Raw genomic sequence first — 224,405 nt, 5'->3', positions numbered from 1 at the left:
AGATGACTTCGGTCGCGACCGCGATGATCCCGTTCCTCGAGCACGACGACGCCAACCGCGCGCTGATGGGCGCGAACATGCAGCGTCAGGCGGTGCCGCTGGTCAAGGCCGAGGCGCCGCTGGTCGGCACCGGCATGGAGTACCGGGCCGCGGTGGACGCCGGCGACGTGGTGGTCGCCGAGTTCGGCGGTGTCGTCGAGGACCTCTGCGCCGACTACATCACCGTGCACCAGGACGACGGCCACCGTCGTACCTACCTGCTGCACAAGTTCCGCCGTTCCAACGCCGGCTCCTGCGTCAACCAGAAGCCGGTCGTGTTCGAGGGGGACCGGGTCGAGGCCGGCCAGGTGATCGCCGACGGTCCGTGTACCGACGACGGCGAGATGGCGCTCGGGCGCAACCTGCTCGTGGCGTTCATGACCTGGGAGGGCCACAACTACGAGGACGCGATCATCCTGTCGCAGCGCCTCGTGCAGCAGGACGTGTTGACCTCGATTCACATCGAGGAACACGAGGTTGACGCCCGGGACACCAAGCTTGGGCCGGAAGAGATCACCCGTGACATCCCGAACGTCAGCGAGGAGATGCTCGCCGACCTCGATGAGCGGGGCATCATCCGGATCGGCGCCGAGGTTGTCCCTGGCGATGTCCTGGTCGGTAAGGTCACGCCCAAGGGCGAGACCGAGTTGACCCCCGAGGAGCGACTGCTCCGCGCGATCTTCGGCGAGAAGGCGCGCGAGGTCCGGGACACCTCGCTGAAGGTGCCGCACGGCGAGACCGGCACGGTCATCGGGGTGCGTACCTTCTCCCGCGAGGACGGCGACGAGCTGCCGCCGGGCGTCAATGAGCTGGTCCGGGTCTATGTCGCCCAGAAGCGGAAGATTCAGGACGGCGACAAGCTCGCCGGCCGGCACGGCAACAAGGGTGTCATCTCCAAGATCCTGCCGGTGGAGGACATGCCGTTCCTCGAGGACGGGACCCCGGTCGACATCGTGCTGAACCCGCTCGGTGTGCCATCCCGGATGAACATCGGCCAGGTGCTGGAGACGCACCTCGGCTGGGTGGCCAAGACCGGGTGGAAGGTCGAGGGGGACGACGCCGAGTGGAAGCGGCAGCTCCAGGCGATCAGTGCCGACGAGTCCGAGCCGGACAGCAACGTGGCCACCCCGGTCTTCGACGGTGCCCGCGAAGAGGAGATCTCCGGTCTGCTCGCGTCCACCCGGGCCAACCGGGATGGCAAGCAGCTGATCGGTTCGTCCGGTAAGGCCCAACTCTTCGACGGTCGCTCCGGTGAGCCGCTGCCGGACCCGATCGCGGTCGGCTACATCTACATCCTGAAGCTCAACCACCTGGTCGACGACAAGATCCACGCGCGGTCGACCGGTCCGTACTCGATGATCACGCAGCAGCCGCTGGGTGGTAAGGCGCAGTTCGGTGGCCAGCGCTTCGGTGAGATGGAGTGCTGGGCGATGCAGGCGTACGGCGCCGCGTACGCGCTGCAGGAGCTGCTGACGATCAAGTCCGACGACGTCCTCGGCCGGGTGAAGGTCTACGAGGCGATCGTCAAGGGCGAGAACATCCCGGAGCCGGGCATTCCGGAGTCGTTCAAGGTGCTGCTCAAGGAGCTTCAGTCGCTCTGCCTCAATGTCGAGGTGCTCTCCAGCGACGGTGTGGCCCTGGAGATGCGGGAGACCGACGACGAGGTGTTCCGGGCCGCGGAGGAGCTGGGCATCGACCTGTCGCGGCGTGAGCCGAGCTCGGTCGAAGAGGTGTGAGTGGCGAGGGTTGCGGGCCGGCCGGCCCGCAACCCCGCCGAGAGCTAGCTAGAGATCAGACACGACACGAGGGATATAACGTGCTCGACGTCAACTTCTTCGACGAGCTGCGCATCGGCCTCGCCACCGCCGACGACATCCGGCAGTGGTCCCACGGCGAGGTCAAGAAGCCGGAGACGATCAACTACCGCACTCTCAAGCCGGAGAAGGACGGGCTTTTCTGCGAGAAGATCTTCGGTCCTCAGCGGGACTGGGAGTGCTACTGCGGTAAGTACAAGCGGGTCCGTTTCAAGGGCATCATCTGTGAGCGCTGCGGCGTTGAGGTGACTCGGTCCAAGGTCCGCCGGGAGCGGATGGGGCACATCGAGCTCGCTGCCTCGGTGACCCACATCTGGTACTTCAAGGGCGTACCGAGCCGGCTGGGCTACCTGCTGGATCTTGCCCCCAAGGACCTCGAGAAGATCATTTACTTCGCCTCGTACGTGGTGACGAGTGTGGACGCCGATGCGCGTCACCGGGATCTGGCCACGATCGAGAACGAGATTCTCGCCGAGAAGCGGCAGTCTGAGAACAGCCGGGATTCGGAGATCGAGAAGCGGGCGGGCAAGCTCGAGGCCGACCTCGCCGAGCTGGAGGCCGAGGGCGCCAAGGCGGACGTCCGGCGCAAGGTCAAGGAGGGCGGAGAGCGCGAGATGCGCCAGATCCGCGACCGGGCCCAGCGCGAGATCGACCGCCTGGACGAGGTGCTGGAAACCTTCCGCAAGCTGGAGCCGAAGCAGCTGGTCACCGACGAGCTGCTCTACCGGGAGCTGCGCGACCGGTTCGGCGAGTACTTCACCGGCGGGATGGGGGCCGAGGCGATCAAGGCCCTGGTCCAGAACATGGACCTCGGCACCGAGGCGGAGAGCCTGCGGGAGACCATCCGTACCGGTAAGGGGCAGCGGAAGATCCGGGCGCTCAAGCGACTCAAGGTGGTCGCCGCGTTCCTGAACACCAGCAACTCGCCGCTCGGCATGGTGCTGGACTGCGTCCCGGTCATCCCGCCGGACCTGCGCCCGATGGTGCAGCTCGACGGTGGCCGCTTCGCGACCTCCGACCTGAACGACCTCTACCGCCGGGTGATCAACCGGAACAACCGGCTCAAGCGGCTGATCGATCTCGGTGCTCCCGAGATCATCGTTAACAACGAGAAGCGGATGCTTCAGGAGGCCGTTGACGCGTTGTTCGACAACGGCCGTCGTGGTCGACCGGTCACCGGTCCGGGTAACCGTCCGCTCAAGTCGTTGTCCGACATGCTCAAGGGCAAGCAGGGCCGGTTCCGGCAGAACCTGCTCGGCAAGCGGGTCGACTACTCGGGCCGGTCGGTTATCGTCGTCGGCCCGAAGCTCAAGCTGCACCAGTGCGGCCTGCCCAAGCAGATGGCGTTGGAGCTGTTCAAGCCGTTCGTGATGAAGCGGCTGGTGGACCTCAACCACGCACAGAACATCAAGTCCGCCAAGCGGATGGTCGAGCGGCAGCGGCCGGTCGTCTGGGATGTGCTCGAGGAGGTCATCGGCGAGCACCCGGTGCTGCTCAACCGGGCGCCGACCCTGCACCGACTGGGTATCCAGGCGTTCGAGCCGCAGCTGGTCGAGGGCAAGGCGATCCAGATCCACCCGCTGGTCTGCACCGCCTTCAACGCTGACTTCGACGGTGACCAGATGGCGGTCCACGTGCCGCTGTCCGCCGAGGCGCAGGCCGAGGCGCGGATCCTGATGCTCTCGTCCAACAACATCCTCAAGCCGGCGGACGGCAAGCCGGTGACCATGCCCACCCAGGACATGATCATCGGTCTCTACCACCTAACCCACCTCACCCCGGGTGAGCGGGGCGAGGGCCGGGCGTTCAGCTCGGATGCCGAGGCCCGGATGGCCTTCGACAACGGTGAACTGCACCTGCAGGCGCCGGTGAAGATCCGGCTGCGGGGTCTCGTCGGGGTCGAGAGTGGCCCGGCTGGCGAGCCGTGGACCGCGCCGGAGGGCTGGGTCGAGGGCGATCCGATCACGGTGGAGACGACGCTCGGTCGGGTTCTGTTCAACGAGACCCTGCCGCCGGGCTACCGGTTCGTGAACTACGAGATCCGCAAGGGGCAGCTCTCCGCGATCGTCAATGACCTCGCCGAGCGTTTCCCGAAGGTCGCCCTCGCGGCCACCCTGGATGGTCTCAAGGAGGCCGGCTTCCACTGGGCCACCTGGTCCGGCGTGACCATCGGGATGGAGGATGTCCTCGCGCCGCCGCGGAAGCGGGAGATCCTTGGTCGGTACGAGAAGGAAGCCGACCGGATCGACAAGCAGTACCAGCGTGGTCTGATGACCGCCGAGGAACGTCGCGGTGAGCTCATCGAGATCTGGACCAAGGCGACCAACGAGGTCGCCAAGGAGATGGACACCGCGCTACCGCAGGAGAACCCGCTCTGGAAGATGATCAACTCGGGGGCCCGCGGTAACCTGCTTCAGCTCCGGCAGATCGCCGCGATCCGTGGCCTGGTGGCAAACCCGAAGGGCGAGATCATTCCGCGACCGATCAAGGCCTCCTACCGGGAGGGCCTGTCGGTACTGGAGTACTTCATCTCCACGCACGGTGCCCGTAAGGGTCTGGCGGACACTGCCCTGCGTACCGCCGACTCGGGCTACCTGACCCGTCGTCTGGTGGACGTCTCGCAGGATGTGATCATCCGCGAGGAGGACTGCGGCACCGACCGGGCCATTCCGATGCAGGTGGGCCAGCTTGCCGGCGAGGCCGGTTCGTTGGTCGTGCACGAGCACGCGGAGACCAGCGTGCACGCCCGTACGTTGGCTGACGACATCAAGGGGCCGGACGGCACCGTCGTCGCCGAGCGGGGCGCGGACATCAACTCCATTCTGGTGGACAAGATCGTCGCCGCCGGGGTGGAGTCCGTACGAGTCCGCAGCGTGCTCACTTGTGAGTCGAAGCTGGGTGTCTGCGGGGCCTGCTACGGCCGTTCGCTCCCGACCGGCAAGACCGTGGATGTCGGCGAGGCGGTTGGTATCATCGCCGCCCAGTCGATCGGTGAGCCGGGTACGCAGCTGACGATGCGTACCTTCCACACCGGCGGTGTCGCTGGGGAGGACATCACCCAGGGTCTGCCCCGGGTCCAGGAGATCTTCGAGGCTCGTATCCCGAAGGGCAAGGCCCCGATCGCGGACACCCCTGGTCGGGTCCGGATCGAGGACGGCGAGCGGTCCCGGAAGATCATCGTGGTGCCGGACGACGGCAGCGACGAGATCGCCTACGACAAGATCTCGAAGCGGGTGCGACTGCTGGCCAACGACGGCGACCACGTCGAGGTTGGCGAGAAGCTCACGGTGGGTACGATCGACCCGCACGAGCTGCTCCGCATCCTCGGTCCGCGTGCGGTCCAGGTCCACCTGACCCAGGAGGTCCAGGAGGTCTACCGCTCGCAGGGTGTGCTCATTCACGACAAGCACATCGAGATCATCATCCGGCAGATGCTCAAGCGGGTGACGGTGATCGACTCCGGCTCGACCGAGTTCCTGCCGGGCGTGCTCGTGGACCGGGCGCTGTTCGAGTCGGAGAACCGCCGGCTCGTCTCCGAGGGCGGCGAGCCTGCCGCTGGCCGTCCGGTGCTGATGGGTATCACGAAGGCCTCCCTGGCCACCGACTCCTGGCTCTCGGCGGCCTCCTTCCAGGAGACCACCCGGGTGCTGACGGACGCGGCGATCCACGCTCGCAGTGACTCGCTGATCGGTCTCAAGGAGAATGTGATCATCGGTAAGCTCATCCCGGCTGGTACTGGCATCAGCAAGTACCGCAACGTCCGGGTCGAGCCGACCGAGGAGGCGAAGGCCAAGGTCTACTCGATGACCGGCTACCCGGAGACCGATTACGGCTTCGGGCCGGCCAGTGGCCAGGCGGTCCCGCTGGACGACTTCGACTTCGGGTCGTACCGCTAGACCACCCCATGATTGACGCGGCCCCCGGCATTGCTGGGGGCCGCGTCGTGTTCGGTGTGTCGGCGTTGGGCGCCCGGCGGTGGCTGGTCGAGCGTGCGGCCGAGGTCGGTGAGCTGAGTCAGGCCCCCGGCCAGCCAGTGATCTGGTTCTGCTTTCGTGATCCGCCGGGCGACCGGCTCGAGGTCTGTTCCTTTCCGGGTCCGGGCATGATGGGGGCATGAGCACCCCTGCCGAGCCCAACCCGCTCGCCCTGCTGCCGGGGCTGCCCCGGCACCCGCAGGACCCAGATCCGGTGCGGTCGACCAAGGCGCGGGCGGTCTTCGCGCTCGGGCTGTTCGGGGCACTTACCGGCCTGTTCGTCGGGGGAGTGGTGCCGGCCACCGTGGCACTCGTGTTGGCGCGGCAGGCGCGTCGTGAGGCGTACCTGTCTGGGGGGTTTCTGACCGGAGCGGCGTGGCTGCGGCGCGGGGAGCGACTGGCCTGGACCGGCTTGGTGCTGACCATGGTCGTGGTTACCGTCCTGCTGGTGATCGGTGTCATCCGGCTGGCGGAGGCCCCCCATGGCCATGATTTTGCCCCGAACGTGGACTGACCGTGGCGAGCGTTGACCAAGTCGGGCATCGCCCGCTGGTCGCGCAGCGGTAGCCTGACCGATGTTCGGCGCTTGGGCGTCGACTGCCGACTTGGAGGACCCGTGACCGATCCGGCACGCCCGCAGGGCAACGACCCGACGGCGCCCGGTGGGCCGCAGGGGCCAGCGGAGGGCGCGCCCGCTCCGCCCCGGGTGGGAGCGCCGACGCCGGACCCGTGGATCCGGCCGCCAGCGCCGTCCGGCCCGGCGGGCACGCCACCGACCTCAACCCCCGGCTGGGGCCCCCTGCCGGTGGTGTCTCCGCCTCCACCGCGGGAGGCGTTGGGTCGGCCGAGTCAGATTCATCCGGTGCCGGGTACGCCGTTCGGGGTGGTGCACCTCGACGTACCGGCGGTTACCTCCGGTCTCGCGGTGGGGTCCCTGGTCGTGGGGATTGTTTCGATTCTGGTTTCGTTGCCGGTGGCCGGTATCGGCATGATTGGGGCCGGTGGGGACGGTGCGTGGGCTGCCGGAGCCTTCGCCATGCTGGGCGTCCTTACCGGTGCGGGCGCTGTTGGTATCGGTTTGTTCGGGCTGCGGCAGATCCGGCGGCCGTCGCCGCCGCCGGCGGTCCGGTTCTCCGGGCGGGGGCTGGCCTGGGCCGGGGTGAGCTGCGGTGGTGCCGGGCTGCTCCTCAACCTGGGCGGGCTCGGGTTGGCATTGCTCGTGGGGTGGTCCTGATCGTCGGGTTTGCGGTTGATTGTGTGGGCGTTGGGAAGCAAGGGCCGGGGGATCGTCGCCAGGTGCAGCCGGTACACTCGACTCGGTAGGTGCCCGGCATGGGCGCGCAGGCCGAACGGTCTCGACCGGTGGGCGAACCCGCTGGCCACCCAGTTTTGACCTGCGCGGTTGTGGTAGGTACCCTTTCCCCTTGTGCCCAGGCGTGCCTGGGCAGCTCGTGTGTGCGCTGTGATCTCGCTACGTGGGTGTTCTCGCGGTGCACGACGACAGCCAGAGATCCGGCCACCTCGCGCCGGTGACCAAACCCGGTTTTCGCCCGTGAGTGACGACCGGGAAACCGCGAATCGGCGACACGCCCGACCGCGGGTGCTGGGACCCCGGCAGGTGGCCCTGGTTGGAATGTAGGAGAGCCGTCCATCCGGCCGGCTAGAAGCAGACGGCGCGGTTGCCTGCTGGCGACCGAAGGGAGCGGAGAAACCCGGTGCCCACCATTCAGCAGCTGGTCCGAAAGGGCCGTCAGGCCAAGACGACCAAGACGAAAACCCCCGCCCTGAAGGGGTCCCCGCAGCGACGGGGTGTGTGCACCCGGGTGTACACCACCACCCCGAAGAAGCCGAACTCGGCGCTGCGTAAGGTCGCTCGGGTCAAGCTCAGCAGCCAGATCGAGGTGACCGCCTACATTCCGGGCGTCGGTCACAACCTCCAGGAGCACTCGATCGTGCTGGTCCGCGGTGGCCGGGTGAAGGACCTCCCCGGTGTGCGGTACAAGATCGTACGTGGCTCGCTGGACACCCAGGGTGTCCGCAACCGCAAGCAGGCGCGCAGCCGCTACGGCGCGAAGAAGGAGAAGAGCTGACATGCCGCGTAAGGGACCCGCTCCGCGGCGGCCGCTGGTCGCTGACCCGGTGTACAACTCGCCGCTGGTCACCCAGCTGGTAAACAAGATCCTGCTGCGCGGCAAGCGTCAGCTCGCCGAGACCCTCGTCTACGCGGCGCTGGAGGGCTGCCGGGAGAAGTCCGGCACCGACCCGGTGGTCACCCTCAAGCGGGCGATGGACAACGTCAAGCCGACGCTCGAGGTGCGCAGCCGTCGGGTTGGTGGCGCCACCTACCAGGTGCCGGTCGAGGTTCGTCCGGCCCGCGCTACCACCCTGGGCCTACGCTGGCTGGTCACCTACGCCCGTGCCCGGCGCGAGAAGACCATGGTTGAGCGGCTGATGAACGAGCTGCTGGACGCGAGCAACGGCCTCGGTGCCGCCGTCAAGCGGCGCGAGGACACCCACAAGATGGCCGAGTCCAACAAGGCCTTCGCGCACTACCGCTGGTAACACCCGGGTTCCGGCGCCGTCTCGGCGCCGGAACCACACCAGTTGTGTCGAGACGACGATAAGTAGGGATTGAAGTGGCCGCCGCAGACGCGCTCGCCAACGTACGCAACATCGGCATCATGGCGCACATCGATGCCGGTAAGACCACTACCACCGAGCGAATCCTGTTCTACACCGGTATCACCTACAAGATCGGTGAGGTTCATGAGGGCGCCGCCGTCATGGACTGGATGGCGCAGGAGCAGGAGCGCGGTATCACGATCACTTCCGCCGCCACGAAGTGCGAGTGGAAGGGCCACACGATTCAGATCATCGATACGCCCGGCCACGTCGACTTCACGGTCGAGGTCGAGCGGTCGCTGCGGGTTCTGGATGGCGCGGTCGCGGTCTACGACGGCGTCGCCGGCGTGGAGCCGCAGACGGAGAACGTCTGGCGTCAGGCCGACAAGTACAACGTCCCGCGGATGTGCTTCGTCAACAAGCTCGACCGGACCGGTGCGGACTTCTTCCGCTGCGTCCAGATGATGGTGGACCGGCTCAAGGCCACCCCGTTGGTGCTTCAGGTCCCGATCGGGCTCGAGTCTGAGCACATCGGCGTCGTTGACCTGATCGAAATGCGTGCCCTTACCTGGCGTGGGGAAACCCAGAAGGGCGAGGACTACGCGGTCGAGGAGATCCCGGCCGAGCTGGCCGACGTCGCCGCCGAGTGGCGCGAGAAGCTGATGGAGACGCTGGCCGACGTCGACGACGCGGTGATGGAGAAGTACCTGGAGGGCGAGGAGTTCTCCGTCGAGGAGATCAAGGCCGCCATCCGTCGGGCGACCATCGCCGGTAAGGCCAACCCGGTCCTCTGCGGCTCCGCCTTCAAGAACAAGGGCGTCCAGCCGATGCTCGACGCCGTGGTCGACTTCCTGCCGTCGCCGCTGGACGTCCCGGCGATCGAGGGCACCGCGACCGACGGTGAGACCCCGCTGCTGCGGAAGCCGTCCACCTCGGAGCCCTTCTCCGGTCTCGCATTCAAGATCCAGACCGACAAGCACCTTGGGAAGCTCACCTACGTCCGGGTTTACTCCGGTGTGGTCGAGACCGGTTCGCAGGTGGTCAACTCCACCAAGGACCGCAAGGAGCGGATCGGCAAGATCTACCAGATGCACGCCAACAAGCGGGAGGAGCGCGGCTCCGCCAAGGCTGGCGACATCATCGCGGTTCAGGGTCTGAAGCAGACCACCACCGGTGACACCCTCTGTGACCCGGCGAACCCGGTCATCCTCGAGTCGATGACCTTCCCGGAGCCGGTCATCGAGGTGGCCATCGAGCCGAAGACCAAGGCCGACCAGGAGAAGCTCAGCACCGCCATCCAGCGGCTGGCCGAGGAGGACCCGACCTTCCGCGTCAAGCTGGACGACGAGACCGGGCAGACGGTCATCTCCGGCATGGGTGAGCTGCACCTGGACATCCTGGTGGACCGGATGCGCCGCGAGTTCAACGTCGAGGCGAACATCGGTAAGCCGCAGGTGGCGTACCGCGAGACCATCCGCCGCAAGGTGGAGAAGGTCGAGTACACCCACAAGAAGCAGACCGGTGGGTCCGGCCAGTACGCTCGGGTGATCATCAGCCTGGAGCCGCTGCCCCTGGACAACGACGCTCCGACCTACGAGTTCGCCAACGCCGTCACCGGTGGCCGCATCCCCCGGGAGTTCATCCCCTCGGTGGACGCGGGTGCGCAGGATGCCATGCAGTACGGCATTCTGGCCGGCTTCCCGCTGGTCGGCGTGAAGCTGACGCTGGTGGATGGTCAGTACCACGAGGTCGACTCGTCCGAGATGGCGTTCAAGATCGCCGGTTCGATGGTGTTGAAGGACGCGGCCCGCAAGGCTGATCCGGCACTGCTCGAGCCGATGATGGCCGTTGAGGTCACCACTCCAGAGGAGAACATGGGTGACGTCGTCGGCGACATTAACTCCCGTCGAGGCATAATCCAGGCGATGGAGGATCGCGGCGGTGCCCGCGTCGTCCGTGCCCTGGTGCCGTTGTCGGAGATGTTCGGCTACGTCGGCGACCTGCGGTCGAAGACCCAGGGCCGGGCTAGCTACAGCATGCAGTTCGACTCCTACGCCGAGGTCCCGTCCTCGGTGGCGAAGGAGATCATCGCGAAGGCGACCGGCGAGTGACACTCGCCTGAGCCGGTTGATGAGCCGGGGCGGGTCGCGGGAGGGTCTCCCGCCCGCGACCACCTCGGTCGGAGGGCATGAATCTGGGCCTGTAGGCTTCATCGCCGCAGAGCCCGCAAATGGCTTCCCGGCCGTCAGGCCGGAAAGGCTGTCGACAGAGTCCTAAGCGCCGACCGGCGCGCCGGGGCGAACGAACCAAGAAAGTCCACAGGAGGACACCAGTGGCGAAGGCGAAGTTCGAGCGGACTAAGCCGCACGTCAACATCGGCACCATTGGTCACATCGACCACGGTAAGACGACGCTGACGGCGGCCATCACCAAGGTCCTGCACGACCAGTACCCGGACCTGAACCCGTACATGCCGTTCGACGAGATCGACAAGGCGCCGGAGGAGAAGGCCCGCGGTATCACGATCTCGATCGCGCACGTCGAGTACCAGACCGAGGCGCGGCACTACGCGCACGTCGACTGCCCCGGGCACGCCGACTACATCAAGAACATGATCACCGGTGCGGCCCAGATGGACGGCGCGATCCTCGTGGTCGCGGCGACCGACGGCCCGATGCCGCAGACCCGCGAGCACGTGCTGCTGGCCCGCCAGGTCGGCGTGCCGTACATCGTCGTGGCGCTCAACAAGAGCGACATGGTTGACGACGAGGAGCTCCTTGAGCTCGTCGAGCTCGAGGTCCGTGAGCTGCTCTCCTCGCAGGAGTACCCGGGTGACGACCTGCCGGTCGTGCGGGTCTCCGCGCTGAAGGCCCTTGAGGGTGACCCGGAGTGGGCCGGCAAGCTCATGGAGCTGATGACCGCGGTCGACACCTCGATCCCGCAGCCGGAGCGCGAGACCGAGAAGCCGTTCCTGATGCCGATCGAGGACGTCTTCACGATCACCGGCCGGGGCACGGTCGTCACCGGTCGTGCCGAGCGTGGCGTGCTGAAGCCGAACGAGGAGGTGGAGCTCGTCGGTATCCGTGAGAAGTCGACGAAGACCACCTGCACCGGCATCGAGATGTTCCGCAAGCTGCTGGACGAGGCGCGCGCGGGTGAGAACGTCGGTCTGCTGCTGCGTGGTGTGAAGCGCGAGGACGTCGAGCGCGGCATGGTTGTCATCAAGCCGGGCACCGCCACCCCGCACACCGAGTTCGAGGCGACGGTCTACATCCTCTCCAAGGAGGAGGGCGGCCGCCACACGCCGTTCTTCCAGAACTACCGTCCGCAGTTCTACTTCCGGACCACGGACGTTACCGGCGTGGTTACCCTCCCCGAGGGTACCGAGATGGTCATGCCGGGCGACAACACCACGATGACCGTGAAGCTGATCCAGCCCGTCGCGATGGAGGAGAACCTCAAGTTCGCGATCCGCGAGGGTGGCCGCACGGTTGGCGCGGGTCGCGTCACCAAGATCATCAAGTGAGCTAGGTAACCCCGATTAGGTGTGCCGCCGCTCGTGCGGCATACTAGTCAGGTTGCGTAACGATGGTTCGCCCGTTCGCGTTCGGCAGCGCCGAACCTCCGGGCGGGGGAACCAGTCGGGCGCAGGGTGGTCAGCGACTCTGTCGCTGACCACCCTCGCGCGGCGTCTAGATCGCCATAGTGCGATCGACGTGATGACCCACCGCGGCAGGATCGCTCCGGAATCCCGGGGCGGATTCTGAACCGAGGGCGCGACACGCCCGACCGCGGGGGTCGGCGAAGCGGGCCCGGTGCCACTCGGCGCAGGCGTCCGCAACACAGCGGCATCGAGAGAAGGAACAGAAGCCACTATGGCGGGACAGAAGATCCGCATCCGGCTCAAGGCCTATGACCACGAGGTCGTCGACTCCTCGGCTCGGAAGATCGTCGAGACGGTGACGCGCACCGGGGCGCAGGTCGCAGGGCCGGTGCCGCTGCCCACGGAGATCAACCGTTTCTGCGTTATCCGCTCGCCGCACAAGTACAAGGACTCGCGCGAGCACTTCGAGATGCGCACGCACAAGCGGCTGATCGACATCATCGACCCGACCCCGAAGACGGTCGACTCGCTCATGCGCCTCGACCTGCCGGCTGGCGTCGACATCGAGATCAAGCTGTAGGGATCGGACAAATGGACAGGCAAGTCAAGGGGATCCTGGGCGCGAAGCTCGGCATGACCCAGGTCTGGGACAACAACCGTGTTGTCCCGGTGACTGTGGTGCAGGCCGGCCCGTGTGTCGTCAGCCAGGTCCGTAGCCAGGAAAAGGACGGCTACGCGGCCGTCCAGTTGGCGTATGGCGCTATCGACCCGCGCAAGGTCAAGAAGCCGATCAGCGGCCACTTCGCAAAGGCCGAGGTCGCGCCGCGCCGGCGCATCGTCGAGCTGCGCACCACCGACGCCGCCGAGTACTCGCTCGGCCAGGAGGTCACGGTCGAGGAGTTCCCGGCGGGTATCTCGGTTGACGTGACCGGAAAGACCAAGGGCAAGGGCTACGCCGGCCCGATGAAGCGGCACGGCTTCCACGGCCTGCGCGCCAGTCACGGTGTCGAGCGCAAGCACCGCTCGCCGGGCTCGATCGGCGGCTGCGCCACTCCGGGGCGCGTCTTCAAGGGCACCCGGATGGCCGGCCGGATGGGTGGTGTGCGGTACACCGTCCAGAACCTCACCGTCCAGGCGGTTGACACCGAGAACAATCTCCTGCTCGTCCGGGGTGCCATTCCTGGCCCCAAGGGCGCGCTGGTCCTGGTTCGCACTGCGGCCAAGGCGAAGAAGGGTGGGGCAGCCAAGTGACCACCGTTGATGTCCACACCGTCGAAGGTACCAAGGCCGGCTCCGTCGAGCTGCCCGCTGACATCTTCGACGCGCAGGCCAACATCCCGCTGATGCACCAGGTCGTGGTTGCTCAGCTCGCGGCGGCTCGACAGGGCACGCACAAGACCAAGACGCGGGGCGAGGTCGCCGGCGGCGGCAAGAAGCCCTACAAGCAGAAGGGCACCGGCCGCGCCCGCCAGGGCTCGATCCGCGCTCCGCAGTTCGCCGGGGGCGGCGTGGTCCACGGCCCCGTGCCGCGTGACTACAGCCAGCGCACCCCGAAGAAGATGAAGGCCGCCGCGCTGCGGGGGGCCCTCTCGGACCGGGCCCGCGCCGAGAAGGTGCACGTCGTCGAGGCGTTCGTCGCCGGCGAGAAGCCGTCAACGAAGGCGGCTCTGGCCACCCTGGCGAAGCTGACCGACGCACGCCGGGTGCTGGTGGTGCTGAGCAGCACCGATGAGGTGAACTGGGTGTCGCTGCGCAACGAGCCGCGGGTGCACCTGATCGAGTCCGGCCAGCTCAACACGTACGACGTGCTGCTGGCCGACGACGTGGTCTTCACCAAGGAGGCCCTGGAGGAGTTCCTGGGCGTTCCCGCTGAGACCACCGAGGAGGGTGGCAAGTGAGCACGATCGCCGACCCGCGCGACATCATCATTGCGCCGGTCGTCTCTGAGAAGAGCTACAGCGAGCTGAACCGCAACTGGTACACGTTCCTGGTGCACCCGGACGCGAACAAGACCGCGATCAAGATCGCCATCGAGCAGATCTTCAACGTCCGCGTCCTGACGGTCAACACGCTCAACCGCGTGGGCAAGCGTAAGCGGACCCGGACCGGGTTCGGCAAGCGCAAGGACACCAAGCGGGCGATGGTGAAGCTGGCTGACGGTGACCGCATCGAGGCCTTCGGCGGCCCGGTCAGCTGAGGGGTGTAGACAATGGCTATCCGTAAGTACAAGCCGACGACGCCGGGCCGACGCGGCTCGAGTGTTGCCGACTTCGCCGAGATCACCCGGTCCACGCCGGAGAAGTCGCTGCTGGCCCCGCTGCCCAAGAAGGGCGGGCGGAACGCCCATGGCCGGATCACCGCCCGGCACCAGGGTGGCGGCCACAAGCGCCAGTACCGAATCATCGACTTCAAGCGAGTCGACAAGGACGGCGTGCCGGCGAAGGTCGCGCACATCGAGTACGACCCGAACCGCACCGCGCGGATCGCGCTGCTGCACTTCCGGGACGGCGAGAAGCGGTACATCCTCGCGCCGAAGGACCTGAAGCAGGGCGACATCGTCGAGTCGGGTCCGGGCGCCGACATCAAGCCGGGCAACAACCTGCCGCTGCGGAACATCCCGGTCGGTCTGACCATCCACAACGTGGAACTGCGTCCGGGTGGCGGCGCCAAGCTGGCCCGCTCCGCGGGGACCGGAATCCAGCTGCTCGGCCGGGAGGGCGCCTACGCGACCCTGCGGATGCCCTCCGGTGAAATCCGCCGCGTTGACGTGCGCTGCCGGGCCAGCATTGGTGAGATCGGCAACGCCGACCAGTCAAACATCAACTGGGGCAAGGCCGGCCGGATGCGGTGGAAGGGCAAGCGCCCGACCGTCCGTGGTGTGGCCATGAACCCGGTCGACCACCCGCACGGTGGTGGTGAGGGTAAGACCTCTGGTGGCCGTCACCCGGTCAACCCGCAGGGTAAGCCCGAGGGCCGTACCCGCCGTAAGGGCCAGCCGAGTGACCGGCTGATCGTCCGCCGTCGCTACGCCACGCGTAAGCGCGGCTGAGGGAGATAAGAGATGCCTCGCAGCCTGAAGAAGGGCCCGTTCATCGACGACCACCTGCTCAAGAAGGTGGAGACGCAGAACGACAAGGGCACCAAGAACGTCATCAAGACCTGGTCGCGGCGCTCGACGATCACCCCGGAGATGCTGGGTCACACGATCGCTGTGCACGACGGACGCAAGCACGTCCCGGTATTCGTGACCGAGGCGATGGTCGGGCACAAGCTCGGCGAGTTCGCGCTGACCCGCACGTTCAAGGGTCACGAGAAGGACGACCGGAAGAGCCGTCGGCGCTGACGCCGCGGGCATACGGATAGAGGAACAAGGGGTTACAGCGATGCCAGGAAAGGGCGACGCTCCGGTGCTTCCGGGCGCGCGGGCGGTTGCGCGGTACGTGCGCATCTCGCCGATGAAGGCGCGCCGGGTGGTCAACCTCGTCCGCGGCCTGCCCGCGAAGGAGGCGCTCACGGTGCTGCAGTTCGCGCCACAGGCCGCGAGCGAGCAGGTGTACAAGGTACTCGCGAGCGCGATCGCCAACGCGGAGAACAACGAGCGGCTGGACCCCGACGCGCTGCTCGTCCGCGAGGCGTACGTGGACGAGGGCCCGACGATGAAGCGGTTCCAGCCGCGCGCCCAGGGCCGGGCGTACCGGATCCGGAAGCGCACCTGTCACATCACGGTGGTGGTTGAGGCGGTCGCGCCGGCTGCGCCGAAGGCGGCGGCGAAGAAGGCGGCCCCGGCGAAGGAGACCACGCCAGCTGCGACCGAGAGCAAGACGGAGGGTGCCGAGTAATGGGTCAGAAGGTTCACCCGCACGGGTTCCGGCTCGGCATCTCGACCGACTGGAAGTCGCGCTGGTTCGCGGACAAGCTCTACAAGGACTACGTCGGCGAGGATGTCAAGATCCGGCGGATGATGTCCAAGGGCCTGGAGCGGGCGGGAATCTCCAAGGTTGACATCGAGCGCACCCGGGACCGGGTCCGCGTCGACATCCACACCGCCCGGCCGGGCATCGTGATCGGCCGTAAGGGTGCTGAGGCCGACCGGATCCGCGGCAAGCTCGAGAAGCTGACCGGCAAGCAGGTCCAGCTCAACATCATCGAGGTGAAGAGCCCCGAGTCGGACGCGCAGCTCGTCGCGCAGGGCGTGGCCGAGCAGCTGTCCAGCCGGGTCAGCTTCCGTCGGGCGATGCGCAAGGCCATGCAGTCCGCGATGAAGAACCCGGTCTGCAAGGGCATCCGGGTGCAGGTCTCGGGGCGGCTCGGTGGCGCCGAGATGAGCCGGACCGAGTTCTACCGCGAGGGCCGGGTCCCGCTGCACACGCTGCGGGCCAACATCGAGTACGGCTTCTTTGAGGCCCGGACCACCTTCGGCCGGATCGGCGTGAAGGTTTGGATCTACAAGGGCGACGCGGTACCGGGCCGGGAGACCCCGGCCGAGGCTCCGTCGCGTCCGCGCCGGGAGCGCGGCGACCGCTCGGAGCGGCCGCGTCGGGGTAGGTCCGGTTCGTCCGGCACCACCGCCGGTGGCACCGAGACCGGCCGAGCCGCCGCAACCACCATCGCGCAGGCGGCCGAGACGCCGAGCGGCGAGTCGGTGGACGCTGGCGCGATCGCGTCGGCCGCTACCCAGCCGGCAGAAACGCAGCAGGAGGGCTGACAGATGCTGATGCCGCGCAAGCCCCCGAAGGGCTTCCGCAAGCCGCACCACCCGGACCGCAGTGGCGCGTCCAAGGGCGGTAACCGGGTGGTGTTCGGCGAGTTCGGGATCCAGGCTCTCGAGCCGGCCTACGTGACCAACCGCCAGATCGAGTCGGCGCGTATCGCGATGACCCGGCACATCAAGCGTGGTGGCAAGGTCTGGATCACGATCTTCCCGGACCAGGCGCTCACCAAGAAGCCGGCGGAGACCCGGATGGGTTCCGGTAAGGGCTCTCCCGAGTGGTGGGTCGCGAACGTGAAGCCGGGGCGGGTTCTCTTCGAGATGTCCTTCCCCAACGAGCAGATCGCGCGTGAGGCGATGCGTCGCGCGATTCACAAGCTCCCGATGAAGTGCCGGATTGTTACACGCGAAGTGGGTGAATCCTGATGGCAGCGGGCGTTAAGGCCGCCGAGCTGCGTGAGCTCTCCGAGGAGGAGTTGGTCACGAAGCTGCGCGAGGCTAAGGCGGAGCTGTTCAACCTCCGCGTGCAGGCCGCAACCGGGCAGCTGGACAACAACCGGCGGCTGCAGGTCATTCGTCGGGAGATCGCCCGGATCTACACGATCATGCGTGAACGCGAGCTGGGGCTCTCGGCCGCGCCGACTGAGGTGACTGCAGGATGAGCGAGAACACCACCGCGACCACGCGGGCCCGCCGGAAGGTTCGTGAGGGCCTCGTGGTCAGCGACAAGATGGCCAAGACGGTTGTCGTCGAGGTCGAGGACCGCGTCAAGCACGGGCTGTACGGCAAGATCATGCGCCGCACCAGCAAGCTGAAGGTCCACGACGAGCAGAACTCGGCCGGCATCGGCGACCGGGTCCTGATCATGGAGACCCGGCCGTTGTCTGCCACCAAGCGGTGGCGGCTCGTGGAGATCCTCGAGAAGGCCAAGTAGCGAAGGCTCGAGCTCGGCCGGTTCCGGTCGGGCGCAGGTTCCGCCAGGCTCCGGCCGCCGTGGTGCGGCCGGAGAACCGGCAGACATAGGAGATAGACGTGATTCAGCAGGAGTCGCGACTGCGCGTCGCCGACAACACGGGTGCCCGGGAGATCCTGTGCATCCGGGTGCTCGGTGGCTCCGGTCGGCGCTACGCGAGCATCGGCGACGTCATCGTGGCCACCGTCAAGGACGCGATCCCGGGCGCCGGTGTCAAGAAGGGCGATGTCGTGAAGGCGGTAGTCGTTCGTACCGCCAAGGAGAAGCGGCGGCCGGACGGCTCGTACATCCGCTTCGACGAGAACGCCGCCGTCATCATCAAGGACGGTGGGGATCCGCGTGGCACCCGTATCTTCGGCCCGGTTGGCCGGGAGCTGCGGGACAAGCGGTTCATGAAGATTATTTCTCTCGCGCCGGAGGTGTTGTGACCGTGAAGGTCAAGAAGGGCGACACGGTCGTCGTCATCGCCGGCAAGGACAAGGGCGCCAAGGGCAAGGTCATCGCGGCCTACCCGCGGCAGGACAAGGTCCTGGTCGAGGGCGTGAACCGGGTCAAGAAGCACACCCGCATCAGCACCACCCAGCGTGGCGCGAAGACCGGTGGCATCGTCACCCAGGAGGCTCCGATCCACGTCTCGAACGTGATGGTCGTGGACTCCGACGGCAAGCCGACCCGAGTCGGCTACCGGATCGACGACAATGGCCAGAAGGTCCGCATCGCGCGTAGCACCGGTAAGGACCTGTGATGACCACGGCTACCGAAACCAAGACCATGCCGCGACTCAAGGAGCGGTACCGCAACGAGATCGTGGGCCAGCTGCGGGAGCAGTTCAAGTACGGCAACCCGATGCAGGTGCCGGGCCTGGTCAAGATCGTCGTCAACATGGGCGTCGGCGAGGCCGCTCGGGACGCCAAGTTGATCGACGGTGCGGTCCGCGATCTGGCCACCATCACTGGCCAGAAGCCGCAGGTCAGGCGGGCCACCAAGTCCATCGCGCAGTTCAAGCTGCGGGAGGGGATGCCGATCGGCGCGAAGGTCACGCTGCGCGGCGACCGGATGTGGGAGTTCCTGGACCGGCTGCTCTCCATCGCGCTGCCGCGTATCCGTGACTTCCGCGGTCTCGACGGGCGCAAGCTCGACGGGAACGGTAACTACACGTTCGGTCTGACCGAGCAGTCGGTGTTCCACGAGATCGACCAGGACAAGATCGATCGCCAGCGGGGCATGGACATCACGGTGGTCACCACCGCCACGACCGACGATGAGGGCCGGGCGCTGCTCAAGTTCCTGGGCTTCCCGTTCAAGGAGAACTGAGATGGCCAAGAAGGCGCTGATCCTCAAGGCGGCCGCGAAGCCGAAGTTCTCGGTTCGCGCGTACACCCGCTGCCAGCGGTGCGGGCGTCCGAAGGCGGTCTACCGCAAGTTCGGTCTCTGCCGGGTCTGCATCCGGGAGATGGCCCACCGCGGTGAGCTGCCCGGCGTGTCCAAGGCTTCCTGGTAATTGCCCGGCGCGCTCCGCGCGTCAGCTGCACTGTCTCTTCGCCGTAGGCCCGGGAGCACCGGGAACCCCGGCGAGAAAGGTTGACGAGTTTAATGACGATGACCGACCCGATCGCAGACATGCTCACGCGTCTGCGTAACGCCAACCAGGCGTACCACGACCGGGTGACGATGCCCTACTCGAAGATCAAGGCGAATATCGCCGAGGTCCTCAAGTCCGAGGGGTACATCAGCACCTGGTTGGTCGAGGAGCCCGAGGAGAGCGCCGTCGGCAAGCGACTGGTCGTCGAGCTGAAGTACGGCCAGAACCGCGAGCGGAGCCTGGCCGGCATCAAGCGCGTGTCCAAGCCCGGCCTCCGGGTGTACGCCAAGTCGGGTGAGCTCCCGCGGGTGCTCGGCGGGCTTGGCGTGGCGATCATTTCGACGTCCCAGGGGCTGCTCACCGATCGGCAGGCCCGCAAGCGGAGCGTTGGCGGGGAAGTCCTCGCCTTCGTCTGGTAACGGGAGACAGGTAGAAATGTCGCGTATTGGACGTAAGTCGATCCCGGTACCAGCCGGCGTTGACGTCACGATCGCCGGCCAGACCGTCACGGTCAAGGGCCCCAAGGGCGAACTCTCGCACACCATCGCCGAGCCGATCACGATCGAGCAGGCGGAGGACGGGCAGCTGAACGTGGCTCGCCCGAACGACGAGCGCAAGGCCAAGGAGCTGCACGGACTGAGCCGTACCCTGGTCGCCAACATGATCGTCGGTGTGACCGAGGGGTACCGGAAGAGTCTGGAGATCGCGGGCACCGGTTACCGGGTGACCGCGAAGGGCAAGGACCTCGAGTTTGCGCTCGGGTTCTCGCACCCGGTCACCGTGGTGCCGCCGGAGGGCATCACCTTCTCGGTGGAGAAGCCGACGCTGTTCCACGTGGCCGGCATCAACAAGCAGCTGGTCGGTGAGGTCGCCGCGAACATCCGGAAGATCCGTCCGCCGGAGCCCTACAAGGGCAAGGGCGTGAAGTACCAGGGTGAAGTGATCCGCCGTAAGGCCGGAAAGGCAGGTAAGAAGTGAGCGCCACGCTGCTCAAGCGTCGCCGCGGTGTCGCCGCCAAGCGCGCCGTCGGGCGGGCGCGCCGGCACTTCCGGGTCCGCCGGCAGGTCAGTGGGACGCCCGCGCGTCCCCGCCTGGTGGTCACCCGTTCGCTGCGGCACATCGTCGCCCAGATCGTGGACGACACCAAGGGTCACACCCTGGTGTCGGCCTCGACCCTGGATGCCTCGCTGCGGGGCACCGAGGGCGACAAGAGTGTTCTGGCCGGCAAGGTCGGCGTCCTGCTCGCCGAGCGGGCGAAGGCCGCTGGTATCGCCAAGGTCGTCTTCGACCGCGGTGGCAACCGGTACGCGGGGCGGGTCGCCGCGCTAGCCGACGCCGCCCGCGAAGCCGGGCTCGAGTTCTGACAAACCCCGTCACGAGAGAGAAGGAAGGCTGCTGATGCCAGGTCAACAGCGCCGTGGCGGCGGGTCCGGTGGCAACGAGGGTGGTCGCCGCGACAACCGCCGTGAGGGCGGCCGCGGAAACGCGCCCGTCGAGAAGACCCCGCACCTTGAGCGGGTCGTCGCAATCAACCGCGTCGCAAAGGTCGTGAAGGGTGGTCGTCGCTTCAGCTTCACCGCCCTGGTGATCGTGGGCGACGGCGACGGCACCGTCGGTGTGGGATACGGAAAGGCCAAGGAGGTGCCCGCGGCGATCGCCAAGGGTGTCGAGGAGGCCAAGAAGCACTTCTTCAAGGTGCCGCGGATCGGTCAGTCCATCCCGCACCCGGTGCAGGGCGAGGACGCCGCTGGTGTCGTGCTGCTGAAGCCGGCTTCGGCCGGTACCGGTGTCATCGCCGGTGGCCCGGTCCGTGCCGTGCTGGAGTGCGCCGGCATTCACGATGTGCTCTCGAAGAGCCTCGGGTCGTCCAACCCGATCAACATCGTGCACGCCACGTTGGCGGCGCTGAAGGGGCTTGAGTCCCCCGAAGCCGTCGCGTCCCGGCGGGGCCTGCCGGTCGAGGATGTCGCGCCGGCGGCCATGCTGGCGTCGCGGGCGGAGGTGGCGTCCTGATGGCTCGCCTGAAGGTCACCCAGGTCCGGTCCGAGATTGGGACCAAGCAGAACCAGCGGAACTCGCTGCGTTCGCTCGGGCTCAAGCGGATCAACGACGTGGTGGTCAAGGAAGACCGTCCGGAGATTCGCGGCATGATCTTCACGGTCAACCACCTCGTGAAGGTCGAGGAGGTCGAGTAATGACGATCAAGGTCCACCACCTGCGTCCGGCGCCGGGTGCCAAGGTCGCCAAGACCCGGGTGGGTCGTGGTGAAGGCTCCAAGGGCAAGACCGCCGGTCGCGGTACCAAGGGGTCCAAGGCCCGGAAGAACATCTCGGCAGCGTTCGAGGGTGGGCAGATGCCTATCCACATGCGGTTGCCGAAGATGAAGGGCTTCAAGAACAAGTTCAAGGTGACCTTCCAGGTCGTCAACCTGGAGCGGCTCGCCGAGCTGTTCCCGAACGGTGGTCAGGTTGGCCCGGCCGAGCTGGTTGATGCCGGCGCGGTCCGCAAGGGGCAGCCGATCAAGGTCCTCGGGACCGGTGACCTCGGTGGCGTGACCCTCCAGGTCTCGGCGCAGGCGTTCAGCGCGTCGGCCAAGGAGAAGATCACTGCTGCCGGTGGTTCGATCACCGAGCTGTAAGAGTTCTGCGGCGTGGGCCTGGTTGGGAAACCGACCAGGCCCACGCCGCGACTTATTTGCCGACGTTATGCGGCGTGGGCTTGGTCCGTGGGAAACGTGAAGCGTCCTGAACCGGCGGCGGTGTGGTCGGCTGGTGAATGACCGAAGGGTCGCACCGCGTTTGGTAATGCCGACCACGACCGCTTTCGGTTCTGTTTCCCGAAAGAGTGAGACCGTAGTCTTGTGGCCCGCGTTCGCTACGGCTGCGGTAGCTTCGGGAAATGTGGCCGCGTTGATCGCGTTAGAATTGTTTCGAATTGACCGAGGGGTCCGGGGAGCTCTGTTTACAGGTGCTGCCGCGTTATGGTCCGGCACACTCGGAGCCCCGATGTGTTAATGGTCAGCGATACCACTTTCATGTTCGCGTGGCATACCTGATGTGGACTCCGCCGGCCGTGGTGGAGGTGTGGCTGAGGTCCGGGGCACCCGGGGCGAGCACCAGGGTGACGGCCGTAGCGAGACCAGGCCTGAGGTCGAGGCTTGAGACCCAAACCGGGATCAGGGCATCGGTGCCGGAGCCAGGTCGGGGTGCACGAGAGTCGCCCCAGAGTCGTTCGCTATAGTTGCCAACAATTCTGCACGCTAGCGTACGGGTGGTGCCGGGGTCAATAGAAGATTATAGGCTCGATAAATCGGTGCGTCGCTCTCTGCTGCCCGGATGGGCGCGTAAGCTGCTCCGAGCCCGATCTGGGCCGTCGAGGTTCGCTCCCTCCGCTGTCAGCTTCGTATGCCGCGACCTGACGGAACAAGACATGTAGGCACCCAGTGGTGTGGTGTTGGGCAAGCCTGTTAAGGTGTGACTTCGGCGTCGTCTAGGTCGCCAGTCTGATGGTGCCCGTGTTGGCGAAAGGCCACGCGGCCTTCGCGCAGGAGGAAGAACTTGCTGTCTGCCTTTCTCAGTGCGTTCCGTACGCCTGACCTGCGCAAGAAGCTGCTGTTCACGATCGGCATCATTGCGATCTACCGCCTCGGTGCCGCGCTGCCCAGCCCCGGTGTGTCGTACACCAACGTGCAGAAGTGCATCGACGCGACCCAGGGCAGCACCGGCGTACTGAACCTGCTCAACCTCTTCTCCGGCGGGGCGCTGCTGCAGCTCTCGGTCTTCGCGCTGGGGATCATGCCCTACATCACCGCGTCGATCATCCTGCAGCTGTTGACGGTGGTGATCCCCCGGTTGGAGCAGCTCCGTAAGGAGGGCCAGGCCGGCCAGGCGAAGATCACGCAGTACACCCGCTACCTGACTCTTGGGCTCGGTGTCCTGCAGGCGTCGGCCTTCGTGGCGCTGGCCCGCTCCGGGCAGCTCTTCCAGAACCAGTGCGACCAGTTCCCGATCATCCCGGAAGGGACCGGAATCCCGGACTGGCTGACCCTGACCATCCTGGTCATGACGATGACCGCGGGCACCGGTGTGGTGATGTGGCTCGGCGAGCTGATCACTGGCCGCGGTGTCGGTAACGGCATGTCCGTGCTGATCTTCACCTCGATCGCGGCGCGGCTCCCCGCCGAGGGCTGGACGATCAAGGAGAGCCAGGGCTGGGCCAAGTTCCTGCTCGTCATCGCCCTGGTGCTGGTCATCATCACCGCGGTTACCTTCATCGAGCAGTCGCAGCGCCGGATCCCGGTGCAGTACGCCAAGCGCATGATCGGTCGGCGGATGTACGGCGGCACGTCCACCTACATCCCGTTGAAGGTGAACCAGGCTGGTGTCATCCCGGTCATCTTCGGTTCGTCGCTGCTCTACCTGCCGCAGTTGGCCCTGCAGTTCTTCGACCAGAACAACCAGGGCCGGACCCAGGTGTGGATCCAGAACAACCTGGTCGACCCGACCAGCCCGATCTACATCGGGGTCTACTTCCTGCTGATCATCTTCTTCACGTACTTCTACGTCTCGATCACCTTCAACCCGACCGAGGTCGCGGACAACATGAAGAAGTACGGCGGTTTCGTTCCGGGCATCCGTCCGGGCAAGCCGACCGCCGACTACCTGGACTTCATCCTCAGTCGGATCACCCTGCCGGGCGCGCTCTACTTGGCCGTCGTCTCGATCCTGCCGAACTTCTTCTTCATCTGGCTCGACCGTCAGCAGTACCTGAACTTCCCGTTCGGTGGTACCGCAGTTCTGATCATGGTTGGTGTCGGCCTCGAGACCACCAAGCAGATCGAGAGCCAACTGATGCAGCGGAACTACGAAGGGTTCCTGCGCTAGATGAGACTCGTTCTGGTTGGCCCGCCGGGCGCGGGTAAGGGCACGCAGGCAGAGTTCGTCGCCGCGCACCTCGCGGTGCCGAAGATCTCGACCGGGGATATCTTCCGGTCCAACGTCTCGCAGGGCACGCCTCTCGGGATTGAGGCCAAGCGATTCATGGACGCTGGCGAGCTGGTGCCGGATGAGGTGACCATCAGCATGGTCCGGGACCGGCTCGCCGAACCGGACGCCGGTGCCGGGTTCCTCCTCGACGGGTTCCCGCGGACCACCCCCCAGGCGGCCGCGCTGGACAAGCTCCTCGTTGACCTGGGCGCCGCGCTGGACCTGGTGCTCGAGCTGGTGGTTGACGACGACGAAGTCATTCGTCGGCTCTCCGGCCGGCGTACCTGCCGGGGCTGCGGCAAGATCTGGCACGTCGAGTTCGACGCTCCCAGTCAGGAGGGGCGCTGCGACCGGTGTGGCGCCGAGCTGTTCCAGCGGGACGACGACAAGCCGGAGACCATCGCCACCCGGTTGCGGGAGTACACGGACAAGACCGCGCCGCTGGTGGATTACTACGGTGCCCAGAGCAAGCTCGTGGGCATCGACGCCACCGGCCCGGTCGAGGATGTCACCGTTCGGGCAATCGATGCTCTGCGGTCCTACGGCGGCTGAGTACCAGCACCGCGGATAGAGCCCCGGTAGCGGGGTACGTGCGGCGTGCCCGCTTTTCGGTGAGAGAGGTTTACCCCGATGCGTCGTCCCCAGCTGGATATCCAGCTGAAGACCCCGGACCAGATCGAGAAGATGCGCGCCGCCGGGCTGGTGGTGGCGGAGGCGTTGCGCCGGATGCGGGAGGCGGTGGCTCCCGGCGTCAGCACCGCGGAGCTGGACGCGATCGCCGAGTCGACGATCCGGGCGGCGGGGGCCGTCCCGTCCTTCCAGGGCTACCACGGCTTCCCCGCCTCGATCTGCGCATCGGTTAACGAGCAGGTCGTGCACGGGATTCCGGCCCCCACCCAGGTGCTGCGGGACGGAGACATCATCTCGCTCGACTGCGGTGCGGTGCTGGACGGTTGGCACGGGGACGCAGCCATCACCGTCGCGGTCGGCGACGTGGATCCGGCGTTGCTGAGGATGGCCGCGGTCGCCGAGGACGCGATGTGGGCCGGTATCGCCGCGGCGGCCCGCGGCGCTGCCAGCGGCAGGGGACGGCTCACCGACATCTCTCACGCTGTCGAGACGGCGGTCCGTAAGGGCGGACGGTACGGCATCGTTGACGGGTATGGCGGTCATGGAATCGGCACCGAGATGCACCAGGATCCGCATGTGCTCAACTACGGCCGTCCGGGTAAGGGTCCCCGGTTGGTGTCGGGGATGGCGCTGGCCATCGAGCCGATGATCACCCTGGGCTCGCCGCGGACGGCGGAGCTGTCCGATGGCTGGACGGTGGTGACGCGGGATGGCTCCCGGGCAGTGCACGTGGAGCACAGCATGGCGCTGTTGCCGGACGGGGTGTGGGTGCTCACCGCGGTTGATGGCGGGCGGGAGCGCCTTGGTGACCTGGTGACCGCCCGACAACCAGCGGCCACCGCTTGAGCTGAAATCGGACCCGGGCTCGGGTGTCGCCTGGTTTGCAAAGCGATGGCATTCTGAATAGATGCGGGATCGTGCCGGAATGCGGGCGGCCGACGACGATCGGCAGGCGGTCGCCGACCAGTTGCGGTTGGCTGTTGACGAGGGCCGGCTCGACCTGCACGAGTACGACGAGCGCCTGCACCGGGCGTACACCGCGAAGACCTATGGCGATCTCGATGTCCTGCTGGCCGACCTGCCAACCGGATCGGCGCCCGTTGTGGCGAATGGTGCCGGTCCGGACCTGCGGGGTGAGCTGGTGGCAACCGGGGCGGTCGATTCGACCGTGGTTCCGGCTTCCGGGGGGAGGTCGGTCACCCGGAGGTGGGTGGTCGAGGTGTGGGGGCCGTGGCTGAGGGCGGTACCGATCGTGGTCGGCATCTGGGCGGTGACGTCGCTGTTGGCCCAGGATCTCTTCTTCTTCTGGCCTGGCTGGGTGGCTGGCCCCTGGGGTGTGGTGTTGGCGGTGCGGACGGTGCAGGGGCTCGCCACAGGGGAGCCGGCGCGTCAGGCGGCCAAGCGCGAGCGCCGGCGGCAGCGCAAGCGGGAGAAGCAACTCCGTAGAGAGGCGAGGCGGCCCGCTGAATCGGATGGCTGGGAGCTTCCGGGCACTTCTGGTTGACCATCCCTCAATGTCCGGGTGGGCCCGGAAGTTGGCTGCTCGATAGTCCGGTTCGGCGGGGTCACCTGCCCGGTCGGGTGGTCGGTTTGGCGACGGCGTATGGGCCGGCGTACACTTTCTGATCGGCGCACAGCGTCCACTCCGGCATGCCCGCCCGCGCTTCGGCGGGTGCTGGAGCCGCGGCTGGCGCGGGTCACCTGATTTCGATCAGTCATCCCGTGAAAGACGTTGTGGGCCGTCCGGAGCAACCGACGTCAGGACAGCGGAGGACATGCCGAAAAAAGACGGAGCCATCGAGATCGAGGGCCGGGTCATCGAGCCCCTGCCGAACGCCATGTTCCGGGTGGAGCTCGCGAACGGGCACAAGGTGCTGGCTCACATCAGCGGCAAGATGCGGCAGCACTACATCCGCATCCTGCCGGAGGACCGGGTCGTCGTCGAACTTTCGCCGTACGACCTGACCCGAGGGCGCATCGTCTACCGCTACAAGTAAGCCTGACGGCGGCCGGGTGAATCCCGTGTCCGTCTTCGTCGCCCGGAGCCGCGCCTGCCGCGTCGCCGGGCCAGATCGGAAGTAAGGCAACCGTGAAGGTCAAGCCGAGCGTCAAGCGGATCTGCAACAAGTGCCGGGTGATCCGCCGGCACGGCCGGGTCATGGTCATTTGCGCCGACCCGCGCCACAAGCAGCGTCAGGGCTGACTGTTCAGCCGGTCGTGACACCGCGACCGGTTGACACCGGCCCGGACGCAGATCCGTCACAACACAGCACATGCTCGTTCCAGCCGCAGGAGTGCGCAGCGCGTACCTCGTCGTGGTTAACCCCCGGTCGGAGGCCGGGGCCCGCTCGGGCAGCGACCGAACCGGTCGCCGGCGTCGATATCGGCGTCGGAGAACGGGGATGGTCGGTAGCGGGATGGGACGGGACCACACCTCCGCCAGAAACCACGAGGAGTACGCCCGCACATGGCACGGCTAGTCGGCGTGGATCTCCCCCGCGAGAAGCGGTTGGAGATCGCGCTCACCTACATCTTCGGCGTGGGTCGCACCCGCGCCCTGGAGACGCTCGCCGCCACCGGCATCTCGCCGGACAAGCGCGCCCGGGACCTCACGGACGAGGAGCTCGTGCAGCTCCGCGACCACATCGAGGGCAACTACAAAGTCGAGGGTGACCTGCGCCGCGAGGTCGCCGCGGACATCCGTCGCAAGGTCGAGATCGGCTGCTACGCCGGTATCCGGCACCGCCGGGGCCTACCGGTTCGTGGTCAGCGGACGCGGACCAACGCCCGCAGCCGCAAGGGCCCGAAGCGGACCGTCGCCGGTAAGAAGAAGCCCGGCAGGAAGTAATAGGAGCGCAGAAGACTTATGCCACCGAAGGCTCGTGCCGGAGCCGCCGTCAAGAAGGTCCGGCGCAAGGAACGCAAGAATGTCGCCCACGGCCAGGCGCACATCAAGAGCACCTTCAACAACACCATCGTGTCCGTCACGGACCCGACCGGTGCGGTCATCTCCTGGGCCTCCGCCGGCCAGGTTGGCTTCAAGGGCTCCCGCAAGTCGACTCCGTTCGCCGCGCAGCTGGCCGCCGAGGCCGCCGCGCGTCGTGCGATGGAGCACGGCATGCGCAAGGTCGACGTGTTCGTCAAGGGCCCCGGCTCCGGCCGGGAGACCGCCATCCGTTCGCTGCAGGCCGTCGGCCTGGAGGTCGGTCAAATTTCCGACGTGACTCCGCAGCCGCACAACGGGTGCCGTCCGCCGAAGCGTCGCCGGGTCTGAGAGGTTAGGAAGAGATGGCTCGTTACACCGGTGCTGACTGCCGCCGTTGCCGGCGGGAGAAGATGAAGCTGTTCCTCAAGGGCAGCAAGTGCGATGGCCCGAAGTGCCCGTTCGAGTCCCGGCCGTTCCCGCCCGGACAGCACGGTCGTGGCCGCACGAAGGAGACGGAGTTCCTGCTCCAGCACCGCGAGAAGCAGAAGGCCCGCCGGGTGTACGGCGTGCTGGAGAAGCAGTTCCGCGGTTACTACGACGAGGCCGTGGCGAAGCAGGCCAAGACCGGTGAGGTCCTCCTGCAGATCCTCGAGTCGCGGCTGGACAACGTGGTCTACCGGGCCGGCTACGCCAAGTCCCGGGACATGGCCCGGCAGCTGGTCAAGCACGGTCACTTCACGGTGAACGGCAAGAAGGTCGACATCCCGTCGTACCGCGTCAAGGAGCACGACATCATCGAGGTCCGGGGCAAGAGCAAGGAGCTCACCCCGTTCCTGGTGGCGCAGGCCGAGGCCGGCTCCAAGAGCGTGCCGGCGTGGCTGGAGGCCATCCCGAGCCAGATGAAGGTGCTCGTGCACTCGCTCCCGAGCCGCCAGGTGATCGACACCCAGGTCCAGGAGCAGCTGATCGTCGAGCTCTACTCCAAGTAGGTGCTCGGGTGGTGGTCCGCCCCTTTCCGGGCGGACCACCACAACGGTGTGTGTCGTGGGCGTCATATGGCGGGCGCCCCGGAAGAAAAGAGAAGAGATGCTCATCTCCCAGCGGCCCTCGCTCTCCGAGGAGTCGATCAACGAGACCCGGTCCCGGTTCACCATTGAGCCGCTGGAGCCCGGCTTCGGCTACACCCTGGGTAACTCGCTGCGTCGGACGCTGCTGTCGTCCATCCCCGGCGCGGCGGTGACCTCGATCAAGATCGATGGTGTGCTGCACGAGTTCACCACGATCCCCGGGGTCAAGGAGGATGTGGTCGAGCTCGTCATGAACATCAAGGAGCTCTGCGTCAGCTCCGAGCATGACGAGCCGGTCAGCATGTACCTGCGTAAGCAGGGCCCGGGTGACGTGACCGCGGGTGACATCCAGCCCCCGGCTGGCGTCTCGGTGCACAACCCGGACCTGAAGCTCGCCACCCTCAACGGCAAGGGCCGGCTCGACATGGAGCTGACCGTCGAGCGGGGCCGTGGCTACGTCACCGCGGCGCAGAACAAGCAGGCGGGCGCCGAGATCGGTCGGATCCCGGTTGACTCGATCTACTCGCCGGTGCTTCGGGTCACCTACCGGGTCGAGGCGACCCGGGTCGAGCAGCGGACCGACTTCGATCGGCTGATCATCGACGTCGAGTCGAAGCCGTCGATGGGGCCCCGCACGGCCCTGGCCTCGGCCGGTTCCACGCTGGTCGAGCTCTTCGGTCTGGCCCGGGAGCTGGACGAGACCGCAGAGGGCATCGACATCGGGCCGTCCCCGCAGGACGCCCAGCTGGCAGCGGATCTGGCGCTGCCGATCGAGGAGCTGGACCTCACCGTCCGCTCCTACAACTGCCTCAAGCGCGAGGGCATCAACACCGTTGGTGAGCTCATTGGGCGTACCGAGGCTGACCTCCTCGACATCCGTAACTTCGGCCAGAAGTCGATCGACGAGGTCAAGATGAAGCTCGCCGGGATGGGCTTGGGGCTGAAGGACTCGGCCCCGAACTTCGACCCGGCGAACGTCGTGGACGCCTTCGGTGAGGCCGACTACGACACCGAGGACTACCGCGAGACTGAGCAGCTGTAAGCGCGGCTGAGGATTGACGAGGAGCACCGAGAATGCCCACGCCCACCAAGGGTGCCCGCCTCGGCGGTAGCCCGGCGCACGAGCGGTTGATGCTGGCCAACCTGGCCATGTCGCTGTTCCAGCACGGCAAGATTCAGACCACCGAGACCAAGGCCCGGCGGCTGCGCCCGCTCGCGGAGCAGCTGATCACCAAGGCGAAGCGCGGTGACCTGGCCGCCCGGCGTCGGGTGCTCGGGGTCGTCAAGGACAAGGACGTGGTCTACACCCTGTTCGAACAGATCGCGCCCCGGTACGCCAACCGCAACGGTGGCTACACCCGGATCGTGAAGACCGGTCCGCGTAAGGGTGACGCCGCCCCGATGGCGATCATCGAGCTGGTCGAGGAGCTGGCGGTCGCGCAGCCGAAGGCGAACAAGAAGACCGCCGCCCGCAAGGCCGCGCAGCAGGACAAGGTCGAGGCGCTCGCCCCGGCTGCGGAGGCCCCGGCGCCGAGCAGCGGCGACCAGGACGCCGAGGCGCCCGTCTCGGTTTCGGGTGACACCGCTGCGGCCCGTGCAGACAGCGACCTCGCTGTCGAGGAGAACAACGAGCAGAACAAGGCCTGATCGGCCAGGCTCTCGTCGGGCCCGACACCCATCCGGGTGTCGGGCCCGACGCGCGGAAGGGGACACGAGTGCAGGAGCGCACCCGGGTACGGCTGGATGTCTCGTACGACGGCACCGACTTCTCCGGCTGGGCGGTCCAGCCGCAGCGGCGTACGGTCGCCGGTGCCCTCGTGGCCGCGCTTGACCTGGTGCTCGGTGCCGACGCGGCGACCGGGCTGACCGTCGCCGGCCGGACCGACGCCGGCGTCCACGCCACCGGGCAGGTCTGTCACGTCGACCTGCGGACCGAGCTGTGGCACCAGCACCAGACCACCCTGCTGCGGCGGCTGGCCCGGCTGCTCCCCGCCGACGTCCGGGTACGGGCGATGACGGACGCGCCGGCCGACTTCGACGCCCGCTTCTCGGCGACCTTCCGGCGGTACGAGTACCGGGTCACGGACGCGCCCTGGGGGGCCGAGCCGCTGCGGCGCCACGACATCCTTGCCTGGCCGAGCCGGCTCGACCTAGCCGCGCTGAACACGACCGCCGACGGGCTGGTGGGGGAGCACGACTTTGCCGCGTACTGCCGGCGTAAGGAGAACGCGACGACGCTGCGGGAGGTGACCCGGCTGGACTGGCGGCGTGCCGCGGACGGGATTCTCGTGGCGACCGTGCAGGCCGACGCCTTCTGTCAGGCGATGGTACGCAGTCTGGTCGGTGCGATGCTGGCCGTCGGGGATGGCCGCCGCCCCGCTGACTGGCCGGCCGGGCTGCTCGCCCGTCGGGAGCGCGCCAGCGAGGTGAACGTCGCCCCGGCACACGGCTTGACCCTGGTCGAGGTGGGTTACCCGGATGACCCGGCCGAGTATGGTCGGCGGGCCATCCGGACCCGCCGGTTGCGGGTGCCGCCGCCGGCCTGAGGCGGGGCGTCGGCGGGGCCGGTGCGAGAATCATCGGTGTGACCGGTGACCATTACTTCACTGCTGAACCGGCGACTGCCGCCCAACCCCGGGAGGTGGTCTTCTCCGCGGCCGGCCGCGACTACACCCTGGCCTCCGCCGGCGGCGTCTTCTCCGCCGGGCGGCTCGACCCGGGTACGGCGGTGCTGCTGCGTAAGGCCGAGCTACCGGCACCGGAGAGCACCGGTCACCTGCTCGACCTCGGCTGCGGCTTCGGACCGATCACCTGCGTGCTCGCCACCTCGGTGCCGTCGGCCACCGTCTGGGCGGTCGATGTCAACGAGCGGGCTCGGGAGCTGACCACGGCCAACGCCGCGCGGGTCGGGGCGGCGTCCCGGGTCCGGGTTTCCCCGCCGGACGCGGTGCCAGCGGCGGCGACATTCGATCAGATCTGGTCGAATCCGCCGATCCGGATCGGCAAGAACGAGCTGCACCAGCTCCTGCTGCGCTGGCTGCCCCGGCTGGCACCGGACGGGGTGGCCTGGCTGGTGGTCGCCCGGCACCTCGGCGGTGACTCGCTACACCGTTGGCTGTCCGAGCGGGGCTGGCAGGTGGCGCGACCGGCGAGCCAGAAGGGCTACCGGGTGCTGCGGGTGACCCGGTAGAGCGGGGTTGGTCCGGTAAAACGGGTTGGCCGGGCCGGGGCGGCCCGGCAGGATGCCAACGTGGGTTACGTGGACGTGGCAGCCGTTGGGCACTGGCTGCCCGATGGGCGGCAGCTCTTCGGCGATGTGTCTTTCCGGGTCGGTGATGGCGCCAAAATCGCTCTGGTCGGGCCGAACGGCGCGGGCAAGACGACGCTGCTGCGCATGGTCGCCGGTGACCTGCCGGTGCAGCGCGGCGCGGTCGCCCGGGCCGGCGGGCTGGGCGTGATGCGTCAGTTCATCGGCATGATCGGCGACGAGTCAACCCTCGCCGACCTGGCCCTCTCCCTCGCCCCGCCCCGGCTGCGCGAGGCGGGTGGGCGGGTCGCCGGTACGGAGTCGGCGATGCGGGCGGCTGAGGTGCGCGGCAAGTACAGCACCGCCGCCGGCAAGGCCCAGCTCGCGTACGCGGAGGCGCTCGCCGCCTGGGGGGAGGCCGGCGGGTACGACGCCGAGGTGCTCTTCGACACGGTGACCACGATCGTGCTCGACCTGCCGTGGGACACGGCGCGGCACCGTCCGGTCCGGACGCTCTCCGGCGGCCAGCAGAAGCGGTTCGCCCTGGAGCTGCTCCTGCGCGGTCCTGAGGAGGTGCTCCTGCTCGACGAGCCCGACAACTTCCTAGACGTGCCCGGGAAGCGCTGGTTGGAGGGGCGACTGCGGGAATCCGGCAAGTCGGTGCTGTACGTCTCACACGATCGCGAGCTACTGGCTCGTACCGCGGACCGGGTGGTGGCCGTCGAGGGCGGTGGCGCGTGGGTGCACTCGGGTGGCTTCGCCAGCTGGCACGAGGCCCGTCTCGCCCGGCACGACCGTCTCGACGAGCAGCGTCGGCGGTGGGACGAGGAACACCAGAAGCTGCGGGAACTGGTGCTGATGTACAAGCAGAAGGCCGCGTACAACTCGAGTATGGCCTCCCGCTACCAGGCGGCCCAGACCCGGTTGCGGAAGTTCGAGGAGGCCGGGCCGCCGCCCGTACCCCCGAAGGAGCAGGACATCCGGATGCGGCTGGCCGGCGGCCGCACCGGTAAGCGTGCCCTGATCTGCGAGCAGTTGGAGCTCGACGGTCTGACCTACCCCTTTGACCTGGAGCTCTGGTACGGCGACCGGCTCGCCGTGCTCGGTGCCAACGGGACCGGTAAGTCCCACTTTCTCCGCCTGATCGCCCGGGGCGGAACCGCCCCCGATCCGGCGAACCAGCCGGTCGACGGTGGTGCGGGGCTCGCACCCGTCGGGCATGACGGGGTGGCCCGCCTCGGTGCCCGGGTCCGGCCCGGCCACTTCTCCCAGACCCACGACCGGCCGGAGTTACTGGAGCAGACGCTGGTCGACATCCTCTGGCGGGGTGACGAGCACCGCGCCGGCCTGGATCGGCACGCGGCGATGGCCGCGTTGTCCCGGTACGAGCTGGCCGGGCAGGGGGACCAGCGGTTCGGCACTCTCTCCGGTGGCCAGCAGGCCCGGTTCCTGGTGCTGCTGCTGGAGTTGTCTGGGGCGACCCTGCTGCTGCTTGACGAGCCGACGGACAACCTGGACCTGGCCTCGGCCGAGGCGCTCGAAGCGGGGCTGGCCGCGTTCGCGGGGACGGTAGTGGCGGTGACCCACGATCGATGGTTTACCCGGTCCTTTGATCGATTCCTGCTGTTCCAAGGGGACGGCGAGGTGGTGGAGGCCGCCGAGCCGGTCTGGGAGGTGGCCTGAGCGCGGGCGACATAGGGTGGATTTCGTGACTGAGATGACGTACCGCCGGTTGGGTGACTCCGGGCTCGTGGTGTCCGCGGTCGGCGTCGGCTGCAACAACTTTGGCCGTCGGGTCGACCTGGACGGGACCCGGGCGGTGGTGGCGGCCGCCCTCGATTCCGGGATCAACTTCTTCGACACCGCTGACATCTATGGGGCTCCGCCGGGCGGCTCCGAGGAACTCCTCGGCCAGGTGCTCAAGGGACGCCGCGACGATGTGGTGATCGCCACCAAGTTCGGCATGGACATGGACGGCCACAACGGACCGGACCACGGCGCCCGCGGTGCCCGGCGCTACGTGATGCGGGCGGTGGAGGCTTCGCTGCGTCGGCTGCAGACCGACCACATTGATCTGTACCAGCTGCATGAACCGGACCCCGGCACCCCGATCGACGAGACGCTCGCCGCGCTGGACGACCTGGTCACCGCCGGCAAGGTGCGGTACCTGGGTAACTCCAATTTGGATGGCTGGCAGATCGCCGACGCGGACTGGACCGCCAGCTCGCGCGGATTGACGCGGTTCATCTCCGCCCAGAACCACTACTCGCTGCTTGAGCGGGGCGTCGAGGCCGAGGTTGTCCCGGCATGTGAGCGGTTCGGGCTGGGCCTGCTGCCCTTCTTCCCCCTCGCCAACGGCCTGCTCACCGGCAAGTACAAGCGCGGTGAGGCCCCGCCGTCGGGCAGTCGGCTCGCCGGTGGCGGCCGGTACGCGGCCCGGCTGGCCGCCGCCGACTGGGACACCATCGAGGCGCTCCAGGCATACGCGGCCGAGCGGGGGCTCAGCCTGCTCCAGGTCGCCATCGGTGGGCTCGCCGCCCAGCCCGCGGTGACGTCGGTGATCGCCGGTGCCACCACCCCCGACCAGATACGGGCCAATGCCGCGGCGGGTGCCTGGGTGCCCGACGCCGACGATCTGGCCGCCCTGCGGGCGGTACTCGACAGCTAGCAGATGGAGAATCTCGGCCTCCCATCGTCCCGGCGGTGGGAGGCCGATTCGTGTCCGGGTCCGCTCCGGTAGCGGCCGGTCCGCACCCCCGTGCCGCAGATGCCGCCTTGGCAGCCGTACGGCGTCTGTCGTACGGTGGTCAGTAGTAACCCACGGGAGCCCGGTAAACCGGGCTGAGAGGGGGGCTGAGAGCCCCCGACCGTTGAACCTGATCCGGATAGTGCCGGCGCAGGGAGGAGAGTTGCCGTGTCGTCCCTTGGGCGTCTACATCTGATTACCGACACTCGACCTGGGCAAAACCCGCTCAATGTGGTGCGGGCCGCCCTGGCGGTGGCCCGTACCGAACTGGTCGTCCAGGTCCGCGTGACCGACGACGCAACCGACCGACAGGCGTACGACCTGGCCCGCCAGGTGGCCGCGCTCTGCGCCCCGTACGGTGCGACCTGCCTGGTGAACGATCGGCTACACGTGGCCCTGGCGGTTGGTGCTGCCGGTGGGCACGTGGGTGCCGAGGACCTGCCGGTCGGGGCGGCCCGGGCGGTGCTCGGCTCCGCCGCGGTCCTCGGCGCCACCGCCCGGTACGCGGACACTGCCGTCGAGGCGGTCGCCGCCGGGGCCAGTTATCTCGGGGTCGGGCCGGTCCACTCCACCACCTCAAAGGACGGACTGCCGCCCCCGATCGGCGTGGCAGGGGTACGAGCGGTCACCGCCGCGGTCAGCGTGCCGGTGATCGCCATCGGGGCGGTGACCGCGGCGGACGTGCCCGCCCTGCGGACCGCGGGCGCGTACGGAGTCGCGGTGATCGGCGCGCTCTCGCACGCCGCCGACCCTGCCCGGACCACCACCGAACTAATGGCGGCACTGACATGGTGAGCAAACTTCCCGACACCCCCCGTGGCAGCCGAAACTCGCTGTCCACCCCCGACGTTGCCGTGGTCGGGGCCGGGCCGATCGGCTTGGCCATCGCCTGGCGGTGCGCGGCCCGCGGGCTGCGGGTCGTCGTACACGACCCGGATCCCGGCTCGGGCGCGGTGCACGCCGCGGCGGGGATGCTCGCGCCCGTCGCCGAGGCGTACTTCGGGGAGCACGAGCTGACCGGCCTGCTCACCGAGTCGGCGGCGCGCTGGCCGGCGTTCGCCGCCGAACTGGCCGCCGCCTCCGGCGCCGATGTCGGTTACCGCAGCGAGGGCACCCTGATGGTCGGGCTCACCACCGACGATCTCGCCGTGGCCCGCCGGCTCTGGGCGTACCAGCAGGGGCTGGGGCTGCCGGTCACCCCACTGCGCCCCTCCGAGCTTCGAGACCGGGAGCCGGCGCTGTCACCCCGGATGCGGGGCGGCGCCTACGCCGGCACCGATCACCAGGTGGACCCGCGGCGGCTGGTGTCAGCGTTGCGCACCGCCACCGAGCGGGCCGGGGGAGTGCTGGTGCCGACGCCGGTCCAGCGGTTGACCGAGGTGACCGCCGGGACCACGGTGGTCGCGGCCGGCTGCGGCTCCGCCGCCCTGACTGGGCTGCCCGTTCGCCCGGTCAAGGGCCAGGTGCTTCGGCTCCGTGCTCCCGGTGCGCCGGGCTTCCAGCACGTGATCCGGGGCTTCGCCGACGGGGAGCAGGTCTATCTCGTCCCGCGGCCGGACGGGGAGGTGGTGGTCGGGGCGACCTCGGAGGAGCGCACCGACACCATGGTGACCAGCGGTGCGGTGCTGCGGCTACTCCGGGCGGCCACCGACCTGGTACCCGAGGTGGCTGAGTACGAGCTGGTCGAGGCGGTCGCCGGGCTCCGTCCGGGCAGCCCCGACAACGCGCCGATCCTTGGCCCGCTGCCGGACCGGCCGGCGGTGCTCGCCGCGACCGGGCACCACCGGCACGGGGTGGTGCTCACCCCGGTGACCGCCGACCTGATCGCCGACCTGATCACCACCGGTACGCCGGATCCGCTCCTCGCCGCCTTCACCCCGGAGCGTCTCGGTCCGGGGCTGTCCCGTCCACCCGCCACCGCCACCGCCGACCCGGCGTGCGGATCCGCCGTGCCCCGGCCGACCACACTGGAGGAGTCGTGGAACTGATGGTGAACGGCCTTGGGCGCAGCCTGCCCACCGGCTCCACGCTGGCGGACCTGGTCCGGGCGGTGACCGAACAGGAGCGTGGTCTGGCGGTCGCCGTCAACGGCGAGGTCGTGCCGCGGGGTGGCTGGCCGGCGACCCTGCTGTGCGAGGGTGACCGGGTCGAGGTGCTCAGCGCCGCGCAGGGCGGGTGAGTGAGGTGACCTTCGAACTGGGTGGGGTACCGATCTCGTCGCGCCTGGTCCTCGGCACCGGCGGGGCCGCCAACCTCACCGTCCTGGAAGGGGCGATCCGAGCCTCCGGCACCGGCCTGGTCACCGTGGCGCTGCGCCGGGTGGACACCACCGGGGGCCCTTCGGGTGGCCTACTCGACCTGGTCGACCGGTGCGGGGTTCGGCTGCTGCCGAACACCGCCGGCTGCTACACGGCGGGGGAGGCGGTGAAGGTGGCCCAGCTGGCCCGGGAGGCGTTCGAGACCGACTGGGTGAAGCTTGAGGTGATCGGCGACGAGCGCACCCTGCTGCCCGACGGTGTGGAGCTGCTGCGGGCCGCCGAGGAGTTGGTCGCCGACGGTTTCACCGTGCTGCCGTACACCTCGGACGACCCGATTCTGGCGCGTCGGCTCGCCGATGTCGGCTGCGCGGCGGTGATGCCGGCGGGTTCTCCGATCGGGTCGGGGCTCGGGGTGTCGAACCCGCACCACATCCGGCTCATCCGGCAGAGCGTGGCGGTGCCGGTGATCCTGGATGCGGGGATCGGCACCGCCTCCGATGCGGCGCTCGCGATGGAACTGGGCTGCGACGCGGTGCTGCTGGCCAGCGCGGTGACCCGGGCCGCCGATCCGGTGGCGATGGCGACGGCGATGCGGTACGCGGTCGAATCCGGCCGGCTCGCGTACCAGGCGGGCCGGATACCGCGCCGCTTCCACGCCCTCGCCTCGACTCCGGACGATGGGCGGCCGGAGCTGTGACCGGGCCGACCGGCCTGGTGGTGCTCACCGATCGCCGGGCGGCGCGGCGACCGCTCGTCGAGGTTGTCGCCGCGGCCGTGGCCGGCGGTACGCGCTGGGTGGTGCTGCGGGAGCGGGACCTTCCCCGGGCCGAGCGCGTCGCCCTCGCCGATGACCTGCGTCAGGTCCTCGCCCCGGTCGGCGGTACGTTGGTCGTTGCCGGCCCGGACCCGCTCGGCGGCGACGCGGTGCACCTGCCGGCGGCTGGTCCGTACCCGCCGCCGCGACTCGGGCTGGTCGGCCGTTCCTGCCACGACGAGGCGGAACTGGGCCGGCTCACGGTTGAGGACTACACCACTCTCTCCCCCGTCTATCCGACGCCGAGCAAGCCCGGCTACGGCCCACCGCTGCTTCCGTCCGGGCTGGCGAGCTTGATCAAGGCCAGTCCGGTCCCGGTGGTGGCGCTGGGCGGGATCGAGACGTCCGGGCAGGTGCGCGACTGTGTGCGGGCGGGAGCCGCCGGGGTGGCGGTCCTGGGTGCGATCATGCGGGCCGAGGACCCGGGCGCGGTGGCCGCCGCCCTTCAGGGCGCCTTCGACGCCGGCTCCAGGGTAGGTGTGCGATGACGCCCCGTACCGTCCTCACCATCGCTGGTTCGGACTCCGGCGGGGGTGCTGGCATCCAGGCCGACCTGAAGGTTTTCGCGGCGCTGGGGGCGTACGGCACCAGCGTCATCACCTCCGTCACCGCGCAGAACACCCGCGGTGTGGACGCCGTGCTGCCGTTGCCCCCGCAGACCGTCACCGACCAGCTGGAGAGCGTGCTCACCGATTTCACGGTGCGGGCGGTGAAGACCGGCACGCTCGGCAGCCCGGCGATCGCCGACGCGGTCGCTGTCGCGGCGGGGGAGGGCCGACTGCCGCACCTCGTCGTCGACCCGGTGCTGGTGGCGACCAGTGGGCGTCGGCTGGGCACGGTCGCGGCGGTGGAGCGGTTGCTGCCGTTCGCCCGGGTGGCGACGCCGAATCGGGCGGAGGCCGCGGCCCTCACCGGCGGCCGGGTCGAGACGGTCGAGGAGATGGTCGTCGCCGCGAAGGCACTGGCCGCCGGTGGACCGGAGTATGTCGTGGTCACCGGTGGCGACGCCGACGGTGATGAAGCGGCGGTGGACGTGCTTCACGGCGAGGAGGGCACTACCCGGTTGCGCGCGGCCCGGGTATCGACCCGGCACAACCACGGCACCGGGTGCTCGTTCTCGGCGGCCGTCGCCGCCCGGCTGGCGTTCGGTGATTCGGTGCCGACCGCCGTCGCGGCGGCCAAGGAATACGTGACCCGGGCACTGATCGGCGCTCGGGGCTGGGAGTTGGGCGCGGGACGCGGACCACTCGATCACTTCAGCTGGTCCGTCTGACCTATAGGGAGGCTGTCATGCAGAAACGTCGCAAGGTCTACGTCGAGGGGTCGCGGCCGGACATCCAGGTGCCCTTCGCCGAGGTCGACCTCGCCGGAGACAATCCGCCGGCGAGGCTCTACGACACCTCGGGACCGGGTTCCGACCCGGAGGTGGGGCTACCGCCGATGCGCGGCAAGTGGATCGCCTCGCGGGGGGACGTCGCCCCGGTACGTGGCGCCGGTACCCCGTTGGCGGGGGTGGACGGCCAGCGCCCGACCCAGCTGGCGTACGCCCGGGCCGGGGTGGTGACGCCGGAGATGGAGTTCGTGGCGATCCGTGAGGGGATGGCGCCGGAGCTGGTGCGGGAGGAGATCGCAACCGGGCGAGCCGTGCTGCCGCTGAACGTCAACCACCCGGAGTGCGAGCCGGCGATCATCGGCAAAGCCTTCCTGGTGAAGATCAATGCGAATATCGGCACCTCGGCGGTAACCTCCTCGATCGCCGAGGAGGTGGAGAAGCTGACCTGGGCGACCCGGTGGGGCGCGGACGCGGTGATGGACCTGTCGACCGGCAAGCGGATCCACGAAACCCGGGAGGCGGTAGTCCGGAACTCTCCGGTGCCGATCGGTACCGTGCCGGTCTACCAGGCCCTGGAAAAGGTGGGTGGCGACCCGGCGAAGTTGAGCTGGGAGGTGTTCCGGGACACGGTCATCGAGCAGGCCGAGCAGGGCGTCGACTACATGACCGTGCACGTCGGCGTGCTGCTGGCATACGTGCCGCTCGCGGTGGAGCGGGTGACCGGGATCGTCTCCCGGGGTGGTTCGATCATGGCGGCGTGGTGCCTCGCCCACCACGAGGAGAACTTCATCTACACGAACTTCCGGGAACTTTGCGAGATCATGGCTCGCTACGACGTGACCTTCTCGTTCGGCGACGGGCTGCGCCCCGGCTCCATCGCGGACGCCAACGACGAGGCGCAGTTCGCCGAGCTACGTACCCTCGGTGAGCTGACGAAGATCGCCTGGGAGTACGACGTCCAGGTGATGATCGAGGGCCCCGGACACGTGCCGATGCACAAGATCAAGGAAAATGTGGAACTGCAGCAGGAGTGGTGTCACGAGGCGCCGTTCTACACGCTTGGCCCACTGGCCACGGACATCGCGCCCGCGTACGACCACATCACCTCCGCTATCGGCGCGGCGATGAGCTCCTGGTTCGGTACCGCGATGCTCTGCTATGTCACCCCGAAGGAGCACCTCGGGTTGCCGGACCGGGACGATGTGAAGGCCGGCGTGATCGCTTACAAGATCGCCGCGCACGCGGCCGATCTGGCCAAGGGGCACCCGGGGGCCCAGGAGTGGGACGACGCGCTCTCCAAGGCGCGGTTCGAGTTCCGCTGGGAGGACCAGTTCAACCTGGCGTTGGACCCGGAGACCGCGCGGGCCTACCACGACGCCACCCTGCCGGCTGAGCCAGCGAAGACGGCCCACTTCTGCTCGATGTGCGGCCCGAAGTTCTGCTCCATGAAGATCACTCAGGAGCTGAAGGAGTACGCCGCACGCGGCATGAAGGAGAAGTCGGAGGAATTCGTCGAGTCCGGCGGTCGGGTCTACCTTCCGCTTGCCTGATCTCTGACCACCGTGGCACCCCGACCAGCAGGCGGGGTGCCACGGCGGTTACCGGGGAATCCACCTTGACCGGGCAGGTCGAGACCGGGGCGGCCCGGTCAGTCGGCGTGATGCCGGCCGACAGAGCGCAATGAGCGGCGAGCGCCTTCCCGGTCGGGTTCGTTGTTAGGCACCGGCTCGCCCAGACCGGTGACCCAGTCCACGAACTCCTCGTCCTGTGCTGGTAGCCGGGCTTCCGCTGGGGGCTTCCCCGCCTCGTCGACCCGGGTGCGACCGCGTCGGAAGAGGCTTCGGCGGCGCGGCGCAGGAGGCGTCGTGCCGACCACCAACGGGTCGGCCGCGGTTCCCGGGTCGGCTGTGGTTCCCGGGTCGGCTGTGGTTCCCGGGTCGGCTGTGGTTCCCGGGTCGGCTGTGGTTCCCGGGTCGGCCTCGCCCTCGTCCGCCACCGGAGGCGGCGGGGCCGCCGGTACGGGGTCGCCGGTGGTCGGCGCGGCCGAGTCGACCTCGGCCGGAGCCAGCGGTATCGGGGGGACTGCCGTCGGCTCGGGGGTGAGCAGTGGTTCGGTGTCGGGTGTCGGCTCGGGGGTGAGCAGTGGTTCGGTGTCGGGTGTCGGCTCGGGGGCGAGCAGTGGTTCGGTGTCGGGTGTCGGTTCGGGCCTGGACGCCGGTCGGCGCTTGCTCCGTGGCCAGCGCAGGATCGTGGCGGCTCGTTCGACCGGGCGTTCGATCAGTGGCCAGCGCAGCGTCGCGGCGGCGGCTGAGCCGAGCCCGCCGGCGACCACCGCGAGCAGGGCGGCCTGGTACGGCGTGGCCTGGTACTGGTCCGAATCCGCTCCGGGGCCCGCGGTCAGGTACGCGCCGGCTAACAGCACCGGCCCGGGAAGACCGGTCAGCGCGCCGACGGATGTGGCCTGCCCGCGCCGCCGGGCGAGGCCGCCGGTGCCGGCCCCGGCCAGCAGCGCCGCCACCGGAAGGCCCAGCAGGCAGAGGCGGTTCGCCGCGGCGGGATCGAGCCAGGAGGGTTCCCACACCCCGAGGCGTACTGCCCGAAGTGGGCCGGTGTCGTTCAGCGACGGGGCAACCGAGGCCAGGGCGAGGAACCAGCCCACGCCGAAGACGAACGCCAGGTTCCAAAGCAGTGGGGGTCGGATGAGGACGGCCAACGCCGCGCCCCCGCCGAGTACCGCGCCGACGAGTGCACCAGCGGCGACGGACCAGACCGGTTCCACCGTACCCACGTCGGCGGCTCGGGCGGACTGCATTCCCAGCGGCGCGACGACCGTGGCGCCGAGCGCGGCGGCGCCCGCCACAGCGGCCTGCCGACCAGCGCTGATCAGTGGGGCCCCCCGGCACGCCAGCCGTTCGGCACAGACGGCACCGATGACTGCGGCGTTCGCCGCCAACCAGGCGACCCAGGCGAGCTGCGCCGGCCACTGGTTGACGCCCGTACCGGTGAAGGCGCCGGAGAAGCGTACGATGCCGAAGCCGAATGCGACGCCGAGCTGTCCGGCTCCGGCCAGCAGGCTCACCCCGAGCGCCGTGAGCAGTATTTTGCCCAAGGTCCGAAACGCCATGTCGGGCACGTTACGGTCCCGGTGCGGGCGCGCGCCACTGGCACGCCGGACGGGTGCGGTCGCCGGGATACCTGTGCTCGACCAGCGGGGCCAGTAGTTGGATCGCCCCCGAGGCGAGTAGGTGCACCGCCCCCGGATCCGACGGCCGACGTTGTTGGTCTGCTGGTCGGTTTCGATGTGACTGGCGTCGGTTCTCGGCCTACGGCCGGAAAGCGCGCGGTGCACTCATGGGAGAGGGCTGCCCCGTACGGTCGCCGCAGCCACAACGGCCGCTGCCCGGACGGCGGTTTGGGCGTACAGCAGCGACTCGGATTCCACCGAGGGGGGTGACGCCTCAATCGGGGAGGTAACGCATCTCACTTCTATTGGAACTTGGCGGGGATTCCTGCGTCTGGTCAACCCGAGGTCCGGATCGAACGTCCGAGGCGGGCCCCGGCTGCAGCTCCGCCTGCCCGCCCGCGGGCGGCAGACAATCGTGCTCTCTACACCAGACTGGTCGGACGACCGCTCCAGCGGACTAGCGCGGTGTGCGCGCGGCCCGGCAGACCTTGCCAATGCCGAACCTTGTGGTCAAGCGGGCCGGGCGAGGTGTTTCGGGATAAAGATCCCACATGCTGGGGTGACGCAAAGTTGGCGCCTGATTACCAAGCCGTATCCATTTCCCTAATGCTTGTCTACATCGCCTGTTCAGGGCGTTGTTGAATTGGTGGCATTCGTGGCCGGCGGCATCGACCAGCCGGCCTCGGGCCCTTTCTGGCTCCAGCTCAGCTTCCCAAAACCGGTCTCGTCTGATGAAATCGCGGCCGTGCCGCGCGTGGTTTCACTTCTGCTGGACCAGACCTGGGTCGGCGGTTCAGGCGTGGATGGAACGACGGAGGCGATGTCGTGAGCACCAGACCGACGACCCTGCCCGCAAGCGGCGACATTGACCAGCCGAAGCGGCGTTGGCTGCCGCGGCCCCGTAAAGCGCGAATCCGCTCGAAGTTGGCGTTGATCCTGGTCGTGCCGGTCGCCGCGGTTATCGCGCTGGGCGCTGTTCGTCTGATCACAGTGGGCGAGGGTGCGTACGACGCCACGCGGGCCAAGGCGCTCACCGAACTTTCCATCGACATCTCCGCCCTCGCCCAGGACGTGCATATCGAACGAATGGCTGCTGCGGCCTATATCGCTTCGGTGGAAGAGACGGAAGCGGCCGCTGCCGCCTACAACCTGCGGGTGGGTGATACCGACGAGCGGGCACAGGCATACCGGGAGGAACGCGAGCTCTTCGAAGAGCTGCCCGCCGCCGTCAGTGACCAGGTGGCGGCCATCGACGGACACCTCGATGAGCTGGACGCGATTCGCCAGCAGGTGCTGGAGCGTAAGTCGACGGAGGTCGCCGAGTCGACGTTGCGCTACAGCGCCATCCTGGCCGACCTGGTGGCCTTCAGCGACGGCCTCGCTCAGCTACCCGGCGACGAGCAGCTGACAGAGAACCGGCGGGCGGTTGCCGCCTTCGTCCGGGCCAAGGCGGCAGTCGCCGAGGAGGAGTCCGTCGCCTACGCCGCGTTGAGCGCCGGCCGGGTCGACGAGGAAGAGTACGCCTCCTTCGTGGCGACGTTGACCAGTCGGAAGCAGGCACTGCTCGCCTTCTCCCTCGCGGCGGACCCGCCGCAGCACACGCTCGCGGAGAACGCCATCACGGGCGACGCGGTCGCCCTGTCCGATCAGGTCGCCGCGGACATCACCCGCTCGGTCGGGCAGCAGCCCCGGGTCGGCGCCGAGGAGGCCAGCGCCGCCATCAGCGCTGTCCATGACCTCATGCGGTCTGCCGAGGTTGGGCTCCAGGAGCAGTTGCTCGACGAGACGGAGCAGTACCGTGCGGAGGTCGTCCGGCAGGCCTTCATCGAGACGCTGCTGGTGTTGGTGACCCTGATAATCGCGATCACTCTCGCCGTGGTGCAGGCCCGTTCGCTGGACCGCTCGCTGCGCCGGCTCCGGGAGGGTGCCCTGGCCGTGGCGAACCATGATCTACCGGAAGCGGTACGTCGCCTGCAGAGCATTGAGGCGGTTGATGAGGGCGGGATCAACGAAATTGTCCGGGAGATTCGTGAACCGATCCGGTTGAGCAACCAGGACGAGGTTGGTCAGGTCGCTGTCGCCTTCAACCTGGTGCACCGGGAGGCCGTCCGGGTGGCGGCGGAGCAGGCCGCGCTGCGGACCAGTGTCTCGACGATGTTCCTCAACCTGGCCCGCCGGAGTCAGACGCTGGTCGACCGCATGATCGGAGAACTGGACGCGATCGAGCGTGGTGAGGAGGACCCGAAGCGGCTGGCCCGACTCTTCGAACTTGATCACCTGGCCACCCGAATGCGCCGCAACGACGAGAACCTGCTGGTCCTCGCGGGAGCAGACTCGACCGTACCGCGGCGGGAGGATGCTCTCCTGGTGGACGTGCTGCGGGCCGCCCAGTCCGAGGTCGAGTTCTACAACCGGATCGAGTTCGGCACCGTTGACACGGACGTGTCGGTGGCCGCAAACGTGGTCAATGACGCGGTCCGGCTCGTCGCCGAACTACTCGACAACGCCACCCGGTTCTCGCCGCCGAACACCACAGTGGTCGCTGACGGGCGACGGATCCGCGACTACGTGCTCATCCAGGTCGAAGACCGGGGTCTCGGCCTCTCCGACGAGCAACTCGACTCGCTCAACCGGCGATTGGCCGAGCCGCCGAGCGTCGATGTCGCGGCGTTCCGGCTGATGGGCCTCGCCGTGGTGAACCGGCTCGCTGAGCGGCACGGCATTCAGGTCGAACTACGGCGCAACGTTGAGGGTGGCATCGTTGCCCAGGTAACCCTGCCGACGGCCGCGGTTGTGCTGCCCGTTGATCACGGGGTCGCCCAGCTCACCGGAGCGCGTCAGCCACTCGCGGTGGAGCAGGGCCGGTCCACCTCGGTCGGCGTTGGTGACCCGATGGCGGGTGCCACGCGGGCCGCCACCCTGCCGGAGCAGCGGCAGCCCGAGCCAGCCCTACCGAAGACGCTGGTGTCGGCTGATGCCGGTGTGGTGGCGGAGCCGGCTGGTGCGAGCACAACGCGGGAGCCGGCTGATGCCGGTGTGGTGCCGGAGCCGGCTGGTGCGAGCACAACGCGGGAGCCGGCTGATGCCGGTGTGGTGCCGGTGTCCCCTGGTGCGAGCACAACGCCGATGTCAGTCGCCGGGGCGACCGAGACTTGGCCCAGCCTCAGCGCTGTGGGCCAGCCCGGTGAAGCAGGCAGCGCGGCGTACCCACTGCCCCAACGGAGCCCGGAGCCGTCGACTGCGGCCTTCCCCACCGTGGCCGCCACCCCACCGCCGTCAGTTGACCCGCCATCAGCCAAGGCGCTCGCCACCGACAGCGCACTGACCGGTGGGCTCGGCGCGGACCTGGCCGCCACCGCTCCGATCGCCATGGCGCCCTCGTCCGCGCCACCGGTGGAGGTGCCAGCGGAGGCGCCGATCTTCCGGGAGATGGAGGCGGTCTGGTTCCGGACACACGGCAACGATGCGACCGCTATCTTCACCCGGCCGGACTTCGACGGAATGGCGCCGGGCCCGTCCGGGACGGCAAGTTCCACGGCCCCGCCGCAGCTACCCACCCGGGTGCCCAGAACGACGACGCCTCCGCCGGCCACCACCCCGGCGCCGTCGTACTCCGTCGCTCCCACTTCCTCATCCGCCGGACTGCCGCCGTCGACCGTGCCGCCACCGGCCGCGCCGCCGTCGACCGTGCCGCCACCGGCCGCGCCGTCGCCGACCGTGCCGCCGACGAGTGCGCCGCCGGCTGCGCCGCTGGGTGCGCCGCCGGCCAGTGCGCCGTCGCCGACCGTGCCGCCGACCGTGCCGTCGCCGACCGTGCCGCCGGCCAGTGCGCCTCCGCCGGCTGCGCCGCCGGCCAGTGCGCCGCCGACGAGTGCGCCGCCGGCTGCGCCGTCGGCCGTGCCGCCGACGAGTGCGCCGCCGGCCCCGCCGAGCGCCTCCGGAGCTCCGGTCGGCGAGGGCAATGCGTGGCGCACCGCCGCGGATGAGGGTTGGAGCCGGGCCAGTCAGGCTGCCGAGCCGACCAACGGTGGTACCACCCGTTCCGGCCTGCCGAAGCGAGTGCCAAAGGCGCAACTCGTACCCGGCGGGATCGAGTCCCGGACCCGGAAACGGACCCGCCGGGCGCCGGACGAAGTCCGCGGCCTGCTGTCGGCATATCACCGTGGCGTGCAGCGCGGCCGTGCGGCCGGCTCGGACCCCAACAGCACTTCGAGCAAGGAGACGAGCTGATGAACAGGCCAGCAACCATGCAGGACATGGGTTGGCTGCTCAGTAACTTCGCTGACAGCGTGTCGGGCATCGCCCACGTGGTTGCGGTGTCCGCCGACGGGCTGCTGCTCGCCTCGTCCCGGGACCTGCCCGCGGACCGTGCAGATCAGCTTGCGGCGATCACCTCCGGTGTGGTGAGTCTGACCGACGGTGCGTCCCGCATGTTCAGCGCTGGCGGGGTGCTGCAGACGGTCATCGAGATGGACAGCGGCTACCTCTTCCTGATGTCCATCAGTGACGGCTCGTCGATGGCGGTGCTCGCTGCCCGCAGCTGTGACGTAGGCCAGGTTGGCTACGAGATGGCACTCCTGGTGGAACGGGTCGGTGCCGCGCTGGTGCCGCTGCCTCGGGACGCGGTTTCTTCGTGATCATCGAGCTCCGGGCAGCGCCATCTGAGGAGAGCAGATCCGGCGCCGAAGGGGCGCAGGTCGGGCGAGAGGGGAGGTGACAGCGGATGGAAGGTCGGCGGACCGAACCGCGTGGGGCGCTGGTGCGTCCGTATGCGGTCACTCGGGGCCGAACGGAGCCGCGGCGGGACATCACCCTGGAAGCGGTGCTGTCCGCGAGCGCTACGGCGGTTACCGAGTCACGTTTCGCGGGGCACGACAAGCACCGTATCGCGACGATTTGTGAGGGCCGGGCGCAGTCGTTGGCGGAGATCGCCGCATACACCCGGATGCCCCTCGGTGTTACCCGGGTGCTGGTGGCCGACATGGTGGCCGAGGGCTTGCTGACGCTACACACTGCCGCTCCCACGATGGGGTTTGTGGAGCGGATGAACCTGCTTGGAAGGGTGCTAAGTGGACTTCGCGAACTATGACCCCGCCGGGGCGGGTCGGGAGATCACCTCCGCGAAGATCGTCGTTGCGGGCGGTTTCGGCGTGGGAAAGACGACGCTGGTCGGCGCGATCTCGGAGATCACACCACTGACCACCGAGGCGGTCATGACCGCCGCCGGTGTCGGCATCGACGATCCATCCAAAGTGCCGGGCAAGGAGACAACGACAGTTGCCATGGACTTTGGCCGGATCACCATGGCGCAGGATCTGATCCTGTACCTGTTCGGTACGCCCGGCCAGACTCGGTTCTGGTTCATGTGGGACGAGATCATCCGTGGTGCGGTTGGCGCGGCCGTCCTGGTGGACACCCGCCGGATCACCGATGCCTTCGCCCCGCTGGACTACTTCGAGAACCGTAAACTGCCGTACGTGGTCGCGCTCAACCGGTTCGACGGCGCCCCCGACTACGAGTTGGAGGAGGTGCGGGAGGCGCTCGCCATCCCGGCGGACGTGCCGCTCGTGCTGACCGATGCGCGCAGCCGGGACTCGGTCAAGAAGGTGCTGGTGACCGTCGTCGAGCACGCCATGAGCCGCCTGCAGGCGGAGCACGATCGCGGTCACCCGACTCCGGTCGGGTGAGCCGGCGCCGGTGGAGCGGTACCCCGGCATCGGTCTGCGAGCCCGGCCCGCCACCTAGCTGCGGGCCGGGGCTGCGGCGGCGGTCGCGTCAGTCGACCCGGAGGCGGTAGCCGCGCTTCACCACCGTCTGCACCACGCCGGGGGCCCGCAACGCGGCGCGTAGCCGAGCCACCGCCATCTCCACCGCGTGTTCGTCCGCCCCGCGCGGCAGCGTCTGGAGCAGCGCCGCTCGGGACAGGACCCGCCCCGGGGACGCTGCCAGTCGCCGCAGCACCGCCATCGGGCCCGGCGCCAGCGGTCGCAGCTCACCATCGACCACGGTGGCGTGCCCACGCAGGGTGAGTAGGTGACCGGCGGCTTTCAGGGTGACCGCGCGCCGCGGTAGCTCCGCCACGATCGTTCGGACCAGAGCGCCCAGCCGGGCCCGCTCGGGGGCGCTGACCGGCACCCCCCGCCGCCGTAGCGGCTCCGCGGTCACCGGCCCCACGCAGCTCGCCAGCACCGGACCCCGGAACGCGTCGAGCACCCGGTCGGCCCGGCCCCCGGCGGCGTGCAGCAACGCCTCGGCGGCCGGTGCCGAGGTGAACGTCACCGCGTCCACCATCCGGTCGGCGACCAGGTCGATCAGTCGATGCAGTGGGGTCGGGTCGGTCGGCGGGGCCCAGCGGTAGACCGGCACCGCGACCACGGTCGCGCCGGCGGCTACCAGCGCCCTCGTACACTCGGGCTGCGCTCCGCCGTGCAGCTGCATGGCGATTACCTGGCCGGCAACCCCCCGGTCACGCAGGTGTTGCACCACCTCGGCGCAGCTTTCCGAGCCGGGCGACCATTGGTCGTGCAGGCCCGCGGCCCGGATCGCGCCGCGGGCCTTCGGGCCGCGGGCCACCACGTACGCTCCGCGCAGCGCCGCGCGTAGCGGCTCGGCCAGCCCCCAGCCCTCGGCCGCCTCCAGCCAGCCCCGCATCCCGATCCCGGTGTCGGCCACCAGGACATCCGGTGGTCGATCGAGGCATGCTCGCGTCGCCGCGCGCAGCTCGGTGTCGTCGGCGAGTGGCACGATCCGTAGGGCCGGCGCGAAGACCACCCGGGCCCCGTGCCGCTGGAGTAGCGCGGCCAGTTCCTCCCGACGCCGGTCGGCGGTCACCCCGACGGTGAAGCCGGCCAGTTCGTCGCGCATCTACTCCTCCTTTCGTAGCCGTACCTCGACCAGCCCGTCCTGACACCGCACCTCGTGCCGCCGGACCGCGACGCCCGGTCGGTCCAGGCAGTCCCCGGTACGCAGGTCGTATGCCTGTTTGTGCAGTGGGGAGGCGACTGTCGGGACACCGTCCCGGCTGCCCACGATGCCGCGCGAGAGCACGTACGCCTCGGTGACCGGGTCCTGGTTGTCGATGGCGAATAGGTCGTTGGCGGTACGGAACAGCGCAATCTGGACGCCGTCGACGAGCGCTGCCACCCCCCGACCCGGGTCCAGGCGGGTCAGTGGACAGACCACTGTCCACTCCTGCGGCTGCGCGGTCATCGCTGTACCTCCGGCATTCCCAGCCCGACGGGCTGTCGGTTCTCGGTCCCCCCGACCCCCGCCGGTACCCGTTGTCCACGTTCGGCGGTGAATCGGATTGAGGGGTCGGGCACCTCGGGAGCGTTGACGAACGAGGTGAACCGGCCCAGCAGGGCCGGATCATCGAGGACGTCGCGCCACTCGTCGGAGTACGCCCCCACATGTCGGGCCATCGCCGCGTCCAGATCGGCGCAGAGCCCGAGCGAGTCGTCCACGATGACGGCCTTGAGGTGCTCCAGGCCGCCGTCCATCGCCTCGATCCAGGCGGCGGTACGTTGCAGCCGGTCCGCGGTGCGGATGTAGTACATCAGGAACCGGTCAACCAGCCGTACCAGCGCCTCGGTGGTCAGGTCGGTGGCGAAGAGGTCGGCGTGCCGGGGCTGGAATCCGCCGTTGCCGCCGACGTAGAGGTTCCAGCCGGCGTCGGTGGCGATGATGCCGAAGTCCTTGCTGCGGGCCTCGGCGCACTCCCGGGCACAGCCGGAGACCGCCGATTTCATCTTGTGGGGGGCGCGGAGCCCGCGGTAGCGCAGCTCCAGCGCGATGGCCAACCCGACCGAGTCCTGCACCCCGTATCGGCACCAGGTGGACCCGACGCATGACTTCACCGTCCGCAGTGCCTTGCCGTACGCGTGGCCGGACTCGAAGCCCGCGTCGACCAGCCGGCGCCAGATCTGCGGCAACTGCTCCACCCGTGCACCGAACAGGTCGATGCGCTGCCCGCCGGTGATCTTCGTGTAGAGCGCGAAGTCCCGGGCCACCTCGCCGAGCACAATCAACTTCTCCGGGGTGATCTCGCCACCGGGGATTCGGGGCACGACCGAGTAACTGCCGTCCCGCTGCAGGTTGGCCAGGAAGTGGTCATTGGTGTCCTGTAGCGACGCCCGCTCGCCGTCGAGGAGGTGCCCGGTGCCGAGGGAAGCCAGGATCGACGCCACCACCGGTTTGCAGATGTCACAGCCATCGCCGCGGCCGTACTCGGCGATCAGGCTGGAGAAGGTGCGGATCTCCCGGACCCGGATGAGGTCGAAGAGTTCCTGGCGGCTCACGTCGAAGTGTTCGCAGAGCCCGCGGGACTGCCCAACTCCGGCGGCGTCGAGTAGCTGCTGGAGCATCGGTACGCAGGAGCCGCAGCTGGTGCCGGCCCGGGTGCACGCCTTCAACGCCGGCACGTCGGTCGCACCGTCGGCGATCGCCGCGTCCAGATCGGCGCGGGTCACCGCGTTGCAGGAGCAAACCTGCGCGGAGCTGGGGAGCGCCGCCGCCCCGGAGCCCGCTCCGGCCGGGGCGAGTAGCGCGAGTGGCGCGGCGGGCAACGCCTGCCCGACGCTGGCCCGCAACGTCGGGTACGCGTCGGCGTCGCCGACCAGTACGCCGCCGAGTAGCGTCTGCGCATCGTCGGAGAGGACCAGCTTCGCGTACACCCGGGTGGCCGGATCGGAGAAGGTCACGTCGAGACAGCCCGGGGTGGTGCCGTGGGCGTCGCCGAAGGAGGCGACGTCCACGCCGAGCAGCTTCAGCTTGGTGGCGGTGTCCGGTTCGGAGACGGTGGCCGCCCCACCGACCAGCCGGTCGGCCACCGTTTCCGCCATCGCGTAGCCGGGCCCGACTAGGCCGTGGCAGGTGTCGTCCACGGCGGCGCACTCGCCGACCGCCCAGATCCGCTCGTCGGCGCTGCGGCAGGTGTGGTCAACCAGCACCCCGCCTTGGCTGCCAAGGGGCAGGCCGGCGGCGCGGGCCAGCTCGTCCCGGGGACGGATGCCGGTGGCGACAACGACCAGGTCGGCGTCCATCCGACTGCCGTCGGCCAGTTCCAGCTGGGCCACCGTGCCGTCCGAACCGGGGTGCAGCGCGGTGGTGGCGACCCCGAGGTGGCAGGCGACGCCCAGCTCCTCGACGTAGCGGCGCAGCAGCGCCCCGCCGGCGGTGTCCACCTGCAGTGGCATCAGCCGCGGTGCGACCTCCACGACGCTGGTGGCGAGCCCGAGTAGCCGCAGCGCGTTCGCCGCCTCCAGGCCGAGCAGCCCACCGCCGATCACCGCGCCCCGTCGGCGGCCCCGGGCATGCGCGCGGATCGCGGCCAGGTCGTCCAGGGTGCGGTAGGTGAAGACGCCCGGCAGGTCGGCGCCGTCGATCGGCGGGACGAAGGGGTCCGAGCCGGTGGCCAACACCAGCGCGTCGTACGGGTACTCAGCGTCGGTCGTCGTCACGACGCGTCGGGCCCGGTCGATCGCGGTGACCGATGTGTTGAGCCGCAGCCGTACCTGCGGATCCGGGGTGTGCAGGTTCAGTTCATCTGCGTCCACCCCGTCGAAGAGGGCGGAGAGACGCACCCGGTCGTAAGCGGGCCGGGACTCCTCGCCGAGCACGGTCACCCGCCACCGGCCCTCGCTGTCGCGGGCGCGCAACGCGTCCACGAACCGCTGCCCGACCATACCGTTGCCGACGACGACCAGCCGGCTATTTTTCATCGTTCCACCTCCGTGGATTCCACAGTGGAGAGCCAATCGGTGATGCCGGTGACCGCGTCCCGGCAGGAGCCGCAGCCCGTACCGGCGCGGGTGGCCGCCATCACCTCGTCAACCGTCCGCGCCCCGTTGCGCCAACTCTCCACCAGCGTTCCCTTGTTGACGTTGTTGCAGTGGCAGACCGTCGCCGCGGCCGGCATCAGCGCCGGTGTCGTGGCCGGTTCCGCCGGTCCCGGGCCGGGTGCCCGGCCGAGCAGCAGCGACCGCCGGTCGCTGGGCACCGGATGCCCCCGGTCGAAGAGCTGGATGACCGTACCGACGGAGGGGTTGTCGCCCACCAGGATCGCGGCGGTCAGCCGTTCGTGGTTGATTCGTAGCCGGGCGTACGTGCCACCGGCCGGGTCGGTGAAGGTCAGCTCCTCACCGGGGCCGTCGCCGGGGTCACCCATCGCCGCCAGGTCGATGCCGGCGGTCTTGAGCCGGGTCACCACCGGTCTCGGCTGGTATCGGGCCGACGGGTCCGTGCCGCTGAGTACCTGCGCCAGCACCCGTGCCTGGGCCCAGGCCGGGGCTACCAGACCGGTCAGGGTGTCGCCGTGTTGGGCGCAGTCGCCGATGGCCGAGATGCGCCGGTCGCTGGTGCGCAGCTGGTCGTCGACGAGGACCCCCTGCCGTACGGCCAGGTTGGCGGCGGTGGCGAGCGCGGTGTCCGGGCGTACGCCGCAGGCGAGCACCAGCAGGTCGGCGTCGAGCGACCGGCCGTCGGCCAGTTCGAGGCGGACGCCGCGGGAGTCGGCGAGCACGGCGGTGGCCGGTACGGCCAGCTGGGTGGTTACCCCGAGGTCGGCGAGCGTGTCGGCGAGCACGGCCGCCGCGGCCGGGTCGAGTTGCCGTTCCATCAGGTACGGCACCGGGTGCACCACCGTCACGTCGAGCCCGCGGCCGGCGAGCCCGCGGGCCGCCTCCAGGCCGAGCAGTCCGCCGCCGAGCACCAGCACGCGGCGGGCCCGGTCCGCAACCGCGAGGATGCGGCGGCAGTCATCGAGGGTGCGAAACGACACCACCCGCTCTGGTAGTTCCCCGCCGGTCAGCCCGGCCAGTGGGGGGACGACGGCGCGGCTACCGGTGGCTAGGACCAGGTGGTCGTAGTGGATCCGGTCGCCCCGGTCGGTGCGGACGGCACGGTTCTCGCGGTCGATGGCGGTGACGCAGACCCCGGTGTGCAGGTCGACTCCGTGTCCGGCGGCCTCGGCCAACTGCACGTCCGGCTCCCCGATCGCTCCAGCCAGCAGGGTGGAGAGCATGATCCGATTGTACGCCCTGTGTGGTTCTGTCCCGAAACCGGTTACCTTCTGGTCTCCGCCGCGGGCGGAGAGCTCACTCGCGAGGCGGGTACCGGCCATCCCGTTGCCGATGATCACGATTCGGTTGGTCACGTCGCCGCCACCTTCTCCACCCGGACCGCACAGATCTTGAATTCCGGCATCCCGGAGATCGGGTCGACGGCGTCGTTGGTGATCGTGTTGGCGCGGGCGGTGCCACCCCAGTGGAACGGGGCGAAGACGGTGTCCGGTCGAATCGCCGGGCTGAGCCGGGCCGGCGCGACCAGCTCGCCCCGGCGGGAGCGCACCCGGACCGGCTCGCCATCGGCCACCCCCAGCCGGTCGGCCACGTCCGGGTGCAGTTCGACGAAGGCCGTTGGCGCGGCCCGGTGCAGCGCGGGTACCCGGCGGGTCTGCGTTCCCGACTGGTATTGGGCGAGTACCCGGCCGGTGGTGAAGTGCAGCGGGTAGGTGGCGCACACCTGCTCCGCGGCGGGTCGGTGCTGCACGGCGTGGAATCGGGCGCGCCCGTCGGGGGTGGGGAACCGGTCGGCGAAGAGCCGCGGGGCGTCCGGCCCGTCGAGCTCCGGGCAGGGCCAGAACACGCCCTCCTGCGCGTCGATCCGCTCCCAGCTGATCCCGGCGTAGTCGGCGAGCCCGCCGGCCGAGGCCGCGCGGAGCTCCTCGAACACCACCTGTGGCTCGGGCGAGAGAGCGGGCTCCCGGTCCCGGTCGGTCGGGCGTCCGGGGCCCTGCTCCAGCGCCGTGGCGAGGGCGGCGAGGAGCTCCAGGTCGGTACGGACGCCGGGCGGTGGGGTGCGGAGCGCCCGCCGACGCAGGACCCGCCCCTCAAGGTTGGTCATGGTGCCGTCCTCCTCGGCCCACTGCGCGGTCGGCAGCACCACGTCGGCGAGGGCCGCCGTCTCGGAGCGCAGGAAGTCGACGACCACCAGCAGGTCGAGGTCGTGCAGGCGGCGCTCGATCCGGGCCGCCCGGGGCGCGGAGACCACCGGGTTGGAGCCGAACACCAGCAGGGCCTTCGGCCCGTCCGGGGTGCCGAGCGAGTCCAGTAGCCGGTAGGCGGGCACCCCGGGCCCCGGTAGCTCCTCCGCTGGTACGCCCCAGACCGCGGCGACGTGCTCTCGGTCGGCGGGGTTGTCGATGCGGCGGTAGCCGGGAAGTTGGTCGGCCTTCTGGCCGTGTTCCCGGCCGCCCTGGCCGTTGCCCTGTCCGGTCAGGCAGCCGTAACCGGAGCCGGGGCGGCCGGGCAGGCCGAGGGCGAGCGCCAGGTTCACGTACCCGGTGACGGTGTCGACCCCCTTGGCGTGTTGCTCGGCGCCGCGGGCGGTGAGGATGATCGCCCGGCGGGCGCCGCCCAGTGCTCGTGCGGTCGTCTCCAGATCGGCGACCGACACCCCGGACAGTGCCTCGGCGCGGGCCGGCCACCACTCCGCCACCGTCCGACGAACCTCGTCGAAGCCGGTGGTGCGGCTGGCGACGTAGCTGTGGTCCACGAACCCCTCGGTGAGCGCGATGTGTAGCAGCGCGTTGGCCACCGCCAGATCGGTGCCGGGTAGTGGCTGTAGGTGCAGGTCGGCCTGGCGGGCGGTGGCGGTGACGCGCGGATCCACCACGATCAGCCGCCCGCCCTGGCGGCGTTGCGCGGTCAGCCAGCGCACCAGTGGGGGCATCGTCTCGGCCGGGTTCGCGCCGACCAGCAGCAGGGTGTCGGCGGTGCCCAGGTCGGCCAGGGGGAAGGGGAGGCCACGGTCGACACCGAAGGCGCGCATCCCGGCGGCAGCCGCCGACGACATGCAGAACCGCCCGTTGTAGTCGATGTGTCGGGTTCGGAGCACCACCCGGGCGAACTTGCCCAGCGCGTACGCCTTCTCGTTGGTGAGGCCCCCGCCGCCGAAGACGGCGACCGCGTCCGGCCCGTGGTTGGCCTGGACGGTCCGGATGCCGGTAACGATCCGGTCCAGGGCCGCCTCCCAGCTCGCCGGGCGCAGCTCGCCGCTGGCCGGGTCGCGAAGCAGCGCGGTGGTGAGGCGATCCGGGTGGTCCAGCAGCTCGGCGGCGGTCCAGCCCTTCTGGCAGAGCCCGCCCTGGTTGGTGGGGAACCAGCGGGGAAGTACGGCCACCTCGTCGGCCGTCTCGCGCAGGGTCATCCCGCACTGGAGCGCGCAGTACGGGCAGTGTGTCGCCGCCTCGAGGTGGGGTTGTCCGGATGCGGTAGCGGGGCGCGTACCGTCTGTCATGCCGGTGAAGCGTGCCGGTAGGGGGTTTCCGGCCCGGTTCCCACATGTTTCGGTCCGGTCAAGTCGGACGCACCACCTCGGTGGGCTGATTGATGGTCGTACCCCTGGGTAGGCTGCCGGCATGACTGCCAAGGTGACCCTGTCGCTCGCCGACGAGACGATCGAGCAGGCCCGGTGGTTCGCCCGCCGCGAGGGGCTCTCCCTGTCCGCCTGGATGGACCAGGCCGCTCGGGAGAAGGCGCTGCGGGCGGTCTTCTCCGCCCACGCCGACGCGGTCAGCCGTGCCGGTCTCGACTGGGAAACCCCCGCGCTCGCTGACGCCCACGAGGTGGGGCTGGTCACCGACCTGCTCCGCGGTGGCCGTCCGCGTGCTGCATAGGGGCGAGGTCTGGCGGATCTCGGGGGCCCGGGAGCGGCTGGGGCTGGTCGTGAGCTCCGACGTCTACAACTCCACCGCGGTGCCGATCGTGATCGTGGCGGAGGTGGTGGAGACGGCGCTGCTGCGGGACTCCCCCCTCGCGGTGTCGATGGGCGAGCGGGTGGTGATGCCGGACCGGCTCTCCTCGCCGATGAAGCAGTGGTTCTCCGAGTGCGTGGACGTAGCCGACCACGAGGTCATGCATCGGGTTGGCCGGGCGCTGCGCATCCTGCAACAGCTCTGAGTCACCCGCCGGTAGCCCTGCTGACCGGGAGCGCTCCTCACCGGCCGGTGTCCGGCTCGGTGCGCGCACCGTTGCCTCCTCGAATCCGGCGACGAACGCTGCGGTAACGCCGGCTTCCTAGGTTCCAGCCGGGCCCGCTCGACACCGACCAACCGGTGCGGCCGGCGGGCTAGGACGGCCCCCGGCCGGAAGGAGCGCCTGATGACGACGAGCGTGCCCGCGACGACCACCGCGGAGGAGGTCGACTTGCACCGCGGCCGGGGCCGCTGGATCGGCCACTGGGATCCGGAGGACGAGCACTTCTGGCGGACCGCCGGCCGGGCTGTCGCCCGGCGCAACCTCATCTATTCGATCTTCGCCGAGCACATCGGGTTCTCCGTCTGGCTGCTCTGGAGCATCGTGGTGGTTCGGTTGGACGACGTCGGCTGGACGCTCACCACCAGTCAGGCGCTCTGGCTGACCGCCGTGCCCAGCGGCGTCGGCGCGTTGTTGCGACTGCCGTACACCTTCGCGGTGCCGGTCTTCGGTGGGCGGAACTGGACCGTGATCTCCGCCCTGCTGCTGATCATTCCGGCCGCCGGGCTGGCCTGGGCGGTGGAGCACCCGGAGATTGGCTTCGTGCCGCTGCTGCTGATCGCGGCCACGGCCGGGTTCGGCGGCGGGAACTTCGCCTCCAGCATGGCGAACATCTCGTTCTTCTACCCGGAGCGGGAGAAGGGGTGGGCGCTTGGGCTGAATGCGGCGGGCGGCAACATCGGGGTCGCCGTCGTGCAGTTCCTGGTGCCGCAGGTGATCGTGCTCGGCGGTGGCCTAGCGCTGGCCCGGGCCGGCCTGATGTACCTCCCGCTCGCGGTGATCGCGGCGGTCTGTGCCTACCTGTTCATGGACAACCTGGTCGAGGCCAAGGCGGACGTAGGGCCGGTCTGGTCTTCACTGCGGGACCGGAACACCTGGATCATGTCGCTGCTGTACGTCGGCACATTCGGCTCCTTCATCGGCTACTCGGCGGCCTTCCCGACGCTGCTCAACGGGGTCTTCGGCCGGCCCGACATCGCGTTGTCCTGGGCGTTCCTCGGTGCGGCGGTGGGCTCACTCTGCCGGCCCTTCGGTGGTCGTCTCGCCGACGCCGTCGGTGGCGCCCGGATCACCGTGGCCAGCTTCGTGCTGATGACCGGCGGTGCGTACCTGGCGCTGTGGTCGGTACAGGAGCGGTGGCTGGAGCTCTTCTTCCTGGCCTTCATGCTGTTGTTCGTGGCCACCGGGGTTGGCAACGGATCGACGTACCGGATGATCTCTCGGATTTTCCAGGTGCGGGGGGAGGAGCTCGGCGGTTCTCCGGAGATCATGCGTGCCATGCGCCGGCAGGCGGCCGGGGCGCTCGGGATCATCTCCGCGGTCGGCGCCTTCGGCGGTTTCCTGGTCCCGATCTGCTACGCATGGGCAAAGTCGGCGTACGGCAGCATCCAGCCCGCGCTGTGGTTCTATGTCGGCTTCTTCTTGCTGTTGACCGTGCTGACGTGGGCGGTGTACCTGCGCCCGGGGGCCCGGCTGGCCTCGGCTCGGGTGTGATTTCGATCATCGGCGACCGGCGCCGTGAGTGCGAAGCCCGGCGGCCCCGGCCCGGCCCGCCGGGCCGACCGGACCCCGTTTTGCCGGCTGGCCCGGCGTTGGGTATCGTTACCTGCTGTTGTGCGACATCTAGGGGCGTGCCGTCTGAGGTGCGCTTGGTCGTTCGTGCGCGCTGGCTCGGCCGAAAGTCATGGTCACCCGGTGCGCAGGCCCCAGACCGACGACGAGACAAGGTAAACCTGTGCGTACGTACAGCCCGAAGCCGGGTGAGATCGAGCGTCAGTGGCACGTTATCGACGCCTCTGATGTCGTGCTGGGCCGCTTGGCCACCCATGCCGCCACGCTGCTGCGCGGCAAGCACAAGCCGACTTTCGCGCCGCACGTCGACACGGGCGACTTTGTCGTCATCGTGAACGCCGGCAAGGTCGCGCTGACCGGTAACAAGCGGCAGCAGAAAATCGCCTACCGGCACTCCGGTTACCCCGGTGGTCTCAAGCAGGTCGGCTACGACGAGCTGCTGACCAAGCGCCCCGAGCGGGCCGTTGAGCTGGCCGTGAAGGGCATGCTCCCGCACAACAAGCTGGGCCGGAAGCTGATCAAGAAGCTGAAGGTCTACGCCGGTGCCGAGCACCCGCACGGCGCGCAGCAGCCAGTGCCGTTCGAGATCAAGCAGATCGCGCAGTGAGCGCGGGCGAAGGAAGCAGCATGACCGACATCATCGCCACCGAGGTCGCCCCCGAGGCCGCCGAGGCGCTGGCGCCCGTCGTCCGCGCGCCCCTTGGTGACCGGCCGATCCAGACCGTGGGTCGCCGCAAGGAGGCCATCGTCCGGGTCCGGATCGTCCCGGGCACCGGCAAGATCACCTGCAACGGCCGCGACCTTGAGGCGTACTTCCCGAGCAAGGTGCACCAGCAGCTGATCAAGGACCCGCTGGTCACCACCGAGAAGGCGGAGCAGTTCGACGTCATCGCGAACCTGCGGGGCGGCGGCACCACCGGTCAGGCCGGTGCGCTTCGGCTGGCCATCGCCCGCGCGCTGATCGCCAGCGAGCCGGACGACCGTCCGGCGCTCAAGAAGGCCGGCTTCCTGACCCGGGACGCGCGGGTCAAGGAGAGCAAGAAGTACGGCCTCAAGAAGGCCCGTAAGGCTCCTCAGTACTCGAAGCGCTGACGATCAGCTGCTCGTTGTACTTCTGACGGACGGCCGGGCCGCCTCCTGCGAACGGAGGTGGCCCGGCCGTTTCCGTTTTTCACCATCGGCAGTCGCATCGGAGGTTTGACGGGAATGGGTCGGTTGTTCGGCACGGACGGGGTACGGGGACGGGCGAACGCGGATCTCACGCCCGAGTTGGGGCTCGCGGTAGCGGTTGCCGCCGCGCACACCCTCGCCGAGGCGGATCGGAGCCACCCCCCGCTGGCCGTTGTCGGCCGGGACACCCGGGCCAGCGGCGAGATGCTGGAAGCCGCGGTGGTGGCCGGGCTGACCAGTGCCGGCGCGAACGTCGTACGGGTCGGCGTCCTGCCGACCCCGGCAGTGGCGTTCCTCACCGCGGAGGCCAAGGCCGATATCGGGGTGATGCTCTCCGCCTCGCACAATCCCATGCCGGACAACGGCATCAAGCTCTTCGCCGCCGGTGGGCACAAGCTACCGGACGAGATCGAGATGAAGATCGAGACGGCGGTCGAGACGAACGCGACGACCGCCTGGGAGCGCCCGGTCGGTGCGGAGGTCGGCCGGGTCCACGACCTGCTCGACGGCGCCGACCACTACGTGCAGCACCTGGTCGGCACCGTGCCACACCGGCTGGACGGGATAAAGGTCGTGGTGGACTGTGCCAACGGCGCCGCCGCCGAGGTGGCACCGGCGGCGTACCGGGAGGCCGGCGCCGAGGTGGTCGCGATCCACGCGGAGCCCGACGGCCTCAACATCAACGACGAGTGCGGCTCCAACCACGTGGCGGCGCTCCGGCAGGCCGTCGTCGAGCACGGCGCGCACCTGGGCATCGCCCATGACGGCGACGCCGACCGTTGCGTGGCGGTCAGCGCCGACGGTGACGAGGTGGACGGCGACCAGGTGATGGCGATCCTCGCACTGGCGATGCGGGAGGCCGGCACGCTCACCGACGACACCCTGGTCGCGACCGTGATGAGTAACCTCGGCCTGCGGATTGCCATGTCGCGGGAGGGGATTCGGCTGGTCGAGACGAAGGTCGGTGACCGGTACGTGTTGGCGGAGCTGCGCGCCTCCGGCCTGGCGCTCGGTGGCGAGCAGAGCGGGCATATCGTGATGCCCGCCCACGCGACCACCGGCGACGGCGTGCTGACCGGCCTGCACCTGATGTCCCGGATGGCGGGGACCGGTAAGTCCCTGGCCGAGCTGGCAGCCGTGGTTACTCCGCTGCCTCAGGTTCTGATCAACGTGCCGGTCGGTGACCGTACGGTGGGTGCGGCGGCTCCGACCGTGCGGGCCGAGGTCGCGCGGGCCGAGGCCGAGTTGGGCGAAGCCGGCCGGGTCCTGTTGCGTCCCTCGGGCACCGAGCCACTGGTCCGGGTGATGGTGGAGGCCGGCACCGAGACGACGGCGCAGGCGGTGGCCGAGCGGATCGCCGAGCAGGTCCGCACCGCCAGCCCGGTCAGCTGACGTGGTGCATCCCCGTCGGCGATGGTTGCCGGCGGGGCACGCTCACCAGGCCAGCCGCCGCAGCCGGGTGACGGCCTCGGCCAGGACCTCCGGGCGTTTGCAGAAGGCGAACCGGACCAGCTGCCGACCGGTCTCCGGGTCGTCGTAGAAGACCTGGGTCGGGACCGCGGCCACGCCGCAGCGTTCCGGCAGCGCGCGACAGAACTCCACTCCGTCTCGGGCGCCGAGCGGTGTCACGTCGGCGGTGACGAAGTAGGTGCCCTCGGGTGGTCCGACCCCGAATCCGGCGTCGGCGAGGCCGGTGACGAGTTGGTCCCGGCGGGCCTGCATCCCCGCCCGGAACTCGGTGAAGTAGCTGTCGGCCAGGCCCAACGCCACCGCGACCGCGGGTTGCAACGGCGCGGCGTTGACGAAGGTGAGGAACTGCTTGACCCGCAGGACCGCCGACACCAGTGACGCCGGCCCACTCGCCCAGCCGACTTTCCAGCCGGTACAGGAGAAGGTCTTGCCGGCCGAGGAGATCCGCAGCGTTCGCGTCCACATGCCGGGCAACGTGGCGATGGGCATATGGCGGGCGGCGGCATCGGTGAAGGCGAGGTGTTCGTAGACCTCGTCGGTGACCGCGTACGCGTCGTATTCGTGGCACAGCTCGGCCACCAGGGCCAGCTCGGTGGGGGTGAAGACCTTGCCGGTGGGGTTGTGCGGGGAGTTGAGCAGCACCAGCCGGGTACGGGGCCCGAACGCGGCGCGCAGCTCGGCCGGGTCGACCGCGTACCGCCCGCCTGCTTCGGGGCGTAACGTCACGGGGCGTCGGCGAGCGCCGGCGAGCGCGATCGAGGCGGCGTACGAGTCGTAGTAGGGCTCGAAGCAGACCACCTCGTCGCCGGGTTCGCAGAGGCCCAGGATCGCCGCCGCGATCGCCTCGGTGGCGCCCGCGGTCACCACGATCTCGCCGTCGGGGTCGTACTCCAGGCCCCAGAATCGTTGCTGGTGTGCGGCGACGGCGGTGCGGAGTGCGGGGATGCCGGGCCCGGGCGGGTACTGGTTCTGTCCGCCGCGCAGCGCCTCCGCGGCGGCCGCCAACATCTCCGGCGGGCCGTCAGTGTCCGGAAAGCCCTGCCCGAGATTGACCGCCCCGGTACGGCCGGCGAGGGCGGACATCTCGGCGAAGATCGTCGTCCCGAAGGGGCGCATTCGGGCTACCAGGGAATCGACGTGGGTGGTCGTCACGTCTGTCAGCCTACGGACTGTCCGTGCCGGTTCAACCCGCCGCGGTCGCCGATCGTCCTTCGTGACGCTCGGTAGCGGCTCGCACCATTCAGTCAAGGGGGATGCGTGTTTACCCTTCTTTCGAGCACACCGGATGAGTGAAACTGGGTTAGGCTGCCACCCATGTGTGGAATCGTGGGTTACGCCGGTGCGCGTCCGGCGCTCGGCATTGTGCTCGATGGGCTGCGACGGCTGGAGTACCGCGGCTACGACTCGGCCGGCGTCGCCATCATCTGCGCGGACGAGCTGCTGGCGGAGAAGAAGGCCGGCAAGCTGGCCAACCTGGAGAAGGTTCTCGCTGAGCGGTCCGCGCGGGATCCGGAGGCCTGCGCCGCGTCCCCGATCGGGATTGGGGACGGGGTCACCGGGATCGGCCACACCCGGTGGGCCACCCACGGCGGCCCCACCGACCGCAACGCCCACCCGCACCTCTCGCCGGACGGACGGGTTGCGGTGATCCACAACGGCATCATCGAGAACTTCGCGAAGCTGCGCGCCGAGCTGGAGGCCGACGGGGTCCAGTTCGGCAGCGACACCGACACCGAGTGCACCGCCCACCTGCTCGCCGGGGCCCTCGCCGACCTGCGGTCCGCCGGGCATCCGGAGGGGCCGCAGCTGCTCGCCGCCGGCATGCGGGTCGTCTGTCAGCGCCTGGAGGGCGCCTTCACCCTGCTCGCCGTGGACGCCGGCGTTCCGGGCGCGGTGGTCGGCGCGCGGCGTAACTCACCCCTGGTCGTCGGCCGGGGCGACGGCGAGAACTACCTGGCGAGCGACGTCGCGGCGTTCATCGAGCACACCCGCGAAGCGATCGAGCTGGGTCAGGATCAGATCGTCCTGATCACCGCCGACAGCATCGAGATCACCGACTTCGCCGGCCAGCCCGCCACCGGCAGGGACTTCCACATCGACTGGGACTCCTCCGCCGCGGAGAAGGGCGGTTACGACTGGTTCATGCTCAAGGAGATCGCGGAGCAGCCGCAGGCCGTCGCCGACACGCTGCTGGGCCGGCTCACCGAGACCGGCGAGATCATGCTCGACGAGGTTCGCCTCAGCGACCAGGACCTGCGCGACGTGGACAAGATCTTCATCGTCGCCTGCGGCACCTCGTACCACGCCGGAATGGTCGCCAAGTACGCGATCGAGCACTGGACCAGGATCCCCTGCGAGGTGGAGCTGGCCAGCGAGTTCCGTTACCGCGACCCGGTGCTCGACCGATCCACTCTCATCGTGGTGATCTCGCAGTCCGGCGAGACGATGGACACCCTGATGGCGCTGCGGCACGCCAAGGAGCAGAAGGCGCGCGTCCTGGCAATCTGCAACACCAACGGCTCCACCATTCCCCGCGAGTCCGACGCGGTCCTCTACACCCACGGTGGGCCGGAGATCGCAGTCGCCTCGACCAAGGCGTTCCTGACCCAGCTCGTCGCCTGCTACCTGATCGGCCTGCACCTGGCCCAGGTGCGCGGGATCAAGTTCGCCGACGAGGTCGCCGCGGTGGTGACCCAGCTCCAGGACATTCCGGGCAAGCTGCGCGAGCTGCTGGGGCGGATCGAGCCGGTACGCGAGCTGGCCCGGGAGCTGAAGTCCGAGTCGACGGTGCTCTTCATCGGTCGGCACGTCGGCTACCCGGTAGCCCTGGAGGGCGCACTGAAGCTCAAGGAACTGGCGTACATGCACGCCGAGGGCTTCGCCGCGGGCGAGTTGAAGCACGGCCCGATCTCGCTCATCGACGAGGGCACCCCGGTGATCTGCGTCGTACCGTCGCCGATCGGCCGCGGCATGCTGCACGACAAGATCGTCTCCAATATCCAGGAGGTGCGGGCCCGGGGCGCCCGGACGATTGTGATCGCCGAGGAGGGGGACGAGTCTGTCGTCCGGTACGCCGACCACCTGATCTACGTACCGCGTACGCCGACCCTGCTCGCACCGTTGGTGACCACCGTGTCGTTGCAGGTATTCGCCGCGGAGATCGCCGCTGCCCGGGGCCACGACGTCGACCAGCCCCGCAACCTGGCGAAGTCCGTCACCGTCGAGTGAGTACCGAGGGGCGCCGGGAACGCGATGGGCCCGCCGGCCGACGGGCCCACGCACTCCGGCCCGGTGGGGCATCCAGAGTGGCGGCAACGGCAGCATGCGCGGGACACCGCGCCGGTAGGGTGGGCGCATGATCGTCGGGGTCGGCATCGACGTGGTTCTGGTGGAGCGGTTCGCGCGTGCGCTGACCCGGACGCCGCTGCTCGCCGACCGGCTCTTCACCGAAGCCGAGCGGTACACCAGTTCTGGTAACGCCCGTTCGCCCGAGTCGCTCGCCGCCCGCTTCGCGGCGAAGGAGGCGGTGGCCAAGGCGCTCGGTGCACCGAGCGGGCTGAGCTGGCACGACTGCGAGATCGTGCCGGATCCGGACGGCCGGCCGTGGTTGACCGTCTCCGGCACGGTCGCGGCGGCGGCCCTCGAGCGGGGGGCCAACCGGTGGCACCTGTCGCTGTCGCACGACGGGGGCATCGCGTCGGCCATGGTGGTCGCGGAACGCTGAGCGGTGGCGTGCCCGGCGTCGGGTCGGGCACGGGGACGGAGTGGGATGAGACCGGTGTGGCGGGTGGCGGACGTACGCGCCGCCGAGGCGGGGCTGCGGGCGACGCTCCCGCCCGGGACCCTGATGCAGCGGGCCGCCGCGGGGCTCGCCCGCCGCTGTGCGCTGCTCCTCGCCGACCGGGGTGGTGTCTACGGCGCCCCGGTGCTGCTGCTGGTCGGCTCGGGCGACAACGGCGGCGACACGCTCTTCGCCGGCGCCCGGCTGGCCCGGCGCGGGGCGGCGGTGTCGGCGCTGTTACTGACTCCGGACCGGGCGCACGCCGAGGCGTTGGCGGCGCTGCGAGCCGCTGGTGGCCGGCTGGTTGACCGCCCACCGGCCCGGGTGGACCTGGTGCTCGACGGCATCGTCGGGATCGGTGGCAGCGGTGGGCTCCGGGCGCCCGCGGCGCAGCTCGCGGCGGGCCTCGCGCAGTGTCGTGGGCGGGCCGGTGGCCGGGCGACAGTGGTCGCGGTGGACGTGCCGAGTGGGGTGTCGGTCGACACCGGGCAGGTGCCGCTGACCGCGGCCGGTCAGCCGGCGGCGATCCACGCCGACGTCACGGTGACCTTCGGCGCCTTGAAGCCCGCGCTGGTGGTGGGCGCGGCGGCGCCGCTGGCCGGCCAGGTGGAGTTGGTCGACATCGGGCTGGAGCCCTGGCTGCGTGGCACCGCGGCGCTGCAGGTCACCGAGGGGGCGGATGTGACCGACTGGTGGCCCAGACCCGGACCGGCGGCAGAGAAGTACAGCCGGGGCGTGGTCGGTCTCGCCACCGGCTCGGCCGGGTACCCCGGCGCCGCGGTGCTCTCGGTGGCCGGTGCGTTGGCCGGCCCGACCGGCCTGGTCCGCTACGCCGGCAGCGCCCGGACGGAGGTGTTGCGCCAACACCCGTCGGTGATCGCTACCGACCGGGTCGCCGAGGCCGGTCGGGTGCAGGCGTGGGTGTGCGGTTCCGGGCTGGGTACCGGTGACGAGGCGGCGGGTGAGCTGCGGGCGGTGCTCGCGGCACCGGTGCCGGCGGTGCTCGACGCGGACGCGTTGACCCTGCTCGCTACGGGTTCCCTCGCCGACCAACTCCGGCGGCGGGACGCCCCGGTCGTGGTCACCCCGCATGATCGGGAGTTCGCCCGGATCGCCGGCGAGGCTCCCGGCGACGACCGGGTCGCTGCCGCGTTGCACCTGGCTGCCCGGATGAACGCCGTGGTGTTACTCAAGGGCGACCGGACGGTGATCGGCACGCCCGACGGCCGGGCCTATGTCAACCAGACCGGGACCGCGGCCCTCGCCACCGGCGGTACCGGCGACGTGCTGGCCGGGCTGCTCGGCTCGTTGCTGGCCGCGGGTCTCGCGCCGGAGCGGGCCGCCGCCGCGGCGGCGTACCTGCACGGGCTCGCCGGCCGGGAGGCGGCGCAGGGCGGCCCGGTGGCCTCGCCCGATGTCGCCGTCGCCCTGCGCCCGGTGCTGGCCGGGCTCGGGTGGATCGGTGGATCGACCTGGGCCGGGCCCAATTCCTGATCAACTCAGTAGGCTGGGGGCATGTGGCAGGCCGAGGTACGCGTCGACCTTGACGCGATCCGTGAGAACGTGAGTTGGTTGCGCTCCGGTAGCGCCGCCGAGTTGATGGCGGTGGTCAAGGGGGACGGGTACGGCCACGGCATGGTCCCGGCCGCCCACGCCGCGCTGGATGGTGGTGCCGACTGGCTCGGTGTCTGCACCCTCGACGAGGCGCTCACCCTACGCCGGGCCGGGATCACCGTGCCGATCCTGGCCTGGCTACTCGCGCCGGGCCTGCCGTTGCACCAAGGGGTGCAGGCCGGTATTGATCTCGGCGCGGCCAGCGTGCCGCAGCTCGACGAGATGGTCGAGGCGGGCCGGGTGGCCGGGCGTCCCGCCCGACTGCACCTCAAGATTGACACTGGGCTGTCCCGTGGCGGCGCGACCGTCTCGCAGTGGCCGGAGCTGCTCGATGCCGCGGCGAAGGCGCAGGCTGACGGCGCGGTCGAGGTGGTGGGGGTGTGGAGCCACTTCGTGTACGCCGAAGCGCCCGGACACCCGACCACCGACCGGCAGCTCGCCGTCTTCCACGAGGGGTTGAGCATGGTGGAGCGGGCGGGGCTGCGCCCGCGCTACCGTCACCTGGCCAACTCGGCGGCCACGCTGACTCGGCCGGACGCCCACTTCGACCTGGTCCGTCCCGGGCTGGCCGTCTACGGGCTCTCGCCGGTCGCCGGAGAGCGATTCGGCCTGCGACCGGCGATGACCGCGCGGGCCCGCGTGATGCTCACCAAGCGGGTCTCGGCGGGGACCGGGGTCTCCTACGGCCACACGTACACCACCGAACGGGCGAGCAACCTCGCCGTGATTCCACTCGGGTACGCCGACGGTGTCCCCCGGGCCGCGTCCAATTGCGGCCCAGTGCAGCTCGGTGGCGTTCGGCGGACCATCTCCGGCCGGGTCTGCATGGACCAGTTCGTGCTCGACTGCGGCGACGATCCGGTCGCGCCGGGAGACGTGGCCACTCTCTTCGGCACCGGACAGAACGGGGAGCCCACCGCCGACGACTGGGCCGAGGCGGTCGGCACGATCAACTACGAGATCGTCACCCGCTTCGGCAGCACCCGGGTGCCCCGCTGCTACGACGGCGAGCGCCCATGACGGCGTCCCGGTTCCGGGTTCCGTTGCCCCGGGCCAGCCACCCCCGGGCCGCGATCGGCGCGTTGGCCGCCGTCGGTGTCGCGGCCGCCGGTCTCGTCGCCGGCGTCGCGACCGAACGCGCCCTGGTCCGTCGGCTGAAGGCCGACCCCACCGACCGGTACGCCGGCGAGGACTTCGGCGAGCGGCGGTTCGACGAGGCGCTGCGGGTGGAGATGCCGGATGGCACCGACATCCACGTGGAGGTGGTCGAGCCGACCCGACCGGTCGCCGGGAACCCCACCATCGTGCTGGTACACGGGTTCTGCCTGGACCAGGGGACCTTCCACTTCCAGCGCAAGCTGCTCGCCGCCCGGGGCGAGCACCGGATCGTGGCGTACGACCAGCCGGGGCACGGGCGCTCCGGCCAGCTTGAATCCGGCGAGTACGACCTGACCGCACTCGGTCGGACGCTGCGCGCGGTGCTCGACCGGACCGCGCCGGAGGGCCCGCTGGTACTGGTCGGCCACTCGATGGGTGGCATGACCATCATGGCGTTCGCGGAACTCTTCCCGGAGCTGTTCGGGAACCGGGTGGTGGGCACCGTGCTGCTGGCCACCTCCGGCGGGCTGCTCGCCGAGACCAAGCTGGTCGCCCCGGCACTGCTGGGGCGGGTCGGTCCGCCGGTGCTGCACCTGATGAGCAACGCCGCCCGCTACGGGAGCCCGGTGATCGACCGAGCGCGTCGGTCCACCTCCAACGTGGCCTGGCTGCTCACCCGCCGGTATGGCTTCGGCACCGGTCACCCCAGCCCGGCTCTGGTCTCCTACGTCGAGGAGATGAACTCCCGGACCTCCGCCGACACCGTCACCCGCTACCTCCGAACGCTCGCCACCCACTCCCGGTTTCCGGCTTTGGCGGCGCTCGGCAGCGCGCCGGTGCTGGTGCTGGTGGGGGAGAAAGACATGATCACGCCGGTGGCGCACTCGGAGGAGATCGTCCGCCGGCTGCCGCACGCCGAGTTCGTCAAGATTCCCGACAGTGGGCATGTGGTGATGTTGGAGCACGCCGACGAGGTGAACGCGGCGTTGACCCGGTTCCTGGAGGAGCTGTGAACCCCGGACGGCCGATCCGATTCACCCTGCCGACCGTCGCCGACACGCACGCCTTCGGCCGCCGGCTGGCCGGCCTCCTCCGGGCGGGGGACCTGCTGCTGCTGACGGGTCCCCTCGGTGCCGGTAAGACGGCCCTCGCCCAGGGCATCGGTGCTGGTCTGGGGGTGGCCGGGGCGGTCACCTCCCCCACCTTCGTGATCGCGCGGGTACACCAACCCGATCCGGTTCGGGGCGGCTCGGTGCCCCTCGTGCACGCCGACGCGTACCGCCTGGGTGCTGCGAGCGACCCCCGTGCCGAGCTTGACGACCTGGACCTGGACGCGTCGGTGGACGAGGCGGTGACCGTGGTCGAGTGGGGCGAGGGGCTCGCCGAGCAGCTCGTCGCGGAGCACCTGTGGGTTCGGATCGACCGCCGGGACGACGACACCCGGTTGGTCGACCTGGAACCGGTCGGTGGCGACTGGAGTGCCCGATTGACCGGCACCCCCGGATTCATCGACAGCTGACCCAGACGACCGGTCCCGTACGGGAGGTGGGCCGTCCTGGTCGGGGTTGACCTGGCGATCCGGAGGCCGCGGCCGGTGGCGCGGGGAGGCGGCCGGTGCTGTCGGAGCGGGCGACTAGAGTGCGCGGGACGCCCCGACCGGAAAGGCCGCCGATGCCCGACGACGCACCCACCCTGGATCTGCTGGCCCTGCTGCCGTCGGGGTGGCGGTCCGCGCTCGCCCCGCAGCTCGACCCGGCCCGCACCGCGGAGCTTGCCGGTTTCGTCGCGCAGGAGTACGCCACCCAGACCGTCTTTCCGCCCGTGGCGGACCTCTTCTCGGCCTACCGGCTCTGCCCGCCGGCGGAGACCCGGGTGGTGATCCTCGGCCAGGATCCCTATCACCGGGCCGGTCAGGCGCACGGGCTGAGCTTCAGCGTCCGCCCGGGGGTGGCGACGCCGCCCTCCCTGCGCAACGTCTTCAAGGAGCTGGGCGCCGATCTGGGTGTGCCGCGGCCGGCCGGTGGAAATCTGGGCGGCTGGGCCGCGCAGGGTGTGCTGCTGCTCAACTCGGTGCTGACGGTCCGCGAGGCCAGCCCCGGCTCCCACGCCAACCGTGGCTGGGAGGAGTTCACCAACGCGACGATTCGGGCGTTGAACGCGGTGGAGCACCGGGTGGTCTTCCTGCTCTGGGGCGGTTATGCCCGGAAGAAGGCGGCGTTGGTGACAAACCCGAGCCACGTGGTGCTGGAGGCGGGACACCCCAGCCCGATGAACCCGCGGGGGTTCCTGGGCAGCCGTCCGTTCAGCGCGGCCAACAAGGCGCTCGCCGACGCCGGTCTGCCGACGATCGACTGGGAACGCGCCGCCGCCTGATCGCTCGGCCGGGGTGGGGCCGGGCCCGGTAGCCGGGCGGCTAGGCTGGTTCACCGTGCTCGTACTGGTGGTGGACAGCTCGACTCCCGCGGTGATCGCCGCGCTGGTGCAGGTCACGGCGGCCGGCGTCGAGGTGCGGGCGCAGCGCTGCGCCGTCGATGCCCGAGCCCACGGTGAGCTGCTCGCCCCACAGGTTGACGCGGTCCTAGCCGAAGTCGGTGTGCGTCCCTCCGCTCTCGGCGCGATCGTCGCCGGCCTCGGGCCGGGCCCGTTCACCGGGCTGCGGGTGGGGCTGGTCACCGCCGCCACGATGGGGCAGGCGCTCGGCGTGCCGACCTACGGGGTCTGTTCGCTGGACGCCGTCGGCTTCCCGGCGGCCGCCGGTGAGCCGGTCTTGGCGGCGATCGATGCGCGCCGCCGGGAAATCTACTGGGCGGTGTACGACGGGGCCGGCCAACGGATCGTCGGCCCCGAGGTCTCCGCTCCGTCGGTCGCCGCCGCCCGCGCCCGTGACCTGGCGGTTGTCGCCGCGGTCGGCGACGGCGCGCACCGGTACGCGGCGACGTTGGAGTTGCCGGTCGGCGACGAGCCCCGCTACCCGATGCCGGTGGCCCTGGCGCAGCTCGCGGCGGAGCGGATCGCCGCCGGTGCCCCCGGTGAGCCGCTCACCCCGCTCTACCTGCGCCGCCCGGACGCGGTCGTGGCGGCGGGCCGCAAGTCGGTCCTGCCGTGAGTGGGGGAGCGGACCGGGGCGGCGAACCAGCTGGCGGGGGGAGTGGCCTCCAGCTGGAGCGGTTCCGCTGGTGGCACATCGCCGAGGTGTTGCCGATCGAGGCGGACCTCTTCGGTGTCGAGCAGTGGTCGGCCGCGATGTTCTGGAACGAACTCGCCAACGGGCACCACTACCTGGTGGCGACCGAGGGGGGAGCAGTGCTCGGCTACGCGGGGCTCACCGCTGTCGCTGGCGAGGAGGCGTGGGTGCAGAACATCGCCGTCTGCCGGTCCGCGCAGCGGCGGGGGGTCGGGCGGCTGCTGTTGCGCGCGTTGTTGGCCGAGGCGGCACGACTGCGGGTGCAGGGCACGCTGCTGGAGGTGGCCGCGGACAACGCCCCGGCGCAGAAGCTTTACGCGGCGCACGGCTTCGAGGCGATCGGGGTGCGGCGCGGGTACTACCAGCCGAGCAACACCGACGCGTTGGTCATGCGCCGGGACGAGGAGTTGACCGATGGCTGACGAACCCCTGGTCCTGGGGATCGAGACGTCCTGCGACGAGACCGGGGTCGGTGTTGTCCGGGGCCACACCCTGCTCGCCGACGCGTTGGCCAGCAGCGTCGAGGAGCACGCCCGGTTCGGCGGCGTGGTGCCGGAGGTGGCCAGCCGGGCACACCTGGAGGCGATCGTCCCGACGATGAACCGGGCGCTGACGGAGGCGGGGGTGACGCTCGCCGACGTCGACGCCATCGCGGTAACCTCCGGCCCCGGTTTGGCCGGGGCGCTGCTGGTCGGGGTCGCCGCGGCCAAGGGGTACGCGGTCGCCGCCGACAAGCCGGTGTACGGCGTGAACCACCTGGCCGCGCACGTCGCCGTGGACACCCTGGAACACGGGCCGCTGCCCGAGCCGGCGATCGCCCTGCTGGTCTCGGGCGGGCACTCGTCGCTGCTGCTCGTTGACGACCTGGCCCAGGGGGTCACCCCGCTCGGCGCCACGATCGACGACGCGGCCGGCGAGGCGTTCGACAAGGTCGCCCGCCTCCTCGGGCTGCCCTTCCCCGGCGGCCCGTACATCGATCGCGAGGCCCACGCCGGTGACCCGGCGGCCATCGCGTTCCCCCGCGGGCTGACCGCGGCCAAGGACCTGGCAGCGCACCGCTACGACTTCTCCTTCTCCGGGTTGAAGACCGCGGTGGCGCGTTGGGTGGAGCGTCGGCAGCGGGCCGGCGAACCCATCCCGGTCGCCGATGTCGCCGCCTCCTTCCAGGAGGCGGTTTGCGACGTGCTGATCGGGAAGGCACTGGATGCCTGCCGGTCCAGCGGGGTGCAGACCCTGGTGATCGGGGGCGGAGTGGCGGCCAACTCGCGGCTGCGGGCGATGGCCGAGCAGCGCGCGGCGAAGTACGACATTCGGGTGCGAACGCCCCGCCCGAAGTTGTGTACGGACAACGGCGCGATGGTCGCCGCGCTCGGCTCACACCTGGTCGCCGCCGGTGTCGCGCCGAGCCGCCTGGACCTGCCCGCCGATTCGGCGATGCCACTGACGACAGTCAGTGTTACCGGGGAGGAGTAGACATGATCGTGCGGATGTGGGAGGTACGGGCCGAGCCGTACGGGATGGCCGACCTGATCACCTGGGTGTGCGAGACCGCCCTGCCGGAGTTCGAACACGACCCGTTGCACGTGTCGAGCGAGGTCTTCTCCTCCACCGATCACCGGGTCGTGGTGATCTCGAAGTGGCGGGGCAACCCCCGTCCGCTGCCCGAGGCGCCGGTGACCCTGGTCGCGCGTCCCCCGTACTCCTGGGACTTCACGCCGGTCGATCGCTGATCCCCACGCCGATCAGTCCACCCGGGGACCGGGTTCAGCTGACGTCGAGCGGGTCGGCGAGGAGCCGTTCGAAGGCGAGCTCGGCCGCGCCGATCAGGGCGGCGTCGTCGCCGAGTTCGGGGGTTCGCAGCCGGACGTGTTCCACACAGGCGGGCAGGGCGCTGGCGTTGAGTCGGCTGCGCACCTGGGCGGCGGCGGCCAGGTAGAGGTCCCGCATGGCACCGCCGAAGATGACCAACTCCGGGTTGAAAATGTTGACGAGGTTGGCCACGCCGAAGCCGAGCCAGTCGCCGGCGTTGCGGACCGCGGTCTGGGCTCGGGCGTCGCCCCGGTCGGCGGCCTCGAAGACGGCCAGCACCGCGTCCCGGCCCTGGATGTCGGAGCGGCCGGCGGCCTGCAGCAGCCCGTGCTCGCCGATCTCCGTCTCCCAGCAGCCGCGTGACCCACACTCGCAGCGGGTGCCGTCCCGCCGGACCACCATGTGTCCGACCTCGCCGCCGTAGCCGCCGTGTCCGGTCAGCCGACGCCCACCGGCGATGATGCCGGCGCCGACGCCGACATCGCCGTACAGATAGATCAGGTTGTCGCAGCCGGTGGCGGCGCCGCGGGTGTGTTCGGCGAAGGCCGCCATGTCGGCGACGTTGCCGACGACGACTGGAACGTCCGGCCCCAGCTCGGCACCGATTGCCGTACCGATCGGCTCGTCCACCCAGCCCAGCGTGGGGCCGAGCCGGACCAGTCCGTCGTCCCGACGGACCAGGCCGCAGACGGCGACGCCCGCGCCGACACAGATCGCGTCGGCGGGCACGGACTGTTGCATCTCCCGCGCCGCCCGGGCTAGCAACGGCGCGGCCTCGGCGGCGGTGATGCCGCGCGGACGCGCCAGTTCCCGCCGGTCGAGCACCCCGCCGCCGAGCCCGATCCGCGCGGCCCGCAGCCGGTCCACCTCGATGCTGTACGCGTACGCGTGCACCCGGGCCGACTCGGGCCGGACGACCAGCGACGGTCGTCCGGCCCGGCCGGTTTCCTTCGGCGCCCCCTCGCTCACCAGGCCGGCCGCGGCGAGGTCGGTGGTGAGTGCGCCGATGGTGCTGCGGTTCAGCCCCAGCGTGGTGGTCAGCTCGGCCCGGGACGTCGCCCCGTGCATGTGGACGTACCGCAGCAGCGCTCCGAGGTTCTGCCGACGGATCTCGTCCTGGCTCGGTCCTGCGCGCATCGCGGCGTACTGCTCCTCAGTGCGGTGGCGGGCGGCGTCGGGGCCCGGTCAGCGGCCGCCGCTGGCGGCGGCCCGGCGCCGGGACAGCGCGTCCACACTGGCGGCGAGGAGTAGGACCACCCCGGTTACCACGTACTTGACCCCCGAGCTGTAGCCCATCAGACCCATCCCATTGTCGATCACGGCCACGACCGCACCGCCGAGCACCGCGTCGAGGACCCGACCCTTGCCACCGAAGAGGCTGGTGCCACCGATTACCGCTGCGCCGACGGCGTAGAGCAGTACGTTACTGCCACCGGTGTTCGGGTCGACCGAGTTGGCCCGGCTGGCGGCGACAATGCCGCCGATCGCGGCCATCGCGGAGCAGATCACGAAGACGGAGATGCGGATCCGGTCGACGTTGATGCCGGCTCGGCGGGCTGCTTCCTTGTTGCCGCCGACCGCATAGATGTGCCGGCCGTAGCTGGTGCGCCGCAGTACGAAGGTCCCGGCGATCAGCAGTACCGCGATCAGCGGCACCACGATCGGTACGCCCTTGAGTGAATTGATCAGGACGTTGAAGCTGCGTTCCTGGTTGAGGAGGTAGACCGTCGTGCCGAGTACGGCGGCCAGCCCGACGACCCGGGCGAGGACCACGGTGCGCGGGTCGGTGACCAGGCCCCGGGCCGCACGGTTGCGGTACCGCATCGTCTGGACAGCGGCGTAGCCGGCGACGGCGAGCCCGGCCAGGGCCCAGCCGAGAGCCGGTGGCAGGTTGCGGTTCGCGATCGCCACCAGCACCGGGTCGCGGACCGAGATGTTCCTGCCCTCCTCCATCAGCAGCAGCACGATGCCCTGGAAGGCGAGGAAGCCGGCGAGGGTGACCACGAAGGACGGAATGCCGATCTTCGCGACCAGCATGCCGAGCACGCTGCCGATCAACACTCCGGTGAGCACAGCGGCGAGCACCGCGACGTACCACGGGTAGCCGAGGACGGTGACCACGTTGGCCAGCACCGCGGCACAGACTCCGCTGGCGAAGCCGGCGGAGAGATCGATCTCGCCGAGCAGCAGGACGAAGACCAGCCCCATGGCGATCAGCGTGACCGCTGCCCCCTGGGTGAACAGGTTGGCGAAGTTGGCGGTGGTGAGGAAGGACGGCCGCATGATCGCGAAGACGGTGCAGAGCACGATCAGGCCGAGGACGGCGGGTAGGGCACCGATCTCCCCGCCGCGCACCCGGCTGAGGTAGCCGCGCACGTGGCTGGTGAGGGTGGGCACGGCGGCGGGGGTGGCCACGGATTCCTGGTCGGGGAGGGCGGTGCTGGTCATCGGGCGGCTCCCGGGGCGGCGGCGGGCTCCCCGCCGGTGTCGTTCGATCCGTTGCCCGCGTTGAGCCCGAGCGCACCGGAGCGGCCGGCGGTGATCAGCTCAACGATCTGGGCGTGGGTGATGTCGGTGGTCTTCACCTGGGCGACCATCTGGCCCAGGTAGAGCGCGGCGATCCGGTCGGAGACGGCGAAGACATCGTTCATGTTGTGGGAGATGAGTACGACCGCGAGGCCGTTGTCGGCCAGCCGGCGAACCAACTCGAGCACCTGTGCGGTCTGCGCGACCCCGAGCGCGGCGGTCGGCTCGTCCAGGATGACGACCTTGCTGTTCCAGAGCACCGCCTTGGCGATCGCCACGGTCTGCCGTTGGCCTCCGGAGAGGCTGGAAACCTGCTGGCGAAGCGACTTGACGGTGCGGACGGAGAGCCCGGCGAGGGTGTCCGCCGCCATCTGCTCCATGGTCGGCTCGTCGAGCACGAGGCCGTGCCGCTTCTCCCGGCCGAGGAACATGTTCTGCACGATGTCGAGGTTGTCGCAGAGCGCGAGGTCCTGGTAGACGACCTCGATGCCGAGTGCGGCGGCGTCGCGGGGGTTGTGGATGCTCACCGGGTGGCCGTTGAAGAGGAACTCACCGGCGTCGGTCGGGTAGATGCCGCTGATGCACTTGACCAGGGTGGACTTACCGGCGCCGTTGTCGCCGACCAGCGCGGTCACCTGTCCGGGATAGGCGGAGAGAGCGACATCACGCAGGACCTGGACGGGACCGAAGCTTTTGTCGATCCCGCGCAGCTCCAGCAGGGGGGTCGCGGACACGGGGGACTCCTTAACGCACGTGAGGGGAGATCGTCGTACCACCGGATGCGGCGACACGTCGCCCGGCACGGGGTGGCCCGTGCCGGGCGACGGCCACGGCGGAGGTCAGCTGATGCCGGCGCTCGCGCAGAGTTCGGCGTACGCGTCGGTGCAGACCTCGTCCTTGGTTACGAAGCCGTCGGCGATGACGTCCTTGACGTTCTCCTTGTAGATCGCCTGGGGGGTGAGCAGTACGGCGGGTACGTCCCGGCCGCTCTCCGGGTCCGTGACGGTCTGGCCGGTCTCCTTCCGCTCTCCCTTGGCCAGCGAGATGGCCAGTTCGGCGGCGGCCTGGGCCTCCTGCTTGATCGCCTTGTAGACGGTCATGCACTGGTCACCGGCGAGGATGTTCTGTAGGCCCTGCGGGGTGGCGTCCTGACCCGTGACCGGGACCTTGCCGTTGAGCTTGTTCTTTTTCAGCACCGAGATGGCGGCGTTGCCGATCCCATCGTTCGCCGCGAGCACTCCGTCGATCTTGCCGCCGGATTCGGTGAGCTGCTGCTCGAAGATGGTGGCGGCCTGCGCGTTGTCCCAGTCCGGTACGGAGTCGTCCGCGACCTGCTGGTACTCGCCGGCGTCGAACTTGGGCTTGAGGACCGAGTCGTAGCCGTTCTTGAACAGGGTGGCGTTGTTGTCGGTCGGCGCGCCGTTCAGGTACACGATCGACGGGTTCTGCACGCCGCCGTCGGTGAGGCACTTGATCAGGCCTTCGCCCTGGAGCTTGCCGACGGCCTCGTTGTCGAAGCTGACGTAGTACTCCGCCGAGCCACCGAGGGTCAGGCGGTCGTAGTCGATGGTGGCGACTCCCTGCGACTTGGCCTTGTCGAGGACGGCCTTGCCGGTGCCGGAGTCCAGGTTGACGATCATCAGGGCGGTGACCCCCTGGGTGATCATTTGGTCGGCGATGGTCTGGAACTGGGTCTTGTCGCCCTGCGCGTTCTGGATGTCGGCCTCGACGCCGGCCTCCTTGAAGGCCTCCTCCAGAAACTTGCGGTCCGCGCCCTCCCAGCGGGCGGAGGACTTGCTGTCCGGGAGGATCACGCCGACCTTGGGGGTCTTGCCGGCCGACTCCTCGTTGTCGCCACAGGCCGCCATGCTGCCGGTGGCCAGGAGGCCGACGGTGGCAGCGGCGAGGAAACCCTTGCGCATCTGCAGGGTCCTTTCCAGGTGGGGGATTGGGGGATGGTTTGTTGTGCCCGGCAACGTATTCCGCGATCCCTGGACGACACAAGAGTGGCGAGGTCATGAGTTTGTTGCCGGCAGTAACAATTCGGCAACGTCGTGGTCTCTGGGCTGTGACGGGGCCCGGTCTGCCGTGTCCTTGCCCGGTGTGGTCACCGGGGTGGGGTCACTTCGGGTGTTCGCGCCCCAGAATCGCCTCGACGCCGGCGGTGTAGACCTCGGCCGGTACCGCCTCGGGGTCCAGTAGGCGTTGGAGGCCGACACCGATGTCGAGCGCCAGGAGCAGGGTGGCCAGCTGGTCGACGGGGAGGGGGAGGTCGGCGCCGGTCAGGGTGGCGGCGTCCTGGGCGTTGGCTTCGCGGGCGGTCCGGAGCCACTGGGCCAGGAGTGCTCGGGTGGGTTCGTTACGCATGCCGTGGAGCCAGAACTCGATGAGCGCCAGTGCGAAGCGGCGCGTCTCAGCGCGATCCGCGTTGGACTCAAAGCTGTCGCCGAGGCGGGCCGCCCAGGTGGCCAGGGACTGGATCGGGAGCGGTTCTTCGTGGCTGCCGACCTTGCGCTCCAGGATCGCCGCGATGAGGTCGTTCTTGCTGCTGAAGTTCGCGTAGATGGCGCCCTTGGTGAGGCCGACGGAGGCGGCGATCTCATCCAGTGAGGTCTGGTGAATGCCGCGGTCGCCGAATCGGGCCTCCGCGGCGTCCAGTAGGCGGGCCCGAGTGAGTTCCTGTCGCTGCGCCCGGGTGAGTCGTTCCGCCATGGGTACCGAACCTACCCCATTGACATACGCTCCGGTACTTGCATACCGTTCGGTATCCAGATACTAGTCGGTATTCGGAGTTCTCATGCTGTACATCGACAACCTGACCAAGGTCTATCGCCGTGGAGTGCGCGCCAACGACAGCATCAGCCTGGCGGTGGCCGGCGGCGAACTCCTCGGCCTGCTCGGACACAACGGCGCCGGCAAGACCACCCTGCTGAACCAGGTCGTCGGCCTGGCTCGACCGACCGGCGGCACGATCACCCTGCTCGGCCGCGACCCGGTCGCCGAACCCGCCTGGGCGCGCTCGGTCTGCTCGTTCCAGCCGCAGGCCCACGCCCCACTCACCGGTGTCACCGTCCGCCAGGCGATCGAGAGCATCGGCCGAATCCGCGGTGGTCACCGCCGGGCGGTGCGACGCCGGACAACCGAACTGCTCGCCGCCCTGGACATTGAGCAGTGGGCGGACCAGCCCGGCGAACGCCTCTCCGGCGGGGTGCGGCGGCTCACCGCGTTCTGCATGGCGGTCGTCCAGCCGGGCCGGCTGGTCATGTTGGACGAACCCACCAACGACGTGGACCCGGCCCGCCGGCGCCTGCTCTGGGCGCAGGTTCGGGAACTGGCCGCGGCGGGGCACGGGGTCGTCCTGGTCACCCACAACATCGCCGAGGCCGAACGGGTGATCGACACGGTGGTGATCCTCGACCGCGGCCGGGTCACCGCCACCGGCCCGCCGGCCGCGCTGGCCCCGGACCGACAGCTGCGCCTGGAGGTGAGCGGGACCGCCGCACCGACGGTGCCGGCCTGGGCGCTGCGCACCAGACGGGCGGGCGACCGGCTCACCATCACCCTCGCCGCGGAGCACGCGCAGCTCGCGGTGGCCTGGGCGGCGTCGGTGACCAGCCACTTCTCGCTCAACCCCGTCGGCCTCGAAGAGTTCTACCTCACCCTGACCGCGAACCCGGAGGCAAATGTCGATGCGACACTGGTTCCGTAGCTACCTGCTCCTGCTGCGCTGGTCGGCGATCCGGCTGCGCTACCTGCTCTCGCTGGTGCTGGTCGTCCAGATCTTCCTCTCGGTGGGGATCGTCCTCGGGTTCGCCTTCCTGCTGCCGCAGATCGACCCGGCCACCGCGCGCTACCTCGCCACCGGGGCGCCGACCCTGGGTCTGATCACGATCGGCATGGTGATGGCACCGCAACTGGTCGCCACCGCGAAGACCGAGGGCACCTTCACCTACCACCAGACACTGCCCGTACCGCGGACCGCGGTGGTGCTCTCGGAGGTCACCACCTGGTTGGTCGTCGGGGCGCCGGGACTGCTCCTCGGGCTACTGGTCGCGGTACTGCGTTTCGATCTCACCCTGCGGGTGAGCTGGCTGGCCGTACCCGCCGCGGTCCTGGTCGCGCTCGCCGCGACCACCGTCGGCCTCGCGATCGCCTACGCGGCCGCGCCACCGGTGACGAACATGGTCACCCAGCTCATCGTCTTCATCGCGTTGATGTTCTCGCCGATCAACTTCCCCGCCGACCGGCTCCCGGAGTGGCTGCAGACGATCCACCAGGTGCTGCCGTTCCAGCACATGGCGCAGGTGGTCCGCGACTCCCTCACCGCCGGCCCGGCGGGCGTCCCGGCCGCGCCGTACGCGGTCCTAGCCGCGTGGTGCGCCCTCGGCTTCGCCGCCACCCTGCACATCATGACCCGACGTGACTGAGCCAGGCCGGTCGCCGGTCCACTCGCGGACAGTCCTGGGCGGGTTGGCCGCGGGTCTAGGTGGCGGCGACCCGTGCCGTTCGGGCGTTGGTGAGGGCGACCAAGTCCTGCGGGGCCAGTTCCAGCTGGAGCCCCCGGCGGCCAGCCGAGACGTAAATGGTCTCGTGGTGCAGGGCGCTTTCGTCGAGCACGGTCGGCAGGTTGCGCCGCTGTCCTAGTGGACTGATGCCGCCGCGCACGTACCCGGTGGCACGCTCGGCCGTCGCCCGGTCGGCCAGCACAGCCCGTTTGGCGCCCACCGCGGCGGACAGGGCTTTGAGGCCGAGTTCCCCGGTCACCGGGACGACCGCGATGGTGAGCGCGCCATCGACCGCGGCCACCAGTGACTTGAACACGCGGTCCGCCGGCAGGCCGAGCGTCGCCGCGACAAGCGCTCCGTAGTTCGGGGTGTCCGCCGGGACGTCGTACGGATGGGTGCGGTAGCTGACTTTCCGCTTGTCCAGCAGCGTGGTCGCCGGCGTGACCTGTCGTCGTGCCACCCCATCACGCTAGCTGGTGGCCGGACGGCAGATCAGCACCGTGGGGGCGCCGTCCACCCGGGTCAGCACGAGGCTGGCCGGCTGGTCGCCGGTCAACCGCAGGTCGCGGCGGAGCTGCTCCGGCTCGAGGGCCGAACCCCGCTTGCGGATCTCCACCCGGCCGACCCGCCGCTCGCGCAGCAGGGCCCGAAGCCGCTTCAGCGAGAACGGCAGTACGTCGGTGATCTCCAGGCAGCGGGCGAAGGGGGTCGGGGTGGGAGTGTCGGCGTACAGGTAGGCGATTGTCGGGTCGGCGAGCGTGGCGTCGAGGGCGCCGGCCAGCTCGGCGACGAGGTGCGCGCGGACCACCGCCGGGTCCGGGTCGTAGACGTAGCGGCGGACCGGCCCGACCGGGGCCTCGGCGACGCGGGAGCTGGTCAGCTCGTGCGCCTTCGTGGCGGGTCCGACCTGGCCGGCGGGGTCGGTCGGCGGCTCTTCCCGCAGCACGGTCGCCCGGCGGGTCACCGTCGCGAACTCGCCGCACCACAGGGCGGCCTCGACCAGGTCGCCGTTGACGCTGACCCACTCCGCCTCCGCGCCGGGTGGGATCAGTGCGTGGTCCAGGCCGGGTGCCACCTTGACGACCGTCCGCGGCACCCGTTCGGCCAGCGAGAGCACGAAGTCCCACGGCGGGGAGTAGGCGTTCGGGTCGAAGATCCGTCGACCGGAGGCCCGGCGGGCAGGGTCACAGAAGACCCCGTCCACCTGGTTTAGATCGAAGGCGGTCGCGTCCCCCTGGGTGACGGTAAAGCGTTCGGCGAGGCCGGTCGCCTCGGCGTTCGCGGCGGCGGTCGCGGCGGTGAGCGGGTCGGCCTCCACCCCGTACACCCGGATCCCGGCCCGGGCGGCGGCGAGCGCGTCGGCGCCGATTCCGCAGCCGAGGTCGGCCAGGGCGCGGACGCCGCTGGCGCGCACCCGTTCGGCGCGGCGCCGTGCCACCACTTGACGGGTGGCCTGCTCCAGGCCGGCCCGGGTGAAGAACATGTCGGCGGCCACCGGACCGAACTTGCCCACTGCACGACGGCGCAGCTCGGCCTGGGTCAGCGCCGCCGCGGCCAGGTCGGCCGGGAAGCCGGCGGAGCGGAGCGCCGTCGCCGCGGCCAGCGGGTCACCGCCGGCCACCTCGGTCGCCGCTTTCAGCGCTGCCGACCCCGCGGGGGTACGCAGCCGCGCCAGCTGTCCCAGGTCCACCCCGCCATTCTTCCGGCTGGTCGGCGGCGCCCGGAGCCGGGGTGTTGCCGGGCGTGCGCCGGCCCACTCACTCGTCCACGCGACGCGTTGGGCGGTTCGTTGGCACTCTCCTTGACGGAGTGCTAGCCGAGGAATAACCTGCGATTAGCACTCTCGAGGTGAGGGTGCCAACCTCCGGGCCCTGGTGCCCGGCAGGTTAACGCCAGGCGGACCGGCACCCGCGACGACGGCCCCGCCCGGTGGCATGTGGCAGATTGAGCTGGCCGGTTTATCGGTCGGTAACGAAACCAAGTACCCCAGGAGGGTATGCCCGTGACTACCGCGACCAAGGTTGCGATCAAGCCGCTCGAGGACCGCATCGTGGTCCAGGCGAATGAGGCTGAGACCACCACGGCGTCGGGCATCGTGATTCCCGACACCGCCAAGGAGAAGCCGCAGGAGGGCACCGTCCTCGCTGTCGGCCCGGGCCGGATCGACGACAAGGGCAACCGTGTGCCGATCGACGTCAAGGTCGGCGACACCGTCCTCTACTCGAAGTACGGCGGCACCGAGGTCAAGTACGCCGGCGAGGAGTACCTGGTGCTCTCCGCCCGCGACGTCCTCGCGGTCATCGAGAAGTAGGTAACCGAGAGCAGTGTCGTCGCCCCGGTCCGGCTCGCCGGGCCGGGGCGACGACGCTTCGAAGGGACATTCATGGCGAAGATCCTGAGCTTCTCGGACGACGCTCGGCACCAGCTGGAGCACGGTGTCAACGCCCTCGCGGATGCGGTCAAGGTCACCCTCGGCCCCCGCGGGCGCAACGTCGTCCTGGACAAGAAGTTTGGTGCACCCACGATCACCAACGACGGCGTGACCATCGCCAAGGAGATCGAGCTCACCGACCCGCACGAGAACCTCGGCGCACAGCTGGTCAAGGAGGTGGCGACCAAGACCAACGACGTCGCCGGCGACGGGACCACCACCGCCACCGTGCTGGCCCAGGCGTTGGTCCGGGAGGGCCTGCGCAACGTGGCGGCTGGCGCCAACCCGACCGGCCTCAAGCGGGGCATCGACGCGGCGGCCACCAAGGTCTCCGAGGCGCTGCTCGGCAAGGCCGTCGAGGTGTCGGACAAGGCGGCGATCGCGCACGTCGCGACCGTCTCCGCGCAGGACGCCACGATCGGTGAGCTCATCGCCGAGGCGATGGAGCGGGTCGGCCGCGACGGTGTCATCACCGTCGAGGAGGGCTCCACCCTCGCCACCGAGCTGGACGTGACCGAGGGTCTCCAGTTCGACAAGGGCTTCATCTCGCCCAACTTCGTCACTGACACGGAGGGGCAGGAGTCGGTCCTGGAGGACCCGTACATCCTCATCACCACGCAGAAGATCTCGGCGATCGAGGAGCTGCTGCCGCTGCTGGAGAAGGTCCTCCAGGAGAGCAAGCCGCTGCTGATCATCGCTGAGGACGTCGAGGGTCAGGCGCTGTCCACGCTGGTGGTCAACGCGCTCCGTAAGACCATGAAGGTCTGCGCGGTGAAGGCTCCCGGCTTCGGTGACCGCCGCAAGGCGATGCTGCAGGACATGGCGATCCTGACCGGTGCCGAGCTGGTCGCCCCGGAGCTGGGCTACAAGCTTGACCAGGTCGGGCTGGAGGTGCTCGGCACCGCCCGCCGGGTGGTGGTCGACAAGGAGAACACCACCGTCGTCGACGGCGGCGGCAAGGCCGCCGACGCCGCCGACCGGGTCGCCCAGATCCGCAAGGAGATCGAGGCTTCGGACTCCGAGTGGGACCGGGAGAAGCTCGCCGAGCGGCTGGCCAAGCTCTCCGGCGGCGTCGCCGTTATCCGGGCGGGCGCGGCGACCGAGGTCGAGATGAAGGAGCGCAAGCACCGCATCGAGGACGCCATCGCCGCCACCAAGGCCGCGGTCGAGGAGGGCACGGTGCCCGGCGGTGGTGCCGCCCTGGCCCAGGTCCTGCCGGCGCTCGACGATGACCTCGGCCTCGTCGGGGACGAGAAGGTCGGCGTCTCGATCGTGCGCAAGGCGCTGGTCGAGCCGCTGCGCTGGATCGCCCAGAACGCTGGCCACGACGGCTACGTCGTGGTGCAGAAGGTCGTCGACAAGGACTGGGGCCACGGCCTCGACGCAGCGACGGGCGAGTACGTCGACCTGGCCAAGGCCGGCATCCTCGACCCGGTGAAGGTGACCCGCAACGCGGTCGCCAACGCCGCGTCGATCGCGGGCCTGCTGCTCACCACCGAGAGCCTCGTGGTGGAGAAGCCGCAGGAGTCGGAGCCGGCTGCGGCTGGCCACGGCCACGGTCACCAGCACGGCCCGGGTTTCTGACCCACGCCGGACGCTCGGTCGGGGCGTGTCGTCCACAGTGGCGACACGCCCCGACGCGTCTTCCGGACTGCTTACGGAACGCTGACGTGGCTACCGGTGTGGACCGAGATCGGAAACACTGGTCCGCGTGACCAGTACGACCCGTCGCCACGCCGCTTCGGCCGGGGTGATCGCCGCTGCGGTGGCGATCGGCTCGGCGGAGCTTGTCGCGGTGTTGACCGGCCCCCGTTCCGCTCCGCTGGTAGCCGTCGGCGGGCTGGTGGTCGACACCGTGCCGGAGCCACTCAAACAGTTCGGCATCGCGCTCTTCGGCAGCTACGACAAGGTCGCTCTGTTGGTGGGTACGGCCCTGCTGTTGGCCGGCTTCGCCGCGCTGCTCGGCGTACTGTCCCGGCGGCACCTGGCGTACGGGCTGGCCGGTGTCACGGCGTTCACCGCGCTGGGGGCGTGCGCCGCCCTGACCCGCGCCGATGCGGATCTCGCCGATGCCCTGCCGGCGCTGGCCGGGGGCAGCCTCGGTGGGTTGGTGCTCTGGGCGTTCATCCAGGGCCCGCTGGAGCTGGATCCGTGGCCCTGGTCCGCCCCCACCCCGCCGGCCGATTCCGGTGCGCCGGTGGCCGGGTCGGCTGACCGGGAGCAGGCCGCGGGTCCGAGCCCGGAGTCCCGGCGACGGTTCCTCACCGCGAGTGGGCTACTGCTTGGGGCGGCGGGGGCAGCCGGTGTCGGCGGCCGGTGGCTGAGCGACCGGCGGGGAGTGTCGGCGGCTCGGGCGGCGGTCGTGCTGCCGGCCCCGGCCTCGCCGGCCGCCGCGGTGCCGGCCGGAGCCGATCTGGACCTGGCCCAGCTCGCCTCCTACGTCACGCCCAGATCCAGCTTCTACCGGATCGACACCGCCCTGGTGGTGCCGCAGGTAGATCCGGCCACCTGGCAGTTGCGCATCCATGGCCGGGTCCGCAACCCGATCACCCTCAGCTTCGCCGACCTGCTGGCCCGGCCGATGGTCGAGCGCTATGTCACGTTGGCCTGTGTGTCGAATGAGGTCGGTGGTGACCTGATCGGCAACGCCCGCTGGTTGGGGGTGCCGTTGCGGGAGCTGTTGGCCGAGGTGGAGCCGCTGGCGGGCGCGGATCAGGTTGTTGGGCGGTCGGTTGACGGTTGGACCTGCGGCACCCCCACGGCGGTGCTGCGGGACGGCCGGGACGCGTTGCTGGCGGTCGGCATGAACGGTGAGCCGTTGCCGGTCGAGCACGGTTTCCCGGTTCGGATGGTGGTGCCGGGCCTGTACGGCTACGTGTCGGCCTGTAAGTGGGTCACCGAGCTGGAGTTGACCAGCTTCGCGGACTTCGACGCGTACTGGGTGCCGCGCGGCTGGTCGGCGCAGGGCCCGGTGAAGACCCAGTCGCGGATCGACACGCCCCGGCGGCGGAGTCGGCTGGTGGCGGGGGAGGTGGTTGTCGCCGGTGTCGCCTGGGCGCAGCACCGGGGCATCCGGCGGGTGGAGGTCCGGGTGGACGAGGGGCCCTGGCGGGAGGCGGACCTCGCGCCGACGGTCTCGGTGGATACCTGGGTGCAGTGGTCGTGGCGGTGGGACGCGACGCCGGGGGAGCACACGCTTGAGGTTCGGGCCACCGACGTGACCGGTGAGACGCAGACCGGTCGGAGCGCGCCGGTGGCTCCGGACGGCGCTACCGGTTGGCACACGGTACGCGTCACGGTCGGCTGACCCGCCAGGTACGCCGTCTCGCCGCGGAGCCGTTCCCGGCACCGCCGCAGGCCGGTCGGGAGCGATCGCGGGGGTTGACGCCGCCGTGAGGGGGAAAGCGCAGACCCGCCGCACCGCCAACGTGGGGAGACGAAGGTGTGGTGGCCCGGTAGTTAACCTGGGAAGGGAGCCCGGTTATGTCGCCTCAGTCACAGTGCTCAGCCTGCGGGGCGCGGGTCGGTGTGCGGCCTGGCAGTTCTTGCCCACCACATACGGCGATGGGCGGTCGGGGCGACTGCCCCGGAACCCGTAAGCCCACGAAGTAGCGACGGCGCTCGCTTGCCGCATCCCCGTCTGCCAGGCTGAGATGCGGCCGCCTCCCTGGTGACCAGGGCGGACGCTCGGAACGGCGGACGTTCACGGCGGAGTACAAAACGCATCGTGGCTGAGTCGTGACCGGGTCAGGTGCCCGGTGTCACCCGGCCTTCCCCCCAGTCACCGTCACCCATTCCTCCACACCACCCCCGGCGGCACCGGCGGCCACCACGCCCAGGTCAACACCCCGACCCCCGACACCGCGATTCGCCGCCGACCGCGCCAGCGCCTCGGTGTGGCCCGGTTGATCGTGCTGTCTGTCCATCTCGTCGTCCGCTAGGACCGGGAACCGCGGACAACTCGCGGCAAATGCCCCAACTGTCGGAAAAGTTCGAAGGATTGGCGGGAACCCCCTCCCGACCGGACTCCGTCATGGTCTGCTCGTTGACGGAGAGGAGACCACTGTGCGTACGGTTCTCGTGTGCGTTCGGACGCCCTTGGCGGCCCAACACCTGACCTCCGCCGCGGCGCGGCTGGGGCTATCTGGGGCGGTGCGAACTGCCGTCTCCGACCCGGAGGTGATGCTGCGGCTCGCGGAACGCCCCGCCGACGTGGTGCTGGTTGATACGGCGCTGACCCGGCCAGACAGCGCCGGGTTCGTGCGCCGGGTCCTGGCCCGGGCACCGCAGGCGGCGGTGGTGCTGCTGGGCGTCGAGGAGTCCGAGTCGGCGGCGGCGACGATCAGCGCGGGTGCCCGGGGGCTGATTCAGGGCGCCGACCACGACCTCACCAGCTCGGTCGCGAAGGCGCTGCTGCTGCTCTCCGCCCCCGGGCGGGCCAACCGCCACCGGGTCGATCCGGCCCGGGACGCGGCTTCGGTGGGCGGGTCGGCCCGCGCTACGCCCGGTGGCCGGGCTCCTGCTGACCCACCGTCGGGTTGGCCGCCCGGTGCCGCCGAGGGGGCCGGTGGGGGGCCCACCGTCGTACCGGTGCAGCGCGGCGACGATCCCGCCGACCCGGCGGGTGAGCCGGCCATGGTCCCCGCTGGCGGCCCAGCTCGGGAGTCGCGGCCAGCGGTCGGGCTGACCGAGCGGGAGCTACAGGTGCTCCTGGGGATGGCCGAGGGCAAGAGCAACGCCGAGATCGGCCGGGAGCTGTTCGTCTCCGAGGACACGGTGAAGACCCACGCCCGACGACTCTTCCGCAAGCTTGGCGCCCGGGACCGTGCCCACGCCGTCGCCGCCGGCTTCCGCGCCGGACTGGTCGCCTGATTGATCAGCGGCTGGAGTCCGGTTCCTCGTCGGTGCCCTCGCTCAGGGTGTCGTGCACCCCGTCGGCGTACCCGCGGGCATAGTCCCAGGTCACGTAGTGATCCGGATCGGGGTCGTACGCCGGCTCGTGCACCCGGGGGTGCCCGGAGCTGAGTAGGTGGCGCAGGTTGCCACGAAGTAGATCCCAGTCGAAGTAGTGTGGCTCCCGGCAGTCCTCGCACTTGATCACCAGGCCGCGTACGCCGATCGGCGCCAGCAGCGCCTGGTAGATCTCCAGGTCGGCCAGGTCCTCCAGCACCTCCTGCCGCTCGGCGTCGCTCAGTGGGTCGAGCTCAGCGTCGCCGGAACCGGGCTGGCCCGCCACCGGGTCGGCTGGCTCTCCGTTGAAGGGATCGATGGGCTCGTCGTGCACCCCCTCACCGTAGACCCAACGCTCGATCGCCGCCCGCCCTGGGCCGACGTGACCTGCCCGCCCTGGGCCGACGTGACCTGCCTGCCCTGGGCCGACGTGACCTGCCCGGCGGCAGCAGGGGCGCGGCCAGTCGATGGGTACGATGGGCGAAGCGCCGCTACCCGGTTTCTGCCGGTGCCCGCCCGCGCCACCTCGCTGAAGCCCGTTCGAGCAGCTCAGGGGAGCAATCGTGGAAAATTCGCCCAGCACCGTTCAACCGACCGACGCCGAAAGCGGTGAGCTGGGCGGTCACCTGCCGGAGCTGCCCGCCGGTTCGGCGCGGGTGGTTCCCCTCGGTCTGACCTTCGACGATGTGCTGCTCCAGCCGGGCGAGTCGGATGTCGTGCCGAGCCGGGTGAACACCCGCACGAAGCTGACCCGTAACGTCGAGCTGAACATCCCACTGCTGTCCAGCGCGATGGACACGGTGACAGAGGGCCGGATGGCGATCGCCATGGCCCGCCAAGGCGGAATCGGCGTGCTCCACCGCAATCTCTCCGTGGAGGACCAGGCGCTCCAGGTCGATCTGGTGAAGCGCTCCGAGTCGGGCATGATCACCAACCCGGTGACCGCGGGCCCGAACGACACCCTCCAGGACGTGGACACGCTCTGCGGGCAGTACCGGATCTCCGGGGTGCCGGTGGTGGACGGCGACGGGCAACTGGTCGGCATCGTCACCAACCGCGACATGCGCTTCGTCTCCGACCCGGCCACGCCGGTCCGCGAGATCATGACCCGGACCCCGCTGGTCACCGCCCCGGTCGGCGTCAGCAAGGAGGACGCGCTCGGCCTGCTGCGCCAGCACAAGGTCGAGAAGCTGCCGATCGTTGACGGCAGCGGCAAGCTGCGGGGCCTGATCACCGTCAAGGACTTCACCAAGAGCGAGCAGTACCCGAACGCCACCAAGGACTCTGCCGGTCGGCTTCGCGTCGCCGCCGCCGTCGGCGTCGGCGAGGACGCGTACAAGCGGTCCCGTGCCCTGGTGGACGCCGGCGTGGACGTGTTGATCGTGGACACCGCGCACGGTCACCAGCGGGCGGTGCTGGAGATGGTGGCCCGGATCAAGAAGGACGTCCGGGTCGATGTCGTCGGCGGTAACGTCGCCACGTACGCGGGGGCGAAGGCGCTCGTCGAGGCCGGTGTGGACGGGGTCAAGGTGGGGGTCGGGCCGGGGGCGATCTGCACGACGCGGATCGTGGCCGGCGTCGGTGTGCCGCAGGTGACCGCGATCATGGAGGCGGCCCGGGCGGCCCGGCCGGCCGGCGTTCCGGTCATCGGGGACGGTGGCATCCAGTACTCCGGCGACATCGCCAAGGCGCTGGTGGCCGGTGCCGACACGGTGATGCTGGGCGGCCTGCTCGCCGGCTGCGCGGAGAGCCCCGGCGAGCTGATCTTCATCAACGGCAAGCAGTACAAGGCATACCGGGGGATGGGCTCGCTGGGCGCGATGCAGTCCCGGGGCCAGGTCCGGTCGTACTCGAAGGACCGTTACTTCCAGGAGGATGTCACCAGCGACGAGAAGCTCGTCCCCGAGGGCGTCGAGGGCCAGGTGCCGTACCGTGGCCCGCTCGCCCAGGTCGCCCATCAGCTGGTCGGCGGGTTGCGCCTGGCGATGGGGTACGCCGGCGCGGAGAGCGTCGCCGAGCTGCACCAGCGCGGACAGCTCATTCGGATCACCGCGGCTGGGCTCAAGGAGAGCCACCCGCACGACATCCAGATGGTCGCTGAGGCACCCAACTACCACACCCGCTGATCCCCCCACCACCCCCTACCGTCTGGAGTCCCCATGCGTGACGTGGTCGAGATCGGGCTGGGCAAGACCGCGCAGCGCGGCTACCACCTAGACGACATCGCGATCGTGCCGAGCCGCCGTACCCGGGATGTCGATGACGTGTCGACGGCCTGGCAGCTCGACGCGTACCCGTTCGGCATCCCCTGCGTCGGTCACCCCTCCGACGCGACGATGAGCCCGGCCTCGGCGGTGCGGCTCGGCGAGCTCGGCGGCCTCGGTGTGCTCAACGTGGAGGGTCTGTGGACCCGGTACGAGAACCCGGCGAAGGTGCTGGCGGAGCTGGCCAGCCTGGACGCGGACGCCACTGGCCCGTCGCCCCGCCCCACCCGCGCCGGCGCGACCGGGCTGCACCACACCCGGCGGCTGCAGGAGGTGTACGCCGAGCCGATCCGCGCGGACCTGATCGCCGAGCGGGTTCGTGAACTGCGGGCCGGCGGCCAAACGGTGGCGGTACGCGTCTCGCCGCAGCACACCCTGGCGCTCGCCCCGGTGATCCTCGACGCCGGGGTGGACATCCTGGTGATCCAGGGCACCATCGTCTCCGCCGAGCACGTCTCCACCACCGACGAGCCGCTGAACCTCAAGGAGTTCATCGCCGACCTCGACCTACCGGTGGTCGTCGGCGGCTGCACCGACTACAAGACCGCCCTGCACCTGATGCGTACCGGCGCCGCCGGGGTGATCGTGGGGATCGGCGGTGACGACTGGTCAACCACCGAGTCGGTGCTCGGCATCCGGGTGCCGATGGCCACCGCGATCGCCGACGCCGCGGCGGCGCGCCGGGACTACCTGGACGAGACCGGCGGCCGCTACGTCCACCTGATCGCCGACGGTGATATCCGGACATCCGGTGACATCGCCAAGGCACTTGGCTGCGGCGCCGACGCGGTGATGCTGGGTGAGCCGCTCTCGCTCTGCCCGGAAGCGCCGGCCGGTGGCGCCTGGTGGCACTCGGCCGCCAGCCACCCGGCACTGCCCCGGGGCGCCTTCGAGGCCGCCAGCGAGCCGGCCGGCTCGATGGAACGGCTGCTGTACGGCCCGGCCGACGAGCCGGATGGCCAGCTCAACCTCTTCGGTGGGCTGCGCCGGGCGATGGCCAAGTGTGGCTACCGGGACCTCAAGGAGTTCCAGAAGGTCGGCCTGGTCCTGGATCGCTGACCGGGGCGGAGGGACATCATCGCGCCGGTCGGGTGGTTAGGCTCGACCGGTGTGGTCCACCTCCGCCCGGGTTCGACCCGGCCTCGTCGCCGCCGTCGTGGCGGCGACCCTGCTCACCGGCTGCTCCTCCCCGAGCCCGGGCGACGACTTCCGCCCGGGCGCCGTCGAGCTGGGTGACCCGTACGTGCCGGGGGCGGGCAACGGCGGATACGACGTGGAGCACTACCGGCTCGCCGTCGACTACGACCCGGCCAGCGACCGGCTCCAGGGGCAGGCGGCGGTCACCGCCGTCGCCACCCAACCGCTGTCCCGGTTCAACCTGGACCTGCAGGGCCTGGAGGTCACGGCGGTCGGGGTGGACGGGGACCGGGCCCGGCACCGCCGCGACGGCGACGAGCTGGTGGTGACGCCGGCGCGGGGGTTGGCCCAGGGCAGCCGCTTCACCGTCACGGTCGAGTACGCCGGCCAGCCCGGCACCCAGCCGAACGGTCCGCTGGGCGGCGGCGGTTTCCTGCACACCGAGGACGGTGCGATCGTGCTCGGCCAGCCCTACTCGGCCGCCGCCTGGTTCCCGGTGAACGACCACCCGAGCGACAAGGCGACGTACGACATCGAGGTCACCGTCCCGGACGGGCTCGCCGCGCTCAGCAACGGGGTGCCTGGGGAGCAGAGCAGCGCCGACGGCCGGACCACCTGGCGCTGGGCGCAGCGGGCCCCGATGGCGAGCTATCTGACCACCTTGGTGATCGGCGACTACCGGGTGGAGACCGGCACCCACGCCGGGAAGCCGATCGTCACCGCCGTGTCGGAGTCGCTCGCGGAGACCGGCCCGGAGGCCGTCTCGCTGGCCCGTACCGGCGAGATCGCCGACTTCCTGGCCGACCGCTTCGGGCCGTACCCGTTCGACTCCTACGGCGGGGTGGTGGTCGCCGACCAACGGGTGGGGTACGCGTTGGAGACGCAGTCCCGTCCCGTGTACGGCCCTGCCTTCTTCCGCGGTGGGCGGCCCAACTTCGATGTGGTCGTCCACGAACTGGCGCACCAGTGGTTCGGCAACAGCGTGGCGGTGACCCAGTGGCGGGACATCTGGCTGAACGAGGGCTTCGCCACGTACGCCGAGTGGCTCTGGGCGGAGCACCAGGAGGGTCGGTCGGTGCAGCGTACTTTCGAGGACCGGTACGCGGTGACGGACTGGTCGCAGCCGGCCCTGGACCCGGGGCCGGAGCAGATGTTCGGCACCGCCGTCTACCAGCGCGGAGCCCTGACCGTGCACGCGCTGCGGCGGACGGTCGGCGACGACGCCTTCTTCGCCATCCTGCGGGCCTGGACGGCCGAGCGGCGCGACGGCTACGGCAGCACCGACGACCTCATCGAGCTGGCTGAGCGGGTCTCCGGGGAGCAGCTCGACGACTTCTTCGACGCCTGGCTCTCCGGCACCACCCCACCCGCTCTCCCCGAACCGGGCTGAGCTGCCTCTGGCGCGATTGCTACCGGTCGGTAATGATGCGTCTATGCGGTACGACGTGGTCGTCATCGGGTCCGGCTTCGGCGGGGGCGTCGCCGCGCTGCGGCTGGCCGAGAAGGGCTACCGGGTCGGGGTGCTGGAGGCGGGCCGACGCTTCGCCGACGGCGACTTCCCACAGACCTCCTGGCAGCTGCGCCGCTTCGTCTGGGCACCGTGGCTGGGCTGCTACGGCATCCAGCGGATCACCCTGCTGCGGGCGGGCCGGCGCCGGGCCGGTGGCGTGCTGGCGCTCTCCGGCGCCGGGGTGGGCGGCGGTTCCCTGGTCTACGCGAACACCCTGTACGAGCCGTTGGACGCCTTCTTCCAGGATCCGCAGTGGCGGGACATCACCGACTGGCGGGAGGAGTTGACCCGCCACTTCGATCAGGCGAAGCGGATGCTCGGCGTCAGCACGTACCCGGAGACCACCGAGGCGGACCGGGCGATGCGGGCGGTGGCGGAGCGGATGGGGGTCGGGCACACCTTCCGGGCCACCCCGGTCGGCGTGCACCTCGGCCGACCGGGACAGCGGGTGCCCGATCCCTACTTCGGCGGGGCGGGGCCGGAGCGGACCGGCTGCACGCACTGCGGCGCCTGCATGACGGGTTGTCGGTTCGGTGCGAAGAACACCCTGGCCAAGAACTATCTGTGGCTGGCCGAGCGGCTCGGTGCTCAGGTGCACCCGTTGACGACCGTGACCGCCGTCGCGCCGGTCGAGGGGGGCGGGTACGCGGTGCACACCCGGCGTACCGGCTCCTGGCTGCGGGGGCGCTCGCAGGTGATCCACGCCGACCAGGTGGTCTTCGCCGCCGGCGCGTTGGGTACCCAGCGTCTGCTGCATTCGATGAAGGTGGCTGGGGCGCTGCCGCGGCTCTCGTCCCGCCTCGGCACGTTGACCCGGACCAATTCGGAGGCGGTTCTCGGTGTGTCGGTGCCTCGGCGGGCCGCGCGGGCGGCGGGGGTCGACTTCACCGGAGGGGTGGCGATCACGAGCTCGTTCCACCCCGACTCGCAGACCCACATCGAGCCGGTCCGCTACGGCCGAGGCTCGAACGCGATGGGGCTGCTCCAGACCCTGTTGGTGGACGGCGGCCCACGCCGGGTACGCCGCTGGCTGGGCACCCTCGTACGGCGGCCGCGGGCGGCGGCGCAGCTGTTGTCGGTCCGCAACTGGTCCGAGCGCACGGTGATCGCCCTGGTCATGCAGTCGGCGGACAATTCGCTGACCACCCGGCTACGCCGTGGCCTCCGCGGTCGGCGACTCGTCTGCGAACCGGGTCACGGGGAGCCGAACCCGACCTGGATACCGGCCGGCAACCGGGCGGTTCGGCTCTTGGCCGAGGAGATCAACGGGGTGCCGGGTGGTGCGCTCACCGAACCGTTCAACATCCCGGTGACCGCGCACATCCTGGGCGGCGCGGTGATCGGCGCCACCGAGGAGGACGGCGTGGTGGACCCGTGGCACCGGGTGTACGGGCACCCCGGGCTGCACGTCGTCGATGGTGCGGCGGTCTCGGCCAATCTCGGGGTGAACCCAAGTCTGACCATCACCGCACAGGCCGAACGGGCCCTGTCGTTCTGGCCGAACCAGGGGGAGCCGGATCCCCGCCCTCCGCTCGGCTCCCCGTACGTCCGGCTGGCCCCGGTGACCCCGCGCAATCCGGCGGTGCCGGCGCACGCCCCCGGTGCGCTGCGGTAGCGCCGACGGAGACGGCGGCCCGGCGCGGTCGGCGGGGCCGCTGCGCCGACTCGGGTCCCGGGTCGGCGTCGGGCGTGTCGGTGGGTAGGCTTTCTGCACATGAGCACCCCGCGCCCTGTCCTGGTGGTGGACTTCGGAGCCCAGTACGCCCAGCTCATCGCACGTCGGGTACGGGAGGCCCGGGTCTACTCGGAGATCGTCCCGCACACGATGTCGGTGGCCGAGATGCTGGCGAAGGACCCGGCAGCGATCATCCTCTCGGGTGGCCCGTCCAGCGTTTACGCGCCCGACGCGCCCGGTATCGACGCCGGGGTGTTCGAGGCCGGGGTGCCGGTCTTCGGCATCTGCTACGGCTTCCAGGCGATGGCGCAGGCACTCGGGGGCACGGTCGCGCAGACCGGCAACCGGGAGTACGGCGGCACGGTGCTGCGCCCGCGGCCGGAGGCCGGGGTGCTGCTGCACGATCTCCCTGATGATCTTCCGGTCTGGATGAGTCACGGTGACTGTGTGACGGAGGCGCCGACCGGCTTCGCGGTGACCGCCGAGTCGGCGGGAGCCCCGGTGGCGGCCTTCGAGGATCGGGCCGGGCGCCGAGCCGGGGTGCAGTTCCATCCGGAGGTCGGGCACACGGCGCACGGCCAGGAGATGCTGACCCGTTTCCTCTACGACATCGCCGGCATCGAGCCCACCTGGACGCCGGAGAACATCATCGACGAGCAGGTGGCCCGGATTCGGGAGCAGGTCGGTACCAAGGAGGTCATCTGCGGTCTCAGCGGCGGCGTTGACTCCGCGGTCGCCGCGGCGCTGGTGCACCGGGCCATCGGCGACCAGTTGACCTGTGTCTTCGTTGACCATGGCCTGCTGCGGGCGGGCGAGGCCGAGCAGGTGGAGAAGGACTACGTCGCCGCCACCGGCATCAAGCTGCGGGTGGTTGACGCGGCGGACCAGTTCCTGACCGCGCTGGCCGGGGTGACCGACCCGGAGCGGAAGCGCAAGATTATTGGCCGGGAGTTCATCCGGACCTTCGAGGCCGCGGCCCGGGACATCGCCGCTCACGGCGACGTGGAGTTCCTGGTGCAGGGCACCCTCTATCCGGATGTGGTGGAGTCCGGCGGCGGTGCGGGCACGGCCAGCATCAAGAGCCATCACAACGTCGGCGGGCTCCCGGAGGATCTCGGATTCTCCCTGGTCGAGCCGCTGCGCACGCTTTTCAAGGATGAGGTTCGCGCCCTCGGCCTCCAGCTGGGCCTGCCGGAGGCGATGGTCTGGCGGCACCCGTTCCCCGGGCCGGGGCTGGCGATCCGGATCATCGGCGCGGTGGACCGGGAGCGGCTCGATGTGCTCCGCCGGGCCGACTTCATCGCCCGGCAGGAGCTCAGCGCTGCTGGCCTGGACCGGGGCGTGTGGCAGTTCCCGGTGGTCCTCCTGGCCGACGTACGCAGCGTGGGTGTGCAGGGAGACGGACGCAGCTACGGGCACCCCGTGGTGCTGCGCCCGGTCTCCAGCGAGGACGCGATGACGGCCGACTGGTCGCGGCTGCCGTACGACCTGATTGCCCGGATCTCCACCCGGATCACCAACGAGGTCGCTGAGGTGAACCGGGTGGCGCTGGATGTCACCAGCAAGCCGCCGGGCACCATCGAGTGGGAGTGAGCCGCGCTCAGCTGACGGGGGGAGCCGGCGGCTGCGGCCCCGACCAGGTGGGGGCGGCGGTCGGCGCCCCGGCTGTCGTCGGGTGCGGCCAGGCCGGCGCAACCGACGGCTCTACCGGCATCAGGAACCACATGACCGGGTACGCGAGCAGCGCGATCCCGCCGGTGAGCAGGCCGGTCACCGCGAAGATGACCCGAATCAGCGTGGGGTCGACGTTTAAGTAGCGGCCGACGCCACTGGCCACTCCGGCGATCATCCGGTCGGTGGTGGGGCGACGGAGCTGTTTGTACGGGGGCTGGGCGGTTCCGGTGCCTGTCATCTCCCCATGGTGCGTCGCCCGACTCTGGCTGACCTCGGTGACTTCCCGGGGCCTTACCCTGATCTGCCCCTCACCCGCGACCCGGGAGTCATGATTCCGACCCTTTTCGACGTCGGTGGCGGGGAACGGGGAGAATTTAGCTCTGTGACCCTCATGCTGGAGCCGCTTCGTAGGATTGCGGCGTACGCGGTTTGTACAAACTCGGTCGGTCAGGTGCTGCTGGTCCGCGCCTCGCAGCGCTCCGGCACCCCCGGCACTTGGTCGCTGCCCGGGGGCGCGGTGGACCACGGCGAGGACCCCTGCGACACAGTTGTGCGGGAGACCGCCGCCGAGACCGGGCTGTCGGTGAGTGTCGCCACCCTCACCGACGTGCTCGCCGACATGCGGGCGTTGCCCGAACGGGGCATCACGATCCACACCGACCGCCTGCTCTACCAGGTGTCGGTGCGGGGCGGGACGCTCGCCGACCGCGCTGACCAGCCCACCGACCTGGCCCGCTGGTTCACCCCTGAGCAGGCCCGCGAGCTGCCCCTGCGCTCGTTCACGGCGCGGGCTCTCGGCCTGCCCACCTCGTCGGCGGACATCGTGCCGGACGAGCCGCCCGAGTTTCCCTCCTTCTACGCGGTCGAGGGGCCGGACGGCCTGCACCGGGCGCAGCGCTTCGCCGCGTACGCCGTCGTCACCGACCCGGACGAGCGGGTCCTGCTAACCCGGGTCTCGGACGGGTACCCGGGTGCCGGTTGTTGGCACCTGCCGGGTGGCGGGACGGACTACGGTGAGCAGCCGGGCGCGGCGCTCATCCGGGAGCTGGTTGAGGAGACCGGGCAGACCGGGCGGTTGGTCGAGCTCCTGGGCGTGGCGAGTCACCGGGACGCCGCCTCGCTCGGTCCGGAGGGTTACCCGATCGACTGGCACGGGGTCCGGGCCTTCTACCGGGTCGTGGTTGACCGCCCCGCCCCGCCCACCGTGATCGACGTCGGTGGGTCCACCTGTGAGGCTCGCTGGTTCGCGAAGGAGGAGCTGGGCGCCCTCCCGGCCGATCGGCTGACCGAGGTGACGGCCGAGGCGGTCCAGGCCGCCCGGCTGACCTGACTGCCCCCAGGCTCCGGCTGGCCTGGTCGCCCCAGCCCGACGTTCCCGCAGCTATCGTCGGTCGCGGCAACTTCTCATCGATTCAGTGCAGGGCGGGGGCAGGGTGCAGGTGCGGCAGATCGCGGCATATGGGGTGCTGCGGGATGAGGGCGGCCAGGTGCTACTCGTACGGGGCGGGGACGGGCGCCCGGATCGGGGTGCCTGGCGGCTGCCGGGTGGCGGCCTTCGACACGCCGAGCATCCCGCGGCCGCGGTCGTCCGCGGGTTCGCCGAGGAGACCGGGTTGGCCGTGACGGTGGCCGGGGTTCGGGCGGCGGTAGCCGATGTGGCCACTGACGCCGCCGGATCCGGGCTGCACACCGACCGGCTGGTGTTCGACGTGACCGCCACGGGTGGCGTACTCCGGTCGGAGCAGGGCGGCGGTGCCAGGCTGGGGTGGTTCCCGCCTGACTCGACGGCGGCGGTGCCCGTGATGCCGTTCACGGCGGAGTTGCTCGACCTGCCGGGCGCGCCCCTGCCTTCGGGGACGTCCCGCGTGCTGCCGTCGGCGCGGACGGCTCCGGCACCGACGAGCTCGGCGGCGACGGCTCCGGCACCGACGGCGCCGGGGTCGACGGCTCCGGGGTCGACTGCTCTGCGGCGCCGATTCGGCGCGTACGGGCTGGTCACCGACCCGGCCGGGCGGGTGCTGCTGACGCTGATCGCGGAGGGCTACCCGGGCGCTGGCAGCTGGCACCTGCCCGGCGGCGGCACCGACTACGGTGAGGCGCCGGAGACAGGGCTGCTGCGCGAGCTGGTGGAGGAGTCCGGTCAGGTCGGACGGGTCGTCAGGTTGATCAGTGTGGATAGCCTCCACCACCCCAGCCGGGTCGGGCCGGAGGGGCGTCCGTTGAACTGGCACACCGTGCGGGCCATCTACACGGTGGTGGTGGAGGAGCCGACCGAGGCGCGGGTGCTGGAGCTGGCTGGTGGGTCGACCGCGCGGGCGAGCTGGTTTGCCGTCGACGAGCTCGGGGGGCTGCGGCTCAGCGATATCGCTGCCCGGATGGTTGCCGAGCTCCGCTGACTGTTTCCTGTCCGGTATTGGCACCGGGTGGGTTGACCCACCGAATATGCGTTCCCCAATTTAGTTGCAATTGGGGCATTCCGGGCGCCGAAGAGTGCTCGTCATGTGGCGCCGCTGGGCTCCGGTACATTTGGGTGCGGGAAGTTAACGGTGTAACGGGCGATGCGATCCGGATTTGGAGTAAGAGGGCGGTACGTGCGGTTTAAGGGAGTTTTAAGTACCGCCGGCAGCTATCGCCAAGCCCCGTTTGCCTGTGCGATGGTGTAGCCCGCAAAACGGCTGCTGGGCCAAGAAGGTCTGGCACGAGACAGCCGGGGGCCCTGCCACTGTGGCGGTGTGCCGATCCGGTGATGGAGGGAACGTGCCGAGAGCCCCCTGGCGCCGGCGTCGTACGACAGACAGTCCACGTCCTGCAGGGCGTCGATGGACAGGCCAGCTGCGGCGCAGCGGCACAATCGCCCGTCAGGTGCTGTGGGTCCGGGCGGGCCGCCAGGACGGTGGCCTCCGTGCCGGGGTTGACCGGCCGCTGGTCGAGCGCCGGTTCCCACGGCGCCGTTACCCGCGGTACGACGCCGCGGTGGAGACGATCGTTCCGGTCACCCCTGCGGTCGCCCCGGCACCGCCAGTGGAGGAAGCGGCGGCGACCCCGGCTCCGCTCCTTCCCGGTGTCCGCACGCCGGCCCGGCAGATGAAATTCGCGCTGGTCAACGGCTGCACCCTCGCCAGCCTCACCCTCGGCATGCTGGCGATCTTCCTGGCCATGCAGGGTGAGGTGCGGCCTGCGGCCCTCTGCCTGATCGCCTGCGTCGCCTTCGACGGTCTCGACGGTGCCCTCGCCCGCCGACTCGGCGTGGCCACGCCGTTTGGCGCCCAGATGGACTCGTTGGCCGACATGTGCTCCTTCGGCCTCGCCGCCCCGGTAGTGGTCTACGCCTCACTGGCTGGCTCGGTGCCCCCGGCCGCCGCCGCGGTGGCCTGTGCGCTCGTCGCGTCCTGCGCCGCGATCCGCCTCGCCCGGTTCAACGTCTCGCCGAAGGACAACCGATTCTTCTGCGGGGTGCCCACCACCATGGCGGCCGCCATGCTGGCCCTGACCGTCGCCATCGGGCTGCCGGTGTCCGGGCTGGTCCTGCTCGGCGGGGTGGCGCTGCTCGCCTGCGCGATGGTCTCCAACTTTCCGTACGCGAAGCTCGCCCGCCTGGTGAAGCTGCCGCCCTGGGTGTGGCTGGCTCCACTGGTCGGCGCGCTGGTCGACCCCCGGCTCACCTTCGCCCTGGTCGTGGTGGGCTACCTGCTCAGCGGTCCGGTGCTCTGGCTGCGGCAGCGCCGTACCGTCTGATTCGGGTTTCACGGGCGGGGCACCGGGGCTTCCCGGCGCCCCCGCCACAGCTCCTTCCGGCGCCCGGCCGACGACGCGGTCAGTGCCAGCGGGCGATGACCGACGACCCGCCGACGACCCGGTCGCCGGGCCCGACCAGTGGCTGCGCCGCATCGGCCGGCAGGTAGACATCGGTGCGTGAGCCGAACCTGATCAGCCCAAACCGCTCGCCTTTGGCCAGCAGCGAACCGATGGGCGCCCGCTGCACGATCCGCCGGGCGATCAATCCCGTACGTTGCGCCACGACCACCGTTCCGTTGGTGGTGTCCAACACCGTGTACGCGGCGACATTGTGTTCCGCATCGGGCTTCATCGCGTTGGCGAAGCCACCCTCGGTCACGAAGTGGTCGACCACCTTGCCCGCCACCGGGGAGCGGTTGATGTGGACGTCGAGCACCGACAGGAACACGGCGATCCGCAGCCACTCGCCGTCGCCGAACCGCTCGTCGGAGAGCCGTTGTACCGAGAGCACCCGGCCATCGGCGGAGGCGACCACCGCGGACGGATCCGCTGGCACCTCCCGCTCCGGGTCCCGGAAGAAGGCGGCGACCGGCGCGGCGGCGAGGGCCGGCAGCAGCCACAGCTTTGAGTTCGGCCGGGCGACCCGGGCCACCGCCGCCAACCCGAGGGCGATCCCGGCGGCGGCCACCCCGTTGCTGTCGATGTGCATCGTGCGGGTCAGCGGCACGCTGGCGGGTCGGTACGCCGGGGCCAGCCCCAGCGCCGCCGCTGCCGTGGCCGGGCTGAAGCGCAGCCGGTGCACCCGCAGCGGTGGGTTGTTGCGCAGCAGCAGGTCACTACCGACGCCGTGCAGCGCGGCCTGGCGGTCCAGTTCGTCGCTCGCGCCCCCGGTGCGCTTGGTGATGGCGGGGGTGGCGACGCTCAACGTGGCCCCGTTGTCGAGGTACTTGCCGAGCCCGTCGAGGGTGGCACGGGTCTCCTCGGCCGTCCCGGTGAGCGGTGCACCGATGATCGCCACCGCTGCGGCCTCGGCGTCGGCCAGCGCGTCAACAACTCGGACCCGCTCGGCCACCCAGGGGCCCTGGGCGGCTACGTGCGCGCGCAGCATCTCGGCGTCCGACCACCCGGCCGGTACGACGGTGAGCGTGTCACCGGGCAACAGCGCCTCGATCGCCGCGGTGAGTACCGGGGACTCCAGGCTGGCGTCAACCAGCAGGGCAGCCTTCGGCTCGTTGATCCGGGCGAGTTCCGAGACGAGGACACGGGCGGCGCGCTCGCCGACGCGGACCGGACCGGAGCGGCCGGTAGGAAGCACGGCGGGGGACTGGGTCATGTCGGACAAGCTCCTGACGGGTCGGGACGACGGGGTTGGTGAGATCGGCGCGATCGGCGTCGGGTCACTCGGCGTCGCCCGCGGGCGGTTGGCCGGGTCGAACTGGCGGGTGCGCGGCGGGGCGGGCGCCACCGGCCAGCATATGCCCCGAGTCGATCGACCCGGCGTCGCGCTCAGCGCCGGTCCCCCTCGGTGGGCCCAGGTTCCGGCGTCGCACCGGTTGGTGGCACCTCCGCCTCCGGAGCGGTCGGGCTGCCAGACCGGGCCGCGCGAAGCGCCCCGACCAGCCCCAGTACGCCGATCAGTAGCAGCGCTCCGGCCAGGAACCAGCCCACCGCGGGGAGCGTGAATTCGAGTAACCGGGCGACCAGCCACCAGACGGCCAGGAGAAGGAAGAGTAGTCCGAAGATCAGCGACACCAAGTCGGTGCGGTGAGGCTTCACCGGGTCACCTCCAGCTTGCCGACGTCAACGTGAACGAAGAGGCGCAGCGTCCCGCCACCGGGGCCGTCCGCCCCCAGGTCGGTGCTTTCGCGGTGCGAACCGGCGGAGCCGCTGCGCTTGGCGACGCTCTGGTCGAAGACGACCGCGTCGCCGACGGTGACGGTCGCGGTGACGGTGGCGTCAACGTCCGGGGGCAGGATCACGGTGGCCGTCCCGGCGGTGACCGCCACCGTGGTCTCGCTGCGTTCTCCGGTGAAATCCACCGAGCGCAGGTCGAGTAGCGAGTTGCCGGCGAGGTTCTCGTACCGGCTCGCGAGCTCAGCGTGGCTGGCAGGCGCCCAGGTCACCGCTTGGTTCACCGCTCGGAACCGGTCGGACTCGGCCACGGTGGCCACCCCCAGTGCGGCGGCGGTGATCAGGCCGAGCGCGATGAGCCAGCGGGCCCGGCCGAACCAGGCGCCGACGAGTAGGCCGAGGCCGATGGTGGCCAGGACGGCCGCGAAGTACGCGGACGCGCCGAGGGCGGGTACACCGGCCAGGTCGAGGAGGGTCAGCAACCCGAGGACGAGGAAGACCAGCGAGAAGGTCACCCCACCGAGCGCGGACCGTTCCCGCGGTCGTTTCCGCTGCCGTCGCGGGGTCGGCGGCGGGGCCGGCGAGGCGTACGGCCCATGCGGGGCGAACGGCAGGCGGACGCCGCCAGGTGCAGCCTCGGGCACCGTCGGTGCTGCCGGCGGCGGTGCCCAGCTCGGTCCGGCGGGCGGCGGTGCCGAGGTCGGCCAGGTCGGCGGCGGTGTCCAGGTCGGTCCGGCGGGCGGCGGTGCCGAGGTCGGCCAGGTCGGCGGCGGTGCCCAGCTCGGTCCGGCGGGCGGCGGTGCCGAGGCCGGCCAGGTCGGCGACGGTGGGACGTCCGAGCCGGATCGGCCCGAACGTTCGCGGTTGAGTAGCAGCGCCCCGCTGATCAGGATCGCCGCGCCGAGCAGCACGGCCCGGAACGCGTCGGTGACGATGAAGGCGAAGCTGACCGCCACCAGGATGCCGAGCACGATCACGGTGACCGGGGACATGCTGGAGCGTCCCCGACCCAGCATCGACTCGACCGGTGAGGCGGTGTCCCCCTCGCCCGGGATGATCAGCCAGGCGGAGACGTACACCAGGATGCCGATGCCGCCGAAGAAGCCGAGCACCGCGAGTAGCACCCGCCAGAGCACCGGGTCGGTGTTCGTCGCCCGGCCGATCGCCGCGCAGACGCCAGCCAGATAGCGGCCGTCGTGCGGACGGACCAGCCCGAACCGCGAGGTGAAGCCGCTGCTCCCGGGCGGTGGGGTGGACGGATCCCCGGGTGGGCCCCCGGGCGGCGGCGGGGTGGGCGGATCCCCGGGTGGGCCCCCGGGCGGCGGCGGTTCACCAGTCGGTGCCGCGGGTGGTGGCGTCGCCCCGGCTGGCTGGTGGCGGGCGGCTTCCTCGGTCATGACCTCGATCCTGCTCCCTCGTCGCCTCGCCGGCCTCCGGCGGAGACCCTGACCGCACCCTGAGATCAGGGCAGCGGGATCTCCGGGACGCCCCCGTGGTCGAGTGCTCACCTGGCGTGTGACGATCGGAGCCAGCGGCGCGTGCCGCTCGTCGGCGAGACCCGCCGCGACTAGCTAGGGAGCCCCCGATCAGTGTCGTGACAAACTCCCCGCGTCTCTATCGCGCCCGCGAGCACCGGATCGCTGCTGGCGTGGCGGCGGGGATCGCCGGGCACCTTCGCATTCCGGTGCTCTGGGTCCGGGTCGCGTTCCTGGTGTTGCTCGGCTTCAACGGCCTCGGGTTGCTGCTGTACGCGGCCTTCTGGGCGGTGGTGCCGCTGCGGCCGGGGGACACCGCCACCCCGCCCCGTCGTGACGTGGCTCAGCTGCTGCCGTTTGTGGCGATCGGCCTGGGGATACTGATCTTCCAGGTGATCTTCTTTGATTCGGTGGGTGCGACCGGTGTGGCCGGCACCGCCGGCTGGCTGATCACGATCATCGCGGTCGGGGCTGGGCTGATCTGGCACCAGTCCGCACCGCAGCGGCGACGGCAGTGGGACGGGACGCTGCAGGTGCCCTGGCTTAGCGCGGTGGTGGAGGAGAGCGACCGGCGGGCGTTCGTGCTTCGCTTCATCGGCGGCGGAATCCTGGTCGCGGTGGGATTGATCGGGGTTGCGGCGGTGTACTCCCCGACGCAGAACTTCGACGCGGTGCTCAACGGCGTGATTTTTGCCCTGGTCGGTCTGGCGGGGGTCGGGGTGGTGGCCGCGCCGGTGCTCTGGCGAACCTGGAACCAGCTCCGGTCGGAGCGGGAGGGGCGGATCCGGGAGCAGGAGCGGGCCGAACTGGCTGCCATGGTGCATGACCAGGTGCTGCACACCCTCGCGTTGATCCAACGTAACGCCAGCGACGGCAAGATGGTGACGCGGTTGGCCCGGGGGCAGGAACGCTCGCTGCGTAACTGGCTCTACCGGCCGACCGCCTCGCCGACGGAGCGCTTCGCGGCCGCGCTGGAGCTGGTGGCGGCCGAGGTGGAGGACACGTACGCACTCACGGTGGAGACGGTGGTCGTCGGTGACCGGGAGACCGACGAGCGGGTCGGCGCGTTGGTGGCCGCAGCCCGTGAGGCGTTGGTGAACGCGGCCCGGCATGCCGGGGTGCAGACCATCTCGCTCTACGCCGAGGTCGAACCGGAGCAGGTCAGTGTCTTCGTCCGGGATCGGGGGAGGGGCTTCGATCCGGCTACGGTGGAGGAACACCGGCACGGCGTCCGGGGCTCGATTATCGGCCGGATGAAGCGACACGGTGGCCGGGCGGAGATTCGCTCCGAGCCCGGGGAAGGGACCGAGATCCGGTTGATCCTGCCGATCTCCCGTGACGGGTCCACGGCGGAGAGGAGTAGGTGATGGCGGACCAGACGCTGGACTCAGCGGTGGAGGTGGGGGTGGCAGCGCGGCGGCTGCGGGTCTTCCTCGTTGACGATCACGCGATGTTTCGGGCCGGAGTCCGCGCCGAGTTGGGTGCGCACGTCGATGTGGTGGGCGAGGCGAGCACGGTGGGGGAGGCGATCAGTCGGATCGCCGCTACCGAGCCTGATGTGGTGCTGCTTGATGTGCACATGCCGGAGGGGGGCGGCCGGGCGGTGCTCGAGGCCATCCGGCGTACGCACCCGCGCGTGCGGTTCCTCGCGCTCAGCGTCTCGGACGCGGCCGAGGACGTGATCGGGCTGATCCGCGCTGGCGCCCGGGGCTATGTCACCAAGACGATCTCACCGGACGAGTTGGCGGCGGCGGTCCGCCGGGTCGCCGAGGACGACGCCGTCTTCAGTCCCCGGCTGGCCGGTTTCGTACTGGACGCCTTCGCCGCCCGGTCGGACGTGCCGGTCTCGGACCCCGAGCTGGACCAGTTGACCAACCGGGAACGGGAGGTGCTGCGTCTACTAGCCCGGGGGTACGCGTACAAGGAGATCGCCCGGGAGCTGTATATCTCGATCAAAACGGTTGAGACGCACGTGTCGAACGTCCTCCGCAAGCTCCAGATGTCCAGCCGCTACGAGTTGTCGCGTTGGGCAGCGGATCGGCGGCTCGTCTGAGTCGCCAACTGGCTGTTACGACGGGTTGCTCAACGTGACGGAACTGGCTTCTGTCGATGCTATTTTCCCGGCTATTACCACGCTTGCCCGTAGTCGATGAATCCACCTATGGGTGGATGTACACACCGTCCCGGCCGGGTATCGGGTTGATAACACGCCTTCCCGCTAGCGCGCGTCTGGTGTCACAGTGGCAGGCACCTCACACCCCCTCGTGAGCTGAGCGCCCTGAGGAGGCACTCCCATGCGCGGGAAATTCCTGAAGGTGGCGGTCGCGGCGACCGCCACCGCTATGTTGGCCACCGCCTGTGGCAGCGGCTCGAGCGATGCCGGCGACGCCGGCGGCACGCTTCGGGTATATGCGTCCGAGCCGGCGTACCTGCTGCCGTCGAATGGCAATGACCAGCCGTCGCTTTTTGTGATTCGTCAGCTCTACCGTGGTCTGGTCAAGTACAACGCCGAGACCGGTGATCCAGAGATGGATCTGGCCGAGTCGATCGAATCGGACGACCAGAAGCTCTGGACGATCAAGCTGAAGGACGGCTACACCTTCGACAACGGTGAGCCGGTCGACGCCGACGCCTTCATCCGGTCGTGGAACTTCGCCGCCTACGCGCCGAACGCCCAGAACAACGGCTCCTTCATGAAGCGGATCGCCGGTATCGACGCGGTCCAGCCGGAGGACCCGGACGGCGAAGGCCCGAAGGAGGCCCCGGAGCCGACCGCCGAGACGCTGTCCGGCCTGAAGAAGGTCGACGACCTGACCTTCACCGTCGAGCTCGGCGAGCCGTTCACCGGCTTCCCGATCGTGGTCGGCTACCCGGGCTTCTCTCCGATGGCCCAGGCCTGCCTGGACGACACGGACGCCTGTAACGAGACCCCGATCGGCAACGGTCCTTACAAGATCGACGGTAGCTGGAAGCGCGACGTCGAGATCAACCTGGTCAAGAGCGACAGCTGGAATGGCGAGCCGGGCAAGCCCGGTGCGATCAACTACCGGATCTTCGCCGACGAGAACTCGGCCTACTCCGCCTTCCAGGCCGGCGAGCTGGACGTGATGTACACGATCCCGGCGGCGCGCTTCGACGAGGCCAAGGCCAGCTACGGCGACCGGCTGTACGAGCAGGCGAGCGGCAGCCTCAACTACGTCGGCCTGCCGCTGTACGACGAGGCCTTCAAGGACAAGCGGATCCGCCAGGCGATCTCCATGGCGATCGACCGGGAGTCCATCGCCGAAGCCGTCTTCGACGGCCGGTGGACTCCGGCCACCGGCTTCGTCGCGCCGACCTTCCAGGGTGCTCGCGAGGGTGCTTGCACCTACTGCAAGAAGGACGTCGAGGCGGCCAAGAAGCTGCTCGAGGAAGCCGGCGGCTGGCCGGAGGGCAAGAAACTGACCCTGTGGGCCAACGCGGGTGCTGGCCACGACGCCTGGCTGCAGGCGGTCGGCGACCAGGTCAAGTCCGCGCTGGGCATCGACTACGAACTGAAGGTCAACCTGCAGTTCGCCGAGTACCTGGACAAGGCTGACCAGCGGGAGTTCGACGGCCCGTTCCGGCTCGGCTGGGGCCCGGACTACCCGTACCTGGAGACCTACCTGACTCCGGTCTACGGCACCGGCGCCAAGAGCAACAACACCACCTTCAGCAACGCTGAGTTCGACGACCTGCTGAAGCAGGGTGACTCCGCTCCGAACACGGAGGCGGCCATCAGCTTCTACCAGCAGGCCGAGGACGTCCTGGCCGAGGAGATGCCGGTCATCCCGATGTTCTGGCGTAAGGAAGCGGCGATCTACAGCGAAAACGTCGACAACTTCGTCTGGAACAAGGTCGCGGACGCCGACTACGGTGCGACCTCGCTGAAGTAGAACTGAGCTTCGGCAATCTGATCCCGCCGTAACCAGGATGTGGCGGCAACGATCACCCCACCAGGGTGATCGTTGCCGTCGTATCAGCGCCGAGAGGAGACCCCGACATGGGGCGCTACGTCATTCGACGGTTGCTCCAGTTCATTCCGACCGTGCTGGGCACCATGTTCCTGCTCCACTACATGACCTCGCTGGCGATTCAGTTCAGTGGGAACCCGGTCCGAGCCATCTTCGGCGACCGGACCCCGCCGCCGGCCCTACTCCAGTCGATCACCGAGCGCCTCGGCTACGGGGACCCCTGCCTCGAGCAGAAGGGCAACCCCTGCTTCGGGCTCTTCTTCGACCGGGTTAGCGGAGTCTTTCTACACTTCGACTTCGGCATCGACCTGCGGGAGCAGGAGGTAACCGAGCTGGTTGCCAACGCCATTCCGCACACCCTGAAGCTGCTGGTGATCGCGATCGTCTTTGAGGCCGTCGTGGGTATCGCCGCCGGCGTGTGGGCGGGTCTGCGGGGCGGCAGCTTCGCCGACAACCTGGTGAAGATCAGCACCGTCTTCGTGATCTCCGTGCCGATCTTCGTGCTCGGCGTGGTGGTGCGAGAGTTCGTCGGGGTCAAGTTCGGCAACATCGTGCGTGAACAGGAGTGGCTCCCCGACGTTGTCGCGTACGGGTTCTTCAGCCCCGGCTTCAAGCCGGACTACCCCTTCGCCAGTCTCCTGATTCCCGGCATGGTGCTCGGCTCGGTCGCGCTCGCCACCACCGCCCGCCTGACCCGGACCAGCATGATGGAGAACATTCGGGCGGACTTCGTCCGGACCGCCCGGGCAAAGGGCCTGGCGAACAAGCGAGTTATCGGCGTGCACACGCTGCGTAACTCGCTGATTCCGGTGATCACGTACCTCGGCGTCGACATCGGTTCGGCGATGGCCGGTGCGGTCGTCACCGAGACCATCTTCAACGTCCCCGGTATCGGCCGGCTGGTGACGGCTGCCGCCCGGGAGGGGGAGTCGTCCGTGGTCATCGGTGTGGTGACCATGCTGGTGTTGGTCGTTCTGCTCGCCAACCTGTTGGTTGACCTCCTGTACGCCGTGCTCGACCCGAGGATCCGCTATGAGTGACGGCACCGTGGTCAGTAACCGGTGGCCGGTGATACCGGCGATCCGCGGCAGGGCGAAGCGAAACGAGGTGGGACATGAGTGACGCGACGAGTGCCGGCACCGCCGTCGGCGGTGCCCCTGGGAAGACGAGCAAGAGCGGCAAGGAGCGCAACGCCAGCCTGTGGGCGGATGCCCGCCGGCAGTTGGTCCGAGACCCGGTCTTCATGCTTGCGGTGCTGTACATTCTCGTGGTCAGCACGATGGCGGCCTTCCCGCAGCTCTGGACCGGTCAGGACCCACGGGCGTGCCACACCGACCAGTCTCGGATCCCGCCGAGCTGGGAGCACCCGTTTGGCTTCAACATCCAGGGCTGCGACTACTACTCGCACGCGATCTATGGCGCCCGGCCATCCATGGTGATCGCGATCATGGCGACCGGGGGCATCGTGCTCTTCGGCGGCCTGATGGGCCTCCTCGCCGGCTACTACGGCGGCTGGGTCGACGGGTTCATCTCCCGGCTGATGGACATCTTCTTCTCGCTGCCGTTCCTGCTCGGTGCGATCGTCTTCCTTACCGTGATCAAGCAGCAGAACATCTTCACCATCGCCCTGGTGCTGTTCCTGCTGAGCTGGCCGACGATCGCCCGGATCATCCGCGGCAGCGTCATCTCCTCAAAGGACCTGGACTACGTGCAGGCGGCCAAGGCGGTCGGGGCGGGTAACGGTCGGTTGATGTTCCGGCACATCCTGCCGAACGCGATCGCCCCGATGTTGGTGTACGCCACGATCGTGCTGGGCTCGTTCGTCGCCGCGGAGGCCACGCTGACCTTCCTCGGTATCGGGCTCCAGCCGCCGACGCAGTCCTGGGGCATCATGATCTCGGCCCACCAGGTCTACTTCCTGGCGGATCCGTGGCTGCTGCTCTTCCCCTGCGGGCTGTTGATTGGCACGGTGCTGTCCTTCATTCTCATGGGTGACGCCCTGCGTGACGCCCTCGACCCGAAGTTCCGGTGAGCGCCATGAGCACTGATGTGAACGTGAAGCTGGACGCCCTGCCCGGCCTTGATTCGGACGCCCTGCCGCTTGAGGTCAAGGATCTGCAGGTAGAGTTCCGCACTCGCAACGGCATCGCCCGCGCGGTCAACGGCGTCAATTTCAGCCTGCGGGCCGGCGAGACCCGGGCGATTCTCGGTGAGTCTGGCTGCGGTAAGAGTGTCACCGCTCAGGCGATTATGGGCATCCTGGACAGCCCACCCGGGTTCGTCACCGGCGGGGAGATCCGCTACCGCGGTGTCGACCTGCTCAAGCTCCGGGAGTCGCAGCGGCGTAAGGTCCGCGCCAACCGGATCGCGATGATCTTCCAGGACGCCCTCTCCGCGCTGAACCCGGTCTTCACGGTCGGCTTCCAGCTCGGTGAGTTGTTCCGCAAGCACCGGGGCATGTCCCGGGCGGACAGCAAGGTGCGCGCTGTCGAGCTGCTCGACCTGGTCAAGATTCCGGCGGCGAAGCAGCGGGTGAACGAGTACCCGCACCAGTTCTCCGGTGGTATGCGGCAGCGAGTCATGATCGCCATGGCGTTGGCGCTCGATCCGGAGGTGTTGATCGCCGACGAGCCGACCACCGCCCTGGACGTCACCGTGCAGGCCCAGATCATGTCCCTGCTCGCCGAGTTGCAGCGGGAACGGAACATGGGCCTGCTGCTGATCACGCACGACATGGGTGTGGTCGCCGACGTGGCGGACCAGATCTCGGTGATGTACGCCGGCCGGGTCATCGAGGAGGCTCCGGTCCGGGAGATCTACGAGAGCCCGTCCCACCCGTACACCAAGGGTCTGCTGGAGTCGATCCCCCGCCTGGACCTCAAGGGCCAGGAACTCTCCGCCATCAAGGGGCTGCCGCCGCTGCTGACCGACATCCCGAAGGGATGCGCCTTCAACCCCCGGTGCCGGTACGCGCAGGACGCCTGCCGTCGGGACCCGGTGCCGCCGCTGTATCAGGTGGCGCCGTCCCGAAGCTCCGCCTGCCACTTCTGGAAGGAGGTCAAGGCCGATGTCTGACATCGTGCTTGAGGCCCGTGACCTGGTGAAGCACTTCCCGCTCACCCAGGGGATCCTCTTCAAGCGGCAGATCGGTGCGGTCCGCGCGGTCGATGGGATCAACCTGCAGCTGCGCCGGGGCGAGACCCTCGGCATCGTCGGCGAGTCCGGCTGCGGCAAGTCGACCCTGGCCCGGATGTTGGTGGGGCTGGAGACGCCGACCTCTGGTGACCTGTTCGTGCAGGGCCGGAACATGGCGAAGGTCGGTGGTGCCGAGCGGCGTCGTGGCCGACGCAACATCCAGCTGGTGATGCAGGATCCGTACACGTCCCTGAACCCGCGGATGACCGTCGGCGACATCGTCGGCGAGCCGTTCGAGGTGCACCCCGAGGTGTTGGCGAAGCCCAAGCGGCGGGCCCGGGTGCAGGAGCTGCTGGATCTGGTCGGCCTGAACCCCGATCACATCAACCGGTACCCGCACCAGTTCTCCGGCGGCCAGCGCCAGCGCATCGGTATCGCCCGTGCCCTGGCGCTCAACCCGGAGATCATCTTGTGTGATGAGCCGGTCTCCGCCCTGGACGTGTCGATCCAGGCGCAGGTGATCAACCTGCTGGAGAAGCTTCAGGACGAGTTGGGGCTGTCGTACATCTTCATCGCACACGATCTGTCCGTGGTTCGGCACATCGCCGACCGGGTCGCGGTGATGTACCTCGGTCGGGTCGTTGAGGTCGGCACCGAGGACCAGATCTACGAGAACCCCACCCACCCGTACACGCAGGCGCTGCTCTCGGCGGTGCCGGTGCCGGATCCGAAGCTGCGGGGTATGCGGGACCAGATCGTGCTGACCGGTGATGTTCCGTCGCCGGCCAACCCGCCCTCCGGCTGCCGGTTCCGGACCCGCTGCTGGAAGGCGCAGGAGATCTGCGCCCAGCAGGAGCCGGCGCTGGCCGTCCGGCAGAGTTCGGCCCACCCGAGCGCCTGCCACTTCGCCGAGGTTCGGGACGTGGTGCACGCGCAGCGGTAGCAGCCCTACGGTGACCGGGGCGTTGGCCATTCCTGGCCGACGCCCCGGTCCTGTTTCGGCTACCGGGCGGCCGGATCAGAGCGGGCCACGACCGGCGCGAAGCAGCAGGAGGGCGACCTGGGTACCGTCCGCCCCCAGCGCGGAGCGGAAGCGTTCCAGGATCTCCTGCTCCCGGGAGAGCACCAAGCGGGTGCCGCCGGAGGCCATCCGGGTCACGCCGACCTGCCGGGAGAGCCGGGCCCGCTCCTGCCAGAGGTCGATCAGAGTGCCGTCGATCTCGTCGATCCGCTGCCGGATATCTGCGATCTGCGCTGCGGCCAACGGCTCCTTCGTGCCGGCGTCGCGGTCGTCAGTGCCCGCCGCGCCACTCGTTCCGTCCGTGCTGCCGTTCTGCTTCGCCACGCCTGTCATCATCGTCGTACCCTTCGGGTGTCGGGCGCTGGTGCCCGGATCCCGAGACGAAAAGGCCCCGGGCTCGCGAGCCCGGGGCCTTTTCGTAGGTCTTGGTTGATCAGGCGTGACCTACGGCTACCGGACTCTCCGGGCCGTAGTAAAAGTAGTCGCGCTGATCGAACACGGGTCAGAGTATGCCCGCTCCCGCCTGGCGGCGCAAGGAAGGCCCGGACCAGGGAGGCCGGTGCCACCGGCGGGGGAGGATCCGGGGCGGGCGAGCGCGCCGTGCGCCGGGCAGGGCTGTGGTCGCGCGCCGTCGTACACATCCGGGCCGTGGCCGAAGAGATTCGTCGGGGCGACGGCATAGACTCGCCGTGCGATGCATCCTCTCTTTGACCTCCCCGTGCCCTCGTCCGCGCCCGACCCTGCTCCGCCGCGCCGGCCCACTCCGGTGCGCCTCGACCCGCAGGCGCTGCTCAACGGGCTGAACGGCCCCCAGCGGGAGGCGGTCACCCACGCCGGGTCACCGCTGCTCATCGTGGCCGGGGCCGGCTCCGGCAAGACCCGGGTGCTAACCCATCGGATCGCCTACCTGCTCGCGGAGCGACAGGTGCATCCAGGCGAGATCATCGCCATCACCTTCACCAACAAGGCCGCGGGCGAGATGAAGGAGCGGGTGGCCCAGCTGGTCGGGCCCCGTGCTCGGTTGATGTGGGTCTCGACCTTCCACTCCGCGTGCGTCCGCATCCTGCGGGCCGAGCACGAGCACGCCGGTTTGAAATCGACCTTCTCGATCTATGACGCCGACGACTCCCGTCGGCTGATGCAGCTGGTCACCCGGGAGCTGGACCTCGACCCGAAGCGCTACCCGGCGCGGGGGCTGGCCGCCCAGGTCTCCAACCTGAAGAACGAGCTGGTTGACCCCGAGGAGTTCGCCGCCCGGGCCAAGGGGCCGAACGAGCGGGCGCTCGCCGAGGCGTACGCGCTCTATCAGCGGCGGCTCCGGGAGGCGCACGCGCTGGACTTCGACGATCTGATCATGACCACGGTGCACCTGCTCCAGTCGCATCCGCACGTCGCGGAGACCTACCGGCGTCGGTTCCGGCACGTGCTGGTTGACGAGTATCAGGACACCAACCACGCCCAGTACGTGTTGATCAAGGAGCTGGTGTCGGGTACCGACGGGCTCGACCCGGCGGAGCTCTGCGTGGTCGGCGACGCCGACCAGTCGATCTACGCGTTTCGGGGCGCGACGATCCGCAACATCCTGGAGTTCGAGCGGGACTTCCGCGATGCCCGGACAATCCTGCTGGAACAGAACTACCGCTCCACCCAGACCATCCTGAACGCGGCCAACGCCGTGATCGACCGAAACACCTCCCGTAAGCCCAAGCGGCTCTGGAGCGAGGCCGGGACCGGTGACCCGATCGTCGGCTACGTCGCCGACACCGAGCACACCGAGGCCGACTGGGTCGCCCGGGAGATCGACCGGCTCGTGGACGACGGCGACACCCGGCCGGGGGACGTGGCGGTCTTCTATCGCACCAACGCCCAGTCCCGGGTCTTCGAGGAGGTGTTCATCCGCGTCGGCCTCCCCTACAAGGTCGTCGGCGGGGTCCGCTTCTACGAGCGGAAGGAGGTCCGGGACGCCCTGGCCTACCTGCGGGCGTTGGTCAACGAGGATGACACGGTCAGCCTTCGTCGGGTGTTGAACACTCCCCGCCGGGGCATCGGGGAACGCGCCGAGGCGTGCGTCGAGGCGCTGGCCAGTCGGGACCGGATCTCATTCGGCGCGGCCCTGCGCCGGGCCAAGGACGCGCCGGGCATCTCCACCCGGGCGGCGAACGGCATCGCGGAGTTCATCGCGCTGCTCGACGGTGCCCGGGAGGTCGCGGAGACCAGCGCACCCGAGGAGGTGCTGGAGGCGTTGCTGAACCGGTCGGGGTACCTGACCGAGCTGGAGGAGAGCCTGGACCCGCAGGATGCCGGCCGGGTCGACAACCTCCAGGAGCTGGTCAGCGTGGCCCGGGAATACACAGAGCGGGTGGAGGGCCTGGGCGAGGAGGGCGAGCGAGCCACCGTCGCCGGCTTCCTGGAGCAGGTCGCGCTGGTGGCTGACGCGGACCAGTTGCCCGCCGACGACCCGGAGCACCAGGGGGTGGTCACCCTGATGACGCTGCACACCGCCAAAGGGCTGGAGTTCCCGGTGGTGTTCCTGACCGGTTTGGAGGACGGGGTCTTCCCGCACGCCCGCACCTTCGGCGACAACCACGAGCTGGAGGAGGAGCGGCGCCTGGCGTACGTGGGGATCACCCGGGCCCGGCAGCGGCTCTACCTGTCCCGGGCGGTCACCCGCTCGGCGTGGGGCCAGCCGGCCTACAACGCACCGTCCCGGTTTCTCGCGGAGCTGCCCGTGGAGTTGGTGCGCTGGGAGCGCACCGAGGGCTCGTACACCTCGTGGGCCGGCGGCGGTGGGGGCGTGGGCGGTCGCGCGGACCGGGGGCCGGGCGGCTTCACCGGGGGCACACCGAAGGCCACGCAGCTGGCCCGTCGGCTCGGCGTGGACGGTAGCCGCCTCGCCACGGCCAGCGAGTTGCCGTCGGCGCCCCCGCGGGTCGCGGTCGGGGACCGGGTCAATCACCAGCGGTACGGGCTGGGTCGGGTGCTCGCGGTGGAGGGGCATGGCCCTGGCGCCCGTGCCCAGATCGACTTCGGCGACCAGACGGTCTGGCTGGTGCTCCGACACGCACCGATCGATCGACTCTGAGCGGACGGCCCGGGCGCTGTTCGGTCGCCGTCGCCCCCGGGAGGCGTTCGGTCAGCAGGCCACGTCGATGCCGCGTTCACGGAGGAACGGCGCCGGGTCGATCTGGTTCCACAGCTGGCCCTGATGCACCTCGAAGTGCAGGTGCGGGCCGGTGGAGTCGCCGGTGGAGCCCTCCAAGCCGATGGTGTCACCGGTGTCGACCGGGTCGCCGACGCTCACCTTCGCGGTGCTCAGGTGGGCGTAGTGGGTCAGGTATCCGTTGCCGTGGTCGATGACGACCGAGATGCCGTACCCGTCACCGGCGTCGCCGGCCTTCGTCACGGTGCCGCCGAAAGCGGCGCGGACTGGGGTGCCGGCGGGCAGGGCGAAGTCGATGCCGGCGTGCAGAATTCCTCCCCGGGGGCCGTAGCAGGAGGTGATGGCGGCATCGGCCATGGGGATGATCCAGGTCGGTGTCGACGCGGTCGTTGTCGGCTTGGCTGTCACCTTCGGCGGTGCCGTGCTGGCCGAGGGCCGCGCCGTGGGGCTCGCCGAGGCGCTGGCACTCGGACTGCTGCTCGCCGATTTTCGGGCGGACCGATCGGCGCGGGCGGCCGCCGCAGTGCGGGCGGCGGCCTCGGCTTCAGCGGCGGCTTCGGCGCGGGCGGCGGCCTCGGCCTGGGCCCGTGCCTCGGCCTGGGCCCGGGCCTCGGCCTGGGCCCGCAGGTCGACGTGGACAGCATCGTTCGGTGTGGCGTCCTGGGCGTCGCCGACGATTGCTGTTGCCGCGACTCCGGCGAGGGCGAGTCCGGCTACCGCGGCCGTGACCCGCAGTACGCGACCTCGGGTGTTGATCGGTCGCCGGTGGCGGGCCCGGGCGGTGTTCCGGCGCGAGCGGGAGGTGTCGTTCTGCACAGCGGACCTTCACTGCTCGTAGGGACACATGACCCTCGACATCCTGAGGTCCGTCCGGAGCCGGCCGGAGACGAGGGGCCCGCGGGCGGGCGCGGTCCGGTGCGATCGTCGGAGCTATGTCGGCCCGTGTCACGAATAGCGGCGGCAGTGACCCGGCTCGGGTGTGGGGCCAGTCACACCACTGGAGGTGACCCCAAACACCTTCGCCAGCTGGTGGAGAGAGAAAACCGCCCGGATCCTTCGATCCGGGCGGCAGTAGGGCATGACACAGCGTCAGGGTGTGGCTACGTCGCTGTAGAAAGGTTCCATCTGGAGTTTGATGTCCACTCCGCGCTCCATCAGCCAGGGCACCGGGTCGAGCGGTTCGCCCTTGACATGGACCTCAAGGTGTAGGTGGGAGCCGTAGGAGAGGCCGGTGTTGCCGACTAGGCCGAGCTGGTCGCCGGCTTTGACCTGCTGTCCCTCCTGCACGCTGAGGGTGGAGGAGTGTCCGTAGATGGCCTCGCTGCCGTCGGCGTGCGCGACGATCACCGTGTAGCCGTAGCCGCCGAACCAGCCGGCCTTGGTGACGGTGCCGTCATGGACGGAGACGTAGGGGGTGCCTTCTGGGGCGACTAGGTCCACGCCGGTGTGCAGCTCTTCACCCTGTACGCCGTACGGGGAGTTGAACTCGTAGTCCTTGAGCGGGAGGCACCAGACTCCGGTCTCCGCCGTCGAGCTGAATCGCTCGCCGCCCCGCGACGAGCGGTTGGCGGCGTCGGCGCGCTCCGCGGCGTCCTCGCTCAGCGCGGAAGCCGCCTTGAGTTCGTCCAGTACCGTCGGGCTGACGCTCTTGGCGTCGGGTAGGGCGCTGCCGGCGAAGAGGGCGACCCCGCTGGCGCCGACGAGGGCGGTGGTAACGACTGCGGCGTAGCGGCTCCGCGGTGGGGTGGGTACGCGGCGGCGGCCGCGATATCTATCGGGCTCAGACGACAGGCGCTGGCGCACGCACACCCTCCGTTGTCGGGGTATCGAGGCGATCGGGCGGGTTCGCGAAGCTGGGTGAACTCCGCCGACCGCGTCGTCACCCGTCCATGGACCTGATGACAACCGTTGGACACGGTAACCAACCACCACGTCCGTCACAAGCCGCATCGCTAAATTGGTGTGCTGTTCTGTCCGTTTGTATCCACTATTGTCCTGGGGCTAGGCCGGGGAAGGTGTCCGCAATCTCATCCTGTTCGTCGCGTAGGGTGACCGAAAGGTGGAGCCGTCCGACTTGACTGACTCGGGTGCCCCCGGTTCTCCGATGGGTGGGTGGGCGCCGAGGTGGCGGGGGTGTTCGGCGGCCCGGATTCCGCGGCCCGGACCGGTCGGGTTACCGTTCGTTAAGGTCAAGCCGCGGAGTCGGTGAAAGGGATGCGCAGATGAGCTCTCGTGTTCGGGTCGTCGTCGCCAAGCCGGGCCTGGACGGCCATGACCGCGGCGCAAAGGTCGTCGCGCGTGCCCTCCGGGACGCCGGGATGGAAGTCATCTACACCGGTCTGCATCAGACCCCGGAGCAGATTGTGGAGACCGCGATCCAGGAGGACGCCGACGCGGTCGGACTTTCCGTTCTGTCCGGGGCCCACATGACCCTTTTCCGGCGGGTGTTGGAGCTCCTTGCCGAGCGGGACGCGCGAGACATCGTCGTCTTTGGCGGGGGCATCATCCCGGACACTGATATCCCGGAACTGCAGCAGATAGGCGTAGCCAAGATTTTCACGCCGGGGGCCACCACGGGGTCGATCGTGGACTGGGTTCGGCAGAACGTGGCGCAGGCCGTCGCCTGACGATCGGCCCGGGGATTTCACGGGCAGGGGGAGAGGCCGGACGCACCCCTCACACGCCCGGCCTCTCTATGCACGATGCCCCGCCGCCACCCCTCGACCGACAGGGCATCGGCCGTCTCGTCGCCGCGCTGTTCAGCGCTTTGACATCTGACTCAACGAGGCCTGACCCCCGGGGTTACGTGCCGGGGAAAACATCGTCCGGAAGGTTGACGCTCGGCCGAACGGCGGGTGCTAGCCAGTTAGCTGTGTAGAACCGCACACCATGTACCCGCTTGGTCGTTGGTGGTGTCGACCTCGCTAGGCTGACTTCAATGGCCTGTTACAACCGATGACAGGCGTCAAACTGATTTCCATACGCTGGTGGCGGCGCGACGGCGCGCCGCGGAGACGGGACGGGACGCGCAATCGTGGACCTGTACGAGTACCAGGGGCGGGACCTGTTCGAGCGGCACGGGTTGCCCGTGCTCGCCGGCGGCGTCGCCACGACCCCGGAGGAGGCCCGAGCGATCGCCGAACGCCTCGGCGGTCGGGTGGTTGTCAAGGCGCAGGTGAAGGTCGGCGGCCGGGGCAAGGCCGGCGGGGTGAAGCTGACCGAGGGCGCGGAGGAGACGGTGGCCCGGGCCACCGACATCCTCGGCATGGACATCAAGGGGCACACCGTCCACAAGGTCATGATCACCGTGACCGCGGACGTGGCCGAGGAGTACTACTTCTCCTACCTGTTGGACCGGGCGAACCGCACCTTCCTCTGCATCGCCAGTGTCGCCGGTGGGATGGACATCGAGCAGGTGGCCGCCGAGACGCCGGAGAAGGTCGTCAAGGCGCCGATCGACGCGAACGTCGGCGTGGACGCGGCGACGGCCCGGCGGATCGTCACCCAGGCCGGGTTCCCGGCCGAGGTTGCCGACCAGGCCGTCGAGATCGCGGTGGACCTGTGGCAGGCGTTCGTCGCCGAGGACGCGACGCTGGTCGAGGTGAACCCACTCGCCAAGACCGCCGAGGGCGGGCTGCTCCTGCTCGACGCCAAGATCAGCCTGGACGAGAACGCGGCGTTCCGGCACCCGGACCACGAGGCGCTGGTTGACCAGGCCGCCGTGGACCCCCTTGAGCAGGCCGCCAAGGAGAAGGACCTCAACTACGTCAAGCTCGACGGTGAGGTCGGCATCATCGGCAACGGCGCCGGACTGGTCATGTCGACCCTTGACGTGGTCGCGTACGCCGGTGAGCGGCACGGCGGCGTGAAGCCGGCGAACTTCCTCGACATCGGTGGCGGTGCGAGCGCCGCGGTGATGGCCAACGGCCTCGAGATCGTGCTTTCCGACCCCGCGGTGAAGAGCGTCTTCGTCAACGTCTTCGGCGGGATCACCGCCTGCGACGCGGTCGCCAACGGCATCGTGCAGGCGCTGGCCCTGCTCGAGCAGCGGGGTGAGAAGGTCACCAGGCCGCTGGTCGTCCGCCTGGACGGCAACAACGCGGAGGCCGGTCGGGCGATTCTCGACGGCGCGAACAACCCGCTGATCCAGCGGGTAGACACGATGGATGGTGCGGCCGAGCGGGCCGCCGAGCTGGCCGCTGCGGGGGTCTGACAATGGCGATCTGGCTGACCAAGGACTCGAAGGTCATCGTGCAGGGGATGACCGGTTCCGAGGGTTCCAAGCACACCCGGCGGATGCTCGCCGCGGGCACCGACATCGTCGGTGGGGTGAACCCGCGCAAGGCGGGCACCACCGTTGACTTCGACGGCGCCCAGCTGCCGGTCTTCGCGAACGTCGCCGACGCGATGCGGGAGACCGGCGCCAACGTGACGGTTATCTTCGTGCCGCCGCAGTTCACCAAGGGTGCGGTGATCGAGGCGATCGACGCCGGCATCTCGCTCGCCGTGGTGATCACCGAGGGCGTGCCGGTGCACGACACCGCCGCCTTCTGGGCGTACAACGTGGCGCAGGGCGAGCGGACCCGAATCATCGGGCCGAACTGCCCGGGAATCGTGTCGCCGGGCGCCGCCAACGCCGGCATCATCCCGGCCGACATCACCGGCACCGGTCGGATCGGCCTGGTCAGCAAGAGCGGCACGCTGACCTACCAGATGATGTACGAGCTGCGCGACATCGGCTTCTCCACCTGTGTCGGCATCGGCGGTGACCCGATCATCGGCACCACGCACATCGATGCGCTGGCCGCGTTCGAGGACGACCCGGACACCGACGCGATCGTCATGATCGGTGAGATCGGCGGCGACGCCGAGGAGCGGGCTGCCGAGTTCATCAAGGCGAACGTCACCAAGCCGGTGGTCGGTTACATCGCTGGATTTACCGCACCGCCCGGGAAGACAATGGGGCACGCGGGTGCGATCATCTCCGGCTCGGCCGGCACCGCGGAGGCCAAGAAGACGGCGCTGGAAGCGGTCGGCGTCAAGGTCGGCAAGACTCCGACTGAGACGGCCCGGCTGATGCGGGAGATCATGTCCGCGGGCTGAGTCCCGGCGACGACCGCTGGGGGATCAGTCGTCCACGGCTGATCCCCCAGTCGTCAACTCAGCTGAACGGATTACTGCCGCCCAGGTAGAGAACTCCGTTGGCGATGATGTTGAACACGCCGAAGGCGATGCCCAACCAACCAAGCACCGGCGAGTTGCCGAAGCGCCGCGCATCGCGGATTGACAGGTAGCCGAAGACGATACCGAGGACGCCGCAGCAGAGCAGGCCGACGACGATGCCGAGTACGCCCCAGAGCGTCGTCCGGTCCTTGCCCGCCGCCGCGTCGGGCGGCGGATATGCAGCGGTCACGGCGTGCCTCCTCGCATCGTGCCGCGCCCGCCGGGGTGCGGGGGCACGGTCAACACCTCCGGTGGTGGAGGTCCCCACTCGACCCACCGGTCGGCCACGGTGGCGTCCTGTGGCCGAGGCTAGACCGGATCGGAGGCAGGAGACGGTGGATCACGCAACTCGAACCCGTTCGGGGGGTTTATCGACCTGCTACCGCCCCCACGGCATGTCAGAGTAGACCTGATGTCCTCTGTCACCCCCGATCAGCCCGGCCGGCGCACCCGGGTGGGTGCCCGCCCACCGGGGCGACCCGGGCCGGCTCGCCGGGTACCCGCGCCAGGAACGGGTGGGCCGCCGAGCCGTCCGCCGTTGGCCGTCGCCGCGGGCGTCGCCGCGGTCGGTGCGGCGCTCACCTCCTGGCTACCGGTGGCAGTTGTGCTCTGGTTCTTCCAGCTCAGTGCGGGTGCGTCGAACCTGCCGGACGCGGTCCGGGTCGGGCTGGCCGGCTGGTTACTCGGGCACGGCGTCCCGCTGGCGACGAACGCCGGTCCGCTCGGGCTCGTCCCGCTGGCGGTGACCCTGCTCGCCGGTTGGCGACTCATCCGGGCCGGAGTGCACGTCACCCGGGCCATCGGTGCTCGGGGCAGCAGGTCGCCGAAGCGCGCGTTCGTCGCCGCGGGGGCGGTCGGGATCGCCTACACCAGCCTCGGAGTGCTCGCCGCCCTGCTGGTCACCGGAGGGACGGTGGACGTGTCGCCGGTACGGACCGGCCTGACCCTCGCCGTGGTCGCCACCGTCGCCGCCCTCGTCGGGGCGGTTCGCACGACCGGGCTCGGTGACGTGCTCGCCGCGCGGGCGCCGCTACCGCTGCGGGAGGGGATCCGGACCGGTCTGGTCGCGACGCTGCTGCTGCTTGCGGTGGGGGCCGGCGTGGCGGGGCTGGCGGTGGCGACCGGCGGCGGTGACGCGGCCGACCTGATCGCGGCTTACCACACCGGGGTGGCGGGGCAGGCCGGGATCACCCTGGTCAACCTGGCGTACGCCCCGAACGCGGCGATCTGGTCAACCAGCTATCTGCTCGGCCCCGGGTTCGCGGTTGGCACCGACACCACGGTGCAGACCAGCGAGGTGACAGTGGGGGCGCTGCCGGCCCTGCCGCTGGTGGCGGGCCTCCCCGGTGGACCGGTGGACGGCCTGGGGGCGGGCCTGCTCGCGGCGCCGGTTCTGGTCGGGATGGTGGCGGGCTGGTCGTTGACCCGTCGGCTGCTGCGGTCCGGCAGCGACAGCGCCCGGGAAGAGTGGGGGCCGTTACTGCGCCCGGTGCTGCTCGCCGGCCCGGTGACGGGCCTACTGGTGGGTGCCGCGGCGGCGGCGTCAGCCGGCCCGCTCGGTGCGGGTCGGCTGGCGGAGGTCGGGCCGGTGCCGTGGCAGGTGGCGTTGGTGGCGACCGTGGTCACCGGGACCGGTGTGCTGGGCGGCGGGGTGGCGGCCCGGTTCCTGTCCCGCGGCTGACCCCGTCGAGGCGACTAATAGAAGGCGCGCCCGAGGATGGCCATGACACCCCAGCCGAGGCCCAGCAGCGCGCCGATCGCACCGCAGATCATGCCGGCTAGGGCCTGACCACGATTGTCCGCGAGCCCCTGCTCGACCCTCTGCTGGCCGAGCCATCCGGTCACCATCGCGGCGATACCCGCCGGCAGGCCGAGATAGCAACAGGCCAGCGGGACCGACGCGATGCCGAGGATCATGGCGAGCAACCCGAGGTTGTTCTGCTTTCCCGCCGGGAGCGGGTAACCCGCGTTCGGGTACATCTGCACCCCACCGTAGGGCCCCGGGTACGGCGCGGCGTACGGGCCCGGTGGTGGTGGTGGTGGGTACGGCGCGGCGTACGGGCCTGGCGGTGGTGGGCTCGGCGGAGCGGTGTGCGCGGCGTACGGGTCGGCCGGTGGGGCGTACGGGTCGGCTGGTGGGGCGTACGGGTCCGCCGGTGGGGGGAACGGGTCCGCCGGTGGGGCGTATGGGTCCGCTGGTGGCGCGGACGCGTCGGGCAGTGGCGTGGTCGGGTCGGGCTGTGGGGCGGACGCGTCGGGCAGTGGCGTGGTCGGGTCGGGCTGTGGGGTGGATGGATCGGGCTGTGGCGTGGTCGGGTCGGGCTGCATGTGTTCCTCGATCAATCAGCAGGAGTTCGAGGACCGGGGCGGAATGCCGGGCTGCATCTCTCGCTACTCCTTTGAACAGGGTGCGACACCGGGACAACTGTCGCCATCGGTGCGTGGGGGAGCGTTCGGCAGCGTACCTGCCCCGGTCGCTGACTCAGAGTCGGCTTGCCGCCCAGCGGACCGGCGGCCGGGCCACCCCGATAGGGTTGTCCGGTGCCTGAGCCCGCGTCTGCCGCCCGTGTCGTCGTTCTCGTCTCCGGCTCCGGCAGCAACCTTCAGGCGTTGCTCGACGCCGCAACCGATCCCGGGTACGGGGCCCGGGTGGTCGCGGTCGGGGCGGACCGCGACGGCATCGCCGGGCTGGACCGGGCCGCGGCGGCGGGGGTGCCGACCTTCGTCGAGCGGGTGAAGGACTATCCGACCCGCTCCGACTGGGACGCCGCGCTCACCGCGCGGGTCGCCGAGCACACCCCCGACCTAGTCGTCTCCGCCGGCTTCCTGAAGCTGGTCGGCCCGCATTTCCTCGCCGCGTTCGGCGACCGCTATCTGAACACGCACAACACCCTGCTGCCGGCCTTTCCCGGCATTCACGGGCCCCGCGACGCGCTCGCCTACGGGGTGAAGATCACCGGGGCCACTCTCTTCTTCGTCGACGCGGGCACGGACACCGGCCCGATCGTCGCCCAGGTCGCGGTGCCGGTCCGGGACGGCGACGACGAGCAGACGCTCACCGAGCGCATCAAAGAGGCCGAGCGCCGCCAGCTCGTCGAGCAGGTGGGCCGCCTGGTCCGTACAGGTTGGACGATCACCGGAAGGAAGGTCACGGTCCCGTGAGTTCCAGTCAGGACGAGCGCCGCCCGATTCGGCGGGCGCTGGTCAGCGTCTACGACAAGGCCGGTCTGGCCGAGCTGGCCCAGGCGTTGCACGACGCCGGCGTGGAGATCGTCTCGACCGGAAGCACCGCGTCGGCGATCGCCGGTGCCGGCGTGCCGGTCACCGCGGTGGACTCGGTGACCGGGTTCCCGGAGATCCTCGACGGCCGGGTCAAGACGCTGCACCCCAAGATCCACGGCGGTCTCCTCGCGGACCTGCGCAAGGAGTCGCACGTCGGGCAGCTCGCCGAGCATGGCATCGGGGCGATCGACCTGCTGGTGTCCAACCTGTACCCGTTCCAGGCGACCGTCGCCTCCGGGGCGGGGCAGGACGAGTGCGTCGAGCAGATCGACATCGGCGGCCCGGCGATGGTGCGGGCCGCCGCCAAGAACCACGCCTCGGTCGCCGTGGTGACCGACCCGTCGGACTACCCCCAGCTGCTGGCGGCGGTACGGGCGGGTGGCTTCACCCTGACGCAGCGCCGGGCGCTCGCGGCCCGGGCGTTCGCGGTGATCGCCGACTACGACGTGGCGGTCGCCGAGTGGTGTGCGCGGGAGTTGGTCGAGGAAGACGCGCCGTGGCCGGGCTTCGCCGGCTTGGCGCTGCGCCGCGACGCGGTGCTGCGGTACGGGGAGAACCCGCACCAGCCGGCCGCCCTCTACACCGACCCGTCAAGCCCGGCCGGGCTCGCCCAGGCCGAGCAGCTGCACGGCAAGGAGATGTCGTACAACAACTACGTTGACGCCGACGCCGCCTGGCGGGCCGCCAACGACTTCCCCGACCAGCCGGCGGTGGCGATCATCAAGCACGCCAACCCGTGCGGCATCGCGGTGGGCGCGGACGTCGCCGAGGCGCACCGCAGGGCGCACGCCTGTGACCCGGTGTCCGCCTTCGGTGGCGTGATCGCGGTGAACCGGCCGGTCGGCGTCGAGCTCGCCGGTCAGGTGGCGGAGGTGTTCACCGAGGTGGTTGTCGCCCCGGATTTCGAACCCGACGCGCTCGAGGTGCTGCGGGGCAAGAAGAACGTGCGCCTGCTGCGCGCCCCGGCCTACGCCCCGGCTTCGGCGGAGTGGCGACCGGTCACCGGCGGGATGCTGGTTCAGCTCCGGGACCGGGTGGACGCCGCGGGCGACGACCCGACTGCCTGGCAACTGGCCACCGGCGAGGCCGCCGACGAGGCGACCCTGCGGGACCTGGCCTTCGCCTGGCGGGCGGTCCGGGCGGTGAAGAGCAACGCGATCCTGCTGGCCCGGGACGGCGCGACGGTCGGCGTCGGCATGGGACAGGTCAACCGGGTTGACTCGGCCCGGCTGGCGGTGGAGCGGGCTGGCGCCGAACGGGCGCGCGGGTCGGTGTGCGCCTCCGATGCGTTCTTCCCGTTCGCCGACGGGCCGAAGGTCCTCTTCGATGCCGGAGTGCGGGCGATCGTCCAGCCCGGCGGATCGATCCGGGACGAGGAGGTCATCGCCGCTGCCAAGGCGGCCGGCGTGACCATGTACCTGACCGGCACCCGGCACTTCTTCCACTGACCGAAGGTCAGGTCCGCTCCAGCCCACCTCTTCGGGGCCGCTGCGGCGACCGCGGGGGATGCGGACGGCCTCTGCTCGCTTGATCTCTTCGATGGCCGGGTCGGAGGGTCCGGCGGCGGCCAACGCCTGGCTCTCGGTTGGACCGGGAGCCAGGGCGTTGACCCGAATGCCGTTCTCCGGCGCAGGTGCGGTAGGGCCGCGTGCGCCAGCAGGCTGGGCGCGACGACGTTGAGGTCAAACAGCGCGGCGATGCCCGCGGCCGTGGTGTGTGCCAACGGCATGATCCTGGTGCTCCTCGGCGCCGCCCATCGTGACGATGTGGGCGGGCCACGTCGGCGTCGTAGGCGGCTTGCCCGAGGCCCCCGCAGATCGAAAGCCTGGTGCCCCGCAGATCGAAAGCAGAGGGCCCCGCAGATCGAAAGCCGGGGGTCGCGCGGATCGAAACCCCGGGGTCGGCATCCGGGGTCCAGCCCGGCGGATCAATCCGGGACGAGTAGGTCATCGCCGCTGCCAAGGCGGCCGGCATGACCATGTAGCTGACCGGCACCCGGCACTTCGTTCACTGACCAAGGTGAGGCCCGTGTGTGGCCCCGCCTGGTCCGGGCAGCTCGTCGAGCTGTACCACTACCGCGACCAGAGCCAGTACGAGGTCGACGCGGTGCTCGAGAACCGATCCGGACAGGTCGTCGGGGTCGAAGTCAAAGCCGCCAGTACGGTCGGACCCGGCGACTTCCGGGGGCTGCGCCGACTCGCCGACCGCCTCGGCGACGATTTCATCGCTGGCATTGTCCTCTACACCGGAACGTCCACGCTGCCATTCGGCGACCGACTGCGCGCACTGCCCGTCAGCGCAATGTGGCAGCTACCTGCCCCTACCGGCGACCGACTGGACTGAGGTCTTTTCCCGCGTGCCGTTGGCGTGGACCGCACGGCTGCGGGTCCAGCCGAGGAAACGCTGGTGGAGGATTCCGGCGGGGGTCCAGGGCATGTCCGCGGTGGCTTGGACGAGGTGCGCGCCGAGGTGGAGGGCCAGCGAGACCGGGGTACGGTCGTACTCCGCCTGTAGCTCCTGCTTTCGGGTTGGGCAGGGCCAGGGCAGGCCGCAGCCGCTGCAGGTCCATGCGCGGGTGACCGGGCTGTGGGCGGTCACCCGGCACCGCGCCGGAAGCGGCCGCCGGTCCCGCCGATGGCCCCTCGTCTCACCGGTGGCCCCTTGTCTCGACATCGGTGCTCTGCTCCACCGTCGTCGGGGTAGGGGCGCGGGCTGAGTCGGCTCACGGTGCCACTGCGTGTCCCGTAGCCGTTTCGCCTGTTCGAGCAGCCGCTGCCGGGCCGCTTCCCGCTCAATCGCCTGGTGACGCTCCCCGACCTGCGTTCGTGGCGGCAACTCCTGCCGCCGGAGTAACCACCGCACCACGCTGGATAGCTTGGAAGAGGCCGCCACGGGTTCGCCTTTCGTCGAGTTCCGTAAGGCGGCGGGAAGTTCCGGCACTCTTGGGAGTGCGGCCGAAGTGGTTGCCCGCCACCAGTGACCTGGACGCTACGAACGGTCGCGGGTGGCGGCGGGGAGAGTCTGTACCTGAGGGAGCGCTACCCCGTTACGCCGATCGCGAGGGCGAGTTCCCTCGCGTCCTCCCCGACCATGCCGGGCCGGCCGGACAGCTCCAGGACAGCGGTGCGGGCGTACGGATGGTGTCGCACGGTGTCCACGCTCTCCCGCAGTGCCCGTCCGAGCAGATGCACCGCCGCCAACTCACCTCGGTGCAGCACATGCGCCCGTGCGCCCTCGATCAGGGCGGCGGCCCGACGCGTGCACGACGGAAGCGCACGGTAGTCCATGGTGTCCGCACGCCGAACCGCCGCACCCGGCCGGCACAGGTCCGTTTCGATGGTGACCGCGTACGTCGCGCAGGCGGCAGGTCCGAACATCAACCACGGGTGGGTGTACCCGCTGCCAAGCCGGCCGGCGGCCTCGTCGGCGACGTCCCATGCCCGCCAGGCCTGCCCGGCTCGACCAGCCTTGCTGCGCCCCAGCGCGATGCCGAGCTGGGCCTGCCCCCACCGGGCCAGCTGTTCGTCGTCGGCGGCGGGGTCAACCAGAGCGGCAGCGTCGACAAGCACCTGCTCGGCGGCGTCGATCTGGTTGGCTCCGCGGTAAACGTGGGCGTAGTACCAGCCGGCCGCCGCGATCGCGGCCGGATCGTCGGCGTCCTGCGCGGCAAGCATCGCCCGGTCAGCGGCCAGCCACACCAACTCTGGGTACGGCTGGTGGGCCAGGTACAACTGGGCAAGGTGGTAGACCCGGGCCAGTTCGACGAGCGCGTGTCGGCGGGCCAGGCCATCCAGCCGGCGAGCGCTGCGCTGCGCTTCGCTCAGCAGCCCGGGAAGTACCCCGGCGACCGCCGTTCGTTCGGTGGTCGAACGGTGCCACAACTCCCACGCCTGACCGACCAAGCCGCGCAGCACCTCGACCCGAGTAGCCGGACCGGCCGGCAGGGAAGAGCGTTGCATCGCGGCGGCGACCTTGTCGAGAGCGGGATGACCAGCGCGGGTCACCGACGCCACGGGCAGGGTCTGATCTCCGGTCAGGTCGGCCAGGTCGGCGAGCCCCAATACCTCAGCCAGGCGAAGCATCATGGGAAGGCGGGGCGGAAGTAGGCGTCCGTTCTCCAATGCCTTGACCCACTCCGCGCTGCGACCGACCAGACCACCGAGGACCGGTCGAGTCTTCCCGGCACGTTCGCGGTGGGCGCGCAGGCGTGCACCGAAGGTCGTCTGGTCCATCATCGTCGCCTCCCAGGTAGCGATTCTGGGCGGCGGACCGCCGGCCGGGTACTCCGGCGCGCCACCACAGTTGACGGTACTCGCCGGCACCGATACGGAGGCGTGCCAGCGATCCTGCCTGGATCCCTGGTGCGAGCTGGGGTGCGGTCGTCAGGAGGGGGACGTCGGTTCGCGGAGTTCGGCGAAGTGGCAGGCCGACGGGTGCGGGTCGGCGGCGCGCGGCACGGCGTCCGGGTCCTGGGTGGCGCAGACGTCCTGCGCCTTCCAGCACCGGGTGCGGAACCGGCAGCCGCTCGGCGGGTTCGCCGGGCTCGGCACGTCGCCGATCAGGCGGATCATGTTCTGGTTGTCCCGCTGTTCCGGGTCGGGCACCGGCACCGCCGACAGCAGCGCCTGGGTGTACGGGTGGGTGGCCCGCTGGTAGATCTCCTCCTCGGTGCCGAGCTCGACGATCCGACCCAGGTACATCACCGCGACCCGGTCACAGATGTGCCGTACCACCGACAGGTCGTGGGCGATGAAGATGTACGAGAGGCCGAGCTCGTCCTGCAGCTGCTCCAGCAGGTTGATCACCTGCGCCTGGATCGAGACGTCCAGCGCGGAGACCGGCTCGTCACAGACGATCACCTCGGGGCGCAGGGCGAGCGCGCGGGCGATGCCGATGCGCTGGCGTTGGCCGCCGGAGAACTGGTGTGGGTACCGGTTGATGTGCTCGGGGCTGAGCCCGACCATGTCCAGCAGCTCCTGGACTCGCTGTTGCCGGCTGCCCTTGGGTGCTGCCTCCGGGTGGATCTCGAAGGGTTCCCCGATGATGTCGCCGACGGTCATCCGCGGGTTCAGCGAGGTGTACGGGTCCTGGAGGACCATCTGCATGTTGCGGCGGAGCCGGCGCAACTCCCCGCCGCGGGCGGCGAAGAGGTCCCGCCCTTCCAGGGTCGCCGCTCCGGAGGTCGGCATCTCCAGCCGCATCAGCAGCCGGGCCAGCGTGGACTTGCCGCAGCCGGATTCGCCGACGATGCCGAGGGTTTCCCCACGGCGCAGGTCGAAGCTGACCCCGTCCACGGCGCGGACCGCGCCGATCTGGCGCTGGAAGACGACGCCCCGGCTGATCGGGAAGTGTTTGACCAGGTTCTCGACGGCCAGGATCGGCTCGCCGCGTACCTTCTTCGGCGGGCTAGCGGGCGCGGTCATCACGGACCTCCTGCGCGAAGTGGCACGCGCTGGTCCGGCCGTCGCCGAGGACCAGGTCGTGCGGTACGACGTCCAGGCAGACCTGCTGGACGTACGGGCATCGGGGGTGGAAGGGGCAGCCGGCGGGGATCCGCATCAGGTTCGGCGGCAGGCCCCGGATGGTCGACAGCTGCTGGCCGTGGAAGTCCAGCCGGGGGATCGATTCCAGCAGCCCCTTGGTGTACGGGTGGGCGGGTGTCTTGTACAGCGATCGGACGTCGGCGTGTTCGACGATCCGCCCGGCGTACATGACGGCGATCCGGTCGGCGACCCCGGCCACCACGCCGAGGTCGTGGGTGATCAGGATCATCGCCATGCCGAGGTCTCGGCGCAGGTCGGACAGGAGGTCCATGATCTGGGCCTGCACGGTCACGTCCAGCGCGGTGGTCGGCTCGTCGGCGATGAGAACCTTCGGGTTCAGCGCCAACGCCATGGCGATCATGACGCGTTGCCGCATCCCGCCGGAGAACTGGTGCGGGTAGTCGCCGAGCCGGTTGGCGGCGTCCGGGATCTTGACCAGCTCCATCAGTTCGATCGCCCGCCGTCGGGCGTCGCCGCGGGACATCCCGGCCCGTTGGCGCAGCGTCTCGCCGATCTGCCAGCCGACCGGGAAGGTCGGGTTCAGCGCGGAGAGGGCATCCTGGAAGATCATGGCGATCTCGGTGCCGCGTACCTGCCGGCGTTGCTCCTCCGACTGGGTGAGCAGGTCGCGGCCCTGGTAGCGGATCTGCCCGGAGCGGATCACCGCGGGCGGGGTGTCCAGGATGCCCATGATCGCCTGGGCGGTGACCGACTTGCCGGAGCCGGACTCGCCGAGCACGGCGAGGGTCTCCCCGGCGTCCAGGTGGTACGAGACACCGTTGATCACCTTCGCCACACCTTCTCCGGTGCGGAACTCGACGTGCAGGTCCCGTACCTCGAGCAGGTGGCCGCCCTCCGGAGTGGGGGAGGCGGGCGTGGGTTGGACGGCGGACTGGGACACAGTGCCTGCCTTTCGCTCGCTGCCACGGGTGGGCCGATTCCGGCGCATGGGGCTCACCGGAGTTTCGGGTCGAAGGCGTCTCGGATCGCGTCGCCGAGCATGATGAACGCCAGCACGGTCAGCGCGAGGAAGGTCGACGGGACCATCAGCGGGGTGGCCGACTCCCGCATGTGCACCCGGCCGTTGTTGATGTCGATGCCCCAGGAGATCGTGGGTTCTTTGAGCCCGATACCGAGGAACGAGAGCGTCGCCTCGGCCGCGATGAACGATCCGAGCGCGATGGTCAGCACCACGATGGCGGGGGCGAGCGTGTTGGGCAGGATGTGTCGCCACATGATCCGGCTGTTGCTCGCGCCGAGCATCCGGGCGGCGGAGACGTAGTCCTGCTCCTTCGCGGTGATCACCGACGAGCGGACCACCCGGGCCGTCGTCGTCCAGCCGAGCACCGCCAGGACGAAGATGACGGCCGCGATCCGGATCGTCGCGCTGTCGCTAGCGACTCGCTTGAGCAGCACGATCGCGGCGAGCAGCAGCGGGATCCCGAGCACGATGTCGATCACCCGGGAGAGGATGGCGTCGATCCACCGGCCGAAGTATCCGGCGAGCATGCCGACGGTTAGCGCGATCAGCCCGGTGAGCAGCGCCGAGAGGGCGCCGACCAGGAGCGAGGCGCGGGCGCCGTAGACCGCCCGGGCGTACGTGTTGCAGCCCTGGAAGTCGTACCCGAAGATCGCTCCGCCGGACGGGCCGGCGTGCTGCCGGGAGAGGAGGCAGTCGGCCGGGTCGGCGGCGGTGAACAGCGCGGGCACGGCGGCCATCGCGGTGACCACCAGGACCAGGGCGGAGCTGATCCAGAAGATCGGCTTTCGCCGTAGGTCCCGCCAGGCGTCGCCGGCGAGGCTGCGGGGTCGGCCGGGGGTGACGGCGGTACCGCCGACCTGGTTCGGCGCGTTGGGTTCGCCGGAGGGGCCGCGCCGGGCGTTGGGGTCCTCCGACGCGGCCACCGTCTCGAAATCACTCATAGCGGATCCTCGGGTCGAGTACGGCGTAGAGCACGTCCACCACCAGGTTGGCGACGAGGTAGACCACGACCAGCACGCTGACGATCCCCACCACCAACGGGCCGTCCTCGGTACGGATGGCGCGGAAGAGGTTGAAACCGACCCCGGGGATGTTGAACACCCCTTCGGTGATGATCGCGCCGCCCATCAGGTTGCCCAGCTCGACGCCGAGGAAGGTGACCACCGGGATGAGCGAGTTGCGCAGTACGTGGATGCTGACGATCCGTCGTTTGACCAGGCCCTTCGACCGGGCGGTGCGGACGTAGTCGGCGCGCAGGTTCTCGGCCACCGAGGTCCGGGTCAGCCGCAACGCGGTGGCCAGGGAGAGGGAGCCGAGGACGATCCCGGGCAGGAGAAGCGCGTAGAAGTCGGGGTCGGCGCCGGCGGTGGGCGGGAAGAGCTGCCACCGGACGCCGAGGAGGTACTGCGCGATGGGTGCCAGCACGATGGTCGGCACGGCGAGTACGACCAGGGTCAGCAGCAGCGTCGAGTTGTCGAAGATGCTGGCCCGGCGGATTCCGGCGAGCACACCGGCGGTGACTCCGACGAGCACGGTGACCGTCATCGCGATCAGGGCCAGCTTGATCGTCACCGGCCAGGCGGCGGCGAGGATGTCGCCGATCTGCCGCCCGGTGAGGGATTCGCCGAGGTCGCCCTGGAGCAGGTTCCGGATGTAGTCGAAGTACCGGTAGAAGAAGCCGTCGATACCGGTCCGGTCCAGGTGGAACTTCTCCGTCAGGTACGCACGTTGGGCGTCGGTCACCGGGCGTTCGCCGGCGAGCGCCTGGATGGGGTCACCCTGACCGGCGAACATCAACGCGTAGACGATCAGCGTGGTCCCGAAGAAGGCGAGGACCATCTGGAGCAGTCGTCGCAGAATAAAGCGGACCATACTAGGCAGTCTCTCTGAAAAAGGGCGAAGGGGAGGCGTGGTCGGGTCACCAGCTACCCGGTGACCCGACCACGCCGCTCGTTACGGAACTACTGGACTGCCTCGATCTTCAGCAGGTCGACCCGGTTGAAGAGGTCCAACTCCACGTTCGTGACGTTGCTCGAGTGCCCGAAGACGTTCTGGCCGTAGCGCAGCGGGATCACCGGCATCTCCTCGGCCAGCAGGTCTTCGGCCTGCTGGTACTTCGCGATCGCCTCCTCCTCGGAGGCCGCCGACGAACCCTCGGCGACCAGCTTGTCGAACTCGGGGTTCTCGTAGCCGTAGAAGTTCGACGAGCCGTTGCTGGTGTACAGCGGGCCCAGGTAGTTCTCCATGGACGGGTAGTCCATGACCCAACCCATCCGGAACAGGCCGACCGGCTGCTCCGCCTTGACCTTCGTCAGCAGGTCGGAGAACTTCGGCTCGGCGCTGCCGACGCACTCCACACCCAGGTTCGCCCGGAGCTGGTTGCAGGTGGCGTCGACCCAGTCCTTGTGGCCGCCGTCGCCGTTGTACGAGATCTCGATCCTGCTCGGGCCGCCCGCGCTCTGGTAGAGCGCCTTGGCCTTGGCCGGGTCGAAGGTGCCGGCGTCGCCGATGGTGTTGTCGCGGTAGCCCGCGACAACCGGGGAGACGAACGAGCGGGCCGGCGTCTGCGAGTCCTTGAAGACCGCCTTCGTGATCTCGTCCCGGTCGATCGCCATCGAGATCGCCTTACGCACGTCCGGGTCGCTGAACTCCTCCTGGTAGGTCGGGAAGGAGAGGAACTGGAAGGACGACCCAGGGCTGGTCTGGAACCGGTCCCCGAGGTCGGTGGGGGCGGTCGACAGGTTCTCGGTCGGGATCACCTTGATCACGTCGAGGTTGTCCGAGATGACATCCGCGTACGCGGCCGCGGGCTGCTGGTAGATCCGGAACTCGACGCCCGCCACCTTCGGCTGCTCGCCGGGGAAGGCGTCGTACCGCTCGACCTCGACCCGGGCGTCGTGCTGCCAGGTGCCCTTCATCTGGAACGGGCCCTGCCCGATCGGCGCCTGCTCGTAGCCCTCGTCGAGCACGCCCGGCTCCGAGAATGCGGCCTCCGGCAGCGGGTAGAAGGCGTTGTACCCGAGCATCGTCCGGAAACCGGAGTACGGCGCGGACAGGGTGACGGTGAACGTCAGGTCGTCAACCTTCTCCAGGCCGGACAGCGTCTGCGCCGCCGGGGTCTCGCCCTGCAGGTCCTCGTACCCGGCGATCTTCTCGAAGAAGTAGCTCGAGCCCTGGCCGTTCGGGGCGTAGGCGCCGTAGTTCCAGGCGTCGATGTAGTTGTCGGCGGTGACCGGCTCGCCGTTGTGGAAGGTGTAGCCGTCCTTGAGCTTGATCGTCCAGGTGATGTTGTCCTCGGACGTCACCGACTCGGCTGCCACCTCGTACGCCTGGTGGGCGTCGTCGTAGTCGACCAGCGGGCTGAACAGGGCGGAGAGCACCTGCGAGCCACTGGTCTCGTTGGTGTTGGTCGGAACCAAGTGCTGCGGCTCGGCGATCTCGATCCGCACGGCCGCGTTGGGGTCGGTCCCGCCGGAACCACCGCTGCCGGAGCCACAGGCCGTCAGGCCCAGGGTCACCGCGAGCGGGAGGGCCGTCCAGGCGGCGAGTCTACGAACGCGCATGAAGCCTCCTCATCCTCACGCTGCGCAGGACCCGACGTTGGGTAACGCTGCGCAACGACCGGCAACGGTAGGCCGCCGGTCAGCGATCGACAACGGAAGGATTGCGAAGCCGTAACGGAGGGTGGGGTTGAGCCTTGTCCGGGGCGCCCGTACGTGCTAGGGATCCGTGGCTGACCTGCACTTTTTGCTCGCCGAATCGGTCGATCGGGCGGGGGTGTCGACCCGCTAGGGCGACGCCGAACCCCCGTCGCCGACCCCGTCCGGCGTGTCCCTGCCCGCAGTCGGTCGTCCAGGTTTGGGCCAATCTGGGCTACTCAGAGTGACTTATTGCACGGGGCTGGCGGCCCCGGGTGTCCCCGGTCACCACGGCGTCGGACGTCGGCTGTTCGGGTCGTCGGCTCCGCACGCTGGCCGGCGTGAGACGATCTGGAGGTGACGGCGACGCTTCTGGATGGCAAGGCGACCGCAGCCCAGATCAAGGACGAGCTGCGGGTGCGCGTGAAGGCTCTCGCGGAACGGGGTGTCACTCCCGGTCTGGGCACTGTCCTGGTCGGCGGCGATCCCGGCTCCCAGGCGTACGTCAACGGCAAGCACCGGGACTGCGCCGAGGTCGGCGTCGCCTCGCTGCGTCGGGAGCTGCCGGCCGACGCCACGCAGGAGCAGGTGGACACCGTGCTGGCGGACCTGAACGCCGACCCGGCCTGTCACGGCTACATCGTGCAGCTGCCGCTCCCCGGCCACCTCGACACCCAGCGGGTGCTGGAGCTGATCGACCCGGACAAGGATGCCGACGGTCTGCACCCGGTCAACCTGGGCCGGCTGGTGCTCGGCTACCCGGGGCCGCTGCCCTGCACCCCGCGCGGGATCGTCGAGCTGCTCCGCCGGCACGACGTGGCGCTGCGAGGTGCCCGGGTCGTCGTGGTCGGTCGGGGTAACACGGTCGGCCGCCCGCTCGGGCTGCTGCTCACCCGGCGCAGCGAGAACGCGACCGTCACCCTCTGCCACACCGGCACCCTCGACCTCACCGCGCACACCCGGGCGGCGGACATCGTGATCGTCGCGGCCGGGGTGCCGGGGCTCCTCACCGCCGACATGATCACGCCGGGTGCGGTGGTGGTGGATGTCGGTATCACCCGGGTGATCGGCCCCGATGGTAAGGGCCGCTACACCGGCGACGTGGATCCCGGCGTCACCGAGGTGGCCGGAGCCCTGGTCCCGATGCCCGGCGGCGTGGGCCCGATGACCCGCGCGATGCTGCTGACCAACGTCGTGGAGCGGGCCGAACGCGGCTGAAGTCCCCCAGCGGCACCGAAGCGCACGCATCGAGGGTGTAACCGTCCGACCCTGACCGGATCGGTGCCAGGATGGCTGATACGGTCCGGAAAAACCGACTGGTATCAGGGAGTGGGACGTCAATGGGTAAGAAGGTCACTGTCGTCGGGGCCGGCTTCTACGGCTCCACCACCGCGCAGCGTCTGGCCGAGTACGACGTCTTCGACACCGTCGTCATCACTGACATCGTGGAGGGTAAGCCGGCGGGTCTCGCCCTGGACCTCAACCAGTCGCGGGCCGTCGAGGGCTTCGAGACCAAGCTGGTTGGCGTGACCACCGGCCCCAACGGCGAGGGCTACGAGGCCATCGAGGGCTCGGATGTGGTCGTCGTCACCGCCGGCCTGCCGCGCAAGCCGGGCATGAGCCGGATGGACCTGCTGGAGACCAACGCCAAGATCGTCCGGCAGGTCGCCGAGAACGTCGCCAAGTACGCGCCGAACGCCGTCGTGATCGTGGTCTCCAACCCGCTCGACGAGATGACCGCGCTGGCCCAGATCGCCACCCAGTTCCCGCACAACCGGGTGCTCGGCCAGGCGGGAATGCTGGACACCGCCCGGTTCACCAACTTCGTGGCCGAGGCGCTCGGCGTACCGGTGGCCTCGGTACGGACGCTGACGCTGGGTTCGCACGGGGACACCATGGTCCCGGTGCCGTCCAAGAGCAGCGTGGCCGGCAAGCCGCTGCGCGAGGCGATGCCCGCGGAGCAGATCGAGGAGCTGGTGGTCAAGACCCGCAACGGTGGCGCCGAGGTGGTGGCGCTGCTGAAGACCGGCTCGGCCTACTACGCCCCGTCGGCCGCCGCCGCCCGGATGGCGAAGGCCGTCGCCGAGGACTCCGGCGACGTCATGCCAGTCTGCGCCTGGGTGGACGGGGAGTACGGCATCTCCGGCGTCTACCTCGGGGTGGAAGCGGAGATCGGCGCGCAGGGGGTCCGCCGAGTCGTCGAGACCGACCTGGACGCCGATGAGCTGGCCGCCTTGAAGGAGGCCGCCGAGGCGGTCCGCGCCAAGCAGAGCGACGTCGCCAGCATGTGATCATCCCGACGGCGGCCCCGCGGCCACCCGGCCCGCGGCCACCCGGCCCGCGGCCACCCGGCCCCGCGGCCACCCGGCTCGCGGCCACCTAGTCCCGCGGCCACCCGGCTCGCGGCCACCTGGCCCCGAGGCCACCTGGTCCCGGAGCCACCCGGCCGCGGGCCGCCGTCGCCCCTCGCCGAGGGTTCGGTCCCTGGAATGAGGCCGGCTGGGGAGACCGAGATTGTTTGCAGTACGCTCGTACTGCTTGAGCATGTGTCCCCCGAGAGGAGCGCCGGCCGATGGCGAAGATCAAGGTAAACAACCCGGTCGTAGAGCTCGACGGCGACGAGATGACCCGGATCATCTGGAAGCAGATCCGGGAGCAGCTGATCCTGCCCTACCTCGACGTCGACCTGCGGTACTACGACCTCTCGATCCAGCACCGGGACGAGACCGACGACCAGGCCACCGTTGACGCCGCCAATGCGATCAAGGAGCACGGCGTCGGCGTCAAGTGCGCCACGATCACTCCGGACGAGGCGCGGGTCGAGGAGTTCGGCCTGAAGAAGATGTGGCGGTCGCCGAACGGCACCATCCGCAACATCCTCGGCGGCGTCGTCTTCCGCGAGCCGATCATCATGTCCAACGTGCCGCGGCTGGTGCCCGGCTGGACGAAGCCGATCATCATCGGCCGGCACGCCCACGGCGACCAGTACAAGGCCAGCGACTTCGTCGTCCCCGGGCCCGGCAAGGTCACCATCACCTACACCCCGACCGACGGTACCCAGCCGGTCGAGATGGAGATCGCCAACTTCCCCGGCGGCGGTGTCGCCATGGGCATGTACAACTTCGACGAGTCGATCCGGGACTTCGCCCGCGCCTCCATGCGGTACGGCCTCGACCGTGGCTACCCGGTCTACCTGTCGACCAAGAACACCATCCTCAAGGCGTACGACGGCCGGTTCAAGGACATCTTCGCCGAGGTCTACGAGGCTGAGTTCAAGGCCGAGTTCGAGGCGGCCGGCATCAGCTACGAGCACCGGCTGATCGACGACATGGTCGCCGCGGCGCTCAAGTGGGAGGGTGGCTTCGTCTGGGCCTGCAAGAACTACGACGGTGACGTGCAGTCCGACACCGTCGCACAGGGCTTCGGCTCGCTCGGCCTGATGACGTCCGTGTTGATGACCCCGGACGGCCGTACCGTCGAGGCCGAGGCCGCGCACGGCACCGTCACCCGGCACTACCGGCAGTACCAGAAGGGCGAGAAGACCTCGACCAACCCGATCGCCTCGATCTACGCCTGGACCCGGGGCCTGGCCCACCGGGGCAAGCTGGACGGCACGCCGGCGGTTGCCGAGTTCGCCAACACGCTGGAGAAGGTCATCATCGAGACCGTTGAGGGCGGTCAGATGACCAAGGACCTCGCGCTGCTCATCTCGCGGGACGCCCCGTGGCTGACCACCGACGAGTTCATGAACGCGTTGGACGAGAACCTGGCCCGCAAGCTCGCCTGATCAATCCCGACCGGCGGGGCCGCCGACTACCGATTGGGGTAGTCGGCGGGGCGGGGTCGAGCCGGATAGCGCGACTTTCTCCGGCGCGCCTCGTTGACCCAGATGGACGAGATGCCAGTCGCGTCCAGGAAAGTTGACCGTGGTCGCCCACGATGTGCGCCGCCCGTCAGCTTCCCGGCTGTCGCACACAGCCAGCCGTCCCTTCCCAGCGGGGGGCCCTGTCCCGGGCCCCCCGCGCCCCGGTTCTGAGCCTTTCCCGGCTCCCGGTTCCGGTTCTGAGCCCGCTCCCGGGCCCCGCTCCCGACTCCGGGGCCTATCCCGGGAACTACCCGTTCGGGTGGCGGGGCTCGACCCACCCCGTCTCGGCCAGCTGGTGCAGGACCGCCTGCACCGCCTCCTCCACCGACAGGTCGGTCGTGTCGAGTGTCAGGTCAGCGTCGGTCGGTTCCTCGTACGGGTCGTCCACTCCGGTCATCCCGGTCAGCAGGCCGGCGCGGGCGCGCGCGTACAGGCCCTTCCGGTCCCGCTGCTCGCAGACCTCCAGCGGGGTGGAGACGTGGATCAGCAGGAAGCCCGCCCCGGTGGCCAGCGTCATCTTTCGGGCCTCGGCCCGCGCCTGCTCGTAGGGGGCGATCGGGCAGCAGATCGCCACCCCCCGGTGCCGGGCGATCTCGGCAGCCACCCAGCTGATCCGGCGGATGTTGGTGTCCCGATCGGCCTTGCTGAAGCCGAGCCCCGCCGACAGCTCCCGGCGCACGATATCGCCGTCGAGCAGGGTGACCGTCCGTTCGCCCTGCTCCCGTAGGGCATCGGTGAGCCCACGGGCGATGGTGGACTTGCCGGAACCGGAGAGGCCGGTCAGGAAGATGACCAGTCCTCGGTAGCGGCGGGGTGGCCGGGCGTGCACCAACTCCTTCGCCACCGCCGGGGGAGTGTGCCACTCCGGCAGCGGGAAACCCCGGTCCAGCAGGTCGTCAATCTCGGCCTGGGTCAGCGCCTGCCGCCGGTTGCGTGGCGGGATGTCCTCCCGCCACCGCCACTGCCCGTCGCGGTTGTCGTAGGCCAACTCCCGTGGAACCAGCACCCGCAGCCCGGCCCCGGAGAGCGTCTCGCCGGTGGAGAGCAGATGGGTCACCCCGTACGCCGCCGAGACCCGCGCCCGGAGTAGCGCGTCGGCGATCTCCTCGCGGCGGCGGGGCAGCGGAACGGCGACCAGCGTCGCCGGCGGCATCCGGTCCCGGGCGGCGAAGACGCTGCGCACCAGGGCCTCCGGCGGCAGCTCGCCGCCGTCCGCACCGACCGGGATCAACACCAGCAGGTGGGCGCCGAGGGTGCGGGTCGCGTGGGCGATCTGGGCGAGCTGCGGCCGGTGTAGCGGCCGGTCGGCGACCACCCCGAGCACCCGGCCGGGTGGCAGCAGTGAGCGAATCTCCTCCGGGGTGCGACGCAGCCGCTGGAACGGGCCGTGCCCGCCGTCACCGAGCCGGCGAACCGGGCCGCCGACCCCGGTCACCCCGTCGCGGATCGGCCAGGTGTCGGCGACCTCCAGCGCGGCCATCGGGGCCCCCTCGCCGTCGGTCAGTACCAACGTGCGGTGGGTCGGATCGCGGACGTCGAGCCGCTCGACGAGGGCCGTGGGCACCTGGAGCGTTACCGGCACCGACCAGGGAACGCCGTCGGTCAGCCGACCCCGCCGACTCACCGAGACCAGCTCGGCGCGGGTCATGAAGCCGGTCAGCGGGGTGTACGCCCCGGTGAGGAGTAGCTCCAGGTCGGCCTGTTCACCCGGGCGGGGCGAGTACGCCGGCGCGTCCCGCAGCACCTCGTCGGGCGGCACCCAACCGTTACTCATGAACCCCCCAAATCACTGTTCGGCATTAGTTTCTCAGCCGACGGGGGGATCGGTCGAGTGCCACTCCAGGAGACGGGGGTGTGGCCGGACCTCAGGCAGTGGCCAAGGGGGCCGCGCCGAAGGACACCGCGAACCGTTTGCACCAGATTGACACGCTGGTCAGCTTGTCCAGGTCCACGTCGGCCGGGATGTCGTACGCCTGGTCGCCGCGGTTGCCCTTGAGCCGGCCCAACTCGACCCAGTGGCCGTCGTCGAACACATGCCACCCGGCTTCGCCGGTCCGCACCGGCTGGTCGGTCAACCACACCCGCAGGTCAGGGCCGTTGGAGGTGGCTAGGCCGACCAGTTCCAGCCGCAGCTTGCCATCGGTGGTGCGGATGATCCGGGCGGTGCCGCTGGTGTCGTGTTCGTGGGTGATGAACTCGCCGCTGCGCACGATCACCGGGCCGGTGTCCGAGGCGGAGCCCTCGTCCGGAGTGGAGCCTTCGCCGGGCGTGGAGTTGGCCGGCGACGACGGCGCACCGGTGGCCACGACCGAGAGTTCTTCGTTCACCTCGGTGTCGGTGACCAGTTTCCACGGCTGGAACCAGTAGAGACCGAAGGCGGTGCCGGCGGCGAGAACGGTGACCGCGACCCAGGTGAGCGGGGCGCGCAGCAGTCTTGAGGCCATGTCTACAGTCTGCCGGTCGGGGCCGGTGGGTGAAATTACCGGAGGCTTACGACTGCCGCCCTTACGGGAATGATCAGGGGCGCGTCGGGTGTCGACGGCGGGCGGCACCTGCCTAGGCTGGGAGCGTGGCACTCATTGCGACCGAGTCGCTGACCAAAACCTACCGGGGTGGGGTCACCGCGCTGACTGATCTGACCGTCGTGGTCGAGCCCGGCATCGTCGGTCTCGTCGGCGCGAACGGCGCCGGCAAGTCCACCCTGATCAAGATCTTGCTCGGCCTGCTTCCGCCGACCAACGGGCAGGTCCGGGTCCTCGGCCTGGATCCGACCACCCAGCCCGAGCAGGTCCGGGCGCGGGTCGGCTACATGCCCGAGCACGAGGCCCTGCCACCCGACCTCACCGCCGCCGAGCTGGTCACCCACCTCGGCCGGGTCAGCGGCCTGCCGCGGACGGTGGCCCGGGAGCGGGCCAGCGAGGCCCTGCGACACGTCGGGCTCTACGAGGAGCGCTACCGCCCGGTCGGCGGCTACTCAACCGGCATGAAGCAGCGGGTGAAGCTCGCGCAGGCCCTGGTGCACGACCCGGACCTGCTGCTGCTCGACGAGCCCACCAACGGGCTCGACCCGGCCGGGCGGGACGCGATGCTCGCCCTGATCCACCGGATCGGCACCGAGTTCGGCATCTCGGTGCTGGTCTGCTCGCACCTGCTCGGCGAGGTCGAGCGGATCTGCGACACGCTGGTCGCCATCGACGGCGGCCGGCTGCTGCGGGCCGACCGGATCGACGCCATGACCTCGGCCACTGACGTGCTCGCGGTGGAGGTCAGCGAGGGCACCGAGGAGCTGGCCGCCCACCTGGCCGCGCTGCGGCTGCCGGTCCGCCGGGACGGCCGCCTGCTCCTCGTCGAGTTGGCCGATGACGACACTTATGATCAGATCCTCGGTGCGGTCGCCGAGCTGGACCTGCCGCTGCACCGGTTGGACCAGCGTCGCCACCGGGTGGCCGAGCTGTTCGCCACGAGGGAGCCCAGCCATGTCTGAGTCGACCGGAGTCATTCACGACATCGGCTACCAGCGTTACTCGGGCCCCCGCCTCGGCCGTGGCCCGGTTTTCGCCGCGCTCTACCTGCACGGGCTGCGCACAGTCTTCGGCTTCGGCCGCAGCGCCAAGGCGAAGATCTTCCCCTGGCTGGTGGTGGGCATCGTGATCGTGGTCGCCGCGGTGGTCGCCGCCGTCCGCAGCCAGATCGGTCAGGTGGTGCTCACGTACGCGCAGTTCGCCGACACGATGAGCTGGCTGATCATCTTCTTCGCTGCCGTCGCCGCCCCCGAACTGGTCAGTCGCGACCTGCGCAGCGGAGTGCTGCCGCTGTACTTCTCCCGGCCGCTGGCCCGGTCGGACTATCCGCTGGCCAAGCTCCTCGCCCTGGTCACCGCGCTCTGGTTGTTGCTCGGCGGTCCGCAGCTGGTGATGTTCCTCGGCGCCGCCTTCACCACCGAGGAGGGGCCACGGGGAGTCTGGAACGAGCTGCTCGACCTGCTGCCGGGCCTGCTCTACGCCGGTCTCTGGGCAGCGGTCTTCGGCGCGATCGGCGTGTTGATCGCCGCGCTCACCGGCAAGCGGGCGTTCGCCGCCGGCGGGATCGTCGCGGTCTTCCTGATGACCACGCCGATCGTCGGCATCCTCGCCATCCTGCCCGCCCAGACGATCAATGAGCTGGCCTTCCTCGCCTCCCCCATGACCATGGTCAACGGCGTGGGCACCTGGGCGCTCGGTGACCTGCTCTTCGAGGGCGGGGGTGGACTGCCCATCGGTGGGTTCGGCCCGCTCTACGCCCTCGCGGCCGTGCTGCTCGTGGCCGGCTGTGTCGTCCTCCTGTTGGCCCGCTACCGGAAGGTGGCCACCCGATGAGCGTGACTAGTGTGGAGCCGAGGTCGACGTCGGCGCCCACGGGCAGCCGACTGGAGCTGGCGGGGGTCTCCCGCTGGTACGGCAACGTGGTCGCCGTCAACGACGTCAGCATGAGCCTGGGGCCGGGGGTCACCGGCCTGCTCGGCCCCAACGGTGCCGGTAAGACGACGCTGCTGCACATGATGGCCGGTTTCCTCGCGCCGTCCCGTGGCGCGGTGACCCTGGACGGGGCGCCCACCTGGCGCAACCCCGAGGCCTACCGGCGACTGGGCCTGGTCAGCGAGCGGGAGGCCGTGCACACCTTCCTCACCGCGTACGAGTTCGTGCTGGCCAGTGCGCGGATGCACCAGCTGCCGGACCCGGCGGAGGCCGCTCACCGGGCGATCGCCCTGGTCGAGCTGGAGGGGGCGCAGTCCCGCCGGATCGGCACGTACTCCAAGGGCATGCGGCAGCGGGCGCGGGTGGCGGCGGCGCTGGTCCACGACCCGCAGGTGCTGCTGCTCGACGAGCCGTTCAACGGGATGGACCCGCGACAGCGGCTGCACATGATGGACCTGCTGCACCGCCTTGGCGGCGCCGGGCGCACCATCCTGTTCAGCTCGCACATCCTGGAGGAGGTCGAGCAGCTCTCCGGCACGGTGCAGGTGATGGTCGCCGGCCGGCTCGCCGCCTCCGGCGACTTCCGGACGATCCGTCGGTTGATGACCAACCGGCCGCACGTCTTCGCGGTCCGGTCCACCGACGACCGGGCGCTCGCGGTGGCGCTGATGGCGGAACCGTCGGTGACCGGCGTGGAGCTGGGCCAGGCCGGGCTGACCGTGCGGGTGAGCGACTACGGCGCCTTCACCCGGGTGCTGCCCAAGGTCGCCCCGGCCCGGGGGATCCGGGTGCGGCAGCTGGTGCCCGAGGACGAGTCCCTGGAGAGCGTGTTCTCCTACCTGGTGGAGGCCTGACCATGTCGACTGTTTCCTGGATCACCGCCCGGGGGCTCTTGGGGCGGCGTCGTTTCCTGCTGCTGTTCCCGCTGCCGGTGCTGCTGGTTCTGCTCGCGGTGCTCTCCCGCTCGCTGGGGGTGGATCCCGGCGAGTGGGGGCCGCCGGTGCTGGTCGGTCTCGGGTTGGCCGTGGTGCTGCCGGTGATCGCGTTGATCGTCGGGACCGGCGTGCTCGGCGCGGAGATCGACGACGGCACCGTGGTGCACATCCTCACCAAGCCGTTGCCGCGCTGGCAGATCGTGTTGCCGAAGCTGGCGGTGGCGGCCGGAGTCACCGCGGTCACCGTCGCCGTACCGCTGTATGTGGCCGGTGTCCTCGCCAGCTCGGTCCGGGTCGGTCTGGCGCTCGCCGCCGCCGCCTCCATCGGTGCGCTGGCCTACTGCGCGTTCTTCCTCGCGCTCAGCCTGGTCACGCGGCGTCCGGTGCTGCTCGGGCTGGTCTACGTGCTGATCTGGGAGGGGCTGCTCGGCAACTTCGTCAGCGGGACGAAGGTGCTCTCCATCCAGCAGTACGTGATCGCGCTCGCCGACCGGTTCGCCCCGACGGAGTTGCTCGCCACCGATGTCTCGGTGCCGGTCGCGGCGGTGATGAGCACGTTGATCGCGGTCGGTTTCACCGCCCTGGCGGTTGATCGGCTCCGGTCGTTCAGCGTGGCCGGCGAAACCAGCTGAGGCAGCCAGCGGCCCCGCCGGCGGGTCGCTGGCGGGGTGATCCGAACAGCGCGGGGTTAGGGCGATTCGTCCAAAGCTTGGCAGCCGCAGGCGAGGTGGTGCTGCGCACCGATTCGCTCGCTGCTGAGCCAGCCGCGTTGGCCGACCTCGATGCCGAGTGCGAGCCGCCCCGCGACTCCGAGCGTCCGGGTCAGCCGGTCGAGGTGCCGGCGTAGCGTGCGTTCGCTGATGTGGAGCTCCCGTGCGGCGGCGGCGTCATCCTTACCGGAGGCTTTGGACCTCAGGATGGCGATCTGCAGCGACGTTGGGCTGACATCTGTCTTCGACATGGGTCCTGCGGCCCTTCCCCCGTGGCGCGGCCCCCGGTTGCCCAGAGGCAGCCCAGGGGTCGAACCATCATCAGGGCCCCTACCCTGCCTGTCAACAGGTCTTGCCGGTGGCCGGATCCGGTCAATTGGGAGGAGCCGGCCTTGATCGGTCAGATAGTCCATAGCTAATCTCCGATACTGCTGGCCAGCGGTTGCCGGCGAGGCGCACCTCGGTGCGGCGGGGCTATCGAGGCGGGGGCGCACCGGTGTGGACTTTGATTCAGTCGCAGCTCAAGCGGCGCCCCGGCCGGGCGTTGGCACTGTTGGCCGGAATCGCGGTGGCCGTCTCCAGCTTCACTGTCCTTACCGCGGCCTCGGAGGCATCGCGGCTGGAGGTCGTCGGTACGGTAGGGGCGAATTCTCGGTCGGCCTATGACGTCCTGGTGCGCCCTCCGCAGTCCCGCCTCGAGCTGGAAAATGCCAAGGGTCTGGTGCGGCCCAACTTCCTCTCTGATCATTTCGGCGGCATCACGCTCGACCAGGTGACGCAGATTCGGTCCGTGCCGGGAGTCGATGTGGCGGCGCCGATCGCCATGGTGGGCTTCGGCAATCTCGCTGGCGGGGCTCCGGTGGAGCTCGGTAGCTCGGTGCCACGTGATCGGCGGTCGTTGTTTCGCATCAGGTCAACCCGGGTTGTTGACGGCGGGTTGACCCGGATCGAGCTGCCGAACAAATACTCCTACTTCACTCCGAACGAGATCCAGGTTGACCTGGAGAAGACCCCCCACGACCCGTGGCTGGAGCTCGCGAACGGTCAGCAGGTGCCGGTGTGTCGCGAGGATGCCGACGCCCTGCCTGAGTCCAGTGGAGATTCGGACCCGGCCATTGGGTGCAACTCCCTGAGTCGGTTTGGGGATCGTGCCGTCACCGATCCGGGAACGGCAACCATTCCCTGGCCCGCTCCCTACCTCATCGCGGCAGTGGATCCGGCGGCCGAGGCGGAACTGATCGGGTTGGACCGGAGCGTGGTCTCCGGGAGCTACCTTCCCCAGACCTGGGCTGAGGAGTCGATCGACCCAAAGCTGCGCACGGTGCCGGTCCTGCACAGCGCCCAGCCCACGACCGACGCCACACTCGAGGTGGTCGTCGAGGCCCTGCCCGCCGAGGCCGCCGAGCGAGCTGTGGGAAGCGTTGGCAGCGACTTCGCCCGCTCACTGGAGACGGTGGCCGGCGAACAGGTCTGGTCCGGCAGCGTGACGGCCGAGGACGCCTACCAGCGGGTGAGTCAACAGTACAGCGGGGATCAGGGGCATCGCTCACTGGACACCTACTGGCGGCCCGGCCCGGTTGACCAGGAGCCGGTGGGTGACACCCTCGTCCCGCAGCCCACCACGGTTCCACCGGCTCAGTGGGGAGAAGAAGGCCTCGTCGTGCAGATTGCCCCCGAGACAGCGGACACCCCGTTCCGGGAGCTGTCGATCCACGGAAATTCGCCGAGCACCCAATCGTGCCCCGATGAGCCCGACCCTGACTGCGATCCCACCTATCGGGTGCAGCTGCAGTCGGTCGGGGCCTTCGACCGGGCGGCGCTGACCGAGTTCTCCGCGCTCGCCGCCGAGTCGGTCGCCGCGTTCACCCCAGCCCGACTGAGCTGCGCCGACCAGCGCTCCTGCGACCTGCTCAACGGCGCTGATCTGCGGCCGAACGCCTCACCCGTCGGCTACCTGCAACAGCCGCCGACGCTGCTCACCACGCTCGACGCGCTGCCCGCCTTCAACAACGGCTACTACCGCAAGGACGCCTCGGCCAGCGCGCCGATCTCCGCGGTGCGAGTGCGGGTCGACGGGGTGGCGGGTTTCGACGACGCGTCCCGGGAACGGGTCCGGCTGGTCGCCGAGGAGATCAACGAGCGGACCGGGCTCGAGGTGGACATCATGCTGGGGGCGTCGCGGTCACCCCAGGCCATCAGCCTGCCCGAAGGCGAGCTGGGCCGTCCGGCACTCAGCCTGACCGAACTGTGGACCAAGAAGGGCGTCGCCGCCGTCATCACCGAGGCCGTCGACCGCAAGAGCCTCCTGTTGTTCGTACTGGTGCTGGTCGTTTGCGCCCTCTTCATCGGCAACGCCTCGGCGGCCGCGGTGCGGACCCGTCGCACCGAGCTTGGCATCCTGGCCTGTGTGGGCTGGTCCCGGCGGGCCCGGTTCACCCTGGTGCTCGGCGAGTTGATGCTGTTGGCGGTGATCGCGGGCCTCATCGGCGCCGGGGTCGCCTGGACGACGGCTGGTGCCCTGGGGTTGACGTTGAGCTGGCAGCGCTGCCTGCTGGCGATCCCCGCAGCAATTGTGATCTCCGCCGGTGCGGGCCTGATCCCGGCCTGGTCCGCCTCCCGGGTGGTGCCCATGGCCGCCGTCCGGCCCGCGGTCGCGACGGGGCGCCGTACCTCCCTCCGGCTCCGAGTCGTCGGTCTGGGGCTGGCCAACCTGCGCCGTCGCAGCTCCCGGAGTCTGCTCGGCGGGGCGGCACTGGCGCTGGGCACCAGCGCCCTGACGCTGCTCGTCGCGATCACCACCCAGTTCGAGGGGAGGCTGGTCGGCAGCCTGCTCGGAGACGTGGTCTCCGTCCAGGTACGCGAGGCCGACTACGCGGCGGTCATCGCGATGTTGGTCCTGGCGGTGATCTGCGTGGCGGACGTGCTCTATCTCAACGTACGCGAGCGGGCGGCGGAGTTTGCGACGCTACGCGCCACCGGCTGGACCGAGACGAGTATCGCCGCCCTCATCACGGTGGAGGGGGTCGCTATCGGCCTGCTCGGATCTCTGGTCGGAGCCGGCGCGGGCGTGGCGGCAGCGCTGGGGCTCAGCGGGTCCGCTGACTCGCTGAACGCGCTGCTGGTCCTGGGGGGAGTGACCGCAGTGGCCGGAGCGGCGGTCGCTGCCCTCGCTCTCGTCGCGCCAATCACCGCCCAGCGCCGGCAGAACACCGTTCGCCTGCTCGCCGAGGACGATTGAGGGATGACGACAGTGTCAGCTGAAACCGAGGCCAGCCCCGCCACGTCGGACGACGACGTGATGGTGCGCGTGACCGACCTGACCAAGGTGTACGAAACCGGTGCCGAGCATCCGATCAGTGCGTGCGACCGGATCAGCCTGGCTGTCGAGCGTGGGAAGCTCGTCGCGGTGACGGGACCGTCCGGCTCGGGCAAGTCCACCCTCCTGCACCTCATCGGGGCGCTGGACAGCGCCGACAGCGGCACGATCATGGTGGATGGTCGTGAGGTGACGTCGCTGCGGGGTCGGGAGCTGGCTGTCTACCGACGCACCATCGGCTTCGTCTTCCAACGTTTCCACCTGCTGCCGACCCTCACCGCCCTGGACAACGTCATGGCACCGGTGCTCCCGCTGAAGGTCGCCTTCGACAAGAAGGAACGTGCCCGCGAACTCCTGGCTGAGGTCGGGCTCGCCGGGCGCGAGGATGCGCTGCCGTCGAAGCTTTCCGGGGGGCAGCAGCAGCGCGTGGCGATCGCCCGTGCGCTGATTCAGCGACCGAGCCTACTGCTGGCGGACGAGCCGACCGGAAACCTCGACTCGCAGACCGGGGCCCAGATCATCGATCTGCTGTTCAACCTCCGCACCACGGCGAAGACCACCATCATGATCGCCACGCACGACGAGGGGCTGGCGGACCGCTCGGACCAGATCGTTCAAGTCCGGGACGGCAAGGTGGTCAGCGCCGTCGGGCCCGGTGTCGCCTGACTGACCTTCTCCTCTCGCTCAGCTCAGGGAATCCAGCCACTGGCGGTGCAGTGCGGCGTACCGCCCGTCGCTGTGGACCAACTGCCCCGGTGGTCCGTCCTCGACGATCCGCCCCGACTCCAGCACCACCACCCGGTCGGCGATCTCGACGGTGGAGAGTCGGTGCGCGATCACCAGCGCCGTACGGTCCCGCAGAATGGTGGCCAGGGCCCGCTGGACCGCGCGTTCGGTCGGGACGTCGAGGGACGAGGTCGCCTCGTCGAGGATCAGCACCGCCGGGTCGGCCAGGAACACCCGGGCGAACGCGACGAGCTGCCGCTGACCGGCCGAGAGCCGGCTGCCGCGGCGATGCACCTGGGTCGCGTACCCGTCGGGCAGTGCGGTGATGAACTCGTCCGCGCCGATCGCCTTCGCCGCCGCCGCCACCGCGGCGTCGTCGGCGTCCGGCCGGCCGAAGCGGATGTTCTCCGCGACCGTACCGCCGAAGAGGTGGGTTTCCTGCGTGACCAGGACGAGTGTCTGCCGTAGGTCGGCGTCGGCGAGGTCCCGCAGGTCCACACCGCCCAGCGAAACGGTGCCCGTGTTCGGGTCGTGGAAACGGGCGAGCAGCTTGGCGATGGTCGACTTGCCGGCGCCGGTCGGCCCGATCAGCGCGACGGTCTGTCCGGCCGGGATGTCCAGATCCAACCCGCGCAGGATCGGGGCCTGCGGGTGGTACCCGAAGGAGACCGAGCGGAAGGCGACCGCGCCGCGCCCGGATTCGGCGGCCGGCAGCGGCACCGGGCGGGCCGGCTCCGGTACCTCCGGTTGCTCGTCCAGCACCCCGGCGAGCTTCTCCAGCGCCGCGGTGGCCGACTGCAGCGAGTTGTAGAACTGGCTCAGCTCCTGCATCGGCTCAAAGAACCGACGCAGGTAGAGCAGGAAGGCGGCGAGCACCCCGACCTCGGCGTGACCGTTGAGGACGCGCCACCCGCCGTAGCAGAGCACCACCGCGATGGTGACGTTGCCGATCAGCTTGACCCCGGGCGAGTAGGTGGCGATCAGCTGGAACGCGTGCAGGCTGGCCCGTCGGTAGTCGTCGTTGACTCGGGTGAAGATCCGCTGGTTGCGCGGCTCGCGGCGGAACGCCTGCACCGCCCGGATCCCGCGCAGCGACTCGACGGTGTGCACGATGACCAGGGCGATGCTGTCCCGGGTCCACCGGTACGCGACGGCCGAGGTGCGGGCGAACCAGCGGGACAGCCAGAACAGGAACGGGAACGCCAGCAGCGTCACGGCGGCCAGCGGAAGGTCCAGCCAGAGCAGGATCGCCGCCACCGACAGGATCGACAGGGCGGCGAGGACCAGACTGTCGATGCCGCCGCCGACCAACTCGCCGATGGAGTCCAGGTCGCTGGTGAGCCGAGAGACCATCCGCCCGGAGGTGTACCGCTCGTGGAAGGTCACCGACAGGCGCAGGAAGTGCCGGTACACCCGGCGCCGGAGGTCGAGCAGCACGGCCTGACCGATCCGGGCGGAGCGGACGAGGAAGCCGCGGCGGGCGGTGTACTCGGCGACCGTGGCGACGACGAACGCGGCCGCGATATAGGCCAACGGCCCGGCGTCGCCGGCCCGCAGCGGCGGAATGGCGCGGTCGATGCCGAGCATCACCAGATACGGTCCGGCCATGCCCGCCACGTTTTGGATGAGCAGCAGCGCGACGGCGACGGCGAGCTGCCGGCGGTGCGGGTGGAGCAGGTTGCGCAGCAGCGCCCGGCTGCGGGCCCGCAGCCGGGCCACCGCCGCCGGGTCGGTGTCCTCGGCCCGGCTGCGGTCGGCGTCCGGGTCGACCGCGATGCCGCGCCAGTTCTCCTGGGTCGACTCCACCGCGCCGTTGCTGAGGAAGCAAGACCGCGGTCGCGGCACGGGGATGGCGGGCGGCGGGTCGCCGCCCGGATCGTCGCCGTCGGTCACGAGCGCACCAAACCGTTGGGGGCCGGATCGCCTGCCGGTGGCCCTGGTTCGGCCGAGAGCAGGGCACGGTACGCCGGCACCGTGGCGAGCAGGTCGGAGTGCCGGCCCAGCGCGGTGATCCGGCCGTCCTCGAGCAGGGCGACCCGGTCGGCGAGGGCGATCGTGGCCGGTCGGTGCACCACGACCAGCGTTGTCGTGTTGGGCAGGGCGCGGCGCAGCGCCGCCTCGACCAGCGCCTCGGTGTGGACGTCGAGGGCGGAGAGGGGGTCGTCGAGCAGGAGCAGGGCGGGGCGGCTGAGCACCGTCCGGGCGAGCGCCAGCCGCTGCCGCTGTCCGCCGGAGAGGGACAGGCCCTGCTCGCCGACCCGGGTCGCCAAGCCCCACGGCAGGTCGTAGGCGAAGGTGGCCTGCGCCAGCGTCAGCGCGGCCCGGACCTCCTCGTCGCCGGCGTCGGGCCGGCCCAGGGTCACGTTCTCCCACACCGACATGGAGAAGAGCGTCGGCTCCTCGAAGGCCACCCCGACCAGCCGGCGCAGCGTCGCCAACTGCAGGTGCCGCACGTCGTACCCGTCGATGGTGAGGTGGCCGCCGGTCACGTCGTGCAGCCGGGGCACCAGCGACAGCAGGGTGCTCTTGCCGGAGCCGGTCGCGCCGACCAGCGCCACGGTCTCGCCCGGCTCGACCGTGAGGTCGACCTCGCGCAGCACGGGTTCGCGGGCACCCGGGTACCGGAACGAGACACCCGAGAACCGCAACCGGCCGAGGAGCTGGGCGCGGGGTGGTGCGGCCGCGTCGGGAGCGTCCAGGATCGCGACCGGGGTGTCCAACACCTCCCGGATCCGGTCGGCCGCGGTGGCCGCCTCCTGCCCACCCGCGATGATCCACCCCAGGCCTTGTACCGGCCAGATCAGCAGGAGCTGGAGGCTGACGAAGGCCACCAGCTCGCCGATGGTGAGCGTGCCGGCCGCGGCGGCGCCCGCGCCGGCGACGAGGACGACGCCCAGGGTCAGGTTCGGCACCAGGTCGAGCCGGGCGGAGGTGTCGGCGAGTAGCCGTCCCTTGCCGACCGCGGTGTCGTGTAGCGCTCGGGAGCTGACGGCGAACCGGGCGGCCAGCTCCGGCCCGCGCCCGTACGCCTTCGCCGTGCGGAGCCCCTGCGCGGTCTCCTCCACCAGCGTGGCCAGGTCACCCTGCTGGTCCTGCATCCGGCGGGAGGCGGCGTGGTACGCCCGGGCGAACCGCCGGGCGAGCAGGAACAGCGGGATGGCGCTGACCGCCACGACCAGGCCCAGTACGGGGTGCAGCCGGATCAGCAGCGCCACCACCACGGTGTACGTGACCAGGTTCAGGGCGAGGAAGAGCAGGCCGAAGGAGAGGAACCGACGGATCGCCGAAAGGTCGGTGGTGAGCCGGGAGAGGAGCTGACCGGACTGCCACCGGTCGTGAAAGCTGGCCGGCAACCGTTGCAGATGGGCGTAGATGTCGGCCCGGATGGCCGTCTCGATCCCCAACGAGGAGGAGGACTGCACCCAGCGGCGGATGAAGATCAGCACTGCTTCGGCGAGCCCGAAGAGCAGCGCCAGGCCGGCGAGGCGGAACAGCCCGGCCGGATCCTGCCGGGCGACCGGCCCGTCCACCACCCGCTGCGCCACCAGCGGTACGGCGATCCCCGCCCCCACGGCGGCCAGGCCGGCGAGGAAGAGCCAGGCGAACTCCGGCGCGTACGGGCGCAGGTAGGGCCGCAGCCGCCAGAGGCTGTCGAGCGGATGTCGGCCCGTGGTGGGGCCCGGATAACCGTCAACCTCCGCGGGCACTACCCGACGTTACGTCTTTTAGGAACGTCGCCGGTGTCAGCTTGCTGTCAACTGACGCTCATGATTCAGCAGCCACTTCTTCACATCCAGCCCCCAGCGGTAGCCACCGAGCGTTCCGTCGGTGCGCAGCACCCGGTGACAGGGGACGAAGAGCGCGGCGGCGTTCCGGGCGCAGGCCGCCGCGGCGGCCCGGACCGCCGTGGGGCGACCGGCCAGCCCGGCGAACTCCGTGTAGGTGACCGGATCGCCCGGCTTCAGGTCCTGCAGCACGTCCCAGGCGTGGGCCAGGAACGCGCCGTCGGTGTGCTGCTCCACCGGAACCTCATCAACCGCGGTCACCTCCCCATCCAGGTACGCGGTGACGGCGGCGGTGACCGGGCCGAGGTCGCGTCGGTGGCGCAACGGGCCGCGCAGGCGTGGGTGGACCAGGGTGAGCAGGGCGGGCAGGTCGGTGGTGAAGCCGGCGGCTCGGACCGCCCCGTCCGGCCCGGCGAGGATGCCGAGCGGGCCGGCCGGGGTGTCGGCGACGGCGGCGTCGATCGTGTTCATGCTGCTCTCCAGAGTCGGCTCAGCGCGTACGAGCGCCAGGGGCGCCAGCGGTCGGCGTACGAGTGCAGGGTGTCCGGGCTGGTGGGGAGGCCGAGGGCGGCGGCGCCGCGGCGAACGGCCACATCGGTGGGGAGGAGGACGTCCGGGTCGCCGAGCGCGCGGAGCGCCACGTAGTCCGCGGTCCACGCCCCGATCCCAGGGAGGGCCAGCAGCCGTTGCCGGGTCTCCTGCCGATCCCCACCCGGCTCCAGGTCGACCTCACCGGCGGCCACCGCCGCGGCGAGCCGACGCAGCGTCTCCCGGCGGGCGGCGGGCATCCGGAAGGCCGAATCTGGCGCGGCCAGCACCTCCGCGGCGGCGGGGAACCCGGACAGCCCGCCGCCTTCCGCCTCGGCCACCGGGGTGGGGAGCTGGCGCAGGAGCCGGGTGAGCGTGGTGCGGGCGGAGGCCACCGAGACCTGCTGGCCGATGACCGCGCGGACCGCCACCTCGAAACCGTCGACCGTACGGGGCACCCGGACCCCGGGTTCCGCCGCGACCATCGGGGCCAGGGCGGGATCGGTGGCCAGGGCGGCGTCCACCGCGGTGGGATCGGCGTCGAGGTCGAGTAGCCGCCGGCACCGGGCCACCGTCGGCGCCAGGTCCCGCAGGTCGGTCAGGCGCAGCGTCGCCACCACGTGCCGCTCCGTCGGGGTCAGCGCCGCCGTACCGGTGCCGTGCGGCAGCCGCAGGCCCCGGTGGTAGGTGCCGGCGCGTACCTCGTCCACCCCCGGCAGCGTCCGCGGGGCGAGGAAGTCCAGCAGCGCCCCGATGTGCAGTGGGAGGCGGTAGGCCAGCCGTACCGTGATGGTGCCGGGACCCGCGGGTGCCGTTGGACCTCCCCGGGTGGCCCGCAGCTCGGACGGCGGGACCGCGTACACCGCGCGGAGCGTGTCGTTGAACTGCCGTACGCTGCCGAACCCGGCGGCGAACGCGACCTCCGCCAGCCCGAGGTCGGTGGACTCGATCAAGGTCCGCGCGGTCTGGGCGCGCTGGGCGCGGGCCAGCGCGAGCGGCCCGGCGCCCAACTCGGTGCGGAGCAGCCGGTACAGGTGCCGTTCGGTGTAGCCGAGCCGCGCCGCCAGACCGGGTACCCCGTCGCGGTCGACCACGCCGTCGGCGATCAGCCGCATGGCGCGACTCACCAGGTCAGCCCGGAGGTCCCACTGTGGCGAACCGGGGGTCGCGTCCGGCCGGCAGCGGCGGCAGGCCCGCAGTCCGGCCCCCTGTGCCGCGGCAGCAGACGGGAAAAATCGCACATTCTTTCGCTTCGGGGTGATCGCCGGACAGGATGGCCGACAGTAGATGCCGGTGGAGAGCACGCCGGTGTAGAACCAGCCGTCGAACCGCTGGTCACGGCTGTCAACGGCCCGGTAGCACCGCTCAAAGTCCAGGTCCACGCACCGATGATGCCTCCGTCCGGAGCCCGTCGGCTGGCGGGAAACGGACGTCGGCGTACCGCGGGGGTGCCCGGGGCAGGAACGGTCGGTCCTGGTCGGTACCGTCTCGCACACCAGATCATGGGAGAAGGGTGCGGCGATGGCGAGCGGGGCGGGCGGGCAGGCACCGACACTTAACGGGCACCCACCGCTGGATCCGGCGGTCACGCAGGGCTTCTTCACCCGGATGCGGGCGGTCGCACCGGCGGCGGTCGGAGCGCTGGACCGGGACCGGGCCGGGAACCCGGAGCGGGCGTTCGAGGAGACCGCCAGCGGCCGGCTCGTCCGCTCACTGGACGACGACCGGCTCCGTGCCCTCGGCATGTGGGTGCACCACTGGTGCGTGCGCTTCTACGACGATGACACCCGCGCGGCGCTGCGGCTGCTCGGCGAGATCGCTGCCCGGCCGGGGCTGGGGTGGACCGCCGACGAGGTTCGCTGGATGCTCCGCGAGTCGCACGCGGTCGGGCCGGCGGCCGACGCACGCTTCACCCTGCCGCTCGCCGCCGCCGCCGAACTGCCCCCGGAAACGCCGCGGATCGAGCCGGTCATCCCGCGGATCGAGCCGGTCATTCCCCGCCAGGCCCGCCCCCGGGACTGATCGGGGCCGCCCTCGGGGCAGGATGGGCGACGCCCCCGACGGAAAGGACAACCGTGACCGCCACCGAACCCACCATCCTCGCCACCAGCATGGGCATCTTCGCGCCGGCAGGCGCCGGCCAGCCCCGGCGGATCAACCCGGTCTTCGACCTGGCCGCCGACCTGGCCCGCGCGGTGGAGCCGCGGATCTGCTTCCTCGACCAGGCCCAGGGGGACCAGCCGGCCATGCTGACCCGGGTCTACGAGGGCTTCGCCGGCAGCCGGTTCCGGATGTCCCACCTGGCGCTGTTCCCGATGCCCAACGTCGAGGATGTGCGGGCTCACCTGCGGGCGCAGGACGTGATCTGGGTTGGCGGCGGCAGCGTGGCCAATCTGGTGGCGGTGTGGCGGGTGCACGGCCTCGGCGAGATCCTGCGGGAGTGCTGGGAGGCCGGGGTCGTGCTCGGCGGGGTGTCCGCCGGCTCGATCTGCTGGCACTCCGGCGGCGCCACCGACAGCTTCGGGACCACCCTGCGCGGCTTCACCGACGGGTTGGGCTGGCTGCCGTACGGCAACGGGGTGCACTACGACAGTGAAGACCAGCGGCGCCCGTTGATGCACCGGCTGGTCGGCGACGGCACCCTGCCCACCAGCCACTGCACCGACGACGGCGTCGGTCTGCTCTACCGGGGCGAGCGGCTGGTCGAGGCGGTCACGGACCGGCCGGGTGCGTCGGCGTACGAGGTCAGTCGCGGGCCGGACGGCGGCATCCGGGAGACACCCATCGGCCCACGCCTGCTGGACTGAGCCGGCGACAGGAATCGTTGGCCAGGTGCCGGTGGCCAACTGGCGGCGGCGTAAGCTGGCTCGTCGTGAGTCTCACCATCGGCATCGTCGGCCTGCCCAACGTCGGCAAGAGCACCCTCTTCAACGCGCTGACCAAGAATGACGTGCTCGCGGCGAACTACCCCTTCGCCACCATCGAGCCCAACGTCGGTGTGGTCGGCCTGCCGGACGAGCGGCTGGGCAAGCTCGCCGAGATCTTCGAGTCGCAGAAGGTGATCCCCGCGCCGGTGTCGTTCGTCGACATCGCCGGGCTGGTCCGCGGCGCCTCGAAGGGCCAGGGGCGGGGCAACGCGTTCCTCGCCAACATCCGGGACGCCGCCGCGATCTGCCAGGTCGTCCGGGCCTTCTCCGACCCGAACGTCGTGCACGTCGACGGCAAGATCGCCCCGGCGGACGACATCGAGACGATCAACACGGAGCTGATCCTCGCCGACCTGCAGACGCTGGAGCGGGCGATTCCCCGGCTGGAGAAGGAGGCCAAGCTCCGCAAGGACCGGGCCGCCGCGGTGACCGCCGCCAAGGCCGCCGTGGAGGTGCTCGACAACGGCACCACCCTGTACGCGGGCGCTGCTGCCGCCGGTGTCGCGCTGGAACACCTGCGCGAGCTGCACCTGCTGACCACCAAGCCCTTCCTGTACGTCTTCAACGTCGACGAGGCCGAACTGGCCAACGCCGAGTTCCTCGACGAGCTGCGGGCCCTAGTCGCCCCCGCCGAGGCCGTCTTCATGGACGCGAAGATCGAATCGGAGCTGGTGGACCTGCCCGAGGAGGAGGCCCGCGAGCTACTGGAGTCGATCGGGCAGGCCGAGCCCGGGCTGGACCAGCTCGTCCGGGTCGGCTTCCGCACGCTGGGGCTCCAGACGTACCTGACCGCCGGCCCCAAGGAGGCGCGGGCCTGGACCGTGCCGGTCGGTGCGAGCGCACCGGAGGCCGCCGGGGTCATCCACACCGACTTCCAGCGTGGCTTCATCAAGGCGGAGGTCGTCTCCTATGACGACCTGCTCGAGGCCGGCTCGATGAGCGCCGCGAAGGCGGTGGGCAAGGTCCGCATCGAGGGCAAGGACTACATCATGCAGGACGGCGACGTGGTGGAGTTCCGCTTCAACGTCTGAATTAAGCGTTGCCGTGTGAGTACTTCACCTGGTTGAATCCGGCTGTCCTCGCTCAAGGCGTGGTGGCTCCGGATGACCGCGCCCGCAACATGGAGAGGGTGGCAGCCCGTTCGAGTCGGGCCGAGTCCGGGGAGTCCCGCCGACTGCGGGGCTCCCAAGCCTCGCACACCGTCGGTGGCGAGAGCCCGGCAGCAATGCTGACAGGAACAAGCCGCGACATGGACAGCCGGCAGCGGCCGGACAGTTACCCGAGGTCGTGAACGCGAAGGACCTCCGCCCGGCACCCTGCACAGACCTTTCGAGCGATGGCTCTATTCGCCTGAGGTGATGGGCCTCAGTGGTAGGTCAGGGCCTGGTGTCTGAGGGCTGCTCCGGTGGTGGGGCAGGGGTGAGCCAGGCGAGGGGTTGTCCGTTGAGGGCGGCGTCGGCGAGCCGGTGGGCGCTGGTGGTCTTGAGTGCCGCGCGTGAGCTGTCGATCCAGCGTTGGACGTTGTTGCTGCCCTGGTGGCGGTATTCGACGGCTTGGACGAGGCATTCCAGCTTGTCGGCGTCGCGGGCGACGATGGCCTCGAGTGTCTCGCCCGCTTCGTACTCGGCGACGGCGGCGGTGATGAGGTTAGCGACGGCTGGTGGGCCGGCGGCGACCTGGTCGGCGGTGACGGTGGTGTTGGGTGCGGCGGTGAGGTAGCGCTTGGCGATGTGGGGGATGTCGGTGATCCGGGTTTCCTGGGTGTCGTGCAGGACGCACAGCATCGACACCCGGGCCGGGTCAGCGCCTTCCATGGCAGCGAGCATCAAACCGATCAGCGCGGTGCGGAACGAGTGGTCGGCGATGGACTCGGGCTGCTTGACACCGGCGAACCACCAGCCGGTGCGGGCGGCGCGCTTGAGGACGCCGGCTTCGAAGATGAAGCTCATGGCTCCGTCGGCGTCGGCGTTGTGGTCATCGGTCATCGGTCCGTCCCTGTGCTTTTGATTCCGTCTGCGCGCAGGCTGTAGACGATAGAGGTTAGTTCCTGTCGGGACTGTGGACAGGTGCGGTCGCTGTCCAGGATGCGGGTTCTGCGCTCAAGGAGCATGCGGCCCTGATCGGGGTTGTCGATAGTGAGGCCGCGTCGCACGGCGAGCAGCGCCCAGATGTTGTGAATGTTGAGATCGATAAAGGGATGCGTTGGGTTGAGGCGCTGGACCAGGTGCCGTAAGAGGACCGAGCCGTGCCAGTCTGCGAGCGGTGCCGGCATGAAGGAGTCGTCGCACTGGCGGTACGGGATCTCCCCGACCCAGTAGGCCGAGTAGTTGAGGGCTGCTCGCTGGCAGGCATCGTCCGGATGCGCGTGGGCGAGGAAGTCCCGCAACGGTTCCGGGTCGCCCTGGTTGGCCAGGGACGTGACCACGGAGCGGGCGTCGGGCCACAGCGGTGACCAGGTGCGGAACGTGATCGCCCGGCGGGCGCGGGTGCTGGTCTGGGCGAGCCATGCGGCCGTGGTCTTGGTGGGGTCCATGCCCGCGAGGAAGCAAGCTTGCCGGTGCAGCAGAACGTTCGGGTCGCGACCGGCGGCTGCGCGTTCAGCGAGCACGTGCAGCCGGGCGAAGAACAAGCGTTGCTCGTCGGTGGGCAGCGTCGGCCCCGATGCCACCGGACCCCGGCGGGCATGGGTGACGGTTAGTCCTCTGGCGAAGGTCGGTGTCTGCCCGAGAACAGCCCAGAGGATCAGGTCGGTCAGTCGGTGGGTGAGGACGGACCAGCCGAGCGGCTGTTCGGCGATGTCGATGCGGTCCACCTGCTCGTTGAGGACCGCAGTGAGGATGAAGTCTGCCTCGGCGGCATCGTCGAGAGCGGCTAGCAGGGTCACGTTCGCTCCGAGCCTTCCGAGTCTGCGCCGGACGGCGATTGCCTGCCCGAGCGGCACCGCCGCGAATGGCCGTCGTCCGGACTCCCAGCTCTGTACGGTCACGCGGTCCACGCCCAGGTCGGCGGCGAGTTGCTCCTGCGTCAGCGGGATGGACTCCCGGATCAGTTTGAGAAGGTAGCCGGTCACCTCGCCGCGTTGTGGTGCTGATCGTCCGCGACCTGCCATGCGTCATCCCTCCGTTGACCGGTGGTCAACGTTTCCGCCGTGAAATTAACGCTGTGGCGGACATGTGGCCTGCTCACTCGTACTTCGGGTGAGTCCCACCGCCGTCGTTGTGATCGTAGCGTCGTAGTTACCGAACGTTCCAGATCTGGTCCCGTGGCTCGGGGCCGGACATGGGGTGCTGCCCGGTGGAGGGAGCCAGTAATGCGGGACAGGACGTCACCGAGGCGACGAGTGTCCTACGACCAGTACCTGATCGCCGTCGCGATGACCCTGGTACGGCGACATCGGCCGGCGTGGTCGTGGCGCAAATGGAGGTGGCTGTGCCGTTGTGGGGCCGATCTGCCTTGTCGGAGCCGCCACCGTATCCCGATCAACCGCCGGCACTGGCCGGCTAAGGAAGAGCAGTGACCAACGACGTCGAGAGACGGATCCTGCTCGCGCATCGGCCAGGGGTGGACGGTCTGTGCGCCGGCTACCGTGCGTGGTGGTCACGCCTGGTCCCGTACCCGTGTTGGCAGGTGGAATGGCTGACCAGCCGACAGGCCCGCGCGAGCGTCGCCCGGTTTCTCGGCGGTGTGCGGTGACCACCCACGGCCCGGTCATGCCCGTCTGGAACTGCGGAGGCTGTGGTTTGCCCTGGCCCTGCACCACACGGAAGCAGGAGTTGCGGGCGCAATTTGTCGGCGCTCCGGTGTCGCTGGCGCTCTACCTTGGCTCCCACCTTGTCCAAGCCGCCGAAGACATGCCCTGGACACCGGCCGGCGCGTTGCACCACCGCTTTCTCGGCTGGACCCGACACCCGCCGGAGTTACAGCAGCGAAGGACAGCAACCATGCCAGCCGAACCGAACCGAGATGCACCCCAGTGGGCTCGCTGACCTCGGATCAGGCCGGAACCGGGGCGTTGGACGTTGTTGCTGCCCTGGTGGCGGTATTCGACGGCTTGGACGAGGCATTCCAGCTTGTCGGCGTCGATTGCGGTGCCCCGGTTCGCCGCCGTACCTTGGCCGTATGTTCGAGGTTCTGTTCGTGTTGGCCGCTCTGTTAGCTACCGTGCTCGGAATAGTGGTGGTGCGCAAAGTGCGGGTCAAGCGATTGGAAGGGCTGGGGGGCAGCGCCTACTCCGACGGATGGTGGGTCGCCGGGAGCGGTCGCCGGAGTGGCGATGACAGTGCCAGCGGGGGCGGCGACAGCGGGGGCGGCGGGGGCGGTGGGGGAGAGTAACGGCTCGTGGCGGCCGTTCTGGCTCTGGTGCCCGCGCAGCTCGGAGCACCCGTAGCCCTACTTCGGGGCCAGGGCCCGCTTCCCGAATCCGAGAGTGGCCCGTCAGCCCTTGGTCTCCACCCGGCTGCGAGCAGCCCTACGACAGCGACGAGGAAGAGGCAGGCAAACCCTGCACAGAGCATCAGGCCCAAGCCGGCGAAGATCCCCCTCCATGGGGCGACGGTAGGTGAACCAGCCTCGTTCTGTCAGGAGGCGTCCGGAGAGGCGGGCGCATAGCCGACAAGAACCTGGCACATTTCGTCAACTGCACGTTGCGTCATCGTGACCGTGGATGGGTTATCCCTACCGGCGGTACGGTGGTTGGCTTCAGTGCCATCCGAAGTGGTGGCCGATAGCGTGACTGACATCGACATCTCCCTCGTTCGAGTAGGAACCTGAGGTGAACGGTGTGGTTGCCGTTCGAGCAATCTGTGCTCGACAGCGTTTTCACCGTGGTGCGGATGGTCTTGGTTGACGGCCGGGCCTTTCCGCTTTTCGCCGCGTTGTTCGGCTATGGTCTCACGCAGCTTCTACAGAACCGGGGTTCGGTAGAAGCGGGGCGTTCCACTCGGCTGTTGCGTCGACGTGGCATCTGGTTGGTGGCCATCGGGTTCGTGCACGGCATGCTGTTGTTCACGGCGGACATCGTTGCGCTCTACGGGTTGTGTGCCCTCCTCTTCGCCGGGCTCGTGGTGCGGCTCAGTGACCGTGGCCCTGTCGCTGACGGCGCTCGCCCTGCTGTCCGGTGCCCTCCGCGGGCTGCCCGCGGAGGCGCTTGGCCAAGCGGAGGTGGTCACGGCGACGCCGACGATATTCGGCGGTGAAGCCCTCGGGGCGTTGCAGGCGAGGGTAGGTGAGTGGGCCGTGGGGGCGATTCGCCTGTTCGGCCTGATGCCGGCGGTGCTGTTCGGTGTCTATGCGGGGCGTAGGTCAGTCTTGGCCTGGGGGCCGGAGCGGAAACGGCTACTGGGCCTGGTCGCGGTTGCCGGACTGGCGGTCGGCATCCTTGCGGGGGTGCCCTCGGCGCTGATGGCGGCATCAATATGGACTGACCCGGCACTCGGTATCAGTGCGGTCGCGGGAACGCTTCACCTGGCGGGCGGGTATGCCGCCGCAGCAGGTTATCTGGCCCTTTTTGCGCTACTCGCGGCTGCCGTGCGGCAGTCTCCAGGCCCGCTGGTAAAGGCACTGTCGGTGAGCGGGCAACGCTCCTTGACTCTGTATCTGAGCCAATCCCTGCTGTTCCTCGTCCTCTTCGATCCGGACTTTTTTGGGCTGGGTGACAACTTCGGCATCGCGGTGAACTCTGCGGTGGCGGTCGGTGTCTGGGTCGTCGGCGTTCTCAGCGCGCTGTTGATGGACCGGCTCTCCGTCCGTGGCCCGGCCGAGGTGCTGCTACGCCGGCTCACCTACCGACCGCCGGCCCGATCGGCGGGGCCGCGCCCTCGTCGAGGACCGGATCGCCCGAAGGGTCCGACGCCCCGGTCCGGTGTTTCGCGGAGGGTGTAGCGGCGCAGCCGTACGGGTCGGCCGCCGGGGCTGGTCCAGTCGGCGGTTGCGGTGTGGGTGTGTCGCCAGCCGGTGCGCTCGTACAGGGCGATTGCGGCGGCTGACCCGGGTTCGTCAACGATCTCCAGCGTGAGGTCGAGTTGGTGCTCGGCGGCCCACTGGCGGGCGTGGTGCAGGAGCTTGGTCGCGGTGTTGTGGCGACGGGCGGCCGGCGCGACGAACAGCCGGCTGACCTCGGCCACGGTCGCGGAGCCACCAGGGCCGGTCGCAGTGACAGGGCCGGTCGCGGAGCCAGGGCCGGTCGCAGCGACGGGGTCGGTTGTGGCGACGGGGCAATGGACGGCGACGTGGCCGACGACGATGTTTCCGCGCTCGGCGATCCAGGCGTGGCGGGTGTTGTCGGGGGACAACCACCGGTATGGGTCGGCGGGCCAGTTCAGCGGGTAGCGGTCCCGCCGGTGCACCTCCGCGAGGACTGAGATGCAGCTTCGCAGGTCGACGGGGACCCGGTCGCGGATGCTGAGGTCGTCCATCTGGTCATCATCGTCGAGCGGCCCCTCGGGGTGAACCCTGACGAAAGCTCATGGTCAGCTACTGATGTCTGGTGCGGTCCCCACCGCTAGCGTCCGTCGAGCATGGACAAAGCACTACGTGGGAGGACGCACCGTGAAGAGAGCCCACCGATGAGCCGGCGCCGGCTCGCCGCCGCGGCCACCGTCGTCGGACTGGCCGCCGCCGGCCTCACCGTCACCGGCAGCACCGCTGTCGCGTACGGCGATGGCTACTCGGCCCTGATCCAGCGCGCGTCGTACGGCGTGCCGCACATCACCGCCCGTGACTTCGCCAGCCTCGGCTTCGGTGCGGGCTACGTGCAAGCCGAGGACAACATCTGCCTGATCGCCGAGCGGATGGTGACGGTTCGCGCCGAACGGTCCCGCTGGTTCGGCGCGGACACCGACAACGTCAGCAGCGACCTCTTCCATCAGAAGGCCATCGACGACCAGGCTGCCGAGAAGTTGCTCGATGGTCCCCACGACGGCGTCCGGGCACCCTCCACACAGGTGCGCGACCAGATTCGTGGCTTCGCCGCCGGCTACAACGCGTACCTCCGGGACGGGAAGGCGATCACCGACCCGGCCTGTGCCGGGAAGGAGTGGGTACGCCCGATCAGCGAACTGGACATGTGGCGGGCGCACTGGGCCCAGATGGTCCTGACCAGCTCTGGTGCTCTTGCCGGCGGCATAGTCGCCGCTGCGCCCCCCACCGCCAGCAGAAACAGCGTGCCGCCGAGCGCCCCGCAGGCGGCAGTGGTCGCCGGCTCTGAGGGCATGCCCACTGGGTTGGGCAGCAACGCGTACGGCTTGGGGCGGGACGCCACCACCAGCGGCGCCGGCATGCTGCTGGCCAACCCGCACTTTCCGTGGGACGGCGCCGACCGCTTCTACCGGATGCGTCTCAAGGTGCCCGGCCGCTACGACGTCGAGGGCGCTGCCGGGGTCGGTGGCCCAATCATCGAGATCGGCCACAACGGCCAGGTCGCCTGGAGCCACACCGTCTCCGTCGCCAAGAGATTCGTCTGGCACCGGCTGGAGCTGGTGCCCGGTGACCCGACCAGCTACCGCTACGACGGCGAGCCCCGGAAGATGACCGCCCGCACGGTCACCGTCCAGACTCCCGACGGGCCGGTCAGCCGGACCCTCTACGACACCCACTTCGGCCCGGTCGTCGTGGTGCCCGGTCAGTTCGAATGGACCACCACCACGGCGTACGCGATCACGGACGCCAACGCCACCAACAACCGCGCACTCGACGGCTGGCTGGCCATGGGGCAGGCCGGGTCGGTGGGCGAGCTGCGGACGGTGTTGGACGAGCGGCAGTTCCTGCCCTGGGTCAACGTCGTCGCCGTTGACCGTCGCGGCCAGGCCCTTTACGCCGACCATTCGGTCGTGCCCCGGGTGACCGACTCGCTGGCCGCCGCCTGCATTCCGGCCCCCTTCCAGGACTGGTACGAGAGCGAGGGCGAGGCGGTCCTCGACGGGTCCCGTTCCTCGTGCGAGTTGGGCCGGGATCCGGATGCCGCGGTGCCCGGCATCCTCGGCCCGGCCAACCTGCCCGCCCTGGTCCGCGGTGACTACGTGGCCAACTCCAACGACAGCTACTGGCTGGCCAATCCGGAGCATCCGCTGGAGGGCTACCCGCGCATCGTCGGCGACGAGCAGACCCAGCGCAGCCTGCGGACCCGGCTCGGCGTGCACCAGGTGCAGCAGCGCCGCACCGGCACCGATGGACTTCCCGGGAGGGGCTTCACCACCAGCAACCTGTGGGACGTGGCCCTCGGCAACCGGGCCTACGGCGGTGAACTGGTCCGCGACGACCTGGTCCGGAGCTGCGAGGCGGAGCCGACGGCGACCACCTCCGACGGCGCCACCGTCGACCTGACCGCGGCTTGCGCCGCCCTGCGCGGGTGGGATCTGCGGGTCGATCTGGACAGCCGAGGCGCACACCTGTTCACCGAGTTCGCCCTGGCCAAGGGCCTGCGCTTCGCCGACCCGTTCGACCCGACCGCCCCGCTGACCACACCGAGCCGGCTCGCCGTCGACGACCCGGAGGTGCGGACCGCGCTCGCGAATGCCGTCCAGAAGCTGGACGGCATTCCGCTCGACGCCCGGCTCGGCGACATCCAGACCGAGCCGCGTGGCGCCGAACAGATTCCGATCCACGGTGGACGTGACGTCGCCGGCGTCTTCAACCTGATCGAAGGTGGGTTTGAGCCCGGCGTCGGCTATTCCAAGATTTCCCAAGGCACCTCGTTCTTGATGGCCGTCGAGCTGGGTAGGGACGGGCCGTCGGGCCGGCAGATCCTCACCTACTCGCAGTCGGCCAACCCGAACTCCCCCTGGTACGCCGATCAGACCCGGCTGTACTCGGAGAAGGGCTGGGACACCATCAAATTCACGCAGCGCCAGCTCCAAGCCGACCCGAACCTGGTCACGTACCGGGTGGGGGAGCGACGCGACTGACCGCGGTCCGGTGGCCGGTGGGCCAGCCCCACCGGCCACCGGACCCACCGAGCGGCTACCGGCGAAACCTGCTGGTGCCAGGACGATTCGTGGGATTGGATGCGTCGATGAGCATCATTGTGAGCACTCCGAAGGTCGACGAGCTGTCATCAGCGGCCGACGTGCTCAAGCGGTGGCAGCTCGACGAGGGAGCGCTGCAGCTGCACTCCGGCGATCTCGGCTGGCACTCGCAAAACGGTGCCGAGGCTACCGCCGCTGCGATTCGGATGTGGTCGTGCGACGGGGAAGTTCTCGCGATCGGGCTGCTGGACGGCCGGGGGCTGGTGCGCCTGGCGGTCGCTCCGCACCGGTGCGAGGATGCGGCACTGGCCCGCCGGCTCACCGCCGATCTGGACGACCCGGCAGGTGGTGTCCTGGCCGGCGACGGTGGCGTGACCGTTGAAGCCCGGGGTGCGGAGCTCCTGACCCAGCTGCTGCTGGAGCGGGGTTGGGAACGGGACGAGCCGTGGACAACGTTCCATCGAACCCTCTCGGATCCGGTGGAGGAGCGCGGTCTGCGCGTCGAGACGATCGAGCCCGATCGCGCCGAGGTGTGGGTCGCCGTCCACTGGTCCGCATTCCGTGGCTCGGTCCGCACTGATGCCGACCGACGCCGTACGGTCGGGCGTTGGCTCACGATGGCCGGTGGCCCGTTCTACGGTGACGCACGTAGCCTCGCCCTATTCGACGAGAACGACGATGCCGTGGCGGTGGCGGCCGTGTGGTCAGCCGGCCCCGGGCGGCCGGGACTGCTGGAACCGATCGGCGTCCACCATGGTCACCGTGGCCGTGGCTACGGCACCGCGGTCACGCTCGCCGCCGCCGCGACCCTTCGCGACCTGGGTGCCTCCAGCGCGGGCGTGTGCGTGCAGAGCTCCAACGCCGGTGCTATGGCCACCTATGCGTCGGCCGGCTTTACCCCGTCCGCCGAAGTGACTGATCTGCGCCGCGGCCCTCAGTGACCCACTCGGCGTGCGGCCCGCGGGGAGCTGTAGGGGACAGCATCGGGGTGGAGGGTGGCATCGATGCGGCCGGTGACGTGTCGAGGGATAGCGATTCATGACGTTCGGGGTACCGTCAACGTGATGGCTGGCTGGGTGAGTTCGCGCCGGGCCTGTTGAGCTTGGAGTGGCGTTATGGCCTCGTCCGTCGATCCGCGCTTCGGGGTAGCACTGCGTGAGTTCCGGGAGCGGCGTGGTCTGTCGTTTCGATCCCTCGGGCAGCTCGCTCATCGGAGTAAGAGCCATCTGCAGGAGCTGGAGGCAGGATTCAAGGCTCCGACGCCCGACACGGCGCGCCACCTGGACCGGATTCTCGGCGCGGGAGGCGTGCTGGCTCGCCTGGTTGACGCGCCGATCGACCATGCGGCGGAGGCCGGCGAACTCCGGGCGAGAGTCGCCGCCAGCGATGTGAGTGGAGAGGTGCTCGACCGGATCGAGCAGGGCGTTGACGACCTGGCCAGTTCCTATCCGACATTGGCTCCGGCGGACCTGTTGCCGCTGGTACGGCGGCACCTCGCCGTTGTGCGGCGGCTACTGGATGGACGGGTCACGCTTGCTCAACAACGGCGGTTGTTGGTTGCTGGTGCCTGGTTGGCGGTGCTGCGGGCGACCGTTCACATTGACCTTCGGCAGCGGGTCGCTGCGGCTGCCCACCTGCGAGCTGCGCGGGACCTTGCCGAACATGCCGAGCACGGTGAGATTCAGGCATGGTGCCTGGAAACCCGGGCCTGGGACGTGCTGACTCAAGGTGACTACCGGAGGGCGCTCGATCTTTCCAATCAAGCTCAGCGGGTTGCCCCGAAGGGCAGCTCTGCTCGCATCCAGGCGACCGCTCAGGAGGCGCGCGCGTGGGCCCGGATGGGCGAGGTCGGTGCGACCCGTCGAGCGTTGGACCGGGTGGAGCGGTTGACGGCGAATCTGCCCGTTCCGGAGCGGGCCGAGCACCACTATCGTTATGACCCGGCCAAGGCTGCCGCCTATACGGCCACGACGTTGGCGTGGGCGGGGGACCCCGGTGCCGAGCAGGTAGCGCGGGCGGTGCTGGCTGACTTGGACCCGCACGGAACTGGGGGAGCGCGGCCTCGCCGGTCCGCGTCAGCTCGTCTCGATCTTGGCCTTGCCCTGGTCGCCGCCGGTCAGCCCGACGAGGCGGTCGCTCTAGGGGTGCAGGCTGTGGCGTCCGGGCGGGTGGTGCCGTCGAACTGGTGGCGAGCTGCGGAACTGTTGACAAAGGTGGAACAGTCGGGGGCACCGGAGGCCGCGACCTTGCGTGACCTGTGCGTGGAGTACGCCCCGGGACGCCGACTACCAGCGGACAGCAAACCTGGTTAGCGGACACTTAGCTGCTGGATCGATGACGTGCCCGGCGGGACGCTGGACCTGACCACACCGGGCGCGGAACGAGATACATGGGCAGATGTCCCTCCGCGCTTTCAGGATTGAGGGGCGGACCTATGGCCGTGGCAATTGGCTTTCTGCGTCGAATCGTCAGTCGATACCTCGTGTCGGCACCGGCTGGCTCCGGTGTCGGCCAGCGCATCCAGGAAATGGAACAGGAAGCCGCGCGACAGCGCCTGTTGGACCAGACGCGAGGCGCGCATCAGCAGTCGGCAACAGGCAGCAGGCAGAGGTTTTGATGTCTGTGGAGCGGCGGGTCCCTTATGACGCGTACGTCTTGGCGGTCGCGCTGACCCTGGCGCGTCGGCATCGTTCGGTCTGGTGCTGGCGACGGTGGCGGTGGATCTGCCGATGTGGCGGAGAATTACCGTGCCGTGCGCGACATCAGATCCCGATTAATCGCGGCCACTGGCCAGTGGAGGGGGAGTGGTGAGCGGCGAGTTGGAGCGGACGATCCTCACGGTGCACCTTCGGGGGCACGACGGCATGTGTGTCGGCTGTCTGGCGTGGTGGTCGCGGTTGGTGCTGTACCCGTGTTGGCAGGTGGAGTGGGCGACCCGTCGGCAGGCGCGCGCGAGCGTCGCCCGGTTCCTGGATAGCCTCAGCTGTGCCCTGGAGTGAAGAGGATGCTGAGCAAGTTCAGCGACAGCTTCGGCGTCAGGTTGACCTGTCGACCCGACTGACCTCCTTCCCGGAGTCGGTGGTGGGGCTCGACGTGTCCTACGAGAAATCCACAAACCGGGTATGTGCGGCGGCTGTGGTGATCGAGCTGGAGTCGTTGGCGGTGACAGATGTGGCGACCGTGGTCGGGGAGGTCACTTTTCCGTACGTCCCTGGCCTGCTGGCGTTTCGGGAGGCGCCGATTCTGTTGGAGGCGCTCCAGGGGTTGGCGGATGAGCCGGAGGTGTTGGTCTGTGACGGCTACGGCGTCGCACATCCGAGGCGCTTCGGCCTGGCCTGCCATGTCGGTGTGTTGACTGGGCTGCCAACGTTCGGGGTCGCCAAGACCTCCTTCACCGCCGATTTTGCGTACCCAGGCCTTCGCCGTGGCGCCGGATCGCCGTTGAAGGAGGGTGGGGAGACGCTTGGGCGTGCGCTACGTACGCGGGATGGGGTCAAGCCCGTCTTCGTTTCGGTTGGCCACCGAATTGGCCTTGATCAGGCGTGCGACATAACTCTGAGCTTGTGTCCGCGCTATCGAATTCCTGAGCCGACCCGTCAGGCGGACCTCGTGTCCCGTCGAGCGCTGCGCGGGTTGGGCCGGTCCGGAGGCTGATCGGGGCGGCTGGCCTGGTCGAGGACGGAGTTCTCATTGCCGGATCCCCAGAAACGCCCCCCGGTGGACTGCCGTGAACTCGACAGGGGTCCCGTCAGTCCGGCCCGGAGGGCGCTTTCCCGGTTCCCGCCCCCAACACGGCAACTTCGTGGAGGTGAGCGGTGCGTACTAGTTACGAGGGAGGCTCAACCCTTCCCGCGGGGACTGCCTCCGTTCCGTCCAGATTGATTGATTTCACGGACCGCCGGTGGGACGTACGTTCCCGCGGCCACACTCCCCTCCGGGCCGTAGACGCGGAGCATCATGCTGAAGGGCCCATCGGGTACGGGTAGCCAGTTGGCGGTACTCACTCCGGGTGGCGGAGTTGGTGTTGCGTAGATGCTGATCGAGCCGTCCTCGTTGGTCTCGAGCCCGGGCGTATAGCCTGCTACGACGTACTTGTCCTCCGGGTTGCGATGCAGGGTAATTGTTTCGGATATGTAGGAGGTAACGGACCAAAACTCGCGGGCCTGGGGAATCTGGTCTCTTTCGAACGTGAGGACATATCCACCGGAGGCGCCGTTCAGTTGTTGATCATTGCTGTCTTTGAAGACGTCGTAGTATGCTGAACTCTCGATGTCATTGCAGTACTGGCAGAATTGGGTAATCGAGGATCGGTCGAGGTAGTTGGTTCCCCAGAAGCCGATGTTCCGGAAGTTGATCCAGTTGTTCTGATCGGTGTTGTCAAGATAGTTCGAGATGATGTCGGCCTGCGCGTCCTGGGTCGCTCGTGCGAATTCGTCCTCGAACATCCCGGTAGCGAACAGCCGATCGAACTCTTCCGCAAGGGCCCTGTTGTCACCGGTGAGAGGTGGTGTCCGGATATCCATCACCCCCCGCTGGAGTTCTCGCAGGAAGCGAAGTGGGTTATCTTTGATCATCCGGTCCGCATCGAGCTTGAACGAGCGAGCCCAGAAAGACACCGGGACAATCAGGGTCTCTGCCAGTACGCCCCGCTCGTACGCCAGCAGGGGGCCCATGCGGAGGGATCGCCGGAACTCTTCGGCCAGCGCGATCTGGTTCTCCCCGTCGGGTGAGAATCTGTTGACTCGGATGATCATTAGCGGGTTCGTCACCGGAAGCGGGATTTCGGTCAATTCTGGTGGAAGGGTTCCGCTCCAGCCGGGTCCGGTAAAGGCGTAGCGCCCCCCAGAGGTTGTCGAGATATCCGTCTTGATGATGTTCCCGTAGACGTCTGTGATGAGTACGCCGTAAGTTGCCATGGTGTCCGGAATTTCCAGGACCGCTGGCTCGTTTCGCACGCCGATGAGCGCAGAGGTGTACAGCGTGTCGTCATTGGGCGCTACGACGGAGCGAAATATTGGGGACATCCGGTCTGGTCCGAAAAGTAGGTTGGGGACCAGGATGAGTTGTTGCTGGTGGGTGAACCATCGAGGGTAGAACTTGGTCACATAACGGCGCGTAACGTCATAAACGTCGGTTGCCTGACTGCTGGCCCCTCCTCCTGGCCCCCCGGAAGATGGTGACCTCGCAGTGGTGTACGAGGGGACGGTAAGTAAGATCACCACAGCGCAGAGGGAGGCACAGAGGGATCGGATCAAGCGGGCCATGAAGCCTCCTTCGAATGATGCGCAGATGGGCATCACGAATTCGCAACCGAATGGGCGACTACTTCAGACCAAATCTGATGATCGTTCACAGTCTTGCAAACTCTGAGCCTTAATTCTGCGAAACGGCTCGTGTCACCCGAAGGTGGAGTCTGTCCGGCTTTGCGCGCCGATCCCTGGGCCGTTGCGGTAGCTTCGAAGGTTCGCGTGGCGGGCGAGGGTCCGATCACGGGTTCGAGTTGTGTCGATGCAGGAGTCCCCGCGGGGTGTGCTCTGGGTTGCCGGTGGTGGGGGCGTGTGTGCTCCTGGGGCTGCCGCAACGGATTGGTGTCGGCGCTTGACCGACGGCTCCGGCGCTTGGAGGTGGCCGCCGGGCTGGTTGGCAGGGGGTCGGCCTCGCCGCTGTTGGTCAGGATGCCTGTCGGTCAGGATGCCTGTCGGATGGACGGGTTGGTGAGCCAGGCGTCAGCCAGCTCGGCTAGGGGGGTGTCGAGGGCGCGACTGAGGCAGACCACGGTGCCGAACGCCGGTGCGGGCAGGCGACCCGACTCGATCTTGCGCAGGGTTTCGGGGGAGATGCCGGCCGCTAGGGCCACCTCGACGAGGCTGCGGTCGGCCCGCGCGGCCCGGAGGGCGACCCCGAGGCGCTGACCCGCGGCGATCTGTTCGGCGGTCAGGGGTTGGCGAACCATGCCGGCAGGATAGCTCCCGGCGTTCTCCCCCTGAGGTGGTATAAAAATACGGTATTAAAATACCGCTGCTCGGGAGGCGTCGTGATCGAGCTGAAGTCCGCCGAGGAGATCGGGCAGATGTCGGTTACCGGCCGGTTCGTCGGCGAGCTGCTCGCCGAACTGAGCGAGGTAGCCGCGGTCGGCGTGAACCTGATGGAGCTCGAACACCACGCCCGCCGTCGAATCGCGCAACGCGGCGCCGAGTCCTGCTACTGGGACTATGCTCCGTCCTTCGGCCGCGGCCCCTTCCGTAACGTCCTGTGCCTGTCGGTCAACGACGCGGTGCTGCACGGCCTGCCGCACGACTATCTCCTCCGCGACGGTGACCTGCTCAGCATCGACATGGCGGTCAGCATCCAGGGCTGGGTCGCCGACTCCGCGGTTTCCCTCATCGTGGGCGCCCCCGCCCCGGCTGACCTGAAGCTGATCGAGGCCACCGAGGTCGCCCTCGACGCCGGCATCGCCGCCGCCCAGCCCGGGGGCCGGCTCGGCGACATCTCCGCAGCGATCGGTCAGGTCGCCGCCTCCTATGGCTACCAGGTCAACGGCGAGTTCGGTGGGCACGGCGTCGGCCGCACCATGCACGAGGCCCCGCACGTGGCCAACAACGCCCGTGCCCGTCGCGGCCTGAAGCTGCAGCCCGGCCTCACCATCGCCATCGAGCCCTGGTTCTGCGCCTCCACCGACAAGATCAGGTTTGACGAGGATGGCTGGACGATCCGCTCCGCCGACGGCTCCCGTACCGCCCACTCCGAACACACGGTCGCCATCACCGCCACGGGCCCGCAGGTCCTGACCCGCCGCCCCGGCCGCGGTGCCAGCGGCGGCGACCCCACCGGTAGGCCCGCGGCGGCCTCCTGACCCGGAACGTGAGGCCAGCGGCTGCGGCCTGTTCGCGCGAGGTGCTCTAGTGCACAACACCCTCCGTTACGGAAGGTGGGCTGATGCTCGGGCTTGGGTGCGCTCACCAAACGATGGCGACATCCTGCTCAGGCGGGCGCTTTGGCTGATCTGGGGTGGACCCGGCCACTTGGGTAGCTGAAGCCGGGATAAAGGCTGTTGCAGAGCGTGTTTCCCTGCTTGCTCAGGTGTTGAAGCTGGCCGGGCAGGTTGCTACCGTTCACCCTCGGTGATCTATTTGTCAAAGGTGTCCTGTTCTGAGCCCGTAGGGTGCGGTGCGGAAGCCCGCTACGTCGGCTCTGGTAACCCTTGCGGTGACGGGTGGAGCTGTGCTGGCGCTCAGCGCTCCCGCATCGGCTGCCGACCGGCGACTCATCTTGAAATCTAGTGGTACGGCGCGGAGCCACGCCCGGCGGTCCTGCTCGGGCACGGCTCCAGATCCCTAGCGGAGACGATTACGTGACGAGCTTGATGGCGAATAACCTGTGTCAGGGCTACGGTCGGAAGCAGGTGGTGCACGACTTCACCCATGATTTCTCCCCGGGGATAGTGGGGCTTCTCGGTCCGAACGGTGCGGGTAAGACGACGCTGCTCAACACCCTGGCGCTGTTGAAACCACCCACCTCCGGGTCGATCAGTTTGGGTGGGGAGCGGGTGGCTGACGTAAAGTCGGTGCGCCGTATGCGACGCAGGGTGGGATTCCAGCCGCAGAATTTCCCCTACCCTGGCGGGCTCACAGTCACGGACTTCCTTCGCTACGCCGCCTGGCTTCGCGAATTTCCGCGGAACCGGACCCCGGCCGCTGTCGCGACGGCCATCGAGCGACTCGACCTGCAGGAATATGCGAAGGCCAAGCTGCGTACCCTTTCCGGTGGAACGCTGCAGCGTGTTGGTGTGGCCCAGGCGATTGTGCACGACCCGGAAGTGGTCATCCTGGACGAGCCGACCGTCGGGCTTGACCCGGCGCAGCGAGTCAGTCTGCGTAGTCAACTCCGGGAGTCGGCGCGGTCGCGGCTTGTTCTGATCAGCACGCACATCGTGGACGATGTGCTGCACACCTGTGACTCGGTGCTGGTTTTCCTGCAGGGTCGGGTGGTCTTCGACGGGTCGCCGGCGGAGCTGGCCAATGCTGGCGATGCGAGTGCTGCGACCGAAGGCATGAGTGCGATCGAGTCGGGCTATCTGCAGCTTGCCACGAAGGCTGGGGTGTCGGCGTGAGTAGGTTGGGTTACCCCCGTTGGGTCGGTCCGGCGCTGATGGCGGGAGTGTTTGTTCTCGGCGCGCTGCTACTGCTGCCGTCTCGTCGTTTCTGGTTCGGGTCCCCGTTGCTGACCACGGGGGCCATTCAGCAGATCACGCCTGTCCTGGCCGCTGTTTGCGCGGGTATCGCCGCGGCTGCGTTTCCTTCCCGTAACCGCCGCCGTACCGCGGCCCTTGATCCGCTCTCGAGTAGACCCGCGTGGCACTTGGTCCTGTTCCGGGCAGCCGCTATTGGGCTGTGGGTGTTGGCTGGCTACCTGTTTCTGGTGGTGGGCGCGGTAGCGGTATCAGCGGCAGTGGAACCCGGAAGCCGGCTCGGCGTGGGCAATGTTGTGCTCGGTGTGGCGGGCATCGTCTTGGCATTGGTGGTCGGCACGGTCGTCGGCTTGCTCTGGCCGAAGCCGATCACTCCGTTGCTTGTGCTAATCGGCGGCCTGGTCCTGATGGTGACGGGTTTCGATGCGCCGGACAATGTTCGCCACCTCTTTCTCTACTACGGAGCTGGTCCGCTGTGGGGTGAACCGAGGGTGGACGTGTTGGTCCTGAAGCTGGTCTGGGTTGCTGCGCTGATCGCCATGTTCACGCTGGTCGCCGCCGGTTTCGGGTGGGGCGTGACGAGTCCGATGCACTGGCGTCGGGTCGGCATGGCGGCTGTCGGCGTCGCCGTGGTGGGGGCCGCCGGGATCCCGATCGGGCTGGCGCTGTCCGACGTCGGAGGGGAGCCGATGACCCGGTTTTCGGCAGCGCAACATCAGGTGTGCGGTGGGCAGCAGCCACGGGTCTGCCTCTGGGATGACCACCGGCGGCATCTGGACGATGTCGTCCGCATGGTCGAGACAGCTAAGCAGGTCAGCGGAGTCGTACCCGGGGATGTGCAGCAGTACGAGGAGTTCGGCATGAGCGCGCCGGCCGGCAACCCGGACATTTTCCGAGGCGGCAACGGAGTAATTCACATTGATACCGGGTTCATGAAAGACGAGGAGTTGGTCCAACAACTCGCCGGCCAGTGGCGCCACGTGAACATGGAACGCTGCGGCACACCACGGGAGGAATTGTTCACCGCCTATCCGGAGCTGCATGACCTGTACCAAGAATTGTTTACGGCCGCGCTCGCGGGCCCGGTTGACGACCTCGCTGCCTGGCGTGGCCGCTACGCCGCCGCCTCGGCGTGCTGACCGCGCCATGACGACTTCACGTATCCGCGATGGCGTACCGCTGCCGCTCCTGTGGCTTCGCGTGCACGGACTCGTCGGCTACCTGGCCGCTGGCGCCGTGGTGGCTGCCTGTTACCTGTGGCAGCGGCTCGAATCGGCTGATTGGCCCTTTCCGCTGAGCGACGATTTCACGTTTCTTCCAGCCGTCCTGGCTGTCGGTGCGCTGCTGGGCCTCGGAAGTGGGGTGGGGTTCCTCGAACGACGCCATCCCGGTCTGGTCGGCGTCCGAGCCTTCACTGTGGCGGCGTACGGCGTTCTCGGCGCGGTGGTGCTGCTTCTGCGGCCGTTCTCCATGGTCGAGGGCCTCCCCGGGCCGCTGCCCGCCATCCGGTCATTCATGATCGCCCTCGGAATAGGGTTGATCGTCCAGGTGTGGGCCGGCACCGCGCTGGCCTGCGGGCTCGTGATCGTTCGTGCGCTGGTGGCCGGGCAGTTCACCCAGAACGGGGACGACGGGGTGAACCTGCTGCTGTGGGATCTCGCGCCGCTCGACGCCGCGCCACCCATGGTGGCTGCCGTCGTTCTGCTTGGGGTGGGCACGGCCCTCCACGCGACCATCGGAGCGCACCGGAGTCCGTAGTCGAGTGCCGGCCCAGGCCCGCAGTGTGCTGGCCTGGCCCGGATCGGCGAGCCCATCGCTCGGGCCCGCCGCATCGGCCAGGTCCGCCCCACCGGCCAGGTCCGCTCCGGCGGCGCGGCTTGGCGGCCGGGGTGGTCCGGCCTCCGGATCGCGGCGGGTCAGCTGATGTAGTGCAGGATCACGTTGTGTACGTGGTGGCTCTTCTGGGAGCCGCGGAACTCTACCTCGTAGGTGTGCGTACCGATGTGAATGGCGATGGCGCCGGTGGAGAAGAACGAGCCGCCCCACGACTTGTTGCTGACCACGCTCACGCTGGTGATCTTCCCGTACGGGATGCTGGTGATCGCGTAGCGTTTGCCGATGAACGAGCGGTCCTGAATGATCACGCGCCGGTCGGTCACGCCGATGAAGCCGGTACCGGTGCCGACGGCGTCGTAGACGGCGATGATCTGCTCGCCCTCGAGCAGCCCGCTCTGGATCTGCTGGAACTGCTCTTTGCGGTCGTACGTCGCGTTCGCCATGGCCTCAGCGTAGGCGGGGAAAGCACATCGAAGCTTGACGAATGACCTGCGGTGTGGCTCGGCGGTTACTGGTGGCCCATGGTCGTGGCCTCAGGGCTCGGTGACGGCGCGGTACGCGTCCTCGATGCGGGCGGCCAGTAGGACCTCGCCCTCGGTCAGCGGCACGGTCTCGTGGCCGACCCGTATCTCGGTCTGGTCGGCGTAGCGGCTGATGTCGGGGCGAAGGTGCAGCGCGTCGGCGACCACCTTCACCCGCTCGGTGAGGGCCGCGTGCTGTGAGTCGTCGATGGGGAGCGTCCGTCGGATCCCCTCGCCCTCCCGGGTCCAACCGGGCAGCAGAGTCAGCGCATCGTTGAGATAGTTGTGCTTACCCCGCCCGAACGGCATGCGTACCACCACACCTCCCGGCATCGTTGCGGTCTTGTAGCCTAAACGTCGCTCTTCCGTGCCTGTTCGGTGGCCTAAGTCTGTCCCTTGGTGGGAGCTGTGTCCACGGCCACACTTCTGGGTCTTCCTGGCCTGATGGGTTGGTCACGGTACCCAAACCGACGATTGATCTGGCACGCTGGACGGTCGTGCGAACTGAACAGGCAAGCGATGGCGGCCGGGTCGAGCGACCCGCGCCGAAGGTGGTCGTCGGCGCGGCAATCATCCAGAACGGCCGGGTGCTGGCCTGCGCACGGTCTGCCCCCCCGGAGGTTGCGGGCCGGTGGGAGTTCCCCGGCGGCAAGGTGGAGCCCGGGGAGACCGAGACCGCGGCGCTACGGCGCGAGTGCGCCGAGGAGCTGGCTGTCCGGGTGGAGATCGGCGAGCGGGTCGGTCGGAGTGTGCGGATGGCCCACGGGCGCTCGGTGCTGAAGGTGTATCTGGCCCGGCTGCTCCCCGGCGACCAGCCGCAGGCGTTGGAACACTCGGCGCTGCGTTGGCTCTCCGCCGCCGAGCTGGACAGCGTCACCTGGCTACCCGCCGATGCCCCGATTGTCGCCGCGCTCCGCCCACTGCTGGCCACTGGTTGACCCGCCGCAGAACCGGAAGGGCGACCCGAAAACGGACAGGGCCGGCGGAGTTTGCCGCCGGCCCTGTCGTCGTCGCTCCCGTGTTCAGTGTTTGTCCTGCTCCGGGTGGGCGTAGTTCAGGTGCTCCGGCGGCAGCGGGAAACTCACGTCCTCGCCGAACGGCGACGGTGCGGCCGGCCGGTCGAAGGTGAGCTCGGTCAGAGGCAGCTTGCCGGACTCGTCAAGTGTCGGGGCGGTCGGCTTCGGCACCTCGCGGTGCCAGTTGACACCCGCCTGCGCCTGCGCCTCGGCCTTCGGGTCGTGCGAGGCTCCCGCGTGTGAGTGGAACCCGGGCGGGCCGGCGGCGGGGGCGCGCACGGCGCCCGGAGAGTGCTCGCTGGTCACGCTGGTCTGAGGCACCTGACCCCTCCGGAAGATCTTGTTACCGAGCCAAACAAGAGGATCATACTTCCGGTCGACTACCCGCTCCTTCATGGGGATAATCCCGTTATCCGTGATCTTGATGTGCTCCGGGCAGACCTCGGTGCAGCACTTGGTGATGTTGCAGTAGCCCAAGCCCTGTTCGGCCTGCGCGTACTCCTTGCGGTCGTCCCGCGCGTCCAGCGGGTGCATGTCCAACTCGGCCGCGCGAATGAAGTACCGCGGCCCGGCGAAGGCGGGCTTGTTCTCCTCATGGTCCCGGATCACGTGACAGACCGTCTGGCAGAGGAAGCACTCGATGCACTTGCGGAACTCCTGCGAGCGCTCGACGTCCACCTGCTGCATCCGGTAGTCGCCTGGGGTGACACCGGGGGGCGGTGCGAAGGCCGGTGTCTCCCGGGCCTTCTCGTAGTTGAACGAGACATCGGTGACCAGGTCCCGAACGATCGGGAACGTCCGTAGCGGCGTGACCGAGATCGTCTCGTCCGCGGTGAAGGTCGACATCCGGGTCATGCAGGCCAGCTTCGGTTTGCCGTTGATCTCCACCGAGCAGGAGCCGCACTTGCCGGCCTTGCAGTTCCAGCGGCAGGCGAGGTCCGGCGCCTCGGTGCTCTGCAGTCGGTGGATGATGTCGAGGACGACCTCGCCCTCTTTCACCTCGACCAGGTATTCCTTCAGGTCGCCGCCGGTCTCGTCGCCCCGCCAGATGCGGAACTGTCGCTTCGTGGCCGGTGCGCCGGCCGCCTGGCTCTTCTCAGTTCCCATTCCTCAGCGCTCCTCCTCGGTGAGGGCGTCGAACTCCGCCAGCTCCTCGTCGGTCAGGTACTTGGCCAACTCCGCGCGGTCGAAGAGGGCGAAAAGCTCCGGCCGCATCCGCGGTAGCGGCTTGCGGTCCAGGTGCACGATGTCGCCCTCCAGGGAGCAGACCTGGTTGACCCGTCGCCAGGCCGGGTCCATCGTCGGATGGTCCTCGCGGGTGTGGCCGCCCCGCGACTCCCGCCGCTCCAGCGCTGCCTTCGCGGTGCACTCGGAGACCACCAGCATGTTGCGGAGATCCAGGGCGAGGTGCCAGCCCGGGTTGTAGCGCCGGCCGCCCGCCGCGCTCACCTTCGCCACGCGTTCGCGGAGCTCGCCGAGGCGGGCCAGCGCGTCAACCAGCTCGCCCTCCCGGCGAATGATGCCGACCAGCTCGCCCATCACCGCCTGGAGATCCTGCTGCAGGACGTACGGGCTCTCGCCGGTGTCCCGCTGCAACGGGGCCAGGGCCGTCTCCACCGCGGTCTCCACCGCCGGCACCGGGACCTGGGGTCGAGACGCCAATCCGTCAGCGTACGAGGCGGCGTGCCCGCCCGCCCGCTTGCCGAAGACCAGCAGGTCCGACAAGGAGTTACCGCCGAGCCGGTTGGAGCCGTGCATGCCGCCGGAGACCTCACCCGCGGCGAACAGCCCGCGGACGTGGCCGAAGGCCGCACCGGAGTCGGGGTCGACCTCCACCCCGCCCATCACGTAGTGACAGGTCGGACCGACCTCCATCGGCTCCCGGGTGATGTCGACATCGGCCAGCTCCTTGAACTGGTGGTACATCGACGGGAGGCGACGGCGAATCTCCTCCGCCGGCAGCCGGGAGGCGATGTCCAGGTAGACGCCGCCAGCAGGGGTGCCCCGGCCCGCCTTGACCTCGCTGTTGATCGCCCGGGCCACCTCGTCGCGCGGCAGCAGCTCCGGTGGTCGCCGGTTGTGGTCCGGGTCCTCGTACCAGCGGTCCGCCTCGGCCTCGCTGTCCGCGTACTGCTTCCGGAACACATCCGGCACGTAGTCGAACATGAACCGCTTGCCCTCGGAGTTCTTCAGGATCCCGCCGTCCCCGCGGACCGACTCGGTGACCAGGATGCCCTTCACCGAGGGCGGCCAGACCATGCCGGTCGGGTGGAACTGGAGAAACTCCATGTTGATCAGCGTCGCCCCGGCGCGCAGCGCCAGCGCGTGGCCGTCCCCGGTGTACTCCCAGGAATTCGAGGTGACCTTGTACGAGCGGCCGACCCCACCGGTGGCCAGCACCACGGCCGGCGCCTCGAAGAGGATGAACTCGCCCGACTCCCGGTAGTAGCCGAAGGCGCCGGCGACCCGGTCGCCGTCGAGCAGCAGCTCGGTGATGGTGGTCTCGGCGAATACCCGGATCCGGGCGTCGTACGAGCCGTGCTCGCGCCGATCCTCCTGCTGGAGCGAGACGATCTTCTGCTGGAGGGTACGGATCAGCTCCAGGCCGGTGCGGTCGCCCACGTGCGCGAGGCGCGGGTACTCGTGCCCGCCGAAGTTGCGCTGGGAGATCCTCCCGTCCTTCGTCCGGTCGAAGAGGGCGCCGTAGGTCTCCAGCTCCCAGATTCGCTGCGGCGACTCCTTCGCGTGCAGCTCGGCCATGCGGAAGTTGTTCAGGAACTTGCCGCCGCGCATGGTGTCGCGGAAGTGCACCGGCCAGCTGTCCCGGCTGTTCACGTTCCCCATCGCGGCGGCGGCGCCGCCCTCGGCCATCACCGTGTGCGCCTTGCCGAAGAGCGACTTCGAGATGATCGCGGTCTTCTTGCCGGCCAGCCGGGCTTCGATCGCCGCCCGCAGCCCGGCGCCGCCGGCCCCGATCACGACGACGTCGTAGTGGTGTCGTTCGATTCGCGTGGTAGTGGTCATGTCGGGGCCCTCTAGTTGATGAACCGCAGGTCGGTGAACCAGCCGGCGGAGACGGCCATGATGTAGAAGTCGGTGAAGAGCACCGTGAACAGCGACACCATGGCGAACGTGCCGTGTCGGACGTTCAGCTTCGAGACCAACGTCCAGAAGCGGTACCGCACCGGGTTCCGGGAGAAGTGCTTCAGTCGTCCGCCCATCACGTGCCGGCAGGCGTGGCAGGAGAGCGTGTAGCCGGCCAGCGCGACGATGTTGACCAAAATGATCAGCGTGCCCAGGCCGACGCCGAAGGCCCCGTCCGGCCCGCGGAACGCGAGGATCGCGTCGTAGATGTTGATCAGCAGGACCACGAAGGCCAGGTAGAAGAAGTACCGGTGCCAGTTCATGACGAACAGCGGGAACCGGGTCTCCCCGGTGTACTTCTGGTGCGGCTCGGTCACCGCGCAGGCCGGCGGGGACGCCCACAACGAGCGGTAGCCCGCCTTGCGGTAGTAGTAGCAGGTCACCCGGAATCCGGCGACGATCGGGAAGGCGACGATGCCGAGGGGGAGGAAGAAGGGGAACTCGCCGAACGGGGTGCCGAAGTGCGACGAGCCAGGTAGGCACGAGTCGGTCAGACACGGCGAGTACAGCGGCGTGAGGTAGTGGTAGTCCTCCACGTAGTACCACTTCGCCATGAAGACGCGAATTGTCGAATAGACGATGAAGAAGAGCAGGATCGCGGCGATGCCGACGGGCTGCACCCACCAGCGGTCGGTACGCAACGTTCGGGCCGCGATGGCGGCACGTGGACGTGCGCCCGGTCCTCCCGGCCTCGTTGCCGTTGATGTCATTCCAGTCGTCTCCCTGACGGGCCCCGGATGGGCGGCGGATCAAGTTCGGTAGGCAACCAGGCCGGACCCGCTTGCCAACGTCATGCGCACACCAACGACCGCGCCGGAGAAACGGCGCAGCTAGTTGACACACGTTACGCCGATCTTTGCGAGCCGTCCGCGCAAGGCAGTGTCCCGTGTGTCCCCGTTCTTGAAAAGGCCTGTCGGCACATCGAGGCCTATCCGTTCGTTCAACGGCGACGGCCCGGCCCCGACCAGCGCGACGACCAGCCCGGCCACCCCGGTGCTCGACCCGGCCGCCCGCGATGGCCGGCGGTTCGCGGATCAGCCGACCGTTGGTCCGACCCGACTCCGGTACGCGCCCGGCGTGAGGCCGAGCACCGACCGGAATTCGTTCGCGAGGTGGGCTTGGTCGCTGTAACCGAGGTCAGCAGCGACATCGGCCAGCGTCATCTCCGGATCATTCCGCAGGCGTTGGGCGGCGTCCTGTAGTCGACGGCGGCGGATCATCACTGCCGGCGGCAACCCGACGAACCGGGCCGCGAGCCGCTGCACCGACCGGGCGGAGATGCACAGGCGGCGGGCGACATCCTCGACGGTGCGCACCGCCGGATCGGCGTCGATGAGATCGGCCATCCGGTTGGCCAACAGCGCCTCGTGCCGCGGTGGCGGCACCGTACCGGTAAGCCACGCCGCGAAGGCGTCCACCGCCTGGCGGTGCCGGGTGGGTGGATCGTCCGGCCCGAGCATCGCTCGCCCCACCCGCTCCCGCAGGACCGGGAGGTCCAGGAGCTGGTACCGGTTCCGCAGCACCGCCGGTGCCCCGGTGAAGTGGGGCACCGCCGCTGGCCGGAGCAGAGCTCCGACCGCCCAACCGGTGCCGGTGAGGTCGCGGTACGAGCTGCCCGTCGTTGGCCCGGCGAGGCCGACCCCGGCTGGTTCGACCACGAGATTGCAGGCGGGAAACGCGATCAGCTGCTGTCGGGAGGTCTGCCCGGCCGGGAGACACCACTCTGGAATCCAGAACCAGCGCACTAGCTGTGCCACCGAATCTGGTGCCGGAAGACGGGCGAACGTGGGCAGCCGCGCCGGATAGAGGACACCCCGCCGGTTCGCCGTACCCGGCTCGGATTCCTGTCGCGAATCTTCAAGCCGCTGCGTGCTGCGCCTACCTATGGTCAACTCCTATGACTGATCCGAACCAAGCCGCCGACGGCGCGCACACCACGAACGGCACGCCGCACGGAGCTACCAGCCTGACTCCCTTTCTGGTCATCCCGGACGCCCGCCGGGCCATCGATTTCTACCAGAGAGTTTTCGGTGCGCGGGTGGTTGACGTGACCGAGCTGGGTGGTGTCGTGGCCCACGCCGTCCTCGACTTCGGCCAGGGGCTGCTGCAGCTCGGGGAGCCGATGCCCAAGTATGGGCTCGTCGCGGGCCCCGAAGGGGAGCAGGACTGCTACTCCATCGGCTACTACTGCCCGGACGTCGACGCCGTGGTCGAACGGGCCCAGGCGGCCGGCGCGGTCATCCGGGAAGCCCCGTCCACCTTCGTCTCGGGTGACCGCTTCGCCAGCATCCGGGACCCGTTCGGCGTACGGTGGTCGGTCCTGACCCGGGTGGCGGACCTCTCCGAGGAGGAGAGCGCGCGACGGGTCGCCGACTGGGCCCGGCAACAGGCGGGGTGACCGGCGCGGGCAACGGGCAGCACCGCGCGGGCTGACCCAATTTTCTCCGTACCCGCCGGGGCGGCGCTCACCCCAGGTGGGTACGGAGGAAGGCCAGCTCCAGCCGCAGCAGCTGCTCACTGACACCGCCCGCCGCCATGTGTGTCGCGCCGGTGAGCGGCAGCACCGAATGCGGGTGCCCGTTGGCGACCAGCGCGGCCGACAGCCGCAGCGTGTGTGCCGCCACCACGTTGTCGTCGGCCAGCCCGTGCACCAGCAGCAGCGGCCGGGCCTGCTCGGTGGCGGCGGCCAACTCCACCAGGGAATGGTGGGCGTACACGTCCATCCCGTCCTCGGGCAGGCCCAGGTAGCGTTCGGTGTAGGCGGTGTCGTACAGGCTCCAGTCGGTCACCGGCGCCCCGGCGATCCCACACCGGAACAGCTCCGGGCGCCGCAGCACCGCCAGCGCCGCCAGCCAGCCGCCGAACGACCAGCCCCGCACCGCCACCCGGTCGAGGTCCAGGTCCGGGTGCTTGTCGGCGAGCGCGGTGAGCCCCTCCACCTGGTCGGTGAGGACCATGTCCGCCACCCGCCGGTGAATCGCCTTCTCGAACGACGGCGCGACCCCCGGCGTACCGCGGTTGTCGATCACGACCACCGCGAACCCGGCGTCGGCCCACCACTGCCGCTCCAACCACGCCGACCGCGCCGCCAGCACCTCCTGGTGGCCGGGGCCGCCGTACACGTCCAGCAGCACCGGCAGCCGGCGGCCGGAGACGTGGTTCTCCGGGTAGAGCACCGCCGCCGGCAGCCGCCGATCGGTCACCCGCTCCAACAACGGCAGCGGAGCGTACGGCGGGGTCGCCGCGAACGACCGCAGCGTCGCCACCTCCCGGTCACCGCGCCAGACCGTCCAGCGCAGACCCGGATGGTCCAGGGAGGCGCTGCCCACCACCAACACGTCCCCGCCGACGACACCGACGTGCCAGCCGGAGTCCGGGGTGATCCGGCGGACGTCCATACCGCCGCCGACGGCGGTGCGGACCCGGAACAGGTGCTGCTCGCTCGGCTCGCCCTCGGCCGCCTCCACCAGCAGGTCGGCCGCTCCGGTGCCGGAGCGGGCCGGGAGCCGGCCCACCACCCGGCGAACGTAGAGCGACGGCGGCGTCAGCAGCGTTCCGTCGGCGAAGAGGCACCGTGCGTCGTAGCCGTCGTGGGCGAGTTCCCCGCCGACCAGTACCCGCCCGTCCGGCAGGTGCGCGGGAGTACCGGGGACCGGCTCCACCCAGCGCGGATCGGCCAGCTCGGCGTGCACCTGGGTCTCCCCGGTGCGTGGATCCACCGCGAGTACCAGTCCGTGCTGCTGGGAGCGGCGCAGCACGGTGATCAGCGGTCCGCCGTCGGTCCAGTGCACCGCGGTCAGGTACGGGTAGGTCTCCCGGTCCCAGTGCACGTCGACCCAGCCGCCGTCGAGATCGAGCAGGTGCAGGCTGACCTCGGCATTCGGTCCGCCGGCCCGGGGGTAGGCAACGGTGGTCGGCGCGGTCGCCGGCTCGGCCGGATCGTGCAGGTGCCATCGGCCCACTCGGGACTCGTCCACCCGGGCGGCCAGCACCGAGCGACCGTCCGGCGCCCACCAGTAGCCCCGGAACCGGTTGAACTCCTCCGCCGCGACGTGCTCGGCCAGCCCCCAGATGACTCCCGCGTCCTCGCCGGCGAGCATGGTGTCGGTGCCGTCGTACTCGACCACCCGAAGCTCACCCCGGCGGACCCCGGCCGCGGCGTCGGTCACGTACGCCAGCCGCTGCCCGGTCGGGTCGGGGCGGGGATCGAGCACCGGACCGGCGGCGGCCACCTCGACCACGTCCCCGTGGATCAGGTCGGCCCGGAAGAGCCGGCCACCCAGGGCGAAGATCGCCACCCGGCCAGCCGAGTCGAGGGCGTACGAGCCGATGCCGTCGGCGCTCAACCGCAGCCGCTCCCGTAGCGTGCGCTCTCCCGGGCTGAGCTGGTCGGTGTCCTCCGACCGGAGCGCCGCCGGATCGGCGACAAGCCGCTCCTGCCCGGTGTCGACGTCAAGGAGCCAGAGCGCCTCGGTCGGGTCCGTCGGCCCGCCCGAGCGAAGGAAGAGCACCCGGGAGCCGTCGTCGGCCACCGAGATCGCCCGCGGCGCTCCGTGGCGGAACCGACGGGTCCGTGCGGCCAGCTCCGGATAGTCCACAAGTCGGATCGTAGGGCGGCGCGGTGGGTGATGTGGCGGACCTGCCCGGACGCATCCCGGTCGGCGGCGAGAACCGCCGGATAGAGTGACCGACGTGACGACACCGCCCGATCGCCGGCTCCTGCTGGTCCATGCGCACCCCGACGACGAAGCCATCGGCACCGGCGCGACGATGGCCCACTACGCGGCCACCGGCGCCCACGTCACGCTCGTCACCTGCACCCTGGGTGAGGAGGGCGAGGTGCACGTGCCGGAGTTGGCGCAACTCGCCGCGGCCGAGGCTGACCAGCTCGGCGGCTACCGGATCGGGGAGCTGGCGGCGGCCTGCCGCGCGCTCGGGGTCACCGACCACCGGTTCCTCGGCGGCGCCGGCCGCTATCGCGACTCCGGGATGATGGGCCTGGCCACCAACGAGCACCCGCGCGCCTTTTGGCAGGCCGACCTCGATGTGGCCGCCGGGCAGCTGGTGGAGCTCATGCGGGAGCTCCGGCCCCAGGTCATGGTCACCTATGACGACAACGGGTTTTACGGCCATCCGGATCACATCCAGGCCCACCGGGTGGCGATGCGGGCACACGAGTTGGCCGCCGCCGAAGGGTTCGCTCCGGCGAAGGTCTACTGGACGGCGATGCCGCGCAGCGTGCTGGAGGCCGGAATGACCCACTTCGCCGGCTCGTCGGACAACCCGTTCGCGGGCATCCAGGAGGCGGTGGAGTTGCCGTTCTGCACGCCGGACGAGCACATCGCCGCCCGGATCGACGCGAGCGGGCAGCACGCCGCGAAGGCGGCGGCGATGCGCGCGCACGCCACCCAGATTCCGGACAACTCCTGGCTGTACTCGATCGCCGGAAATTTCGGCAGCGAGTTCATGGGGGTGGAGTACTACACCCTCGCCAGCGGTGAAAAGGGCCCCGGCTCCGGCCCGTACGGGTGGGAGGACGACCTCTTCGCCGGGCTGCCGGTCGGGGAGGGGCCGGACCGGACTTCGGCCGCGGAGGGCTCGGACCCGACTCCCGCCGACGGCGTCAACCGTGCCCCGGTCGGCGCGACCGGTCAGTGGTGAGTCTCCCCGCCATGCCGGTGTCGGTGGTGCCCGACGAGAGCGTTCCGCCGCCGGCCCGGGGCAACGCCCGGCTGGCCGACCGGGCGTTGCGGTTCGCTGGCGGCGTGTTGGCCGTCGCCGGTGGGGCCCTCAGCGCGGTGCTGGAGCTCCTGCTCGCCCCGCTGCGGGTCGGCAACCAACTGATCGGGGTGACCGTGCTGGTCGCGGTCGGGTTGAACGTGGCCCTGAGCTGGTTCGCCCTGGCTACTGTCGGACGTCGGTGGGCGGTGGCGCTGCCCGCCGTGCCGTGGTTTTTCCTGGTCGCGGTCGCCGGGATCCGCACCTCGGAGGGGGACGTGCTGCTGGCCGGCACCTGGGTGGACCTGCTGCTCGTCGTGGCCGGCGCAATGACCTTCGCGGTGCTGGGGTTCCGGCAGATCATGGCCACCCCGCCGACTGGCCGACCCGGGGCCTGACGGCACCCGTCCTCCGGTGGTAGACATTCCTGCCAGGACGTCCCGTACGAGTGGTGGCGGGCGGTATGGCGGGAGGGCGCGATGAGGCAGCGGTGGTGGATGGCCGGAGGGCTGGCGGGTGCGCTGTTCGTAGTGAACGTGGTCGCTCGGTTGATCATTCGGTTGGGCTTCGACGATACGGACACAACCGCGGCTGATCGGGTGTCGCTCGGGATGTTCGTGGTGATCGGGGTGGGCTTGGCCGCGGTCACCTTCGTCTGGAGCCGACGCCGGCCTGCCGCCGAGTGGGGGGCGGAGATCGCCGCCGCGGTCGGCGTCGCGCTGGCGCTGACCATACTGGTCGGGCCGCTGCTGGTGGGGAAGAACCCGTTCGGTGACGGTGCGGGGACCTTCTTCGCGCAGATCTGGCTCTATGCCGCGGTCACCGGGGTCGGGGTGCTGCTGGGTTATCTGCTGGCCGTCGCGCTCGGCCTGGACCACCGCTCCCAGGCACTGAAGCGGTACGCCGAGTCGCAGGCGGCGAAGCCGCAGAAGCCGGTCCGCCGCTGACCCGTCAGCCCGCCGGTGCGGTTCGGGTCCGGTAGGTGTGGTGGGTGGTGAAGCCGAGCGCTCGATAGAGCGGCACCGCTTCTGCGTTGCCCTGTTCGACCTGGAGGAAGGCGTTTGTCGCGCCGACCGCCGTACCCCAGTCGGCGAGGGCGCGGACCACCTGCCGGGCCAGTCCTCGCCGACGTGCCTCGGGTGCCACCTCGATCAGACTCAGGCCCAGCCAGCGGCCCGCCCCGGTGACCGTTCCCCGGCCGACGGCGACCAGCCGGCCGGCAACGCGTACCTGGGCGAAGCGGATCTGGGGTACGGCGGTGAGCACCTGCCGGGCGGCGGCCGGCAGGTCGCCCTTGCGGTTGGCGGCGACCGCCAGCCAGTCCGTCGACGGCGCGGCGGTCAGCTCGACCGGCGGTGCGTCGGCGAGATCGGGTCGGGCGGGCGGCAGCGCGGCCAGCAGTGCGGCCAGCGGTGCCGTCTGGACGAGCACCGGCGGGCCACCGCGCCAACCCCGGGCGTCGAGCTCCGCGCTGATCGGCGCGGCGAGTGGCAGCGGCGTGTTGATCAGCGCGGGCTGGCCGAGGTCGGCGTACCAGTGCTGCACCGCGTCGATCGCGGCGGGCAGCGGCCGGTCCGGGTCGCCGACGGGTAGCGCCGAGTTGGCGCGTCCGGTCCAGCCGTCGGCGCTGCGCAGCAGCCAGTCGCCCAGCTGGGCCCGGGTCGGTGCCGGCCAGGCGGCGTCGGCCGCGTGCTCCAGCGCGGCCACCGCGGCAGCTGCCGGCCGGCGGGAGGGGGGTACTCGCCGAGCTCGGTGGATTTCGGACCTCGGCACGCTGAGTCGACCCTGCGCGGTGACGAGGGTGAGATGGCTCTCGCTCAGCTCGGCCAACTCGCCGAGGGCGTCGGAGAAGCAGGGCCGTCCTGCGCGAATCCCCACAATTCGGCGGACTACCACCCGCTGTCCCACATCCTCTGGTTGGAGCACGATCGACCTCCTCCCCGAGGAGATACTAGGCTCATACCCGTCGCGGATGATCGCGGCGTGTCTGCGGAGGAGAAGATCGGTGACCTACATCATCGCCGAGCCGTGCGTGGATGTGCTCGACAAGGCCTGCATCGAGGAGTGCCCGGTCGACTGCATCTACGAGGGCAACCGGATGCTCTACATCCACCCCGACGAGTGCGTCGACTGTGGTGCCTGTGAGCCGGTGTGCCCGGTCGAGGCGATCTTCTACGAGGACGACGTGCCGGAGCAGTGGAAGGACTACACCGCGGCCAACTACGAGTTCTTCGAGGACCTGGGTTCGCCCGGCGGCGCCTCGAAGATCGGCAAGGTGGAGAAGGACGCCACCTTCGTCGCGGCGCAGGCGCCGCGTGGAGAGGCGAACTGAACCGGCCCACGCCGGTCTCGGCTCGGCTGCCGGAGTTCACCTGGGACGCCCTGGAGGCCGCGGCCGCTCTGGCCGCGGCGCACCCGGGAGGCCTGATCAACCTCTCCATCGGTACGCCGGTTGACCCGGTGCCGCCGTCGATCCGGCAGGCGCTGGCGGACGCCTCGGACGCCCCCGGGTACCCGCTGACCGCCGGCTCGCCGGCGCTGCGGGCCGCGATGGTGGCCTGGGCGGCGCGGGCTTGCGGTGCCGACCCGGACGGTCTCGGAGTGCTTCCGGTGGTCGGGTCGAAGGAACTGGTCGCCTGGTTGCCCACGCTGCTCGGGATCGGGCCGCAGGACGTGGTCGTGGTGCCGTCGGTGGCGTACCCGACCTACGAGGACGGGGCTCGGCTCGCCGGGGCGACCGTCGTGCGGGCTGATTCGTTGACCGCCCTCGGTCCAACCCCCCGGGTCCGCCTGGTCTGGGTGAACTCGCCGGGGAACCCGACCGGGCGGGTGCTGCCCGCACCCCATCTGCGCAAGGTGGTCGACTGGGCCCGGGAGCGCGGTGCGGTTGTCGCCAGTGACGAGTGCTACCTGCCGCTGGGCTGGGAGGCCGAGCCGGTCTCGGTGCTGTCGCCGCAGGTCTGCGGCGATTCGTACGACAGCGTCCTGGCCGTGCACTCGCTCTCCAAGCGGTCCAACCTCGCCGGCTACCGGGCCGGCTTCGTCGCTGGCGACCCGGCGCTCGTCGCCGAGCTGCTCAAGGTACGCAAGCACGCCGGGATGATCATGCCGGCGCCGGTGCAGGCCGCGATGGTGACCGCCCTTGCGGACGAGCGGGACGCCACCGAGCAGCGGGAGCGCTACCGGGCCCGGCGGTCCGTGCTGCGCGCCGCGTTCACCGCCGCCGGGTTCACCGTCGAGCACTCGGAGGCCGGGCTCTACCTCTGGCTGACCCGGGATGAGGACTGCTGGGCCACGGTCGACTGGCTGGCCCGGCGGGGCATCCTGGTGGCGGCGGGCGCCCTCTACGGGCCCACCGGCGCGCGACATGTCCGCGTGGCGCTGACCGCGTCCGACCAGCACGTGGCGGCGGTCGCCGACCGGTTGGCCGGCTGAGGACGGCGGGTACGACCGTGACCGATGCTGGGAACACCGCGGCCGGGGCGGCGTACCGCGGGGTCCGGGCCGCGGTCGTGGGGACCGGTCTGATCGGGGGGTCCATCCTGCTTCGGCTCCGCGATGCCGGGCTGGACGTCGCCGGCTGGGATCCGGACCCAACGACCCGGGACCAGGCGCGGGAGCGGGGAGTGCCGGTCCCGGAGACCGTCGAGGCGGCGGTCGCCGGACGGGAGTTGGTCTTCCTGTGTGGGCCGCTACCGACCCTGCCCGCTACCCTGTCGACCGTCGCCACGGCCAGCGGGCCCGACTGCGTCCTCACCGACGTGGGTAGTACCAAGGCCGAGGTGGCCGCGGCAGCGGCCCGGCTCGGTCTGCTGCACCGGTTCGTGCCGGGGCACCCGATGGCGGGCGCCGAGTTCGCCGGGCTCGCGGCGGCCCGGCCGACGCTCCTCGACGGGGCCGCGTGGGTGCTGTGCCCGGGGCCGGCGACGGCGACGTTCCGCTGGCTCACCGGGCTCCTCCTGGCGGTGTTCGGGGCTCGGGTGGTGCCGCTGGCCGCGGCCGAGCACGACCGGGCCGCCGCCCTCGCGTCGCACGTGCCGCACCTGCTCGCCGGGGCGCTGGCCGGGGCGACCGGTCGGGCAGCGGCACCGGATGCCGTTCTCGCCCTCGCCGCCGGCAGCTTCCGCGACGGCACCCGGGTCGCGGCTACCCCGGCGGCGCGGACGGCCAACCTGCTGCTGGGCAACCGGGACGAGGTGCTGCGGGAGCTGGCCGGGGTGCGGGCCTACCTGGACGAGCTGGTCGAGGCCCTGCGCACCGATGACCGGGAGCGGCTCACCGCACGCTACGACGAGGCAGGGGCGATCCGGCGCCTGCTGTCCGACCGGGCGTACGCCGCCCAGGTCCGCGAGTTCCCGGTCGGTGGAGACCACACCGCGGAGGTCGGCTGGCTTCGGGAGGTCGGCGCGGCCGGCGGCTACCTGGGCGGCTGTCAGCTGCGCGCGGGCCGGGTCTGCTACACCGCCGGGCTGCCCCGACCCGGCGGGGCGTGACGCGCGGCGCGGTGGGGGCGCGCGGCTCGGTGGGGCGCGCGGCTCGGTGGGGCGCGCGGCCGCCGGGCCTGCCGGCGCCGGGTGATCGCCGCTAGGGTGTGCAACATGGTGGCTGGACCGGTGGTGGCGGTTCGCGGGGAGTCCTTCCGGGAGGTTGCGCCGGAGCGGGCCCGGTTCGCCGTGGCCGTGCTGGCCCGGGACCGGGACCGGGAGGCCACGCTGAGCCGGCTGGCCGAGCGGGCGGCCGCCGTCCGGGTGCTCCTCGACGGGTACGACTCGATGATCGAGCGGCGGGAGACCGGCGAGCTGCGGGTCTCCCCGGAGCTACGCCGTTCCGGGGAGAAGGTGCGCGCATATCACGGCAGCGTGCGCACCACCGTCACGGTTACCGACTTCACCACCCTGGGCGAGTTGCTGCTGCGCCTGGCCGACCAGGACCAGGTCGAGGTGTCGGGGCCGTGGTGGTCGCTGCGTCCGGACAGCCCGGTCTACCGCGAAGCGCGGCACGCGGCGATCGCCGACGCGCTGCGGCGGGCCCACGAGTACGCGGAAGCCCTCGGCGCCCGGGTGACCGCGTTGGTCGAGCTCGCCGACGCTGGCGTCGATCGACCAGCCACGTTGGCCGCCCGGTCCTACTCGGCCGCGGCCGAAAGGCTGCCGGAGCTCGATCTGGACCCGCAACCCCAGTCGGTGCAGGCGGCGGTGCAGGCACGGTTCACGATCAGCGAGCCGGTCCTGCGCTGATGGGGCCGGCCCGAGTCGTACCGGTTGCCGCGCTGGTGGCGCGGGCCCGCGCGCTCGCCGACACCGGTTCCCGCCAGCTGCTGGGCATCACCGGCGCTCCCGGCGCGGGCAAGTCCACCCTGGCCGCGCAGATCGTCGCCGCGGTCGGGCCGGCGGCCCGGCTGGTGCCGATGGACGGGTTTCACCTTGCGCAGGCCGAGCTCGTCCGGTTGGGCCGGGCGGAGCGCAAGGGCGCCGTGGACACGTTCGACGCCAACGGCTACGTTTCGCTGCTGCGCCGGCTGCGGCGCCCCGAGCCCACCTCGGTCTACGCGCCGGAGTTCCGGCGGGAGTGGGAGGAGCCGGTCGCCGGGGCGGTCGAGGTGCCGCCCTCGGTCCGGCTGGTGGTTACCGAGGGCAATTATTTGTTGCTGCCGGATTGGCCGTGGGAGGAGATCCGGCCACTGCTACACGAGGCGTGGTTCCTGGATCTCGATGCGGAGCAGCGGCTGCGCCGGCTCACCGCGCGGCACGAGGCGTACGGGCGCTCGCCTGCCCAGGCCCGGGCCTGGGCAGGCGGCACCGACGAGGTGAACGCTGAGCTGGTGGCGAGCACGGCGCACCGGGCCGACCTGGTGGTGCGCCTCGCCGAGCCACCGCCGGGCTGAGTCCGGTCAGTCGTTGGCGTGCAGCGCGGCGTTCAACGCGATGCCCTGCCCGGAGCGCGGCTTCGCCTCGAGTCCGCCGGTGACCGAGTTGCGCCAGAAGAGCAGCCCGTCGACGCCGGTCAGCTCGCGGGCCTTCACCACCCGACCGTCCGGCAGCGTGAGCTTGGAGCTGGCCGTGATGTAGCAGCCCGCCTCGACCACGCAGTCGTCGCCGAGCGAGATGCCCACGCCCGCGTTCGCGCCGATCAGGCTCCGTTCGCCGATGCGGATCTTCTCGGTGCCGCCCCCGGAGAGGGTGCCCATGATCGAGGCGCCGCCACCGATGTCGGAGCCGTCCCCGATCAACACGCCCTGCGTGATGCGCCCCTCGACCATGGAGGCGCCAAGCGTCCCGGCGTTGAAGTTCACGAAGCCCTCGTGCATCACCGTCGTGCCGGAGGCGAGGTGGGCGCCGATCCGGACCCGGTCCGCGTCGGCGATCCGGACGCCGGAGGGCACCACGTAGTCGGTCATTCGGGGGAACTTGTCCACCCCGTAGACGGTGAGGTGGCGGCCGGCGGACCGCTCGATGACCCGCAGCTCGTCCACCCGCTCCGGCGGGCAGGGCCCGGCCGAGGTCCAGGCGACGTTGGCCAGCTTGCCGAAGATGCCGTCGAGGTTGAGCTCGTTGGGCCGCACCAGCCGGTGCGAGAGGAGGTGCAGCCGGAGGTACGCGTCCGCGGCGTCCTTGATCGGGTCGGCCAGCGAGCCGAGAACGGTTACCAGCTGGACGGTCCGCAGACCCGGCAGCGCCCGGTCGCCGACCGCGCCGGGCGGCAGGTCGAGGACATCCGCCTCATCCTCACCCGGGACCAGCGGCAACTCGCCGAGGCCCAGCTTGCCGGTCGGGTACCAGGTATCGAGCACCTGGTCGTCAGCGGTTACGGTGGCCAGGCCGATGCCCCAGGCAGACTGCGTAGTGGTCACCTCTGTGACGGTACCGTGCGGATTATGAAGAACCCGTTGACCCCCGAGGTCCTCGCTGACCCGGTGGCCCTGACCCGCGCCCTGGTCGACATCGAGTCCGTCTCCCGGAACGAGAAGGCGATCGCGGACTGTGTCGAGGATGTGCTGCGCGGTGTGCCGCACCTGACCACCTACCGGTACGGCAACACCGTGATGGCCCGTACCAGCCTCGGCCGGGACCAGCGGGTGGTGCTCGCCGGTCATCTCGACACGGTCCCGATCAACAACAACTTTCCCGCCACCGTGCGCGGTGACCTGATGTACGGCTGCGGCACCTCGGACATGAAGAGCGGGGTCGCGTACGCGTTGCACCTCGCGGTAACCCTGGCCGAGCCGCGGTACGACGTGACGTACTTCTTCTACGAGGCGGAGGAGATCGAGTCGGCGTACAACGGTCTCTTCCTCGTCTCCGAGGCGCACCCGGAGTGGCTCACGGCCGACTTCGCGCTGCTGCTGGAGCCGACGCACGGGATCGTCGAGGCGGGCTGCCAGGGCACCCTGCGGGCCACCGTCGGCACCAGCGGCGTACGGGCGCACTCGGCGCGCTCCTGGCACGGCGTGAACGCGATCCACGCCGCTGGGGAGGTGCTGCGCCGGCTCGGGGCGTACGAGGCCCGCCGGGTGACGGTCGATGGTTGCGAGTACCGCGAGGGATTGAACGCGGTGCGGATCAACGGCGGGGTGGCCGGCAACGTGGTGCCGGACCGCTGCACGGTCGAGGTCAACTACCGGTTCGCGCCGGACCGTAGCCCGGAGCAGGCCGAGGCGCATGTGCGCGAGGTGTTCGCCGACTTCGAGGTGGCGATCACCGACCTGGCGTCCGGCGCGATGCCGGGGCTGGAGGCGGCGCCGGCGCAGGAGTTCCTGGCCGCCGTCGGTACCGCACCGGTCGGCAAGCTGGGCTGGACGGACGTTGCCCGCTTCGCGGCGTTGGGTACGCCGGCGCTGAATTTCGGCCCGGGGGATCCCAACCTCGCCCACCACCCGGACGAACACGTCGAGATCGGGAAGATTCGCGACGGTGCGGCGGTGTTGCGTCGCTGGCTCTCGGTCGCCTGAACGGCCCGGTCCCCCCGCCCGTCGGCGTATCTCCACTACGGTTGCCTGCATGAGCGAGAGCAACGGGCGGGAGGCGGCCGGTGCGGCCCCGCGGGACCAGCACCGGGGCACCGGGGCACCACGTCGGTCCGTGATCGGCGGCAGTACCGCCGATCAGCGGCTGCTGGACTCCCGCCAGCGCAGTGACTGGAAGACCCGGGACGCGTGGCGGGCGCTGCGGATCCTCTCCGAGTTCGTCGAGGGCTTCGACACCCTCTCCGACCTGCAGCCGGCGGTGAGCGTTTTCGGTTCGGCGCGGAGCCGACCGGACAGCCCGGAGTGCCAGCTGGCCGAGGAGTTGGGTGGGGCGCTGGCCCGGGCCGGCTACGCGGTCATCACCGGCGGGGGGCCGGGGGTGATGCAGGCGGCGAACCGGGGGGCCAGCGAGGCCGGCGGGCTCTCCGTCGGCTTGGGCATCGAGCTCCCCTTCGAGCAGGGCATCAACGACTGGGTCGATGTAGCGATCGAGTTTCGGTACTTCTTTGCGCGGAAGACCATGTTCGTCAAGTACGCCCAGGCGTTCGTGGTGCTTCCGGGTGGTTTCGGCACGATGGACGAGCTGTTCGAGGCCCTCACCCTGGTGCAGACCGGCAAGGTGACCCGGTTCCCGGTGGTGCTGATGGGCGTTGACTACTGGCGCGGGTTGCTCGACTGGCTGCGGGACACGATGGCGGCCGAGGGTAAGATCGGAGCGGTTGATCTTGATTTGATCTGCCTCACCGACGACGTGAACGCGGCCGTGCGGCACATCGTCGAGGCGGAGGCGGTGCTCTCCGCCGAGCAGGAGTCGATCCGCGAGGAGTCCGTCGCCGTCACCGCGGCCGAGCAGCAGGCCGCGGCGGACGAGGGAGGTCGGGGCTGACCATGGCAGCGATCTGTGTTTTCTGCGCGTCTTCCCGCACGCTTGACCAACGCTTTCTGGACCTGGCGACCGAGACCGGCGCGGAGCTGGCCCGCCGGGGTCACACGCTCGTCAGCGGTGGTGGTCGGGTCGGGATGATGGGAGCGGTGGCGGCCGGCGCGCGGGCCGCCGGCGGGCGGACGCTGGGCGTAATCCCGCAGGCCCTGGTCGATCTGGAGGTCGCCGACCTCGCCTCCGACGAGCTGTTGGTCACCGAGTCGATGGCCGACCGTAAGACCGTCATGATCGACAAGTCGGATGCCTTCCTCACGCTCCCCGGTGGCCTCGGCACGCTGGACGAGCTCTTCGAGGTCTGGACGACCGCCACCCTGACGCTGCACAGCAAGCCGATGACGCTGGTGGACGCCGACGGCTTCTACCGCCCGCTCCTCGACTGGCTGGGTGGTCTGGCCAAGCAGACCTTCCTGAAGTCGGCGGGCCTGGAGCTGCTCCCCGTCGTGGCGACCGTCCCCGCGGCCCTCGATCTCCTGGAGTCCCGGCTGAGCTGAGCGCCACCGCACGGGTCTTGCGTTACGGCTTGCCAGGTCGGCGGTTGCGGCTTGCCAGGTCGGCGGCAGCCCGACCTGGCCGCCCCCGCTGGTGGGCAGACGGTAGGTCAGGGCGTCCGGCGGCGTGGGCGGATGTGGATCTGTCGGCCGGATCTGGTGGGATGAGGGGATGCAGGCATACCGGCTGGTACGCCGGTCCGGCGGGCCGGCGGGGGCGTTCACCCCGGCGGGCGACCGTGCCCTGCTGGGCGAGCAGGGTCGATTGGGCGAGCACGGTCGGTTGGGCGAGCACGGTCGGTTGGGCGAGCGGCTCGACGATCCCCGGCAGGCAGAGGTGATCGGCCACGCCGTCGGGCCGATGCTGGTGCTCGGCGGGCCGGGCACCGGCAAGACCGCCACCCTGGTCGAGGCGGTCGCCGCGCGGGTAGCCGAGGGGGTGGATCCCGAGCGCATCCTGGTGCTCACCTTCAGTCGTCGACAAGCAACCGGCCTGCGCCAGCGCATCGAGTCCCGGATCGCCGGCGCGGGCCACCGGGTGCTGCGGGAACCACTGGTCCGCACCTTCCCGGCGTACGCGTTCGGGCTGCTGCGTCGTGCCGCCGCGGAGCGCGGCGAACCCTCGCCCCGGCTGCTCACCGGCCCCGAGCAGGATCTGATCATTCGGGAGTTGCTGGACCTGGTGGGCGAGGAGCCGGACGACGATCCGGTGGGCTGGCCGGAGGACCTGCGCCCGGCCCTGCGTACCCGCGCCTTCGCCAGCCAGCTGCGGGATCTGCTGATGCGGGCCGCCGAGCGGGGCGTCGGTCCGGTGGAGCTGGCCCGGCTGGGTGAGCAGCTCGGCCGGGCCGACTGGCCGGCCGCCGCCCGGTTCCTCCGGGAGTACGTCGCCGTACTGGCGCTGCGCGATGTCGGCAACCGCGGCTCGATCGCCTACGACCCGGCCGAGCTGGTCCGCGCCGCCACCGGAATGCTGCTCGACGATCCGGCGCTGCTGGCCGCGGAGCGGCGCCGGCTGGCGCACGTCTACGTGGACGAGTACGCCGACACCGACCCTGCCCAGCAGGAGCTGCTGGAGACCGTGGCGGGGGGCGGCAAGGCGCTGGTCGTCCTCGCCGATCCCGACTCCTCCACGTACGCCTTCCGTGGTGCCGACCCGGACGGTGTGGTGACCTTCCCGCACCGATTCCGGACCGCCTCCGGTGCGCCGGCGGCGCGGGTCGTCCTCAGCACGTCGTACCGGGCCGGTCCCCGACTGTTGGCGGCGCACGCGCGGCTGGCCCGCCGGTTGCGTGGCCCGGCCACGCACCGGCGGACCCGGGCGTTACCCGCAGCGGCGGCGGGCACGGCGGAGGTCCGTACGTTCCGCTCGGCCGCCAGCGAGGCGGCCTGGCTGGCGCATGCACTGCGGGCGGCGCACCTGCTCGACGGGGTGCCCTGGTCCGAGATGGCCGTGTTGGTGCGCTCCACCGGGCGAGCGCTGCCCTCGCTGCGGCGTGCCCTGCACGCCGCCGGGGTGCCCACTGTGGTGCACGGCGAGGACCTGCCGCTGCACCTGCAACCGGCAGTTGCCCCGCTGCTACTGCTGTTGCGCTGTGCGCTCGCCCCGGACCGGCTCGATGAGGAGGCGGCCGTCGCCCTGCTGCACTCCTCGTTGGGCGGGGCGGATCCGCTGGCGGAACGGCGGCTGCGGCAGGGGCTGCGGGTTATGGCCCTGGCCGCCGGCGACCGCCGCCCCTCCGGCGAGCTGATCGTCGAGGCGCTGCAGGACCCGGCCGAGCTGGCCGGCATCGACCGCCGGTGGGCGGAGCCGGCGCAGACGGTGGCCGGTCTGTTGGCGGTTGCCCGGGAGGCGGCCGCCCGGCCGGGTGCCACCGCCGAGGAGGTGCTCTGGGCGGTGTGGCGGGCCAGTGGCCTCGCCGACCTCTGGTCGGCGGCGCTGGCCCGCACCCCGGCGGCGGCCGGGGAGGGGGAGGTCGCCCGGCGTCGTCGCGCCGAGGCCGCCGACCGGGACTTGGACGCGGTGCTGGTGCTCTTCGACGCCGCCGCCCGGTTCACCGACCGGCTGCCCGGGGCGCGGGTCGAGGTCTTCCTCGACCATGTGCTCGGGCAGGACCTGCCCGCCGACACTCTCGCCCCGACCGCTGACCGGGGCGACGCGGTGCGGCTGCTCACCGCGCACGCCGCGAAGGGGCTGGAGTGGGATCTGGTCGCCGTCGCCGGAGTACAGGAGGGGGTCTGGCCCGACCTGCGGCTGCGGGGCAGTCTGCTGGGGTCGGAGCGCCTCGTGGACGTGCTCGCCGGCCGCTCGGCCGGCGAGGGGCGGCGGGCCTCCGTCGTTGGCCAGACCTCGGCCCTGCTAGACGAGGAGCGGCGGCTCTTCCACGTCGCGGTGACCCGGGCTCGGCGCCGGCTGCTGGTCAGCGCCGTGGCCAGCGCCGCCGTCGGTGGCGATGACCACGACGAGCAGCCGAGCCGGTTCCTGCACGAACTCGGCGTGGCCGACCCGCCGCCGGCCGGGGGCGCGGGATCGGACGGAGCGGCGCCACCGGCCGCGGGCGCCGGACCGGACGGAGCGGCGCCACCGGCCGCGGGCGCCGGACCGGACGGAGGTGTGGGACCCGACCAGGGCACCGGGCCGGACGACGCCCGGACGGCCACGTTGCCGCTCAGCCGGCCGCCCCGGGCGCTCACGCTGGCGTCGCTGGTGGCGGAGCTGCGTACCGCGGTGACCGACCCGAGCGCGCCGGTGCCCCGGCGGCGGGCGGCCGCGGCTGAGCTGGCCCGGCTCGCCGCCGAGGGGGTCGCCGGGGCGCACCCAGACGACTGGTGGGGGCTGCGTCCGCTCTCCGACGAACGGCCGCTGGCCGCCGACGGCGAGCCGGTGCGGGTCACCCCGTCCGGGATGGAGAGCGCCCTGCGGTGCAGCCTGCGCTGGCTGCTCGAACGGCACGGCGGTGGCGCGCCGGCCAGCGCGGCGCAGGGGGTGGGAAACCTGGTGCACGCCGCCGCGATGCTGGCCGAGAACGCCAGCTCGGACCGGCGGGCGCTGCTCGACTACGTGGCGGCCCGGTTCGACGCGATCGAGCTGGCGGCCCGGTGGCTGGTCGGCCCGGAGCAGGCCCGCGCCGAGGCGATGGTGGACAAGCTGCTGCGCTGGCTGGCCACCAACCCGCGTCGGCTGCTCGCCATCGAGCACGAGTTCGCCGTCCGGCTGGACGACCCACGCCACCCCGTCGACCTGGTCGGCCGGGTGGATCGGCTGGAGGTTGACCCGGACGGCCGGCTCGTGGTGGTTGACCTTAAGACCGGCAAGTCGACCGCGGTGACCGCAGCGGACCTCGCCGAGCATCCGCAGCTGGGCGCGTACCAGGCGGCGGTCGAGGCGGGCGGGTTCGCCGAGTTCGGGACCGAGTCCGGGGGCGCATCCCTGGTGCAGCTCGGCACCGGCACCAAGGAAGCCCGGGAACAGGCCCAACCGCCGGCCGGCGAGGGGCCGGCGGCCGGCTGGGCGACCGCCCTGGTCCGGCGGACCGCCGAGACGATGGCCGCCGCCACCTTCGCCGCGGTCGCCAACTCGAAGTGTCGGGTCTGCCCGGTGCGCACCAGCTGCCCGGTGTCCGGGCAGGGGCGCCAGGTCGTCGAACCGCCGAGTACTCGCCCAGCGGAGGGCCCGTGACCCAGCCGACCCTGTTCAGCGCGGCGACCCCGACTCCCCGTCGGGCCGACGCCGGGCCCCGGTACACCCCGGTCGAGTTGGCGAAGCTGCTGCGACTGCCGGCGCCCACCCGCGAACAGGCGGCGATCATCGCCGCCCCGGTGGAGCCGTTGCTCGTCGTCGCGGGCGCCGGTTCCGGCAAGACCGAGACGATGGCCGCCCGGGTGGTCTGGCTGGTGGCCAACTCGTACGTCCAACCGGAGCAGGTGCTCGGTCTGACCTTCACCCGCAAGGCCGCCGGGGAGCTGGCGCACCGCGTTCGCACCCGGCTCGGTCAGCTCGTTCGGCGGCTCGGGCGCAACGGGCGACACCCGCTCGACGATTCGTTGTCCGGCGAGCCGACGGTCGCCACCTACCACTCGTACGCCGGGCGGGTGGTAACCGAACACGGGCTGCGCGCCGGGTACGAGCCCGCGACCCGGCTGCTCACCGAGGCGTCCCGCTGGCAGCTCGTTGACCTGATCGTGCGGACCTACGACGGTGACATGTCCGAGGTGGACCGGATGCCGAGCACGATCACCGACGCGGTGCTGGCCCTCGCCGGCGAGTTGGACGAGCACCTGGTCGAGCCGGACCACCTGGCGGCCTGGACCGGACGGTTCTTCGCCGACGTGCAGTCCCGCCCCGGCCGGGTCTACGCCGACGTGCGCCGGGCGCTCACCCTCGCGCAGGTCCGGTTGAAGCTGTTGCCGCTGGTCCGGGCGTACGCCCGGCGCAAGGAGGATTTCGAGGCGATGGACTTCGCCGACCAGTTGGCTCGGGCGGCCCGGGTCGCCCGGGACCACCCGGTGGTCGGTGAGCTCGAGCGGGACCGCTACCGGGTGGTGCTGCTCGACGAGTATCAGGACACCAGCCATGCCCAGGTGGTGCTGCTGAACGCGCTCTTCGGCGGCGGGCACCCGGTGACCGCGGTCGGTGACCCCTGTCAGTCGATCTACGGCTGGCGGGGGGCGAGTGCGGGCACCCTCGACCGGTTCCGCACCGAGTTCGCCCAGGCCGACGGCGCTCCGGCCGAGGTACGCACCCTGACCACCAGTTGGCGTAACCGGCCGGAGATTCTGGCGGTGGCGAACGCCCTCGCCACCCCGCTCCGCGCCGCCGGCGCCCGGGTGCCGGAGCTGCGTGCCGCCCTCAGTGTCAAGGACCCGATCCCGCACCGTACCCCCCGCGGGGTGGCTGCCGGCACCGTCCACTGCGCGCTGTTGGACACCTACGCGGACGAGGCGAACTGGATCGCCGACAGCCTGCTGCGTGCCTGGCAGGGAGCGGCGGGGATGCCCGGGGCGTTGCCCGAGCACCTTCCGGTCGTGGCGCGTCCCACCACCGCGGTGCTGGTCCGGCTGCGCAGCCAGATTCCGGCGATCGAGTCGGCGCTGCGGGCCCGGGGCCTGCCGGTCGAGGTGGTGGGGCTGGGCGGCCTGCTGGACACCCCGGAGGTGCGGGACGTGGTCTGCACCCTGCGGGTGCTGGCCGACCCGACCGACGGGGCGGCGCTGCTTCGGTTGCTGACCGGTGCCCGGTGGCGGATCGGGCCGCGGGACCTGGTGGCCCTGCACCGTAGGGCTCGGGCCATCGCCGCCGCGCGCCGGCAGCTCGCGGCCGATGACGAGCCGGAGATCGTCCCGGATCTGCTGGACGAGGCGACTCTGGTGGAGGCCCTGGCCGATCTGGGGCCGGCGCCGGCGTACTCGGCGGAGGGCTATGCCCGGCTCCGCGCCGCCGCCCAGGAACTGGGCCTGCTGCGTTACCGGCTGGACCAGTCGCTGCCGGACCTGATCGCGGACATCGAGCGGACGATCGGCCTGGACGTGGAGGTGGCGGTGCGTGCCGGCCGGGACGAGGCCGGCGATGCCGGGCTGGCCCGGGGGCACCTGGATGCGCTCGGTGACGTCGCGGCCCGGTTCAGCGGGGAGACGCCGGGCGCCACACTCTCGGCCTTCCTGGCCTATCTGGCGGCGGCGGAGGACGAGGAGCGCGGGCTCGCCCCCGGTGAGGTGGAGGTGGTCGAGGGGGCGGTGCAGGTTCTCACCGCGCACGCGGCCAAGGGCCTGGAGTGGGACATCGTGGCGGTGGCGGGGCTGAGCCGCGGGGTGTGGCCGGGTCCGGTGCGCAACTCCGACCACTGGCTAGGCGGGCTGGGGGTGCTGCCGTTCCCGCTGCGCGGCGACGCTGCCGGGTTGCCGGTGTTGGCCCTGGCCGGGGCCGAGGAGCAGCGCGGGGTGGCGCAGGCCTTGGCGGACTTCACCGCGGCGTGGCGGGCGCACGACGAGCGGGAGGAGCGGCGGTTGGCGTACGTCGCGGTGACTCGTCCCCGCCGGCTGCTGCTCTGCTCCGGCCATTGGTGGGGGGAGGGCACCAAACGTCCGCGCGGCCCCTCCGCGCTCCTGCGGGACCTGCATCAGGCCTGCCGGGACGGGGGCGCTGGGCAGGTGGTGGACGAGTGGGCCGCGGAGCCCGCCCCGGACGCGGTGAATCCCACGACCGAGGTGGTGCTTCGGGCGGAGTGGCCGGCTGACCCGTTGGGTGCCCGTCGACCGGTGCTGACCGAGGCGGCAGCCCTGGTGCGGCGCTACTTGACAGCGGGGGTGCCGAACCGTCCGGCAGCCGGCGGCGTGGCGGTGGCCGGCCCTCGGGTGCCGAGCGTGGGCGACCCGGGTGGCGACGACCCGGGCGGCGACGATCTGGGCGGCAATGTCCTGGGTGGCGACGACCCGGAGGTGGCGCGTTGGCGCCGGGAGGCCGATCTGCTGCTCGCCGAGCGGGCCGAGCTGACCCGACAGGCTGGCCCGATTGAGGTCGTACTGCCCGCCGCGCTCTCGGTCACCCAGCTGGTGGCGCTGCGGCGGGACCCGGCGGCCCTGGCCCGGTCACTGCGCCGGCCCCTGCCCACCGAGCCGAACCCGTACGCCCGTCGGGGTACCGCCTTCCACACCTGGCTGGAGCAGCGGTTCGGGGCCGGCCGGCTGCTCGATGTGGACGAGTTACCCGGTGCGGCGGACGCGGACGCCGCACCGGACGAGGCGCTCACCGAACTCCAGGAACGCTTCCTGGCCAGTGAGTGGGCGGATCGGACGCCGCTCGAGGCCGAGGTGCCGTTCGCGACGGTGCTCGCCGGGGTGGTCGTCCGGGGCCGGATGGACGCGGTCTTCGGTCGGCCCGGCGGCCGGTTCGACGTGGTGGACTGGAAGACGGGCCGGCAGCCCACCGGAGCGGCCGCCACAGCGGCAGCGGTGCAGCTCGCGGTCTACCGCCTGGCCTGGGCGGAGCTGGCGGGGGTTCCGGTTGCGCAGGTGGGTGCGGCGTTCCACTACGTCCGGGACGGGGCGACGGTGCGGCCGGTGGACCTGCTTGACGCCGCGGGTCTCACCGCGCTGATCGCCTCGGTCCCGGAACCTGGGCCGGCGGGAACCATCGCCGGCTGAGTCAGCAATTGGGCGGCGGATAGGTCCGAATGGTGATTGCGTCCGGCGGCCCGGCCCGCGAGGCTGGTCCGAGGGGGATGACACCGCCGTCCGCTCAGGGTGGAAGGGGTATGCATGACGGGGCAAAGCGGCCTGGACGCGGTACGGGAACTGCTGCTGGTGGCGGTCGTCGCCGGGGTCGGGGTACTGCTCGCACTGATCGTCGTCTTCAGCCCGTGGCACGCCGTGCCGGACAAGGCCGCGCCCGCGGCCCCGGTTGAGCTGCGCAGCCCGGAACCGACAGCGACCGTGGGCTGAGTGCGGCGGGAGGCCATCGGTGCGTCCGCGCGGACGGGTTAGGGTCGACGCGTGTCGACCACCCGCAGAGCGACGATTCCAGCAACGAGGTACCCCGTCGAGCGATTCACACTCGACAATGGTCTGCGGGTGGTGCTCACCCCGGACCGCAGCGCCCCGGTGATCGGGGTGGCAGTCGTCTACGACGTCGGTATTCGCTCCGAGCCGGAGGGGCGCACCGGCTTCGCGCACCTCTTCGAACATCTGATGTTCCAGGGTTCGGAGAATCTGGAGAAGCTGGCCCACTTCCGGCACGTACAGGGGGCGGGCGGCACCTTCAACGGCTCCACCCACCTGGACTACACCGACTACTACGAGACGTTGCCGGGCAACGCCCTCGAACGAGCCCTCTTCCTTGAGGCGGACCGGATGCGCGGCCCCCGGTTGACCGAGGAGAATCTGCGCAACCAGGTCGACGTGGTCAAGGAGGAGATTCGGGTCAACGTGCTCAACCGGCCGTACGGCGGGTTTCCGTGGCTCACCCTGCCACCGGTGCTCTTCGACACCTTCCCCAACGCGCACGACGGCTACGGGTCCTTCACCGACCTCGAGTCGGCCACGGTGGCCGACGCCGCCGACTTCTTCCAGAAGTACTACGCCAGCGGCAACGCGGTACTCGCGGTCAGCGGCGACATCGACGTAGCCGAGGCGGTCGAGCTGGTCGAGCGGCACTTCGGCGATGTGCCGGCCCGTCCGGCTCCGGTCCGGCCGAGCTTCGCCGAGCCGGACCTGACCGCCGAGCGGCGGGTGTCGTACACCGATCGACTGGCCCCACTGCCGGCGGTCGCCTCGGCCTGGCGGGTGCCGGACCCGATCGGTGACTTCGTCGGCTACCTCCCGTACGCGGTGCTCGCCGAGGTGCTCACCGACGGGGACGCCGCCCGGTTGGTCGAACGGCTGGTCCAGCGGGACCGGTCGGTGACCGGCGTCGGCGGCTACCTGGGCTTCATGGGGGACCCGTTCGACGTCCGCGATCCGACGGCCCTCCTGCTCCAGGCGCACCTGCCACCCGACGGTGACGTGGACAAGGTGCTGCAGACGGTGGATGAGGAGTTGGACCGGCTGGCCACCGACGGGCTGGCCGACGGTGAGCTGGCCCGTACCCAAGCGCGGATGGCCACGCACCTGTTGCGCGACACGGACGCGGTGCTGGGGCGGGCCCTACGGATGGCCGTTCTGGAGCAGCAACGCGGTGAGCCCGGTCTGCTCAACGAGCTACCCCGCCTGGTCGGCGAGGTCACCGAGGAGTCGGTCCGTACCGCTGCCGCCACCCTGCGCCCCCAGCGTCGGGCCACCGTCGAGGTGCTCGCGGGGGCGGAGCAGTGAGCGCCGCGATGACGACCGCCTCGCGCGTCCTGCCGCCGCTCGGGCCGACCCGGAAACTGAAGCTGCCGAAGCAGGCCGAGCGGAGGCTCGGCAACGGTCTCACCGTGATCGCGGTCCGTCGGCCCGCGGTGCCCCTGGTCGAGGTGCGACTCGGGATACCGTTCGGACAGGTGCATCCAGCCCGGGCCGCGATGCTCGCAGAGACCCTGCTCTCCGGTACGACGACGCTGACCGGGGTGCAGATCGCCGCGGAGTTGCAGAAGGTCGGTGGCGGGCTCTCCGCCGGGGTTGACCCAGACCGGTTGATGCTCTCCGGCGCGGGCTTGGCGACCGGCCTGGACCGGATGTTGGAGCTGTTGGCCGGGGTGCTGACCGCGGCGGCCTACCCGGCCGACGAGGTCGCCACCGAGCGGGACCGGCTGGTCGACCGGATCCAGCTGGCCCAGTGCCAGCCGGGGCACCTGGCCCGTACCGCCCTGCTCAAGCGGATCTACGGCCGGCACCCGTACGCGGTGCAGACACCGACTCCGGATCAGGTCCGCGCGGTGCGTCCGAGCGTGCTGCGGAAGCTGCATGACCAGCGGGTGCATCCGAACGGTGCGATCCTGGTGCTGGTCGGCGATGTTCAGCCGGAACGGGCGTTGGACGCGGCCGAGCAGGCGCTCGGCGGGTGGAATGGCGCCGGTCAGGTTGTCGGGCTACCGGCCACGCCGCCGTTGGAACCGGGGCCGCTGCTCCTCGTTGACCGCCCCGAATCGGTCCAGTCGTCGCTGCGGATCGCGCTGCCGGCGGTGCCGCGCACCGACCCCGACCACGCCGCCCTGCAACTCGCGAACCTGATCTTCGGAGGTTACTTCTCGTCCCGGTGGGTGGAGAACATTCGCGAGGAGAAGGGCTACACGTACGGACCGTACTCGTTGGTCGAGCACTCGGTCGCCGGGTCGGTCCTGCTCGCCGCCGCCGAGGTGGCCACCGAGGTGACCGGGGCGGCGTTGCTGGAGACCCAGTACGAGCTGGGTCGGCTGGCCTGCGTTGCACCGGGCGCGGAGGAGCTGGAGCAGGCCCGTCAGTACGCTCTCGGCACGCTTCAGCTCGGCATCTCCACCCAGGCCGGGCTGGCGGCGCTGACCAGCGCGTACGCCAGTAGCGGCCTGCGTCTGGACTTTCTGGCCGAACACGCGGCTCGGCTGGCGAGGGCGACGGTGGCTGAGGTCGCCGACGCGGCGGCCCGATACCTCGCCCCGGCCCGGGCGGTCACCGTCGTGCTGGGGGATGCGCAGCGGGTCGCCGGGCAGTTGGGGACGCTCGCCGAGGTTGTGACTGAACCGGCGGTTCCGTGACGGACGGTGGACCGGCCCCGGCGCTGGCCCGCTCCACCCTGGACCGGGCCGCGCACCGGCGTACCGATCCCGACTGGTTGGGTCGGGCCTGGGGGCGGTGCCGGGTGCTCGTGTTGGACAGCGACAACGCGGGGCGGGCGTTGGTGTCCGCCGGTCCGGAGTCGCCGGTGTTGGTGTTAGTTGACCCGGAGGAGGTGCCGGAGGAGGCAGCTGCCCGGGCGATCTTCCTCGGTGTTGAGTCCGATGGCGTACCAGTGTTTACGGTGGACGCGCCCCTGCCGGTGCTCCCCGGCGCCCGCGCGGCGCACCTGTTGGAGGTCGGCCACCTGCTCACCGACCGGGACGCGGGCCTGCTCACCACGGGTCTGGCCCTGCTCAACTGGCACCGCGGGCACCGGTACTCCCCGCGGACCGGGCAGGCCACCACGATGGATGAGGCCGGTTGGTCCCGGGTCGCCCCGGCGGGGGAGCGGATGTGGCCGCGGACCGATCCGGCGATGATCGTCCTGGTGCACGACGGGGAGTCCGGTCGGGCTGGGCGCTGCCTGTTGGGCAACAATGCCGCCTGGCCGCGGGTGCCGGGTGAGCTGCGCTTCTCCTGCCTCGCCGGCTACGTGGAGCCCGGGGAGTCGGCCGAGGCGGCGGTGCTGCGCGAGGTACGCGAGGAGGTGGACGTCCCGGTCACGGACATCACGTACGTGGGTAGCCAGGCCTGGCCGTTCCCCGGTTCGTTGATGCTGGGTTTTCAGGCGGTGGCCGACCCGCGGCATCCGGTGCGGGTCGACCCGGCGGAGATCACGGCGGCCCGCTGGTTCACCCGGGCCGAGGTCAGCGCGGCGCTGGACGGGCAGAGCGTTGCCGTCCAGGAGGCTCGGCTGGTCCTGCCACCGTCGTCTTCGATCGCGTCCTTCCTGCTGCGCTACTGGCTCGACGGCCACTGTTGACGGCGGGCGCCGCCGGCGGTTGCGGTGGGCGTCGCCGGCGGTTGCGGTGGGCGTCGCCGGGCGGTCACGGGAGGACGTAACCGGGGTGGGTGGTTGGTTCCGAACGTGGTCCCGGCCCGCGACCGCCGTTGCCGCGACGGTCACGGGCCGGGGACCGTGCCGTCGAGACCGGCTGGGGCGAGGAGTACGGCGGGGGAGCCGGGCCGGTTCCGACGGACGGGTATCCGCTCAGCCGCCTCCGTCGTCCGGCCAGCTCGGCCAGGCGGACGGGGGTTCGTCGAGCGGGAGCACCTTGACCCGTTGCCGGCCGGCACGGACCGCGCCGACCGCGGCGAGAGCCCGGGCGAGCAGGAGTGCGGCTTCGCGGTCGTCGGCGTGGACGACCTGCCGGCGTGGCTCGGGCGCGACGGTCTCGTCGCGCAGCCGGCCGCCGTCGGCCCAGGCGGTGGTGAGGTCCACGTCAGCCGCCGCGCGGACATCGGTGCGAACGATCAGGAACCGCATGTCGGTCTCCGGATGGGTGCCGCGACGATTGGGAACGGAGTGGAAGTTCCACGTCACTGCGGGTCATGCTACGCCGCGTAGCGGGCCTGGCAACCGATATGCGGCGATCGGCCGGCAGACTGGCCGATCGGCCGAGGGGCGCCGGGCCGGGTGCCGGACTTGACCGTCGCCCGGCGTCCGAAGACGACGCGGGGCCGCCGGTGTGGCTACGCACCGGCGGCCCCGACGGAGGCGGGTCAGATCCGGTCGAGCTGGCCTTCCTTGGCCGCGGCCAGGAAGCTCTGCCACTCACCTCGGTCGAACAGCAGCACCGGACCGCCCCGGTCCTTGCTGTCCCGGAGGGCCACCGTGGCTGGCATCGGCGCTACCTCCACGCAGTTTGAGGTCTGGCTGCGGGTGCTCTTTCGCCACGCTACCCGCGCCAGGTCGGGGCAGGCGGTCGGCGTGTCGTGGATTTTGTTCATGGTTGCACTCCTGTGTGAACCGGCCGATGGACGAGTAGTGCCCGCACGGACCGACGCTGGGTGCCGGTGGGTCAGCGTTCCGTCAATCGCCCGGGGCGCCGGCGACGCTGGGCCGGCGGTGTTGCCGCCCCGAACGCCGATGCCGACGAGGGTGCTGCCTCGAATGGCTGTCTCCTGGCCTGATTCAGCCAGGAGAGAGTCTCCGATGCGGGGAGTGCTGCCGTGCATAACCACTCAAAGACCACTTTATAGCGATTTAGGATTTTTGCCTCGGTTGACATGGTATTCAGGAACCCGCTTTCGATCGCCAGGGTCTCGGGATCCTGCGGGTCGGTGAACCGGTAGAGGGAGAACGCCGTCGGCGGCAGGTACCAACCGCTCGCCTGGGTGTCCCGAGGCAACACATGCAGCGTGACGTTGGGCAGCTTGGCCAACTCGTAGAGCTGCCCGAGCTGTTCCCGGAGCACGTCGGCCGGCCCGGCGCGGCCTCCGAGCGCCGTCTCCTCGAGTACGGCCGTGTAGCGGGGTGCGTCCGGTCCCCGGGTAAGCAGCGACTGGCGGGCCAGCCGGGCGCCCACCTCGGTCTCGATGTCCTCGGTGCCATCCGGCTCGCCAGCCGCTTCGTCGACATCCCGGGCGGAGGCGATGCGAATGCGGGCGTAACCGGCCGTCTGAAGTAGTCCCGGTACGAGCAGCGGGTGGTACTCCGAGATCTCCACACAGCCCGCCTCCAACTCGGCGAAGCCACGCTGCTGCGGGGTCATGACCGGGTAGTTCCGAAGCCAGCCACGGATGTCGCCGGCCTCACCGGTGATGGTCAGCAACTCGTCCCGAAGTGTGACGTCCACCCGGTAGAGATCGAGCAGTGCGCGGACATCCTGCGGGTCTGGCCGGCTGCGGCCATTCTCCAGGCGAGACAGTTTGGAGGCGGAGGCCCAACCGACCCGCTCGACCACCTGGTCCCCGGTGAGGCCGGTGGTCTCGCGCAGCCGGCGCAATTCGAAGCCCAACCTGCGGCGCCGCAGGATAGGGCTGGGTGCGACTGGAGGCACGTGTCCTCTTTTCCGTAGACCGTCGTAGATGCGACGGTAACTCTCTGAATTCGCCCCTAACCCTCAGTATGGAACGACGCGGCCGGCGCTGGAGGTTCTGGCGGGGGCGTGTCTCGACCAAAGGCGGCACACCGTGTACCACTTCTGACGGAGGGCAGATGCGTACCGTCCTGCGCCGCCCGGATTTCCGGCTGCTCTTCGGTGGCCTGGTGGCCAGCATGACCGCCGAGTCGATCTTGTTGCTCGCGCTCGCCATCTGGGTCAAGGAACTGACCGGGTCGAGTGGACTGGCCGGGGCCACCATCTTCGCGATCATCGCCCCGATGACGCTGGCACCCCTGGTCGGCTGGGTCGTCGACCGGTATCCGCGCAAGCCCCTGTTCGTGGCCGCCAACCTGGTTACGGCCGCCCTACTCACTCCGTTGTTCGCCGTCGGAGACCGTACCGACCTCTGGCTCATCTACCTGGTCGCCATCTTCTACGGCCTGTCGTACATCACCCTCAGCGCGGCGCTCAGCGGCCTCCTGCGGCACCTGGTGCCGGCAGAGTTGCTGGCCGACGCGAACGGCGTGCTCCAGACGGTGCGGCAGGGACTGCGGTTGCTCGGCCCGCTGGCGGGGGCCGCCCTCTACACCGCCGTCGGCGGCGGACTGCTGGCCGGTGTGGCGATCGTCGGCTTCGTGGCTGCGGCAGTGCTGGTGGGCCTGCTCCGAGTCACCGAGTCGCCCCGGTCGCGACCGGGGTGTAGCCGCTGCGACCGACCGGCCGGAGCGGCTGGGTGCGGCTGCTGCCCCCGGGGCTGCCCCCGGCCGTTTGGCCCGGCGCGGCGACCGCGCCGCCCGTTGCGCTGGTCGGCCGAGCTCGGCGCGGGCCTGCGGTACCTGGCCGACGAGCCGGCGCTGCGCCGGGCACTGCTCGGCTACGGTCTCGGTTCGCTGGTGATGGGCTTCAGCGAGTCCCTGATCTTCGCCTACGTTGACCACGGCCTTCGCCGCGACGCGGCGTTCGTGGGAGTGCTCGTGACCGTGCAGGGAGTCGGTGGCCTCGCTGGTGGCCTGGTCTCCTCCGGCGTGATCCGGCGGGTGGGAGAGGTCGGCGCGCTCGCCGTGGGGGTGGCGCTGTTCGGGTCGGCCGCGCTGACGCTCGCCTACCCCAACCTCTGGCTGGGCTGCGCCGCCCTCCTGCTGGCCGGGGTGTCGCTGCCGCTCACCATGGTCGGCCTGCACACGCTGATCCAGCGGCGTACGCCGGCACCGCTGATCGGCCGGGTCGCCGCCGGCGCCGAGGCGGTGATCAGCGGCCCGCGGGCCATCTCGATCGGGGGCGGCGCACTGCTCGTCGGCATCGTCGACTACCGGGTGCTCTTCGTGGCGGTGGGCCTGGTCACCCTACTGGCCAGCGGCTACCTCTGGGGCGGGCGCCGGTTGAGCCGGTCGGCCCAGCCGGCGCCCAACGGGCCCGCACCGGTCAGGCGGAGATCTCCGACAGGTGCTCCTTGACCTGACGGATAGTGGGGTTGGTCAGCGCGCTGCCGTCCGCGAAGCGCAGCGTCGGCACGGTCTGGTTGCCGCCGTTGACGCTCATCACGAACTCGGCGGCCGACGGCTCCTGCTCGATGTCGACCACCTCGTACCCGATGCCCTCCCGGTCCAGCTGTGACTTCAGCCGGTGGCAGTAGCCGCACCAGGGCGTGGAGTACATCGTCAACATCGGCAGACCTCCAAGGGGTTGGTCGTGATTCAAGCCGGGCTAACTACCCCAACGTTGGAAGCGGCTGGAACAATTCCTCGCTGTGGTGTCCCACTCAGCGTCCGACCGGGTGCTCGCCGGCCTCGACCCAGAGCAGCGGGCGGCGGTAACCGCCCCGGCCGGCCCGGTCTGCGTCCTAGCCGGCGCCGGCACCGGGAAGACCCGGGCGGTCACCTCCCGGATCGCGCACCGGACGTTGACCGGGGAGATCCTGCCCCGGCACCTGCTCGCGGTCACCTTCACCGCGCGGGCCGCCGCCGAGCTGCGCAGCCGACTCACCACGCTCGGGGTGCCGGGTGTGCAGGCGCGTACCTTCCACGCCGCGGCGCTGCGTCAGGTGCGTTACTTCGCGCCCCGGCTGCTCGCCGGCCGGGCGATGCCCGAGCTGCTGGACAGTAAGGTCCGGCTGGTCACCCTCGCCGCGGCGAAGGTCGGGATCCGCTCCGACCGGACCGGTGTGCGGGACCTCGCGGGCGAGATCGAGTGGGCGAAGTCGTCCCTGGTCGAGCCCGGGGAGTACGTGGTCGCGGCCGCCCGGGCGCTGCGGGACACCCCGTACGAGCCGGCGAAGGTGGCCGATGTCTTCGCCGCGTACGAGAAGGTCAAACGCGCCGGCGGAGTGATCGATTTCGAGGACATGCTGCGCGCCGCGATCTGGGGAATCGAAGAGCACCCGGACGTGGCCGACCAGGTACGCGCCCAGTACCGGCACTTCGTCGTCGACGAGTACCAGGACGTCAACCCGCTGCAACAGCGGCTGCTGGAGGCGTGGCTCGGCGGTGGAGACGACCTGACGGTGGTGGGTGACGCGAGTCAGACGATCTACTCGTTCACCGGCGCGACCTCGTCCTACCTGGTTGACTTCCCCCGCCGGCACCGGGGCGCGACGGTGGTCCGCCTGGTGCGCGACTACCGCTCCACCCCCCAGGTGGTCGGGCTGGCCAACTCGGTCATCGCGCCGGCGCGGGGCACTGAGGCGCGGCTTCGGCTGGAGCTGGTCGGCCAGCGCCCGCCGGGCCCCGAGCCCGAGTTGAGGATCTTTACCGACGAGCCGGCCGAGGCCGCCGCCGTCGCCGCCCGCTGCCGTGCCCTGGTGGACGCCGGTACTCCGGCCCGGGAGATCGCCGTGCTGTTCCGGACCAACGCGCAGTCCGAGGCGTACGAGGAGGCGCTGACCGAGGCCGAGGTGCCGTACCAGGTGCAGGGTGCGGAGCGGTTCTTCGAGCGCACCGAGGTACGACAGGCGATGGTCGCGCTGCGCGCCGCCACCCGCTCCCTTCCCGGTGACACCCCGCTGCCGGCGGCCGTGGTCGAGGCGCTGGCCGCGGTCGGGTGGGCACCGGATGCGCCGCCGGCTGGTGGCGCCGCCCGGGAACGGTGGGCGGCCCTCGCTGCTCTGGTTCAACTCGCCGAGGAGTACGCGGCCAGCGCCCCGGTGCTGCCGATCGGGCCGGCTGCCGCGGTCGAGCGGCCGGCCACGTTGGCCGACTTCACCGACGAGCTGGCCCGGCGGGCCGCCGCGCAGCACGTGCCGACGGTCGAGGGCGTTACCCTCGCCTCCCTGCACTCGGCGAAGGGTCTGGAGTGGGACGCCGTCTTCCTGGTCGGCCTCGCCGAGGGCACCCTGCCCACCACCTACGCGAAGACACCGGAGCAGGTGGAGGAGGAGCGCCGGCTGCTCTACGTGGGCGTCACCCGGGCGCGGGAGTGGCTCTGGCTGTCGTACGCCTCAGCCCGCTCACCGGGTGGGCGTCCCCGGCGGCCCTGTCGCTTCCTGCCCCGGCTGGACTCTTCCGGCACCAGTGGGCGTACCGGTGCGAGCGGGGTACGGCGGGCCGAACGTCGGCGTACCCAGATCGTCTCCTGCCGGGTCTGCGGTACGACGCTGCTTGCCGGCGCGGAGCGCAAGCTGGGCCGGTGCACCGCCTGTCCGTCTGACCTGGACAAGGAGCTGCACGGGCGGCTGGTTGAGTGGCGGCGTCGGGTGGCCGGCGGCCAGCGGGTACCGGACTATGTGGTGTTCACCGACGCGACCTTGGTCGCGTTGGCGGAGCGGCGCCCGCAGCAGCCCCGCGACCTCACCGCGATCGCGGGGATCGGGGCCCGCAAGCTGGGGCTCTACGGGGAGGCGGTGCTTGCCTTGGTGGCCGGCGCGACGGTGGACGAAGTCTGCCCAGAGAAAACTTCCGAAATCTTGCCGTAAATTCGTTTGCCCTCGCCCCCGGGCGCGGCATAGCCTCGGGGCATACCTCGCGAGCGGCGGCATTCGGGCTGCTCACGGGCGTGATTCGGTCGGCACGAGAGAAGTCAGGGAGGTGGCCCCAATGGAGATCTACAACAACGCGCGTCCGTTGGTGTCCCCCGCTGCCGTCGCTCCGATGTCGGCCGTCCAGGTGGCCCGCACCGCTGCGCGACCGTTGGTTCCGCAGACGCACCAGGTCGAGAACCAGGCCGAGCTGATTCTCGCGCTGGCGCCATGCGGCACTCAGGGCACCAGTGGTTTCACGGGCAAGGGCGTTGATAGCGCCAAGCGGCGCATGGACGTCCGCGGTGTTCCACCTCGAGGTAGACCGGTCTGATCCAGACCACCGGCTCACCTTGAGGCCGCGGAACCCGCATACCGGGATCCGCGGCCTTAGTTTTTGTCCCGTCGAAGTATGTCGGAAATGCGATCCAAGAGATCGAAAAGTGAGAGAGAGGTGACCGGGCGATGAGTCTGGCGTTGGCCCCACTCGACCTGAACGTCGAGTTGGAGGCGAACCTGCCCTGCCGGAAGTTCGACCCCGACCTGTGGTTCTCTGACTCGCCCTCCGAGCTTGAGGTGGCCAAGTCGCTCTGCGGGGATTGCCCGCTGCGCGTCGAGTGTCTTGCCGGCGCGGTGGAGCGAGCTGAGCCCTGGGGCGTCTGGGGTGGCGAGATCTTCGAGCGTGGCGCGGTGGTCCCGCGGAAGCGGCCCCGAGGCCGTCCCCGTAAGGAAGATGTTGCCCGAGACGTCACGCTCCGGGTCGAGGCTGAGGCGCGACTGGAGGCCAGTGGTTTGGCCCGGCGCGACGCGGTCCGGCTGGCGGCCTGACAACCACCCGATCTGTTCCACCCTTCGCCGGTGTTCGCACTGGCCACGAGAAAGTTGACGAGGATGCTCAAGCAATCGGACAGTTTCGAACTGCAATTACTGAACGAAGTGTTGTCGAGGGCCCGAATGCTCCGGCCTCAGGCCGGTCGCACCACCACGAGCACTGAGGCTTATCGTTCCGCCCGTACCGTCGCCATGGCCGCTCGCACGCGGTCGGCGCGCGAGTTGGGCATCGGTTAGACAGCGGGCCCGCTTCCCCTTTCAGTGGGGAGCGGGCCCGTTGCCTAACACCGCTGGGACGGGCGCGTTCGGCTACCGCCGGATGCGCCCGTCACCGCATCACGCTATCGGGGCGAAGCCGGGTAGCCAGCGCTCCAGGATTCCCCGGTACGGCGCCTTCGCCTCCAGCTGGCAGAGCACCCCGATCGAGCCGAGCGTGACCCGGTGGATCAGTAGGTACGACGGGGGCAGGTTGAGGTGTCGGCTGAGTTGGTAGGCGGGCGAGCGAGGGTTGGCCAGCCGGGCCGCCTCAGCCCGTAGCCAGGCCCGGGTGAACCGGAACTCCTCGGCGGCGACCGGCGCCAGCATCGGTTGGAGGAAGTCCAACAGCGCCGGCCCGTCGATCGCCGCGCTGTTGCTGACGAAGCCCTCGTCACGCAGGCCGGCCATCACCTCTTCGGCATCTCCCCGCAGGGCCAGTCCGGCGATGCGGCCGATCGGCTCGGGGGTCCCCTCGGGCAGCCGGGCCACCGCGCCGAAGTCCACCACCCCGAGCCGGCCGTCGGCCAGCAACCGGAAGTTGCCCGGATGCGGGTCGGCGTGGAGCAGCCCGGCCCGCATCGGCGCGGAGAGGTGCAGGGTGGCCATCAACCGGCCGGTCTCGTCCCGTTCTTGTTCGGAGCCCTCCCGGATGATCTGCGACAGCGGCGTTCCCTCGACCCACCCGGTCACCAGGACCCGAGGTGACGCGGCGACCACGGCCGGGATGTAGATCTCCGGGTCGTCCGCGTACGCCGTGGCGAAGGCGCGCTGCGACTCGGCCTCCAGTTCGTAGTCGAGCTCCTCGGTGATGCGTTCCCGGAGCTCGGTGAGGAGTGGTTTGATGTCCAGCCCCGGCTGGATCGCCCGGAACATTCCACCGAGCCGGGAGAGCTGTTTGAGGTCGGTGAGCAGGGCCTCCCCCGCGCCGGGGTACTGAATTTTGATCGCCACGTCACGGGTGTTCGGCGCGCCGGTCGCGTCGTAGCCCGGCTCCCGCCACTGCGCGCGGTGTACCTGCCCGATGCTGGCGGCGGCGACCGGCGTGTCGTCGAACTCCACGAACCGGTCCCGCCAGTCCGGGCCGAGTTGCTCGGAGAGCACCCGGTGTACGGAGGCGGCGGGCAGCGGCGGAGCGGCCTCCTGGAGTTTGGTCAGCGCCTGTCGGTAGGGGGCGGCCATCTCCTCGGGCAGCGCCGCCTCGAAGACCGACAGCGCTTGGCCGAACTTCATCGCGCCGCCTTTGAGCTGCCCGAGGACGCTGAAGAGCTGTTCGGCGGTACGTTGCTGGATCTCCGCGGAGATCACGTCAGAGGCGAGCCCGGTGACGCGCTTGCCCACACCGAGGACGGTCCGGCCAGCGAAGCCTAGCGGCAGGGTGGCGAGCTTGGCGGTCCGGGAGACGGCCCGGCGCGGGATTTCGGTCACCTGGCTATTGTGACCGACCGCGAAGGCGCGCGCGGCGCCTCACGATCCGCGACCGGAGCAGGTGCAGGAGGGGTGGGGTGCCCAATGCCGGCGACGTAGCCGGCCATCGGCGGTGACCTCGACGGAACCGCTGACGGTGGCCGGGACACCGCCGTCGAGGTGGCCCAGGGCTTCGCTGGTGGCGTACGCCACGGCGGCGAGCAGCGTTGTCGTCGCGCAGGCCCACTCCGGCGTGCCGCTGGCGAGCTGGGCGGCGAGCGTCGGCCAGCTCGGGTCGCGCTCCCTTCGATGCAGGTCGAGGCAGTTCAGGCAGGGACCGATCGGTGGCCGGACCAGCGGGCCGACGACCGGCACGCCCTCCCGGAGGTCGAGCAGCAGATGTACCTGCCGACGTTGGTGGTGGGCGGCGGCGAGCAGGGGTGCCGGGCGGTCCGTACCGCACTGAAGCACGAGGTCGATCCGGCCGGGTCGGAGCGGGCCGGTGGCGGTGCCGGGGGCGGTGCGGCCGAGGGTGTCCCGGACAGCGTCGGTGAGTGGTTGGCCGAGGTCGGCGGCGGGTATTCCGGTGCCGACGAGGTCCGCTGGCGCCACCGGGCCGGCCAGGCGTGGCTGCACGTGCCCGACCCCGGCCTGGGCTAGGGCGACGGCGACGGGAGCGCCGAGGCGACCGGCGCCGGTTACCAGCACCCGTGCCGTGCGACGGCGGCGCAAGACCTGTGCGGGCGTGCCGGCGCTGCGCTGGTTGGCCAGGGCGAGGGCGCCGGCCTCGGCGGCGAGCCGGGTCCGTGGCGGACCGGTCAGGTCGCGGGGTAGGAGGGTGTGCGCGGGTACGACCAGGCCGGCGGTGCGGAGCGCCTCGAGCAGGGTGCGGGCCGCGTCCCGCCCCACCTCGATTCGGTTGGCCTGGTCCAGGACGTGCCGCTCGCTGTGCGCGCCGTCGAGTAGGTCGAGGAGGCGGGCGGTGCGGGGGTTGGCCAGTTCCAGCAGGACGGCGCGGCTCGGATCGACACCCAGTTGCAACGTGTGTCGGTCCCGCCAGAGGCGGGTGAGACCGGGCAGCAGGGTTGGCCGGGGCAGGGCGGTAAGGCTCATGAGTACGAATGGTGATCGTGTCTGAGCTTTCCGTCGAACGTTGTCCACAGGTACGCGGAGTCCGGCCCGGGGTTTTCCACAGGTAGTGCCGGGTTCTCCACAGGCCACGGACCCGCCTGTCCGGCAACCGACATTGGCTGGGTGGTGGAAGGATCGCCCTTCCACCACCCAGAAAGGCGTTAGACCTTCGCTTTACCCAGAATGCGGTTCACTGTTGTGCCGCACACCGGACACTTGCCCTTGGCCATGTTCATCCCGGTCTTGGAAACCTCGACGCGCCCCTCGAAGTCTCGCTTCTCCTTGCACTTGACGCAGTAGCCGTTGTAAGTCTGGGCCTGGTCGGCCACGGGTGCCTCCTCGTCTCGTCCACCGGCGAACGCTCATCCGGCGGGGTTCCAGCGGCGGGCCATGAGGGCGCCGGCGCTAGGCCTTCCGTCGTGGTCACAGGCGTGACCACTGGTCCGCGGACCCTACCCAGGACTGGGGGGTTCCATGTCAACTCCTCATCGACACTGTGAGCAAGTTGACGACGAGAGTGTGCACGGCGAATACGCTTGGATAAGTGAGTTTGGTGGGGACACGCCGGACGGATGCCCTGAAAAACGGCGCAGGGTGCCCACAGGTGACGGGAACCAACGTGATCACCTGGTGCGGGGGCTTGCCTTCGGGCTATTTCCCGAGCACTCTAACGCGGAAAATTTTCGGGACTCCTGGCGACCAACGCTTATTTTTCGGGCGCGTGTCGCGGGTTGACCCTTGCGGACCCCTAGCCACCACGAAGTAACTTTTCCTCGTGGCAGGAATCCGAGGCGGCGCGGCCGGCTGATGGCGGCACCGCGGAAGCCGGTGGTCGAGGTGCGGCGCAGCCAGCGCCGCCGACGCACGGTGTCCGCGTACCGCGACGGCGAGCGGGTCGTCGTCCTGATCCCAGACCAGTTCTCCCGAGCTGAGGAGAGCGAGTGGGTGGACCGAATGCTTGCCCGGCTCGCTGCCCGGGAGGGCCGGCTGGTCCGATCCGACGACGAACTGCTCGCCCGCGCCACTCGGCTGATCGCCCTCTACCTGGCCGACCATGGGCGTGACGCGATCCCGGCCAGCGTCCGCTGGGTGACCAATCAGACCGGCCGTTGGGGCTCATGCACCCCAGCCGATCGGACGATTCGCATCTCCCACCGGCTGCAGGACATGCCGGACTGGGTGATCGACTATGTCCTGTTGCATGAGCTGGCCCACCTGATCGTCCCGAGTCACAACGCCCGGTTCTGGCAGCTCGTCGGGCGGTACCCGAAGACCGAGCGGGCCCGCGGCTACCTGGAGGGCGTCGCGGCCGTCTCCTCCTCCTGACCCCTGGCGGCGGGGCGTAGGGTCGGTGCCGTGGTACGACGGTTGGTGGTTGCCCTACTCGCGCCGGTTTCCTGGACCCCACCGGAGATCGACCCAACTGAATGGCGGACGGCGCTCGCCGAGGATGTGGTTGACCTCCTCGCCACGTTGAACGAGGTGGAGACCGCCGTTGCCGTGGCCGAGACCGACCGGTGGCTGGCCGACGCCGTGGTCTGGCCCGGCACCACCGTCTACCAGCTCCCGCGCCCCACCGTTGCGGCCGTCCTCGCCAGCTGCGGGCGGACCGCCCAGCCGAGCCGGCCGGCCAGCGTCAACCATGCCGGGGCCGGGCACGGATACGACCAGGTGGCCGTGGTCGCCGGGGACGCCCCGGACCTGCCGGGGTTGACCATCGGCAAGCTGCTCCGGCCGCTCACCACCCGACCGATGGCCGTGGCCCCGGTGGCGGGTGCCGACACCGGCCTGCTCGGTGCGGCGGCCCGACTGCCCCTACCGGAGTGGCTGCCGGCGCTGGACCTGGATCGGGCGGTGCCCGCCGCGGTGCGCGCGGCGGCGCCGCACCCCGGCGACCTCGCCATCACCGCGGGGTGGCATCGGCTGCGCGGCCCGGCCGACCTGGCCCGACTTGACCCCGCCCTGGCCGGCTGGGACGCCACCCGCGCCCTGCTCGCCGCCGCCGGCATCCTGCGCTGACCCCGGCGGGGCCGAGGCGTCAGCTGGCGGTGGGTGGGTCCTCCCCGTCGGGCTCCCCGGGAGCCTTCTCCGGCGGGCCACCCGGCGCGCTGAAGTCGAAGCTCTCCAACTCGTCCGCATCGAGCCGGGCCTGGGCGAAAGCCACCGGGTCGGCGAAGTCGTCGTCGGAGGGCAGCAGGTCGGGGTGACCCCAGAGCGCATCCCGACCGGCGATCCCCCGGTGCTCGGTGAGGGCCGCCCAGAGCGCCGCCGCCTCGCGCAGCCGCCGCGGCCGAAGCTCCAGGCCGACCAGGGCGGCGAAGGTCTGCTCGGCCGGACCTCCGGCGGCCCGCCGCCGCCGGAACGCCTCCCCGAGCCGGACGACGTTGGGCAACCGCTCCCCGGCCGCGCTGTCAACCACGTGGCAGACCCAACCCTCGACGAGCGCGAGGGCCGTCTCCAGCCGGGCCAGCGACGCCTTCTGGGCCGGGTTGTCCTCCGGGGTGAAGATCCCCTCCAGCGCGATCGCCTGCATCGACTCCGGGTCGGTCGGGTCGACCCGACCCATCGCCTCCTCGATCGCCTCGCGGTTGACCCGGATGCCCGAGGCGTACATCTCCACCGCGTTGAGCACGTGTCCGCGCAGCCACGGCACGTGCTCGAAGAGGCGCTGATGGGCGGCCTCGCGCAGGGCCACGTAGAGGCGTACCTCGTCCTCCGGCAGTTCCAGCCCGGCACCGTAGTCGCGGATGTTGGCTGGGACGAGTGCCGCCGTGCCGGCCGGGCCGAGCGGCAGCCCGATGTCGCCGGCGGAGAGCACCTCGGCGGCGAGCGAGCCGAGGGCCTGGCCCAGCTGGCCCCCGAAGAGGGCCCCGCCGAGGGTGGCCACCATCGACTGCATCGGGCCGAGCTGGGCCCGCGCCTCCGGCGGCACCAGGTCGCCCATGGCGCCGACCATCCGGCTGGCCACCGGGTCACACAACTTGCGCCAGACGTCGAGGGTTTTGTAGATCCACTCATTCCGGTTCCACGCCACCGAGGCGCGGATGCCCGACGGGAGCGCCGAGCCCGACTCCAACCAGAGGTCGGCCAGGCGCAGCGCCTCCTCCACCGCGTTGCGCTCGTACGGCGAGACAGCCGGATCGCCACCGGCGCTGAGCTGGCTCGCCGCCACCTGGCGGGCCAGGTCCCAGTTCACCGGTCCACTGCCGGGCGCGGCGAGCAGGTGCTGCAGCTGGGACATGAACTGCTGCATCTGCGCGGGGTCGTTGGGGTCTGGTGGCTGGCCACCGGGGAGCGCGAAACCGAACGGAATATCAGGCACGGGGTCTACGGTACGCGCGCCGCGCCCCAGGTCGCGTCGGCTGGCGTCGCGTCAACGGTGAAGTCCTGGCAGGTCCGCCGGGGCCAGCGCACCCGGTCGGTACGCTCTGCCGCATGAGACGTCGCGGCATCACCGTCCTGCTCGGTGCCATTTTTGTTGCCCTGCTCGGCATCGGTGTGCTCGCGGCGCCCATTCCGTACGTGGTGCTGGGTCCCGGCCCCACCGTCAACACGCTGGGCGTCGAGGACGACAAGGAGGTCATTCAGGTCGAGGACCGGGAGACCTTCACCTCGGCGGGGGAGCTGCGGTTGACCACGGTGGGGGTGCAGCCCTCGGTCAAGCTGCGCGGAGCCATCCAGGGTTGGTTCTCCGACGACGAGGCGGTGGTACCGCGGGAACTGGTGTACCCGCCGGGGGAGAGCCGCGAAGAGGTCGAGGAACGCAACGCGGAGGACTTCGAGGCCTCCCAGTCCAGTGCGGAGACAGTCGCCCTGCGCGAGCTCGGATTCCCGGTGATGGTCAAGGTCAAGACGGTTGCCGCGGACGGGCCCTCGGCCGGTCTGCTCCGTCCGGGCGACGTGGTGACCTCCGTTGACGGTGAGCCGGTCCCGGTGGCCGTCCGGCTGACCGAGTTGATCCAGGCCGAGCCGGCCGGCACCGTCCTGGAGGTCGGCTACACCCGCGACGGGACCCCTGCGACGGCGCGGATCACGACCCAGGAGCGGGACGGCAAGCCCCGGATCGGGATCGGGATCGAGCAGCAGCAGCCGCACCCGTTCACGCTGACGATCGACCTGACGGACATCGGTGGCCCGAGCGCCGGGCTCATGTTCGCCCTCGGCATCATCGACAAGCTGACCCCGGAGGATCTGACCGGTGGGCAGATCATCGCGGGCACCGGCACGATCGATGACGTGGGCCGGGTCGGCCCGATCGGCGGCATCCCCCAGAAACTGGTCGGCGCCAAGGAGGCCGGCGCCACCGCCTTCCTGGTCCCGGCCGAGAACTGCGCCGAGGCGGTCGGCAACCCTCAGCCGGACCTGCCGCTGCTCAAGGTGGCGACGCTGGACGACGCGTTGACCGCCCTCGAGGAGCTGCGAGCAGGGGGCGAACCGGCCCGTTGCTGACCCAACCGCCGGCACACGGCGTGACCGCGGACGACAGGTTTGGGAAGACCCCGTACTCTGGTGGCCTGGTCGGAGCCGATCAATCGAACGTGCGGAGCCAACAGTGGTTATGCGTAGCAGCACCCCCATGCCGAGGATGAGCCGACGCGGACGCGTCACGATTGGTGTCCTGGTCGGGGTGTTCGTGCTCTTCACCCTGCTCGGCTGGGGGGTGCAGGCCTGGACCGACTGGCTCTGGTTCGGCGAGGTCGACTACACCGCGGTCTTCAGCGGGGTGCTCGTCACCCGGCTGCTGCTCTTCCTCGTGGTCGGCCTGGCCATGGCGGCCGTCGTCGGTGGCAACCTTTGGCTGGCGCATCGCCTGCGGCCCCGGCTGCGACCGCAGTCGCCGGAGCAGGCCACCCTGGAGCGGTACCGGATGCTGCTCAGCCCTCGGCTCGGCATCTGGTTCACGGTGGTCGCCGTCGTGGTCGGACTCTTCGCGGGGCTGTCCGCGCAGGGCCGGTGGAGCGAGTGGCTGCTGTTCCGCAACGGTGGGGACTTCGGAGTCAAGGACCCGGAGTTCGGGGTGGACATCGGCTTCTACGTCTTCGACCTGCCGTTCTGGCGCTATCTGCTCGGGGTCGCCTTCACCGCCGTGGTGTTGGCCCTGCTGGGGGCGCTCGCGGTGCACTATGTCTTCGGCGGGATCCGGCTCCAGGGCGTGGGGGACCGGATGAGCACCGCGGCGCGGGCTCACCTGAGTAGTTTGATCGCGCTCTTCGTGCTGCTCAAGGCCGTCGCGTACGTGCTCGACCGGCGGACGATGCTGCTGGAGTACAACGATGGCGCCAACGTCTACGGTGCCGGTTACGCCGACATCAACGCGTTGCTTCCGGCGAAGGAGATCCTCGCCTACATCTCGGTCGTCGTGGCGATCGCGGTCCTCGTCTTCTCCAACGCCTGGATGCGGAACCTGGTCTGGCCGGGCATCTCGCTGGCCCTGCTCGGGGTCTCCGCGGTCGCCATCGGCGGCATCTACCCGTGGGCGGTGCAGACCTTCGAGGTCAAGCCGAGCGCCCGGGACAAGGAGGCGCGGTACATCGAGCGCAGCATCGAGGCGACTCGGGCGGCCTTCAGTCTGGGCGAGGCCGATTCCACGCGATACGCGGCGAGCAATTTGCAACCACCGGCGAGTCTCGCCACCGACACCGCGGTGGTGCCCAACGCCCGACTGCTGGACCCACAGCTGGTCAGCGAGACGTACACGCAGCTTCAACAGGTCCGCGGCTTCTACGACTTCGGCCCCAAGCTCGACATCGACCGCTACACCGTCGACGGGGAGACCCAGGACTACGTGGTCGGGGTACGTGAGATCAACTATGGCGAGCTGACCACGCAGCAGAGCAACTGGATCAACCGGCACACCGTCTACACCCATGGGTACGGTCTGGTCGCGGCCCCGGCGAACCGGGTGGTCTGCGGTGGCCAGCCGTACTTCGTCTCCGGCTTCCTCGGGGAGCGGTCGCAGGAGGGGTGCGCGGCACAGGTTGACCAGATTCCGGCCAGCCAGCCGCGGATCTACTACGGCGAGCGGATGGAGGCCGGCGACTATGCCATCGTCGGTAAGACGAACCCGGAGGCCAGCCCCGCCGAGTTCGACCGGCCGGTCGGCGAGGACGGATCCGAGTCCTACTACACCTACACCGGCTCGGGCGGCGTTGACGTCGGCTCGTTCGGTCGCCGGCTGCTCTACGCGATCAAGGAGCAGGAGTCGAACTTCCTGCTCTCCGAGGCGGTCAACGAGAACTCGAAGCTGCTCTACGTTCGTAACCCCCGGGAGCGGGTGGAGAAGGTCGCGCCGTTCCTCACCGTGGACGGCGACCCGTATCCGGCGGTGATCGATGGCCGGGTGACGTGGATTATCGACGGCTACACCACCGCCGCGACCTACCCTTACGCCGAGCGGATCAACCTCCAGACTGAGACCACCGACGAGCTCACCAACCGGGGCACCTTCCAGCAGGCCCGGGAAAACATCAACTACATCCGGAACTCGGTGAAGGCGACGGTCGACGCGTACGACGGCACGGTCACCCTCTACGAGTTCGACGACGCTGACCCGGTACTCCGGGCGTGGAACAAGGCCTTCGGCGGCGACCTGATCAAGCCGAAGACGGAGATTCCGACGGAGCTGAGCGCCCACTTCCGCTACCCGGCTGACCTGTTCAAGGTGCAGCGGAACGTGTACACCCGGTTCCACGTGACCAACCCCGGTGACTTCTACTCCGGGCAGGACTTCTGGCAGGTGCCGAACGTGCCGGACGCGCCGGACAGCGGTCAGAAGCAGCCCCCGTACTACCTCTTCACCCAGATGCCGGGGCAGGAGGAACCGCGGTTCCAGCTCACTTCGGCGGTGACGCCGAACCGACGGCAGAACCTCGCGGCGCTGATGTCTGGCTCGTACGTGGACGGCAAGCCGCGGCTTGAGGTGTACGAGTTGCCGGAAGACACGCGGATCTCCGGCCCGGTGCAGGTGCACCAGCAGATGACCAACAACGCCCAGATTCGGCAGCAGCTGAACCTGCTCTCGTCGAACCAGGCGCAGGTCCAGTACGGCAACCTGCTCTCCCTGCCGTTCGGCAACGGCATGCTCTACGTCGAGCCGGTTTACGTGAAGAGCAACCAACAGCAGGCATATCCCCTGTTGCAGAAGGTGCTCCTCTCCTACGGCGACGGTGGCTCGTTCGTCGTCCTGGCCGACAACCTCACCGACGGCATCAAACAGCTCGTCGAGCAGGGTGAAGAGGCCGGCGCACCATCGCCGCCACCCTCCGACGACGAGACGCCCCCAAGCCCGGGCCCGACCCCGACCGCGACGCCGACTCCGAGCGTTACCCCACCCCCGCTCACGGGCGATGTGGCGGCGGCGGCCCAGCGGGTTCAGGAGGCGATCGTGGAGCTCCGGGCCGCGCAGGAATCCGGCGACTTCGAGCGCTACGGCCGGGCGTTGCAGGCGTTGGATGAGGCGACCGCGGCCTTCGAACAGGCAGCGGGGTCGCCGTCCGCTGCCACGCCGACCACGGCACCGTCGGGCTCACCGTCGCCGGGCGGCTGACCCCAGCACGTACGAGCAACGACGCCCTCCGGGATTCCCCGGGGGGCGTCGTTGTGAGGGCTCGGTGGAGGACGTTTTGCGTTGGCCCGGGGTAGTGCGCTAACGTTTACGAGCCGACGCGGGGTGGAGCAGCTCGGTAGCTCGCTGGGCTCATAACCCAGAGGTCGCAGGTTCAAATCCTGTCCCCGCTACTCATTCGAAAGCCCCGGAGGAATCCTCCGGGGCTTTCGCGCATTGGTGGACCGGGCCGGCGGGACGTCCTGATGGAGGGTGTTAGGCGGGGTCGCCGGTTTGGCGGGTGTAGTGCGCAACGATCACACCACTGGCCAAGGGGCGCGTCGAGGTGAGCGCGAAGCGGTGCGGGTCGAAGCCCCGGTCGACCAGCGGGATACCGCTGCCGGCGACGACCGGGTTGAGTTTGAGCACCAGTTCGTCGAGTTCGTCGAGGAGCTGACCGGCGAGCTGTCCGCCACCGCAGAGCCAGATGTCTCGGCCGGGCCGTGCCTTGAGCTGGCGGACAAAGGAGCTCGGGTCACCGGAGACGATCTCTACGTCCGGGTGGCTGGCCGGGGCCAGCGAACGGCTGAAGACGTACTGCTTCAGGTGGTCGTAGGGGCTGGTGTGTCCGAGCTTGAGGCCCGGCTCGTAGGTGATGCGGCCCATCAGCACGGTGTCGAAGCGACCGGTGGCCGGGGATGCGACACCGAGTTGGGTGTGGGCGAAGGTGGGCAGCGTCTGGGGCCATTCGGCCACCAGGTAGGAGGCTAGATCGGGCCCCAGCGGGAAGAAGTCGAACGATCCGTCGGGCGCGGCGATGAAGCCGTCGAGCGTGGCGGCGACGAAGTAGACGAGCTTACGCAAAGCGACTCCGATGTTCGGGCGGTCCACAGAGGTGGTCGTGGATCGGCGCGAATCTACAACATGGGTCGTGGATGTACCGGGTAAATACTGGGCGGTGGGGGTGCGGATCATGGCCGGATCTGATGGGGTACAGTAATGAAGCCGACGCGGGGTGGAGCAGCTCGGTAGCTCGCTGGGCTCATAACCCAGAGGTCGCAGGTTCAAATCCTGTCCCCGCTACTTGTTCGAAGGCCCTGGAGGTTTCCTCCAGGGCCTTCGTCGTACCCGGCTTGCGCGGTTCGGCCAGGATGGGGTCATGACTGCATTCGCGAAGTGGTGGAGCCGGCTCAGCACGGTCTTCGGTGCGGTGGTACTGGCGGTCTTTGTCCCGGTGGCGGCCTGGGCGGCCAGTGGCCCGGGTGAGCTGGTGGTCGAGGCCGCCCGGCGTCGCCGCGGGGGCTTCGGCTTCCTCGGGTTCTTCTGTTGCCTGGTCGTGGTCGTCGTGATCGTGTTGCTCGCCCTGCGGGTCCTCCGTGGTCGGCGCGGTCCCCGGCGCTGAGTCGACCGGCGGCGGGTTCCCGGCGCGCGTTTCGGTCCGTCTTACGGACCGCGCTCTGCCAGCGCGGGCCGATCTGAGCCGCGTGATGTACTAGCTCGCGTGGAACTTCTGCACTCGGGCAAGGTCCGGGATGTCTACGCTGACGGCGACGACCTGATCCTGGTCGCCTCGGACCGCGTCTCTGTCTACGACGTCGTGCTGCCGACGCCGATCCCGGAGAAGGGCAAACTTCTCACGGCGCTCTCGCTGTGGTGGTTCGACCAGCTCGCCGACCTGGTGCCGAACCACGTGCTCTCGGCGACCGACGTGCCGCCGGAGTTCGCCGGCCGGGCGATTCGGTGCCGGCGACTGGAGATGGTTCCGGTGGAGTGTGTGGCCCGGGGCTATCTGGTCGGTGGCGGCTTCGCCGAGTACCAGCGCACCGGAGCGGTCTCCGGGATCGAACTGCCGCGCGGAATGGTCGAGGCGGCCGCCCTGCCGGAGCCGATCTTCACCCCCTCCACCAAGGCGCCGGTCGGAGAGCACGACCAGCCGATGACCTTCGGTGAGGTGATGGACAAGGTTGGCGCGGAGACCGCCGAGCGGCTGCGCCAGCTCACCCTCGACGTGTACCGACGGGGAGCCGAAATCGCCGCCGACCGGGGAATTCTGATCGCCGACACCAAGATCGAGTTGGGTTGGGCCGCCGATGGCACGTTGACGATCGGCGACGAGCTGCTGACCTCGGACTCGTCCCGGTTCTGGCCGGCCGAGTCGTACCAGCCGGGGCGCGCCCAGTTCTCGTACGACAAGCAGTACGTGCGGGATTGGGCCACCAGGAGCGGCTGGGACAAGCAGAGCCCGGCGCCGGAGGTGCCCGGTGAGGTCGTTGCCGCCACCCGGGCCCGCTACGTCGATGTCTACGAGAAACTCACCGGCCAGCGCTGGAGCTGATCGTGTCGTAAAGTCGGTAGCTGTGCGCCAGCTCGCCGTTTTCAGTGGAAGCGCCCATCCTGAGCTCGGTGCGGAGATCTGCACCCACCTGGGGGTGCCCCTGTACCCCACCCGGGTGTCCCGGTTCGCCAACGACTGCCTGGAAGTGCAGTTACAGGCCAACTGCCGGGAACGGGACGTCTTTCTGGTCCAGCCACTGGTCCCGCCGGTGCAGGAGCACCTGGTCGAGCTGCTGTTCATGGTCAACGCGGCCCGGGGAGCCTCCGCCGGTCGGATCAGCGTGGTGCTACCGCACTACGCGTACGCCCGCTCCGACAAGAAGGACGCGCCGCGTATCTCGATCGGTGGCCGGTTGGTCGCGGACCTGCTGACCGCGGCCGGCGCCGATCGGGTGCTCACGATGACCCTGCACTCGCCGCAGGTCTACGGCTTCTTCGGCATCCCGGTCGATCATCTGCACGCGTTACGCGAACTAGCCGCCCACTTCCAGGCGCATGACCTGAGCAACACCGTGGTGGTCTCGCCCGATCTGGGCTACGTCAAGGAGGCTGCGGTCTTCGCCCGGCAGCTCGGCACGCCGGTCGCCGCCGGCGCCAAGCAGCGCTTCGGGGGCGACCGGGTGGAGATCAGCACGATCATCGGCGAGGTCCAGGGCCGAGACGTGATCGTGGTGGACGACGAGATTGTCAAGGGCAGCACGGTGGTCGAGCTGATGAGCCACCTGCGCGAGTCGGGGGTCCGTTCGATCCGGCTGGCCTGCACCCACGGCCTCCTCGTGGACGGAGCCGCGCAGCGGTTGAGCGAGCAGGAGGAGGTGCGGGAGATCGTCTGCACCAACACGGTTCCCATCCCCGCCGAGAAGAGGGTCCCAAAGCTGACCGTACTGTCGGTGGCCCCCGTGTTGGCTGAGGCGATGCGCCGGATTCACAACGGCGAGTCGGTGAGTGCGCTCTTCGGCTGAACCGCCCGGCCCCCGGCTAGTCGGGGGCGGCGTGTGGGGTTGGCAGGAGGGTCGTGATGCGGACGACCGTGCCGGCCTGGTCGGACGCCACATCCATGGTGTCGCTCAACTCGCGGGCTAGCCAGAGCCCCCAGCCCCCGACCGATTCGCGGGCCGGGCGGCGGTGGTCTCCCGGTAGCCGGCTGCTGACTCCATCCCCATGGTCGGAGACCTCGCAGACCAGGCTCCCGGCCTGCCGCCACATCCGTAGCGACCCGCGGCCGCCGCCGTGGCGAACCGCGTTGGTGGTCAGCTCGTTGACCGCCAACACGAAGTCGTTGAGCCGCTGGCCCCGTAGACCCGCCGCGTGCGCGCATGCGGCGGCCGAGTGGCGGAGCTGGGTCACCTCTCCCCGGTCGAAGGCGGTGGCGATCAACAGGCAGGGTTCCGGAGGCGTAGCCGTGCGCGATAGGTCCGGGTCTGCGTTCGTCATGGCCCTTCCCGGCAGGGGGTCACGGTGCGGAATAGTGGCAATTTTCACCGTACGCCAGGGCCGCTACCCGGATCGATGGCTGACGGCCGCGGGTTAGCCCGCCGGCGGCGGGCGGGTCTCGTGGACCGCCAGTTCCTCCGCGCTCGCTCCGCCTCCCGCCGAACCCGCGTCGTACGCGACCGAGTCGGTCTCCTGGTCGGGATGGACGCCCTCGTCCGGCTCAACCAGCCGACCCACCTGGGCGTCGGCCCCGCTACCGAGCAGGCCGTGGTCGTAGAGGGAGACCGGGGAGTTCGGATCGGAGGAGGGCCCCGGCTCGAACACGTCCGCGTCCAGCTGGGCTTGGGCGGCCTGCTCCGGGCTGTTCGCCTCGGCGGCGATGTCCGGGTCCACCGGGCCGG

The 224,405-nt window shown here is 70.1% G+C and carries 218 protein-coding genes, 2 tRNA genes, 6 pseudogenes and 1 riboswitch (2 of these 227 running past the window's edge); of the genes and pseudogenes, 160 read left to right on the top strand and 66 right to left on the bottom strand.

Annotated features, from left to right (window positions below; all coding sequences use genetic code 11):
- The 52 genes and pseudogenes from rpoB to thiC all read left to right on the top strand — a co-directional run.
- Positions 1 to 1,775: the 3' portion of a DNA-directed RNA polymerase subunit beta gene (rpoB, locus tag SALPAC2_RS0112940; protein WP_026184691.1), read on the top strand. The gene continues 1,657 nt to the left of window position 1, outside the view; 1,775 of the gene's 3,432 nt are visible here — the last part of the coding sequence; its start codon lies beyond the left edge, outside the window; it ends in the stop codon at positions 1,773 to 1,775.
- 80 nt (positions 1,776 to 1,855) lie between these two features.
- Positions 1,856 to 5,749, top strand: a complete 3,894-nt coding sequence (locus SALPAC2_RS0112935) for a DNA-directed RNA polymerase subunit beta' (protein ID WP_018217068.1) — start codon at positions 1,856 to 1,858, stop codon at positions 5,747 to 5,749.
- Between the two features lie 62 nt (positions 5,750 to 5,811).
- Positions 5,812 to 5,970 (top strand): annotated as a pseudogene (locus SALPAC2_RS24750) (VOC family protein); the annotation flags it as partial.
- A complete protein-coding gene (locus tag SALPAC2_RS0112925; protein WP_018217066.1) occupies positions 5,967 to 6,341 on the top strand; it encodes a hypothetical protein in 375 nt (124 codons plus the stop codon). The pseudogene SALPAC2_RS24750 and the gene SALPAC2_RS0112925, both read left to right, overlap by 4 nt.
- Positions 6,342 to 6,689: 348 nt before the next feature.
- A complete protein-coding gene (locus SALPAC2_RS0112920; protein WP_018217065.1) occupies positions 6,690 to 7,061 on the top strand; it encodes a hypothetical protein in 372 nt (123 codons plus the stop codon).
- Between the two features lie 481 nt (positions 7,062 to 7,542).
- Positions 7,543 to 7,917, top strand: coding sequence for a 30S ribosomal protein S12 (gene rpsL, locus SALPAC2_RS0112915; protein WP_007465318.1), 375 nt, complete (start codon positions 7,543 to 7,545; stop codon positions 7,915 to 7,917).
- 1 nt (position 7,918) lies between these two features.
- Positions 7,919 to 8,389 carry a 30S ribosomal protein S7 gene (rpsG, locus tag SALPAC2_RS0112910; protein ID WP_012015128.1) on the top strand — a complete coding sequence of 157 codons (471 nt, stop codon included), beginning with the start codon at positions 7,919 to 7,921 and terminating at the stop codon, positions 8,387 to 8,389.
- A gap of 74 nt (positions 8,390 to 8,463) precedes the next feature.
- Positions 8,464 to 10,560, top strand: coding sequence for an elongation factor G (gene fusA / locus SALPAC2_RS0112905; protein ID WP_018217064.1), 2,097 nt, complete (start codon positions 8,464 to 8,466; stop codon positions 10,558 to 10,560).
- A gap of 221 nt (positions 10,561 to 10,781) precedes the next feature.
- Positions 10,782 to 11,975 (top strand): elongation factor Tu, encoded by a 1,194-nt coding sequence (gene tuf / locus SALPAC2_RS0112900; RefSeq protein WP_018217063.1) that lies wholly within the window; start codon positions 10,782 to 10,784, stop codon positions 11,973 to 11,975.
- A gap of 349 nt (positions 11,976 to 12,324) precedes the next feature.
- Positions 12,325 to 12,633 carry a 30S ribosomal protein S10 gene (gene rpsJ, locus SALPAC2_RS0112895; RefSeq protein ID WP_007073037.1) on the top strand — a complete coding sequence of 103 codons (309 nt, stop codon included), beginning with the start codon at positions 12,325 to 12,327 and terminating at the stop codon, positions 12,631 to 12,633.
- 11 nt (positions 12,634 to 12,644) lie between these two features.
- Positions 12,645 to 13,304: a 50S ribosomal protein L3 gene (rplC, locus tag SALPAC2_RS0112890; protein ID WP_018217062.1), complete on the top strand. Its 660-nt coding sequence runs from the start codon at positions 12,645 to 12,647 to the stop codon at positions 13,302 to 13,304.
- Positions 13,301 to 13,951, top strand: coding sequence for a 50S ribosomal protein L4 (gene rplD / locus SALPAC2_RS0112885; protein ID WP_018217061.1), 651 nt, complete (start codon positions 13,301 to 13,303; stop codon positions 13,949 to 13,951). The genes rplC and rplD overlap by 4 nt, the downstream gene beginning before the upstream one ends.
- The gene (gene rplW, locus SALPAC2_RS0112880) at positions 13,948 to 14,250 is read left to right on the top strand and encodes a 50S ribosomal protein L23 (RefSeq protein WP_012015123.1); all 303 of its coding nucleotides are present in this window, start codon (positions 13,948 to 13,950) and stop codon (positions 14,248 to 14,250) included. The genes rplD and rplW overlap by 4 nt, the downstream gene beginning before the upstream one ends.
- Positions 14,251 to 14,262: 12 nt before the next feature.
- Positions 14,263 to 15,102 carry a 50S ribosomal protein L2 gene (gene rplB, locus SALPAC2_RS0112875; protein WP_018217060.1) on the top strand — a complete coding sequence of 280 codons (840 nt, stop codon included), beginning with the start codon at positions 14,263 to 14,265 and terminating at the stop codon, positions 15,100 to 15,102.
- A gap of 12 nt (positions 15,103 to 15,114) precedes the next feature.
- Positions 15,115 to 15,396, top strand: a complete 282-nt coding sequence (rpsS, locus tag SALPAC2_RS0112870) for a 30S ribosomal protein S19 (protein ID WP_018217059.1) — start codon at positions 15,115 to 15,117, stop codon at positions 15,394 to 15,396.
- 40 nt (positions 15,397 to 15,436) lie between these two features.
- Positions 15,437 to 15,892 carry a 50S ribosomal protein L22 gene (gene rplV, locus SALPAC2_RS0112865; RefSeq protein ID WP_018217058.1) on the top strand — a complete coding sequence of 152 codons (456 nt, stop codon included), beginning with the start codon at positions 15,437 to 15,439 and terminating at the stop codon, positions 15,890 to 15,892.
- The gene (gene rpsC, locus SALPAC2_RS0112860) at positions 15,892 to 16,758 is read left to right on the top strand and encodes a 30S ribosomal protein S3 (protein ID WP_018217057.1); all 867 of its coding nucleotides are present in this window, start codon (positions 15,892 to 15,894) and stop codon (positions 16,756 to 16,758) included. Before rplV ends, rpsC begins: the two co-directional genes overlap by 1 nt.
- Positions 16,759 to 16,761: 3 nt before the next feature.
- Positions 16,762 to 17,187, top strand: a complete 426-nt coding sequence (gene rplP / locus SALPAC2_RS0112855) for a 50S ribosomal protein L16 (protein ID WP_007465292.1) — start codon at positions 16,762 to 16,764, stop codon at positions 17,185 to 17,187.
- Positions 17,187 to 17,423 carry a 50S ribosomal protein L29 gene (rpmC, locus tag SALPAC2_RS0112850; RefSeq protein WP_012015118.1) on the top strand — a complete coding sequence of 79 codons (237 nt, stop codon included), beginning with the start codon at positions 17,187 to 17,189 and terminating at the stop codon, positions 17,421 to 17,423. The genes rplP and rpmC overlap by 1 nt, the downstream gene beginning before the upstream one ends.
- A complete protein-coding gene (gene rpsQ / locus SALPAC2_RS0112845; RefSeq protein WP_018217056.1) occupies positions 17,420 to 17,695 on the top strand; it encodes a 30S ribosomal protein S17 in 276 nt (91 codons plus the stop codon). The genes rpmC and rpsQ overlap by 4 nt, the downstream gene beginning before the upstream one ends.
- A 98-nt stretch (positions 17,696 to 17,793) precedes the next feature.
- On the top strand, positions 17,794 to 18,162 hold the full coding sequence (gene rplN, locus SALPAC2_RS0112840) for a 50S ribosomal protein L14 (RefSeq protein WP_007073026.1): 369 nt from the start codon (positions 17,794 to 17,796) through the stop codon (positions 18,160 to 18,162).
- Positions 18,159 to 18,479 carry a 50S ribosomal protein L24 gene (gene rplX, locus SALPAC2_RS0112835; RefSeq protein ID WP_018217055.1) on the top strand — a complete coding sequence of 107 codons (321 nt, stop codon included), beginning with the start codon at positions 18,159 to 18,161 and terminating at the stop codon, positions 18,477 to 18,479. The genes rplN and rplX overlap by 4 nt, the downstream gene beginning before the upstream one ends.
- Entirely contained in the window at positions 18,479 to 19,048 is a 570-nt protein-coding gene (rplE, locus tag SALPAC2_RS0112830) for a 50S ribosomal protein L5 (RefSeq protein ID WP_018217054.1), read from the top strand. The genes rplX and rplE overlap by 1 nt, the downstream gene beginning before the upstream one ends.
- Position 19,049: 1 nt before the next feature.
- Entirely contained in the window at positions 19,050 to 19,235 is a 186-nt protein-coding gene (locus tag SALPAC2_RS0112825; protein ID WP_007073023.1) for a type Z 30S ribosomal protein S14, read from the top strand.
- Positions 19,236 to 19,327: 92 nt separating this feature from the next.
- The gene (rpsH, locus tag SALPAC2_RS0112820) at positions 19,328 to 19,735 is read left to right on the top strand and encodes a 30S ribosomal protein S8 (protein WP_018217053.1); all 408 of its coding nucleotides are present in this window, start codon (positions 19,328 to 19,330) and stop codon (positions 19,733 to 19,735) included.
- Positions 19,736 to 19,751: 16 nt separating this feature from the next.
- Positions 19,752 to 20,294 (top strand): 50S ribosomal protein L6, encoded by a 543-nt coding sequence (rplF, locus tag SALPAC2_RS0112815; RefSeq protein ID WP_018217052.1) that lies wholly within the window; start codon positions 19,752 to 19,754, stop codon positions 20,292 to 20,294.
- Positions 20,291 to 20,680, top strand: coding sequence for a 50S ribosomal protein L18 (rplR, locus tag SALPAC2_RS0112810; protein WP_018217051.1), 390 nt, complete (start codon positions 20,291 to 20,293; stop codon positions 20,678 to 20,680). Before rplF ends, rplR begins: the two co-directional genes overlap by 4 nt.
- 34 nt (positions 20,681 to 20,714) lie before the next feature.
- Positions 20,715 to 21,329, top strand: a complete 615-nt coding sequence (gene rpsE, locus SALPAC2_RS0112805) for a 30S ribosomal protein S5 (RefSeq protein WP_018217050.1) — start codon at positions 20,715 to 20,717, stop codon at positions 21,327 to 21,329.
- Positions 21,329 to 21,511 carry a 50S ribosomal protein L30 gene (gene rpmD, locus SALPAC2_RS0112800; protein WP_018217049.1) on the top strand — a complete coding sequence of 61 codons (183 nt, stop codon included), beginning with the start codon at positions 21,329 to 21,331 and terminating at the stop codon, positions 21,509 to 21,511. Before rpsE ends, rpmD begins: the two co-directional genes overlap by 1 nt.
- Positions 21,511 to 21,954, top strand: a complete 444-nt coding sequence (rplO, locus tag SALPAC2_RS0112795; RefSeq protein WP_018217048.1) for a 50S ribosomal protein L15 — start codon at positions 21,511 to 21,513, stop codon at positions 21,952 to 21,954. Before rpmD ends, rplO begins: the two co-directional genes overlap by 1 nt.
- Before the next feature lie 919 nt (positions 21,955 to 22,873).
- Positions 22,874 to 24,199 carry a preprotein translocase subunit SecY gene (secY, locus tag SALPAC2_RS0112790; RefSeq protein ID WP_018217047.1) on the top strand — a complete coding sequence of 442 codons (1,326 nt, stop codon included), beginning with the start codon at positions 22,874 to 22,876 and terminating at the stop codon, positions 24,197 to 24,199.
- Positions 24,200 to 24,853, top strand: coding sequence for an adenylate kinase (locus tag SALPAC2_RS0112785; RefSeq protein ID WP_018217046.1), 654 nt, complete (start codon positions 24,200 to 24,202; stop codon positions 24,851 to 24,853).
- A 78-nt stretch (positions 24,854 to 24,931) separates the two neighbouring features.
- Positions 24,932 to 25,777 carry a type I methionyl aminopeptidase gene (gene map / locus SALPAC2_RS0112780; RefSeq protein ID WP_018217045.1) on the top strand — a complete coding sequence of 282 codons (846 nt, stop codon included), beginning with the start codon at positions 24,932 to 24,934 and terminating at the stop codon, positions 25,775 to 25,777.
- 61 nt (positions 25,778 to 25,838) lie between these two features.
- On the top strand, positions 25,839 to 26,435 hold the full coding sequence (locus SALPAC2_RS0112775) for a DUF1707 SHOCT-like domain-containing protein (protein WP_026184690.1): 597 nt from the start codon (positions 25,839 to 25,841) through the stop codon (positions 26,433 to 26,435).
- Positions 26,436 to 26,706: 271 nt separating this feature from the next.
- Entirely contained in the window at positions 26,707 to 26,928 is a 222-nt protein-coding gene (gene infA / locus SALPAC2_RS0112770; protein WP_007073013.1) for a translation initiation factor IF-1, read from the top strand.
- A 92-nt stretch (positions 26,929 to 27,020) separates the two neighbouring features.
- Entirely contained in the window at positions 27,021 to 27,134 is a 114-nt protein-coding gene (gene rpmJ, locus SALPAC2_RS0112765) for a 50S ribosomal protein L36 (protein ID WP_012015104.1), read from the top strand.
- A gap of 264 nt (positions 27,135 to 27,398) precedes the next feature.
- Positions 27,399 to 27,779: a 30S ribosomal protein S13 gene (rpsM, locus tag SALPAC2_RS0112760; RefSeq protein ID WP_018217043.1), complete on the top strand. Its 381-nt coding sequence runs from the start codon at positions 27,399 to 27,401 to the stop codon at positions 27,777 to 27,779.
- 18 nt (positions 27,780 to 27,797) lie between these two features.
- Positions 27,798 to 28,205, top strand: coding sequence for a 30S ribosomal protein S11 (gene rpsK / locus SALPAC2_RS0112755; protein ID WP_012015102.1), 408 nt, complete (start codon positions 27,798 to 27,800; stop codon positions 28,203 to 28,205).
- A 14-nt stretch (positions 28,206 to 28,219) separates the two neighbouring features.
- Positions 28,220 to 28,846, top strand: coding sequence for a 30S ribosomal protein S4 (gene rpsD / locus SALPAC2_RS0112750; protein ID WP_018217042.1), 627 nt, complete (start codon positions 28,220 to 28,222; stop codon positions 28,844 to 28,846).
- Positions 28,847 to 28,943: 97 nt separating this feature from the next.
- The gene (locus SALPAC2_RS0112745) at positions 28,944 to 29,966 is read left to right on the top strand and encodes a DNA-directed RNA polymerase subunit alpha (RefSeq protein ID WP_018217041.1); all 1,023 of its coding nucleotides are present in this window, start codon (positions 28,944 to 28,946) and stop codon (positions 29,964 to 29,966) included.
- A 32-nt stretch (positions 29,967 to 29,998) separates the two neighbouring features.
- Positions 29,999 to 30,571: a 50S ribosomal protein L17 gene (gene rplQ, locus SALPAC2_RS0112740; protein WP_018217040.1), complete on the top strand. Its 573-nt coding sequence runs from the start codon at positions 29,999 to 30,001 to the stop codon at positions 30,569 to 30,571.
- 68 nt (positions 30,572 to 30,639) lie between these two features.
- On the top strand, positions 30,640 to 31,470 hold the full coding sequence (truA, locus tag SALPAC2_RS0112735) for a tRNA pseudouridine(38-40) synthase TruA (protein ID WP_018217039.1): 831 nt from the start codon (positions 30,640 to 30,642) through the stop codon (positions 31,468 to 31,470).
- 38 nt (positions 31,471 to 31,508) lie between these two features.
- Positions 31,509 to 32,114, top strand: coding sequence for a class I SAM-dependent methyltransferase (locus tag SALPAC2_RS0112730; RefSeq protein ID WP_018217038.1), 606 nt, complete (start codon positions 31,509 to 31,511; stop codon positions 32,112 to 32,114).
- 60 nt (positions 32,115 to 32,174) lie between these two features.
- Positions 32,175 to 33,854, top strand: a complete 1,680-nt coding sequence (locus SALPAC2_RS0112725; RefSeq protein ID WP_018217037.1) for an ATP-binding cassette domain-containing protein — start codon at positions 32,175 to 32,177, stop codon at positions 33,852 to 33,854.
- Positions 33,855 to 33,870: 16 nt separating this feature from the next.
- Positions 33,871 to 34,839 (top strand): aldo/keto reductase, encoded by a 969-nt coding sequence (locus SALPAC2_RS0112720; protein WP_018217036.1) that lies wholly within the window; start codon positions 33,871 to 33,873, stop codon positions 34,837 to 34,839.
- Between the two features lie 142 nt (positions 34,840 to 34,981).
- A riboswitch (TPP riboswitch) is annotated at positions 34,982 to 35,091 on the top strand.
- Positions 35,086 to 35,712 carry a thiamine phosphate synthase gene (locus tag SALPAC2_RS0112710; protein ID WP_026184689.1) on the top strand — a complete coding sequence of 209 codons (627 nt, stop codon included), beginning with the start codon at positions 35,086 to 35,088 and terminating at the stop codon, positions 35,710 to 35,712. (Overlaps the previous riboswitch by 6 nt.)
- Positions 35,706 to 36,905 carry a glycine oxidase ThiO gene (gene thiO / locus SALPAC2_RS0112705; protein WP_018217034.1) on the top strand — a complete coding sequence of 400 codons (1,200 nt, stop codon included), beginning with the start codon at positions 35,706 to 35,708 and terminating at the stop codon, positions 36,903 to 36,905. Before SALPAC2_RS0112710 ends, thiO begins: the two co-directional genes overlap by 7 nt.
- A complete protein-coding gene (thiS, locus tag SALPAC2_RS0112700; RefSeq protein ID WP_018217033.1) occupies positions 36,896 to 37,096 on the top strand; it encodes a sulfur carrier protein ThiS in 201 nt (66 codons plus the stop codon). The genes thiO and thiS overlap by 10 nt, the downstream gene beginning before the upstream one ends.
- The gene (locus SALPAC2_RS0112695; protein ID WP_018217032.1) at positions 37,093 to 37,872 is read left to right on the top strand and encodes a thiazole synthase; all 780 of its coding nucleotides are present in this window, start codon (positions 37,093 to 37,095) and stop codon (positions 37,870 to 37,872) included. The genes thiS and SALPAC2_RS0112695 overlap by 4 nt, the downstream gene beginning before the upstream one ends.
- Positions 37,869 to 38,477, top strand: coding sequence for a thiamine phosphate synthase (locus SALPAC2_RS0112690; RefSeq protein ID WP_018217031.1), 609 nt, complete (start codon positions 37,869 to 37,871; stop codon positions 38,475 to 38,477). The genes SALPAC2_RS0112695 and SALPAC2_RS0112690 overlap by 4 nt, the downstream gene beginning before the upstream one ends.
- The gene (thiD, locus tag SALPAC2_RS0112685) at positions 38,474 to 39,262 is read left to right on the top strand and encodes a bifunctional hydroxymethylpyrimidine kinase/phosphomethylpyrimidine kinase (protein ID WP_018217030.1); all 789 of its coding nucleotides are present in this window, start codon (positions 38,474 to 38,476) and stop codon (positions 39,260 to 39,262) included. Before SALPAC2_RS0112690 ends, thiD begins: the two co-directional genes overlap by 4 nt.
- Positions 39,263 to 39,279: 17 nt before the next feature.
- Complete coding sequence (thiC, locus tag SALPAC2_RS0112680) at positions 39,280 to 40,872, top strand: phosphomethylpyrimidine synthase ThiC (protein WP_018217029.1); 1,593 nt, start codon at positions 39,280 to 39,282, stop codon at positions 40,870 to 40,872.
- Between the two features lie 98 nt (positions 40,873 to 40,970).
- Here the strand turns inward: thiC and SALPAC2_RS0112675 are convergent, their stop codons facing one another.
- A complete protein-coding gene (locus SALPAC2_RS0112675; RefSeq protein WP_033662104.1) occupies positions 40,971 to 42,446 on the bottom strand; it encodes a hypothetical protein in 1,476 nt (491 codons plus the stop codon).
- A gap of 715 nt (positions 42,447 to 43,161) precedes the next feature.
- Here SALPAC2_RS0112675 and SALPAC2_RS27540 point away from each other — a divergent pair.
- The 5 genes from SALPAC2_RS27540 to SALPAC2_RS0112650 all read left to right on the top strand — a co-directional run bounded on the left by SALPAC2_RS27540 (position 43,162) and on the right by SALPAC2_RS0112650 (position 48,193).
- Positions 43,162 to 43,335: a hypothetical protein gene (locus SALPAC2_RS27540; protein ID WP_018217028.1), complete on the top strand. Its 174-nt coding sequence runs from the start codon at positions 43,162 to 43,164 to the stop codon at positions 43,333 to 43,335.
- Positions 43,332 to 46,736: a sensor histidine kinase gene (locus SALPAC2_RS0112665; protein ID WP_018217027.1), complete on the top strand. Its 3,405-nt coding sequence runs from the start codon at positions 43,332 to 43,334 to the stop codon at positions 46,734 to 46,736. Before SALPAC2_RS27540 ends, SALPAC2_RS0112665 begins: the two co-directional genes overlap by 4 nt.
- Positions 46,736 to 47,143, top strand: a complete 408-nt coding sequence (locus SALPAC2_RS0112660) for a roadblock/LC7 domain-containing protein (protein ID WP_026184686.1) — start codon at positions 46,736 to 46,738, stop codon at positions 47,141 to 47,143. Before SALPAC2_RS0112665 ends, SALPAC2_RS0112660 begins: the two co-directional genes overlap by 1 nt.
- An 86-nt stretch (positions 47,144 to 47,229) precedes the next feature.
- Positions 47,230 to 47,595 (top strand): DUF742 domain-containing protein, encoded by a 366-nt coding sequence (locus SALPAC2_RS0112655; protein WP_018217025.1) that lies wholly within the window; start codon positions 47,230 to 47,232, stop codon positions 47,593 to 47,595.
- The gene (locus SALPAC2_RS0112650; protein ID WP_018217024.1) at positions 47,576 to 48,193 is read left to right on the top strand and encodes a GTP-binding protein; all 618 of its coding nucleotides are present in this window, start codon (positions 47,576 to 47,578) and stop codon (positions 48,191 to 48,193) included. The genes SALPAC2_RS0112655 and SALPAC2_RS0112650 overlap by 20 nt, the downstream gene beginning before the upstream one ends.
- Before the next feature lie 88 nt (positions 48,194 to 48,281).
- On the opposite strand, the gene SALPAC2_RS0112645 is transcribed toward SALPAC2_RS0112650, so the two are convergent.
- From SALPAC2_RS0112645 to SALPAC2_RS0112625, 5 genes are read right to left on the bottom strand one after another with little or no spacing between them, the layout of a single operon-like run.
- Positions 48,282 to 49,370 carry a uroporphyrinogen-III synthase gene (locus SALPAC2_RS0112645; RefSeq protein ID WP_018217023.1) on the bottom strand — a complete coding sequence of 363 codons (1,089 nt, stop codon included), beginning with the start codon at positions 49,368 to 49,370 and terminating at the stop codon, positions 48,282 to 48,284.
- Entirely contained in the window at positions 49,371 to 49,715 is a 345-nt protein-coding gene (nirD, locus tag SALPAC2_RS0112640) for a nitrite reductase small subunit NirD (RefSeq protein ID WP_018217022.1), read from the bottom strand. It abuts the gene before it with no gap.
- Positions 49,712 to 52,225, bottom strand: a complete 2,514-nt coding sequence (nirB, locus tag SALPAC2_RS0112635; protein ID WP_018217021.1) for a nitrite reductase large subunit NirB — start codon at positions 52,223 to 52,225, stop codon at positions 49,712 to 49,714. Before nirB ends, nirD begins: the two co-directional genes overlap by 4 nt.
- A complete protein-coding gene (locus SALPAC2_RS0112630) occupies positions 52,222 to 53,658 on the bottom strand; it encodes an FAD-dependent oxidoreductase (protein WP_018217020.1) in 1,437 nt (478 codons plus the stop codon). The genes nirB and SALPAC2_RS0112630 overlap by 4 nt, the downstream gene beginning before the upstream one ends.
- On the bottom strand, positions 53,655 to 55,802 hold the full coding sequence (locus SALPAC2_RS0112625; RefSeq protein ID WP_080636916.1) for a molybdopterin oxidoreductase family protein: 2,148 nt from the start codon (positions 55,800 to 55,802) through the stop codon (positions 53,655 to 53,657). The genes SALPAC2_RS0112630 and SALPAC2_RS0112625 overlap by 4 nt, the downstream gene beginning before the upstream one ends.
- A 121-nt stretch (positions 55,803 to 55,923) precedes the next feature.
- Here SALPAC2_RS0112625 and SALPAC2_RS0112620 point away from each other — a divergent pair, with 121 nt between their 5' ends.
- The 6 genes from SALPAC2_RS0112620 (at position 55,924) to glmM (ending at position 60,673) form a co-directional block, all read left to right on the top strand.
- On the top strand, positions 55,924 to 56,181 hold the full coding sequence (locus SALPAC2_RS0112620) for a DUF6364 family protein (protein WP_018217018.1): 258 nt from the start codon (positions 55,924 to 55,926) through the stop codon (positions 56,179 to 56,181).
- Entirely contained in the window at positions 56,159 to 56,464 is a 306-nt protein-coding gene (locus tag SALPAC2_RS0112615) for a type II toxin-antitoxin system PemK/MazF family toxin (protein WP_018217017.1), read from the top strand. Before SALPAC2_RS0112620 ends, SALPAC2_RS0112615 begins: the two co-directional genes overlap by 23 nt.
- Before the next feature lie 201 nt (positions 56,465 to 56,665).
- Complete coding sequence (locus SALPAC2_RS0112610; RefSeq protein WP_018217016.1) at positions 56,666 to 58,033, top strand: NarK family nitrate/nitrite MFS transporter; 1,368 nt, start codon at positions 56,666 to 56,668, stop codon at positions 58,031 to 58,033.
- 241 nt (positions 58,034 to 58,274) lie between these two features.
- Positions 58,275 to 58,718, top strand: coding sequence for a 50S ribosomal protein L13 (rplM, locus tag SALPAC2_RS0112605; protein WP_018217015.1), 444 nt, complete (start codon positions 58,275 to 58,277; stop codon positions 58,716 to 58,718).
- A gap of 20 nt (positions 58,719 to 58,738) precedes the next feature.
- Positions 58,739 to 59,203 (top strand): 30S ribosomal protein S9, encoded by a 465-nt coding sequence (gene rpsI / locus SALPAC2_RS0112600; RefSeq protein WP_018217014.1) that lies wholly within the window; start codon positions 58,739 to 58,741, stop codon positions 59,201 to 59,203.
- A 114-nt stretch (positions 59,204 to 59,317) separates the two neighbouring features.
- Positions 59,318 to 60,673: a phosphoglucosamine mutase gene (gene glmM / locus SALPAC2_RS0112595; protein WP_018217013.1), complete on the top strand. Its 1,356-nt coding sequence runs from the start codon at positions 59,318 to 59,320 to the stop codon at positions 60,671 to 60,673.
- 42 nt (positions 60,674 to 60,715) lie between these two features.
- Here glmM and SALPAC2_RS0112590 read toward each other — a convergent pair whose 3' ends face one another.
- Positions 60,716 to 61,903 carry a pyridoxal phosphate-dependent aminotransferase gene (locus SALPAC2_RS0112590; RefSeq protein ID WP_018217012.1) on the bottom strand — a complete coding sequence of 396 codons (1,188 nt, stop codon included), beginning with the start codon at positions 61,901 to 61,903 and terminating at the stop codon, positions 60,716 to 60,718.
- A 162-nt stretch (positions 61,904 to 62,065) separates the two neighbouring features.
- Between SALPAC2_RS0112590 and glmS the strand changes: the two genes are divergently transcribed.
- From glmS to SALPAC2_RS0112535, 11 genes are all read left to right on the top strand, one after another.
- Positions 62,066 to 63,979, top strand: coding sequence for a glutamine--fructose-6-phosphate transaminase (isomerizing) (gene glmS, locus SALPAC2_RS0112585; protein ID WP_018217011.1), 1,914 nt, complete (start codon positions 62,066 to 62,068; stop codon positions 63,977 to 63,979).
- 127 nt (positions 63,980 to 64,106) lie between these two features.
- Positions 64,107 to 64,475, top strand: a complete 369-nt coding sequence (locus SALPAC2_RS0112580) for a holo-ACP synthase (RefSeq protein WP_018217010.1) — start codon at positions 64,107 to 64,109, stop codon at positions 64,473 to 64,475.
- 45 nt (positions 64,476 to 64,520) lie between these two features.
- Complete coding sequence (locus tag SALPAC2_RS0112575) at positions 64,521 to 66,026, top strand: NAD(P)H-hydrate dehydratase (RefSeq protein WP_026184684.1); 1,506 nt, start codon at positions 64,521 to 64,523, stop codon at positions 66,024 to 66,026.
- A 21-nt stretch (positions 66,027 to 66,047) separates the two neighbouring features.
- A complete protein-coding gene (gene alr, locus SALPAC2_RS0112570) occupies positions 66,048 to 67,166 on the top strand; it encodes an alanine racemase (protein ID WP_018217008.1) in 1,119 nt (372 codons plus the stop codon).
- A complete protein-coding gene (locus SALPAC2_RS0112565; RefSeq protein ID WP_018217007.1) occupies positions 67,163 to 68,257 on the top strand; it encodes an alpha/beta fold hydrolase in 1,095 nt (364 codons plus the stop codon). Before alr ends, SALPAC2_RS0112565 begins: the two co-directional genes overlap by 4 nt.
- Complete coding sequence (gene tsaE, locus SALPAC2_RS0112560) at positions 68,254 to 68,763, top strand: tRNA (adenosine(37)-N6)-threonylcarbamoyltransferase complex ATPase subunit type 1 TsaE (RefSeq protein WP_018217006.1); 510 nt, start codon at positions 68,254 to 68,256, stop codon at positions 68,761 to 68,763. Before SALPAC2_RS0112565 ends, tsaE begins: the two co-directional genes overlap by 4 nt.
- Positions 68,764 to 68,915: 152 nt before the next feature.
- Entirely contained in the window at positions 68,916 to 69,617 is a 702-nt protein-coding gene (gene ung / locus SALPAC2_RS0112555) for a uracil-DNA glycosylase (protein ID WP_018217005.1), read from the top strand.
- 55 nt (positions 69,618 to 69,672) lie between these two features.
- Positions 69,673 to 70,350: a tRNA (adenosine(37)-N6)-threonylcarbamoyltransferase complex dimerization subunit type 1 TsaB gene (gene tsaB, locus SALPAC2_RS0112550; RefSeq protein ID WP_018217004.1), complete on the top strand. Its 678-nt coding sequence runs from the start codon at positions 69,673 to 69,675 to the stop codon at positions 70,348 to 70,350.
- The gene (rimI, locus tag SALPAC2_RS0112545; protein ID WP_018217003.1) at positions 70,347 to 70,850 is read left to right on the top strand and encodes a ribosomal protein S18-alanine N-acetyltransferase; all 504 of its coding nucleotides are present in this window, start codon (positions 70,347 to 70,349) and stop codon (positions 70,848 to 70,850) included. Before tsaB ends, rimI begins: the two co-directional genes overlap by 4 nt.
- On the top strand, positions 70,843 to 71,901 hold the full coding sequence (tsaD, locus tag SALPAC2_RS0112540; protein WP_018217002.1) for a tRNA (adenosine(37)-N6)-threonylcarbamoyltransferase complex transferase subunit TsaD: 1,059 nt from the start codon (positions 70,843 to 70,845) through the stop codon (positions 71,899 to 71,901). Before rimI ends, tsaD begins: the two co-directional genes overlap by 8 nt.
- A 2-nt stretch (positions 71,902 to 71,903) precedes the next feature.
- Positions 71,904 to 72,158: a hypothetical protein gene (locus SALPAC2_RS0112535; protein ID WP_018217001.1), complete on the top strand. Its 255-nt coding sequence runs from the start codon at positions 71,904 to 71,906 to the stop codon at positions 72,156 to 72,158.
- Between the two features lie 34 nt (positions 72,159 to 72,192).
- On the opposite strand, the gene SALPAC2_RS0112530 is transcribed toward SALPAC2_RS0112535, so the two are convergent.
- The 5 genes from SALPAC2_RS0112530 to SALPAC2_RS0112510 form a co-directional block, all read right to left on the bottom strand.
- The gene (locus tag SALPAC2_RS0112530; protein WP_018217000.1) at positions 72,193 to 73,374 is read right to left on the bottom strand and encodes an ROK family protein; all 1,182 of its coding nucleotides are present in this window, start codon (positions 73,372 to 73,374) and stop codon (positions 72,193 to 72,195) included.
- Between the two features lie 48 nt (positions 73,375 to 73,422).
- On the bottom strand, positions 73,423 to 74,685 hold the full coding sequence (locus tag SALPAC2_RS0112525) for a sugar ABC transporter permease (protein WP_018216999.1): 1,263 nt from the start codon (positions 74,683 to 74,685) through the stop codon (positions 73,423 to 73,425).
- Complete coding sequence (locus SALPAC2_RS0112520; RefSeq protein WP_018216998.1) at positions 74,682 to 75,497, bottom strand: ATP-binding cassette domain-containing protein; 816 nt, start codon at positions 75,495 to 75,497, stop codon at positions 74,682 to 74,684. Before SALPAC2_RS0112520 ends, SALPAC2_RS0112525 begins: the two co-directional genes overlap by 4 nt.
- Positions 75,498 to 75,602: 105 nt before the next feature.
- Positions 75,603 to 76,685 (bottom strand): sugar ABC transporter substrate-binding protein, encoded by a 1,083-nt coding sequence (locus tag SALPAC2_RS0112515; RefSeq protein ID WP_018216997.1) that lies wholly within the window; start codon positions 76,683 to 76,685, stop codon positions 75,603 to 75,605.
- Between the two features lie 199 nt (positions 76,686 to 76,884).
- Positions 76,885 to 77,475 (bottom strand): TetR/AcrR family transcriptional regulator, encoded by a 591-nt coding sequence (locus tag SALPAC2_RS0112510; protein ID WP_018216996.1) that lies wholly within the window; start codon positions 77,473 to 77,475, stop codon positions 76,885 to 76,887.
- An 85-nt stretch (positions 77,476 to 77,560) separates the two neighbouring features.
- On the opposite strand from SALPAC2_RS0112510, the gene SALPAC2_RS0112505 reads away from it, so the two are divergent.
- Together SALPAC2_RS0112505 and SALPAC2_RS0112500 are read left to right on the top strand one after the other, a co-directional pair.
- Positions 77,561 to 78,472, top strand: coding sequence for an ABC transporter ATP-binding protein (locus tag SALPAC2_RS0112505; RefSeq protein ID WP_018216995.1), 912 nt, complete (start codon positions 77,561 to 77,563; stop codon positions 78,470 to 78,472).
- Complete coding sequence (locus SALPAC2_RS0112500; protein WP_018216994.1) at positions 78,453 to 79,190, top strand: ABC transporter permease; 738 nt, start codon at positions 78,453 to 78,455, stop codon at positions 79,188 to 79,190. The genes SALPAC2_RS0112505 and SALPAC2_RS0112500 overlap by 20 nt, the downstream gene beginning before the upstream one ends.
- Before the next feature lie 55 nt (positions 79,191 to 79,245).
- Here SALPAC2_RS0112500 and ybaK read toward each other — a convergent pair whose 3' ends face one another.
- Both ybaK and SALPAC2_RS0112490 read right to left on the bottom strand, forming a co-directional pair.
- Positions 79,246 to 79,728: a Cys-tRNA(Pro) deacylase gene (ybaK, locus tag SALPAC2_RS0112495; protein ID WP_018216993.1), complete on the bottom strand. Its 483-nt coding sequence runs from the start codon at positions 79,726 to 79,728 to the stop codon at positions 79,246 to 79,248.
- Positions 79,729 to 79,737: 9 nt separating this feature from the next.
- Entirely contained in the window at positions 79,738 to 80,958 is a 1,221-nt protein-coding gene (locus tag SALPAC2_RS0112490; RefSeq protein ID WP_018216992.1) for a class I SAM-dependent methyltransferase, read from the bottom strand.
- 306 nt (positions 80,959 to 81,264) lie between these two features.
- Here SALPAC2_RS0112490 and groES point away from each other — a divergent pair, with 306 nt between their 5' ends.
- The 3 genes from groES to SALPAC2_RS0112475 all read left to right on the top strand — a co-directional run bounded on the left by groES (position 81,265) and on the right by SALPAC2_RS0112475 (position 85,006).
- A complete protein-coding gene (gene groES / locus SALPAC2_RS0112485; RefSeq protein WP_018222648.1) occupies positions 81,265 to 81,579 on the top strand; it encodes a co-chaperone GroES in 315 nt (104 codons plus the stop codon).
- 72 nt (positions 81,580 to 81,651) lie between these two features.
- The gene (gene groL / locus SALPAC2_RS0112480; RefSeq protein WP_018216991.1) at positions 81,652 to 83,283 is read left to right on the top strand and encodes a chaperonin GroEL; all 1,632 of its coding nucleotides are present in this window, start codon (positions 81,652 to 81,654) and stop codon (positions 83,281 to 83,283) included.
- A gap of 127 nt (positions 83,284 to 83,410) precedes the next feature.
- On the top strand, positions 83,411 to 85,006 hold the full coding sequence (locus tag SALPAC2_RS0112475) for a molybdopterin-dependent oxidoreductase (protein ID WP_018216990.1): 1,596 nt from the start codon (positions 83,411 to 83,413) through the stop codon (positions 85,004 to 85,006).
- A gap of 454 nt (positions 85,007 to 85,460) precedes the next feature.
- On the opposite strand, the gene SALPAC2_RS27295 is transcribed toward SALPAC2_RS0112475, so the two are convergent.
- Positions 85,461 to 85,625, bottom strand: coding sequence for a hypothetical protein (locus tag SALPAC2_RS27295; protein ID WP_018216989.1), 165 nt, complete (start codon positions 85,623 to 85,625; stop codon positions 85,461 to 85,463).
- 139 nt (positions 85,626 to 85,764) lie between these two features.
- On the opposite strand from SALPAC2_RS27295, the gene SALPAC2_RS0112465 reads away from it, so the two are divergent.
- A complete protein-coding gene (locus SALPAC2_RS0112465) occupies positions 85,765 to 86,571 on the top strand; it encodes a response regulator transcription factor (RefSeq protein WP_018216988.1) in 807 nt (268 codons plus the stop codon).
- Between the two features lie 4 nt (positions 86,572 to 86,575).
- On the opposite strand, the gene SALPAC2_RS0112460 is transcribed toward SALPAC2_RS0112465, so the two are convergent.
- On the bottom strand, positions 86,576 to 86,983 hold the full coding sequence (locus tag SALPAC2_RS0112460; RefSeq protein WP_018216987.1) for a DUF5319 domain-containing protein: 408 nt from the start codon (positions 86,981 to 86,983) through the stop codon (positions 86,576 to 86,578).
- A gap of 229 nt (positions 86,984 to 87,212) precedes the next feature.
- Between SALPAC2_RS0112460 and guaB the strand changes: the two genes are divergently transcribed.
- The 5 genes from guaB to guaA all read left to right on the top strand — a co-directional run bounded on the left by guaB (position 87,213) and on the right by guaA (position 94,828).
- Complete coding sequence (guaB, locus tag SALPAC2_RS0112455; RefSeq protein WP_018216986.1) at positions 87,213 to 88,775, top strand: IMP dehydrogenase; 1,563 nt, start codon at positions 87,213 to 87,215, stop codon at positions 88,773 to 88,775.
- 33 nt (positions 88,776 to 88,808) lie between these two features.
- The gene (locus SALPAC2_RS0112450) at positions 88,809 to 89,972 is read left to right on the top strand and encodes a GuaB3 family IMP dehydrogenase-related protein (protein WP_018216985.1); all 1,164 of its coding nucleotides are present in this window, start codon (positions 88,809 to 88,811) and stop codon (positions 89,970 to 89,972) included.
- Between the two features lie 49 nt (positions 89,973 to 90,021).
- Positions 90,022 to 91,440: a M1 family metallopeptidase gene (locus SALPAC2_RS0112445; protein WP_018216984.1), complete on the top strand. Its 1,419-nt coding sequence runs from the start codon at positions 90,022 to 90,024 to the stop codon at positions 91,438 to 91,440.
- Positions 91,441 to 91,483: 43 nt separating this feature from the next.
- Complete coding sequence (locus SALPAC2_RS0112440; RefSeq protein WP_018216983.1) at positions 91,484 to 93,175, top strand: FAD-dependent oxidoreductase; 1,692 nt, start codon at positions 91,484 to 91,486, stop codon at positions 93,173 to 93,175.
- A 99-nt stretch (positions 93,176 to 93,274) separates the two neighbouring features.
- Positions 93,275 to 94,828 carry a glutamine-hydrolyzing GMP synthase gene (guaA, locus tag SALPAC2_RS0112435; RefSeq protein WP_018216982.1) on the top strand — a complete coding sequence of 518 codons (1,554 nt, stop codon included), beginning with the start codon at positions 93,275 to 93,277 and terminating at the stop codon, positions 94,826 to 94,828.
- A gap of 7 nt (positions 94,829 to 94,835) precedes the next feature.
- On the opposite strand, the gene SALPAC2_RS0112430 is transcribed toward guaA, so the two are convergent.
- Positions 94,836 to 95,147, bottom strand: coding sequence for a PspC domain-containing protein (locus tag SALPAC2_RS0112430; protein ID WP_018216981.1), 312 nt, complete (start codon positions 95,145 to 95,147; stop codon positions 94,836 to 94,838).
- Between the two features lie 144 nt (positions 95,148 to 95,291).
- Here SALPAC2_RS0112430 and SALPAC2_RS0112425 point away from each other — a divergent pair, with 144 nt between their 5' ends.
- From SALPAC2_RS0112425 to SALPAC2_RS0112415, 3 genes are all read left to right on the top strand, one after another.
- Positions 95,292 to 96,239, top strand: a complete 948-nt coding sequence (locus SALPAC2_RS0112425; RefSeq protein ID WP_018216980.1) for an NUDIX hydrolase — start codon at positions 95,292 to 95,294, stop codon at positions 96,237 to 96,239.
- A gap of 103 nt (positions 96,240 to 96,342) precedes the next feature.
- Positions 96,343 to 97,305 carry an NUDIX hydrolase gene (locus SALPAC2_RS0112420; RefSeq protein ID WP_026184683.1) on the top strand — a complete coding sequence of 321 codons (963 nt, stop codon included), beginning with the start codon at positions 96,343 to 96,345 and terminating at the stop codon, positions 97,303 to 97,305.
- Between the two features lie 436 nt (positions 97,306 to 97,741).
- Positions 97,742 to 98,644, top strand: coding sequence for a CDP-alcohol phosphatidyltransferase family protein (locus SALPAC2_RS0112415; RefSeq protein WP_026184682.1), 903 nt, complete (start codon positions 97,742 to 97,744; stop codon positions 98,642 to 98,644).
- Positions 98,645 to 98,723: 79 nt separating this feature from the next.
- On the opposite strand, the gene SALPAC2_RS0112410 is transcribed toward SALPAC2_RS0112415, so the two are convergent.
- From SALPAC2_RS0112410 to SALPAC2_RS0112400, 3 genes are all read right to left on the bottom strand, one after another.
- On the bottom strand, positions 98,724 to 99,977 hold the full coding sequence (locus SALPAC2_RS0112410; protein ID WP_018216977.1) for a phosphatidylserine decarboxylase: 1,254 nt from the start codon (positions 99,975 to 99,977) through the stop codon (positions 98,724 to 98,726).
- 173 nt (positions 99,978 to 100,150) lie between these two features.
- Positions 100,151 to 100,420 carry a hypothetical protein gene (locus SALPAC2_RS0112405; protein WP_018216976.1) on the bottom strand — a complete coding sequence of 90 codons (270 nt, stop codon included), beginning with the start codon at positions 100,418 to 100,420 and terminating at the stop codon, positions 100,151 to 100,153.
- Positions 100,417 to 101,892: a PspC domain-containing protein gene (locus tag SALPAC2_RS0112400; protein ID WP_018216975.1), complete on the bottom strand. Its 1,476-nt coding sequence runs from the start codon at positions 101,890 to 101,892 to the stop codon at positions 100,417 to 100,419. The genes SALPAC2_RS0112405 and SALPAC2_RS0112400 overlap by 4 nt, the downstream gene beginning before the upstream one ends.
- Before the next feature lie 197 nt (positions 101,893 to 102,089).
- Here SALPAC2_RS0112400 and SALPAC2_RS0112395 point away from each other — a divergent pair, with 197 nt between their 5' ends.
- From SALPAC2_RS0112395 to SALPAC2_RS0112365, 7 genes are all read left to right on the top strand, one after another.
- Positions 102,090 to 103,337, top strand: coding sequence for a sensor histidine kinase (locus tag SALPAC2_RS0112395; protein ID WP_026184681.1), 1,248 nt, complete (start codon positions 102,090 to 102,092; stop codon positions 103,335 to 103,337).
- Positions 103,337 to 104,023, top strand: a complete 687-nt coding sequence (locus SALPAC2_RS0112390) for a response regulator (RefSeq protein ID WP_018216973.1) — start codon at positions 103,337 to 103,339, stop codon at positions 104,021 to 104,023. The genes SALPAC2_RS0112395 and SALPAC2_RS0112390 overlap by 1 nt, the downstream gene beginning before the upstream one ends.
- 241 nt (positions 104,024 to 104,264) lie before the next feature.
- On the top strand, positions 104,265 to 105,884 hold the full coding sequence (locus SALPAC2_RS0112385) for a peptide ABC transporter substrate-binding protein (RefSeq protein WP_018216972.1): 1,620 nt from the start codon (positions 104,265 to 104,267) through the stop codon (positions 105,882 to 105,884).
- Between the two features lie 107 nt (positions 105,885 to 105,991).
- Positions 105,992 to 107,002 carry an ABC transporter permease gene (locus tag SALPAC2_RS0112380; RefSeq protein WP_018216971.1) on the top strand — a complete coding sequence of 337 codons (1,011 nt, stop codon included), beginning with the start codon at positions 105,992 to 105,994 and terminating at the stop codon, positions 107,000 to 107,002.
- Between the two features lie 74 nt (positions 107,003 to 107,076).
- Positions 107,077 to 107,994, top strand: a complete 918-nt coding sequence (locus SALPAC2_RS0112375; protein ID WP_018216970.1) for an ABC transporter permease — start codon at positions 107,077 to 107,079, stop codon at positions 107,992 to 107,994.
- A gap of 5 nt (positions 107,995 to 107,999) precedes the next feature.
- A complete protein-coding gene (locus SALPAC2_RS0112370) occupies positions 108,000 to 109,037 on the top strand; it encodes an ABC transporter ATP-binding protein (protein WP_018216969.1) in 1,038 nt (345 codons plus the stop codon).
- Entirely contained in the window at positions 109,030 to 110,040 is a 1,011-nt protein-coding gene (locus SALPAC2_RS0112365; protein WP_018216968.1) for an ABC transporter ATP-binding protein, read from the top strand. Before SALPAC2_RS0112370 ends, SALPAC2_RS0112365 begins: the two co-directional genes overlap by 8 nt.
- 75 nt (positions 110,041 to 110,115) lie before the next feature.
- Here SALPAC2_RS0112365 and SALPAC2_RS0112360 read toward each other — a convergent pair whose 3' ends face one another.
- Complete coding sequence (locus SALPAC2_RS0112360; RefSeq protein ID WP_033662106.1) at positions 110,116 to 110,454, bottom strand: chorismate mutase; 339 nt, start codon at positions 110,452 to 110,454, stop codon at positions 110,116 to 110,118.
- A 358-nt stretch (positions 110,455 to 110,812) separates the two neighbouring features.
- Between SALPAC2_RS0112360 and pcrA the strand changes: the two genes are divergently transcribed.
- The gene (gene pcrA, locus SALPAC2_RS0112355; protein WP_026184680.1) at positions 110,813 to 113,200 is read left to right on the top strand and encodes a DNA helicase PcrA; all 2,388 of its coding nucleotides are present in this window, start codon (positions 110,813 to 110,815) and stop codon (positions 113,198 to 113,200) included.
- Between the two features lie 51 nt (positions 113,201 to 113,251).
- On the opposite strand, the gene SALPAC2_RS0112350 is transcribed toward pcrA, so the two are convergent.
- Entirely contained in the window at positions 113,252 to 114,094 is an 843-nt protein-coding gene (locus tag SALPAC2_RS0112350; RefSeq protein WP_018216965.1) for a M23 family metallopeptidase, read from the bottom strand.
- 273 nt (positions 114,095 to 114,367) lie between these two features.
- Positions 114,368 to 115,081: a M23 family metallopeptidase gene (locus SALPAC2_RS0112345; protein WP_018216964.1), complete on the bottom strand. Its 714-nt coding sequence runs from the start codon at positions 115,079 to 115,081 to the stop codon at positions 114,368 to 114,370.
- Between the two features lie 419 nt (positions 115,082 to 115,500).
- Here SALPAC2_RS0112345 and SALPAC2_RS0112340 point away from each other — a divergent pair, with 419 nt between their 5' ends.
- The 3 genes from SALPAC2_RS0112340 to sucD all read left to right on the top strand — a co-directional run bounded on the left by SALPAC2_RS0112340 (position 115,501) and on the right by sucD (position 118,381).
- Positions 115,501 to 115,905, top strand: a complete 405-nt coding sequence (locus tag SALPAC2_RS0112340) for a cobalamin B12-binding domain-containing protein (RefSeq protein WP_012015020.1) — start codon at positions 115,501 to 115,503, stop codon at positions 115,903 to 115,905.
- A gap of 407 nt (positions 115,906 to 116,312) precedes the next feature.
- Complete coding sequence (gene sucC, locus SALPAC2_RS0112335) at positions 116,313 to 117,491, top strand: ADP-forming succinate--CoA ligase subunit beta (protein WP_018216963.1); 1,179 nt, start codon at positions 116,313 to 116,315, stop codon at positions 117,489 to 117,491.
- 2 nt (positions 117,492 to 117,493) lie between these two features.
- Positions 117,494 to 118,381, top strand: a complete 888-nt coding sequence (gene sucD, locus SALPAC2_RS0112330; RefSeq protein WP_018216962.1) for a succinate--CoA ligase subunit alpha — start codon at positions 117,494 to 117,496, stop codon at positions 118,379 to 118,381.
- A 58-nt stretch (positions 118,382 to 118,439) separates the two neighbouring features.
- Here the strand turns inward: sucD and SALPAC2_RS0112325 are convergent, their stop codons facing one another.
- A complete protein-coding gene (locus SALPAC2_RS0112325) occupies positions 118,440 to 118,691 on the bottom strand; it encodes a hypothetical protein (protein WP_018216961.1) in 252 nt (83 codons plus the stop codon).
- Between the two features lie 222 nt (positions 118,692 to 118,913).
- On the opposite strand from SALPAC2_RS0112325, the gene SALPAC2_RS0112320 reads away from it, so the two are divergent.
- On the top strand, positions 118,914 to 120,182 hold the full coding sequence (locus SALPAC2_RS0112320; RefSeq protein WP_026184679.1) for a cell division protein PerM: 1,269 nt from the start codon (positions 118,914 to 118,916) through the stop codon (positions 120,180 to 120,182).
- 14 nt (positions 120,183 to 120,196) lie between these two features.
- Here the strand turns inward: SALPAC2_RS0112320 and SALPAC2_RS24735 are convergent, their stop codons facing one another.
- Positions 120,197 to 120,829, bottom strand: a complete 633-nt coding sequence (locus SALPAC2_RS24735; RefSeq protein ID WP_018216959.1) for a DUF4190 domain-containing protein — start codon at positions 120,827 to 120,829, stop codon at positions 120,197 to 120,199.
- A 213-nt stretch (positions 120,830 to 121,042) separates the two neighbouring features.
- Here SALPAC2_RS24735 and purN point away from each other — a divergent pair, with 213 nt between their 5' ends.
- Both purN and purH read left to right on the top strand, forming a co-directional pair.
- A complete protein-coding gene (purN, locus tag SALPAC2_RS0112310; protein ID WP_018216958.1) occupies positions 121,043 to 121,663 on the top strand; it encodes a phosphoribosylglycinamide formyltransferase in 621 nt (206 codons plus the stop codon).
- On the top strand, positions 121,660 to 123,231 hold the full coding sequence (gene purH / locus SALPAC2_RS0112305) for a bifunctional phosphoribosylaminoimidazolecarboxamide formyltransferase/IMP cyclohydrolase (RefSeq protein ID WP_018216957.1): 1,572 nt from the start codon (positions 121,660 to 121,662) through the stop codon (positions 123,229 to 123,231). The genes purN and purH overlap by 4 nt, the downstream gene beginning before the upstream one ends.
- 24 nt (positions 123,232 to 123,255) lie before the next feature.
- Here purH and SALPAC2_RS26100 read toward each other — a convergent pair.
- Positions 123,256 to 123,524: pseudogene (locus SALPAC2_RS26100) on the bottom strand (ketoreductase); the annotation flags it as partial.
- Between SALPAC2_RS26100 and SALPAC2_RS27875 the strand changes: the two are divergent.
- A pseudogene (locus SALPAC2_RS27875) lies at positions 123,523 to 123,631 on the top strand (transcriptional regulator); the annotation flags it as partial. The pseudogenes SALPAC2_RS26100 and SALPAC2_RS27875 sit on opposite strands and share 2 nt — an antisense overlap.
- A gap of 195 nt (positions 123,632 to 123,826) precedes the next feature.
- A pseudogene (locus SALPAC2_RS0112300) lies at positions 123,827 to 124,126 on the top strand (DUF4143 domain-containing protein); the annotation flags it as partial.
- On the opposite strand, the gene SALPAC2_RS0112295 reads toward SALPAC2_RS0112300, so the two are convergent.
- The 7 genes from SALPAC2_RS0112295 to SALPAC2_RS0112265 all read right to left on the bottom strand — a co-directional run bounded on the left by SALPAC2_RS0112295 (position 124,094) and on the right by SALPAC2_RS0112265 (position 131,871).
- Positions 124,094 to 124,381 carry a hypothetical protein gene (locus tag SALPAC2_RS0112295; RefSeq protein ID WP_026184677.1) on the bottom strand — a complete coding sequence of 96 codons (288 nt, stop codon included), beginning with the start codon at positions 124,379 to 124,381 and terminating at the stop codon, positions 124,094 to 124,096. The pseudogene SALPAC2_RS0112300 and the gene SALPAC2_RS0112295 sit on opposite strands and share 33 nt — an antisense overlap.
- 440 nt (positions 124,382 to 124,821) lie before the next feature.
- A complete protein-coding gene (locus SALPAC2_RS0112290) occupies positions 124,822 to 126,015 on the bottom strand; it encodes a helix-turn-helix domain-containing protein (protein ID WP_026184676.1) in 1,194 nt (397 codons plus the stop codon).
- Between the two features lie 150 nt (positions 126,016 to 126,165).
- The gene (locus SALPAC2_RS0112285) at positions 126,166 to 127,206 is read right to left on the bottom strand and encodes an ABC transporter ATP-binding protein (RefSeq protein WP_018216954.1); all 1,041 of its coding nucleotides are present in this window, start codon (positions 127,204 to 127,206) and stop codon (positions 126,166 to 126,168) included.
- Positions 127,190 to 128,275, bottom strand: coding sequence for an ABC transporter ATP-binding protein (locus SALPAC2_RS0112280; protein ID WP_018216953.1), 1,086 nt, complete (start codon positions 128,273 to 128,275; stop codon positions 127,190 to 127,192). Before SALPAC2_RS0112280 ends, SALPAC2_RS0112285 begins: the two co-directional genes overlap by 17 nt.
- Before the next feature lie 5 nt (positions 128,276 to 128,280).
- Positions 128,281 to 129,249, bottom strand: coding sequence for an ABC transporter permease (locus SALPAC2_RS0112275; RefSeq protein WP_018216952.1), 969 nt, complete (start codon positions 129,247 to 129,249; stop codon positions 128,281 to 128,283).
- Positions 129,242 to 130,180 carry an ABC transporter permease gene (locus SALPAC2_RS0112270; protein ID WP_026184675.1) on the bottom strand — a complete coding sequence of 313 codons (939 nt, stop codon included), beginning with the start codon at positions 130,178 to 130,180 and terminating at the stop codon, positions 129,242 to 129,244. The genes SALPAC2_RS0112275 and SALPAC2_RS0112270 overlap by 8 nt, the downstream gene beginning before the upstream one ends.
- 89 nt (positions 130,181 to 130,269) lie before the next feature.
- The gene (locus SALPAC2_RS0112265) at positions 130,270 to 131,871 is read right to left on the bottom strand and encodes a peptide ABC transporter substrate-binding protein (protein WP_018216950.1); all 1,602 of its coding nucleotides are present in this window, start codon (positions 131,869 to 131,871) and stop codon (positions 130,270 to 130,272) included.
- Between the two features lie 432 nt (positions 131,872 to 132,303).
- On the opposite strand from SALPAC2_RS0112265, the gene SALPAC2_RS0112260 reads away from it, so the two are divergent.
- The 3 genes from SALPAC2_RS0112260 (at position 132,304) to SALPAC2_RS0112250 (ending at position 135,733) form a co-directional block, all read left to right on the top strand.
- A complete protein-coding gene (locus tag SALPAC2_RS0112260) occupies positions 132,304 to 133,164 on the top strand; it encodes a bifunctional methylenetetrahydrofolate dehydrogenase/methenyltetrahydrofolate cyclohydrolase (RefSeq protein WP_018216949.1) in 861 nt (286 codons plus the stop codon).
- Positions 133,165 to 133,286: 122 nt separating this feature from the next.
- The gene (locus tag SALPAC2_RS0112255) at positions 133,287 to 134,237 is read left to right on the top strand and encodes a malate dehydrogenase (protein ID WP_018216948.1); all 951 of its coding nucleotides are present in this window, start codon (positions 133,287 to 133,289) and stop codon (positions 134,235 to 134,237) included.
- A 281-nt stretch (positions 134,238 to 134,518) separates the two neighbouring features.
- Complete coding sequence (locus SALPAC2_RS0112250) at positions 134,519 to 135,733, top strand: NADP-dependent isocitrate dehydrogenase (RefSeq protein ID WP_018216947.1); 1,215 nt, start codon at positions 134,519 to 134,521, stop codon at positions 135,731 to 135,733.
- A 325-nt stretch (positions 135,734 to 136,058) separates the two neighbouring features.
- On the opposite strand, the gene cysC is transcribed toward SALPAC2_RS0112250, so the two are convergent.
- Together cysC and SALPAC2_RS0112240 are read right to left on the bottom strand one after the other, a co-directional pair.
- Positions 136,059 to 137,585, bottom strand: coding sequence for an adenylyl-sulfate kinase (gene cysC / locus SALPAC2_RS0112245; protein WP_018216946.1), 1,527 nt, complete (start codon positions 137,583 to 137,585; stop codon positions 136,059 to 136,061).
- 91 nt (positions 137,586 to 137,676) lie between these two features.
- Positions 137,677 to 138,255, bottom strand: coding sequence for a DM13 domain-containing protein (locus SALPAC2_RS0112240; RefSeq protein WP_018216945.1), 579 nt, complete (start codon positions 138,253 to 138,255; stop codon positions 137,677 to 137,679).
- Between the two features lie 125 nt (positions 138,256 to 138,380).
- Here SALPAC2_RS0112240 and SALPAC2_RS0112235 point away from each other — a divergent pair, with 125 nt between their 5' ends.
- From SALPAC2_RS0112235 to SALPAC2_RS0112220, 4 genes are read left to right on the top strand one after another with little or no spacing between them, the layout of a single operon-like run.
- Positions 138,381 to 139,295: an ABC transporter ATP-binding protein gene (locus tag SALPAC2_RS0112235; RefSeq protein WP_018216944.1), complete on the top strand. Its 915-nt coding sequence runs from the start codon at positions 138,381 to 138,383 to the stop codon at positions 139,293 to 139,295.
- Positions 139,288 to 140,166, top strand: a complete 879-nt coding sequence (locus SALPAC2_RS0112230; protein ID WP_018216943.1) for an ABC transporter permease — start codon at positions 139,288 to 139,290, stop codon at positions 140,164 to 140,166. Before SALPAC2_RS0112235 ends, SALPAC2_RS0112230 begins: the two co-directional genes overlap by 8 nt.
- Entirely contained in the window at positions 140,163 to 141,119 is a 957-nt protein-coding gene (locus SALPAC2_RS0112225) for an ABC transporter ATP-binding protein (protein WP_026184674.1), read from the top strand. The genes SALPAC2_RS0112230 and SALPAC2_RS0112225 overlap by 4 nt, the downstream gene beginning before the upstream one ends.
- Positions 141,120 to 141,121: 2 nt before the next feature.
- Positions 141,122 to 141,832 (top strand): ABC transporter permease, encoded by a 711-nt coding sequence (locus SALPAC2_RS0112220; protein WP_018216941.1) that lies wholly within the window; start codon positions 141,122 to 141,124, stop codon positions 141,830 to 141,832.
- A 56-nt stretch (positions 141,833 to 141,888) separates the two neighbouring features.
- On the opposite strand, the gene SALPAC2_RS0112215 is transcribed toward SALPAC2_RS0112220, so the two are convergent.
- On the bottom strand, positions 141,889 to 142,161 hold the full coding sequence (locus SALPAC2_RS0112215; protein WP_018216940.1) for a LuxR C-terminal-related transcriptional regulator: 273 nt from the start codon (positions 142,159 to 142,161) through the stop codon (positions 141,889 to 141,891).
- A gap of 293 nt (positions 142,162 to 142,454) precedes the next feature.
- On the opposite strand from SALPAC2_RS0112215, the gene SALPAC2_RS0112210 reads away from it, so the two are divergent.
- Both SALPAC2_RS0112210 and SALPAC2_RS0112205 read left to right on the top strand, forming a co-directional pair.
- On the top strand, positions 142,455 to 145,148 hold the full coding sequence (locus SALPAC2_RS0112210; protein WP_026184673.1) for an ABC transporter permease: 2,694 nt from the start codon (positions 142,455 to 142,457) through the stop codon (positions 145,146 to 145,148).
- A 3-nt stretch (positions 145,149 to 145,151) separates the two neighbouring features.
- Entirely contained in the window at positions 145,152 to 145,892 is a 741-nt protein-coding gene (locus SALPAC2_RS0112205; protein WP_018216938.1) for an ABC transporter ATP-binding protein, read from the top strand.
- Positions 145,893 to 145,910: 18 nt separating this feature from the next.
- Here SALPAC2_RS0112205 and SALPAC2_RS0112200 read toward each other — a convergent pair whose 3' ends face one another.
- The 4 genes from SALPAC2_RS0112200 to SALPAC2_RS0112185 are packed head-to-tail and all read right to left on the bottom strand — an operon-like array spanning position 145,911 to position 151,647.
- A complete protein-coding gene (locus tag SALPAC2_RS0112200; protein ID WP_018216937.1) occupies positions 145,911 to 147,845 on the bottom strand; it encodes an ABC transporter ATP-binding protein in 1,935 nt (644 codons plus the stop codon).
- Positions 147,842 to 149,659: an ABC transporter ATP-binding protein gene (locus SALPAC2_RS0112195; RefSeq protein WP_018216936.1), complete on the bottom strand. Its 1,818-nt coding sequence runs from the start codon at positions 149,657 to 149,659 to the stop codon at positions 147,842 to 147,844. The genes SALPAC2_RS0112200 and SALPAC2_RS0112195 overlap by 4 nt, the downstream gene beginning before the upstream one ends.
- A 36-nt stretch (positions 149,660 to 149,695) precedes the next feature.
- The gene (locus SALPAC2_RS0112190) at positions 149,696 to 150,208 is read right to left on the bottom strand and encodes a methylated-DNA--[protein]-cysteine S-methyltransferase (protein ID WP_018216935.1); all 513 of its coding nucleotides are present in this window, start codon (positions 150,206 to 150,208) and stop codon (positions 149,696 to 149,698) included.
- A complete protein-coding gene (locus SALPAC2_RS0112185) occupies positions 150,205 to 151,647 on the bottom strand; it encodes an AlkA N-terminal domain-containing protein (RefSeq protein WP_018216934.1) in 1,443 nt (480 codons plus the stop codon). Before SALPAC2_RS0112185 ends, SALPAC2_RS0112190 begins: the two co-directional genes overlap by 4 nt.
- Positions 151,648 to 151,786: 139 nt before the next feature.
- On the opposite strand from SALPAC2_RS0112185, the gene SALPAC2_RS0112180 reads away from it, so the two are divergent.
- The 3 genes from SALPAC2_RS0112180 (at position 151,787) to ychF (ending at position 154,223) form a co-directional block, all read left to right on the top strand.
- Positions 151,787 to 152,287, top strand: a complete 501-nt coding sequence (locus tag SALPAC2_RS0112180) for a hypothetical protein (protein ID WP_018216933.1) — start codon at positions 151,787 to 151,789, stop codon at positions 152,285 to 152,287.
- A gap of 53 nt (positions 152,288 to 152,340) precedes the next feature.
- Positions 152,341 to 153,072 carry a Type 1 glutamine amidotransferase-like domain-containing protein gene (locus SALPAC2_RS0112175; protein WP_018216932.1) on the top strand — a complete coding sequence of 244 codons (732 nt, stop codon included), beginning with the start codon at positions 152,341 to 152,343 and terminating at the stop codon, positions 153,070 to 153,072.
- Between the two features lie 65 nt (positions 153,073 to 153,137).
- Entirely contained in the window at positions 153,138 to 154,223 is a 1,086-nt protein-coding gene (ychF, locus tag SALPAC2_RS0112170) for a redox-regulated ATPase YchF (protein ID WP_018216931.1), read from the top strand.
- 345 nt (positions 154,224 to 154,568) lie between these two features.
- On the opposite strand, the gene SALPAC2_RS0112165 is transcribed toward ychF, so the two are convergent.
- Together SALPAC2_RS0112165 and SALPAC2_RS0112160 are read right to left on the bottom strand one after the other, a co-directional pair.
- Positions 154,569 to 155,177: an HD domain-containing protein gene (locus tag SALPAC2_RS0112165; RefSeq protein WP_018216930.1), complete on the bottom strand. Its 609-nt coding sequence runs from the start codon at positions 155,175 to 155,177 to the stop codon at positions 154,569 to 154,571.
- Positions 155,174 to 156,301: a helix-turn-helix domain-containing protein gene (locus SALPAC2_RS0112160; protein WP_026184671.1), complete on the bottom strand. Its 1,128-nt coding sequence runs from the start codon at positions 156,299 to 156,301 to the stop codon at positions 155,174 to 155,176. The genes SALPAC2_RS0112165 and SALPAC2_RS0112160 overlap by 4 nt, the downstream gene beginning before the upstream one ends.
- A gap of 404 nt (positions 156,302 to 156,705) precedes the next feature.
- Here SALPAC2_RS0112160 and SALPAC2_RS28480 point away from each other — a divergent pair, with 404 nt between their 5' ends.
- The gene (locus SALPAC2_RS28480) at positions 156,706 to 156,885 is read left to right on the top strand and encodes a hypothetical protein (protein ID WP_018216928.1); all 180 of its coding nucleotides are present in this window, start codon (positions 156,706 to 156,708) and stop codon (positions 156,883 to 156,885) included.
- Positions 156,882 to 157,178, top strand: a complete 297-nt coding sequence (locus tag SALPAC2_RS28325; RefSeq protein ID WP_026184670.1) for a hypothetical protein — start codon at positions 156,882 to 156,884, stop codon at positions 157,176 to 157,178. The genes SALPAC2_RS28480 and SALPAC2_RS28325 overlap by 4 nt, the downstream gene beginning before the upstream one ends.
- Positions 157,179 to 157,201: 23 nt before the next feature.
- Here the strand turns inward: SALPAC2_RS28325 and SALPAC2_RS28610 are convergent.
- Positions 157,202 to 157,279 (bottom strand): annotated as a pseudogene (locus SALPAC2_RS28610) (HD domain-containing protein); the annotation flags it as partial.
- Positions 157,280 to 158,265: 986 nt separating this feature from the next.
- Between SALPAC2_RS28610 and SALPAC2_RS24730 the strand changes: the two are divergent.
- Positions 158,266 to 159,072, top strand: a complete 807-nt coding sequence (locus SALPAC2_RS24730) for a DUF418 domain-containing protein (protein ID WP_223874189.1) — start codon at positions 158,266 to 158,268, stop codon at positions 159,070 to 159,072.
- Here SALPAC2_RS24730 and SALPAC2_RS24725 read toward each other — a convergent pair.
- Complete coding sequence (locus SALPAC2_RS24725; RefSeq protein WP_018216927.1) at positions 158,973 to 159,605, bottom strand: GNAT family N-acetyltransferase; 633 nt, start codon at positions 159,603 to 159,605, stop codon at positions 158,973 to 158,975. The two genes, SALPAC2_RS24730 and SALPAC2_RS24725, sit on opposite strands and share 100 nt — an antisense overlap.
- 150 nt (positions 159,606 to 159,755) lie before the next feature.
- On the opposite strand from SALPAC2_RS24725, the gene SALPAC2_RS0112130 reads away from it, so the two are divergent.
- The 5 genes and pseudogenes from SALPAC2_RS0112130 to SALPAC2_RS0112110 all read left to right on the top strand — a co-directional run bounded on the left by SALPAC2_RS0112130 (position 159,756) and on the right by SALPAC2_RS0112110 (position 165,806).
- Positions 159,756 to 162,092, top strand: a complete 2,337-nt coding sequence (locus tag SALPAC2_RS0112130; protein WP_018216926.1) for an acylase — start codon at positions 159,756 to 159,758, stop codon at positions 162,090 to 162,092.
- A gap of 107 nt (positions 162,093 to 162,199) precedes the next feature.
- Positions 162,200 to 163,093 carry a GNAT family N-acetyltransferase gene (locus SALPAC2_RS0112125; RefSeq protein ID WP_018216925.1) on the top strand — a complete coding sequence of 298 codons (894 nt, stop codon included), beginning with the start codon at positions 162,200 to 162,202 and terminating at the stop codon, positions 163,091 to 163,093.
- A gap of 174 nt (positions 163,094 to 163,267) precedes the next feature.
- The gene (locus SALPAC2_RS0112120; RefSeq protein WP_018216924.1) at positions 163,268 to 164,464 is read left to right on the top strand and encodes a helix-turn-helix domain-containing protein; all 1,197 of its coding nucleotides are present in this window, start codon (positions 163,268 to 163,270) and stop codon (positions 164,462 to 164,464) included.
- A 333-nt stretch (positions 164,465 to 164,797) separates the two neighbouring features.
- Positions 164,798 to 165,151, top strand: a pseudogene (locus SALPAC2_RS28320) (hypothetical protein); the annotation flags it as partial.
- Positions 165,138 to 165,806 carry an endonuclease V gene (locus SALPAC2_RS0112110; RefSeq protein WP_018216922.1) on the top strand — a complete coding sequence of 223 codons (669 nt, stop codon included), beginning with the start codon at positions 165,138 to 165,140 and terminating at the stop codon, positions 165,804 to 165,806. The pseudogene SALPAC2_RS28320 and the gene SALPAC2_RS0112110, both read left to right, overlap by 14 nt.
- Positions 165,807 to 165,991: 185 nt before the next feature.
- Here the strand turns inward: SALPAC2_RS0112110 and SALPAC2_RS0112105 are convergent, their stop codons facing one another.
- Complete coding sequence (locus SALPAC2_RS0112105) at positions 165,992 to 167,257, bottom strand: DUF1214 domain-containing protein (protein ID WP_080636912.1); 1,266 nt, start codon at positions 167,255 to 167,257, stop codon at positions 165,992 to 165,994.
- Between the two features lie 581 nt (positions 167,258 to 167,838).
- Positions 167,839 to 168,105 (bottom strand): helix-turn-helix domain-containing protein, encoded by a 267-nt coding sequence (locus SALPAC2_RS0112100; protein ID WP_018216920.1) that lies wholly within the window; start codon positions 168,103 to 168,105, stop codon positions 167,839 to 167,841.
- Between the two features lie 81 nt (positions 168,106 to 168,186).
- Between SALPAC2_RS0112100 and map (SALPAC2_RS0112095) the strand changes: the two genes are divergently transcribed.
- The 4 genes from map (SALPAC2_RS0112095) to SALPAC2_RS0112080 all read left to right on the top strand — a co-directional run bounded on the left by map (SALPAC2_RS0112095) (position 168,187) and on the right by SALPAC2_RS0112080 (position 172,098).
- Positions 168,187 to 169,005: a type I methionyl aminopeptidase gene (gene map / locus SALPAC2_RS0112095; protein ID WP_018216919.1), complete on the top strand. Its 819-nt coding sequence runs from the start codon at positions 168,187 to 168,189 to the stop codon at positions 169,003 to 169,005.
- Between the two features lie 510 nt (positions 169,006 to 169,515).
- The gene (locus SALPAC2_RS0112090) at positions 169,516 to 170,262 is read left to right on the top strand and encodes an ATP-binding cassette domain-containing protein (protein WP_018216918.1); all 747 of its coding nucleotides are present in this window, start codon (positions 169,516 to 169,518) and stop codon (positions 170,260 to 170,262) included.
- Positions 170,259 to 171,479 carry a hypothetical protein gene (locus SALPAC2_RS0112085; RefSeq protein WP_223874894.1) on the top strand — a complete coding sequence of 407 codons (1,221 nt, stop codon included), beginning with the start codon at positions 170,259 to 170,261 and terminating at the stop codon, positions 171,477 to 171,479. Before SALPAC2_RS0112090 ends, SALPAC2_RS0112085 begins: the two co-directional genes overlap by 4 nt.
- Positions 171,448 to 172,098, top strand: a complete 651-nt coding sequence (locus SALPAC2_RS0112080; protein ID WP_026184665.1) for a hypothetical protein — start codon at positions 171,448 to 171,450, stop codon at positions 172,096 to 172,098. The genes SALPAC2_RS0112085 and SALPAC2_RS0112080 overlap by 32 nt, the downstream gene beginning before the upstream one ends.
- Positions 172,099 to 172,256: 158 nt before the next feature.
- Here SALPAC2_RS0112080 and SALPAC2_RS0112075 read toward each other — a convergent pair whose 3' ends face one another.
- Positions 172,257 to 172,619, bottom strand: a complete 363-nt coding sequence (locus tag SALPAC2_RS0112075) for a PH domain-containing protein (protein WP_018216915.1) — start codon at positions 172,617 to 172,619, stop codon at positions 172,257 to 172,259.
- A 90-nt stretch (positions 172,620 to 172,709) separates the two neighbouring features.
- Complete coding sequence (locus tag SALPAC2_RS0112070; protein ID WP_018216914.1) at positions 172,710 to 173,006, bottom strand: 4a-hydroxytetrahydrobiopterin dehydratase; 297 nt, start codon at positions 173,004 to 173,006, stop codon at positions 172,710 to 172,712.
- A 188-nt stretch (positions 173,007 to 173,194) separates the two neighbouring features.
- On the opposite strand from SALPAC2_RS0112070, the gene SALPAC2_RS0112065 reads away from it, so the two are divergent.
- Complete coding sequence (locus tag SALPAC2_RS0112065) at positions 173,195 to 173,635, top strand: (deoxy)nucleoside triphosphate pyrophosphohydrolase (protein ID WP_033661892.1); 441 nt, start codon at positions 173,195 to 173,197, stop codon at positions 173,633 to 173,635.
- A gap of 84 nt (positions 173,636 to 173,719) precedes the next feature.
- On the opposite strand, the gene SALPAC2_RS0112060 is transcribed toward SALPAC2_RS0112065, so the two are convergent.
- From SALPAC2_RS0112060 to SALPAC2_RS0112045, 4 genes are all read right to left on the bottom strand, one after another.
- Positions 173,720 to 174,820, bottom strand: a complete 1,101-nt coding sequence (locus SALPAC2_RS0112060; RefSeq protein WP_018216912.1) for a succinate dehydrogenase/fumarate reductase iron-sulfur subunit — start codon at positions 174,818 to 174,820, stop codon at positions 173,720 to 173,722.
- Between the two features lie 3 nt (positions 174,821 to 174,823).
- Entirely contained in the window at positions 174,824 to 176,737 is a 1,914-nt protein-coding gene (locus SALPAC2_RS0112055; protein ID WP_018216911.1) for a fumarate reductase/succinate dehydrogenase flavoprotein subunit, read from the bottom strand.
- A gap of 11 nt (positions 176,738 to 176,748) precedes the next feature.
- Positions 176,749 to 177,567, bottom strand: a complete 819-nt coding sequence (locus SALPAC2_RS0112050; protein ID WP_033661880.1) for a hypothetical protein — start codon at positions 177,565 to 177,567, stop codon at positions 176,749 to 176,751.
- 324 nt (positions 177,568 to 177,891) lie between these two features.
- Complete coding sequence (locus SALPAC2_RS0112045) at positions 177,892 to 178,650, bottom strand: helix-turn-helix domain-containing protein (protein WP_397540875.1); 759 nt, start codon at positions 178,648 to 178,650, stop codon at positions 177,892 to 177,894.
- Positions 178,651 to 178,754: 104 nt separating this feature from the next.
- Between SALPAC2_RS0112045 and SALPAC2_RS0112040 the strand changes: the two genes are divergently transcribed.
- Complete coding sequence (locus SALPAC2_RS0112040) at positions 178,755 to 179,255, top strand: VOC family protein (protein WP_018216908.1); 501 nt, start codon at positions 178,755 to 178,757, stop codon at positions 179,253 to 179,255.
- A 67-nt stretch (positions 179,256 to 179,322) separates the two neighbouring features.
- Here SALPAC2_RS0112040 and SALPAC2_RS0112035 read toward each other — a convergent pair whose 3' ends face one another.
- Positions 179,323 to 181,455, bottom strand: a complete 2,133-nt coding sequence (locus SALPAC2_RS0112035) for a S9 family peptidase (RefSeq protein WP_018216907.1) — start codon at positions 181,453 to 181,455, stop codon at positions 179,323 to 179,325.
- Positions 181,456 to 181,540: 85 nt separating this feature from the next.
- Between SALPAC2_RS0112035 and mshB the strand changes: the two genes are divergently transcribed.
- The 3 genes from mshB (at position 181,541) to SALPAC2_RS0112020 (ending at position 183,522) form a co-directional block, all read left to right on the top strand.
- On the top strand, positions 181,541 to 182,518 hold the full coding sequence (gene mshB, locus SALPAC2_RS0112030) for an N-acetyl-1-D-myo-inositol-2-amino-2-deoxy-alpha-D-glucopyranoside deacetylase (RefSeq protein ID WP_018216906.1): 978 nt from the start codon (positions 181,541 to 181,543) through the stop codon (positions 182,516 to 182,518).
- An 11-nt stretch (positions 182,519 to 182,529) separates the two neighbouring features.
- Complete coding sequence (locus tag SALPAC2_RS0112025; RefSeq protein WP_018216905.1) at positions 182,530 to 182,973, top strand: hypothetical protein; 444 nt, start codon at positions 182,530 to 182,532, stop codon at positions 182,971 to 182,973.
- Between the two features lie 81 nt (positions 182,974 to 183,054).
- Positions 183,055 to 183,522: a hypothetical protein gene (locus SALPAC2_RS0112020; protein ID WP_026184660.1), complete on the top strand. Its 468-nt coding sequence runs from the start codon at positions 183,055 to 183,057 to the stop codon at positions 183,520 to 183,522.
- Between the two features lie 4 nt (positions 183,523 to 183,526).
- Here SALPAC2_RS0112020 and SALPAC2_RS0112015 read toward each other — a convergent pair whose 3' ends face one another.
- Positions 183,527 to 184,501 (bottom strand): GNAT family N-acetyltransferase, encoded by a 975-nt coding sequence (locus SALPAC2_RS0112015; RefSeq protein ID WP_026184659.1) that lies wholly within the window; start codon positions 184,499 to 184,501, stop codon positions 183,527 to 183,529.
- A gap of 79 nt (positions 184,502 to 184,580) precedes the next feature.
- Between SALPAC2_RS0112015 and fdxA the strand changes: the two genes are divergently transcribed.
- From fdxA to SALPAC2_RS0111990, 5 genes are all read left to right on the top strand, one after another.
- Positions 184,581 to 184,907, top strand: a complete 327-nt coding sequence (gene fdxA / locus SALPAC2_RS0112010) for a ferredoxin (RefSeq protein ID WP_018216902.1) — start codon at positions 184,581 to 184,583, stop codon at positions 184,905 to 184,907.
- Complete coding sequence (gene dapC / locus SALPAC2_RS0112005; protein ID WP_317889011.1) at positions 184,904 to 186,010, top strand: succinyldiaminopimelate transaminase; 1,107 nt, start codon at positions 184,904 to 184,906, stop codon at positions 186,008 to 186,010. Before fdxA ends, dapC begins: the two co-directional genes overlap by 4 nt.
- A 17-nt stretch (positions 186,011 to 186,027) precedes the next feature.
- Positions 186,028 to 187,068 (top strand): prephenate dehydrogenase, encoded by a 1,041-nt coding sequence (locus SALPAC2_RS0112000; RefSeq protein ID WP_018216900.1) that lies wholly within the window; start codon positions 186,028 to 186,030, stop codon positions 187,066 to 187,068.
- A gap of 105 nt (positions 187,069 to 187,173) precedes the next feature.
- Positions 187,174 to 187,812 (top strand): SIMPL domain-containing protein, encoded by a 639-nt coding sequence (locus SALPAC2_RS0111995; RefSeq protein ID WP_018216899.1) that lies wholly within the window; start codon positions 187,174 to 187,176, stop codon positions 187,810 to 187,812.
- Positions 187,812 to 188,459 (top strand): nucleoside/nucleotide kinase family protein, encoded by a 648-nt coding sequence (locus SALPAC2_RS0111990; protein WP_018216898.1) that lies wholly within the window; start codon positions 187,812 to 187,814, stop codon positions 188,457 to 188,459. Before SALPAC2_RS0111995 ends, SALPAC2_RS0111990 begins: the two co-directional genes overlap by 1 nt.
- 6 nt (positions 188,460 to 188,465) lie before the next feature.
- Here the strand turns inward: SALPAC2_RS0111990 and dapD are convergent, their stop codons facing one another.
- A complete protein-coding gene (gene dapD / locus SALPAC2_RS0111985) occupies positions 188,466 to 189,425 on the bottom strand; it encodes a 2,3,4,5-tetrahydropyridine-2,6-dicarboxylate N-succinyltransferase (protein ID WP_018216897.1) in 960 nt (319 codons plus the stop codon).
- Positions 189,426 to 189,449: 24 nt separating this feature from the next.
- On the opposite strand from dapD, the gene dapE reads away from it, so the two are divergent.
- From dapE to nudC, 9 genes are all read left to right on the top strand, one after another.
- On the top strand, positions 189,450 to 190,523 hold the full coding sequence (gene dapE, locus SALPAC2_RS0111980) for a succinyl-diaminopimelate desuccinylase (protein WP_018216896.1): 1,074 nt from the start codon (positions 189,450 to 189,452) through the stop codon (positions 190,521 to 190,523).
- 49 nt (positions 190,524 to 190,572) lie between these two features.
- Complete coding sequence (locus SALPAC2_RS0111975) at positions 190,573 to 191,424, top strand: LOG family protein (RefSeq protein WP_018216895.1); 852 nt, start codon at positions 190,573 to 190,575, stop codon at positions 191,422 to 191,424.
- Positions 191,425 to 191,426: 2 nt separating this feature from the next.
- Positions 191,427 to 191,972 (top strand): LOG family protein, encoded by a 546-nt coding sequence (locus tag SALPAC2_RS0111970; RefSeq protein WP_018216894.1) that lies wholly within the window; start codon positions 191,427 to 191,429, stop codon positions 191,970 to 191,972.
- A gap of 169 nt (positions 191,973 to 192,141) precedes the next feature.
- A complete protein-coding gene (locus SALPAC2_RS0111965; RefSeq protein ID WP_018216893.1) occupies positions 192,142 to 195,648 on the top strand; it encodes an ATP-dependent helicase in 3,507 nt (1,168 codons plus the stop codon).
- A complete protein-coding gene (locus SALPAC2_RS0111960; protein WP_018216892.1) occupies positions 195,645 to 199,109 on the top strand; it encodes an ATP-dependent helicase in 3,465 nt (1,154 codons plus the stop codon). The genes SALPAC2_RS0111965 and SALPAC2_RS0111960 overlap by 4 nt, the downstream gene beginning before the upstream one ends.
- A 114-nt stretch (positions 199,110 to 199,223) precedes the next feature.
- The gene (locus SALPAC2_RS0111955; RefSeq protein ID WP_018216891.1) at positions 199,224 to 199,406 is read left to right on the top strand and encodes a hypothetical protein; all 183 of its coding nucleotides are present in this window, start codon (positions 199,224 to 199,226) and stop codon (positions 199,404 to 199,406) included.
- A 51-nt stretch (positions 199,407 to 199,457) separates the two neighbouring features.
- A complete protein-coding gene (locus SALPAC2_RS0111950; RefSeq protein ID WP_026184658.1) occupies positions 199,458 to 200,771 on the top strand; it encodes a M16 family metallopeptidase in 1,314 nt (437 codons plus the stop codon).
- Positions 200,768 to 202,111 (top strand): M16 family metallopeptidase, encoded by a 1,344-nt coding sequence (locus SALPAC2_RS0111945; RefSeq protein ID WP_018216889.1) that lies wholly within the window; start codon positions 200,768 to 200,770, stop codon positions 202,109 to 202,111. The genes SALPAC2_RS0111950 and SALPAC2_RS0111945 overlap by 4 nt, the downstream gene beginning before the upstream one ends.
- Entirely contained in the window at positions 202,108 to 203,055 is a 948-nt protein-coding gene (gene nudC / locus SALPAC2_RS0111940) for an NAD(+) diphosphatase (RefSeq protein ID WP_018216888.1), read from the top strand. Before SALPAC2_RS0111945 ends, nudC begins: the two co-directional genes overlap by 4 nt.
- 228 nt (positions 203,056 to 203,283) lie before the next feature.
- Here the strand turns inward: nudC and SALPAC2_RS0111935 are convergent, their stop codons facing one another.
- From SALPAC2_RS0111935 to SALPAC2_RS0111925, 3 genes are all read right to left on the bottom strand, one after another.
- Positions 203,284 to 203,559 carry a hypothetical protein gene (locus SALPAC2_RS0111935; protein WP_018216887.1) on the bottom strand — a complete coding sequence of 92 codons (276 nt, stop codon included), beginning with the start codon at positions 203,557 to 203,559 and terminating at the stop codon, positions 203,284 to 203,286.
- Between the two features lie 236 nt (positions 203,560 to 203,795).
- Positions 203,796 to 204,023, bottom strand: coding sequence for a DUF397 domain-containing protein (locus SALPAC2_RS0111930; RefSeq protein ID WP_018216886.1), 228 nt, complete (start codon positions 204,021 to 204,023; stop codon positions 203,796 to 203,798).
- A 71-nt stretch (positions 204,024 to 204,094) separates the two neighbouring features.
- On the bottom strand, positions 204,095 to 205,075 hold the full coding sequence (locus SALPAC2_RS0111925; RefSeq protein WP_026184657.1) for a helix-turn-helix domain-containing protein: 981 nt from the start codon (positions 205,073 to 205,075) through the stop codon (positions 204,095 to 204,097).
- A gap of 158 nt (positions 205,076 to 205,233) precedes the next feature.
- Here SALPAC2_RS0111925 and SALPAC2_RS0111920 point away from each other — a divergent pair, with 158 nt between their 5' ends.
- Positions 205,234 to 206,574, top strand: a complete 1,341-nt coding sequence (locus tag SALPAC2_RS0111920) for an MFS transporter (protein ID WP_018216884.1) — start codon at positions 205,234 to 205,236, stop codon at positions 206,572 to 206,574.
- Here SALPAC2_RS0111920 and SALPAC2_RS0111915 read toward each other — a convergent pair.
- Positions 206,543 to 206,785 carry a mycoredoxin gene (locus SALPAC2_RS0111915; RefSeq protein WP_018216883.1) on the bottom strand — a complete coding sequence of 81 codons (243 nt, stop codon included), beginning with the start codon at positions 206,783 to 206,785 and terminating at the stop codon, positions 206,543 to 206,545. The genes SALPAC2_RS0111920 and SALPAC2_RS0111915 overlap by 32 nt on opposite strands.
- 82 nt (positions 206,786 to 206,867) lie before the next feature.
- Between SALPAC2_RS0111915 and SALPAC2_RS0111910 the strand changes: the two genes are divergently transcribed.
- The 3 genes from SALPAC2_RS0111910 (at position 206,868) to SALPAC2_RS0111900 (ending at position 209,897) form a co-directional block, all read left to right on the top strand.
- The gene (locus tag SALPAC2_RS0111910; RefSeq protein WP_018216882.1) at positions 206,868 to 209,027 is read left to right on the top strand and encodes an ATP-dependent DNA helicase UvrD2; all 2,160 of its coding nucleotides are present in this window, start codon (positions 206,868 to 206,870) and stop codon (positions 209,025 to 209,027) included.
- Positions 209,028 to 209,148: 121 nt separating this feature from the next.
- On the top strand, positions 209,149 to 209,403 hold the full coding sequence (locus SALPAC2_RS0111905) for a hypothetical protein (RefSeq protein WP_018216881.1): 255 nt from the start codon (positions 209,149 to 209,151) through the stop codon (positions 209,401 to 209,403).
- Positions 209,404 to 209,534: 131 nt separating this feature from the next.
- On the top strand, positions 209,535 to 209,897 hold the full coding sequence (locus SALPAC2_RS0111900; RefSeq protein ID WP_018216880.1) for a WhiB family transcriptional regulator: 363 nt from the start codon (positions 209,535 to 209,537) through the stop codon (positions 209,895 to 209,897).
- Between the two features lie 339 nt (positions 209,898 to 210,236).
- Here SALPAC2_RS0111900 and SALPAC2_RS0111895 read toward each other — a convergent pair whose 3' ends face one another.
- The 3 genes from SALPAC2_RS0111895 to SALPAC2_RS27535 all read right to left on the bottom strand — a co-directional run bounded on the left by SALPAC2_RS0111895 (position 210,237) and on the right by SALPAC2_RS27535 (position 213,022).
- Positions 210,237 to 211,583, bottom strand: a complete 1,347-nt coding sequence (locus SALPAC2_RS0111895) for an ABC1 kinase family protein (protein ID WP_018216879.1) — start codon at positions 211,581 to 211,583, stop codon at positions 210,237 to 210,239.
- A gap of 39 nt (positions 211,584 to 211,622) precedes the next feature.
- Positions 211,623 to 212,675 (bottom strand): hypothetical protein, encoded by a 1,053-nt coding sequence (locus SALPAC2_RS0111890; protein ID WP_018216878.1) that lies wholly within the window; start codon positions 212,673 to 212,675, stop codon positions 211,623 to 211,625.
- Between the two features lie 179 nt (positions 212,676 to 212,854).
- Positions 212,855 to 213,022: a DUF5679 domain-containing protein gene (locus tag SALPAC2_RS27535; RefSeq protein WP_012014940.1), complete on the bottom strand. Its 168-nt coding sequence runs from the start codon at positions 213,020 to 213,022 to the stop codon at positions 212,855 to 212,857.
- Between the two features lie 478 nt (positions 213,023 to 213,500).
- Here SALPAC2_RS27535 and SALPAC2_RS0111880 point away from each other — a divergent pair, with 478 nt between their 5' ends.
- Both SALPAC2_RS0111880 and SALPAC2_RS0111875 read left to right on the top strand, forming a co-directional pair.
- A complete protein-coding gene (locus tag SALPAC2_RS0111880; protein ID WP_018216877.1) occupies positions 213,501 to 214,019 on the top strand; it encodes a M48 metallopeptidase family protein in 519 nt (172 codons plus the stop codon).
- Positions 214,020 to 214,049: 30 nt separating this feature from the next.
- The gene (locus SALPAC2_RS0111875) at positions 214,050 to 214,712 is read left to right on the top strand and encodes a hypothetical protein (RefSeq protein WP_018216876.1); all 663 of its coding nucleotides are present in this window, start codon (positions 214,050 to 214,052) and stop codon (positions 214,710 to 214,712) included.
- A 19-nt stretch (positions 214,713 to 214,731) separates the two neighbouring features.
- Here SALPAC2_RS0111875 and SALPAC2_RS24720 read toward each other — a convergent pair whose 3' ends face one another.
- Positions 214,732 to 215,946, bottom strand: coding sequence for a zinc-dependent metalloprotease (locus SALPAC2_RS24720; RefSeq protein ID WP_018216875.1), 1,215 nt, complete (start codon positions 215,944 to 215,946; stop codon positions 214,732 to 214,734).
- Positions 215,947 to 216,128: 182 nt separating this feature from the next.
- On the opposite strand from SALPAC2_RS24720, the gene SALPAC2_RS0111865 reads away from it, so the two are divergent.
- The 3 genes from SALPAC2_RS0111865 to SALPAC2_RS0111855 all read left to right on the top strand — a co-directional run bounded on the left by SALPAC2_RS0111865 (position 216,129) and on the right by SALPAC2_RS0111855 (position 220,430).
- Positions 216,129 to 217,142, top strand: coding sequence for a YlbL family protein (locus SALPAC2_RS0111865; RefSeq protein ID WP_018216874.1), 1,014 nt, complete (start codon positions 216,129 to 216,131; stop codon positions 217,140 to 217,142).
- Positions 217,143 to 217,251: 109 nt separating this feature from the next.
- The gene (locus SALPAC2_RS0111860) at positions 217,252 to 220,239 is read left to right on the top strand and encodes a UPF0182 family membrane protein (protein ID WP_080636909.1); all 2,988 of its coding nucleotides are present in this window, start codon (positions 217,252 to 217,254) and stop codon (positions 220,237 to 220,239) included.
- Positions 220,240 to 220,356: 117 nt separating this feature from the next.
- Positions 220,357 to 220,430, top strand: a tRNA-Met gene (locus SALPAC2_RS0111855).
- Positions 220,431 to 220,512: 82 nt separating this feature from the next.
- Here the strand turns inward: SALPAC2_RS0111855 and SALPAC2_RS0111850 are convergent.
- Positions 220,513 to 221,127, bottom strand: a complete 615-nt coding sequence (locus tag SALPAC2_RS0111850; RefSeq protein WP_026184656.1) for a dihydrofolate reductase family protein — start codon at positions 221,125 to 221,127, stop codon at positions 220,513 to 220,515.
- Between the two features lie 118 nt (positions 221,128 to 221,245).
- Here SALPAC2_RS0111850 and SALPAC2_RS0111845 point away from each other — a divergent pair.
- From SALPAC2_RS0111845 to SALPAC2_RS0111830, 4 genes are all read left to right on the top strand, one after another.
- Positions 221,246 to 221,319 (top strand) — tRNA-Met (locus tag SALPAC2_RS0111845).
- A 76-nt stretch (positions 221,320 to 221,395) separates the two neighbouring features.
- Complete coding sequence (locus tag SALPAC2_RS0111840) at positions 221,396 to 221,638, top strand: hypothetical protein (RefSeq protein ID WP_018216871.1); 243 nt, start codon at positions 221,396 to 221,398, stop codon at positions 221,636 to 221,638.
- A 99-nt stretch (positions 221,639 to 221,737) separates the two neighbouring features.
- Positions 221,738 to 222,571: a phosphoribosylaminoimidazolesuccinocarboxamide synthase gene (locus SALPAC2_RS0111835; protein WP_018216870.1), complete on the top strand. Its 834-nt coding sequence runs from the start codon at positions 221,738 to 221,740 to the stop codon at positions 222,569 to 222,571.
- 22 nt (positions 222,572 to 222,593) lie between these two features.
- Positions 222,594 to 223,532 carry a ribose-phosphate diphosphokinase gene (locus SALPAC2_RS0111830; protein WP_018216869.1) on the top strand — a complete coding sequence of 313 codons (939 nt, stop codon included), beginning with the start codon at positions 222,594 to 222,596 and terminating at the stop codon, positions 223,530 to 223,532.
- A 16-nt stretch (positions 223,533 to 223,548) separates the two neighbouring features.
- Here the strand turns inward: SALPAC2_RS0111830 and SALPAC2_RS0111825 are convergent, their stop codons facing one another.
- Together SALPAC2_RS0111825 and SALPAC2_RS0111820 are read right to left on the bottom strand one after the other, a co-directional pair.
- A complete protein-coding gene (locus SALPAC2_RS0111825) occupies positions 223,549 to 224,004 on the bottom strand; it encodes an ATP-binding protein (protein WP_026184655.1) in 456 nt (151 codons plus the stop codon).
- Between the two features lie 93 nt (positions 224,005 to 224,097).
- Positions 224,098 to 224,405: the 3' portion of a DUF5709 domain-containing protein gene (locus tag SALPAC2_RS0111820; protein WP_018216867.1), read on the bottom strand. 265 nt of this gene lie beyond the right edge of the window; only the last 308 of its 573 coding nucleotides appear in the window; the start codon falls outside the window, past its right edge; it ends in the stop codon at positions 224,098 to 224,100.

Source organism: Salinispora vitiensis, assembly GCF_000378825.1.
GTDB lineage: Bacteria > Actinomycetota > Actinomycetes > Mycobacteriales > Micromonosporaceae > Micromonospora > Micromonospora vitiensis.
The sequence above is the reverse complement of the archived record's forward strand: the minus strand, read 5'-3'. Positions and strand labels throughout refer to the sequence as shown.

Coding starts and splice junctions, on each gene's coding strand:
- SALPAC2_RS0112925 (WP_018217066.1), top strand. CDS start 5,967: ATGAGCACCCCTGCCGAGCCCAACCCGCTCGCCCTGCTGCCGGGGCTG.
- rpsG (WP_012015128.1), top strand. CDS start 7,919: ATGCCGCGTAAGGGACCCGCTCCGCGGCGGCCGCTGGTCGCTGACCCG.
- rpsJ (WP_007073037.1), top strand. CDS start 12,325: ATGGCGGGACAGAAGATCCGCATCCGGCTCAAGGCCTATGACCACGAG.
- rplC (WP_018217062.1), top strand. CDS start 12,645: ATGGACAGGCAAGTCAAGGGGATCCTGGGCGCGAAGCTCGGCATGACC.
- rplB (WP_018217060.1), top strand. CDS start 14,263: ATGGCTATCCGTAAGTACAAGCCGACGACGCCGGGCCGACGCGGCTCG.
- rpsS (WP_018217059.1), top strand. CDS start 15,115: ATGCCTCGCAGCCTGAAGAAGGGCCCGTTCATCGACGACCACCTGCTC.
- rplV (WP_018217058.1), top strand. CDS start 15,437: ATGCCAGGAAAGGGCGACGCTCCGGTGCTTCCGGGCGCGCGGGCGGTT.
- rpsC (WP_018217057.1), top strand. CDS start 15,892: ATGGGTCAGAAGGTTCACCCGCACGGGTTCCGGCTCGGCATCTCGACC.
- rplP (WP_007465292.1), top strand. CDS start 16,762: ATGCTGATGCCGCGCAAGCCCCCGAAGGGCTTCCGCAAGCCGCACCAC.
- rpmC (WP_012015118.1), top strand. CDS start 17,187: ATGGCAGCGGGCGTTAAGGCCGCCGAGCTGCGTGAGCTCTCCGAGGAG.
- rpsQ (WP_018217056.1), top strand. CDS start 17,420: ATGAGCGAGAACACCACCGCGACCACGCGGGCCCGCCGGAAGGTTCGT.
- rplE (WP_018217054.1), top strand. CDS start 18,479: ATGACCACGGCTACCGAAACCAAGACCATGCCGCGACTCAAGGAGCGG.
- SALPAC2_RS0112825 (WP_007073023.1), top strand. CDS start 19,050: ATGGCCAAGAAGGCGCTGATCCTCAAGGCGGCCGCGAAGCCGAAGTTC.
- rpsH (WP_018217053.1), top strand. CDS start 19,328: ATGACGATGACCGACCCGATCGCAGACATGCTCACGCGTCTGCGTAAC.
- rplF (WP_018217052.1), top strand. CDS start 19,752: ATGTCGCGTATTGGACGTAAGTCGATCCCGGTACCAGCCGGCGTTGAC.
- rpsE (WP_018217050.1), top strand. CDS start 20,715: ATGCCAGGTCAACAGCGCCGTGGCGGCGGGTCCGGTGGCAACGAGGGT.
- rpmD (WP_018217049.1), top strand. CDS start 21,329: ATGGCTCGCCTGAAGGTCACCCAGGTCCGGTCCGAGATTGGGACCAAG.
- rplO (WP_018217048.1), top strand. CDS start 21,511: ATGACGATCAAGGTCCACCACCTGCGTCCGGCGCCGGGTGCCAAGGTC.
- SALPAC2_RS0112785 (WP_018217046.1), top strand. CDS start 24,200: ATGAGACTCGTTCTGGTTGGCCCGCCGGGCGCGGGTAAGGGCACGCAG.
- map (WP_018217045.1), top strand. CDS start 24,932: ATGCGTCGTCCCCAGCTGGATATCCAGCTGAAGACCCCGGACCAGATC.
- SALPAC2_RS0112775 (WP_026184690.1), top strand. CDS start 25,839: ATGCGGGATCGTGCCGGAATGCGGGCGGCCGACGACGATCGGCAGGCG.
- infA (WP_007073013.1), top strand. CDS start 26,707: ATGCCGAAAAAAGACGGAGCCATCGAGATCGAGGGCCGGGTCATCGAG.
- rpsM (WP_018217043.1), top strand. CDS start 27,399: ATGGCACGGCTAGTCGGCGTGGATCTCCCCCGCGAGAAGCGGTTGGAG.
- rpsK (WP_012015102.1), top strand. CDS start 27,798: ATGCCACCGAAGGCTCGTGCCGGAGCCGCCGTCAAGAAGGTCCGGCGC.
- rpsD (WP_018217042.1), top strand. CDS start 28,220: ATGGCTCGTTACACCGGTGCTGACTGCCGCCGTTGCCGGCGGGAGAAG.
- SALPAC2_RS0112745 (WP_018217041.1), top strand. CDS start 28,944: ATGCTCATCTCCCAGCGGCCCTCGCTCTCCGAGGAGTCGATCAACGAG.
- rplQ (WP_018217040.1), top strand. CDS start 29,999: ATGCCCACGCCCACCAAGGGTGCCCGCCTCGGCGGTAGCCCGGCGCAC.
- thiO (WP_018217034.1), top strand. CDS start 35,706: ATGGTGAGCAAACTTCCCGACACCCCCCGTGGCAGCCGAAACTCGCTG.
- thiD (WP_018217030.1), top strand. CDS start 38,474: ATGACGCCCCGTACCGTCCTCACCATCGCTGGTTCGGACTCCGGCGGG.
- thiC (WP_018217029.1), top strand. CDS start 39,280: ATGCAGAAACGTCGCAAGGTCTACGTCGAGGGGTCGCGGCCGGACATC.
- SALPAC2_RS0112675 (WP_033662104.1), bottom strand. CDS start 42,446: ATGGCGTTTCGGACCTTGGGCAAAATACTGCTCACGGCGCTCGGGGTG.
- SALPAC2_RS0112660 (WP_026184686.1), top strand. CDS start 46,736: ATGAACAGGCCAGCAACCATGCAGGACATGGGTTGGCTGCTCAGTAAC.
- SALPAC2_RS0112655 (WP_018217025.1), top strand. CDS start 47,230: ATGGAAGGTCGGCGGACCGAACCGCGTGGGGCGCTGGTGCGTCCGTAT.
- SALPAC2_RS0112645 (WP_018217023.1), bottom strand. CDS start 49,370: ATGCGCGACGAACTGGCCGGCTTCACCGTCGGGGTGACCGCCGACCGG.
- nirD (WP_018217022.1), bottom strand. CDS start 49,715: ATGACCGCGCAGCCGCAGGAGTGGACAGTGGTCTGTCCACTGACCCGC.
- nirB (WP_018217021.1), bottom strand. CDS start 52,225: ATGAAAAATAGCCGGCTGGTCGTCGTCGGCAACGGTATGGTCGGGCAG.
- SALPAC2_RS0112625 (WP_080636916.1), bottom strand. CDS start 55,802: ATGACAGACGGTACGCGCCCCGCTACCGCATCCGGACAACCCCACCTC.
- SALPAC2_RS0112620 (WP_018217018.1), top strand. CDS start 55,924: ATGACTGCCAAGGTGACCCTGTCGCTCGCCGACGAGACGATCGAGCAG.
- SALPAC2_RS0112610 (WP_018217016.1), top strand. CDS start 56,666: ATGACGACGAGCGTGCCCGCGACGACCACCGCGGAGGAGGTCGACTTG.
- rpsI (WP_018217014.1), top strand. CDS start 58,739: ATGACCGACATCATCGCCACCGAGGTCGCCCCCGAGGCCGCCGAGGCG.
- glmM (WP_018217013.1), top strand. CDS start 59,318: ATGGGTCGGTTGTTCGGCACGGACGGGGTACGGGGACGGGCGAACGCG.
- glmS (WP_018217011.1), top strand. CDS start 62,066: ATGTGTGGAATCGTGGGTTACGCCGGTGCGCGTCCGGCGCTCGGCATT.
- SALPAC2_RS0112580 (WP_018217010.1), top strand. CDS start 64,107: ATGATCGTCGGGGTCGGCATCGACGTGGTTCTGGTGGAGCGGTTCGCG.
- SALPAC2_RS0112575 (WP_026184684.1), top strand. CDS start 64,521: ATGAGACCGGTGTGGCGGGTGGCGGACGTACGCGCCGCCGAGGCGGGG.
- alr (WP_018217008.1), top strand. CDS start 66,048: ATGTGGCAGGCCGAGGTACGCGTCGACCTTGACGCGATCCGTGAGAAC.
- SALPAC2_RS0112565 (WP_018217007.1), top strand. CDS start 67,163: ATGACGGCGTCCCGGTTCCGGGTTCCGTTGCCCCGGGCCAGCCACCCC.
- ung (WP_018217005.1), top strand. CDS start 68,916: ATGCCCGACGACGCACCCACCCTGGATCTGCTGGCCCTGCTGCCGTCG.
- tsaD (WP_018217002.1), top strand. CDS start 70,843: ATGGCTGACGAACCCCTGGTCCTGGGGATCGAGACGTCCTGCGACGAG.
- SALPAC2_RS0112535 (WP_018217001.1), top strand. CDS start 71,904: ATGATCGTGCGGATGTGGGAGGTACGGGCCGAGCCGTACGGGATGGCC.
- SALPAC2_RS0112530 (WP_018217000.1), bottom strand. CDS start 73,374: ATGCGCGCAGGACCGAGCCAGGACGAGATCCGTCGGCAGAACCTCGGA.
- SALPAC2_RS0112525 (WP_018216999.1), bottom strand. CDS start 74,685: ATGACCAGCACCGCCCTCCCCGACCAGGAATCCGTGGCCACCCCCGCC.
- SALPAC2_RS0112515 (WP_018216997.1), bottom strand. CDS start 76,685: ATGCGCAAGGGTTTCCTCGCCGCTGCCACCGTCGGCCTCCTGGCCACC.
- SALPAC2_RS0112510 (WP_018216996.1), bottom strand. CDS start 77,475: ATGGCGGAACGACTCACCCGGGCGCAGCGACAGGAACTCACTCGGGCC.
- SALPAC2_RS0112505 (WP_018216995.1), top strand. CDS start 77,561: ATGCTGTACATCGACAACCTGACCAAGGTCTATCGCCGTGGAGTGCGC.
- SALPAC2_RS0112500 (WP_018216994.1), top strand. CDS start 78,453: ATGCGACACTGGTTCCGTAGCTACCTGCTCCTGCTGCGCTGGTCGGCG.
- groES (WP_018222648.1), top strand. CDS start 81,265: ATGCCCGTGACTACCGCGACCAAGGTTGCGATCAAGCCGCTCGAGGAC.
- groL (WP_018216991.1), top strand. CDS start 81,652: ATGGCGAAGATCCTGAGCTTCTCGGACGACGCTCGGCACCAGCTGGAG.
- SALPAC2_RS27295 (WP_018216989.1), bottom strand. CDS start 85,625: ATGGACAGACAGCACGATCAACCGGGCCACACCGAGGCGCTGGCGCGG.
- SALPAC2_RS0112450 (WP_018216985.1), top strand. CDS start 88,809: ATGCGTGACGTGGTCGAGATCGGGCTGGGCAAGACCGCGCAGCGCGGC.
- SALPAC2_RS0112440 (WP_018216983.1), top strand. CDS start 91,484: ATGCGGTACGACGTGGTCGTCATCGGGTCCGGCTTCGGCGGGGGCGTC.
- guaA (WP_018216982.1), top strand. CDS start 93,275: ATGAGCACCCCGCGCCCTGTCCTGGTGGTGGACTTCGGAGCCCAGTAC.
- SALPAC2_RS0112430 (WP_018216981.1), bottom strand. CDS start 95,147: ATGACAGGCACCGGAACCGCCCAGCCCCCGTACAAACAGCTCCGTCGC.
- SALPAC2_RS0112410 (WP_018216977.1), bottom strand. CDS start 99,977: ATGACCCAGTCCCCCGCCGTGCTTCCTACCGGCCGCTCCGGTCCGGTC.
- SALPAC2_RS0112400 (WP_018216975.1), bottom strand. CDS start 101,892: ATGACCGAGGAAGCCGCCCGCCACCAGCCAGCCGGGGCGACGCCACCA.
- SALPAC2_RS0112390 (WP_018216973.1), top strand. CDS start 103,337: ATGGCGGACCAGACGCTGGACTCAGCGGTGGAGGTGGGGGTGGCAGCG.
- SALPAC2_RS0112385 (WP_018216972.1), top strand. CDS start 104,265: ATGCGCGGGAAATTCCTGAAGGTGGCGGTCGCGGCGACCGCCACCGCT.
- SALPAC2_RS0112380 (WP_018216971.1), top strand. CDS start 105,992: ATGGGGCGCTACGTCATTCGACGGTTGCTCCAGTTCATTCCGACCGTG.
- SALPAC2_RS0112375 (WP_018216970.1), top strand. CDS start 107,077: ATGAGTGACGCGACGAGTGCCGGCACCGCCGTCGGCGGTGCCCCTGGG.
- SALPAC2_RS0112370 (WP_018216969.1), top strand. CDS start 108,000: ATGAGCACTGATGTGAACGTGAAGCTGGACGCCCTGCCCGGCCTTGAT.
- SALPAC2_RS0112365 (WP_018216968.1), top strand. CDS start 109,030: ATGTCTGACATCGTGCTTGAGGCCCGTGACCTGGTGAAGCACTTCCCG.
- SALPAC2_RS0112360 (WP_033662106.1), bottom strand. CDS start 110,454: ATGATGACAGGCGTGGCGAAGCAGAACGGCAGCACGGACGGAACGAGT.
- pcrA (WP_026184680.1), top strand. CDS start 110,813: ATGCATCCTCTCTTTGACCTCCCCGTGCCCTCGTCCGCGCCCGACCCT.
- SALPAC2_RS0112340 (WP_012015020.1), top strand. CDS start 115,501: ATGAGCTCTCGTGTTCGGGTCGTCGTCGCCAAGCCGGGCCTGGACGGC.
- sucD (WP_018216962.1), top strand. CDS start 117,494: ATGGCGATCTGGCTGACCAAGGACTCGAAGGTCATCGTGCAGGGGATG.
- SALPAC2_RS0112320 (WP_026184679.1), top strand. CDS start 118,914: ATGTCCTCTGTCACCCCCGATCAGCCCGGCCGGCGCACCCGGGTGGGT.
- SALPAC2_RS24735 (WP_018216959.1), bottom strand. CDS start 120,829: ATGCAGCCCGACCCGACCACGCCACAGCCCGATCCATCCACCCCACAG.
- SALPAC2_RS0112290 (WP_026184676.1), bottom strand. CDS start 126,015: ATGGACCAGACGACCTTCGGTGCACGCCTGCGCGCCCACCGCGAACGT.
- SALPAC2_RS0112285 (WP_018216954.1), bottom strand. CDS start 127,206: ATGACCGCGCCCGCTAGCCCGCCGAAGAAGGTACGCGGCGAGCCGATC.
- SALPAC2_RS0112280 (WP_018216953.1), bottom strand. CDS start 128,275: ATGCGCCGGAATCGGCCCACCCGTGGCAGCGAGCGAAAGGCAGGCACT.
- SALPAC2_RS0112275 (WP_018216952.1), bottom strand. CDS start 129,249: ATGAGTGATTTCGAGACGGTGGCCGCGTCGGAGGACCCCAACGCCCGG.
- SALPAC2_RS0112270 (WP_026184675.1), bottom strand. CDS start 130,180: ATGGTCCGCTTTATTCTGCGACGACTGCTCCAGATGGTCCTCGCCTTC.
- SALPAC2_RS0112265 (WP_018216950.1), bottom strand. CDS start 131,871: ATGCGCGTTCGTAGACTCGCCGCCTGGACGGCCCTCCCGCTCGCGGTG.
- SALPAC2_RS0112255 (WP_018216948.1), top strand. CDS start 133,287: ATGGGTAAGAAGGTCACTGTCGTCGGGGCCGGCTTCTACGGCTCCACC.
- SALPAC2_RS0112250 (WP_018216947.1), top strand. CDS start 134,519: ATGGCGAAGATCAAGGTAAACAACCCGGTCGTAGAGCTCGACGGCGAC.
- cysC (WP_018216946.1), bottom strand. CDS start 137,585: ATGAGTAACGGTTGGGTGCCGCCCGACGAGGTGCTGCGGGACGCGCCG.
- SALPAC2_RS0112240 (WP_018216945.1), bottom strand. CDS start 138,255: ATGGCCTCAAGACTGCTGCGCGCCCCGCTCACCTGGGTCGCGGTCACC.
- SALPAC2_RS0112230 (WP_018216943.1), top strand. CDS start 139,288: ATGTCTGAGTCGACCGGAGTCATTCACGACATCGGCTACCAGCGTTAC.
- SALPAC2_RS0112225 (WP_026184674.1), top strand. CDS start 140,163: ATGAGCGTGACTAGTGTGGAGCCGAGGTCGACGTCGGCGCCCACGGGC.
- SALPAC2_RS0112220 (WP_018216941.1), top strand. CDS start 141,122: ATGTCGACTGTTTCCTGGATCACCGCCCGGGGGCTCTTGGGGCGGCGT.
- SALPAC2_RS0112215 (WP_018216940.1), bottom strand. CDS start 142,161: ATGTCGAAGACAGATGTCAGCCCAACGTCGCTGCAGATCGCCATCCTG.
- SALPAC2_RS0112205 (WP_018216938.1), top strand. CDS start 145,152: ATGACGACAGTGTCAGCTGAAACCGAGGCCAGCCCCGCCACGTCGGAC.
- SALPAC2_RS0112190 (WP_018216935.1), bottom strand. CDS start 150,208: ATGAACACGATCGACGCCGCCGTCGCCGACACCCCGGCCGGCCCGCTC.
- SALPAC2_RS0112180 (WP_018216933.1), top strand. CDS start 151,787: ATGGCGAGCGGGGCGGGCGGGCAGGCACCGACACTTAACGGGCACCCA.
- SALPAC2_RS0112165 (WP_018216930.1), bottom strand. CDS start 155,177: ATGACCGATGACCACAACGCCGACGCCGACGGAGCCATGAGCTTCATC.
- SALPAC2_RS0112160 (WP_026184671.1), bottom strand. CDS start 156,301: ATGGCAGGTCGCGGACGATCAGCACCACAACGCGGCGAGGTGACCGGC.
- SALPAC2_RS24725 (WP_018216927.1), bottom strand. CDS start 159,605: ATGGACGACCTCAGCATCCGCGACCGGGTCCCCGTCGACCTGCGAAGC.
- SALPAC2_RS0112130 (WP_018216926.1), top strand. CDS start 159,756: ATGAGCCGGCGCCGGCTCGCCGCCGCGGCCACCGTCGTCGGACTGGCC.
- SALPAC2_RS0112125 (WP_018216925.1), top strand. CDS start 162,200: ATGAGCATCATTGTGAGCACTCCGAAGGTCGACGAGCTGTCATCAGCG.
- SALPAC2_RS0112120 (WP_018216924.1), top strand. CDS start 163,268: ATGGCCTCGTCCGTCGATCCGCGCTTCGGGGTAGCACTGCGTGAGTTC.
- SALPAC2_RS0112100 (WP_018216920.1), bottom strand. CDS start 168,105: ATGGTTCGCCAACCCCTGACCGCCGAACAGATCGCCGCGGGTCAGCGC.
- SALPAC2_RS0112090 (WP_018216918.1), top strand. CDS start 169,516: ATGGCGAATAACCTGTGTCAGGGCTACGGTCGGAAGCAGGTGGTGCAC.
- SALPAC2_RS0112075 (WP_018216915.1), bottom strand. CDS start 172,619: ATGGCGAACGCGACGTACGACCGCAAAGAGCAGTTCCAGCAGATCCAG.
- SALPAC2_RS0112070 (WP_018216914.1), bottom strand. CDS start 173,006: ATGCCGTTCGGGCGGGGTAAGCACAACTATCTCAACGATGCGCTGACT.
- SALPAC2_RS0112060 (WP_018216912.1), bottom strand. CDS start 174,820: ATGGGAACTGAGAAGAGCCAGGCGGCCGGCGCACCGGCCACGAAGCGA.
- SALPAC2_RS0112055 (WP_018216911.1), bottom strand. CDS start 176,737: ATGACCACTACCACGCGAATCGAACGACACCACTACGACGTCGTCGTG.
- SALPAC2_RS0112050 (WP_033661880.1), bottom strand. CDS start 177,567: ATGACATCAACGGCAACGAGGCCGGGAGGACCGGGCGCACGTCCACGT.
- SALPAC2_RS0112040 (WP_018216908.1), top strand. CDS start 178,755: ATGACTGATCCGAACCAAGCCGCCGACGGCGCGCACACCACGAACGGC.
- SALPAC2_RS0112025 (WP_018216905.1), top strand. CDS start 182,530: ATGCCGGTGTCGGTGGTGCCCGACGAGAGCGTTCCGCCGCCGGCCCGG.
- SALPAC2_RS0112020 (WP_026184660.1), top strand. CDS start 183,055: ATGAGGCAGCGGTGGTGGATGGCCGGAGGGCTGGCGGGTGCGCTGTTC.
- SALPAC2_RS0111995 (WP_018216899.1), top strand. CDS start 187,174: ATGGTGGCTGGACCGGTGGTGGCGGTTCGCGGGGAGTCCTTCCGGGAG.
- SALPAC2_RS0111990 (WP_018216898.1), top strand. CDS start 187,812: ATGGGGCCGGCCCGAGTCGTACCGGTTGCCGCGCTGGTGGCGCGGGCC.
- dapE (WP_018216896.1), top strand. CDS start 189,450: ATGAAGAACCCGTTGACCCCCGAGGTCCTCGCTGACCCGGTGGCCCTG.
- SALPAC2_RS0111975 (WP_018216895.1), top strand. CDS start 190,573: ATGAGCGAGAGCAACGGGCGGGAGGCGGCCGGTGCGGCCCCGCGGGAC.
- SALPAC2_RS0111970 (WP_018216894.1), top strand. CDS start 191,427: ATGGCAGCGATCTGTGTTTTCTGCGCGTCTTCCCGCACGCTTGACCAA.
- SALPAC2_RS0111965 (WP_018216893.1), top strand. CDS start 192,142: ATGCAGGCATACCGGCTGGTACGCCGGTCCGGCGGGCCGGCGGGGGCG.
- SALPAC2_RS0111955 (WP_018216891.1), top strand. CDS start 199,224: ATGACGGGGCAAAGCGGCCTGGACGCGGTACGGGAACTGCTGCTGGTG.
- SALPAC2_RS0111935 (WP_018216887.1), bottom strand. CDS start 203,559: ATGCGGTTCCTGATCGTTCGCACCGATGTCCGCGCGGCGGCTGACGTG.
- SALPAC2_RS0111930 (WP_018216886.1), bottom strand. CDS start 204,023: ATGAACAAAATCCACGACACGCCGACCGCCTGCCCCGACCTGGCGCGG.
- SALPAC2_RS0111920 (WP_018216884.1), top strand. CDS start 205,234: ATGCGTACCGTCCTGCGCCGCCCGGATTTCCGGCTGCTCTTCGGTGGC.
- SALPAC2_RS0111915 (WP_018216883.1), bottom strand. CDS start 206,785: ATGTTGACGATGTACTCCACGCCCTGGTGCGGCTACTGCCACCGGCTG.
- SALPAC2_RS0111905 (WP_018216881.1), top strand. CDS start 209,149: ATGGAGATCTACAACAACGCGCGTCCGTTGGTGTCCCCCGCTGCCGTC.
- SALPAC2_RS0111900 (WP_018216880.1), top strand. CDS start 209,535: ATGAGTCTGGCGTTGGCCCCACTCGACCTGAACGTCGAGTTGGAGGCG.
- SALPAC2_RS0111890 (WP_018216878.1), bottom strand. CDS start 212,675: ATGAGCCTTACCGCCCTGCCCCGGCCAACCCTGCTGCCCGGTCTCACC.
- SALPAC2_RS0111880 (WP_018216877.1), top strand. CDS start 213,501: ATGGCGGCACCGCGGAAGCCGGTGGTCGAGGTGCGGCGCAGCCAGCGC.
- SALPAC2_RS24720 (WP_018216875.1), bottom strand. CDS start 215,946: ATGCAGCAGTTCATGTCCCAGCTGCAGCACCTGCTCGCCGCGCCCGGC.
- SALPAC2_RS0111865 (WP_018216874.1), top strand. CDS start 216,129: ATGAGACGTCGCGGCATCACCGTCCTGCTCGGTGCCATTTTTGTTGCC.
- SALPAC2_RS0111860 (WP_080636909.1), top strand. CDS start 217,252: ATGCGTAGCAGCACCCCCATGCCGAGGATGAGCCGACGCGGACGCGTC.
- SALPAC2_RS0111840 (WP_018216871.1), top strand. CDS start 221,396: ATGACTGCATTCGCGAAGTGGTGGAGCCGGCTCAGCACGGTCTTCGGT.
- SALPAC2_RS0111825 (WP_026184655.1), bottom strand. CDS start 224,004: ATGACGAACGCAGACCCGGACCTATCGCGCACGGCTACGCCTCCGGAA.